182 protein-coding genes, 2 tRNA genes, 2 pseudogenes and 2 riboswitches are annotated in these 211,310 nt (G+C 58.9%); of the genes and pseudogenes, 98 read left to right on the top strand and 88 right to left on the bottom strand.

Going from position 1 to position 211,310, the window contains the following annotated elements; translation table 11 throughout:
* The 6 genes from HNQ72_RS26215 to HNQ72_RS26190 form a co-directional block, all read left to right on the top strand.
* Positions 1-305, top strand: a 305-nt coding sequence (locus HNQ72_RS26215; protein ID WP_183996875.1) for a hypothetical protein, incomplete at its 5' end; no start/stop codon positions are given.
* Positions 306-361: 56 nt separating this feature from the next.
* The gene (locus tag HNQ72_RS26210) at positions 362-1,309 is read left to right on the top strand and encodes a phosphoribosylaminoimidazolesuccinocarboxamide synthase (RefSeq protein ID WP_183996873.1); all 948 of its coding nucleotides are present in this window, start codon (positions 362-364) and stop codon (positions 1,307-1,309) included.
* Positions 1,310-1,351: 42 nt separating this feature from the next.
* Positions 1,352-1,954: a TetR/AcrR family transcriptional regulator gene (locus HNQ72_RS26205; protein WP_183996871.1), complete on the top strand. Its 603-nt coding sequence runs from the start codon at positions 1,352-1,354 to the stop codon at positions 1,952-1,954.
* Positions 1,955-2,107: 153 nt separating this feature from the next.
* Positions 2,108-3,295 carry an efflux RND transporter periplasmic adaptor subunit gene (locus tag HNQ72_RS26200; protein WP_183996869.1) on the top strand — a complete coding sequence of 396 codons (1,188 nt, stop codon included), beginning with the start codon at positions 2,108-2,110 and terminating at the stop codon, positions 3,293-3,295.
* A 56-nt stretch (positions 3,296-3,351) separates the two neighbouring features.
* The gene (locus HNQ72_RS26195) at positions 3,352-6,462 is read left to right on the top strand and encodes an efflux RND transporter permease subunit (RefSeq protein ID WP_183996867.1); all 3,111 of its coding nucleotides are present in this window, start codon (positions 3,352-3,354) and stop codon (positions 6,460-6,462) included.
* A gap of 111 nt (positions 6,463-6,573) precedes the next feature.
* Positions 6,574-8,019 (top strand): efflux transporter outer membrane subunit, encoded by a 1,446-nt coding sequence (locus HNQ72_RS26190; RefSeq protein ID WP_183996865.1) that lies wholly within the window; start codon positions 6,574-6,576, stop codon positions 8,017-8,019.
* Positions 8,020-8,147: 128 nt separating this feature from the next.
* Here the strand turns inward: HNQ72_RS26190 and efp are convergent, their stop codons facing one another.
* Positions 8,148-8,717: an elongation factor P gene (efp, locus tag HNQ72_RS26185; protein WP_112509099.1), complete on the bottom strand. Its 570-nt coding sequence runs from the start codon at positions 8,715-8,717 to the stop codon at positions 8,148-8,150.
* A gap of 162 nt (positions 8,718-8,879) precedes the next feature.
* Here efp and epmA point away from each other — a divergent pair, with 162 nt between their 5' ends.
* Both epmA and HNQ72_RS26175 read left to right on the top strand, forming a co-directional pair.
* Complete coding sequence (gene epmA, locus HNQ72_RS26180) at positions 8,880-9,944, top strand: EF-P lysine aminoacylase EpmA (protein ID WP_183996863.1); 1,065 nt, start codon at positions 8,880-8,882, stop codon at positions 9,942-9,944.
* Positions 9,941-10,987: a lysine-2,3-aminomutase-like protein gene (locus tag HNQ72_RS26175; protein WP_183996861.1), complete on the top strand. Its 1,047-nt coding sequence runs from the start codon at positions 9,941-9,943 to the stop codon at positions 10,985-10,987. The genes epmA and HNQ72_RS26175 overlap by 4 nt, the downstream gene beginning before the upstream one ends.
* A gap of 608 nt (positions 10,988-11,595) precedes the next feature.
* On the opposite strand, the gene HNQ72_RS26170 is transcribed toward HNQ72_RS26175, so the two are convergent.
* Positions 11,596-12,639 (bottom strand): glycoside hydrolase family 5 protein, encoded by a 1,044-nt coding sequence (locus HNQ72_RS26170; RefSeq protein ID WP_244654558.1) that lies wholly within the window; start codon positions 12,637-12,639, stop codon positions 11,596-11,598.
* 283 nt (positions 12,640-12,922) lie between these two features.
* Between HNQ72_RS26170 and purU the strand changes: the two genes are divergently transcribed.
* From purU to HNQ72_RS26155, 3 genes are all read left to right on the top strand, one after another.
* Positions 12,923-13,807: a formyltetrahydrofolate deformylase gene (gene purU / locus HNQ72_RS26165; RefSeq protein ID WP_183996859.1), complete on the top strand. Its 885-nt coding sequence runs from the start codon at positions 12,923-12,925 to the stop codon at positions 13,805-13,807.
* A gap of 85 nt (positions 13,808-13,892) precedes the next feature.
* Positions 13,893-16,571, top strand: a complete 2,679-nt coding sequence (locus HNQ72_RS26160) for an aminotransferase class III-fold pyridoxal phosphate-dependent enzyme (protein WP_183996857.1) — start codon at positions 13,893-13,895, stop codon at positions 16,569-16,571.
* 408 nt (positions 16,572-16,979) lie between these two features.
* Complete coding sequence (locus tag HNQ72_RS26155; protein WP_148143694.1) at positions 16,980-17,177, top strand: hypothetical protein; 198 nt, start codon at positions 16,980-16,982, stop codon at positions 17,175-17,177.
* Positions 17,178-17,258: 81 nt separating this feature from the next.
* On the opposite strand, the gene HNQ72_RS26150 is transcribed toward HNQ72_RS26155, so the two are convergent.
* Both HNQ72_RS26150 and HNQ72_RS26145 read right to left on the bottom strand, forming a co-directional pair.
* The gene (locus HNQ72_RS26150) at positions 17,259-17,495 is read right to left on the bottom strand and encodes an Lrp/AsnC ligand binding domain-containing protein (RefSeq protein WP_112506623.1); all 237 of its coding nucleotides are present in this window, start codon (positions 17,493-17,495) and stop codon (positions 17,259-17,261) included.
* 68 nt (positions 17,496-17,563) lie between these two features.
* Complete coding sequence (locus HNQ72_RS26145) at positions 17,564-18,487, bottom strand: LysR family transcriptional regulator (RefSeq protein ID WP_183996855.1); 924 nt, start codon at positions 18,485-18,487, stop codon at positions 17,564-17,566.
* A gap of 101 nt (positions 18,488-18,588) precedes the next feature.
* On the opposite strand from HNQ72_RS26145, the gene HNQ72_RS26140 reads away from it, so the two are divergent.
* The 5 genes from HNQ72_RS26140 (at position 18,589) to HNQ72_RS26120 (ending at position 24,151) form a co-directional block, all read left to right on the top strand.
* Positions 18,589-19,872 carry an NAD(P)/FAD-dependent oxidoreductase gene (locus HNQ72_RS26140; protein WP_183996853.1) on the top strand — a complete coding sequence of 428 codons (1,284 nt, stop codon included), beginning with the start codon at positions 18,589-18,591 and terminating at the stop codon, positions 19,870-19,872.
* A 79-nt stretch (positions 19,873-19,951) separates the two neighbouring features.
* Positions 19,952-21,493: an L-piperidine-6-carboxylate dehydrogenase gene (amaB, locus tag HNQ72_RS26135; protein ID WP_183996851.1), complete on the top strand. Its 1,542-nt coding sequence runs from the start codon at positions 19,952-19,954 to the stop codon at positions 21,491-21,493.
* A 10-nt stretch (positions 21,494-21,503) separates the two neighbouring features.
* Entirely contained in the window at positions 21,504-22,496 is a 993-nt protein-coding gene (locus HNQ72_RS26130) for a P1 family peptidase (protein WP_183996849.1), read from the top strand.
* Between the two features lie 116 nt (positions 22,497-22,612).
* Positions 22,613-23,302, top strand: coding sequence for a hypothetical protein (locus tag HNQ72_RS26125; protein WP_183996847.1), 690 nt, complete (start codon positions 22,613-22,615; stop codon positions 23,300-23,302).
* A gap of 9 nt (positions 23,303-23,311) precedes the next feature.
* The gene (locus HNQ72_RS26120; RefSeq protein ID WP_183996845.1) at positions 23,312-24,151 is read left to right on the top strand and encodes an alpha/beta hydrolase; all 840 of its coding nucleotides are present in this window, start codon (positions 23,312-23,314) and stop codon (positions 24,149-24,151) included.
* 8 nt (positions 24,152-24,159) lie between these two features.
* Here the strand turns inward: HNQ72_RS26120 and cobD are convergent, their stop codons facing one another.
* Positions 24,160-25,176: a threonine-phosphate decarboxylase CobD gene (gene cobD, locus HNQ72_RS26115; RefSeq protein WP_183996843.1), complete on the bottom strand. Its 1,017-nt coding sequence runs from the start codon at positions 25,174-25,176 to the stop codon at positions 24,160-24,162.
* Positions 25,177-25,192: 16 nt separating this feature from the next.
* Here cobD and cbiB point away from each other — a divergent pair, with 16 nt between their 5' ends.
* On the top strand, positions 25,193-26,158 hold the full coding sequence (gene cbiB, locus HNQ72_RS26110; RefSeq protein WP_183996841.1) for an adenosylcobinamide-phosphate synthase CbiB: 966 nt from the start codon (positions 25,193-25,195) through the stop codon (positions 26,156-26,158).
* Here cbiB and HNQ72_RS26105 read toward each other — a convergent pair.
* From HNQ72_RS26105 to HNQ72_RS26090, 4 genes are read right to left on the bottom strand one after another with little or no spacing between them, the layout of a single operon-like run.
* Positions 26,142-27,599: a cobyric acid synthase gene (locus tag HNQ72_RS26105; RefSeq protein ID WP_183996839.1), complete on the bottom strand. Its 1,458-nt coding sequence runs from the start codon at positions 27,597-27,599 to the stop codon at positions 26,142-26,144. The genes cbiB and HNQ72_RS26105 overlap by 17 nt on opposite strands.
* 3 nt (positions 27,600-27,602) lie before the next feature.
* Positions 27,603-28,217 (bottom strand): cob(I)yrinic acid a,c-diamide adenosyltransferase, encoded by a 615-nt coding sequence (cobO, locus tag HNQ72_RS26100; RefSeq protein WP_183996837.1) that lies wholly within the window; start codon positions 28,215-28,217, stop codon positions 27,603-27,605.
* The gene (locus HNQ72_RS26095) at positions 28,214-28,990 is read right to left on the bottom strand and encodes a CbtA family protein (RefSeq protein ID WP_183996834.1); all 777 of its coding nucleotides are present in this window, start codon (positions 28,988-28,990) and stop codon (positions 28,214-28,216) included. Before HNQ72_RS26095 ends, cobO begins: the two co-directional genes overlap by 4 nt.
* A gap of 13 nt (positions 28,991-29,003) precedes the next feature.
* Positions 29,004-29,180 (bottom strand): CbtB domain-containing protein, encoded by a 177-nt coding sequence (locus HNQ72_RS26090; protein WP_183996832.1) that lies wholly within the window; start codon positions 29,178-29,180, stop codon positions 29,004-29,006.
* Between the two features lie 39 nt (positions 29,181-29,219).
* Positions 29,220-29,447: riboswitch (cobalamin riboswitch) on the bottom strand.
* A gap of 59 nt (positions 29,448-29,506) precedes the next feature.
* Positions 29,507-29,716: riboswitch (cobalamin riboswitch) on the top strand.
* A 104-nt stretch (positions 29,717-29,820) separates the two neighbouring features.
* Here HNQ72_RS26090 and HNQ72_RS26085 point away from each other — a divergent pair.
* From HNQ72_RS26085 to HNQ72_RS26055, 7 genes are all read left to right on the top strand, one after another.
* Positions 29,821-30,249, top strand: a complete 429-nt coding sequence (locus tag HNQ72_RS26085) for a DUF1636 family protein (RefSeq protein WP_183996830.1) — start codon at positions 29,821-29,823, stop codon at positions 30,247-30,249.
* On the top strand, positions 30,246-31,295 hold the full coding sequence (gene cobW, locus HNQ72_RS26080; RefSeq protein WP_183996828.1) for a cobalamin biosynthesis protein CobW: 1,050 nt from the start codon (positions 30,246-30,248) through the stop codon (positions 31,293-31,295). The genes HNQ72_RS26085 and cobW overlap by 4 nt, the downstream gene beginning before the upstream one ends.
* Positions 31,296-31,369: 74 nt before the next feature.
* Positions 31,370-34,879 carry a cobaltochelatase subunit CobN gene (gene cobN / locus HNQ72_RS26075; RefSeq protein ID WP_373289493.1) on the top strand — a complete coding sequence of 1,170 codons (3,510 nt, stop codon included), beginning with the start codon at positions 31,370-31,372 and terminating at the stop codon, positions 34,877-34,879.
* Positions 34,876-36,267 carry a precorrin-3B synthase gene (cobG, locus tag HNQ72_RS26070; protein ID WP_183996826.1) on the top strand — a complete coding sequence of 464 codons (1,392 nt, stop codon included), beginning with the start codon at positions 34,876-34,878 and terminating at the stop codon, positions 36,265-36,267. The genes cobN and cobG overlap by 4 nt, the downstream gene beginning before the upstream one ends.
* Entirely contained in the window at positions 36,264-36,893 is a 630-nt protein-coding gene (locus HNQ72_RS26065; protein WP_183996824.1) for a precorrin-8X methylmutase, read from the top strand. Before cobG ends, HNQ72_RS26065 begins: the two co-directional genes overlap by 4 nt.
* Positions 36,890-37,645 carry a precorrin-2 C(20)-methyltransferase gene (locus HNQ72_RS26060; RefSeq protein WP_183996822.1) on the top strand — a complete coding sequence of 252 codons (756 nt, stop codon included), beginning with the start codon at positions 36,890-36,892 and terminating at the stop codon, positions 37,643-37,645. Before HNQ72_RS26065 ends, HNQ72_RS26060 begins: the two co-directional genes overlap by 4 nt.
* Entirely contained in the window at positions 37,642-38,406 is a 765-nt protein-coding gene (locus tag HNQ72_RS26055; protein ID WP_183996820.1) for a precorrin-3B C(17)-methyltransferase, read from the top strand. Before HNQ72_RS26060 ends, HNQ72_RS26055 begins: the two co-directional genes overlap by 4 nt.
* Here HNQ72_RS26055 and HNQ72_RS26050 read toward each other — a convergent pair.
* Complete coding sequence (locus tag HNQ72_RS26050) at positions 38,370-39,137, bottom strand: cobalt-precorrin-6A reductase (RefSeq protein ID WP_183996818.1); 768 nt, start codon at positions 39,135-39,137, stop codon at positions 38,370-38,372. The two genes, HNQ72_RS26055 and HNQ72_RS26050, sit on opposite strands and share 37 nt — an antisense overlap.
* A gap of 1 nt (position 39,138) precedes the next feature.
* Between HNQ72_RS26050 and cbiE the strand changes: the two genes are divergently transcribed.
* Genes cbiE through cobM form a run of 3 tightly spaced genes read left to right on the top strand, consistent with a single transcriptional unit; the run spans position 39,139 to position 41,566 of the window.
* Positions 39,139-40,389: a precorrin-6y C5,15-methyltransferase (decarboxylating) subunit CbiE gene (cbiE, locus tag HNQ72_RS26045; RefSeq protein ID WP_183996816.1), complete on the top strand. Its 1,251-nt coding sequence runs from the start codon at positions 39,139-39,141 to the stop codon at positions 40,387-40,389.
* Positions 40,386-40,772 carry a cobalamin biosynthesis protein gene (locus HNQ72_RS26040; protein ID WP_183996814.1) on the top strand — a complete coding sequence of 129 codons (387 nt, stop codon included), beginning with the start codon at positions 40,386-40,388 and terminating at the stop codon, positions 40,770-40,772. The genes cbiE and HNQ72_RS26040 overlap by 4 nt, the downstream gene beginning before the upstream one ends.
* A complete protein-coding gene (cobM, locus tag HNQ72_RS26035; RefSeq protein WP_183996812.1) occupies positions 40,769-41,566 on the top strand; it encodes a precorrin-4 C(11)-methyltransferase in 798 nt (265 codons plus the stop codon). Before HNQ72_RS26040 ends, cobM begins: the two co-directional genes overlap by 4 nt.
* Here the strand turns inward: cobM and HNQ72_RS26030 are convergent.
* Positions 41,542-42,651: a cobalt-precorrin-5B (C(1))-methyltransferase gene (locus HNQ72_RS26030; protein ID WP_183996890.1), complete on the bottom strand. Its 1,110-nt coding sequence runs from the start codon at positions 42,649-42,651 to the stop codon at positions 41,542-41,544. The two genes, cobM and HNQ72_RS26030, sit on opposite strands and share 25 nt — an antisense overlap.
* Positions 42,652-42,710: 59 nt before the next feature.
* Here HNQ72_RS26030 and cobA point away from each other — a divergent pair, with 59 nt between their 5' ends.
* The 8 genes from cobA (at position 42,711) to msrA (ending at position 53,132) form a co-directional block, all read left to right on the top strand.
* The gene (cobA, locus tag HNQ72_RS26025; protein WP_183996810.1) at positions 42,711-43,514 is read left to right on the top strand and encodes a uroporphyrinogen-III C-methyltransferase; all 804 of its coding nucleotides are present in this window, start codon (positions 42,711-42,713) and stop codon (positions 43,512-43,514) included.
* The gene (locus tag HNQ72_RS26020) at positions 43,511-44,824 is read left to right on the top strand and encodes a cobyrinic acid a,c-diamide synthase CobB (protein ID WP_183996808.1); all 1,314 of its coding nucleotides are present in this window, start codon (positions 43,511-43,513) and stop codon (positions 44,822-44,824) included. Before cobA ends, HNQ72_RS26020 begins: the two co-directional genes overlap by 4 nt.
* A gap of 354 nt (positions 44,825-45,178) precedes the next feature.
* Entirely contained in the window at positions 45,179-46,768 is a 1,590-nt protein-coding gene (locus HNQ72_RS26015) for an ABC transporter substrate-binding protein (protein WP_183996806.1), read from the top strand.
* 93 nt (positions 46,769-46,861) lie between these two features.
* Positions 46,862-47,869 (top strand): ABC transporter permease, encoded by a 1,008-nt coding sequence (locus HNQ72_RS26010; protein WP_183996804.1) that lies wholly within the window; start codon positions 46,862-46,864, stop codon positions 47,867-47,869.
* On the top strand, positions 47,866-48,693 hold the full coding sequence (locus HNQ72_RS26005; RefSeq protein WP_183996802.1) for an ABC transporter permease: 828 nt from the start codon (positions 47,866-47,868) through the stop codon (positions 48,691-48,693). Before HNQ72_RS26010 ends, HNQ72_RS26005 begins: the two co-directional genes overlap by 4 nt.
* Positions 48,686-50,323 (top strand): ABC transporter ATP-binding protein, encoded by a 1,638-nt coding sequence (locus HNQ72_RS26000; protein WP_183996800.1) that lies wholly within the window; start codon positions 48,686-48,688, stop codon positions 50,321-50,323. The genes HNQ72_RS26005 and HNQ72_RS26000 overlap by 8 nt, the downstream gene beginning before the upstream one ends.
* A gap of 21 nt (positions 50,324-50,344) precedes the next feature.
* Entirely contained in the window at positions 50,345-52,351 is a 2,007-nt protein-coding gene (locus HNQ72_RS25995; protein ID WP_183996798.1) for a CocE/NonD family hydrolase, read from the top strand.
* Positions 52,352-52,460: 109 nt separating this feature from the next.
* On the top strand, positions 52,461-53,132 hold the full coding sequence (msrA, locus tag HNQ72_RS25990) for a peptide-methionine (S)-S-oxide reductase MsrA (RefSeq protein ID WP_244654563.1): 672 nt from the start codon (positions 52,461-52,463) through the stop codon (positions 53,130-53,132).
* Here the strand turns inward: msrA and HNQ72_RS25985 are convergent.
* Positions 53,129-54,055 (bottom strand): alpha/beta hydrolase, encoded by a 927-nt coding sequence (locus tag HNQ72_RS25985; protein ID WP_244654559.1) that lies wholly within the window; start codon positions 54,053-54,055, stop codon positions 53,129-53,131. The two genes, msrA and HNQ72_RS25985, sit on opposite strands and share 4 nt — an antisense overlap.
* Positions 54,056-54,118: 63 nt before the next feature.
* A complete protein-coding gene (locus HNQ72_RS25980; protein ID WP_183996796.1) occupies positions 54,119-55,351 on the bottom strand; it encodes an ROK family transcriptional regulator in 1,233 nt (410 codons plus the stop codon).
* A 221-nt stretch (positions 55,352-55,572) separates the two neighbouring features.
* Between HNQ72_RS25980 and HNQ72_RS25975 the strand changes: the two genes are divergently transcribed.
* From HNQ72_RS25975 to HNQ72_RS25960, 4 genes are all read left to right on the top strand, one after another.
* Entirely contained in the window at positions 55,573-56,598 is a 1,026-nt protein-coding gene (locus HNQ72_RS25975; protein ID WP_183996794.1) for a sugar ABC transporter substrate-binding protein, read from the top strand.
* 95 nt (positions 56,599-56,693) lie between these two features.
* On the top strand, positions 56,694-57,773 hold the full coding sequence (locus HNQ72_RS25970) for an ABC transporter permease (protein ID WP_148173803.1): 1,080 nt from the start codon (positions 56,694-56,696) through the stop codon (positions 57,771-57,773).
* Positions 57,749-58,555: an ATP-binding cassette domain-containing protein gene (locus HNQ72_RS25965; protein ID WP_183996792.1), complete on the top strand. Its 807-nt coding sequence runs from the start codon at positions 57,749-57,751 to the stop codon at positions 58,553-58,555. The genes HNQ72_RS25970 and HNQ72_RS25965 overlap by 25 nt, the downstream gene beginning before the upstream one ends.
* Positions 58,552-59,175, top strand: coding sequence for a nucleoside triphosphate hydrolase (locus tag HNQ72_RS25960; RefSeq protein WP_183996790.1), 624 nt, complete (start codon positions 58,552-58,554; stop codon positions 59,173-59,175). Before HNQ72_RS25965 ends, HNQ72_RS25960 begins: the two co-directional genes overlap by 4 nt.
* A gap of 488 nt (positions 59,176-59,663) precedes the next feature.
* On the opposite strand, the gene HNQ72_RS25955 is transcribed toward HNQ72_RS25960, so the two are convergent.
* Genes HNQ72_RS25955 through HNQ72_RS25940 form a run of 4 tightly spaced genes read right to left on the bottom strand, consistent with a single transcriptional unit; the run spans position 59,664 to position 64,984 of the window.
* The gene (locus HNQ72_RS25955) at positions 59,664-61,265 is read right to left on the bottom strand and encodes an ABC transporter ATP-binding protein (protein WP_183996788.1); all 1,602 of its coding nucleotides are present in this window, start codon (positions 61,263-61,265) and stop codon (positions 59,664-59,666) included.
* Position 61,266: 1 nt separating this feature from the next.
* Positions 61,267-62,409 carry an ABC transporter permease gene (locus HNQ72_RS25950; protein ID WP_183996786.1) on the bottom strand — a complete coding sequence of 381 codons (1,143 nt, stop codon included), beginning with the start codon at positions 62,407-62,409 and terminating at the stop codon, positions 61,267-61,269.
* The gene (oppB, locus tag HNQ72_RS25945) at positions 62,402-63,325 is read right to left on the bottom strand and encodes an oligopeptide ABC transporter permease OppB (RefSeq protein WP_183996784.1); all 924 of its coding nucleotides are present in this window, start codon (positions 63,323-63,325) and stop codon (positions 62,402-62,404) included. The genes HNQ72_RS25950 and oppB overlap by 8 nt, the downstream gene beginning before the upstream one ends.
* A gap of 60 nt (positions 63,326-63,385) precedes the next feature.
* A complete protein-coding gene (locus HNQ72_RS25940; protein WP_183996782.1) occupies positions 63,386-64,984 on the bottom strand; it encodes a peptide ABC transporter substrate-binding protein in 1,599 nt (532 codons plus the stop codon).
* A 59-nt stretch (positions 64,985-65,043) separates the two neighbouring features.
* Between HNQ72_RS25940 and HNQ72_RS25935 the strand changes: the two genes are divergently transcribed.
* The 7 genes from HNQ72_RS25935 (at position 65,044) to bfr (ending at position 71,835) form a co-directional block, all read left to right on the top strand.
* A complete protein-coding gene (locus HNQ72_RS25935; protein ID WP_183996780.1) occupies positions 65,044-65,448 on the top strand; it encodes a hypothetical protein in 405 nt (134 codons plus the stop codon).
* 120 nt (positions 65,449-65,568) lie between these two features.
* Positions 65,569-66,048 (top strand): formate dehydrogenase subunit gamma, encoded by a 480-nt coding sequence (locus HNQ72_RS25930; RefSeq protein WP_183996778.1) that lies wholly within the window; start codon positions 65,569-65,571, stop codon positions 66,046-66,048.
* Positions 66,045-67,601 (top strand): formate dehydrogenase beta subunit, encoded by a 1,557-nt coding sequence (locus HNQ72_RS25925; protein WP_183996776.1) that lies wholly within the window; start codon positions 66,045-66,047, stop codon positions 67,599-67,601. Before HNQ72_RS25930 ends, HNQ72_RS25925 begins: the two co-directional genes overlap by 4 nt.
* A gap of 84 nt (positions 67,602-67,685) precedes the next feature.
* A complete protein-coding gene (gene fdhF, locus HNQ72_RS25920; RefSeq protein ID WP_183996774.1) occupies positions 67,686-70,565 on the top strand; it encodes a formate dehydrogenase subunit alpha in 2,880 nt (959 codons plus the stop codon).
* 74 nt (positions 70,566-70,639) lie between these two features.
* Entirely contained in the window at positions 70,640-70,912 is a 273-nt protein-coding gene (locus HNQ72_RS25915) for a formate dehydrogenase subunit delta (RefSeq protein ID WP_183996772.1), read from the top strand.
* A 160-nt stretch (positions 70,913-71,072) separates the two neighbouring features.
* Positions 71,073-71,384, top strand: a complete 312-nt coding sequence (locus HNQ72_RS30750) for a (2Fe-2S)-binding protein (RefSeq protein WP_148143767.1) — start codon at positions 71,073-71,075, stop codon at positions 71,382-71,384.
* The gene (bfr, locus tag HNQ72_RS25910; protein ID WP_183829518.1) at positions 71,350-71,835 is read left to right on the top strand and encodes a bacterioferritin; all 486 of its coding nucleotides are present in this window, start codon (positions 71,350-71,352) and stop codon (positions 71,833-71,835) included. The genes HNQ72_RS30750 and bfr overlap by 35 nt, the downstream gene beginning before the upstream one ends.
* 67 nt (positions 71,836-71,902) lie before the next feature.
* On the opposite strand, the gene HNQ72_RS25905 is transcribed toward bfr, so the two are convergent.
* The 14 genes from HNQ72_RS25905 to rplU form a co-directional block, all read right to left on the bottom strand.
* Complete coding sequence (locus tag HNQ72_RS25905; protein WP_183996770.1) at positions 71,903-72,445, bottom strand: RNA pyrophosphohydrolase; 543 nt, start codon at positions 72,443-72,445, stop codon at positions 71,903-71,905.
* A 13-nt stretch (positions 72,446-72,458) separates the two neighbouring features.
* Positions 72,459-73,649: a divergent polysaccharide deacetylase family protein gene (locus HNQ72_RS25900; RefSeq protein ID WP_183996768.1), complete on the bottom strand. Its 1,191-nt coding sequence runs from the start codon at positions 73,647-73,649 to the stop codon at positions 72,459-72,461.
* A 70-nt stretch (positions 73,650-73,719) separates the two neighbouring features.
* Positions 73,720-75,051 (bottom strand): S41 family peptidase, encoded by a 1,332-nt coding sequence (locus HNQ72_RS25895; RefSeq protein ID WP_183996766.1) that lies wholly within the window; start codon positions 75,049-75,051, stop codon positions 73,720-73,722.
* A complete protein-coding gene (locus HNQ72_RS25890; RefSeq protein ID WP_373289495.1) occupies positions 75,041-76,417 on the bottom strand; it encodes a murein hydrolase activator EnvC family protein in 1,377 nt (458 codons plus the stop codon). Before HNQ72_RS25890 ends, HNQ72_RS25895 begins: the two co-directional genes overlap by 11 nt.
* Positions 76,418-76,546: 129 nt before the next feature.
* Positions 76,547-77,029 (bottom strand): 23S rRNA (pseudouridine(1915)-N(3))-methyltransferase RlmH, encoded by a 483-nt coding sequence (gene rlmH / locus HNQ72_RS25885; protein ID WP_183996761.1) that lies wholly within the window; start codon positions 77,027-77,029, stop codon positions 76,547-76,549.
* 103 nt (positions 77,030-77,132) lie between these two features.
* A complete protein-coding gene (rsfS, locus tag HNQ72_RS25880; RefSeq protein WP_183996759.1) occupies positions 77,133-77,522 on the bottom strand; it encodes a ribosome silencing factor in 390 nt (129 codons plus the stop codon).
* A 191-nt stretch (positions 77,523-77,713) separates the two neighbouring features.
* A complete protein-coding gene (locus HNQ72_RS25875) occupies positions 77,714-78,310 on the bottom strand; it encodes a nicotinate-nucleotide adenylyltransferase (protein WP_183996757.1) in 597 nt (198 codons plus the stop codon).
* A gap of 50 nt (positions 78,311-78,360) precedes the next feature.
* Positions 78,361-79,641 (bottom strand): glutamate-5-semialdehyde dehydrogenase, encoded by a 1,281-nt coding sequence (locus tag HNQ72_RS25870; protein ID WP_183996755.1) that lies wholly within the window; start codon positions 79,639-79,641, stop codon positions 78,361-78,363.
* A complete protein-coding gene (gene proB, locus HNQ72_RS25865) occupies positions 79,631-80,815 on the bottom strand; it encodes a glutamate 5-kinase (RefSeq protein WP_183996753.1) in 1,185 nt (394 codons plus the stop codon). Before proB ends, HNQ72_RS25870 begins: the two co-directional genes overlap by 11 nt.
* Positions 80,812-81,873, bottom strand: coding sequence for a GTPase ObgE (obgE, locus tag HNQ72_RS25860; protein ID WP_183996751.1), 1,062 nt, complete (start codon positions 81,871-81,873; stop codon positions 80,812-80,814). The genes proB and obgE overlap by 4 nt, the downstream gene beginning before the upstream one ends.
* 285 nt (positions 81,874-82,158) lie before the next feature.
* Entirely contained in the window at positions 82,159-82,746 is a 588-nt protein-coding gene (locus tag HNQ72_RS25855; RefSeq protein WP_183996749.1) for a GNAT family N-acetyltransferase, read from the bottom strand.
* Positions 82,743-83,390, bottom strand: coding sequence for a GNAT family N-acetyltransferase (locus HNQ72_RS25850; protein ID WP_183996747.1), 648 nt, complete (start codon positions 83,388-83,390; stop codon positions 82,743-82,745). Before HNQ72_RS25850 ends, HNQ72_RS25855 begins: the two co-directional genes overlap by 4 nt.
* Positions 83,391-83,519: 129 nt before the next feature.
* Positions 83,520-83,789, bottom strand: a complete 270-nt coding sequence (gene rpmA, locus HNQ72_RS25845; protein ID WP_148143781.1) for a 50S ribosomal protein L27 — start codon at positions 83,787-83,789, stop codon at positions 83,520-83,522.
* A gap of 29 nt (positions 83,790-83,818) precedes the next feature.
* Complete coding sequence (gene rplU, locus HNQ72_RS25840; protein ID WP_148143782.1) at positions 83,819-84,130, bottom strand: 50S ribosomal protein L21; 312 nt, start codon at positions 84,128-84,130, stop codon at positions 83,819-83,821.
* A 318-nt stretch (positions 84,131-84,448) separates the two neighbouring features.
* Between rplU and HNQ72_RS25835 the strand changes: the two genes are divergently transcribed.
* Positions 84,449-84,538, top strand: a tRNA-Ser gene (locus tag HNQ72_RS25835).
* A 490-nt stretch (positions 84,539-85,028) separates the two neighbouring features.
* Here HNQ72_RS25835 and HNQ72_RS25830 read toward each other — a convergent pair.
* On the bottom strand, positions 85,029-85,568 hold the full coding sequence (locus HNQ72_RS25830) for a Panacea domain-containing protein (protein ID WP_183996745.1): 540 nt from the start codon (positions 85,566-85,568) through the stop codon (positions 85,029-85,031).
* 234 nt (positions 85,569-85,802) lie between these two features.
* Positions 85,803-86,111, bottom strand: a pseudogene (locus tag HNQ72_RS30745) (DUF6880 family protein); the annotation flags it as partial.
* A 309-nt stretch (positions 86,112-86,420) separates the two neighbouring features.
* Between HNQ72_RS30745 and HNQ72_RS25820 the strand changes: the two are divergent.
* The 5 genes from HNQ72_RS25820 to HNQ72_RS25800 all read left to right on the top strand — a co-directional run bounded on the left by HNQ72_RS25820 (position 86,421) and on the right by HNQ72_RS25800 (position 91,901).
* Entirely contained in the window at positions 86,421-87,368 is a 948-nt protein-coding gene (locus HNQ72_RS25820; RefSeq protein WP_183996741.1) for a retron St85 family effector protein, read from the top strand.
* Positions 87,361-88,308: a retron St85 family RNA-directed DNA polymerase gene (locus HNQ72_RS25815; RefSeq protein WP_183996739.1), complete on the top strand. Its 948-nt coding sequence runs from the start codon at positions 87,361-87,363 to the stop codon at positions 88,306-88,308. Before HNQ72_RS25820 ends, HNQ72_RS25815 begins: the two co-directional genes overlap by 8 nt.
* A gap of 139 nt (positions 88,309-88,447) precedes the next feature.
* Positions 88,448-89,440, top strand: a complete 993-nt coding sequence (locus tag HNQ72_RS25810) for a site-specific integrase (protein ID WP_183996737.1) — start codon at positions 88,448-88,450, stop codon at positions 89,438-89,440.
* A 946-nt stretch (positions 89,441-90,386) separates the two neighbouring features.
* Positions 90,387-91,382, top strand: a complete 996-nt coding sequence (locus HNQ72_RS25805) for a hypothetical protein (protein WP_210319720.1) — start codon at positions 90,387-90,389, stop codon at positions 91,380-91,382.
* A 180-nt stretch (positions 91,383-91,562) separates the two neighbouring features.
* Entirely contained in the window at positions 91,563-91,901 is a 339-nt protein-coding gene (locus tag HNQ72_RS25800) for a hypothetical protein (protein ID WP_183996733.1), read from the top strand.
* Positions 91,902-91,934: 33 nt separating this feature from the next.
* Here HNQ72_RS25800 and HNQ72_RS25795 read toward each other — a convergent pair whose 3' ends face one another.
* Entirely contained in the window at positions 91,935-92,189 is a 255-nt protein-coding gene (locus HNQ72_RS25795; protein ID WP_183996731.1) for a hypothetical protein, read from the bottom strand.
* A gap of 205 nt (positions 92,190-92,394) precedes the next feature.
* On the opposite strand from HNQ72_RS25795, the gene HNQ72_RS25790 reads away from it, so the two are divergent.
* A complete protein-coding gene (locus HNQ72_RS25790; protein WP_183996729.1) occupies positions 92,395-92,958 on the top strand; it encodes a recombinase family protein in 564 nt (187 codons plus the stop codon).
* Positions 92,959-93,082: 124 nt separating this feature from the next.
* On the opposite strand, the gene HNQ72_RS25785 is transcribed toward HNQ72_RS25790, so the two are convergent.
* Genes HNQ72_RS25785 through HNQ72_RS25770 form a run of 4 tightly spaced genes read right to left on the bottom strand, consistent with a single transcriptional unit; the run spans position 93,083 to position 99,553 of the window.
* Positions 93,083-93,826 carry a M48 family metallopeptidase gene (locus HNQ72_RS25785; RefSeq protein ID WP_183996728.1) on the bottom strand — a complete coding sequence of 248 codons (744 nt, stop codon included), beginning with the start codon at positions 93,824-93,826 and terminating at the stop codon, positions 93,083-93,085.
* Between the two features lies 1 nt (position 93,827).
* Positions 93,828-96,842 (bottom strand): type I restriction endonuclease subunit R, encoded by a 3,015-nt coding sequence (locus tag HNQ72_RS25780; RefSeq protein WP_183996726.1) that lies wholly within the window; start codon positions 96,840-96,842, stop codon positions 93,828-93,830.
* 7 nt (positions 96,843-96,849) lie between these two features.
* A complete protein-coding gene (locus tag HNQ72_RS25775) occupies positions 96,850-98,073 on the bottom strand; it encodes a restriction endonuclease subunit S (RefSeq protein WP_183996724.1) in 1,224 nt (407 codons plus the stop codon).
* Complete coding sequence (locus HNQ72_RS25770; protein WP_183996722.1) at positions 98,063-99,553, bottom strand: type I restriction-modification system subunit M; 1,491 nt, start codon at positions 99,551-99,553, stop codon at positions 98,063-98,065. The genes HNQ72_RS25775 and HNQ72_RS25770 overlap by 11 nt, the downstream gene beginning before the upstream one ends.
* A gap of 257 nt (positions 99,554-99,810) precedes the next feature.
* On the opposite strand from HNQ72_RS25770, the gene HNQ72_RS25765 reads away from it, so the two are divergent.
* The 3 genes from HNQ72_RS25765 (at position 99,811) to HNQ72_RS25755 (ending at position 101,755) form a co-directional block, all read left to right on the top strand.
* Positions 99,811-100,578, top strand: a complete 768-nt coding sequence (locus tag HNQ72_RS25765) for a hypothetical protein (RefSeq protein ID WP_183996721.1) — start codon at positions 99,811-99,813, stop codon at positions 100,576-100,578.
* A 50-nt stretch (positions 100,579-100,628) separates the two neighbouring features.
* On the top strand, positions 100,629-101,561 hold the full coding sequence (locus HNQ72_RS25760) for a DUF4357 domain-containing protein (protein WP_183996719.1): 933 nt from the start codon (positions 100,629-100,631) through the stop codon (positions 101,559-101,561).
* A 104-nt stretch (positions 101,562-101,665) separates the two neighbouring features.
* Positions 101,666-101,755, top strand: a tRNA-Ser gene (locus HNQ72_RS25755).
* A 248-nt stretch (positions 101,756-102,003) separates the two neighbouring features.
* On the opposite strand, the gene HNQ72_RS25750 is transcribed toward HNQ72_RS25755, so the two are convergent.
* The 4 genes from HNQ72_RS25750 to HNQ72_RS25735 all read right to left on the bottom strand — a co-directional run bounded on the left by HNQ72_RS25750 (position 102,004) and on the right by HNQ72_RS25735 (position 109,031).
* Positions 102,004-103,065 carry a class I SAM-dependent methyltransferase gene (locus HNQ72_RS25750; protein WP_183996717.1) on the bottom strand — a complete coding sequence of 354 codons (1,062 nt, stop codon included), beginning with the start codon at positions 103,063-103,065 and terminating at the stop codon, positions 102,004-102,006.
* A gap of 167 nt (positions 103,066-103,232) precedes the next feature.
* Positions 103,233-106,658: an error-prone DNA polymerase gene (locus HNQ72_RS25745; RefSeq protein WP_183996715.1), complete on the bottom strand. Its 3,426-nt coding sequence runs from the start codon at positions 106,656-106,658 to the stop codon at positions 103,233-103,235.
* The gene (locus HNQ72_RS25740; protein ID WP_343061619.1) at positions 106,655-108,100 is read right to left on the bottom strand and encodes a Y-family DNA polymerase; all 1,446 of its coding nucleotides are present in this window, start codon (positions 108,098-108,100) and stop codon (positions 106,655-106,657) included. The genes HNQ72_RS25745 and HNQ72_RS25740 overlap by 4 nt, the downstream gene beginning before the upstream one ends.
* Before the next feature lie 13 nt (positions 108,101-108,113).
* Complete coding sequence (locus HNQ72_RS25735; RefSeq protein ID WP_183996713.1) at positions 108,114-109,031, bottom strand: ImuA family protein; 918 nt, start codon at positions 109,029-109,031, stop codon at positions 108,114-108,116.
* A 172-nt stretch (positions 109,032-109,203) separates the two neighbouring features.
* Here HNQ72_RS25735 and HNQ72_RS25730 point away from each other — a divergent pair, with 172 nt between their 5' ends.
* Positions 109,204-109,641, top strand: a complete 438-nt coding sequence (locus HNQ72_RS25730) for a metallopeptidase family protein (protein WP_183996711.1) — start codon at positions 109,204-109,206, stop codon at positions 109,639-109,641.
* A gap of 11 nt (positions 109,642-109,652) precedes the next feature.
* Here the strand turns inward: HNQ72_RS25730 and HNQ72_RS25725 are convergent, their stop codons facing one another.
* Together HNQ72_RS25725 and HNQ72_RS25720 are read right to left on the bottom strand one after the other, a co-directional pair.
* Positions 109,653-109,859 (bottom strand): DUF1737 domain-containing protein, encoded by a 207-nt coding sequence (locus HNQ72_RS25725; protein WP_148143787.1) that lies wholly within the window; start codon positions 109,857-109,859, stop codon positions 109,653-109,655.
* Positions 109,856-110,740, bottom strand: a complete 885-nt coding sequence (locus HNQ72_RS25720; RefSeq protein ID WP_244654560.1) for an HpcH/HpaI aldolase/citrate lyase family protein — start codon at positions 110,738-110,740, stop codon at positions 109,856-109,858. The genes HNQ72_RS25725 and HNQ72_RS25720 overlap by 4 nt, the downstream gene beginning before the upstream one ends.
* A 115-nt stretch (positions 110,741-110,855) precedes the next feature.
* Here HNQ72_RS25720 and HNQ72_RS25715 point away from each other — a divergent pair, with 115 nt between their 5' ends.
* From HNQ72_RS25715 to HNQ72_RS25700, 4 genes are all read left to right on the top strand, one after another.
* Complete coding sequence (locus HNQ72_RS25715; RefSeq protein ID WP_183996707.1) at positions 110,856-111,083, top strand: hypothetical protein; 228 nt, start codon at positions 110,856-110,858, stop codon at positions 111,081-111,083.
* Positions 111,084-111,205: 122 nt separating this feature from the next.
* Positions 111,206-111,811: a 3-isopropylmalate dehydratase small subunit gene (gene leuD, locus HNQ72_RS25710; protein WP_183996705.1), complete on the top strand. Its 606-nt coding sequence runs from the start codon at positions 111,206-111,208 to the stop codon at positions 111,809-111,811.
* A gap of 107 nt (positions 111,812-111,918) precedes the next feature.
* Positions 111,919-113,028, top strand: coding sequence for a 3-isopropylmalate dehydrogenase (gene leuB, locus HNQ72_RS25705; RefSeq protein ID WP_183996703.1), 1,110 nt, complete (start codon positions 111,919-111,921; stop codon positions 113,026-113,028).
* A gap of 107 nt (positions 113,029-113,135) precedes the next feature.
* Positions 113,136-113,957 carry a phosphatase PAP2 family protein gene (locus HNQ72_RS25700; RefSeq protein WP_183996701.1) on the top strand — a complete coding sequence of 274 codons (822 nt, stop codon included), beginning with the start codon at positions 113,136-113,138 and terminating at the stop codon, positions 113,955-113,957.
* Positions 113,958-114,019: 62 nt separating this feature from the next.
* Here the strand turns inward: HNQ72_RS25700 and HNQ72_RS25695 are convergent, their stop codons facing one another.
* Positions 114,020-115,903 carry an MFS transporter gene (locus HNQ72_RS25695; RefSeq protein WP_183996699.1) on the bottom strand — a complete coding sequence of 628 codons (1,884 nt, stop codon included), beginning with the start codon at positions 115,901-115,903 and terminating at the stop codon, positions 114,020-114,022.
* 470 nt (positions 115,904-116,373) lie between these two features.
* On the opposite strand from HNQ72_RS25695, the gene HNQ72_RS25690 reads away from it, so the two are divergent.
* Entirely contained in the window at positions 116,374-117,408 is a 1,035-nt protein-coding gene (locus HNQ72_RS25690; protein WP_183996697.1) for an aspartate-semialdehyde dehydrogenase, read from the top strand.
* Between the two features lie 186 nt (positions 117,409-117,594).
* Entirely contained in the window at positions 117,595-118,404 is an 810-nt protein-coding gene (locus HNQ72_RS25685; protein ID WP_183996689.1) for a lytic murein transglycosylase, read from the top strand.
* A gap of 2 nt (positions 118,405-118,406) precedes the next feature.
* On the opposite strand, the gene HNQ72_RS25680 is transcribed toward HNQ72_RS25685, so the two are convergent.
* Complete coding sequence (locus HNQ72_RS25680) at positions 118,407-119,090, bottom strand: carbonic anhydrase (protein ID WP_183996688.1); 684 nt, start codon at positions 119,088-119,090, stop codon at positions 118,407-118,409.
* A 297-nt stretch (positions 119,091-119,387) separates the two neighbouring features.
* On the opposite strand from HNQ72_RS25680, the gene HNQ72_RS25675 reads away from it, so the two are divergent.
* Positions 119,388-124,148, top strand: coding sequence for an NAD-glutamate dehydrogenase (locus tag HNQ72_RS25675; protein WP_183996686.1), 4,761 nt, complete (start codon positions 119,388-119,390; stop codon positions 124,146-124,148).
* A gap of 20 nt (positions 124,149-124,168) precedes the next feature.
* On the top strand, positions 124,169-125,569 hold the full coding sequence (locus HNQ72_RS25670; RefSeq protein ID WP_183996684.1) for an MFS transporter: 1,401 nt from the start codon (positions 124,169-124,171) through the stop codon (positions 125,567-125,569).
* Positions 125,570-125,577: 8 nt separating this feature from the next.
* Here the strand turns inward: HNQ72_RS25670 and purH are convergent, their stop codons facing one another.
* From purH to htpX, 4 genes are all read right to left on the bottom strand, one after another.
* Positions 125,578-127,194 (bottom strand): bifunctional phosphoribosylaminoimidazolecarboxamide formyltransferase/IMP cyclohydrolase, encoded by a 1,617-nt coding sequence (gene purH / locus HNQ72_RS25665; RefSeq protein ID WP_183996682.1) that lies wholly within the window; start codon positions 127,192-127,194, stop codon positions 125,578-125,580.
* 83 nt (positions 127,195-127,277) lie between these two features.
* Entirely contained in the window at positions 127,278-128,954 is a 1,677-nt protein-coding gene (locus tag HNQ72_RS25660; RefSeq protein WP_183996882.1) for a heparinase II/III family protein, read from the bottom strand.
* Positions 128,955-129,051: 97 nt separating this feature from the next.
* A complete protein-coding gene (locus HNQ72_RS25655; protein ID WP_373289496.1) occupies positions 129,052-130,443 on the bottom strand; it encodes an RsmB/NOP family class I SAM-dependent RNA methyltransferase in 1,392 nt (463 codons plus the stop codon).
* The gene (gene htpX, locus HNQ72_RS25650) at positions 130,440-131,417 is read right to left on the bottom strand and encodes a zinc metalloprotease HtpX (RefSeq protein ID WP_183996680.1); all 978 of its coding nucleotides are present in this window, start codon (positions 131,415-131,417) and stop codon (positions 130,440-130,442) included. Before htpX ends, HNQ72_RS25655 begins: the two co-directional genes overlap by 4 nt.
* A gap of 134 nt (positions 131,418-131,551) precedes the next feature.
* Here htpX and HNQ72_RS25645 point away from each other — a divergent pair, with 134 nt between their 5' ends.
* Positions 131,552-131,770: a DUF1674 domain-containing protein gene (locus HNQ72_RS25645; RefSeq protein ID WP_183996880.1), complete on the top strand. Its 219-nt coding sequence runs from the start codon at positions 131,552-131,554 to the stop codon at positions 131,768-131,770.
* Between the two features lie 68 nt (positions 131,771-131,838).
* On the top strand, positions 131,839-132,282 hold the full coding sequence (locus HNQ72_RS25640; RefSeq protein WP_183996679.1) for a thermonuclease family protein: 444 nt from the start codon (positions 131,839-131,841) through the stop codon (positions 132,280-132,282).
* A 12-nt stretch (positions 132,283-132,294) separates the two neighbouring features.
* Here the strand turns inward: HNQ72_RS25640 and acs are convergent, their stop codons facing one another.
* Positions 132,295-134,250: an acetate--CoA ligase gene (gene acs, locus HNQ72_RS25635; protein WP_183996677.1), complete on the bottom strand. Its 1,956-nt coding sequence runs from the start codon at positions 134,248-134,250 to the stop codon at positions 132,295-132,297.
* 252 nt (positions 134,251-134,502) lie between these two features.
* On the opposite strand from acs, the gene HNQ72_RS25630 reads away from it, so the two are divergent.
* Positions 134,503-135,216: a DUF1013 domain-containing protein gene (locus tag HNQ72_RS25630; protein ID WP_112506474.1), complete on the top strand. Its 714-nt coding sequence runs from the start codon at positions 134,503-134,505 to the stop codon at positions 135,214-135,216.
* Between the two features lie 63 nt (positions 135,217-135,279).
* On the opposite strand, the gene HNQ72_RS25625 is transcribed toward HNQ72_RS25630, so the two are convergent.
* Together HNQ72_RS25625 and HNQ72_RS25620 are read right to left on the bottom strand one after the other, a co-directional pair.
* On the bottom strand, positions 135,280-137,214 hold the full coding sequence (locus HNQ72_RS25625; protein WP_183996675.1) for an AMP-binding protein: 1,935 nt from the start codon (positions 137,212-137,214) through the stop codon (positions 135,280-135,282).
* A gap of 88 nt (positions 137,215-137,302) precedes the next feature.
* On the bottom strand, positions 137,303-137,962 hold the full coding sequence (locus tag HNQ72_RS25620) for a YggS family pyridoxal phosphate-dependent enzyme (RefSeq protein WP_183996673.1): 660 nt from the start codon (positions 137,960-137,962) through the stop codon (positions 137,303-137,305).
* Positions 137,963-138,143: 181 nt separating this feature from the next.
* Between HNQ72_RS25620 and leuS the strand changes: the two genes are divergently transcribed.
* From leuS to holA, 3 genes are read left to right on the top strand one after another with little or no spacing between them, the layout of a single operon-like run.
* The gene (gene leuS / locus HNQ72_RS25615; RefSeq protein ID WP_183996671.1) at positions 138,144-140,777 is read left to right on the top strand and encodes a leucine--tRNA ligase; all 2,634 of its coding nucleotides are present in this window, start codon (positions 138,144-138,146) and stop codon (positions 140,775-140,777) included.
* Entirely contained in the window at positions 140,767-141,327 is a 561-nt protein-coding gene (locus HNQ72_RS25610) for a hypothetical protein (protein ID WP_244654561.1), read from the top strand. The genes leuS and HNQ72_RS25610 overlap by 11 nt, the downstream gene beginning before the upstream one ends.
* The gene (holA, locus tag HNQ72_RS25605; RefSeq protein WP_183996663.1) at positions 141,315-142,349 is read left to right on the top strand and encodes a DNA polymerase III subunit delta; all 1,035 of its coding nucleotides are present in this window, start codon (positions 141,315-141,317) and stop codon (positions 142,347-142,349) included. Before HNQ72_RS25610 ends, holA begins: the two co-directional genes overlap by 13 nt.
* Positions 142,350-142,417: 68 nt before the next feature.
* Here the strand turns inward: holA and HNQ72_RS25600 are convergent, their stop codons facing one another.
* From HNQ72_RS25600 to hemE, 8 genes are all read right to left on the bottom strand, one after another.
* On the bottom strand, positions 142,418-143,296 hold the full coding sequence (locus HNQ72_RS25600) for a ParB/RepB/Spo0J family partition protein (RefSeq protein ID WP_183996661.1): 879 nt from the start codon (positions 143,294-143,296) through the stop codon (positions 142,418-142,420).
* 22 nt (positions 143,297-143,318) lie between these two features.
* On the bottom strand, positions 143,319-144,113 hold the full coding sequence (locus HNQ72_RS25595) for a ParA family protein (protein WP_183996659.1): 795 nt from the start codon (positions 144,111-144,113) through the stop codon (positions 143,319-143,321).
* Positions 144,114-144,131: 18 nt separating this feature from the next.
* Positions 144,132-144,737 (bottom strand): 16S rRNA (guanine(527)-N(7))-methyltransferase RsmG, encoded by a 606-nt coding sequence (rsmG, locus tag HNQ72_RS25590; RefSeq protein WP_183996878.1) that lies wholly within the window; start codon positions 144,735-144,737, stop codon positions 144,132-144,134.
* Positions 144,731-146,608 carry a tRNA uridine-5-carboxymethylaminomethyl(34) synthesis enzyme MnmG gene (gene mnmG / locus HNQ72_RS25585; RefSeq protein ID WP_183996650.1) on the bottom strand — a complete coding sequence of 626 codons (1,878 nt, stop codon included), beginning with the start codon at positions 146,606-146,608 and terminating at the stop codon, positions 144,731-144,733. Before mnmG ends, rsmG begins: the two co-directional genes overlap by 7 nt.
* Before the next feature lie 24 nt (positions 146,609-146,632).
* Complete coding sequence (gene mnmE / locus HNQ72_RS25580; RefSeq protein ID WP_183996648.1) at positions 146,633-147,928, bottom strand: tRNA uridine-5-carboxymethylaminomethyl(34) synthesis GTPase MnmE; 1,296 nt, start codon at positions 147,926-147,928, stop codon at positions 146,633-146,635.
* Positions 147,929-148,007: 79 nt separating this feature from the next.
* A complete protein-coding gene (rho, locus tag HNQ72_RS25575) occupies positions 148,008-149,273 on the bottom strand; it encodes a transcription termination factor Rho (protein ID WP_112506460.1) in 1,266 nt (421 codons plus the stop codon).
* 180 nt (positions 149,274-149,453) lie between these two features.
* Complete coding sequence (gene hemJ, locus HNQ72_RS25570; RefSeq protein ID WP_373289497.1) at positions 149,454-150,002, bottom strand: protoporphyrinogen oxidase HemJ; 549 nt, start codon at positions 150,000-150,002, stop codon at positions 149,454-149,456.
* Complete coding sequence (hemE, locus tag HNQ72_RS25565) at positions 149,999-151,027, bottom strand: uroporphyrinogen decarboxylase (RefSeq protein WP_280518292.1); 1,029 nt, start codon at positions 151,025-151,027, stop codon at positions 149,999-150,001. Before hemE ends, hemJ begins: the two co-directional genes overlap by 4 nt.
* 404 nt (positions 151,028-151,431) lie before the next feature.
* On the opposite strand from hemE, the gene HNQ72_RS25560 reads away from it, so the two are divergent.
* The 5 genes from HNQ72_RS25560 to dnaQ are packed head-to-tail and all read left to right on the top strand — an operon-like array spanning position 151,432 to position 155,041.
* Entirely contained in the window at positions 151,432-152,253 is an 822-nt protein-coding gene (locus tag HNQ72_RS25560; protein ID WP_183996642.1) for a pyruvate, water dikinase regulatory protein, read from the top strand.
* Between the two features lie 48 nt (positions 152,254-152,301).
* Positions 152,302-152,889 (top strand): Maf-like protein, encoded by a 588-nt coding sequence (locus HNQ72_RS25555; protein WP_425503161.1) that lies wholly within the window; start codon positions 152,302-152,304, stop codon positions 152,887-152,889.
* Complete coding sequence (locus HNQ72_RS25550) at positions 152,882-153,742, top strand: shikimate dehydrogenase (RefSeq protein WP_183996638.1); 861 nt, start codon at positions 152,882-152,884, stop codon at positions 153,740-153,742. The genes HNQ72_RS25555 and HNQ72_RS25550 overlap by 8 nt, the downstream gene beginning before the upstream one ends.
* A complete protein-coding gene (gene coaE / locus HNQ72_RS25545) occupies positions 153,739-154,344 on the top strand; it encodes a dephospho-CoA kinase (protein WP_183996636.1) in 606 nt (201 codons plus the stop codon). Before HNQ72_RS25550 ends, coaE begins: the two co-directional genes overlap by 4 nt.
* Positions 154,337-155,041 (top strand): DNA polymerase III subunit epsilon, encoded by a 705-nt coding sequence (dnaQ, locus tag HNQ72_RS25540; RefSeq protein WP_183996634.1) that lies wholly within the window; start codon positions 154,337-154,339, stop codon positions 155,039-155,041. The genes coaE and dnaQ overlap by 8 nt, the downstream gene beginning before the upstream one ends.
* A 110-nt stretch (positions 155,042-155,151) precedes the next feature.
* Here the strand turns inward: dnaQ and secB are convergent, their stop codons facing one another.
* Positions 155,152-155,628 (bottom strand): protein-export chaperone SecB, encoded by a 477-nt coding sequence (gene secB / locus HNQ72_RS25535; protein ID WP_148143820.1) that lies wholly within the window; start codon positions 155,626-155,628, stop codon positions 155,152-155,154.
* Positions 155,629-155,710: 82 nt separating this feature from the next.
* Positions 155,711-156,235: an FxsA family protein gene (locus HNQ72_RS25530; RefSeq protein WP_183996632.1), complete on the bottom strand. Its 525-nt coding sequence runs from the start codon at positions 156,233-156,235 to the stop codon at positions 155,711-155,713.
* A 120-nt stretch (positions 156,236-156,355) separates the two neighbouring features.
* On the opposite strand from HNQ72_RS25530, the gene HNQ72_RS25525 reads away from it, so the two are divergent.
* The 5 genes from HNQ72_RS25525 to gyrB all read left to right on the top strand — a co-directional run bounded on the left by HNQ72_RS25525 (position 156,356) and on the right by gyrB (position 161,665).
* Positions 156,356-157,054 (top strand): Tim44/TimA family putative adaptor protein, encoded by a 699-nt coding sequence (locus tag HNQ72_RS25525; RefSeq protein WP_183996630.1) that lies wholly within the window; start codon positions 156,356-156,358, stop codon positions 157,052-157,054.
* Positions 157,051-158,175: a murein transglycosylase A gene (gene mltA, locus HNQ72_RS25520; RefSeq protein WP_183996628.1), complete on the top strand. Its 1,125-nt coding sequence runs from the start codon at positions 157,051-157,053 to the stop codon at positions 158,173-158,175. The genes HNQ72_RS25525 and mltA overlap by 4 nt, the downstream gene beginning before the upstream one ends.
* The gene (locus HNQ72_RS25515; RefSeq protein WP_183996626.1) at positions 158,172-158,735 is read left to right on the top strand and encodes a Smr/MutS family protein; all 564 of its coding nucleotides are present in this window, start codon (positions 158,172-158,174) and stop codon (positions 158,733-158,735) included. The genes mltA and HNQ72_RS25515 overlap by 4 nt, the downstream gene beginning before the upstream one ends.
* Positions 158,732-159,088, top strand: a complete 357-nt coding sequence (locus HNQ72_RS25510) for a helix-turn-helix domain-containing protein (protein ID WP_183996624.1) — start codon at positions 158,732-158,734, stop codon at positions 159,086-159,088. Before HNQ72_RS25515 ends, HNQ72_RS25510 begins: the two co-directional genes overlap by 4 nt.
* 141 nt (positions 159,089-159,229) lie before the next feature.
* A complete protein-coding gene (gyrB, locus tag HNQ72_RS25505) occupies positions 159,230-161,665 on the top strand; it encodes a DNA topoisomerase (ATP-hydrolyzing) subunit B (RefSeq protein WP_183996622.1) in 2,436 nt (811 codons plus the stop codon).
* Positions 161,666-161,764: 99 nt separating this feature from the next.
* On the opposite strand, the gene HNQ72_RS25500 is transcribed toward gyrB, so the two are convergent.
* On the bottom strand, positions 161,765-162,364 hold the full coding sequence (locus tag HNQ72_RS25500; RefSeq protein ID WP_183996620.1) for a nitroreductase family protein: 600 nt from the start codon (positions 162,362-162,364) through the stop codon (positions 161,765-161,767).
* A gap of 169 nt (positions 162,365-162,533) precedes the next feature.
* Between HNQ72_RS25500 and HNQ72_RS25495 the strand changes: the two genes are divergently transcribed.
* From HNQ72_RS25495 to HNQ72_RS25485, 3 genes are all read left to right on the top strand, one after another.
* A complete protein-coding gene (locus HNQ72_RS25495) occupies positions 162,534-163,829 on the top strand; it encodes a polyhydroxyalkanoate depolymerase (RefSeq protein ID WP_183996618.1) in 1,296 nt (431 codons plus the stop codon).
* Positions 163,830-163,965: 136 nt separating this feature from the next.
* Positions 163,966-164,400 (top strand): DUF2852 domain-containing protein, encoded by a 435-nt coding sequence (locus HNQ72_RS25490; RefSeq protein WP_183996616.1) that lies wholly within the window; start codon positions 163,966-163,968, stop codon positions 164,398-164,400.
* Positions 164,401-164,496: 96 nt separating this feature from the next.
* Positions 164,497-165,258 carry a M48 family metallopeptidase gene (locus tag HNQ72_RS25485; RefSeq protein ID WP_183996614.1) on the top strand — a complete coding sequence of 254 codons (762 nt, stop codon included), beginning with the start codon at positions 164,497-164,499 and terminating at the stop codon, positions 165,256-165,258.
* 519 nt (positions 165,259-165,777) lie between these two features.
* Here HNQ72_RS25485 and HNQ72_RS30740 read toward each other — a convergent pair.
* Positions 165,778-166,174, bottom strand: a pseudogene (locus HNQ72_RS30740) (cell wall hydrolase); the annotation flags it as partial.
* A 458-nt stretch (positions 166,175-166,632) separates the two neighbouring features.
* Here HNQ72_RS30740 and HNQ72_RS25475 point away from each other — a divergent pair.
* The 5 genes from HNQ72_RS25475 (at position 166,633) to HNQ72_RS25455 (ending at position 171,893) form a co-directional block, all read left to right on the top strand.
* Complete coding sequence (locus tag HNQ72_RS25475) at positions 166,633-167,289, top strand: phosphoribosylanthranilate isomerase (protein WP_183996610.1); 657 nt, start codon at positions 166,633-166,635, stop codon at positions 167,287-167,289.
* 11 nt (positions 167,290-167,300) lie between these two features.
* On the top strand, positions 167,301-168,521 hold the full coding sequence (trpB, locus tag HNQ72_RS25470; protein WP_183996608.1) for a tryptophan synthase subunit beta: 1,221 nt from the start codon (positions 167,301-167,303) through the stop codon (positions 168,519-168,521).
* Between the two features lie 2 nt (positions 168,522-168,523).
* Positions 168,524-169,363: a tryptophan synthase subunit alpha gene (gene trpA / locus HNQ72_RS25465; protein ID WP_183996606.1), complete on the top strand. Its 840-nt coding sequence runs from the start codon at positions 168,524-168,526 to the stop codon at positions 169,361-169,363.
* Positions 169,364-169,511: 148 nt separating this feature from the next.
* Positions 169,512-170,420 carry an acetyl-CoA carboxylase, carboxyltransferase subunit beta gene (gene accD / locus HNQ72_RS25460; RefSeq protein ID WP_183996604.1) on the top strand — a complete coding sequence of 303 codons (909 nt, stop codon included), beginning with the start codon at positions 169,512-169,514 and terminating at the stop codon, positions 170,418-170,420.
* Between the two features lie 129 nt (positions 170,421-170,549).
* Positions 170,550-171,893 carry a bifunctional folylpolyglutamate synthase/dihydrofolate synthase gene (locus HNQ72_RS25455; RefSeq protein ID WP_373289500.1) on the top strand — a complete coding sequence of 448 codons (1,344 nt, stop codon included), beginning with the start codon at positions 170,550-170,552 and terminating at the stop codon, positions 171,891-171,893.
* Between the two features lie 699 nt (positions 171,894-172,592).
* On the opposite strand, the gene trxA is transcribed toward HNQ72_RS25455, so the two are convergent.
* The 12 genes from trxA to HNQ72_RS25395 form a co-directional block, all read right to left on the bottom strand.
* Positions 172,593-172,913: a thioredoxin gene (gene trxA, locus HNQ72_RS25450; protein WP_148143837.1), complete on the bottom strand. Its 321-nt coding sequence runs from the start codon at positions 172,911-172,913 to the stop codon at positions 172,593-172,595.
* A 72-nt stretch (positions 172,914-172,985) separates the two neighbouring features.
* Positions 172,986-176,540 (bottom strand): double-strand break repair helicase AddA, encoded by a 3,555-nt coding sequence (gene addA / locus HNQ72_RS25445; protein ID WP_183996600.1) that lies wholly within the window; start codon positions 176,538-176,540, stop codon positions 172,986-172,988.
* Positions 176,533-179,736, bottom strand: coding sequence for a double-strand break repair protein AddB (gene addB / locus HNQ72_RS25440; protein ID WP_183996598.1), 3,204 nt, complete (start codon positions 179,734-179,736; stop codon positions 176,533-176,535). Before addB ends, addA begins: the two co-directional genes overlap by 8 nt.
* A 3-nt stretch (positions 179,737-179,739) precedes the next feature.
* A complete protein-coding gene (locus HNQ72_RS25435) occupies positions 179,740-180,477 on the bottom strand; it encodes a nucleotidyltransferase family protein (RefSeq protein ID WP_183996596.1) in 738 nt (245 codons plus the stop codon).
* A 15-nt stretch (positions 180,478-180,492) separates the two neighbouring features.
* Entirely contained in the window at positions 180,493-182,007 is a 1,515-nt protein-coding gene (gene tsaE, locus HNQ72_RS25430; RefSeq protein WP_183996594.1) for a tRNA (adenosine(37)-N6)-threonylcarbamoyltransferase complex ATPase subunit type 1 TsaE, read from the bottom strand.
* Entirely contained in the window at positions 182,004-184,571 is a 2,568-nt protein-coding gene (locus HNQ72_RS25425; RefSeq protein ID WP_183996592.1) for a sensor histidine kinase, read from the bottom strand. Before HNQ72_RS25425 ends, tsaE begins: the two co-directional genes overlap by 4 nt.
* Before the next feature lie 206 nt (positions 184,572-184,777).
* Positions 184,778-186,178, bottom strand: a complete 1,401-nt coding sequence (gene ahcY, locus HNQ72_RS25420) for an adenosylhomocysteinase (protein ID WP_183996590.1) — start codon at positions 186,176-186,178, stop codon at positions 184,778-184,780.
* 143 nt (positions 186,179-186,321) lie between these two features.
* Positions 186,322-186,597 carry an HPr family phosphocarrier protein gene (locus HNQ72_RS25415; RefSeq protein WP_183996877.1) on the bottom strand — a complete coding sequence of 92 codons (276 nt, stop codon included), beginning with the start codon at positions 186,595-186,597 and terminating at the stop codon, positions 186,322-186,324.
* 13 nt (positions 186,598-186,610) lie between these two features.
* On the bottom strand, positions 186,611-187,012 hold the full coding sequence (locus HNQ72_RS25410) for a PTS sugar transporter subunit IIA (RefSeq protein WP_183996589.1): 402 nt from the start codon (positions 187,010-187,012) through the stop codon (positions 186,611-186,613).
* Between the two features lie 124 nt (positions 187,013-187,136).
* A complete protein-coding gene (locus tag HNQ72_RS25405; protein WP_183996587.1) occupies positions 187,137-187,595 on the bottom strand; it encodes an HPr kinase/phosphorylase in 459 nt (152 codons plus the stop codon).
* Entirely contained in the window at positions 187,592-189,361 is a 1,770-nt protein-coding gene (locus tag HNQ72_RS25400; protein ID WP_210319723.1) for a stimulus-sensing domain-containing protein, read from the bottom strand. Before HNQ72_RS25400 ends, HNQ72_RS25405 begins: the two co-directional genes overlap by 4 nt.
* Before the next feature lie 87 nt (positions 189,362-189,448).
* Entirely contained in the window at positions 189,449-190,168 is a 720-nt protein-coding gene (locus tag HNQ72_RS25395) for a response regulator transcription factor (RefSeq protein ID WP_112511969.1), read from the bottom strand.
* A gap of 353 nt (positions 190,169-190,521) precedes the next feature.
* Here HNQ72_RS25395 and HNQ72_RS25390 point away from each other — a divergent pair, with 353 nt between their 5' ends.
* From HNQ72_RS25390 to HNQ72_RS25380, 3 genes are all read left to right on the top strand, one after another.
* Positions 190,522-192,132: a phosphoenolpyruvate carboxykinase gene (locus tag HNQ72_RS25390; protein WP_183996583.1), complete on the top strand. Its 1,611-nt coding sequence runs from the start codon at positions 190,522-190,524 to the stop codon at positions 192,130-192,132.
* A gap of 102 nt (positions 192,133-192,234) precedes the next feature.
* Positions 192,235-192,669 carry an alternative ribosome rescue aminoacyl-tRNA hydrolase ArfB gene (arfB, locus tag HNQ72_RS25385; protein WP_183996581.1) on the top strand — a complete coding sequence of 145 codons (435 nt, stop codon included), beginning with the start codon at positions 192,235-192,237 and terminating at the stop codon, positions 192,667-192,669.
* A 14-nt stretch (positions 192,670-192,683) separates the two neighbouring features.
* Entirely contained in the window at positions 192,684-193,295 is a 612-nt protein-coding gene (locus HNQ72_RS25380; protein ID WP_183996579.1) for an alpha-ketoglutarate-dependent dioxygenase AlkB, read from the top strand.
* Between the two features lie 12 nt (positions 193,296-193,307).
* On the opposite strand, the gene coaA is transcribed toward HNQ72_RS25380, so the two are convergent.
* The 7 genes from coaA to hisB are packed head-to-tail and all read right to left on the bottom strand — an operon-like array spanning position 193,308 to position 197,949.
* The gene (gene coaA, locus HNQ72_RS25375) at positions 193,308-194,297 is read right to left on the bottom strand and encodes a type I pantothenate kinase (protein WP_183996577.1); all 990 of its coding nucleotides are present in this window, start codon (positions 194,295-194,297) and stop codon (positions 193,308-193,310) included.
* A complete protein-coding gene (locus tag HNQ72_RS25370; protein WP_183996575.1) occupies positions 194,294-194,617 on the bottom strand; it encodes a phosphoribosyl-ATP diphosphatase in 324 nt (107 codons plus the stop codon). The genes coaA and HNQ72_RS25370 overlap by 4 nt, the downstream gene beginning before the upstream one ends.
* Before the next feature lie 24 nt (positions 194,618-194,641).
* The gene (hisF, locus tag HNQ72_RS25365; protein WP_183996573.1) at positions 194,642-195,418 is read right to left on the bottom strand and encodes an imidazole glycerol phosphate synthase subunit HisF; all 777 of its coding nucleotides are present in this window, start codon (positions 195,416-195,418) and stop codon (positions 194,642-194,644) included.
* Positions 195,415-196,158, bottom strand: a complete 744-nt coding sequence (gene hisA / locus HNQ72_RS25360; protein WP_183996571.1) for a 1-(5-phosphoribosyl)-5-[(5-phosphoribosylamino)methylideneamino]imidazole-4-carboxamide isomerase — start codon at positions 196,156-196,158, stop codon at positions 195,415-195,417. Before hisA ends, hisF begins: the two co-directional genes overlap by 4 nt.
* Before the next feature lie 30 nt (positions 196,159-196,188).
* A complete protein-coding gene (hisH, locus tag HNQ72_RS25355; RefSeq protein WP_183996569.1) occupies positions 196,189-196,839 on the bottom strand; it encodes an imidazole glycerol phosphate synthase subunit HisH in 651 nt (216 codons plus the stop codon).
* On the bottom strand, positions 196,839-197,321 hold the full coding sequence (locus HNQ72_RS25350; protein WP_183996567.1) for a DUF2628 domain-containing protein: 483 nt from the start codon (positions 197,319-197,321) through the stop codon (positions 196,839-196,841). The genes hisH and HNQ72_RS25350 overlap by 1 nt, the downstream gene beginning before the upstream one ends.
* Before the next feature lie 19 nt (positions 197,322-197,340).
* A complete protein-coding gene (gene hisB / locus HNQ72_RS25345; protein WP_183996876.1) occupies positions 197,341-197,949 on the bottom strand; it encodes an imidazoleglycerol-phosphate dehydratase HisB in 609 nt (202 codons plus the stop codon).
* 225 nt (positions 197,950-198,174) lie between these two features.
* Between hisB and hslV the strand changes: the two genes are divergently transcribed.
* The 5 genes from hslV to HNQ72_RS25320 all read left to right on the top strand — a co-directional run bounded on the left by hslV (position 198,175) and on the right by HNQ72_RS25320 (position 204,873).
* On the top strand, positions 198,175-198,702 hold the full coding sequence (hslV, locus tag HNQ72_RS25340; protein ID WP_183996565.1) for an ATP-dependent protease subunit HslV: 528 nt from the start codon (positions 198,175-198,177) through the stop codon (positions 198,700-198,702).
* Positions 198,703-198,774: 72 nt separating this feature from the next.
* On the top strand, positions 198,775-200,085 hold the full coding sequence (hslU, locus tag HNQ72_RS25335) for an ATP-dependent protease ATPase subunit HslU (protein ID WP_183996563.1): 1,311 nt from the start codon (positions 198,775-198,777) through the stop codon (positions 200,083-200,085).
* Positions 200,086-200,290: 205 nt separating this feature from the next.
* Complete coding sequence (locus HNQ72_RS25330; protein WP_183996561.1) at positions 200,291-201,226, top strand: DUF1402 family protein; 936 nt, start codon at positions 200,291-200,293, stop codon at positions 201,224-201,226.
* Positions 201,227-201,321: 95 nt separating this feature from the next.
* Positions 201,322-202,719 (top strand): cytochrome P450, encoded by a 1,398-nt coding sequence (locus HNQ72_RS25325; RefSeq protein ID WP_183996559.1) that lies wholly within the window; start codon positions 201,322-201,324, stop codon positions 202,717-202,719.
* 144 nt (positions 202,720-202,863) lie between these two features.
* On the top strand, positions 202,864-204,873 hold the full coding sequence (locus HNQ72_RS25320; protein ID WP_183996557.1) for a hydantoinase/oxoprolinase N-terminal domain-containing protein: 2,010 nt from the start codon (positions 202,864-202,866) through the stop codon (positions 204,871-204,873).
* Between the two features lie 163 nt (positions 204,874-205,036).
* Here the strand turns inward: HNQ72_RS25320 and HNQ72_RS25315 are convergent, their stop codons facing one another.
* On the bottom strand, positions 205,037-205,708 hold the full coding sequence (locus HNQ72_RS25315; protein ID WP_183996555.1) for a L,D-transpeptidase: 672 nt from the start codon (positions 205,706-205,708) through the stop codon (positions 205,037-205,039).
* Between the two features lie 187 nt (positions 205,709-205,895).
* Between HNQ72_RS25315 and HNQ72_RS25310 the strand changes: the two genes are divergently transcribed.
* Positions 205,896-206,390: an MmcB family DNA repair protein gene (locus tag HNQ72_RS25310; RefSeq protein WP_183996553.1), complete on the top strand. Its 495-nt coding sequence runs from the start codon at positions 205,896-205,898 to the stop codon at positions 206,388-206,390.
* A gap of 67 nt (positions 206,391-206,457) precedes the next feature.
* On the opposite strand, the gene HNQ72_RS25305 is transcribed toward HNQ72_RS25310, so the two are convergent.
* The 3 genes from HNQ72_RS25305 to hrpB form a co-directional block, all read right to left on the bottom strand.
* Positions 206,458-207,033: an ActR/PrrA/RegA family redox response regulator transcription factor gene (locus tag HNQ72_RS25305; RefSeq protein ID WP_148143861.1), complete on the bottom strand. Its 576-nt coding sequence runs from the start codon at positions 207,031-207,033 to the stop codon at positions 206,458-206,460.
* Positions 207,034-207,096: 63 nt separating this feature from the next.
* On the bottom strand, positions 207,097-208,398 hold the full coding sequence (locus tag HNQ72_RS25300) for an ActS/PrrB/RegB family redox-sensitive histidine kinase (protein WP_183996551.1): 1,302 nt from the start codon (positions 208,396-208,398) through the stop codon (positions 207,097-207,099).
* Between the two features lie 101 nt (positions 208,399-208,499).
* Positions 208,500-210,989 carry an ATP-dependent helicase HrpB gene (hrpB, locus tag HNQ72_RS25295; protein WP_183996549.1) on the bottom strand — a complete coding sequence of 830 codons (2,490 nt, stop codon included), beginning with the start codon at positions 210,987-210,989 and terminating at the stop codon, positions 208,500-208,502.
* Between the last annotated feature and the right edge of the window lie 321 nt (positions 210,990-211,310).

Below are 211,310 nucleotides of genomic sequence, written 5' to 3'. Positions count from 1 at the left end.
AGCCAACTTTTCAGCAATTTTTCCTAGATTTCTCTAGAACGAAGGACATCGTCGCTAGCAGCGCCGCCGCCCTCGTCAGTGAGCGGGTTATAGTCGGAACACCTTTTTCAAGTCAACACACCCAGTCGCAAAAACTTCAAAAAAACTACAACCAATTGATTTTAAAGATGTTTATGGATTTTTCCGCGATATTTCACGATTCACCAACCATTAACCAGGCGGAATTCGACGATGAACCTCCTCGGGCGGCAGCTGAACCACAAGGCCGCAATATCCTTGTGCCGAAAAGAAGAAACATGCGATAGCGAAGGCACCCTTTATATAGACCCTGGCCCTCTTGGCCATTTTCGGAGCGATCATCGTGCGCGTCTTGGAAGAAGCTTTTATTGCCGAATTGCCCAAATATTATCGCGGCAAGGTACGGGAGAATTACGACCTGCCAAGCGGCGAACGCATCATCATTGCCACGGATCGCCTCAGCGCCTTCGATCGCATCATTACCTGCATTCCGGATAAGGGCCATGTCCTGACCCAGACCGCCCGCTACTGGTTCGAGGCGACGAAGGACATCTGCCCCAATCATGTTATCGCCTACCCGGATCCGAATGTCGTAGTCGGCAAGCGTCTCGATATTCTGCCGGTCGAGATCGTCGTGCGCGGTTATCTGGCCGGCACGACAGGCACCTCGCTTCTCACCCTTTATAAGAAAGGTGAGCGCAACATCTATGGACTGAACCTGCCCGATGGCCTGAAGGATAATCAGGTACTTCCCGAACCGGTAATCACGCCGACCAGCAAGGCCTTCGACGGCGGCCATGACGAGCCGCTCTCACCCCGAGACATTATCGATCAGGGCCTGCTGACAGCAGAGCAATGGCAGACACTTTCGACTTATGCGCTCGCTCTTTTCGCGCGTGGCCAGGAGATAGCGGCAAAACGCGGCCTTATCCTCGTCGACACGAAATATGAATTCGGCACCGATGCCGACGGCACCATCATTCTGGCTGATGAAATTCATACGCCCGATAGCAGCCGTTACTGGATCGCCGACAGTTATGATGAGGCTTTTCGCACGGGCGGACGTCCGAAAAGCTTCGACAAGGACTTTGTTCGGGCCTGGGTCGTGGAGCGCTGTGACCCCTATAAGGACGAACTCCCGCCCATTCCCTCGGACCTCATCGAGGAAACGTCGTCCGTCTACCGGCACGCCTTCGAAATGATCACCGGCACGCCCTTCGTTCCCGACCGGAATGGCGAAACGGTATTGCAGCGTATCCGCACCAATCTTGCGCCCTATTTCGTGAAATAGGGCTCCGCCCGTTTATCGAGGTAAAATAACGAGGACTTAAGCGTGCGAAAACCGCGTCGCAAAGCTGAAGAAACACGCGAGGATATTTTGCGGACTGCCGATGCCCTTTTCCGCGAACGGGGCATCGGCAAGTCGTCCATCGCCGACATTGCCCATGAACTTGGCATGTCGCCTGCCAACGTGTTCAAGCACTTCAGTTCGAAGACCGCGCTGATAGACGCCATTTGTGATCGTCACATCACTCACATGATCGGCCGCTTCAACACGGTCGATACACCTGCACCGCCGCCTGAAAAGCTCGGACTCATCGTCCGCCGGTTGATGCAGGCCCATATGGAAGATATTCGCGAGAACGCATTCTTCCTTGAAATGATCTTTCTCGTGACGCAGACCGAGCTGGAGAGCGGCTTTCATTACAAGCAGCTCATCGAGGATCTTTTCTTCAATCTTATTCAGGATGGCGTCGATGCCGGCGTTTATCATTGCACCGATAGCCGCAAGACGAGCCGCTACGTCGCTGCGTCTTTTGCCAGTGTTCTTCATCCCATATTTCTTATTCACGAAACACAGGCCGAGCTGGAAGAGCGGCTGAATGGTCTCGTTGACCTTGCCAATGCAGCCCTTCAAAACCCGCTTGCAAAGTGATGAAAATTAAATTACGTCACTTTTCGAGCGAGCGGACGCGACCTTTCACGTCTGCGCCCTAGTTCTGCCGGTATCCTGCCGGCTAATTGCCGCCTTCGTCCCCAAAGGCGGCAATCGAGATATCCTTCACGCCACAGCGTCTGGAAAAGAATCATGAACCTTCGCAAACTGGTGCTTCCACTCCTCCTTGCAACTGCGCTTTCCGCCTGCAGTGATCAGGGACAGCAATCCGCAGGCCAAAGCCCGCAGAAGCCGGCGTCACCGGTCAGCGTCGTCGTGATGAAAAAGACCGACCGGCCGATCACCAACGTGCTTCCGGGCCGCGCCGTCGCATTCCAGACCACGGAAATTCGTCCGCGCGTCACCGGCGCCATCAGCGAGATCACCTTCAAGGAAGGAAGCGAGGTCAAGGCCGGCGAGGTTCTTTACCAGATCGATGACGACACCTATGCCGCAGCAGTCGCTCAGGCACAGGCTGCGCTTCAGAAGGCTCAGGTCAGCATTCCTGCAGCCCAGGCGAACATGACCCGTTACGAACGGCTGGTAAACAGCGGCGCGACCCAGATCGAGTATGAAAACGCAAAGGTGACGCTGCTGCAGGCCGAAGCCGATGTCGAATCTGCCAAGGCGGCCTTGAACTCGGCCCAGATTGATCTCGACTTCACCAAGATTCGCGCACCATTCGATGGCCTGACAACGATCTCGACCGTCAGCATCGGCAATATCGTTACGGCCAACCAGACCACCGCACTGACCACTCTGCGCAATATCGACCCGATCTATATCGACCTTATCGATTCCAGCACCAATCTCCTGGAATTGCGCGCAGCTGTTGCTTCGGGCCGTCTTCACGGCGATCCCCGCACGGCCGATATCAGCCTGATGCTCGAAGACGGCACCAAATACGACCATAACGGCAAGCTGAACATGGCGGAACTTGCCGTCAGCGAGACCACCGGAACCTACCAGATCCGTGCCATATTCGACAATCCCGATCATATTATCCTGCCGGGCATGTATGTACGTGCAACCGTTACCGTCGGCACCGAGAACGGCTATCTCATTCCACAGAGAGCCGCGACGCGTAATGCCCGTGGCGAACTTTCGGCAAAGTTCGTCACAGCTGACAACAAGGTCGAGACCCGCACCTTCACCACCAGCAAATCCTCCGGCAACAACTGGCTTGTGACCGACGGCATTGCCGATGGCGACCGCCTGATCGTCGACGGCTTCCAGTGGATCGCCGATGGCGCACCGGTTCAAGCAGTCGAGGCAACGGTCAACGACCAGGGTTTCGTGGTCGAAGAACCGAAAGTCGATGAAGCAAAGCCCCAGAAGTAGGAACGGCTGACGCTCGCCCGTAAACGCGGCCCCAAAACGCGGCAAGGAATTTCGAAATGGCGCATTACTTCATTCGGCGACCCGTCTTCGCCTGGGTCATCGCAATCGTCATCATGCTGGGTGGCGCACTTGCCATCACCACGCTGTCGATCTCGCAATATCCCGATATCGCCCCGACGACCGTGCGCATCAGCGCAACATATAATGGCGCCAGTGCCGAAACGGTCGAAAAGTCGGTAACCAGTATCATTGAGGACGGCATGACCGGCCTTGATGACCTGACCTATATGACCTCGTCGTCTTCGACGGGCAGCGCCAGCGTCACGCTGACCTTCGGCAACAGCATCATGCCAGACATCGCCCAGGTCCAGGTGCAGAACAAGCTGCAGCTGGTACAGTCGCAATTGCCGGATGTCGTCCAGAGCCAAGGCATCTCGGTCACCCGCTCGACATCGAGCATTCTCATGGTCGGCGCACTCGTTTCCGAAGATGGCAAGCGCAGTTCTGTCGATCTCGGCGATATTTTCGCGACCTCGATCGAAGATCAGGTCCAGCGGCTCGAGGGTGTCGGCAGCATCAATGTCTTTGGCTCCGGTTATGCCATGCGCGTCTGGCTCGATCCGTTCAAGCTGCAGAAATACCAGTTGACCGCGGCCGACGTGACCTCTGCCATCGAGGCACAGAACACCCAGGTTTCGGTTGGTTCGCTCGGCGCCCAGCCGGTGACGGAAGGCCAGCAGCTGACGGTCACCATGACGGCCCAAAGCCAGCTGACCACTGTCGACGAATTCGAACGCATCATTCTCAAGGTCGAGCAGGACGGCGCAACGGTTCGCCTGAGCGATGTAGCGCGTGTCGAGATCGGCCAGGAATCCTATGGCGGTGCATCCCGTTCCAACACCAAGCCGGCAGCCGGTTTTGCCGTGAACCTTGCGACAGGCGCCAATGCGCTCGATACGGCAGCCCGCGTGAAGGCCGAATTGGATCGCGTCGCGGGATCGCTGCCGGATGGCGTTGAAATCACCTATCCCTACGACACCACCCCCTTCGTCAAACTGTCGATCGAAAAGGTCGTTCACACGCTGATCGAAGCGATCGTTCTCGTCTTCGTCGTTCTTCTCGTCTTCCTGCAGAACCTGCGCGCGACCTTCATTCCGATGATTGCGGTACCCGTCGTGCTTCTCGGGACCTTCGGCATCCTTGCCCTGACGGGATATTCGATCAACACACTGACCATGTTCGCCATGGTTCTGGCGATCGGGCTTCTGGTCGACGACGCGATTGTCGTCGTCGAGAATGTCGAGCGCATCATGGACGAGGAGGGTCTTTCGCCGCTCGAGGCGACCGAGAAGTCGATGCATGAAATCACCGGAGCGATCATCGGTATCGCACTGGTTCTGACGGCCGTGTTTATTCCCATGGCCTTCTTCGGTGGCTCGACGGGAATTATCTACCGCCAGTTCTCGGTCACGATCGTTTCGGCCATGCTTCTGTCTGCTGTCGTCGCCATCGTGCTGACGCCGGCACTTTGCGCCACGATGCTGAAGCCAATCGACCATGCCAAAAAGAAAAGCGGCATTGGCGCGAAGTTCAACAATGGCTTCGACAAGACGACGAACGGTTATGTCGGCACGATTGGTTATCTTCTGAAGCGTCCGTTGCGCGTCATGTTGCTTTTCGCGCTGATCGTCGGCGGCTGCGCCTTCCTGTTCACCAGGCTTCCATCCTCTTTCCTTCCGCAGGAGGACCAAGGCGTTCTGATGACGATCATCCAGACGCCGGTCGGCTCGACGACGGCGCGCACGGAAGAAGTCGTCAAGCAGGTGGAATCCTACTTCCTCGAAAAGGAGAAGGATAATGTCGATGCGGTCTTCGGCGCACTCGGCTTCAGCTTCAGCGGCACCGGTCAGAACAACGCCATTGTCTTCACCAAGCTTCGCGACTTCTCCGCTCGTGAAGGTGCGGGCCAGTCGGCTGCCGAAGTTCTGCAGCGCGCACAGGGGCATTTCTTTACCCTTCGTGACGCCCAGGTCTTCGCTCTGCTTCCTCCCGCCATCCAGGGTCTCGGCAATTCCAGCGGCTTCTCGGCCTATCTGGTCGACAGCGGTAATAACGGCAATGACGCACTGACCCAGGTCTCGCAGCAACTGATCAGCGAAAGCGCGACCAACCCGCTTATAAGCTCGCTTCGCAGCAACAACCAGCGCAGCGAAACCCAGCTGAAGATCCTGCTCGATCAGGAAAAGCTCGGCGCCATGGGTGTCGATCTCGCCGCCGTCAACTCGATGCTGGCAACCATCTTTGCCGGACGTGACGTCAACGACTTCACGCTCAACAACGAGCTGAAGCCGGTTTACGTGCAGGGTGATGCGCCCTACCGCATGCAGCCGGACGACATCAAATACTGGTACGCCCGCAATACCGACGGCGAGATGGTGCCTTTCTCCTCGTTCAGCAAGCTGGACTGGGTAACCGGTACGCCGCAGCTTGCTCGTTACAACGGCACCAGCGCGATGTCGCTGGAAGGTTCGACCAAACCCGGCGTGAGCACCGGCGAGGCCATGAATGAGCTGGAACGCTTGGTAACCGAGTTGCCGGGTGGCTACACCGTCGCATGGCAGGGGATTTCCTACCAGGAACGTCTTTCTGGCTCACAGGCACCGATGCTCTATGCATTGTCGGTCCTGATCGTCTTCCTCTGCCTCGCAGCCCTTTATGAGAGCTGGTCGATCCCGTTCTCGGTCATCCTTGCGGTACCGATCGGCGTGCTCGGTGCTCTCGCCGCAGCCTATCTGTCAAGCCAGTCGAACGACGTCTATTTCAAGGTTGGCCTGCTGACGACCATCGGTCTGGCGGCGAAGAACGCGATCCTGATCGTCGAATTCGCCAAAGACCGGCAGGCGACCGGCATGGGCCTGATCGAAGCGACGATGGAGGCAGCAAGGCTTCGTCTGCGTCCGATCATCATGACGTCGCTCGCCTTCATCCTCGGCGTCGTACCACTGGCAATTGCAACGGGTGCAGGCTCTGCTGCACAGAATGCAATCGGTATTGGCGTGCTGGGTGGTATGCTTTCTGCAACACTCATCGGAATTTTCTTCGTTCCGACGTTTTTTGTTGTCGTCAGGCGGTTATCAAATCGTGAAAAACAGGCGAAGACTATGTAAATCCGTTTACCAGTTGGTGGCATTCTGCCATCGACTCAGATTACGGTCGCCAATTCAATGAAGTCGGCCCGCGACAGGCGGGCATGTAAGTAAGGGCTTTGGGACAAAAATATGATTTCCATTCGCGCAGCCGCCCCTCTCGTATTGCTGTTATTGTCCAGCTGCACACTTGGTCCTGATCACTCTGCACCTCAGATTTCGCTTCCGGCAAAATTCGCCGAAGGATCTTCGACGAGCAATGGTGATGTTGCCAAGAATGCCTGGTGGACAGCATTCTCCGACACACGCCTGAATGGTTACGTCAATCAGGGTCTCTCGCAGAACCTCGACGTGCTGCAGGCGCTGGAACGTATCAATCAGGCACAGGCAGCTGTCATCAGCGCCGGCGCTGGCGGACTTCCTTCGCTCGACCTGAGCGCCCAGGCCGGACGCAGCGGTGCCAACAGGCTCGGCGGCAGCCCGAGCGCCAACTCGCTCGCTGAACAGAATTCTGCTTCCGGTGGCCCGACCGCCTCCTGGTTCCTCGATCTCTTCGGTCTCTACGCCCGCTCCAGGGAAGCCGCACTTGCGGATCTCGACGCCAGCTATGCAAGCGTCGACGTCGCGCGTCTGACGCTGCTTTCTGCTGTTGCAGGCGCTTATATCGATGTTCGTTATTATCAGGAACGCATCGCGCTGACCCGCGCAAACCTTGATTCGCGCCGCGAGACGTTGAACCTCACCAAGCTGCAGCTTGAAGCCGGCGCCGCATCGCGACTGGACGTCGTCCAGGCCGAGGGTCTGGTCAATTCGACGCTGGCCGACCTGCCGGGCCTCGAAACCCAGTTCCGCCAGGCTGCGCACCGCATCGCGACCCTGCTCGGCCTGCCGGCATCGTCGCTGATCGCAGACCTGCAGCGTGGCGCACGCCAGCCGGTTGCCCGCTTCAGCCCGAAGTCGGGCGTTCCGGCCGACCTGATCCGCAACCGTCCCGACGTTCGCGCCGCCGAGCGTCAGCTGGCAGCTGCAACCGCCCGCATCGGCGTCGCGGAAGCGCAGCTTTACCCGGCGATCACGCTGGGCGGTTCGATCACGCCTTCCTACACCCGATCGCTGGGTGCCGACGCCGGCATCCTGTCCTGGTCGTTCGGTCCTTCGCTGTCGCTGCCGATCTTCGATGGCGGCGCTCTGAAGGCAAACGTCAAGTCGAACGAATCGGCTGCTCGTGAAGCCTATCTCTCCTGGAAGCAGACGGTTCTTGCCGGCGTCGAGGAAGTTGAAAACGCTCTGGCCGCAGTTTCCCGCGATGGCCGCACCGTTGCTGCACTGCGCGCAACCGTGAAGTCCTATCAGGAAGCCCTCGAGCTTGCGACCGCAAGCTACCGCGATGGCGCCTCCTCGCTGCTCGATGTTCTGGATGCACAGCGTCAGGTTTCAGACTCGCAGGCCAATCTCGCTGCCGCGGTTCAGCAGATGGCGCAGAACTACGTCTCGCTCAACGTGGCGATCGGCGGCGGTTATGCAGTCGGCTCCACGGCCAAGACGGAAGTTGCTTCCGCCAAGGTCGTCAAGGACTGACATCAGGCCTGAGGCCGGTTCGCCGGCCTCGCTTCCTTTATTCAGCACAACAAAAAACCTCCGCAGCATCGCTTCGGAGGTTTTTTAATGCCGTTATGAAGGCCGGGGACGATGCCCCGGCGAATTTATTAGTTCTTGGCGCGCTCGACGTAGGAATTGTCTTCCGTTGCGATGACGACGCGGGTGCCGGCATCAATATGCGGCGGCACGGCGGTGCGGATGCCGTTGGACAGCATGGCCGGCTTGTAGGAAGACGAAGCCGTCTGGCCCTTGACGACCGGTTCGGTCTCGGTGATTTCGAGAATGACGTGACGCGGCAGCTGCAGGGCAAGCGCCACACCTTCGTGCATGGACAGGATGCAGACCATGCCTTCCTGCAGATAGGCCTTCTGGTCGCCCATCGTGTCGACATCGACGACGATCTGGTCGTAGTTTTCCGGGTTCATGAAGTGGAAGCCTTCGCCATCTTCATAAAGGAACTGGTGGTTGACGTCTTCGACGAAGGCGCGCTCGACCTGTTCCGTCGTACGCCAGCGTTCCGACACCTTCACGCCATCGACGATGCGGCGCATGTTCACCTGGGTAACAGGCGTGCCCTTGCCGGGGTGGAAGTTTTCGGCGGTGAGGACGACATAGAGCTTGCCGTCGACATCGATGACGTTGCCCTTGCGGACGGAAGAGGCGATGACCTTGACCATAAGAGTTCCTTGTAACTCGGCCGGCCACGTCGTAGAGGACTGGCGAAACGGCCGTGGAGATGCTTTTCAGGTTTCCTTGCCGGCGCAACTAACGCAAAATCCGCCAAATAGCCAGCCCCGGCATTGGCTGACATTGCCCGACAAGGCGAGAAAGCTTCGTCCATGAACCATCCCGGCGTATCCGCATTCCCCTGGTGGACCAGAAACAGCCATGCCGACCGCCGGCCTTTCCTGATTGGTCGCAACCGGGTGCAGACGACGCTGAGAGCTTTCTTCTCCTCGCGTGATTTCATCGAGGTCGATACGGCGACGCTACAGATATCGCCCGGCAACGAGACACATCTTCATGCCTTTGCAACCGAGGCCCTGACAATCGACGGACAGGCCGCGCCCCTTTACCTGCACACGTCGCCGGAATTTGCCGCCAAGAAGCTGCTCTCAGCCGGTGAGACGCGCATCTTCACCTTCGCGCATGTCTATCGAAACCGCGAGCGTGGACCCCTGCACCATCCCGAATTCACCATGTTGGAATGGTATCGCGCCGGCGAAGATTACGAGCAGCTGATGGCCGATTGTGCCGACATGCTGAAGCTCGCAGCCGAGACGACCGGCACGAAGCGTTTTTCCTTCCGCGGCATGGAGACCGATCCGTTTGCCGAGCCGGAACGGTTGACGCTGGCGGAAGCCTTCAACCGGTTTGCCGGCATCGATCTTCTGTCTTCGGTCGCCGCATCCGGAGAGACGGATCGTGATCTTCTCGCGGCATCGGTGCGCAATGCCGGAATGCGTATTGCCGAAGACGACACCTGGGCGGATCTGTTCAGCAAGGTTCTGGTCGAGAAGATCGAACCGCATCTGGGCAAGGACCGCGCGACGATCCTTTGCGAATACCCCGTCTGCGAGGCCGCATTGGCAAGACCGTCTGCCCGCGATCCGCGCGTGGCGGAACGTTTCGAGCTTTATGCCTGCGGCGTCGAGCTGGCCAATGCCTTCGGTGAACTGACCGATGCCGGCGAACAACGCCGCCGCTTCGAGCACGAAATGGCGGAGAAGGCCCGCATCTACGGCGAGACCTATCCGATCGACGAGGATTTCCTCGCCGCGTTGGCGATGATGCCCGATGCAAGTGGTGCCGCCCTCGGTTTCGACCGGCTGGCCATGCTGGCAACCGGCGCGACGCGCATAGATCAGGTCATGTGGGCGCCGGTGGCGGAGGTGCATTCTTGAGCGCTGCCCGTTCATTAAAGACGCCGGACGAGCTGCAGGCTGCGGGGCTTGTTGCGCTCGAAGGGCTCGACGCGATCCGCTCTGTTGCCGAACATTATGCGATCGCAATCACGCCGACCGTGGTTTCGCTGATCGACCGGGCGGACGCTGCCGATCCGATCGCGCTGCAGTTCGTTCCGGATGCGGCCGAACTGGTGACGACACCGGAAGAGCGCGAAGATCCGATCGGTGACGCGGCACACAGCCCCGTCAAGGGCATCGTCCATCGTTATCCCGACCGGGTGCTTTTGAAGGCCGTGCATATCTGCCCGGTCTATTGCCGTTTCTGTTTCCGCCGCGAGATGGTCGGACCGCAGGGCGACGGCACGCTGGCGCCCGAAGAGCTGGCGACAGCACTTGCCTATATCGGCGATCATCCGGAGATCTGGGAGGTCATCCTGACCGGCGGTGACCCGCTGGTCCTGTCTCCGCGCCGGCTGGCCGAGATCATGCGCGGACTTGCGGCGATAGAGCATGTGAAGATTGTCCGGTTCCACACCCGCGTGCCGGTGGTCGAGCCGGATCGTATCAACGAGGCGCTGATCGCGGCATTGAAGGAAAGCGGCAAGACCGTCTATGTAGCGCTTCACGCCAATCATCCGCGCGAGATGACGGTCGAAGCTCGTGCAGCCTCCGCAAGGCTGGTCGATGCCGGTTTTGCGATGGTGAGCCAGACCGTGCTTCTGAAGGGTATCAACGACGATCCGGCCGTGCTCGGCGACCTGATGAAGGCCTTTGTCGAGACACGGATCAAGCCCTATTACCTGCACCACCCGGACCTTGCGCCCGGCACAAGCCATTTCCGCATGGATATCGAGGAAGGCCAGAAGATCGTCTCCGCCCTGCGCGGCAACATTTCCGGCCTCTGCCAGCCGACTTACGTTCTGGATATTCCGGGCGGTCACGGCAAGGCGGTGATCAGCGCGAATGCCGTGCGTGGCGATGGCGGCTGTTATTCGGTGAGCGATTTCCGAGGTGGAGAGCACCGGTATCCGCCGGAGTGAGCGAGGCGCAGAGATGCGTCTACCGTGATTGCGCCTGCAGCCCTCGTCCGTTTGCCGGCAAACTATAGCAACAGCCAAATGAGATGCTGAGGGCTTGTGCCATGCACAAGCGCCGAACATTTGTTCGCACACATCAATCCCACCCCGCGCAACACCGTTGCCGTGGTTGTCAAAGATCATTCCGGAGAAGCGCACGCATATGCGGGACCTCTGGAAAAGTAAGTATTGTGGCTCCGCATATGCGTGGCCTTCGGCGTTTTCTCGGGACTTCCGGTCCCTACGGGTGATCTTCTCGCCTCGCTGCACACCGGATTTCGCCGGTGCTTGGACGGCTCAACCGAACCCGGCATGGCTGCCAGGGGGAGGCTTGATAGGGAGAAGGTTGCCCCTCTCCCATGCGTTTCACCCCTTCCGCCCTTGCCGCACGTTACGGTTCGGACGAAAGCGCCGGCTTCCGCCTGCCCGCGAACGTCTCGCGCAACACTCCGGCGACGGAAGCAGGCGGATTGTAGGCATGGTTTGGGAGGGCGGGGATGAAGTTTTTTGTAAGGTCTTGGTTTTGTTGAGGGGGGAAATGGAAACGTCCCCGGTGAGCCCCTTCGCCGCGCTCACCCGCCACAAGTCTTGCGGTCGGCGAAATAGGTCTGCAGCGTCTGCATCTGGGGTCGGTCGCCGGTGTCGGTCGGCTGGATGTTGAGCGGTTCGGATGGTTTCCACCAGTCGCCGGCGGCCCAATAGGACCAGCCGAGCCAGACATCCGGCCGGCTTTCGACCACTGCCACCATATCCTTGAGCGATTGCTGGCAGACCGGCATGGTCGGGACGGCGAATTCTCCGAGAAACCCGCGGCGACCTTGGGCGGCGAGCCAATTGCCCATATCGGTGATAGCTTTCACGGCATCGGCCGCACGGCTGCATTCATCGTTCTTGCCGGAGAAATCGACATCCAGATATTGGTGAACTTCGAAGGCATAATTATTGGCAGGATCGGTCACGCCCGTCATCACGCTTGCATTCGGCGTGCCGTAATCGCCACCTGACCAGCTATGTGCACCGGTCCATGCGGTGCCGGGCACGAGGATCAGGTTATCGGCACCGGTCTGCCGGATAGCGGATATCGCGCTGTTGGCGGCCGAGAGCCAGTCTTCGGCGGATATGCCGTAGGGCTCGTTCATCAAGCCGAACAGGATGCCATCCTGGCTTGCAAATGTCGCGGCCAGCCGTCGCCAGAAATCCGCGAACGCGCTTTGCGGCACGCCGTCCGAGCCGATCAACTGGTCTTCGTAGCGGCCATAATTATGCGGATCGAGAACCACCTGCATGCCGGCAGACCGGATGGCCTTCACCGCGGCGCGCAGCCGCTTCAATTCGGCGCTGTTGAACTTGTCGTAGAGCTTGGGCTGCAGACGCTCCCACAGAAACGGCAGGCGAACGCCGGTAAAGCCCTTGCCCTTGAAATAGGCGATCGTCTTGTCGGACGGATAGATGTAGCCCGTACCGTATTCCTGACCGAGACTGCCGAATTCGGCGCCTGCAAGATTGATGCCTCTCATGCACTCAGCCGACTGTGCCGATCCGGCCGCGACCGCGACACAGGAAAGGGCAACCGCAAGCCGCCGCGCAAAAGCTCTGTATCCTACGCGTATGTTCACACTTCATCTCCGGTATCGCGCGGTAGCCTCGCACCTGCGCATTATGAAATCGCTAATAAGGCGGGCGCGAGCATTCACATCGTTTGACGGCGGTCTTGCGCCCGCGAAAGGCGCAATGGGAACGGAATTTTGCACCGCCGCGCCTAATGTGACGCGATGAAGGACGATGGCAAGCGTCACAGGCGCAAGAAAAACAGCACCCGGACAACCCGCGCAGTTTCCATCGGCGGTCATCACGTATAGGGCATTTGCTGAAAGCGCAGTGCAGGGGAGACGACAGAGAATGAAAAACTATGTCCTGACGGTATCGTGCCGATCCACACGCGGCATCGTTGCCGCGATATCCGGCTTCCTTGCTGAAAAGGGCTGCAACATCATCGATAGTTCGCAGTTCGACGATCTCGATACCGGCAAATTCTTCATGCGCGTGAGCTTCATTTCCGAACAGGGCGCCGAGCGCGACGCGCTGCTTTCCAGCTTCGCCCCTGTCGCCGAGAAATTCGGCATGGACTGGGATGTCTTCGACCAGGCAGACCGGATGAAGGTTCTGCTGATGGTCTCCCGCTTCGGCCATTGCCTCAACGACCTTCTTTATCGCTGGAAGATCGGCGCGCTGCCGATCGATATCGTCGGCGTCGTTTCCAACCATTTCGACTACCAGAAACTGGTGGTGAACAACGATATTCCCTTCCACCACATCAAGGTGACGAAGGACAACAAGCCACAGGCAGAAGCGCAGCTGATGGAAGTGGTAGAAACGAGCGGCACCGAGCTTGTCGTGCTGGCGCGCTACATGCAGGTTCTCTCCGATCAGCTCTGCGCCAAAATGTCGGGCAGGATCATCAACATCCACCACTCCTTCCTGCCGAGCTTCAAGGGCGCAAACCCTTATAAACAGGCCTATCAGCGCGGTGTGAAGCTGATCGGTGCCACGGCGCATTACGTCACCGCCGACCTCGACGAAGGCCCGATCATCGAGCAGGACACGGTGCGCGTCACCCACGCACAGTCGCCGGATGACTATGTGTCGCTTGGCCGCGACGTCGAGAGCCAGGTTCTGGCCCGCGCCATCCACGCGCATATCCACCACCGGACTTTCATCAATGGCAACCGCACCGTCGTCTTCCCGCCAAGCCCGGGTTCCTACGCATCCGAGCGCATGGGATAAATCAGCCAGTTAAAGGCTGAAACTTCCTATGGACGCGGCGTTTGCCTGCGCTATCCTCACGTCAAGGTTTTACCGGAGAGTGAGAATGCAAGGCGACGAAGCGTCCGAAATTCTTGATGCACCTGTCATCACCGATGACCATGCCGACGACGTATCGCTCGATACGATCGAGGCACTGTTGCGCGACCATTGGGGTCTCTCCGGCCAGATCTTCCCGGTGGAGGAAAAACACGGGGTCGGATATCTCGTCGATAACGGCAATCTCCGTTATTTCCTCGACATGAGGGATTTGGCGGACGAGCAGGCTTTGCGCGTCGAACACGAAGTGATGCGCCATATCACTCGCAGTCCGGATGGGCCACAGGTGCCTGAACCGGTCGCCACCAAGGCCGGGGCGGAAGTGCTGACGGCCGAGATCGACGGCACGACCCGTGTTTTACGCTTGCTGACGGCGCTTGATGGCGATCCACCGCCAGAAGACCGCGATGTGACCGAAGAAACCGCAGCCGAGCTCGGCGCATTGCTGGCAAGCCTGGTGAAAAGCCTCGAGGATTTCGATCCGCTGATCTGGAACGGCGAGCACGAGGACGACTTGCGCAAGGCAGGCCCGCGCACGGTCTCGCTTCTTTCCAAGGTAGCCGACCAGGAGGCGCGCGACATGATTGCCCGCGCCATGGTGTCCGCGCTGCGCCGCATTCATCCGCTGGCGGCGGAATTTCGCATCGGTCTGGTGATCCCGGATCTTGGCCCCGGCGATCTCACAGGCGAGACGGACGACGTCGACTGGCATCCAACAGGAATTACCAATCTTGGTGGCCTCTCACGAAGCTGGTACGTCTCGGCGTTGGCCAAGACCTGTGCCCGCATCCTCGCCAGCCAGGGGGGAGAACCGGCATCGATCCTGCCGGCCGTGACCGGCTATCATGCGATCGATCCGCTAAATGCAGCCGAACTGGAAGCGCTCTGGCCGCTCGTTATCGCCGATATCGCGTTTTCGGCAGCACTTGCTGAAAACACCCACGCCGAGGCCCCGGATGACGAGTCGGCCGCCGAGGAAGCCAGGGGACGTCGCCAGATCCTCGCCAATGCTTCGACGGTTGCCGCCGAATATATGCATGCCTGCATCCTGGAGGCCTGCAGGATCGAACCGGAACCTCTCGATCTGAACCTGCTTATGCCGGAACTGGAAGCGGAGAAGATAAGGCTCGTTGACCTGAGCTCGAAAAGCCCGCTGTTTCAGGGCGGCAACTGGACTGATCCCGATTGCGACTGGCGGCTTCTCGCCCGCACTGCCTGGGAGACGGGCATGGGCAGTACCCGTTACGGCGAATATCGACTGTCGAGAAGCAAGCCTGACACAGTCGCGACCGAACCGCGGAATGTTGCCCTGCATGTCGACATCTGCCTGCCGACGGGAACGGCACTCATCGCCCCGTTCAAAGGCACGGTAGTCCAGGTGGCTCCGCAATTCTCGCTGCGCGGCGAAAACGTGACACTGCTTGTCGAGGGCATGGAAACGGCTTTGACCGAAGGAGCGGAAATCGGTCCGGGCGATCAGCTCGGCACGGTAGCGGGTGCCGCCGGGGCAGTCGGCGGGCTGCGCCTGAGGCTTTCGCGGGATCACGAAAACCATCCACCCCTGTTCTGTCGCCCATCCGAGGCCGCCGTGTGGCGACGCCTCGCCCCATCGCCTTCGGCGCTTCTCGGGATCGATTGCGATGCACCGGCTGCAATATCCGGCCGGGAGGTGCGGGCATGGCATGAGTTCGTCTATGACGAGACCGGCCACACCGTTCTCGATTTCAGCGGCATGGCGCCTCTGATCGGCCATGGGCACCCATCGATCGCCGCTGCCAGCTATCAGCAGCATCTGCGCCTTACCGCATCCTTCGACGGAAGCGCCGAGGCGGAAGCGCTGAGGCAGGCGCTGGTGGATATTGCGCCGCCCGGCTTTACGGATGTAGTGCTGTTTCAGGACCGGCATGCAGCGATGGAAGCGATCACCGAGCTTGCGCGAGCAAGGGAGACGACGGAGGAAAGGGCCGCGGTCGCGGCCTATCAGGAGAACAGTGCAGAGGACGAAATCGACGGATCATCGGAAGACGAGGCGGAGATTTCCTATGCCGTGGCAAGCGAACAAGCAGAACGGGAAGAGTGTGCCACACCTCTGATCGTCGAACTGCTCCCTGGCCTTCTCCATGCAGCAGAGCAGATAACATCAGCGCGGGAAAACGACCGGCTGATCATTGTCGACGAAACGCGCACCGGCTACGGCCGCCTGGGCGAAAACCTCTGGAACACCGAGCGCGACGACATCAAACCTGACTTTCTGCTGGCCGGCAGCGGCGATGGGGGCAGGCTGTCCGTGGTTTTCTGCAACGAGGAATTTTCCGAAGCGCTTGCGCCGCTCGCAAATCCGGTCTCTCCGGTCGATGCCGCCACCGCATTGGCGGCGCTGACAGTGTTGCGTGAAGAGAACCTGGCGGCAAATGCGTCGGCCATGGGCGAGCTTCTGGAAAAGGGCTTGCGGCAACTTGCCGAAGAAAGTGATCGCATCGAAGCGATCGAGGGCCGCAGACTATGGTGGTCAATACAACCGAGGAGCGAAGATATCGAAATATGGGATGCCCTCGACGGACATGTCCTGCATGATGTCGACCATTCCGGCAGGCTGATCCTCGCGCCACCGCTTTGCGTCAGCGAGGCCAGCATCAACCTGTGCCTCGATCATCTCCGCAATACCCTGCGCCTTCCGCCGAAATAGAATTTAACTTGGGGCCGCCCTTGTCTGGACGCCATCCATACCTAAGTTAGGCTCGCTGGAGTAGCCGGCGGCATTGCGAACGTAATTTCACAATATCGCCTTTCTCCTGTCATCATGCAGAAAAATATTCTGTCTAAATTGGATTTCGTTGATCACCTGGCGCGTTTCAGCTAGAGTGATTGGTGGTCAGAAAATCGATTCTGACGTTATCGCGCAACCCTTGAGAAGGAGAGTGACATGTCTGAGACTACACGCGTCATCGCCTTCGATCGGCACGCGCTCGATGTGAATAGCACGGATCGCCGCTCCCTTCCGTGCTGTCGAATGTAACGCTTCCGGTTCAATTCGTTCCTGAAATTATCATTCGTTTTGCGCTGCATGTCCTGCAGCCAATACGGGAGTCTACCCATGCAGAAGCAAGTCATCAAATTCGCCGGCGAGCCCGTCGGCATCGTGATCCCGGATGAAGACCGTTTGAAATTCATCGCGGTGAAATTCCACGTCATCGACCTCGACGAACAGCGTTTCGATTCGGCCGACGACGTGCGCCTGGCGATCAGCAAACTGGTCGCATCGAGAAATTCGGCGCCGGTCGCGCACGTTTAAGCCTGCGCCTCAAATCCAAGATGCAGAAAAGCCGCCCTTGAGGCGGCTTTTGTTTTGCTCGTCTGTTGAGCGAATTACGGCTCAGAAGGCCGTAAACGTAATCGTCGTCAGAGACCGCTCGATGCCCGGAATGCAGGCGATCTTTTCGTTGACGAAACGGCCGATCTCGGCCTCGTCGCTGATATAGACCTTCAAGAGCAGATCCCATTCGCCGCTGGTGGAATAAAGCTCGGAAACGAGTTCCGTCTTGTAGATGGCGTCGGCAACCTCATAGGTCTTGCCGGGCTTGCAGCGCAGCTGCACGAAGATTGGTTTCATGGGGTTCGCTTAGCCTTTATGGACTGACTGATGGAGCGGCTCTCAAGCCGCAAAATATGTTTGACCGACTATTGGCCGATGCTTGCCGCCGGTGCAAGCATATCCGACCGGATCTCCCGGGCGATCCAGTCACGAAAGGCGGCGAGCGGCGGATAGCTCGCCCGGTCGGGCAGATAGGCGAGGTAATATTGGCCTGTCGGCATCGGTTCCGCATCGGCGGCAAGCACAAGCTGGCCCTCCTCCAGCTCGCGCTCGATCAGAAACCGCGGCAGCAGCGCTGCCCCGAGGCCCGATCTCGCCGCCTCGACCATCGTGGTGAACTGGTCGAACAACATGCCATGCACCGTATCGAACGGCACATTGTTTTGGCGTAGCCACAGCTCCCACGCATCCGGCCGGGTGCTCAGATGCAGAAGCGGCGCAGGGAGCAGATCCGCGGGCGCTTGCAGGAGATGCCGGGCCTTGAACTCGGGACTGCAGGCCGGCACCGTCTGTTCATCCATCAGGAAACTCAATGCCGCACCGGGCCAGCGCGCCTGGCCGAAATGGATCGCGGCATCGAGCGTGTCGAAGCGGAAATCGAACGGTTCCAGCCGGGTGATCAGATTGACCACCATGCCGGGATGCTGGTCGAGAAATTTTCCGATCCGCGGGGTGAGCCAGCGTGTGCCGAAAAACGGCAGGATGGCGAGGTTGAGCGTGCCACCGGCCGGATTGGCCCTCAGGTTGAGCGATGCGTTGGAAATACGCCTGAGCGCCTCGCGGACTTCGCGTGCATAGGCGTCACCCGCAAGCGTCAGCCGGATCGTCTGCCTTTCACGCAGGAAAAGCGCCACGCCGAGCTGCTTTTCGAGCGCCGAGATCTGCCGGCTGACGGCGCTTTGGGTGAGGCCGAGCTCGTTGGCGGCAGCCGTGACGCTTCCGGTACGGGCAGCCGCTTCGAAGGCGGAAAGCAATGAGAAGGATGGAAGGAAGCGTCTGGGTGGAAGCATGTCATTCCTCCAGCGAATGACCTGATGAATTTATGTCGATATTCACTGCGAAATCGCCTCTGTAAAGTCGTGCAAAACAAATAAAATCCGGGAACTTCTTGATGCTGAATGATCCGCGTTCGCACGGCCTCTGGGAGAGGACCGCGCCGCCTACACCTGTGACGACACCCTTGAAGGGGAATATCACCGCCGACGTCGTGATCGTCGGTGGTGGATATACCGGCCTGTCGGCAGCCCTGCATCTGGCCGAGCGCGGCACCGATGTCGTGCTTCTGGAGGCTGCCGAAATCGGCTTTGGCGGCGCCGGACGCAATGTCGGCCTGATCAATGCCGGCATGTGGGTGATGCCTGACGATTTTCCGAAGGAACTCGGCGAGCATTATGGCGAGCGCGCACTCGAGCTTCTGGGCAACGGTCCTTATCTGGTTCGAGAGCTGATCGAAAAGCACGATATCGCCTGCGAACTCGAGACGAACGGCACGCTGCATTGCGCGGTCGGCGCGGAAGGCATGAAGGAACTGGAAGAGCGTGCTCGCCAATGGCAGAAACGCGGCGCGCCGCTGACCGTTCTCGACGCCGCAGAGACCGAACGCCGGATCGGCACCAAGGCCTATGCCGGATCGCTGCTCGATATGCGCGCCGGCACGCTGCAGCCGCTTGCCTATGCGCGCGGGCTGGCGCATGCCGCTATCAAGGCCGGCGCAAAGCTGCATACCGGCAGCCCCGTGATCTCGACCGGCGAGGCAGGCGGAAAACGGATCGTCAGCACGGCGCAGGGCGAGGTTTCTGCCGATTGGGTTATCGTTGCGACGGATGCCTATTCGACGGGGCCGTGGGTGCAAGTGAGGCGCGAACAGGTTCACCTCCCCTATTTCAACCTCGCGACCAAACCGCTTTCCGCCAATCTGCGCCGCTCTATCCTGCCCAATTGCGAAGGATGCTGGGATACGAAGGAAGTGCTGTCCTCATTCCGCATGGATCAGGCCGGTCGACTGGTGTTCGGTTCGGTCGGCGCATTGCGCGGCACCGGCACAGCGGTGCACAAGGCCTGGGCGCGCCGCTCGCTGAAGCGGCTGTTCCCGCAATTGGGAGACGTCGAATTCGAGGCCGAATGGTACGGCAAGATCGGCATGACCGACAATGCGCTGCCGCGCTTCCATCGGTTCGGCACCAATGTCATCGGGTTCTCCGGTTACAATGGCCGCGGCATTTCGCCGGGTTCGACATTCGGCAAGGTCCTGGCCAACTATATTCTCGGCGATATCGCCGAAGCGGACCTGCCGCTGCCCCTGACCGAAGTGCAGGAAGCACGCTTTCGCCCGATGAAGGAAGCCTATTACGAGGCAGGCGCGCAGATCGCGCATTTTGCCACTGAACGGTTTTGAAACCTCCCTTGGTCGGCAGATGTTGCGAAAACGCCGCCGACTTGTAGATTGCCCTCCAAACAGACATCCGGAGACCGACATGACGCTCGCCAAACTCGACCTCGCCGCCGAAGTGGACAAGATCTTTGCCGATCTCGGCGTTGCTGCCGACCAGTACAAGGGTGGCACGCTTGCTGTTCGCTCGCCGATTTCAGGCACCGAGATCGGCCGACTGCCGGAAGTCACTGCCGCAGATGCCAAGAAGGCAATCGACGCGGCGCATGAAGCCTTCCTCGAATGGCGTCTTGTGCCGGCACCCAAGCGCGGCGAACTGATCCGCCTGCTCGGCGAGGAACTGCGCAGCGCCAAGGCGGCGCTTGGCCGTCTCGTCTCGATCGAGGTCGGCAAGGTAACCTCCGAAGGTCTCGGCGAAGTGCAGGAAATGATCGACATCTGCGATTTCGCGGTCGGTCTTTCCCGCCAGCTCTACGGACTGACGATCGCAACCGAACGGTCCGAACACCGGATGATGGAAACCTGGCATCCACTCGGCGTGATCGGCATCATCTCCGCCTTCAATTTCCCGGTCGCGGTCTGGTCGTGGAACTCGGCGCTCGCCATCGTCTGCGGCAATTCCACCGTCTGGAAGCCTTCTGAAAAGACGCCGCTGACGGCGCTCGCCACCCAGGCGATCTTCGACAAGGCGCTGGCTCGCTATATCGCCAATGGAGGCTCGGCGCCGAAGAACCTTTCGACGCTTCTGATCGGCGGTCGTGACATTGGTGAAGCTCTGGTCGACCATGAAAAGGTGCCGCTGGTTTCCGCCACCGGCTCGACCCGCATGGGCCGCGAAGTCGGCCCGAAGCTGGCACAGCGTTTTGCCCGCTCGATCCTCGAACTCGGCGGCAACAATGCCGCGATCGTCACCCCGACGGCCGATCTCGATCTGACCCTGCGTGGTGTCGCCTTCGCCGCCATGGGCACCGCTGGCCAACGCTGCACGACACTGCGCCGCCTCTTCGTGCATGACAGCGTCTATGATGCGCTCGTTCCGCGCCTCGCCAAGGCCTATCAGTCGGTTACGATCGGCTCGCCCCTCACAGATGGCAATCTTGTCGGACCGCTGATCGACCGCCAGGCTTTCGACAAGATGCAGGCAGCGCTTCAGGCCTCCAAGGCAGCCGGCGGCAAGGTGGTCGGCGGCGAGCGTGTGCTCGATGCGGAAGCAGCCGACGCCTATTACGTCCGCCCCGCAATCGTGGAAATGCCGAACCAGACCGATACCGTGAAGGAAGAAACCTTCGCGCCGATCCTTTACGTGATGAAATACTCGACCTTCGATGAGGCGCTGGCGCTGCATAACGACGTGCCGCAGGGACTGTCTTCGTCGATCTTCACCAACGACATGCGCGAGGCTGAGACTTTCGTGTCTGCCCGTGGTTCCGATTGCGGCATCGCCAACGTCAATATCGGCCCGTCCGGCGCCGAGATCGGCGGCGCGTTCGGCGGCGAGAAGGAAACCGGCGGCGGTCGCGAATCCGGTTCGGATGCCTGGAGAGCCTATATGCGCCGCGCCACCAACACGCTGAACTACGGACGCACCCTGCCGCTGGCACAAGGTGTCAAGTTCGACATCGAGTGACGGTAGCACCGTGGCGGATCTGAACCTTCTGACAGATATCGAGGGCGTGGCCGTTGGCCATGCCACCGACCTCACGCTCGGTTCGGGCGTCACGGCAATCATCTTCGATGAGCCGGCGATTGCCTCCGGCTCGGTGCTGGGCGGCGCGCCGGGCGGGCGTGATACAGCCCTTCTTGACCCGGCAATGACGGTTCAGGCGGTCGATGCCTTAGTGCTGTCTGGCGGTTCGGCCTTCGGACTGGATGCCGCAGGCGGCGTACAGTCGGGACTGCGCCAGATTGGCCGGGGTTTCGAGGTGGGTGCGGCCAGGGTGCCGATCGTGCCGCAGGCGATCCTCATGGACCTGCTGAACGGCGGCAACAAGGATTGGGGCCTGCACTCGCCCTATCGCGAGATGGGTTATTCTGCCTTTCAGGCTGCCCGAAAGGGAGCATTCGTACTCGGCACTGTCGGTGCCGGAACGGGCGCAACGACCGCGACCTTCAAGGGCGGCATCGGCTCCGCCAGCGGCGTGACCCAGTCGGGCCACAGGATTGCCGCTCTGCTTGCCGTAAACGCCATGGGCTCAACAACCATGGGAAATGGCCCGAATTTCTGGGCTGCTCCTTTCGAGAGGAACGGCGAATTCGGCGGCCTCGGTTTTCCGCAGCGGATCACCGACGAGGATACGGCGATGCGCATCAAGGGCGTGAAGCTGAAAGCGACGACGATCGGCGTGGTCGTGACTGACGCCGTGCTGACCAAGGCGCAGGCGCATCGCCTGTCGATCATGGCCCATGACGGCCTGGCCCGCGCCGTTCTGCCGGCACATCTTCCCGGCGATGGCGACACGATATTTTCCGCCGCAACGGGAAGAAAATCTCTTGGCGATCCGTCCGACTTTGCCGAGCTTTGCCACCTCGCGACATTGGTAACGGCACGCGCAGTGGCACGTGGTGTCTATGAGGCAACCACTCTGCCGGTGCAGAATGCGCAGGCGGCATGGCGGGATAGATACAAATAACCAAAGGTTGTATTTATTTCAATTGCAACCAAGCGAAAATTACTTCACTCTCCTCTCACTGGAAAATATCGCCGGGAGACACTGCCACATGTGTCCGGCCGCCAGATGGGGGACTTATGGATATCGCGGAAATCGGGAGTATCAACCTCGGTCAATTCGGCACCGCTCTCTCGGCGGTCGCCGCCCTTGGAACGGCAGCATTCGGGCTTGTGGATGTAACGAAGCCGTTTAACGGCGGAATTTCCAATGTCGGCTATCATTTCATCGAATCGGCATTTCAGCCGTTTGAAGCCGCTCTCAAGACGATCAATGCGGAAGAGCCTTATGCGGTCGTAAAGGCAAACTGGCTGAACGGAATGGACAAGGCCGAGCAGAAGGCCGCCGCCAGAAATCTGATAAGGCTGGGCTTCAATTCGCAGACAGCCGCACCGATTGCCGGTTATGTTCTGCCGGGTGACGAAAATCTTCTTACCACGATCGCCCGGAAGATGGAGATCGGCGAGACGCCGAACGAGACTGAGTTGGCCATTCTGGCGCGCTTCGACGCGATCATCGACGCACGGCTGAACGCAGCCTTCGAGCGCGCCGAACAGCAGTTCCGCAATACGTCACGCTTCGTCGCCGCTGCAATTGCGATCGTGCTGGCTGAGGTGGGCATGGCGGTGGTCACCGAGGATTTCGAATCTTCGCATTTCATTCTGGCCTTCCTGATCGGGCTCGTCGCCGTTCCTGTCGCTCCGATAGCCAAGGATCTGTCCTCGGCCATTTCCAAAGCCGCATGGGCGTTCAAAGCAGTAAGAGGATAGGGTTTCGCCGTGACGCTATTCCTCAATTTCAGGGTTTCACCAATTGGCGGCGCCATCGCAATGACGCCGGCAATGCAGAAGATTGATACGGACTTTGCCTTGTCTCCGGTAAGACCGGATATATTCAGGCAGCAGACAGCCGACCGTGATGTCCTTTTCGCCGTTCACGGCTACAATAACAGACAGAGCGATGGCGTGCATGCGCTCTCCCGGCTCGAGACACTTCTCGACCTGCCGCCCTCTGCTGTTTTCATCGGCATCTTATGGCCGGGTGATTCCCAGGCGGGCTTCATCAGCTACCCGGTGGAAAAACCAACGGCGAATCTGACCGGCCAGAGGCTGGCGGCATTCTGCAATCGTGAACTGCGGCAGGCCGCAAGTTTTTCCTTCGCCAGCCACAGCCTGGGCGCCAGAGTGGTTCTGGAAACGATCAGACGGCTGAATCGCGAAACACGCTCGGCATGCCTGATGGCGGCAGCCATAGAACGAACCTGCCTTGAGAAGGAATATGCCGATTCATTCGCAAAGACCGGACACATCTATGTGCTTGCATCCGAAAAGGACCTCGTGCTTCGCTTGGCTTTTCCGTTCGGCAATTTCTTCGGGCATGTTCTCGACCCGACCAGCAATCCGCTCTCCGGTGCGCTCGGCTTTCGCGGACCGCCAAGAGCAATCGGCAATACCGTTCAGCCTTGGCAGATCGATAAAGAACTGGATTACGATCACGGCGAATACCTGCCGCCGTCCGACGCCAAGCCATCATTTCCGGATCCCGAAGGCACATGGGTGGAACCGGCCAATTTCATTCGCCGCGCCTTCAATCTCGAACGGCAGATCTGGCCCGTTTAGGGGACGGATCAGCTTGCGGCGAAAGACGCCAGCGCGTTTTCCAGACGCACCCAACCGTCATTACCCGGCAGGCCGATCCTGAGATCGTCCGGTCGCTCATCGAAGCGACGGGTGATGATGCCATGGCTGGCAAGATGTCGGTAAAGTGCCTGGGCCTTGGAATCCCGGATCAACCGGAACAGCGATGTGCCGCCATGCATGGAAATGCCGGCAGTCGTCAGCAGCGTCTCCAGACGAGCCGTTTCGTCTTCCAGCCGCCGGCGCATCATCACCTGCCACCAGCCATCGGCCAGTGCCTCGCTTGCCACATGCAGCGCCGGGCCGGATATCGCCCAGGGACCGAGCCTGTCTTCAATCCGTCGCACCACATCGGGATGCGAGATCGCGAAACCGAGCCTGAGGCCTGCCATGCCGTAGAATTTTCCGAATGAACGCAAGACCAGAAGGCCACCGCTTTCGACCATTTCGGCAACGCTTTTGGCTTCAGACACGTCCGAAAAGGCTTCATCAACGACGAGCAGTCCACCTTTGGCCCGCATGGCGTCGGCAAGCGAAAGGAGATCCGTCTTCGCCACGATGCGGCCGGTCGGATTGTTGGGGTTGACGATGACGGCGAGATCCGCCGTTGCGAGCTGATCGATGTCATCGGTTTCGGTAACCTCGAAGCCGGCCAGTTTTGCCGCGCGGGCATGTTCGGCATAGGTCGGAGACAGGATCGCGGCCTTGCGTCCACCGATCAGCGAGGCGACGATCGGCAGCAGGATTTGCGTACCCGGTCCGGCTGCGACATGGGCTGCGGATGGCGCGTGATAAGCATTGGCCGCGATCAGTTTCAGCTCATCAAGCGATGCCGGCTCCGGCAGCCGTGCAAAAACATTGCTAGGGATCGGCGAATGCGGATAGGAATGCGGATTAATACCAGTCGAAAGGTCGATCCACGGTTCCGGCGCCTGAGGAAAAAGCGCCCGCGCCCTGGCCAGATTGCCGCCGTGCTGGATAGGATCGCCAACGACATTTTTATCCATTGGGTTTGCCACAGCAATGTTCCTTCTCGCATTTCTCGCGCTGATCGTGGAGCGCTTTACCGGCTATCCGGACTGGCTGTTCAAGCTGATCGGCCATCCCGTGACATGGATCGGCCGGCTGATATCTCAACTCGACACCCGATGGAACCGCGAAGCGGATGACTTCGCCACGCGAAAACGCATGGGGATCCAGGCACTCGCCGTTCTGATGGCGGTCGTCATTCTGGTCTCTGCGGTGCTGCAGGACGTGCTGCTTGTAATCCCGTTTGGTCCGATCCTGCTCATCCTCGTCGCCGCCAGCCTTCCGGCCCAGAAGAGCCTGGAACGGCATGTGCGCGATGTCGCTTCCTCGCTCAAGCATCATGGCTTGCCGGCGGGACGGGCAGCGGTATCCCGAATTGTCGGACGCGATGTCGAACAGCTGGACGAAGCGGCGGTCTGCCGGGCGGCGATCGAAAGCCTCGCAGAGAACTTTTCGGATGGCGTGGTCGCCCCGGCCTTCTGGATGGGCATCGGCGGTCTGCCTGCCGGTGCGGCCTACAAGGCCGCCAATACCGCCGACAGCATGATCGGCCACCGCTCTGCCCGCCACGAGGCCTTCGGCTGGGCGGCAGCGCGTTTCGACGACCTGGTCAACCTGCCCGCCTCGCGACTGACCGCAGCGCTTTTCGTGGTTGCCGCCCTTTTCGTTCGCGATGCCTCGCCCGGCAATGCCATCAGGGCGATCCGCCGCGATGCCAAGAACCATCGTTCGCCGAATGCCGGTTGGCCGGAAGCGGCGATGGCGGGGGCGCTGGGCATAGCGCTTGCCGGCCCGCGCAGTTATGGCGGCGAGATGATCGAGGCGGGTTATATGGGTGAAGGTGGCCGCAGCGAACTGGTCTATGAGGACATCTACGACGCGCTGAAGATTGCCCGCATCGCCGACATGCTGCTGATCGGCCTTTTCGGTGTTCTGGCGATCCTCATGTGGCAAGTCTGAGCAACCCTGTCAGATCGAGATGCCGCTCCATATGGGCGGCCAGACGATCGAGAATGGCATCGACATTCGCCTCGTAATCGAGGCCTGAGGACGAGCCGCCAAGACGGGTGAGCCAGGCGGAACGTTGCCTGTCGTCGGAAAACAGCCCGTGCACATAGGTGCCGATGACCCGGCCATCCGCGGAGGAGGCCCCTTCCGCGTGGCCGCCGATCATCGAGAACGGTCGGGCGCAATCCGCGCCGGACGTGCGGCCGATATGCATTTCATAGCCGGCGAAGGAAATGCCGTCGAAACTGGTACCCGAAACGGCTTCAAGCCGCTTGGCGCCGGAAAGAACCGTTTCCACATCGAGCAGGCCGAGGCCATCGACAGAGCCGGGCGGTCCTTCCGTCCCTTCCGGATCGGAAAGCCGCTTGCCAAGCATCTGATACCCGCCGCAGAGACCGAGAACCCGCCCGCCGCGGCGATAATGGGCAGCGATATCGACATCGAACCCGGCTTCGCGCAGCGCCGCAAGATCCGAAATCGTGGCCTTGGAGCCGACCAGCAGCACGAGATCGCAATCGCCGGGAATGGGCTGGCCGCGGTGGACGCGGATCAGTTCCACATCCGGCTCGGCTTCCAGCGGATCGAGATCGTCGAAATTGGAAATATGCGGCAGGATCGGCACCGCGATGCGGATTTTCGCGCCCGGCTTGCGGGCAAAGGACTGGGAAAGGCCCAGCGCATCTTCGGCGGGCAAAAGTGCGGCATCGGCAAAATGCGGCAGAAGCCCGATCGACTGCCAACCGGTGAAGCGGCCGATCAGATCCATGCCTTCGGCAAACAGCGCCGGATCACCGCGGAACCGATTGACGATGAAGCCGCGGATCATCGCCGCATCATCGGCGTCGATGACCAGCTTCGTGCCGGCAAGACTGGCGATGACGCCGCCGCGATCGATATCGCCGATCAGGATAACCGGCACATCGGCGGCGCGGGCAAAACCCATATTGGCAATATCGTTCTGGCGCAGGTTGATTTCAGAGGCACTGCCGGCACCCTCGACCAGAACCAGATCGGCCTTGGCGCGCAGGATCTCGAAGCTTTCGAGCACGCGGGAAAGCAGTCGTGGCTTGAGATGCTGGTATTCGGAGGCCTTGGCATTGCCTTCGACCCGCCCCTGCACCACGACCTGGGAGCCGATCTCGCTCTGCGGTTTTAAGAGGACCGGGTTCATGTGAACGCTGAGCGGCACGCCGGCCGCCCGCGCCTGCAGCGCCTGTGCCCGACCGATCTCGCCGCCATCGGCGGTGACGGCGGCGTTGTTCGACATGTTCTGCGGCTTGAACGGCATGACGCTCAGGCCACGCAAGGTAAAGGCGCGGGCAAGACCGGCCACGACCAGCGACTTGCCCACGTCGGAGCCCGTTCCCTGGAACATCAGCGAGCGAGCGACCATGATTTAGAACTCGATGCCGGCCTGGGCTTTGACGCCCGCCTTGAAGTGATGCTTGACCAGAGACATTTCCGTCACCAGATCCGCCGCCTCGATCAAGGCCGGTTTCGCGTTGCGGCCGGTAACGACAACATGCAGGTCGGGGCGTCGGGCCTGGAATGCGGCAACGATCTTTTCAAGATCGAGATAATCGTAGCGCAAGGCAATGTTCAACTCATCGAGGATGACCAGCCCGATGGTTTCGTCGGCCATCAGTTCGAGCGCTTTCTCCCAGGCCCTTTCCGCAGCCGCGATATCGCGCTTCAGGTCCTGGGTTTCCCAGGTGAACCCCTCGCCCATCGTATGCCAGACGACACGATCACCGAACACGGCAAGTGCCGGCTGTTCGCCGGTCGACCACGCACCCTTGATGAACTGCACGATACCAACACGGCGATTATTGCCGAGCATGCGCAGCGCCAGCCCGAAGGCCGCCGTCGACTTGCCCTTGCCGGGGCCGGTATGGACGATGAGAAGACCCTTTTCCAGGGTCTTCTCTGCGACTTCGGCATCCTGAACCGCCTTGCGGTTCGCCATCTTGGCGCGATGGCGCTCCTCGGTGGTTTCGTCTACAGTCTTCAACGCGCTGCAAGCTCCCTTTCGGTTTTGAGAGACACATGTTCTCCGCTGCGAAATGCCTGCCTTAGCACGGCGGCGGCAACACCGAGAACCGCCCAGAAGATCAGATTAGTGGCATAAACGGCATTGACGAAACGGGCATAAAGCTCGGCCGGCACAGCCGTTTCATGGCTTGGCGGCAGCGGCGCACCGACAAGATGCGGAGCGACCAGAAGCACGATCGCCAGAGCCGCCAGCAGGGCCGAGCGGGTATAGGCGAGAAGGCCGATACCTGCAGCGGTGCAGATGGCGGTCGAGACCCACCAGAGCTGACGCGGACCGAGTTCGGCGGCAGGCATGCCCGGAAGTTCCGGTGGCAGGCCGAGACCCGGCGCAAGGCTGACGGTGAGGAAGCCGGCAATGCCGAACATCAAACCACCCCGCCAGCCGCCAAAACCGCCGAGCGCTTCGGCCAGCGCGATCGCGACGAGCGCAAAGCCGATGGCGGCGAGCACATCGGCCGAAGCGGTATAGATGAAACGCTCGAAACCATCGGCAGGCGCCCAGGCTTCCTCGTCGTGATGGTGATCGGCGGCAGCTGGTTGGGCGGTACCGGCAACAGGCGGCGCTGCGTCATGCGAATGGCTGTGTCCGGCCTCTTCGCCGCCGGCATTTTCAAAAGTTTCCGCCTGCAGGATCAGCGGCACCGTGGAAAAGCTCTGCATCACGGTCATCAGCAGGCCGGACAATAGCCCGGCGACCACCGCCGCAAGGACGATGTTACGAAACAACGACATTTTGAAATTCCTCTTAGTGGCAGGGGAAGGCCAGCGAATGGCGCGTATCGTGGGCGGCGTTATGCACGACTTCCAGATGCGAGAAGCCGACGAAACCGACCATGAACAGGCCGAGAAGGGCCGACATGCTCAGAGGAATGATTTTTGATGCGGAAACGCTGACTGCACCTGCAGCAGAATTCGTAATCATGGATTGCGTCTTTCTGCCCTCCACCCGAGGGCTGTTCTAGATTTCCAAATCTCTCTGGCAGGTCTCCTGGCTCGCGGATCGGGCGCCTTCACCCGCCTTCCCAGATCAATCCGAAAAGGATTGCTCCAGTGGCTTGACGGCCGGATGGCCGTTTTGGGTAAAGGCTTTCCGCTTACAGTTGCGGGGGCAGCCGCGGGTTTGACGAAGGATCGTCGCACCGCATTCCCTTGAGTAACCCTTCCGGGTACCAAAGACAGGTCCACTATAGCCAATTCGGTTGCATCGGCAATCGCCTTTGCGACATTGACAGTTTGACCGCGGAACGCTTACTTGAGCGCCACGACGGTCCCTTGCCGGCAACGGCAGGGGCTAAGAGAGAATGCGGTGCGGACTTGCAAAATCAGTCCAATGCCGCGGCTGCCCCCGCAACTGTGTGCGGCGAGCCATCCAGCCAGAGACGCCACTGGGAAACCGGGAAGGCAGGCGGATGGTGACGACCCGCGAGCCAGGAGACCTGCCGTACAGAAATCATGCTTTTCCGGGCGGGGTGCTCCGGCAAAGGCTTTAATCATCGCTGCAGGATGGCCTGGCCTTCCTGTTCCGCACCCCGACTTGAGTAACCCGGCGGTAGTGCGGCCTGATGACAGATGATGCGCGAAAAGACGAAACCGGAACGACCGCCACCGGCAATGCCGGCGACGTGGACGTGACGATCTTTGTCTGCACCAATTGCCGCGAGGCGACGGACAGCGAGGCCCGCCCCGGTATAGGCCTGATCGAAGCGCTGAAACTGGCTACCGAGGGCAAGCCGCTCGCCGTCAAGCCGGTCACCTGCCTTGCCAATTGCGACAAGAGCCCGAGTGCGGCCTTCAACCACCGCTCCGGCTGGTCCTATGTTTTTGGCCATCTCTCCACCGACAATGTCGACGATATCGTCACCGGCGCCATGATGCTGGCCGAAGACGAGCGCGGCTTCCTGCCCCTTCGCGGTCGCCCCATGTGCCTGCGCGGCAAGGGCATGACGGCCCGTATCCCACCCTTTCATCACCACGAGGACATGCCTTCATGAGCGAAAACTCTGCCCCTAAGTTCGATAAGGTTCCCTGCACCGTCGTTACCGGCTTTCTCGGCGCCGGCAAGACCACGCTGATCCGCAACCTTATCGAAAAGCTGGACGGCAAGCGGCTGGCGATCATCGTCAACGAATTCGGCGATGTCGGCATCGATGGCGAGGTGCTGAAAGGCTGCGGCATCGAGAGCTGCCCGGACGACAACATTATCGAATTGGCCAATGGCTGCATCTGCTGCACGGTGGCAGACGATTTCGTGCCGGCGATCGACCAGATTCTTGCCCGCGAGCCGCGCGTCGATCATATCCTGATCGAGACCTCGGGCCTGGCGCTGCCGAAGCCGCTCGTGCAGGCTTTTCAGTGGCCTGCGGTCAAGGCGCGCGTGACCGTGGACGGCGTTATTGCCGTAGTCGACGGCGTGGCCCTGGCCGAAGGCCGTGTTGCCGATGACCACGATGCGCTCGAAGCCCAGCGCCAGACTGACAGCTCGATCGACCATGACGATCCGGTCGAGGAAGTGTTCGAGGATCAGGTCGCCTGTGCCGACATGATCGTGCTGACCAAGACCGACCTTCTCGACCAGGCTTCGCTTGCAGCCGCCAAGGGCCGCGTTCAGGCGCATCTGCCGCGTGCGGTCAAGATCGTGCCGGCTGCCAATGGCGCGGTTGATCCGGGCGTTCTGATCGGCCTCGGCCTTGCCGTCGAGGACGATATCGAGAACCGCAAGACCCATCATGACGACGAACTGGACCACGACCACGACGATTTCGACAGTTTTGTCATCGATCTGGCTGCGGTAACCGACCCCGAAGCGCTGGCCGCCCGTATCTCCGCGACCGCCGAAGCAGAAAACGTGCTGCGCATAAAGGGCTTTGTCGAGGTCGCGAACAAGCCGATGCGCCTGCAGGTTCAGGCTGTAGGATCGCGCGTGAACCACTATTTCGACCGCGCCTGGGCGCCCGGCGAAACCCGCCAGAGCCGCCTCGTCGTGATCGGCGAAAAGGGCATCGACCGTGCCGCGATCGAGAAGATGCTGGCGGCATAAAAGCCGAGCAAAGCAATTCCGGGAAAAGTGCGAGGCGGTTTTCCCTCCGGAATTGCGACAGACAAAGGAAAAGGATGCACATACTCGCCACCACATCGTCGTCGCTCGACGACCTGATCGAACCGGTAGACCTCAACCAGTCACCGGCCGATGTGGTGGTCTTGTCCTTTTCCGGCAGCGATTTGAACGGGATTGCGGCGGCTTGGGAGGCGGTTGGCCGTGTCGAGCAGGATACGGCTGGGGCTGGTGGTCTTGATGCCCCCCTCTGGCCTGCCGGCCATCTCCCCCACAAGGGGGGAGATCAGCAAGACGCACCGACATCACCAAATTCCCAGCCCTTAAATGGCGCGAAACCTCACCGCGAGTCGATCTCCCCCCATGTGGGGGAGATGCCCGGCAGGGCAGAGGGGGGTGACGTTTGGCGCGACGACCATTCCCCATCCCTCGCCCTCACCAACCTCTCCGACCTGCGCCACCCCATGTCCGTCGATCTGTGGCTGGAAAAGACCGCAGCCCATGCAAAAGTCATCCTCGTGCGCATTCTCGGCGGTTATGATCGCTGGGCCTATGGCGTCGAGGAACTGTCGCGGCTGGCGAAGCGGAAGAAGATCGCGCTCGCCATGTTGCCCGGCGAATGCAGCATGCGCGACGAGCGGCTGGCCGCCGCCTCCACGGTTTCCGAGGCAAACCTTGCAGGAATCCTGGCCTGTTTTCGCGAGGGCGGACCGGACAATATGCGGCTTCTGGTGCAGCGATTGGGAGCCCTGGCAAGCAATGATACGACTGAGCTTCCGCCTGCAATAGCCATGCCGAAGGCAGGTTTCTATCGTCCCGGAATAGGCATCGTCGATCGACAAGATCTGACGGCCGGATTTTCGCCCGATGCGCCGTGCCTGCCGATCCTGTTTTACCGGTCCATGCTGCTCGCCAACGATGCCGCACCGATCGATGCACTCTTCGAAGCGCTTGAGGCTCGCGGTTTCGCCCCCGTACCGCTCTTCGTCAGCGGCCTCAAGGATGCCGAAGCGATAAGCTTTGTCGAACAGGCGATAACCGAGCTTCGGCCCGCTGCGATCCTGACGACCACTGCCTTTGCCAGCGGCACGGATGAAAGGAACGAGACGATTTTCGATCGCTCCGGCATCCCGGTCTTCCAGATCGTTGTCGCGACCACGAGGCGTGAAGGCTGGGCCGAGGGCAGGCGCGGCTTGAACCCTGCCGACCTTGCCATGCATGTCGTGTTGCCTGAACTCGATGGCCGCATTCTGGCCGGCGTGATCTCCTTCAAGCAGGGCAGCGGCTCGGCCGAACTCGTCAACAGCCCTGAAGCTGATCGCGTCGACCAGGTGGCGGAGCGGATCGCAGCCTTTCTGCGGATGAAGATGACGGCCCGCGCGGAGCGAAAAATCGTTATTCTGATGCCGGATTATCCGAGCGCACCGGGCCGCACCGGTTACGCAGTCGGGCTGGATGTGCCGCAAAGCGTGCTTGCCATGCTGCGCGAGCTTTCGTTCGCCGGTTATTCGGTTGACGATATTCCGGAAACGCCCCGCGACCTCCTTGATCGTCTCGACGGGAAGACTGGCTCCCTGCCGCTTCGCGACTACGTCGCAGCATCCGGTGCCGACGAAGCATGGGGCGATGCGAAAGACGACTCGGATCTCGAAGATGGTGTTTACCGCTTCCGCGCCGCGCAGTTCGGCAATATCACCGTGGCGCTGGCGCCGGATCGAGGTCGCAATGCCGATCGCCGCACCGATTACCACAGCCCTGATCTGCCCCCGCGCCACGCGCTGATCGCCTTCGGGCAATGGATGCGCTATACCTTTGGCGCCCATGCGATCGTGCATGTCGGCGCCCATGGCACGCTCGAATGGCTGCCGGGCAAGACGGTGGCGCTGTCGAAGGATTGTTTCCCGGAACTGGTGACTGGCGGCCTGCCGGTCATCTATCCCTTCATCGTTTCCAATCCCGGCGAGGCAGCCGTCGCCAAACGGCGGATTTCCGCCGTAACCATCGGCCACCTGCCTCCGGTTCTGACCGGCGCCGGTCTTTCGGATGATGAGAAGAAGCTCGAACTGCTGGTCGACGAATATGCCCAGGCCGATGGCCTGGACCGCCGCCGTCGCGACCGGCTGGCAAAACTGATCGTCGATGCGGCCCGCGATACCACGATTGCCACCGATGCCGGTGTTTCCCGTGACGACGACCCGGATACTGCGCTCGCCCGGATCGATGCGTTTCTCTGCGATCTCAAGGACTTTGCGATCAAGGATGGCCAGCATGTTTTCGGCGAAGTGGCTGAAGGCGACGATGACCCGCTGCGGATCGCCAGCGCCGGGACGGAAAAGCAGGCGCTGCTCGACGCGCTGGATGGCCGGCATATCCGCCCCGGCCCTTCCGGTGCACCGGCACGTGGCCGCCGCGATGTGATGCCGACCGGGCGCAATCTCTTTGCCAGCGATCCGCGCACCCTGCCGACGCCGACCGCCTTCGAGCTGGGTAAACGTGCCGCCGACGAAATTCTGCGCCGTTATCTTCAGGATCATGGCGACTGGCCGAAAAACCTTGTTTTCGATCTCTGGGGCAGCGCCTCGCTGCGAAGCGGCGGCGAGGAAGTGGCGCAGGTTCTGGCACTGATGGGCGCAAGGCCGGTTCAGGATATGGCGACCGGCCGTGTGACCGGTATCGAGGTTTTGCCTCCCGCGCAGCTCGGCCGTCCGCGCGTGGATGTGACGCTGAGGATTTCCGGCCTGTTTCGCGACATGTTCCCGGCGCTGATCTCCCTACTGGATGCCGCGATGCGGGCGATTGCAGCACGCGAGGAAGCACCGGGCGACAATCCGCTTGCTGAAGAGACACAGAAAACCGGCTCGGTTCCGCCGCGCATTTTCGGCTCGGCGCCCGGCACCTATGGCTCCGGTATCGAGGAAAAGCTTGCCGACGGATCCTGGGGCGAGCGGGAAGAACTCGGCCGCATCTATCTCGACGCCACCAGCCACGCCTTCAGCGGCGCGGACGGCATGGCAAGCCACGTACCCGGCGAATTTGCCGGACGGATCGGCAATGCCGACCTGCTCGTCCATACCGGCGACGATCCCGGCCGCGATCTTCTGGACGGATCGGCCGATGTTGCCTTTATCGGCGGTTTTTCTGCAGCGGTGGCGGCGCTCGGCGGCAAGGCGGACGTGATCGCGCTCGACACAACCGATCCTGCAAAACCGAAAGCACGCTCGATTTCCGAGGCCGTCACGCGGGTTGTCCGCGCGCGGGCCACCAATCCGCGCTTCATCGCCGGGCAGATGCGCCATGGACCGCGCGGTGCTGCCGAACTTGTCGAGACCGTCGACCGGTTGATCGGTTTTGCCGAAACCACCCACGCAATCCCGCAATCGCTTATCGATGCGACCTATGACGCCTACCTAGGTGACGAGACCGTGCGGGAATTCCTGGTGGCACAGAACCCGCAAGGCGCTCGTTATATGGGCGAGCGGTTCCGCTCAGTACTCAACCGTGGCCTCTGGCATCCGCGGCGGAATGCGGTCGATGCCGAGCTTGAGATGTTGATGGGAGAGGTCGCATGACGGCTCTCCCGCTCGACCTGCAACGCGGTGCATGCCCTGCCCTTTCGGCCCCGATGATGACCGGCGACGGCCTGTTGGCGCGCATCTCGCTGATCGAGACGATTTCGCCCGAACAACTGGCGCATATCTGCCGACTGGCGCTGACACATGGCAACGGCATGGTCGATATTTCCGCCCGCGGCAATCTTCAGGTCCGAGGCTTGAGTGAAACATCCGCGCCGCATCTGGATGCCGATGTGCGGGCGATGAACCTGCCGCTTCGCGAGGGTCTTGCCGTCGAAGTGCCGCCGCTTGCCGGGATGGATGACAGCGAGATCGCCGATCCCCGACCGCTGGCAGAGGCTATTCGTGATGCCGCGCGTAACATCACCGGACTGGCGCCGAAAATGGCCGTTGTGGTCGACGGTGTCGGGGTTTTGCGGCTGTCTGATTTGCTGGCGGATATCCGGCTTGTCGCGATCGGGAAACACGACTGGAAGTTGCTTCTCGGTGGCACTGAACAATCAGCTTATGTTTTCAATGTTTTACGTGAAACACTGGTTGTCGACACGGTAATCGACATGTTGAAACGGCTGGCAATCCTGGGAAACAAGGCTCGCGGACGGGATCTGGCCAGCGACTTGGCCGTGAACGAGCCCACGCCCCATACCTCATCGTCATCCTCGGGCTTGTCCCGAGGATCTGCCAGCGTTGCTACAGTTGATCCGTCGCAGATGCTCGGGACAAGCCCGAGCATGACGGCTGGAAAAGTGGCTGCCTCCCCATTTGATCTATTCCGCCTTTCAAATCACCGCCACGCCGTCGGCATAGGTCCGGCCTTCGGGCAGGCAAAGGCAGAACATCTAATCGCGCTTTGTGGCGAAGCCGCACGCCTGGGAATAAGGTCGCTCAAACCGGCGCTTGATCACTCGCTGCTCTTCTTCGGCACCGAGATCGCCTTCCGGGCATTGCGGGACTTCGCTCACGACAACGGGTTCATCACGTCCGTCACCGATCCCCGCAGTCATATTGCCGCCTGCTCGGGCAGCCCGGCCTGCAATTCGGCGACCATCGCTACCCACGAGATCGCCGCAGCAGCGGCCGCCGAATGCGCTGATCTGCTCGACGGCTCATTCAAGCTGCATGTAACCGGTTGCCCAAAAGGCTGCGCCCATCCGCAACCGGCGGCACTTGCGATCTGCGGCACCGCGGATCGCGTTTCTCTCATTGCGCAGGGAAAAGCTGCAGACCAACCCTTTGCTTTCTCAAGCTTTGCCGATACCAACGCCACGCTTCGCCGCCTCGCCGATCTCGTCGGATCGGAAAGACGGCCAGGCGAAAACTCAGCCGCCTGCCTTGCCCGGATCGGTTCCGACCGGCTGGCAGCGGCAGCCACAGGACGATCATGACCAATTACGACTATATTCGCGAAGGCGATGCGATCTACGAAAAGTCATTCGCGATCATTCGCGCGGAAGCAGATCTTTCCGCCTTCACCGAGGAACAGGCCGATATCGCCGTGCGCATGATCCATGCCTGCGGACTGGTCGAGGCGGCAGAACATTTCCGTTTCTCAAGCGATTTCGTCGAGGCGGCCCGTGGCGCTCTGAGGGCCGGAAAGCCGATCTATTGCGACGCCGAAATGGTGGCGCATGGCGTGACCCGCGCAAGACTGCCGGCGGAAAACCAGGTGATCTGCACCCTACGCGACAGCCGCACGGTGGAACTGGCAAAAACCATTGGCAACACTCGCTCCGCCGCCGCCCTCGACCTCTGGGACGAACTGGAAGGCGCGGTCGTCGCGATCGGCAATGCGCCGACGGCCCTCTTCCGTCTTCTGGAAATGCTGGATGCCGGCGCGCCGCGCCCGGCCGCGATCATCGGCATGCCGGTCGGTTTTGTCGGCGCGATGGAAAGCAAGGAAGCGCTGATGGAATCCACCCACGACATTCCTTATGCCGTGGTACGCGGCCGCATGGGCGGTTCGGCCATGACTGCCGCCGCAGTCAATGCGCTTGCGAGGGCAGGACTGTGAACGCGGCAATCATCAAGGGCAAGCTTACCGGCGTAGGCACCGGTCCCGGCGATCCGGAGCTGATGACGCTGAAGGCGGTGCGCGCCATCAACGAGGCCGATGTCGTCGCCTTCTTCTGCAAGAAGGGCTCGACCGGTAATGGCCGCGCCATTGTCGAGGCGCATATCCGCCCCGGCACGATCGAACTGCCGCTCGTCTATCCGGTTACGATCGAAACCCACAAGGACGAGGCCGACTACAAGAACCCGATCAACGATTTCTTCGATCGATCGGCCGAAGAGATCGCCGCCTATCTCGATGCCGGCAAGAATGTTGCCGTGCTGAGCGAAGGCGATCCGCTGTTCTACGGCTCCTACATGCACCTGCATCTGCGGCTGAAGGATCGGTATCAGGCCGACGTGATTGCAGGTGTTACCGCCATGTCCGGATGCTGGTCGATGACCGGCCTGCCGCTGGTGCAGGGCGACGACATTCTGAGCGTGCTGCCCGGCACGCTGTCGGAAGAAAAACTCGCGGAACGGCTCGCAGTTACGGATGGCGCCGTGATTATGAAGGTTGGCCGTAACTTGCCAAAAATCCGCCGTGCACTGGCATCGGTCGGAAAGCTTTCCGGCGCGCTTTATGTCGAGCGCGGCACCATGGCGAATGGCGCAGCCGAGCGACTGGAAACGCGTGACGAAAGCCCTGCACCCTATTTTTCCATCGTGCTCGTTCCCGGCTGGACCACGCGACCGCAAGGGGAAAAGAAATGACCGGGTCGCTGACCGTTGTCGGCCTTGGCCCCGGCAATCCCGACCAGATGACGCCGGAAGCTCTCGCGGCAGTTACGGCATCTACCGACTTTTTCGGCTATTTCCCGTATATAGACCGCCTGAACCTCAGAGCGGACCAGCACCGCCACGCCTCCGATAACCGCGAGGAACTGGTTCGCGCCAAGGCAGCGTTGGAAATGGCGGCCAAGGGCGGCAAGGTTTGCGTCGTTTCTGGCGGTGATCCGGGCGTATTTGCCATGGCTGCGGCGGTTTGCGAAGCGATCGACGACGGCCCGGCCGAATGGCGTGATATCGAGCTGTCCGTCGTGCCGGGTGTCACCGCCATGCTTGCGGTTGCCGCAAAGGCCGGCGCACCACTGGGTCATGATTTCTGCGCCATTTCGCTATCGAACAACCTGAAACCCTGGGCGATCATCGAGAAACGTCTCGTGGCGGCTGCGACAGCGGGCTTCGTCATGGCCTTCTACAATCCGATCAGCAAGGCGCGTCCGCACCAACTGGACGAAGCTTTCGACATTCTGCGTGCCCATCTGCCCGGCAGCGTGCCGGTGATCTTCGGCCGTGCAGCAGGCCGCCCCGACGAGGCGATCCGCATCGTGCCGCTCGCGGAAGCTGAGGGCGAGATGGCCGACATGGCGACCTGCGTGATCGTCGGCACGGCCGAGACCCGGCTGATCGAGCGGACGGACAAAAGACCGATCGTCTACTCGCCCCGTTTTCTGCGGGAGAGCTTCCAGTGACGCACCATGCCGGCAAGCTCCTCAACGCTTCTGGCCGATGGCACATCCGGCAGGCGGGGGCGTTCGATCAGCACGACCTCGATGCCGAGCCGTCGGGCAGCGCTGATCTTGCCGACGCTGGAGGCACCGCCGCTATTCTTCGAGACGATGAGATCGATCGCTTGCTGTTCAAGCAGCTGGATCTCGTCCCATTCGGAGAACGGACCGCGCGCGGTGATATAGGACACGTTCGGCAGCTTCAGCGGCGGCTCGACCGGATCGACGCTGCGCACCAGATAGGAATGCTGCGGCATCGCTTCGAAAGGCAGCAGTTCCTGCCGGCCGAGCGTCAGGAAAACCCGGCGCGGGGCAATGTCGAGGGCTTGGACGGCGGCCGCGATATCGGCGACCTCCTGCCAATGATCGCCTTTCTGTCGCGACCATGCCGGACGGCGCAAAGCGAGAATACCAACGCCCGCCAGCGCCGCCGCCTGGGCAGCGTTGCGGGAGATGTTCGCCGCAAACGGATGTGTTGCATCGATCAGCAGATCAACGTTCTTTTCGTCAAGAAATGCGGCAAGCCCATCGGCACCGCCGAAACCGCCGATGCGAACCGGCACAGGCTGTTCGGCCGGGGCCTTGGTGCGGCCGGCAAGCGACAGCAGAATATCGTAATCGGGGCTCGTCGAAAGCTGGGCGGCAAGCGCCTTGGCTTCGGCCGTACCGCCCAGAATGAGGATGGAGTAGGTCAAATTGCCTCCTGAATCAGAAAAACAAGCTTTAAACCAAAGCCGCTGGCTGTCCATTGTCGGGATCGGCGAGGACGGCGTGAAAGGGCTGGGCGATCGCGCCAGGGGGGCGATAACCGATGCTTCAATCGTCTTCGGCGGCAAGCGGCATCTGGAGCTTGCAGCGCCGCTGATAACCAGCGAAGCGCGGCCATGGCCGACGCCTTTCGACGCGGCGATGCGCGATGTCATGGCGCTGAGAGGGCAAAAGGTTTGCGTGCTCGCATCCGGCGATCCGTTCTTTTATGGCGTCGGCGTCACCCTGTCGCGTCACATCGGCTCTGACGAGTTCATCACCTACCCATCACCCTCGGCTTTCTCGCTGGCGGCTTCGCGGCTTAGCTGGGCACTGCAGGATATCGAAACCGTTTCTCTGCATGGCCGCCCGATCGATCTGATCCGGCCGCTACTGCATCCGGGCCGGCGGATCATTGCGCTGACCTCCGATGAAAAAGGCCCTCGGGAGCTGGCGGCACTGCTGACGGAAAGCGGGTTTGGCCGATCCGATATGATCGTACTGGAAGCGCTGGGCGGCGAGGCTGAACGGACCCGCGCCTGCAAGGCTGCGGACTTCGCACTGCAGGATATCAACGCCCTCAATGTCGTGGCCGTCGAGGTGGTCGCAAGTGCCGATGCGCGCATCCTGCCGCTTGGTCTCGGGCTGGATGACGCGCTTTTCGAACACGATGGACAGATCACCAAGCGAGAAATCCGGGCGCTGACGCTGTCGGCGCTCAGCCCTCGGCGGGGTGAGCTGCTCTGGGATATCGGCGCCGGTTCCGGCTCAATCGGCATAGAATGGATGCTGGTCGACCCGTCGATGAGAGCGATTGCAATCGAGGCTCATCCGGAACGCGCCGCACGGATCAGGCGCAATGCTGCCAGCTTCGGGGTGCCGGGACTGATGCTCGTTGAGGGCAATGCACCGGCAGCGCTCGACGGCCTGCCGCAACCCGATGTGATTTTCATCGGCGGCGGTGGCAGCGAACCTGGCGTTTTCGACGCAGCCGTATCGGCATTGAAGCCCGGCGGTCGAATGGTCGCAAACGCGGTGACGCTGGAAATGGAAGCGGTGCTGCTGGCGGCACAGACTAAACTCGGCGGCAATCTGATCCGCATGGAAGTTTCACGCGCAGCGCCGGTGGGCGCGATGCAGGGCTGGAAGCCGGCAATGCCGGTGACCCAATGGACATGGACCAAAGGAATGAAATCATGATCGTTGCCGGTCTCGGCTGCCGCAAGGGCAGCACGCGCGAAGAACTTCTGTCGGCGCTCGATGCCGCCTGTGTGGAAGCGAAAATTTCACGTGAATCCATCACGGCACTCGCAACCGGCGAGATCAAACGCGAGGAAGCCGGTATTCTGCAATTGGCCGAAATGCTGGGCCTGCCGCTCCATATCGTGGCGGACGATGCCCTGATGGACGCGGAACCGCGGACGAAAACCGTGTCACGGCACAGCCTGGCGAAAACGCTGTCCTCCAGCCTTTCGGAAGGCGCGGCACTGGCTGCAGCCGGCGAGACGTCGGAAATCATCGTGCCGAGGCTGATATCGCAGGGTGCTACATGCGCGCTGGCAGAAATGAAAGAAGAAGTATGACCGTCCATTTCATTGGCGCAGGTCCGGGTGCCGCAGACCTGATCACCGTGCGCGGTCGCGATATTCTCGCCCGCGCGCCGGTCTGCCTTTATGCCGGCTCGATCATGCCCAAGGAGCTGCTCAACTGGTGCCCGAAGGATGCGCGGATCGTCGATACCGGCTCTCTGTCGCTGGACGAGATCGAGGCCGAGTATGTTGCAGCCCATAAAGCCGGCAAGGATGTCGCACGGCTGCATTCCGGCGATCTCTCCGTCTGGAGCGCGGTTGCCGAGCAGATCCGCCGGCTGGAAAAACACGGTATCGATTATACGCTGACGCCGGGCGTGCCCTCCTTCGCCGCCGCAGCCGCCGCCCTGAAGCGCGAACTGACCATCCCGGAAGTGGCGCAAAGCCTTGTGCTTACACGCGTTTCCGGCCGCGCTTCGAAAATGCCGGAAGGCGAAACGCTGAAGGCATTCGGCGCGACTGGCGCAACGCTGGCGATCCACCTCGCCATCCATGCGCTGGGAAAAATCGTCGAGGAACTGACGCCGCTTTATGGCGCCGATTGCTCGGTCGCGATCGTTGTGCGCGCCTCATGGCCGGAAGAGCGGATCATCCTCGGCACGCTTGCCGATATCGAGGCGAAACTGGCGGAAGAACCGGCAGAACGCACGGCGCTGATCTTTGTCGGCAAGGGGCTGGGCGCATCCGATTTCGTCGAGAGCCAGCTATACAATGCTGACTATGTAAGACGGTTTCGCCCCGGTTGGGACCAGTTCAGCAAGGATCACGCCGATAAGGGTTCGGAATGATCGGAGGGCGTGAACTGCGTCTTGCCGACAAGCTGGCCTTGCCGATCGAAGACCAGGATTTCCAGAGCGATATCCGGCGTATGCAGCGCCTTGGCCGCCGTTTTCCAGGCGAGTGCCGCAATGCGGTTGCCAAGCGAAAGCCCGCTTTCATCGGCAAGCTGGAAGGCGTGCGACACGGTATTCGCCGCGGTAATGCGCGCCACGAGATCGGCCGCAGCACCGGCTTCGGCGGCAACCTTGGCCAAAGCCTCGAGATCGGCAAGTCCGCGCTTGGAATGCACATCGAGCATGCCTTGGGAAAGCTTGGTCATCTTGGCGACGCCGCCGGCAATCGTGACCTTTGGCACCGGGTGGCTGCGCAGATATTTCAGCATCCCGCCGACGAAATCGCCCATGTCGATCAGCGCGATCTCGGTGAGGCCGTGATGCGCCTGCGCCGCCTTTTCGGAGACATTGCCGGTCGCCCCGGAAACATGGTCGAGACCGGCTGCCCGCGCCACATCGATGCCGCGCCAGATGGAGTGGATCCACGACGCGCAGGAAAACGGAATGACGATCCCGGTCGTGCCGAGGATCGATATGCCACCCAGGATGCCGAGCCGGCCATTGAGTGTGCGTTCGGCAATCTTCTCGCCATCGGCAACCGAGATCTCGACTTCGAAATCCCGCTCGCCATGGCAGACCTCCAAAATCGCCTGAGCGATCATCTTGCGCGGTACCGGGTTGATCGACGGTTCGCCGGGCGGCAACGGCAGGCCGAGCCGTGTCACGGTGCCGACGCCGGGTCCCGCCTTGAAGGTGATGCCGGTGCCGGGCAATCCACGGCGCAAGGTGCTCATGATCAGCGCGCCATGGGTGACATCCGGATCATCGCCGGCATCCTTGACGATGCCAGCCTTGGCAAATCCGCTGCCCTTCTCTTCCATGGCAAGAGCGAAGGCCGGGCGCTGGCCGCCAGGCAAGGTTACCTCGACCATGGCCGGAAACTCGCCGGTCATCAACGCAAGACAGGCGGCCTTACTGGCTGCCGCCGCACAGGTGCCCGTCGTCCATCCACGACGCAGGTTCTTGCTTTCTGTTTCAATGGCCGCTTCCATGGCCGTTTCTATAGCCCGGCCGCCACCGGCCGGCAAAAGGTTTGAATATGTCCGTGAATGAGTTGTTGGAAACGATCGTCGATGCCCCGGATTTCGCCCCCGGCCACGTATGGCTGGCGGGTGCCGGACCGGGTCATCCGCGTTATCTGACGCTTGAAGTGGCCGATGCGCTGAAAAAGGCGGATGTGATCGTGCATGACGCGCTGGTTTCTGACGGCGTGCTGGCGCTGGCGACGACCAAAGATCTGATCTTCGTCGGCAAGCGTGGCGGCAAGCCTTCCGTCGCGCAGGACGATATCACCGCCAAGCTGATCGAACTGGCAAAGGCCGGCAAGCGCGTCTTGCGGCTAAAGGGCGGCGATCCGTTCATCTTCGGTCGCGGTGGTGAGGAAGCGGAAGCGCTGGTGAAGGAAAACATTCCCTTCCGCGTGTTGCCCGGCATGACATCCGCATTGGCGGCCCTCGCTTCCGCCAACATTCCCGCCACGATGCGCGGCATCAGCCGTTCGATCACGCTGGCAACCGGACACGCTGCCGGCACGCCCGGCGATCTCGACTGGAAGGCGCTGGCGAAGACCGGCGAGCCGATCGTCGTTTATATGGGAGTGAGCACGATCGGCACGATCGCCCGATTGCTGATGGAAGGCGGCCTTGCCGCCGACACGCCCGTTGCCGTGCTGATGGCCGCAACAACGCCGGACGAACGTTCGATGACGGCAACGCTTGCTACCGTCGAGGCGGAAGTCCAGCGCCAGAACTTTTCGGCACCGGCGCTGATCGTCATCGGCAGGATCGTTTCAATGCAGGCCGTCCTGTCCGGGCAGGCCGTGTCTTCGGGTGAAAACCCATGACCGCCCGCGCCCTCATCATCGGCGCACCGCGCTCCGGCTCCGGCAAGACAAGCGTCACGATCGGCCTGCTCCGGGCGTTTCAGCGGCGCGGCATTAAGGTGCGCGGCATCAAGACCGGGCCGGATTATATCGACCCCGGCTTCCACGAGGCGGCGACCCGCCTGCCCGGTCTCAATCTCGACAGCTGGGCGATGGCGCCCGGCCTTCTGCGCCATCTGGCGCGTGAACAGGCGGATGACGCCGAACTGATCCTGATCGAAAGCGCCATGGGCCTGTTCGACGGCATCGTTACCGAACCCAATCGCTCCGGCGCCGCATCCGATCTGGCCCGACTTTTCGGCCTGCCCGTGCTTCTGGTGCTCGACGTTTCCGGCCAAAGCCAGACGGCGGCCGCAATTGCCTGCGGTTTCATGCATTACGACCCGGATGTGAAGATGGCCGCCTGCGTGCTGAACAGGGCCGGCAGCGAGCGACACAAGAAGCTTTCCGGTGACGCGATCGAGGCGCTTGGCCTGCCGGTCGTCGGCACCGTGCTGCGTGATCCGACGCTGACGCTGCCGGAACGCCATCTCGGCCTCGTCCAGGCGAGCGAACACCCGGAAATGGATGCCCATATCGACCGTCTGGCCGATGCGATGGAGCGCTCGCTCGATCTCGATGCGATTTTTGCCGCCGCAAAACCCTTTGATATTCCAATGGGTTCGACGGAAAAGTCACTTCGACCGCCGGGCCAGCGCATCGCGCTTGCCGAGGACGCGGCCTTCACCTTCCTCTACCCGCATATCAAGCGGCAATGGCGCACCGTGGGGGCGGAGATCATCACCTTTTCACCGCTGGCCGACGAAGCGCCGCCGGCCGATTGCGATATCTGCTGGCTACCCGGTGGGTATCCCGAGCTGTATCCCGCCAAACTGGCCGCCGCCGACAATTTCAAGGCGGGCCTGAAGATCTTCGCCGAAACAAAACCCGTTCACGGCGAATGCGGCGGCTACATGGTGCTGGGAGAGGCGCTGGAGGATGCCGACGGCGTGACCCATGCCATGACCGGGCTGCTCTCCCATGCCACGAGCTTTGCGAAGCGCAAGATGAATCTCGGCTACCGCCAGGCGCGCCTTCTGAGGCCTTCCGCGATTGGTTCGCTCAACGACCTGATCCGTGGTCATGAATTCCATTACGCACGCGTGATCGATGTTGGAAACGACGAACCTCTCGCCATGATTGCAGACGGTCGCGGCGTCGAAATAGGTCCATCCGGCGGAAAACGAGGGTCTGTGACCGGCACGTTTTTCCATGCAATAGCGCGCGATTGAGCCGATCGCACACCTGCCTGACAGGTGTTAAATTTTCGCAACCCATGGGAGGTTGCCAAATGTGTCGCATCAAAGGCACTTAATGTCGTAGCGAAGGCTCACCCGCGCGACACCGCGCCCTTACCATTCATCAAGCCTCAACGGGCCTTCGATCACTAGGCAGAAATTCCCCGAGGCACGAGCTCACGAAGATGAGCCGGGGTCTGCGCAAGAAAGGAAGTTATGTCGGCGGCAACCGAACCATTTCCCACGATCGACAGCATGAAACACCCCTCTCGATGGAAGAGGAAACCGCGCGACGGGGTGTCGATGACAAGAACACAACTCTGCATCGGATAAAGGGGAACAAGGGAAATGAACGATTTCACCAAATACTTGGCCGGACGCGTGACGGCAGGCGGCATGAACCGCCGCGAATTCATGGGCCGCTCCGTGGCAGCCGGACTGACACTGACAGCAGCAGGTAATCTTTTCGCCACCAGCGCCGCAGCTCAAACGCCCAAGAAGGGCGGCACCTTGAAACTCGGCCTCGAAGGCGGTGCGGCAACCGACAGTATCGACCCCGCCAAGGCAACCTCCCAGGTCATGTTCACCGCCGTGCGCACCTGGGGTGACACGCTGGTAGAGACACATCCTGAAACCCGTGCGCCCATCCCGTCGCTCGCCGAATCCTGGGCGCCTTCGCCGGATGCCAAGACCTGGACCTTCAAGATCCGCAAAGGCGTGCAGTTCCACGACGGCAAGGAAATGACGGTGGACGATGTGGTCGCCACCCTGAAGCGCCACAGCGACGCAAAAACCGAATCCGGCGCAGCCGGCATGCTGAAGTCGATCACCTCGATCGAAAACAAGAGCGGCGATCTGGTCGTTACGCTCGATGCCGGCAATGCCGACCTACCGGCGATCTTCACCGATTACCATCTCGTCATCCAGCCCAATGGCGGCGCAGACAAGCCGACCGCGGGTGTCGGCACCGGCGCCTATAAGGTCAAAAGCTTCGAACCTGGCGTTCGCATGACCTTCGAGAAGAACCCGAATGACTGGCGCGCCGACCGCGGTTATGTCGATTCGGTCGAAATCATCACCATGAACGACGCGACGGCCCGTATTGCGGCACTTTCGTCCGGTCAGGTCCAGTTCATCAACCGCGTCGATCCGAAGACGGTGCCGCTTCTGACCCGCGCCCCAACGGTGCAGCTGCTGACAACGTCCGGCGGCGGCCACTATGTCTTCATCATGCACTGTGACAAGGCGCCGTTCGACAACAACGACCTCAGGATGGCGCTGAAATACGCGATTGATCGCGAAGAAATGGTCAAGCGCATTCTCGGCGGTTACGGCAAGGTGGGCAACGATTTCCCGATCAACGACACCTATGCGCTTTTCCCGGAAGGGATCGAGCAGCGCACCTACGATCCCGACAAGGCGAAGTTCCATTACCAGAAATCCGGCCATAGCGGCTCGGTTCTCCTGCGCACCTCGGAAGTCGCCTTCCCTGGCGCCGTTGATGCATCGGTTCTTTTCCAGCAGAGCGCCAAGAAGGCCGGCATCGACATCGAGATCAAGCGCGAGCCGGGTGACGGCTACTGGTCGAACGTCTGGAACGTCCAGCCCTTTTCTGCCTCCTACTGGGGCAGCCGCGCGACCCAGGACCAGTTCTATTCCGGCGCCTATCTTTCGACCGCAGACTGGAACGACACACGCTTCAAGAACGAGACATTCGACAAGCTTCTCATCTCCGCCCGTGGCGAACTGGACGAGAAGAAGCGCCGCGAGATGTATCGCGAAATGGCGATGCTGGTGCGTGACGAAGGTGGCACGATCCTGCCGATGTTCAACGACTTCGTGAATGCCGGTTCGAAGAAACTAAAAGGTTACGTCAACGACATCGGCAACGACATGTCGAACGGTTATGTCGCGACCCGCGTCTGGCTCGAAGCCTGATCTTTGAAATGAGCTTTGCGGCTCACCGATGAAAATGGACCGCAGGATGATCCTGCGGTCTCACCCTTCATTTCGGACACGGGATCGCGCCAGATGTCAAATTCCGCAGAGGCCGGCGGCACGCCTGCCCGCAGCCTGAGGGAGCGGTTTCCGCTATTGACCCTCATCTTCGAGCGTTTTCTCCTCTCGCTCCTTCTTCTCTTCGCCGTTTCCGTGCTGATCTTTGCCGGTGTGGAAGCTTTGCCCGGCGATTTCGCCTCCACCTATCTTGGCCAATCGGCCACCCCTGAGACGATCGCCAACATCCGCGCCGAACTCGGCCTCGATCGCCCCGTCGTCACCCGTTATTTCGACTGGCTGGGCGGTGTCGTCCAGGGTGATTTCGGCACCTCCTGGGCAAGCCGCAACTCGGTCTCAGAACAGGTCGGCAAGCGGCTAGGTAATTCGCTGTTTCTTGCCAGCTTCGCCGCCATCATCGCCGTACCGCTGGCGATCGGTCTCGGCATGTTGTCCGTGCATTTCCGCGACCGGATGCCCGACAAGATCATCAACGTCATCTCGCTTGCGGCGATCTCGCTGCCGGAATTCTTCATCGGTTACCTGCTGATCCTCTATTTCGCCGTCAATTTCGGCATCGCCACCTTCCCGGCAACGGTTTACGAGGGCATGGGCTTCCTCGAACGTATCCAGACGATTGCGCTGCCGACGGCAACGCTGGTTTTGGTGGTTCTCGCCCACATGATGCGGATGACGCGCGCGGCGATCCTCTCCGTCATGTCTTCCGCCTATATGGAAACGGCCGAGCTGAAGGGGCTTTCGAGCTGGCGAGCAATCGTCAAGCATGCCGCGCCCAATGCGCTCGCCCCGATCATCAACGTCGTGGCGCTCAACCTCGCCTATCTGGTCGTCGGTGTTGTCGTTGTCGAAGTCGTCTTCGTTTATCCCGGCATGGGCCAGTACATGGTCGATGCGGTGACGGTGCGAGACATGCCGGTGGTGCAGGCCTGCGGCCTGATCTTCGCCGCCGTCTACATCCTCCTCAACATGGTGGCCGATATTCTTGCGATCGTCGCCAATCCTCGCCTGAGGCATCCGCGATGAGATTGAGAGAAATCCCCATCACCGCCTGGATCGGCCTTTTCGGCATTGCGCTCGCCATCTTCTGCGCCCTCTTCGCCCCGCTGATTGCACCCTATGGCGAAACCGAGGTCGTCGGTGGCGTCTGGCAGGTGGCCGACGGCCAGTTCTTCTTCGGCCTGGACAATCTCGGCCGTGACATTCTCTCGCGGCTGATCTACGGCACCCGCACGACGCTGTTCGTGGCGTTGGCGGCAACCGTGATCTCGTTTTCGCTCGGCATCATTTTAAGTTTCATCGCAGCCGTCTCCGGCGGCGTGATCGACACAGTCTTCTCCCGTTTCAACGACCTGATGATGTCGATCCCGACGCTGATCTTCGCACTCGTGGTGCTGGCCGTCCTGCCGCAATATCTGTTCGTGCTGATCCTCGTCATGGCGGTGCTCGATTCCACCCGCGTCTATCGCCTCGGCCGCGCCGTGGCGCTCGATGTCGCGGTGATGGAATTCGTCGAGGCTGCAAAACTGCGCGGTGAAGGCAAGATCTGGATCATATTTCGCGAGATCCTGCCCAATACGCTGTCGCCGTTGCTTGCCGAATTCGGCCTGCGCTTCGCCTTCGCCATCCTTTTCCTCTCCACCCTCTCCTTCCTCGGCCTCGGCATCCAGCCGCCGACAGCCGACTGGGGCGGCATGGTGAAGGACAACAAGGACGGTATCATCTTCGGCATCCCCGCAGCACTCGTGCCCGGCTCCGCGATTGCGGCACTCTGCATCTGCGTCAACCTCGTGGTCGACTGGCTGCTGAAACGAACCTCCAGCCTGAAGGGAGGCCGTGGCGATGCCTGATACCAATCTTCTCTCCGTCCGCGATTTGAAGATCGAGGCCACAAGTTACCCGCCCGGCGAACAGCCGAAACGGATCACCATCGTCGATGGCGTTTCCTTCGATCTGCAAAAGGGCAAGGTTCTGGGCCTGATCGGCGAATCGGGAGCCGGCAAATCGACGATAGGGCTATCCGCCCTCGCCTATGGTCGCGGCGGCGCGGAAATCACCGGCGGCGAAGTGAAACTCGACGGCACCGACATCCTGAAGCTCGGCAAGGGCGGCATTCGCAAGCTGCGCGGTGCCCGTATCTGCTATGTGGCTCAGTCTGCCGCAGCCGCCTTCAACCCGGCCCATAGGCTGGGTGACCAGGTGATCGAGGCCACTGTAAAGCATGGCCTGATGAGCAAGCAGGAGGCGCGCAGGCGGGCGCTCTATCTCTTTCAGGTGCTCGGCCTGCCGAGCCCGGAAAGCTTCGGCGACCGATTTCCTCATCAGGTTTCCGGCGGTCAGCTTCAGCGCGCCATGACCGCCATGGCGCTCTGCTCCAACCCGGATCTGATCGTCTTCGACGAGCCGACGACTGCGCTCGACGTGACGACGCAGATTGATGTTCTGGCCGCGATCAAGCAGGCGATCGAGGAAACCGATACGGCCGCGCTCTACATCACCCATGATCTCGCGGTGGTCGCCCAGATCTCCGACGACATCATGGTGCTGCGCCATGGCAAGACGGTGGAATATGGCCCGGTACAGCAAATCATCGAAACACCGACGCAGGACTACACCCGCGCGCTGGTCAACGTGCGCCAGACAGCGCGCGAGGAGGCCGCCGACCAGTCCAATCCGCTGCTAAAGGTGGACAACGTCAGTGCGGAATATTCGAACGGCTTCAAGGTGCTACACGGCGTCTCGCTGCATCTCTGCAAGGGCCAGACGCTGGCGATCGTCGGCGAATCCGGCTCAGGAAAGTCGACGCTTGCGCGTGTCATCACCGGCCTTCTGCCGCCGAGCGAGGGCAAAATCACCTTCGAGGGCAAGCCGCTGACGCCGGCACTGAAAAACCGCCCGCGCGACGATCTGCGCCGAATTCAGCTGATCTATCAGATGGCCGATACGGCGATGAACCCGCGCCAGACGGTGCGCGAGATCATCGGCCGACCGCTGACCTTCTATTACGGCCTGAGAGGCGCCAAAAAGACCGCTCGCGTGAAGGAACTGCTTGAGCAGATAGAGATGGGCAACGGTTTCATCGATCGTTATCCGGCTGAACTTTCCGGCGGACAGAAGCAGCGTGTGGCGATTGCCCGTGCGCTGGCGGCGAAACCTGAACTGATCCTTTGCGACGAACCGACCTCGGCGCTCGATCCTCTGGTCGCCGAAGGTATTCTCAAACTGCTGATGAAACTGCAGGAAGAGCAGCAACTCTCCTATGTCTTCATCACCCATGACATCGCTATCGTGAAGGCAATCGCCGATTCGGTCGCCGTCATGCATCGCGGCAGGCTGGTCCGCTTCGGCCCGAAATCACAGACACTTTCGCCGCCCTTCGACGACTATACCGACCTCCTCCTCAAATCCGTGCCAGAAATGGAACTCGGTTGGCTGGAAAAGGTGCTCGCCACACGGCGCATGGAAAGCGCCGGAAACTGAACATCGAGTGTTGAAAGTAGAATGAGCATGGCAGACCGTTCCTTCACCCTCATCGAAAACCAGTGGATCAGGCTGAAGGACGGGACCCGGCTTGCCGCCCGGATCTGGATGCCGGACGGCGCAGAGGCTTATCCGGTGCCGGCCGTGTTCGAATTCCTGCCCTATCGAAAGCGCGACGGGACGAGCCCGCGCGACGAATCCACCTACCCGGTCTTTGCCGCGGCCGGCATTGCCGGCGTGCGCGTCGACATCCGTGGCTCCGGTGAATCCGATGGCGTGATCGACGGCGAATATACCGAGCTGGAACTTGCCAATGCCTGCGAACTGATAGGGTGGATCGCCGAACAGCCCTGGTCGAACGGTTCGGTCGGCATGATGGGGATTTCCTGGGGCGGCTTCAATAGCTTGCAGGTGGCAGCCCTTCGCCCCCCGGCCTTGAAGGCAGTAATCTCGATCGCCTCGACCACCGACCGCTACAATGACGACATCCATTACAAGAACGGCTGCCATCTCTCGGCGCAGCTCTCTTGGGCGGCCACCATGCTCGCCTATCAGTCCCGCTCGCCCGATCCTGACATCGTCGGCGACCGCTGGCTCGACATGTGGATGGAGAGGCTGGAAAACGAACCTTTCTTCATGGAGGAATGGCTATCGCACCAGCGCCGTGATGCATTCTGGAAACACGGTTCGATCTGCGAGGACTATTCTGCTTTCGAAATCCCCGCTTTAGTGATTGCCGGCTGGGCCGATGGCTATCGCAACACGCCGTTTCTGGCGGTCGAAGGATTGGGCGACAAGGCCAAGGCGCTTGTCGGCCCATGGGTCCACAAATACCCGCATTTTGCCTGGCCGAAGCCACGCGCCGATTTCCATGGCGAAGCGATCGCTTTCTGGAACCGCTGGCTGCGCGGCGAAGACAACGGCATCGACCAGCTACCGCAGATACGTGCCTATATTCTCGACGGTCCGAAGCCGGCTGTCAGACGCGATGCCGATCCAGGTTTCTGGGTCTCGAAAGACCGCTGGAGCACACCGGAAGCCGAGTGCTTCTATGTCGATCAGTTCGGCACGCTGCTCGAAGGCATGCCTATCCCGCATGCGCCGAAGCATGACGTCTATCTGAAATCCCCGCTCGACACGGGAACGGCCGCCGGTGAATGGTTCACGCTGAAACCGGATGCGGAACTGGCTGGCGACCAGCGGTGCGACGATGCCGGCTCGCTGACCTTCGAGACGGCTCTTCTCAAAGGTGAGAAAACCTATCTCGGCCGGCCGGTCATCACGCTGACGCTCAGCGCCGATGCCGAACTTGCCAATCTCTGTGCCCGTATCGTCGATATCCATCCCGATGGCACGGCGACCCGCGTTTCCTTCGGCGTCATCAATCTTGCCCATCGGGACGGCAATGAGGAACCGAAGCCGCTTATACCCGGTGAACCGGTAACGATCCGGCTTGAGCTTGATGCCTGCGGTTACCGCTTCGGCGAGGGTCACAGAATCCGGCTATCAATTTCCACCGCCTACTGGCCAATGGTACTGCCGCCACCGGTCGATCCCGGTGTGACGATCGATATTGCCTCGCTGGGTCTCGCCATGCCGCTTCTCGGCGACCACGAAACCTTCGAGATGAAGCAGCCGGACAATCTGGATCCGCTGCCGAAATATATCGAACACGCGCCGTCGGAAACACGCCGCAGTGTCACCCGCGACCTTGCTGCCAACCAGACACGTTATGAGGTGACGGAGGATACCGGGCTTTTCGAACATCCCGACACCGGTCTTGCCACCCGCCAGCGCCGCGAGGAGACCTGGTCAATCAGCCCGGACGATCCATTGTCTATGACAGGAGCATGCGTCTGGATCTGCGACATGAGCCGCTCCAACTGGTCGATACGTACCGTGTCTACCGCCAATATAGCCTGCACGGACAAGGATTGGCTGATCAGCGCCAAGGTTCTGGCCTATCACGGGGAAAAGCAGATCTTCGAAAAGACATTCGAGAAGACGATATCGCGTGACCTCATGTAAACGGTCAGGTTCACCACATCGATGTGAGTTGACCGAAAGCTTGACGAGGAACACAGTCATGGCAACTGGAGAAGCTGCCATGACGATATTTGCGCGCAAAAACGTTGGAATGACATTCGCCTTATTGCTGCTTGCCGCTCCGGCAACATCCGCGTTTGCGGCGGAAGCAGCAGTGGTTATCCCGGCGCCAGCCATTGATAAGGCAACCAAGGGCAGCAGCGAAACCGCAGTTTTCGCCGGCGGCTGTTTCTGGGGTGTTCAGGCCGTGTTCCAGCATGTGAAGGGCGTGAAGAACGCCGTCTCGGGATATTCCGGCGGAGCGAAGGAAACGGCGAGTTACGAGACCGTCAGCCTTGGCGAGACGGGCCATGCGGAGGCGGTGGAAGTGACCTTCGATCCGCACGAGGTGAGCTACGGAACACTGCTGCAGGTGTTTTTCTCCGTCGCCCACAACCCGACCCAGCTGAATTATCAGGGGCCGGATCAGGGCACGCAGTACCGATCAGCGATTTTCACCGCCAGCGCTGAACAGCAGAAAGTTGCCGCAGCCTATATCGCCCAACTGGACAGAACCGGGCTGTTTCACGCGCCGATCGTGACCAAGCTTTCGAAGCTGGAAGGTTTTTATCCGGCGGAAAAGTACCATCAGGATTTCCTGACGCTCAATCCCAACCACCCCTATATCGTCTATAACGACATGCCGAAGATCGACAATCTGAAGACCATCTTCCCGGCAGCCTTCAGGGCCAATCCGGTACTTGTCTCCAAGGCGAAGACCTAGGCGGCAAACCCTCGTATCGCTTCGCACAGCGCCTTGAAGCCATCTCGTGCGCCCTCGCTCATATGCCGGGCGCGAAGCCATGCATGTATCATTTGCGGCTCGTCGCGGAAGGTCGCGGGAACACCCGATTGCTTCAGCCGCTGCGCGTAAAGCCAGCCATCATCACGTAGCGGATCGAAATGCGCCACGGTGATATAGGCAGGCGGAAGCCCGGAAAGATCACTTGATAGAAGCGGATGCGCCACCGGCTCATTTTGCGGCGCTTTCAGCACCGCGCGATAATAGGCGACATCGGCTGTCGTCAGCCCCGGCGCATTCGCCATTTCCCGATACGAACCTGAAGTAAGATCGCCGCCAAGCGCGGGGTAAATGAGCACCTGACCGATAATGCCGGGAAGGTTCTCGTCACGCGCCCGAAGTGAGAGCCCGGCCGCAAGATTGCCGCCGGCACTGTCACCGATCACCACCACCTGTTTATCCTGCCCAACAAGCTGCTTCAGCACCCCGTAACAATCATCGGTCTGGGCAGGCCAGACATGTTCGGGCGCGAGACGATAATCGACCGAAATGAGTTCAGCCTGGGCGAACTCGGCAATCTCGGCACAGATTGCATGATGGCTCTCCAAAGAGCCGACGACAAAGCCGCCACCATGCAGATAGAGAAGCACTTTTTTGGTGGCGACGAGTGCTGGCCGATAACGCCGGATCGGCACGAACAGAACTTCATCCTGAAAGATCAGGCCATCGGGTAAAGGCCGGTCGAAACGGGCACAGAGCGCGTCATACCAGGCACGTTGCTGCGCAATCGGCGCATTCACGGCGTCGGGAGGATAAAAGCTGTTGCAGACACCGAGAAACTCAAGAATACCCAGTTCGCTCGGCATCGGCGAATGTGTCTCGCTGTTCTCCATGGCCTCATCCATCCGGTTTTCCGAGGGCCAAAGGCTAGGCAAGATGACGGTATGCTGCAAGGGTGAGAACGACTTTTACTCCCCGTTGAAATCCTTGATCAGCACGGATTGATCCGTCAGGTAGCGGGCGAAAATCGGCAGGCTGGCACCGCCGATCGCACGTGCCTGTGAGCCGACCTTTCCCTCGATAATATCGGGAATGACGACACCGCGAAGGTCGAGCCGGGCAACCGCCTCGATCGTCGCATCGACGATGCGTTTCCTCACCCAACCCGGAAAGCCACCATCGATGACGGCTGCGCCGAAATCGATGATCGAGGCGGCAGCAACGATGGCCTGCGCCAAAGCGGCAGCGGTCGCCTGGATCCAGAGTTCCAGCGGTTCACCGAAATCGACCCAGTCGTCTGCCGAATACCAGAGCGGCTGCGGATCGATGCCGCGCTCTCGCAACATGTTTTCCAGCACGAAGATCGAGGCGATATCGAGAAGCTGGCGGTTTTCGCCATTCTTTCCCCGCACCGGCAGCGGGCCGACCGCACCGGCAGTACCTGTACGGCCCGAAAATATGCTCGAATTCAGCACGATGCCGCCACCGATGAAGGAGCCGATGAACAGATAGATGAAATCCGGATAGGTAGGCCCGACACCGAATACCAGCTCCGCACCACAGGCACTGGTCGCGTCATTCTGCAGATACACGGAGTGAGCGACGCGCGACGCGACTTCCGCCTGGAGATCGAAGCCGTGCCAAACTTCCATGGCGCCCGATGGCGCACCGATCTCGTCCGCCCAATTCCACAGTTCGAATGGAGCCGCAATGCCGATACCGGCAATACGCGCCTGTTCACCGCCGCTCATCTGCGTTTCGATATCGGCGATGCCCGAGGTTATGATCCGCAGGATCTCCTGCGGCAGCGGATAGGCATAGGGCTCGTGATAGCGCTTGCGGATATTGCCGACGAAATCCATCAGCACCAGATCGGCGCTGCGGCGGCCTATCTTGACCCCAAAGGACAGGACGGCATCCGGGTTGAGACGCATCGGGATGGATGGCTGGCCGACACGGCCCCGCACCGGCTCGCCGCGCAGCAGCAGACCGTCCTTCTCGAGTGCCCGCATGATGACTGAGGCCGTCTGTGCCGACAGGCCGCTGAGCCGGGTAATATCCGCCTTCGACAGCGCACCATGCAGCCGCACCAGCGACAGGACCAGCCGCTCGTTATAGGCGCGCACCCGCGTCTGGTTGGAACCACCGGAAAAACCGGCAGAAGAAGCAGACCCGGAAAGCGGGCCATCGGTGATCGACATCCAGCACCTCCCTTGCCTTCGCTCTCTCACGTCGGACCTAGCATGACAAGCCAGAATAAATAATTCAATCGGAATTAATTATTGACAGACGATTTTCTTTCGCGATTATTGACGATTGTAAGGATGCAGGAATGCCCCGGAGGAGGCACTGAGGCACGATCCGGCCTGCATTCTCAGCGAACCCGTCCGCAGCGAGCGGACTTCATCTCTGGGAGGAGATCATGAGAAAATCCGTATTGTCCCTGTCGTTCGGGGCACTGGCGCTTGGCGTCGTCTTTTCGGCACCCGCTCAGGCAGCGGACGTTTCGGCCTGCCTGATTACCAAGACCGATACCAACCCCTTCTTCGTCAAGATGAAGGAAGGCGCGACGGCCAAGGCAAAAGAACTCGGCGTCTCGCTGAAATCCTATGCCGGCAAGATCGACGGTGACAGTGAAAGCCAGGTGGCGGCGATCGAAACCTGCATCGCCGATGGCGCAAAGGGTATCCTCATCACCGCCTCCGATACCAAGGGCATCGTGCCTAACCTCAAGAAGGCGCGTGACGCCGGCCTGCTGGTGATTGCGCTTGATACGCCGTTGGAGCCGATCGATGCTGCCGACATGACCTTTGCCACCGACAACCTGCTTGCCGGCAAGCTGATCGGCCAATGGGCCAAGGATACGCTTGGCGACAAGGCGAAGGATGCCAAGGTGGCCTTCCTCGACCTCACGCCCTCGCAGCCCTCGGTCGACATTCTTCGCGACCAGGGCTTCATGATGGGCTTCGGCATCGACCCGAAGGACCCTAACAAGATCGGCGACGAGGATGATCCGCGCGTCGTCGGCCACGATATTACGAATGGCAACGAAGAAGGCGGCCGCACAGCGATGGAGAACCTTCTGCAGAAGGACCCTACCATCAATGTCGTCCACACGATCAACGAACCGGCGGCTGCCGGCGCCTATGAAGCGCTGAAGGCCGTTGGCCGCGAAAAGGACGTGTTGATCGTTTCTGTCGACGGTGGTTGCCCGGGCGTCAAGAACGTTGCCGAAGGCGCGATCGGCGCCACCTCTCAGCAATATCCGCTGCAGATGGCAGCGCTCGGCATCGAAGCGATCAAGAAATTCGCCGATACCGGCGAAAAGCCGAAGCCGACCGAAGGAAAGAACTTCTTCGACACCGGTGTGACGCTGGTTACCGACAAGCCTGTCCCGTCGATCAAGTCGATCGACACCAAGGAAGGCCTGAACAAGTGCTGGGGCTGACCCTCTAGCCAGATCTTGCGGGTCGGTGGCAAACCGCCGCCGGCCTGCCACGGCAACCGGCCTGAACCGGGCACACGATAAAGCGGGAGGATTTCATGAGCGAGCCAGTGGCAAGCACACCGCATAACGACTACGAAAAAGTGCTGAAGGACAGTTCGAAAGACGTGGCGTCCTTCGATCACGACACACCGTCCGCCCTTCACAAATTCCGTCACTTCCTGCATTCCAACCCGTCTGCCGTGTCGCTGATCGTGCTGGTCGTGTCGTTGATCGTTTTCGGCCTGACACTTGGCGGCAAGTTTTTCTCAGCCTTCTCGCTGACGCTGATCCTGCAGCAGGTGGCGATCACCGGTATCGTCGGGGCTGCCCAGTCGCTTGTCATCATGACCGCGGGCATAGATCTGTCGGTCGGCGCCATAATGGTCCTGTCCTCGGTGGTGATGGGCCAGTTTACCTTCCGTTACGGCCTGCCGCCGGAACTCGCAATTCTCTGTGGTTTTGCCACCGGCGCGCTGTGCGGCTTTATCAACGGCGTGCTGATCGCAAGGGTGAAACTGCCGCCCTTCATCGTCACGCTCGGCATGTGGCAGATCGTTCTCGCCAGCAACTTCCTCTATTCGGCCAACGAGACGATCCGCGCGCAGGAAATCGAAACGACGGCACCGATCCTGCAATTCTTCGGCGAGACGTTTAGAATAGGCGGCGCCGTGTTCACCTATGGCGTCATCGCCATGATCCTGCTCGTTGGCGTGCTCTGGTATGTGCTCAATCATACCGCCTGGGGACGGCATCTTTACGCGGTCGGTGACGACCCCGAAGCAGCCGACCTTTCGGGCGTCAATGTCCAGCGCATGCTGATCTCCGTCTATGTGCTCTCCGGCGTCATCTGCGCGCTGGCCGGCTGGGCGCTGATCGGCCGCATCGGCTCCGTCTCGCCGACCGCGGGCCAGTTTGCCAATATCGAATCGATCACCGCGGTGGTCATCGGCGGCATCTCGCTCTTCGGCGGGCGTGGCTCAATTCTCGGCATGATGTTCGGCGCTCTGATTGTCGGTGTCTTTTCACTCGGCTTGAGGCTTCTGGGTACCGACGTGCAATGGACCTACCTCCTGATCGGCGTCCTCATCATCGTCGCAGTGGCGGCCGACCAATGGATCAGAAAGGCATCACGCTGATGACCGACACGAGAAAACCCATCCTCACCGGCCGCAACCTCGTAAAGCGCTACGGCCGCGTGACCGCCATCGACAATGCCGATTTCGACCTTTATCCCGGCGAAATCCTCGCCGTGATCGGTGACAACGGCGCCGGGAAATCCTCGCTGATCAAGGCGATTTCCGGCGCGATCAGACCCGACGAGGGCGAGATCCGCATGGACGGAGAACTCGTCCACTTCGCATCGCCGATAGAGGCACGCAAGGCCGGTATCGAAACCGTCTACCAGAACCTCGCGCTATCCCCGGCGCTTTCGATCGCCGACAACATGTTTCTCGGCCGCGAGATCCGCAAGCCGGGTTTCATGGGCAAGGTTCTGCGCAAGCTCGATCACGGGGCCATGGAAAAGATGGCGCGTGAAAAACTCTCCGAACTTGGCCTGATGACCATCCAGAACATCAACCAGGCAGTGGAAACACTATCCGGTGGCCAGCGTCAGGGCGTGGCGGTGGCTCGGGCGGCGGCTTTCGGCTCAAAGGTCATCATTCTCGATGAACCGACCGCAGCACTCGGCGTCAAGGAAAGCCGGCGTGTGCTGGAACTGATCCTCGACGTGCGCTCGCGCGGCATCCCGATAGTGCTGATTTCCCACAACATGCCGCATGTCTTCGAGATCGCAGATCGCATCCATATCCATCGGCTGGGCAAACGCCTTACGGTCATCAATCCGAAGGACTACACGATGTCGGACGCCGTCGCTTTCATGACCGGCGCCAAGGCGCCGGAACCGCTTGCCGCATGACAATGACCACCGAAGATATCGCCCGCACACTTATCGACCGTGCGGGCGACAGGCGACGCTTTATTGTCGCGATTGCCGGCCCGCCAGGCGCAGGCAAGTCAACTCTCGCCGACTCGCTTTCAGCAGCGTTGCAAGCGCTTGGCGACAGCGCAGAAGTCCTGCCGATGGACGGCTTTCACATGGACAACGGCGTCCTGCAGCAAAAGGGCCTGCTCTCCCGCAAGGGCGCTCCCGAAACTTTTGACGTCCGCGGCTTTCTCGACATCATCCGCGCGGTCAGAGTGGCTGAAGGAGAAGTGCTCGTGCCGGTGTTCGACCGATCCCGGGAACTCGCCATCGCTGCCGCACGCATCATCGACGTTTCGACACGATTCGTGCTTGTCGAGGGAAACTATCTGCTTCTCGATCGCACTCCCTGGTCTTCATTGGAAGGGCAGTTCGACTACGCAATCATTATCTCTCCGCCGGTCGCGACCCTTGAGGAGCGACTGATGGATCGCTGGCGCGGTTACGGATTGAGCGAAGAAGCGGCCCGGGCGAAAACCGAGGGTAACGACCTGAAGAATGGCGCCCTGGTCAGAGACCATTGCCGTGGTGCAGATATCATTCTGAGGGATTAAACGAAAAAGCCTGCCGCGGGAGGAGGTGCGGCAGGCTTTTCGAAAAGATTTGAACAGCGACTGGGAGGAGGAGTGCCGCTGCTCGATCAGGCGCCCTTGGGAGGAGGAGTAGGTCGCCTGAAAATCAGAGGTCTGCGGGAGGAGGAGCATCGCTCTGATGTGGTCATCATACAGGCAAACCGATTCTGTAGAAGCGATATTGCTGCAGCAGAGCCATGCACTGAGCGCTTAGCTAACCCCCTAGCGAAGCCTCGATGCTCACAAATGTGGCAATCGACGGAGCTACGGCATCACGATCTCGATTCAGACACCTCAAGACCAGAAAATTGCAGCAGATTTGCAGGATCGACAGGCGCGATCGACAACCTGATCACGTGGCCCCGACAGCCGCAGAACCAAGCGTTCCGACAACCGGCAACACCGACATCCGGACATGAAAAAGGGCGCAGCGATGCGCGCCCCTTTAAAAATTTCCCGATTGAACGCTGTTATACGCTGAAAGCCGCGCCGATCAGCGCCTTCGTATAATCGGCCTTCGGGGCCTCGAAGATCGCGTCCGTTTCGCCCTGTTCGACGATCTCGCCGTTTTTCATCACGATCACATAGTCAGAGATGGCTTTGACCACCGACAGGTCGTGACTGATGAAGACGTAGGAGAGATTGTGATCAGCCTGCAGCTTGCGCAGCAGATCGATAACCTGCCCCTGAACCGACCGGTCGAGAGCTGAGGTCGGCTCGTCGAGGATGACGACACGCGGCTTGAGGATCATCGCGCGGGCAATCGCGATACGCTGCCGCTGGCCGCCGGAGAATTCGTGCGGATAGCGGTTGCGTGCTGCAGGGTCGAGGCCGACCTCCTGAAGCGCCGCAATGGCGCGCCGATCGCGATCGCCCTTGCTGAGCCCAGGCTCGTGAACAAGAAGCCCTTCAGTGATGACTTCACCAACAGTCTGGCGCGGCGAAAGCGAGCCATAGGGATCCTGGAAGACGAGCTGCATCTCCTTGCGCAGCGAACGCATCTGGCGGCGGTCGTGCCGCGAGATATCCTGTTTGCCGAAGCGATACGCACCGTCGCTCGGCAGGAGTCGCAAAAGCGCGCGCCCGAGCGTCGACTTCCCGGAACCCGATTCGCCGACGACACCGATCGTCTGGCCTTCCTGCAGCTTCACGGTCACGCCATTGACGGCGCGGAAAGTACGCGGCCCTTTGGACAGAAAGCCCTTGCCGATATCGAAATCGACGACCACGCCCCGGCCCTCGAGAATGATCGGGGCATCGTCTGCCGGCGGCGCCTTGCGGCCATGCGGCTCGGCATCGATCAGCATGCGGGTATAGGAAGAGGTCGGGCTTTCGAAAATCTGCTCCGTTGTCCCCTGCTCCACCACTTCACCGCGACGCATGACGACGACGCGTTCCGCAAAATGGCGCACGATACCGAGATCGTGGGTGATCAGCACGATCGCCATGCCGAATCGCTCCTGCAGCGAGCGCAGGAGTTTCAGGATCTGCGCCTGGATCGTCACGTCGAGCGCAGTGGTCGGCTCATCTGCGATCAGCACGTCCGGCTCGTTGGCAAGCGCCATGGCGATCATCACGCGCTGGCGCTGGCCGCCGGAAAGCTCGTGCGGATAGCTGTCGATCCGGCGCGCCGGATCGGGGATGCCGACGAGCTCCAAAAGCTCCAGCACGCGGGCGCGTGCCTGCGCCCTTGAGCCGCCACGGTGATAGAGGATCGGCTCGGCAATCTGCCGGCCGATCGTGTAAAGCGGATCGAGCGAAGTCATCGGCTCCTGGAAGATCATGGTGATCTTGGCACCGCGCACCTTGTTCAGCTCGCTCTTCGGCAGACCGACAAGCTCCTTGCCGCGATATTTGGCAGAGCCAGTGACCGTGCCGTTCTTGGCGAGCAGGCCCATGATCCCCATCATGGTCTGGCTCTTGCCGGAACCGCTCTCGCCCACGACGGCAAGCGTTTCACCGGCCTTGATATCGAAGCCGATGCCCTTGACCGCATTCACGGTGCCGTCCGGCGTCGAGAAATCGACCTTCAGATCGCGGATGGAGAGGATATTTTCTTGTGTCCCGGTCATATCAGCGGTCCTTCGGGTCAAGTGCATCGCGCAGGCCATCGCCGATGAAATTCAGCGAGAACAGCGTTGCCACGAAGAAGATGGACGGGAAGATCAGCAGCCATGGAGCCGACTGGATGTTGCTGGCACCTTCCGAGATCAGCGCGCCCCAGCTCGTCAGCGGCGCCTGAACACCGAGACCGAGGAACGAGAGGAAGCTTTCGAGCAGGATGACCTTCGGCACCACGACGGTAACGAAGACGATGACCGGGCCGATCGTGTTCGGAATGATATGCCGGCGGATGATCTGCCAGTCGCTCAAGCCCAGAGCCTGGGCGGCACCGACGAATTCCCGGCGCTTCAACGCCAGCGTCTGGCCCCGCACGATACGGGCCATGTCCAGCCATTCCACCGCGCCGATGACGAGGAAGATCAGGATGAAGGAGCGGCCGAAAAAGACGACGAGCACGACGACGAGGAAGACGAAGGGCAGCGAATAGAGGATCTCGACGAAACGCATCATCACATTGTCGACGCGGCCACCGAGATAACCCGATGTTGCGCCGTAGAGCACGCCGATGCCGAGCGAGACGAGGCTGGCGAGAAGTCCGACAGCGATCGAGATCTGGCCGCCGAGCATGACGCGGGCAAGCATGTCACGCCCGTTCGGGTCAGTACCGAAGAAGAAATATTCGCGGCTGACATTGCCTTGAACCTTCAGCACGCGTCCGTCGTTTTCGGTAGCTACGACCTCCGTATTGTTGAACTCGTTGGCACGGTCGAAATAGCGGGTTGCGCGCGGATCGATCGGGCTTTCGGCGCTCAGTGTCGCCGTGAAGGTCTGCCCTTCGACATTGAACTCATCGAGATTGACACGGGCGCGGGTGGCAACGCCACGCATAGCATCTTCCAGCGACGCCTCATCGGGCCGTGGCTCCAGGCTTGGGCCGACAGACACATAGGACGAATAGACCTGATCATAGCTGTGCGGCACGAAGAAAGGGCCGATATATGAAAACAGCGCGATCAGCACCATCATCACGCAGCCGGCCATCGCAGCCTTGTTGCGACGGAAGCGAAGGGCAGCAAGCTGAAACAGGCTGCGGCTTTTGTTATCCGGATTTTCTGGCTGCGCGGGCGCAGGATTATTGACGATATCAGTCATGGCGAACCCTCGGATCGAGCAGGCCGTAGATGAGATCGACCACGAGATTGAAAACGATGACGAAGATGGCGATCAGCACGACCGTGCCCATGACCAGCGTATAGTCACGGTTCAGCGCGCCGAGCACGAAATAGCGGCCGATGCCGGGAATGGTGAAGATCGTTTCGACCACTGCCGATCCGGTCATCAGCGCCGCAGCACATGGTGCGAGATAGGATACGACCGGCAGCAGCGCGCCGCGCATCGCATGGGTGATGACGACAATCCGCGGCGGCAAGCCATAAGCCCGCGCGGTGCGAATATGGTCGGCATGCAGCGCCTCGATCATTGATCCGCGGGTAAGACGAGCAAAAACGGCAAGCTGCGGCAACGCCAGCGCGATCATCGGCAGGAGCAGATAACGGAAGGATCCGTCACCCCAGCCGCCGGCCGGCAGCAGCGAGAAAACGATGGCAAAGATCAGCGTCAGAACCGGGCCGACGACGAAATTCGGAATGGTGGTGCCGACGGTCGCGAGCGACATGATGGAGAAATCGAGCACACTGTTCTGGCGAAGGGCAGCAATCGTGCCGAGCGTCACGCCGCCGACCAGAGCCAGGAGCAGGGCAAAAAAGCCGAGTTCCATCGAATAGGGCAGGCCCTTGCCGATCAGTTCGGCGACCGTATTGTCCTTGTAGATGTAGCTCGGGCCGAAATCGCCCTGAACGGCATTGGATATGTAGGTCACATATTGCCGCCACAGGGGTTGGTCGAGCTGATAGGTCCGCATGATGTTTTCCATCGTTGCGGGGGGAAGTGGACGCTCCAGGTTGAACGGCCCACCTGGCGCGAAGCGCATCAGGAAGAAGGAAATGGTGACGACGATAAACAGCGTCGGTACGGCGCTCGCAAGGCGGCGCAGGACAAAAGCCAGCATGCGGGTGTCTCCTGCAAAACGGCGCCCGCGGTTAGGCGGGCGCCGTCTCGATGATGGATATTATTCGGAAACGCTGAGGAAGCGGCTAAGGTGCTCGTTGGCAGCATTGTCCTTCCAGCCGGAAACGCGGTTGGACACGAGCCAGAGATCAGCCTGGGTCAGCAGCGGAGCGACAGGCTGGTCACGCGACAGAAGTGCTTCTGCCTCGTGCAGCAGCTTGGAGCGGGCTTCCGGATTCTCTTCCGCATAGGACTTCTGCATCAGAGCGTCGAATTCCGGGTTGTTGTACTTGCCGTAGTTGAAGGTCTTGTTGGTAGACAGATTGAGCGCCAGGAAGTTCTCGGCATCCGCATAGTCGGCAACCCAGCCCGCACGAGCAACGTTGAACTTGCCGCCTTCCTGCAGGTAGGCATAGTGCGACGAGACATCGAGATTGGTCATCGTCACCTTGGCGTTGAAGGTGTTCTTCCACATGTCGGCAACGGCCGTGGCGACCCGCTCGTGGTTCGGGTTGGTGTTGTAGCGGATCTCGATTTCGAGCGGCTTGCCACCCTCACCGTAACCGGCTTCCTTCATCAGTTCGAGTGCCTTGTCCTCACGATCGAGCTGCGAAAGTGTGGCGAAGTCCGCCTTGGACGGTTCGCCATAGCTGGCCATACCCGGCGGCACGAGCGAATAGGCCGGGATCTGCGAGCCGCTATAGATTTCCTTGGCAAGGAAGTCACGGTCGACGGCCATGGAAAGCGCCTGACGGACGCGCACGTCGTCATAGGGGGCCTGAGCGCCATCGAATGCGTAATAGTAAGTCGCAAGCGTCGGCGAGACGTGAACCTGATCCTTGTAAGCACCACGCAGGCGCTCGATCTGGTCGGCAGAGAAATTAAACACGAGGTCCATTTCCTTCGCTTCGAAGCGACGGACGGAAGCAGCCTGATCGTCGATCGGGTAGAAGATCACCTTGTCGAGCTTGGTGTTGGCGGCGTCCCAGTGGTTCTCGTTCTTTGTCACAACGAGGCTATCGTTCGGCACGTGGCTGACGAGCTTGAAGGCGCCGTTCGACACCATCACACCCGGCTTGACGAAATCGGCGCCATTTTTCTCGACGCTTGCCTTGGAAACCGGCAGGGCAGTCTGGTGGGCCAGCAGTTCGAGGAAGAACGGGGTCGGGCGTTCGAGCGTAATCTGGAACGTCTTGTCGTCCACGGCCTTGACGCCAAGCGTTGCGATTTCAGCCTTGCCGTTATTGATCGCTTCGGCATTCTTGATCGGGTAGAGGATATTGGCATATTTCGCTGCCGTCTTCGGATCTTCTACGCGCTTGAAGGAAAACTCGAAGTCCTGCGCAGTAACGGGCGTGCCATCCGACCATTTTGCATTTTCGCGCAGCTTAAACGTGTAAGTTACGCCGTCTTCGGAAACTGTCCAGCTTTCGGCAGCACCCGGAATAATCTTGCCGGCCGCGTCGTAAATCGTCAGGCCTTCATAAAGATCCTTGAGGATGAAAGCTTCGATATTGATCGAGGTCTGCGCCTGATCGAGCGTCTGGGGCTCGCCGGCATTACCGCGGTGAAGGACTGCTTCGGCGAATGCGGGAGCGCTGGCAAACAGCACCGAGCCCAGCAGCGCGGCCGCAGAAAGTTTGAGAAGACGAGAAGTCATGATCGGTATCCTTTCCCAGTTTATTCCGGATCAGTTGCGGGAATGAATGACAGAAAGGCATGGACTGCAAGGTTTTTCTCACCGCCGCACGGCCGAAAGAGACAACCGCGGCACGCAAGGAAAACGTCAAGGTTGCACAAGAGAAATGTGAACTTGATGAAAGTCATCCGCCATGTTCATCTCATCCGATTGGCCGCCGGGACCATTATAGACATCTTACGTATAGGGAAGAAACGCCGAAGATAGCTATTTCTCTCGCTTTAGGTGAGTTGGCGAAATTTTATTGCTCATGGGTGTATGCAACGATGTTCCGCGGCGGCATTCGCAATCGGCCAAGGGACACTTTTTGCGTGTATGTCAGGCATGCCGTGGCAAAACAAAAAGAACCGATACTCCACAAGGTTATGATTTGCCAAAATGGCTTGATAGGTGTTCGCTATCGCGTAACCGATCTCGTTTATTGACGGGCCGGCTTCATGTTGCGACATTTTCTCACATCCCCCGAATGAGTTTACCATCGGGGATTGGATGCCGAAGACAGTCGAGGAGGACAGGCTTGCGGCATCTGCCGGGAGGCCATGTTCATGACCATGCGAAATTCCGCTGATGAGATCGCCCAGCGGTCACGCCAGATCATTCGTGGCCAGAAGCATCTGGAGGGGCCGATGCTGCCCATTCTGCATGCGCTTCAGGCAGAGTTCGGTTACATCCCGGATATCGTCAAACCGGTCATCGCCGATGAACTCAACATTTCCCGCGCGGAAGTCCATGGCGTCATAACCTTCTATCCCGAATTTCGTGATCATCCGGGAGGGAGGCATATCCTGAAAATCTGTCGCGCCGAAGCCTGTCAGTCGATGGGCAGTGACGATCTCGCAGATCGCGTTCGCCAGTTGCTCGGAATTGATTTTCACCAGACGACACCTGACGAAGCGGTGACGCTCGAGCCCGTCTATTGCCTGGGCCTGTGCGCCTGTGCGCCCGCCGCCATGCTGGATGGCGAGGTTTATGGCCGGGTCAACGAGCACTGTCTTTCCGAAATCGTTGGGGAGTTAGGTCGATGACGATAACGATTTTCGTCCCTCGCGATGCCGCATCCCTGGCGCTTGGCGCCGAAAAGGTTGCGGCAGCAATCACAAGCGAGATCGCAGCCCGCGGTATCGATGCCAGGATCGTGCGCAACGGCTCTCGTGGCATGTTCTGGCTGGAACCGCTGGTCGAGGTGCGTACCGATCACGGCCGCGTCGCTTACGGACCGGTAAAAGCCTCGGATATCAAGGGCCTGTTCGATGCTGGTTTTCTGTCCGGCAAGGCTCATCCTCTCTGTCTTGGGCTGACGAAGGAAATTCCCTTTCTTCGTCAGCAGACCCGCCTGACCTTCTCTCGCTGCGGAGTAATCGATCCACTGTCACTGGAGGACTATCGCCATTACCAGGGACTAAAAGGGCTGGAAAAGGCGATTGCGATGCCACCGGCGGAGATTGTGGCGCAGGTCACCGAAAGCGGGCTGCGAGGGCGCGGCGGTGCCGGTTTCCCCACCGGCATCAAGTGGAAGACAGTGATGGAGGCGGTGGCCGACCGGAAATACATCGTCTGCAATGCCGACGAGGGAGACAGTGCCACCTTTGCCGACCGGATGATCATGGAAGGCGATCCCTTTGTTCTGATCGAGGGCATGGTGATCGCCGGCATCGCGACCGGCGCGACCAAGGGATATGTCTACACCCGCTCCGAATATCCGCACGCGATCGCCACAATGAGCGAGGCGATCGGCATCGCCCGGGAGGCCGGCATTCTCGGCCCCTCCGTACTTGGCTCCGACCACGCCTTCGACATCGAGATACGTGCGGGTGCAGGCGCCTATGTCTGTGGTGAGGAAACCTCGCTGCTGAATTCGCTGGAAGGCAAGCGCGGCATCGTCCGTGCCAAGCCACCGCTTCCAGCATTGCAGGGTTTTCTCGGACGCCCCACCGTCGTCAACAATGTCATTTCGCTTGCATCCATCCCGGTCATCATGGACCGCGGCGCGGCTTTCTACCGGGATTTCGGCATGGGGCGCTCACGCGGCACGATCCCGATCCAGATCGCCGGCAATGTGAAATATGGCGGGCTCTTCGAAACGGCCTTCGGCCTGTCGCTTGGCGAGATCGTCGATCATATCGGCGGCGGCACGGCCACGGGACGACCGGTGAAAGCCGTGCAGGTGGGCGGCCCGCTCGGTGCCTATTTTCCGCGCGCGCTGTTCGACACGCCATTCGATTACGAGGCTTTTGCCGCCAAGGACGGACTGATCGGCCATGCCGGCATTACCGTGTTCGACGATACCGTCGACATGCTGAAACAGGCGCGCTTCGCCATGGAATTCTGCGCCATCGAAAGCTGCGGCAAGTGCACGCCCTGCCGGATCGGCTCCACCCGTGGCGTCGAAACGGTCGACAGGATCGGCCGCGGCATCGAGCCGGACAAGAACAAGGTGCTGCTCGCCGATCTCTGCAATACGATGAAGTTCGGTTCGCTTTGCGCGCTCGGCGGTTTCACCCCCTACCCTGTGATGAGCGCGATGACGCATTTCCCGGAGGATTTCTCCCCAGTGCCGTTGGCGGAGGCTGCGGAATGATGAGGTTGGACTTTTTCTTTTCAGCGCCGCTTACTTCCATCATCTGGACAGTACGAATGCCGATCTCCAGCAAGGAGGCACGTCATGTCTCTCATCCATGAAATCGACTACGGCACGCCTGCATCCCGCTCTGAAAGACAGGTGACCCTGACGATTGATGGCCGCGCCGTCACCGTTCCTGAAGGCACGTCGATCATGCGGGCCTCGATGGAGGCGGGCATCCAGATCCCGAAACTCTGCGCCACGGACATGGTGGATGCCTTCGGTTCCTGCCGCCTCTGTCTGGTGGAGGTCGAAGGCCGCAATGGCACGCCTTCCTCCTGCACTACGCCCGTTTCACCCAACATGGTCGTCCATACCCAGACCGGCCGGCTGAAGGATATCCGCCGTGGTGTAATGGAGCTTTATATCTCAGATCATCCACTCGACTGCCTCACCTGCGCCGCCAATGGCGACTGCGAATTGCAGGACATGGCGGGTGCCGTCGGGCTTCGTGACGTTCGTTACGGTTATCAGGGGGAAAATCATGTGCGCGCGCGCAACGACGATGCCATCAACCCGAAATGGATGCCGAAGGACGAATCCAATCCCTATTTCACCTATGATCCTTCGAAATGCATCGTCTGTTCGCGCTGTGTGCGCGCCTGCGAGGAAGTCCAGGGCACGTTCGCGCTGACGATCGAGGGGCGCGGTTTCGAAAGCCGGGTCTCGCCCGGTGCGCACGAGCATTTTCTGGATTCCGAATGCGTGTCCTGCGGAGCCTGCGTGCAGGCCTGTCCTACCGCGACACTGACGGAAAAATCGGTGATCGCGATCGGTCAGCCGGAGCATTCGGCCGTCACCACCTGTGCCTATTGCGGCGTCGGCTGTTCCTTCAAGGCGGAAATGCGCGGTGAGGAACTGGTGCGCATGGTGCCGTGGAAGGATGGGCAGGCCAATCGCGGCCATTCCTGCGTCAAGGGACGTTTTGCCTATGGTTACGCCAGCCACAGGGACCGCATCCTTAACCCGATGATCCGCGAGAACATCTCCGACCCATGGCGGGAAGTGACTTGGGAAGAGGCGTTTTCGCATATCGCCACCGAGTTTCGCCGCATCCAGTACCAATATGGCCGCGACGCCATCGGCGGCATCACCTCGTCGCGCTGTACCAATGAGGAGACCTTTCTCGTCCAGAAACTGGTGCGCGCCGGTTTCGGTAACAACAATGTCGATACCTGCGCCCGCGTCTGCCACTCGCCAACCGGCTACGGCCTCGGACAGGCGTTCGGCACTTCGGCCGGCACGCAGAATTTCGACAGTATCGAGCAGTCCGATGTGGTCATCGTCATTGGCGCCAACCCGACCGATGGGCATCCGGTCTTCGGCTCGCGGCTGAAAAAGCGGTTGCGACAGGGTGCAAAACTGATCGTCATCGATCCGCGCCGCATCGACCTCGTCAGAACACCGCATGTGGAAGCAGCCTATCACCTGCCGCTGAAACCCGGCACCAATGTCGCCGTCATGACGGCGCTGGCACATGTCATCGTCACCGAGGGCCTGGCTGCGGAGGCGTTCATCCGCGAGCGCTGCGACTGGTCGGAATTCGAAGACTGGGCCGCTTTTGTTTCCGACAAAGCCCATAGCCCGGAAGTGACGGAAAGCTTTACCGGCGTTCCGGCCGATCTTCTACGCGGCGCCGCCCGGCTGTTTGCCTCCGGCGGCAATGGCGCGATTTATTACGGCCTAGGCGTTACCGAGCACAGCCAGGGTTCGACGACGGTGATGGCGATCGCCAACCTTGCCATGGCGACGGGCAATATCGGCCGGCCGGGCGTCGGCGTGAACCCCCTGCGCGGCCAGAACAATGTTCAGGGTTCCTGCGACATGGGCTCGTTTCCGCATGAATTGCCGGGCTATCGCCATATCTCGGACGATGCCACGCGCGACACATTCGAAAAACTCTGGGGCGTGACGCTGAACAACGAGCCGGGCCTGCGGATTCCCAACATGCTGGATGCAGCCGTCGAAGGCACGTTCAAGGGCATCTACATTCAAGGCGAGGATATTCTGCAGTCCGACCCTGATACCAGACATGTCTCGGCCGGGCTCGAAGCCATGGAATGCGTTGTTGTGCACGACCTTTTCCTTAACGAGACGGCCAATTACGCCCATGTCTTTCTGCCGGGCTCGACCTTCCTCGAGAAGGATGGAACCTTCACCAATGCCGAACGCCGCATCAACCGCGTACGCAGGGTGATGACCCCGAAGAACGGCCTTGCCGATTGGGAGGTGACCCAGAAGCTTGCACAGGCGATGGGGCTGAACTGGAACTATGCCCATCCATCCGAGATCATGGATGAGATCGCCGCAACGACGCCGAGCTTCGGGATGGTTTCCTACGACTATCTCGACAAAATGGGCTCGGTACAGTGGCCGTGCAACGAGGCGCATCCTAAAGGTTCGCCGATCATGCATGTCGACGGTTTCGTGCGCGGCAAGGGCAAATTCATTCGCACCGAATATGTGGCGACCGACGAGCGCACCGGACCACGCTTCCCGCTGCTGCTTACCACCGGGCGTATCCTGTCCCAATACAATGTCGGGGCGCAGACGCGTCGGACCGAAAACGTCATCTGGCACGCCGAGGACCGGCTGGAGATCCATCCGCATGACGCAGAGCAACGCGGCATCAAGGATGGCGACTGGATCAAGCTTGCGAGCCGCTCGGGCGATACCACGCTTCGGGCACAGATTACCGACCGGGTATCGCCGGGCGTCGTCTATACGACCTTTCACCACCCGGATACGCAAGCCAATGTCATCACTACCGATTTCTCCGATTGGGCAACCAACTGTCCGGAATACAAGGTGACGGCAGTACAGGTTTCTCCGTCCAACGGCCCGACGCAATGGCAGGAGGACTACAATGATCTGTCCAACCGCTCACGTCGCATCGCAGGCAAAATACAGGCAGCGGAGTAGAGCCGGTCAGGATCGCACCGAATCCGTGTTAACCTCGGAAATCCTCCGCCTTGCGGATACAAAGGAGCTCATCGATGTCGCATGATCAGGGGCGGGAAAAGCTGATCAGAATGGCAAATCAGATCGCCACTTTCTTCATGTCACAGCCGGAAACCGACAGAGCAAAAGGCGTTGCCACCCACATTAACAAGTTCTGGGAGCCACGGATGCGCAGGCATCTGTTCGAATGCCTGGATGAAGGTGCAGACGGACTGATGCCGCTGGTGGTCGAAGCGTCAACCTTGATCCACCGACCATCCTCGCAGGCAAAACCCGGGACAAGCAACGGCATTGCAAAGCCACTCTGAGGCTGGATTGCAAGGTTGAAACGCTTTGCGCCATATCCATGGTGGCGAGGCTTGGCAATTTAGCAGCTCGTGATTAAGCAGAACAGGATTTTTCTTGACATCCCCGGTCTTCTTTCTCAAAAGAAGATAGCGTTGGTCATGTTTGACAGGTCTACCGGAAATGCTCGTCTGCAGCTGCAATTACATCACGGACAAGGAAATCAAGGACGTCATCGTCCAGCTTCTTGACGAAGACTGTTGGCAGCTCATCGTACCGGCGAAAGTCTATCACGCCATGAGCAAACGCGGCCGCTGTTGCGGCTGTTTCCCGAACGTGGTGGATCTGATTATCCGCACGACCGAAGAATATCATGCCCTGCGTCACTCGACGGAGGACGAAGTCGTTATATATTTGTCTCGCTTGAAGCAGTTCCATGAGGAAAACAGGAGAGCGGACATTGAAAGGCGACAAAAGAGTCATCGAGCGGCTTAACGAGGCTTTGTTCCTCGAACTTGGGGCCGTTAATCAATACTGGCTGCACTATCGTCTTCTGAGCGACTGGGGTTTCACCAAGCTCGCAAAGAAGGAACGCGCCGAATCCATTGAAGAGATGCAGCATGCCGATCGCCTGATCGATCGCATCATCTTCCTTGAGGGCCACCCCAATCTCCAGACGGTTGCGCCGCTGCGTATCGGCCAAAATGTCAAGGAAGTGTTGGAAGCCGATCTTGCCGGCGAATACGACGCCCGTACAGCGTACAAAGCCTCTCGTGATCTCTGTCACGAGGCAGGCGACTACGTTTCCATGAAGCTGTTCGAAGAACTGCTGATGGATGAGGAAGGTCATATCGACTTCCTTGAAACGCAGCTCGACCTGCTGACGAAGATCGGTGAGGAACGTTACGGCCAGCTCAACGCGGAATCGGCCGACGCTGCAGAGTAAATAAGCAAAGACCCGGCTTTCGGGCCGGGTCTTCTCTCGTCTTTGCTGTTCACGGTAGCGCCGGGACTCAGGCCGCTGCCAGATATGAAAATTCCGCAACCACCTGATCGTAGACCTGTCGCTTGAACGGAACGATCAGGCCGGGAAGCTCGGCCATGGGCTTCCAATCCCAGGCGTCGAATTCCGGCGAATGGCCACCCGGCGGCGGATTGATGGCAATCTCGCTTTCATCCCCCTCGAAGCGGAAGGCAAACCAGCGCTGGGTCTGCCCGCGATATTTTCCCTTGAGCCCGATACCGATGAGATGCGCCGGCAGATCGTAATTAATCCAGTCCTTCGATTGCGCAAGCAGGGTTACCGTCTTCATGCCGGTTTCCTCGTAAAGCTCACGATAGGCGGCAGGCAGTGCGTCTTCTCCCTTGTCGATGCCGCCTTGCGGCATCTGCCAAAGCTGCGGCGAGCCATCATATTCGCTGTTGCCTTCGGAGATCCTTCGGCCGGCCCAGACCAGTCCGCCACGGTTGAGCACCATGATGCCCACACAAGGCCGATACGGCAGGTCTTCCGCCTTCACCGTTCCACTCTTCTTGGCCTCGTCTTTTTTGGCCATGCTTCACTCTCCGTCAGGGTTCGCTTTTATCGCGCACGATCGCAGACACGCCAACGATCTCGATGCCGCGCTGGGTCGCCTCTTCCGCCCACTTCCTTACAGCATCGATGCTCTCGTCGTAAGCGGCAGCAACGCCGATCGCCGTTCCCTGCCTGTCTGCGATGCGGCCGAGTTCATCGAGCTTGCGAAGAATGGCCTGGGTCTGAACCTGCCCGTCGAGAACGACATCGGCAAAGGCATGAGGTAGCTTGACGGCATCGGATACGGAATTCGTCTTTGAAAGAGAAGACGTCCCGTCATCGAGGAAAAGCAGTCCACGCTTCGCCACGTCCTGCAGCACCGGGCGCAGCGCCTTTTCATCCGAAAGGTAACGTGCGCCCTGATAATTGACGATACCGGTATAATTGGTGACCCGCGCCATGGCCTGGTGCAGGCGAACGATATTGTCCTTGGCGGAACTCGCCGTCAGCAGAGTACCGGGCCCCGGATCGTTCGCCGGATAATCGAACGGCTCGAACGGAACCTGCAGTAATATTTCATGCCCCTTGCGCCGCGCTTCCTGCATCCAGCGCTGCAGGCTGTTACCGCTCGCCGCGAATGCTAGGGTCACTCCCGCCGGCAATTGCTGGACGGCCTTCTGGCTGCCAGTCTGGCTGAGGCCGAGGCCACTGATGACGATCGCAACCCGTGCGCCCCTCTCGCCCGACCATGGCCTTGCATATTGGTCCATGGGACGCAGACCGTCGGCGCCGATGATCGGCAGCTTTCCGTTCTCGGTTTCTTCGACAAGATCGGGGTTCGGCTGGCCGGCTATCCGCGGATCCTGGCCCATCCTTTGCGCATCGATGACCAGTGGCCCGGTCCGGTCACGCGGCGTATATTTGGTAACGTAGTTTCCGTCGCCCGTGGGAATGCGCTCTATATTGGCGCCCGACGCCGTACGTTCGGGAGACGTGGCCGATTGCGGGGCACGATCAGCACTATCCGCCTCTTTCGAAGGATCGGGTTTGCCTTCGGACGCCGTTTGCGCGCCATTGGCGGCAACCCGCCTGAGCCCGTCGTCTTCCTGTATGACGTAGATGGAAAGAGCGATAACGCAGACTATCAACACACCGGCGCATAAAACGGCCTTGTAGCCACGCCACGACCGTTTCGTCTTCGATGGCCGCCCTTGTCCCAAGGGTGCATGGAGATCAGTACCCAAGCTAATATCCGTGCTATCCCGCGGTCATGAAAAATCCGGGGGACCCGCTCAGGCTCCCCCGGTACTGTTCTTACTTCTTGACGGCGGCTGCAGCCTTGTCCGGGCTGGCCGGGAAGCTAGGATCCGTCTTTGTGCCATTGAGAAGATCCATAGCATAGTTCAGCTGGATGTCATCCTTGGCTTCCGGTGGCACATAGGCCGCGGAACCGGAGCCTTCTTCCGTCTCGGCATTGCCCTGAATATGGCCCTTGAGGCTGGATTCGCCCTCGGCCTTCAGCTTGCCCTGCAGTTCCGGCGGTAGCGGCTGCTCGACCTTGATGTCCGGGTTGATGCCCGTACCCTGGATCGACTTGCCCGATGGCGTGTAATAAAGCGCAGTCGTCAGGCGTAATGCACCAGCATCGCCAAGCGGAATGATCGTCTGGACGGAGCCCTTGCCGAAGGAACGAGTACCGACGACAGTCGCCCGCTTCAGGTCCTGAAGCGCACCAGCAACGATTTCCGAAGCCGAAGCTGAACCGCCATTGATCAACACGATAACCGGCTTTCCGTCAGTCAGATCGCCCGGGCCAGCATTGAAGCGGCGGGTTTCGTCGGCATTGCGACCGCGGGTGGAAACGACTTCACCACGCTCCAGGAAGGCGTCCGACACGTTGATCGCCTGGTCCAGGAGACCGCCCGGATTGAGACGCAGGTCGAGAACGTAACCCTTCAGCTTGTCGGCCGGAACATCGGCTTTGATCTTCTTGATCGCCTTTTCTAGATCATCATAGGTCTTTTCGGTGAACGAGATGACGCGAACATAACCGACGTTACCGCCTTCTACACGGGACTTCACCGCACGCACTGCGATAACGTCACGAACAACGGTGATTTCGAGCGGCTTGTCGGCGCCCTGACGGATGACGGTAAGCTTGATCGGCGTATTGACCGCACCGCGCATCTTTTCGACGGCATCCTCAAGCTTCAGGCCACGAATGGACTGGCCGTCGATTTCAGAGATGAAGTCGCCGGCAAGGATACCAGCCTTCGAAGCGGGCGTGTCGTCGATCGGCGCGATGACCTTGACCAGCTCGTTCTCCATCGTCACTTCGATACCGAGACCGCCAAATTCACCGCGGGTCTGGGTCCGCATGTCTTCGGCATCCTTGGCATTCATGAAGCTCGAATGAGGATCGAGCGAGCTTAGCATGCCGTTGATCGCGTTTTCGACAAGCTTCTCTTCGTCCGGCGCCGTCACATACTGGGCGCGAACACGTTCGAAGACGTCACCGAAAATCGAAAGTTCCTTATAGGTCGACGCTCCGGCTGCCTGGGCCGGCACGCCGGCCGAATAGATGACACTCATCGCTGTAGCACCCATGAGTGCACCGACGATGACAAGCGAAGCCCTACGAATCATTTCGCGCCCTTCCAGTTTCTTTCGCTGACCACCATGGCTTGGAATCAACCGTGGTGTTGCCGTTTCTAAATTCAATGTAAAGCGTTGGGCGATCCGTTTCCAGCGCCAACGCAGTTGCACTCGCCACTCTTTTCTCGCCCATCACGGCGATCGGCTCACCGCTGAAGACAAAACTTCCCTGACGGACGTTCACATCCTTCATGCCGGTGAAGACCACGTAATATCCGTCACCGACATTGAGAATGATCGTCTGGCCGTAGCTTCTGAACGCTCCGGCAAATACGATCGAACCATCCGCCGGCGCGGTCACGATGGCCCCGGCATTGGAAGCGATGGTGATGCCCCGCGCCGTATGGCCTGTCCCGTCGGGATCGCCGAACCAGCGTACGACATCGCCTGCCACCGGAAAGGTCAACTTCTGCCTCAGACTTGAAAACGCATATGCTGGCGCAATGCGGTTTTTGTCGGGCACACCGTTTTCGGCAAGCTCCCTGGCCTTCTCACGCTCGGCCTGTGTGAGACGTTTCTGTCGCTCTTCTTCAGCCCTGGCCGCTTCCATGGCTTCCCTCACCGAAGATATTTCGCTCTCCAGCGAGGAAATGAGCCCTTCGAGCGAGGTCGCACGGCCTGCCAGCACCTCGGAACGCCGCCGTTCAGCCTCGAGTTCCGCCGTATTCCGGCCGTTCAACTTTTCGTTTTCAGCCAGAAGAAGATCCATCCGCTTGTCTTCTTCAAGGCTTGCCGCAATCGTGTCCGACACGGCCTGCTTTTCACTTGCTGCGGCACTGCGCGTCTCGCTCAGGGCCTTCAGGTCGGCGACGAGACGTTCGGCCTCCGCACGCATGCCCGGCACGACAGCACCGAGAAGAATGGCGCTGCGCACGGAAGCAAGCGCATCCTCCGGCTTCACCAGCAGTGCCGGCGGCGGGTTGCGCCCCATCCGCTCAAGTGCACCGAGCACTTCCGCAAGTACACCCCGGCGACTGCGAAGGGACGCACGAATTCCGTCTTCCTGCACGCCGAGGGCAGCGATCTTCTTTTCGCTTTCCTGGATCTTCCGCTCCAGATCCTGCCGCTTCTTCGCAGAATCGATTAGGGCCTGACGGATATCGGCACTATCCTTGTTGGTCTGTGCAATGCTTTTCTCGATATCGGAGATCTTGTCTCCGGACAGTTGCATCGTCTTGCCGAGCGCTTCGAGTTCCTTGCGCGTCTCTTCCTGCTTCTGCTGCAATTCGGCAGTCGGCCCGGCAGCCTCGACCGGTGCCGCACTCACGATGCCATCGCTGGGCGACGCGGCATCCTGCGCATGAAGCACCTGCGGAACTGCCAGCAGAAGACCGGCAACGGCCAGCGTGCTGACCAAGCCTGATCCATATCTGGCAGGTCTTTTCCGACTGGCGTCCATGTCCGCTCCGAGTGATAGAATGCGAAGGCTAGGCTGATTTGCTAAGCCACGCCACAAACAACATCGTGTTTGAGCCTGAACGAAAGGTTAAACGCGGTGATAGGGGTGGCCGGAAAGGATGGTCACGGCGCGGTATAATTGTTCTGCGATGAGAATGCGGACAAGCTGATGCGGCCAGGTCATCGTCCCAAGGTTGAGAACCAGGTCCGCCTTGGCGCGAAGCTCCGGGTCAAGACCATCAGCACCGCCGATTGCCAGCATCATGTCACGCTTCCCGTTGTCGCGATAACGACCGATCGCATCCGAAAAAGCCTGACTGTCCAGCGTCTTGCCGCGTTCGTCCAACAAAACGAGGATGGCGCCCTCCGGCAGGGCCTTTTCCAGGGCGCCGGCTTCCTCGCGCTTGCGGGTATCGGCATTTGATGCGCGGCTCTCCTGCACCTCCACTAGTTTCGCCAGTTCCAGGCCCACGGCGGGGCCGGCCTTGGCGAAACGGTCGAGATAACGGGACGCAAGGTCCTTCTCCGGGCCGGCCTTGAGCCGTCCCACGGCAAAAAGAGTAATACGCATGTCCTGATCCGTCTAAATTCGAACAGCCGAAAACCACTGTACCGGCGCGTGACGCCAGTCTTGCTTTAACGGCTTCCGACGGTTCAGGCCAAGCCCAAACCGCTCAGTGCAGCAGAGGTCCTTCTTCGATCTCCGGAGCCGCCCACATCTTTTCGATGTTGTAGAACTCGCGGATTTCGGAACGGAACACGTGCACGATCACATCACCCGTGTCGATCAGAACCCAGTCACCGCTTTCCTGGCCCTCAACGCGCGGGGATCCAAGCCCCTCGTCCTTGAGGTCGGTGACAAGATGGTCGCAGATCGCCATGACATGACGGCTCGATCGCCCGGTGACCACAACCATGTAGTCGCCCAGCGCCGATTTGCCGGCAATATTGATGGTGACGATATCTTCTGCTTTTGAATCCTCAAGGCTGGTGAGGATCAGTTCGAGAGCACGAGCTGCGGCATCGGCGCCACGTTCGGAACTCTGCGGGAGGATGGAAACCATCTTTCCCTTGGCGTGTACTGTTGTCAGGGTTTGTCCTTTCTTACCAGGTAACAGCAACAAGCACTTTCAGCGAATCCGATCAAGGTCGGCCGCTTTGGTGAAGGTGGCACCGAATGGTTAATCTTTCAAGGGAGAACCACCAGAAGTGAACGCATGACGCGAAACTGTCATGTGCAAAATTCCCGAAAGGATCAAGGTGAAGTCTTGCGGCCATTCGCGCGAAGCGCGGTCGAACTCAGTGTCGATCGCGGACCATGAATGAAGGTCCAGGCCGGAGCCTGCCTCTTCCACAGCGTCCCGATATCGTCCTCATCCACCCGAGCGTAATCGAAGGTGCGCGCCATTTTCGACGACAGGAATGACAGGGTTGCACCCGGCCGATCGACGACCGCGATCGGGAACATCGAGACGATCTCGCGCCATTTCTGCCAGAGGTGGAAGGACTGCAAGCTATCTGCCCCCATGATCCAGACAAAATGGGCCTGGGGATTTTTGGCTTTCACATGGGCAAGCGTATCGGCCGTATAGGAGCCGCCGAGTGTCTTTTCAAAGGCGGTAACCTTGATGCGCGGATCGCGGGCAAGATGCTCGCTCAGCGAAATTCGCTCGCCAAGAGGCGCAAGCTCGCTACGGCTTTTCAGCGGATTTCCAGGCGTCACCATCCACCAGAGCTGATCGAGGCCGAGACGGCGCAACGCAATTTCGGCGACCAGCAGATGGCCTTCATGCGGCGGATTGAAAGACCCGCCGAAAAGCCCGACGGCCATGCCGCGCTCAATATGCGGCATGGTCAGATATCGGCGATCTATCTTCTCTTCTTCCACGTCGGGCCGAAGCTCTATGGACGGATCTGGCCGGTGCCATGCACCCGGTACTTGAATGAAGTCAGCTGCTCGACGCCAACCGGCCCGCGGGCATGCATCTTGCCGGTCGAAATGCCAATCTCGCCACCCATGCCGAATTCGCCGCCATCGGCAAATTGCGTGGAGGCATTATGCAGCAGGATGGCGGAATCGATCTCGTTGAAGAAACGCGCCACAACGGCCGGGTCTTCGGCAATCACCGCTTCCGTGTGGCTGGAAGAGTAGGTGTTGATGTGCCGGATCGCTCCATCGATGCCGTCAACGACCGCGACGGAAATGACCGCATCCAGATATTCCGTGCGCCAGTCTTCTTCCGTTGCAGCTTCAGCCGTCGGGCAGGCAAGCAACACTTCAGCCGATCCACGGATTTCGCAGCCTGCGTCTTTAAGCGCCTGCAGAAGCGGTACGAGATGCGTGCTGGCAACGGCCTTGTCGACCAGCAGCGTTTCCGCTGCGCCGCAGACACCGGTGCGCCGCATTTTGGCATTCACGACGATCTTCTTTGCCATGTCGAGATCGGCAGATGCATCGACATAGATATGGCAGAGACCCTCAAGATGGGCAAAGACTGGCACGCGCGCCTCATTCTGAACGCGGGCGACAAGGCTCTTGCCACCGCGCGGAACGATGACATCGATCGCACCATCGAGGCCGGACAACATGGCACCGACGGCGGCGCGATCGGTCGTCGGCACGATCTGGATCGCATGCTCCGGAAGACCGGCAGCCTTGAGGCCTGCGACAAGGCAATCATGGATAGCCTGCGATGATTGCGCCGAATCCGAACCGCCGCGCAGGATAACCGCATTGCCGGCCTTCAGGCACAATGCGCCGGCATCCGCTGTCACATTGGGGCGGCTTTCATAGATCACGCCGATGACGCCAAGCGGCGTACGGACACGCTCGATATTCAATCCGTTCGGGCGATCCCAGGCGGTAATTACCTCTCCGACCGGGTCCTTGAATTCGGCAATCTCGCGTAAGCCCTGCGCCATTCCGGAGATACCTTTTTCCGTCAATGTCAGGCGATCGATGAAGGATGGCAGCAGTCCCTTGCCTTCCACCTGCTTCAGGTCCTCGGCATTGGCCGCAAGAATCCTGGCCGTGGCAGCGACCATCGCATCCGCCATGGCGTGAAGCGCCTCGTTCTTCGACTGCGTCGATGCAATGGCGAGCTGACGCGCAGCCGCCTTGGCATTGCGACCGATCTCGGCCATGATCTTGTCGATATCGACCGTCGAAACCTTATCCAGCATGGACTACACCCTCTTTGCGGCTCGCCTTCGCCCGAAGCCCGCCCGTCATCACCAAGTCGCCGCGATGAACCATCGCGGCACGGCCGGCATACCCCAATATCGCCTCGATCTCGGTAGATTTCCGGCCTGTAATCTGGCGCGCCTCATCGGCATCGTAACTGACCAGACCGCGGGCAATCTCAAGCCCATCCGTACCGATAATGGCAACCGTATCACCGCGATGGAAATGACCTTCGATCCGACGAACGCCCGCTGGTAGCAGGCTTTTACCCAGGCCGAGCGCCTTTTCCGCACCGCTGTCGACATGAAGCTCACCCGCCGGCTGCAACTGCCCGGCAATCCAGGTCTTGCGCGCGGTAACCGGCGCTTCGGACGGCGCGAACCATGAGGAGCGTGTTCCCTGCTCGATCGCCTGCAGCGGGTGGTCCGTCTTGCCGGATGCGATAATCATCGCGCAGCCGGCACCGGTCGCGATCTTGCCGGCATCGATCTTGGTGCGCATGCCGCCGCGCGACAGTTCCGAAGCAGCTCCACCGGCCATCGCCTCGATCTCGGGCGTGATTGCGGGAATGATGTCCAGGAATTTCGCATCAGGATCGAGATGCGGAGGCGCGGTGTAAAGCCCGTCGATATCCGACAGAAGCACCAGCAGATCGGCCCCGGTCATCGTCGCGACACGTGCAGCCAGCCTGTCATTGTCGCCATAACGAATTTCCGAGGTCGCGACGGTATCGTTCTCGTTGATGATCGGCACGGCACCGATCTTCAGCAACTGCTTGATGGTTGCGCGGGCGTTGAGGTAACGGCGGCGCTCTTCCGTATCGCCCAAAGTCAGCAGGATCTGGCCGGCGACAATCGCGTCACGCGACAGGCTTTCAGACCATGCGCGCGCAAGCGCAATCTGGCCAACCGCAGCGGCCGCCTGGCTTTCCTCCAGCTTCAGAGCACCGGCAGGAAAGCCGAGAACGGTACGGCCCAGGGCGATTGCGCCCGAGGACACGACGAGAACATCGCCCCCCGCAGCCTTCAACGCAGCGATATCGCTGCAGATGGAATCGAGCCACGCGGATTTCAGCCCGGTCTTGCGGTCGACGAGCAGCGCCGAGCCGATCTTGATGACGACCCGGCGATAGCTGGAAAGCGCCTTGCGGTTATTGGTATTCCCGCCGGTCATAGCTCCTCATCCTCGTCATAGTCCTGCACTGATGCGGATCTGTCCGGAAGGGTCGTCTCGTCACCTTCACTGGCTTCGAGAATGACGTCACGAAGGGCACGCAAGACTTCCGTCATGCCCTTGCCCGTCGCGGCGGAAATCAGGAACGGCGTCTGGCCGCAGGCCTTCTCCAGTTCCTTCGCCTTTTTCTTCAGTTCCTTTTCATCCAGGATATCGATCTGCGACAGAGCAACGATTTCCTGCTTGTCGGTCAGGCCGCCGCCATAGGCCTCAAGTTCCGCCTTCACCGTCTTGTAGGACTGGCCGACCTTCTCTTCCATCGACGAGACGAGATGGAGCAGAACGCGGGTGCGCTCCACATGGCCGAGGAAGCGGTCGCCGAGACCAATCCCTTCATGGGCGCCTTCGATCAGGCCTGGAATATCGGCAAGCACGAATTCGCGTCCATCAATGGCCGCAACACCGAGATTGGGGTGAAGCGTCGTGAACGGATAATTGGCGATCTTCGGCCGGGCACGGGTGACCGACGCAAGGAAGGTCGACTTGCCGGCATTCGGCAGACCAACGAGACCGGCGTCGGCAATCAGTTTCAGACGCAGCCAGACTGTCTTTTCCTCGCCTTCAAGGCCCGGGTTCGCCCAGTTTGGCGCCTGATTGGTCGGCGACTTGAAATGCGTGTTGCCGAAACCGCCATTGCCCCCCTTGGCCAGACGAAATTTCTGACCTTCCTTGATCATGTCGACGATCAGCGTTTCGTTGTCTTCCTCGAAGATCTGCGTGCCGACAGGCACTTTCAACGTCACGCTGTCGCCATTGGCGCCGGTGCGGTTGCGGCCCATTCCATGAATGCCGATCGCCGCCTTGAAATGCTGCTGGAAGCGGAAATCGATCAGGGTGTTGAGACCGTTCACCGCCTCGACCCAGACGTCGCCGCCGCGTCCGCCGTCGCCACCATCCGGCCCGCCGAACTCGACAAACTTTTCCCGCCGGAACGAGACTGCACCCGCGCCACCGTCACCGGAGCGAATATAGACTTTTGCTTCGTCGAGAAATTTCATCTTGCTGCCGTCAGTCTTGTGTTACGCAACGTCATCAGGGGTTTCTGGACGCCTTCTTTAGCGTTTCGATACCGTTCGTTGCCTTTAAGGTCAAAGATTATCATGAAGTTCGTCAGCCATAAGCTGCAATGCGGCTCCGGCACGAACGGTTCTGCGGAATGGGCGGACGCGGACATGGCCCGCCAGGGTATTCGGGACCGCAATGGACATCCTGGCCCGATCAACCCCGTGTCGTTTGAGATAGACTGATGGCCGCCGGCGGATACCGATGGCCATCAGCATTTTTTAGCAGGCCTGTGGCCGCACCAGATCGCCAGCCTCCAGCATCGTGTCGATATGCGGAGCCATGCGGTTGCGTGCGACAGAGAAAACCTCTCCCGCATCGACGATCCTGAAACCGAGCTTTCGCTGCACATTAAGCGAAGCGAGGTTGTCGGCAAAGGCACCGGAATGGACTACGGCGTCCGGCATGCGCCTAAAGAAACGCTCCAGAACGGCACCGGTAGCCTCGGTCATGTAGCCATGATCCCAGTAATACCGGTTCAACCAATATCCCAGATGCCAGCCGTCCCTGCGCAACTCCATACCGACGACACCGATATGGACGTCGTCGCCGGTGGTGATTGCAAGGCTCCAGTCCGGCATCAGCCCGGAAGTCTGGCGTACCAGCCAATCGAGTGCATCATCCCGATGATAAGGCTGCGGCACGCGCGACAGCATGCGGGCAACCTTGAAATCGGCAAGCGATGCCGCGATTGCATCCGCATCGGCAAGCCGGTGAGGACGCAAGGTCAACCGGCGGGACTGGATGACCGGGCACGGGCCGGGCGCAAGCCGGACTTCGACGGCTCTTTCAACAACTGCGGCGTTCATCTCAGCTCTCCCCAGCTTCTCAACGATATCCAGGTCTTGCGATCCAGACGGAACCACTCGACTGGCACCATGGCGCCCTCCGCAAGGCAATCGATCATGCCGGATCCCTGAAACTGGAAGCCGCACTTCTGGATCACCCGCTTGGACGGTATGTTGGTAACCCGGCAGCGTGCATCGATCTGGTCGATTTCGCTTCTGGTGCGGAAGGCCATGTCGATCAGCGCATGGGCGGCTTCCGTGCCATATCCTTCGTTCCAATAGGGCTCGCCGAGCCAATAGCCGATTTCGAGAGTGCGTTCGTCTGCCTGCGGCTCCAGTGCGCAGCATCCCAGGAAGGCGCCGTCATTTCCTCGGGTAATGGCATAGACGCATTTGCCAATCTCGCCGGCATTCGTGCGTCGCACGAAATCGGCTGCGTCTGTCGCCGTATAGGGATGCGGCATGCGCGACACCATCGTTGCGATGGCGGCATTGTTGGCGAGATGGGCAAGTGCGTCGATGTCTTCTTTGTGGGGTGCGCGGAGAACCAGTCTCGGCGACAGTAAGACGGGGCACTCGCTTCTCGACCGATCTTCGGACCGGTCCGGCCGCGGCCGTTCTTCCGGCGGCCGGGATTGGCTCGCCCTCAACAATTCGATTTGCATGGTTCAGTCTCCTCTGGGGTAAAAAGAAAAAGGGAAGCTGGGGTAGCGCCCCATCTTCCCTTTTCTTTGACTGAACCTTGAACGTTCAACCGGGTCGATGAGACGCCGGTTGCATAACGCTTGCCGGCTTTATTCTGCGGCTTCCGCTTTCGGCATTACGGACACGTATACGCGGCCGTTCGCCTTCGTGCGGAAATTCACGTTGCCTGCGGTGAGCGCAAAAATCGTGTGGTCCTTGCCGAGGCCAACATTGGCGCCCGGATGCCACTGCGTACCGCGCTGACGCACGATAATGTTGCCCGGAATGACGACTTCGCCACCGAACTTCTTCACGCCAAGGCGCTTGGACTGAGAATCGCGACCGTTACGCGACGAACCGCCAGCTTTTTTATGTGCCATGGGAGTTCTCCTTTACCTTCGAAACCTGATTAGCCGAGAATGTCGGTGATACGGACGACCGTGTGATGCTGGCGATGACCGCGAATACGCTTGGAATTCTGACGGCGACGCTTCTTGAAGGAGATGACCTTCTTGCCACGGTTATGCTCGACAACTTCGGCCTTGACCGTCGCGCCCGAAACAAACGGTGCGCCGATCTTGGCATCGGCGCCAACGCCGACGACCAGGACTTCGTTGAATTCTACTACTGCACCAGCTTCGGCTTCCAGCTTTTCGATGGTCAGCACGTCGTTGGCGGCCACGCGGTACTGCTTACCGCCGGTCTTGATGACTGCGAACATTTTATATCCTTTCATGTTCGTTCCGGCTCTCTTCTCGACGAGAAGGGCCGTCTTTTTATCAGTCGGTCTTTAGCAGGGGGTCAGGAAAGAGATATCTTTTCAAAACTAATCTGCCGGTGAAATCGCGCGAAAACCACCAGGATCTCTCGCGATCGTCAGACGCGGACGCATTTCCACACCTGAACGCAGGCGGGCTTACGCGAGCGACAAAAAACTGTCAAGGTAAAAGGATATGAAGACTTGCATTTCGCCCCTTGCCAGCCCGATTTTTCGCCGCTATGAGACAGCCCGCGCACAACTTGCGCCGACCAGCAAAGCGGAGAGGTGGCTGAGTGGTCGAAAGCACCGCACTCGAAATGCGGCATACGGGCAACCGTATCGTGGGTTCGAATCCCACCCTCTCCGCCATTCTGAACTTGCAGCCGTAAGGTTTTCCTCGAGATTTGTTGATTTCCACCGTCTAGAGATGGTGGTGGCGGAATTGGCTAGGGCCACACCCGAGGCACATCCTGAGGCCCCTGCAATTTTAGCAGTCACTCGCAGAGAGTTTGAAGATTAGCGATCGCCAGCTGCACGTGGGCGGGCGGCAATGTCTTAGGAGGGTTGGCGACTAAGAACTCCGTGATAGCTTTCGCTAGCTTCGAGGAGATAACTCCGCGATCCTGGGCAGCTCTGAGTTCGTGCCCTAGAAATGTGGTGAGCCTCGAGCAATCGAGAAAGCAGTCGTGAGTCAGGGCTTGATGATCAGCCGCTGTCAGCTGGAATTGTCCGACACCATGTCCTCGGGCGTTGGTGTTAATCCAGAAAAACAAGTTGTCAGCAGCACAAACGCATAGCGTGATCTTGTCCTTCGCTGGTCGCGCAAGTGTGGTGTTGACTATGTAGACCGAGCCTACAATCACAGCACACCATAAACCGCGAATTCTTTTGCCTCTTCAATAATCTCCTGACGACCAGGGTTGTCATCGTCAATCATGGCCTCATAGTCCATCACGCCATTCGCGGGTGCCTCAAGCCAGGACCGCTCTTGGTGGGTCAGGGTAGAAAGAGTGCCGAAATTCCTGTGTCTGCAGAAATGGATAGCCTCATCCAGGCATTCGATATCGCTCAGCGAGAGCACGCTAGTATCCGCGTCCCTGAGCGCATTGACCCTAGGCCAGGGAGCTTGAGCGACTGAGAATGCCTTGGTTACGGCTTCTGGGTCGCCAGCGTTGTGCAGTCGCCCCTTGATGAAGTCGTATATGGTCGAAGGCACCGGACCATTAGGCATGGCGATAAAGGTATCTGCCACGATCGGTCGCGCGTATCGGTTGAGGTGATACTTCTCTGCGAAAAAAAGGATCTTCGCTGCGAAAAAGGCAGTGACGTCCGGCCAGCGCGATGCGATGTATGTCATCGCCTCCACACCTTTCTTCTCGTCAAACTGAAATCGCAACATCGTTTCTCTCATGTTGTGGCTATCTCATAGAAGCCTTGACTCGTCACGTGAAATGTGGTGACAGCCGCCGATTCTTCAATGGCCGTGTCTATTGAGTCACGCTCGTGCGAGTCGTGCCGGGAAAATCCTTGGCACCCTTCCGGGGCGTCCTAGGCGTGATCGTCAACATCGATTGGAGATCATATGGCGACGATCAGAAAGCTCGGAGGACGCTGGCAGGTGCAGGTGACATCATTACGACGCAAGGCTCCAAAACCCCGACTTCCGCCCATGCTCCCTTTTCAGCTCGGCCACATAAGCTTCATGCGGCAGGATACCGCCGAAATCATCGATCTGGCTCGCCAAGGATCTGCATTCGGCAAGATGACGTGCTGCGTGTTTGTATCGGCTTGAGCGCCCACTCTCCAGGGGAAAGTTAATCATCGATCGCAAGACGATCGTCGCAGCCAGCGGATGCTTCGCGGAAAGCACTTCGGCAGCCTGGGTAATCAGCTCGTAGTAACCGCCGTCCAGCCGCTTCGCCGCCTCTGCCGGTGACGCCCATTAATTTTAAGCGTTAACGGCTTGTCGAATTATTAAGGAGAGCGCGCTTAGCCGTGTCTTTAGTATGGCAAGCCGGTTAAGACTTAGACCTACCTAGTCCTGGCAAATTCGGTTGACAACGAATCCCGGCCGGCTATCGTTGATAGGCTTACGTGTCTTGAGTGCATATTAGCACTTGGTCTAGCGTTTCGTCTGGACCTCATCATATTGCGGAATTTTGGTGCCCTGTAAGGTAGCGATTGAACATCGCCCTTCGGGACGCTCCGCTCGATAATCAATCCCTACCTTACAGGGCTTTAAGGGTAAGCTATGTTGCCATTTGCAGAGGAGTTGGATGTGGAGAAAATCCATGTTCAATCTCCTTCTGCAGTGGTTTTCCTCTGCGGTGGACCATACTCGGATATCGACAAGCCGGTCCCGCTTTCGCTGCGAGATGGTTTCCTCAAGATACTCGACAACCCGGCGCTGCGAGGAAAAGTCATAATCCAAGCCGAGGACATCACGAAGCTCCACGTTTTTTCGGACGCATATGAGGATGTTCTTCAGTTCGAAACCGATCTGGCAGAAATATCAGAGCTGATCCTCCTTTTTTGTGAAAGCGAGGGAAGCATGGCCGAGCTAGGAGCGTTCTGCGTAATCCAAGAAATTGCCTCGAGGCTGCTTGTAGTCGTCAGAGATAGGCATTGGCGAGGAAAGGGAGAGACCTCTTTCATTCGTCTGGGACCTTTGCGCTCCCTCGAGCGCAAGCACGGGCAGAAATCAATTTTTGTAATTGATGACGCCGATGTCGGCGAAGTGGCGTCACCAGGGGGTATCAAAGTCGACGTGCTGAAAGATCAACTACAGACGCCATTGAGAACAAGATTGGAAAGCACGCGAGATCCGACGACGTTCAACCTAGAAAGGCCGGGTCACATCATTAAGCTAATCGTTGGCCTAATACAGGAATACGGAGCTCTCACTTTCAATGAGATTGATGAATTACTTCTGATTGTGGGCGTATACGTGCCCGTTCTGGATTTGAAGGGGTATCTGTTGTGCGCCGTATCCGTAGACTGGATCGCTCGTAGAAAGAAGGGACTGGACGAGTTCTTCATCGCCAATCCCCTTCCTGATGCCGCCGTCATCACTACCAAGACCACCAGGTCTGTGCAAAACAAGGTCCGTCGTCGTCTCGCCATCCGTCAACATTGGAAAGACAAGGATCCGCTTCGCTACAGTGTTATAACCCGATTGATGGTAGCGTCGAATGAGTGAGCTTATATCGGTTTTATCTCAGGCCACTGGTCTAAGCGACTTTGATCTTCGCGCAATAATCAGTAACGCGCCCGATCGCTACAAAGTCTATTACATTGCTAAGCGAAAGGGTGGTCGGCGCGAAATTGCTCAACCGGCCCGCGAGCTCAAGGTGTTGCAGCGCGCGCTAAACGACAGTATCCTCTCGAAGTTACCGGTGCATCCCGCTGCGATGGCTTACCGTCCTGGCGTCAGTCTGCGTCGAAATGCTCAGGCTCATTCCCACAATGGTCCGATCTTAAAGTTCGACTTTCAGGACTTTTTTCCATCACTTCGGGCCGAAGATTGGGAAGATTATTGCCGCCGTCATGGAGTTTTCAAAGATGACGAAGATATCGAGCTGAGCTCTAAGATAATGTTCAGGAGAAAAAATCGCCGGTCTTCTGTGCTTCGGCTAGCAATAGGGGCGCCTTCGTCTCCGTTGCTGTCGAACATACTTTTATTCGACTTCGATGAAAATCTAGCAAAATACTGCGATTCGCAGAAAATAACTTATACAAGATATGCTGATGATCTGACATTTTCGGCAAAGAGAACGGGATTTCTTAATGGGGTCGAAAAATTCTTGGTAAAACTAATAAAGGATGCCGATCATCCCCGAATTAAATTGAATTTAAATAAAACTGTCCTAGCGACGAAAAAGTATAAGCGCATGGTAACGGGTTTGATTTTAACGAATGATGGCAAGGTTTCTTTGGGTCAACTCCGCAAACGAAATATGAGAGCTGGCGTCCATCAGTGGATCTTAGGCAACCTTTCCGAAGCAGACACATGTCGATTAGCGGGGCACTTGGCGTTCGCAGAAGATATCGAGCCTGACTTTGTGGCCCGCCTCACTGTGAAGTATGGGGCGCAGGTAATTGCCGAGATAAAGATGGCCTACCGTCGCCGAGTTCTCTAGAAGAAAACTACGAGCGTCGTCAAAGCTCCCGGCAATTAATTTGCCGCAACTGATCGATTCGCGTTTCCGTGCCGGAATTACCCTTGGCCCCGTTTACGGGGCATCCTACGCATCATCTCGATCACAAACGGAGATTGAGATGGCAACGATCAGAAAACTCAGAGGAAGATGGCAGGCCCAGGTGCGCCGTCGCGGCATGAAACCTAGGGCCAAGAGCTTCGACAGCAAAGCCGAGGCGGAAAAGTGGGCGCGAGACCTTGAGACGCAGGTCGATCGTTTCGGCATGGCTCCGGACACAAAGATCCTTGAGACCACGACGCTGGGAGAGCTCCTCGAGCGCTATCAGAACGAGGTTACGCCTCTGAAACGTGGAGCTGTCCAGGAAGGGCAGCGCATCGATGTCCTTCGACGTCACGATCTATCGCACCGGACGCTGATCGGGCTCAGCCAGCAAGACGTTGCGACGTTCCGTGATGAGCGCCTGCAGTCCGTAGCTCCATCTACCGCCGTGCGTGAAATGGCGATCTTGAGCCATGTCCTCGAGGTTGCTACCCGTGATTGGGGAATGCCGCTCGCGAGGAACGTCGTTAAACTGGTGCGCCGCCCGGTGATCCGAAACGAGCGCAGCCGACGCCTGATGGGGGACGAGGAGCAGAGACTGCTTGACGGTTGTGATGCCGGTAAGATCCCCTTCTTCCGGACGCTGGTGATCTTAGCGATTGAGACAGGGATGCGCCGTGGAGAGATCCTCGGATTGGAATGGACAGACATCTCGCACAATCGCCGGGTGATCACTCTGACCATGACCAAAAATGGATCTGGTAGAGAGGTGCCGCTGTCGCAACGAGCATTTGACACCCTGATGAGCTGGAAGGCGCAAAATCAAGTAGACGAATCTACCGTTTTCCCAATGAGCCCAGGAGCGTTAGAGCAGACTTGGCGTCGTCTTCTTGTTCGCGTTGGGATCAAGAACCTCCGTTTCCATGATCTTCGCCACGAAGGTGTCAGCCGCCTATTTGAGCGCGGTCTGAACATGATCGAGGTCAGCAGCATATCCGGGCACAAGGAGCTGAGGATGCTCAAGCGTTACACGCACCTGTCTGCCGACGATCTTGTAACTCGCCTGGCGTAGATCTATCGACGCCCGAGCATTAACTTGCGCGACGTTTACATCCGCCTTGCCTGAGAGCAGGGTTCGTCAAGGTTGCGGGGCAAAAACGCCCCGCAATATACATTCTAGGTTGCATTCCACGTTGCCTTTAACATTGAAATCACTGCGAATTAGCACCTAACCTTGTCATGATGTTTACATCATCTTGCGGGATTCGGTTGGATTTCGCATTTTTGCTGCTGATGTAAAGGTTGCGGAACCCGTTTTAGTTGCACCATGCGCTTTGCGCGTCGGTCTGTGTCAGTTAAGCAGCCTTGACTGGCAGACTTCGCAACCGCCGGACGGGTGAGCCGACTGGTAGACGTGATCAATCCCTTGAGGGCCAGTGGCAAAAACATATCCCGCGGTGCGTCAGTATCCTTGAGGCGATCAATCTATCTCGTGTGCCAGGGCGACGGGATTGCCGTGAAATTCGACAAGGAGCTGACAGTCGTCGAGCGCTAACAATATCCTCAACTCTCTGCGGACGATCACCAGCGGAGCGTCCGCGTCTTGTTCGCGGCAATCCGGTGCCGCGCGACCTCCTCTGGCTTGCCTACCGCGATCATCAATCGAGATCCAGGTCGATCGGCAGGCATCGAAGTCTTAGAAAAAATTGAGTTGCACGATGGGAGTCCCTTCCGTGCCGGCGACGATGGGGCGGACGTATCCTCCCATACCGCAAAATCGACAGGCAAGCTCCCGGGTAAGCGTCATCTACGCCACAGTAAATTCACCACCTTTGATCAAAGGAACGCGCCCAGGCGAAACGTCGAGTCGAGGCGAAGACGTCGAGGCTCGAAAATTCTTTTGCGATCTTATGCGCTCGCCTCGGGATCTCGCTATAACTGTAAGTGAGTAAGCGCTTGACCATCATCGAAGAACACCAGCCGGACGGCATCTGTCGCCCGAAGGAGAACCTGTGTCAATGGATAAGGCAAAGATTTATAACCGCATTAATGATGTCGTGCGAATGCGGACCGTCCTTCACCCCAGGGACTGGAAGGACGAGAGCCAGCTGATGATGAAGCGCTGGTTTGATTATCGCTTCCTGTCTCCGGTGCAAGCGACGATGACTTTCGCGGAGCACTACATTGCTGGGCTCCGGCGCTATGTCAGCCGCAACATCGATATTGCGCTTGCGGAAAAGGTTTCGGTGATCAAGAGCGGTGTCCCTTCTACTCGCGCTGCCTGGTATACTGAGCTTTGGCGTGCCCGCGCTCGGACGGACGAGATTTTTGTCCCGTATGACTTGTTGGTCGACTTCAGCTTTGATTTTGCGTCACGGCGCAAGCGTTTCTGGACCATGCGTCCGGGCCAGCTTCATGCCTCGGAGAGAAATCGAGAGGCATGGTGGTCGTTGTTCGACGAGCGCGTTGAGGATGTGCTCCCGGTTCGTATGAAGAGCGTTGCTGACATCCCCCATTATCGGGCCGAGAATTATCTCGTCTTGCCGGCCCAGGATCATTTTCGCGAGCTGATGATGTCGGAGATTCGGAACGAGCACAGGCCGCTCGCACACCAGATTGCGGACAGCGTCTTCGTTAAGCGTCATCTGACGCTGGAGCAGGGGCTTGCGTTGGCACCGCCGGACGCTGATCTCGTAGAGCTTGCGAAGTGCGCGAAGACTAGAGCCGATGATCGTGCTTGGGAGACCAGGACTGTAATTAAGCTCGATCGGGCGGATCTGCTCCCCAGCTGCTTCGGTATCGCCGAAACCATCGATGTCAATCGTGCGCCTTGCGACGTCTGCCCGATTGTGGCCACCTGCAGGACGGCGGCTATTGAGGCCATTAATATCACCGTCCAGGCGACCGGATCAGCATCACCTGTTCTAGACGCAGACCGGAAGCGGATCTCCACTAATGTCGCGAACTTTCGCAGGAAGGTAAGTGCTGCTGCGACCACGTCTTCCGACCACTAAACGCCGAACCGGGATGTAATCATTCCCTATCATAGCTCCTTCTTTAAAAGATTGAGTAAACATAGGGCGTGATTACAGATTGATACCCTCCGGCCGGTCGTTTCAGCCAACGACTCCGAACCTTTAGAAAGCGTGCCGGTTCGGCACGCTCGAAGTCCTTTGTTACCTAAGGAATCCCAAATGGAATTTACTGATATCCGCCGGTTTTTTCGCAACCGGGTAGATTACTATGCCTACGTTCGTGACAGCCACTGCGTAGGCGTCCACGACGGGTGCCGCTTGACGCTGCGCCAGTTGTGCGAACACCTCGCTTTTGATCCGGAGCCCTTCCCTCGCGAATACGAGCTTGAATTCCGGATTTTGTCCGGCAGTCTCTACCCCTTGTGGCGTGATAAGCGCCGCACCTATGGCGACGTGGTCGCTGTGGTGAACCAGAAGCTGGCCGAAGACGAGGGACGTGCGGCGTTCTTCGGAGGCGGGTCGGCACCCACTCCTTCGTGCGACGTCGGACCGAGGTGAGAGATCCACATGCTAACGGCTGCTCGGAGCGGCTTATCCCAGCCAGGGACGCTCCGGGTCTTTCGGATTAGAAGCAAACTCGCCGTCGCCCTGGCCTCGTTTCGACCAGTTATCGGCAGAAGTCTTCTCTGCGGGCGACAGTCCGGCGATCAGAATCAGAGCAATGATGCTGAAAAAGAAGCCAAGAACGAACCAGCCCAACGGATCCCGGTTCTTGTTTGCGGCTAAAATCGCGCACGCCCCCCCGAAAACGACGCCGGATGCGAACATCAACAACCAAAGATCCATGCGCTCCTCGCTGCAAAACGGGTCTGGATGTGCCTGCAAGAGCGAAAGGGAACCTTTGTCCGATAGAGCTCAGCTGTAACTGCTGATCCGGTCGCACCCTATGGTTTCAAGGGCTTCCGGAGAAGCTCCATTTAATGACCGACAGAGCGAAAAGGTTCCTTTATGTCAATCGCTTAGGAGCCATCAGAGCGTGAGGATATAGGAAATGAAGCTGGTCGGTTATGCCCGCGTTTCAACGATCGAGCAGAACCTCGATATGCAGATTGCGGCGTTGAAGGCGGCTGGTTGCACGGAGATCTTTACCGATCACGGACTATCCGGTGCCGACTTCCAGCGCCCTGGCCTTCGCAATGCTCTCAGGCAAATCAAGCGCGGTGACATGCTTGTCGTTTGGAGGCTTGACCGGCTGGGACGTTCCCTCGTCGACCTAATTCAGACCGTGAACGGCCTATCGAAGCGGGGATGTGATTTCCGATCGATGACCGAGAGTATTGATACGTCGTCGTCGGGCGGGCGGTTGGTTTTTCACATGATGGCCGCGATGGCAGAATTTGAACGAGCCATCATAAGCGAGCGCACCAAGGCTGGGATGGAAGCGGCAAGAGCACGAGGATCTCGTATAGGACGCCGCCCGTCGATGACCGAAGTGCAGACCGGCGCTGCAAGGCATGCTGTTGAGATCGACCTGGAGCCCATCTCTGAGGTCGCTGCAAGGTATCAGATCCATCCGAAAACGCTGGCTCGCGTTCTACGGAGTGCCCGGACCTAATAGCAGGTCGGGATCGATAGAGAGACTCACCTGAGCGTTCGGCATGTCGAGAGCTGCGAAGCAGCACTTGCGACCGTCGAGCCAGCCAGTGACCATCCTCGAGTCACAGAATGCATACTGCTTGTTATACCGACGCCTCCACCTTCTCCCACCCCAGCATATGCTCGTTCTTGTCGAGCCATGCCTTACGCTCCTGCCAGTCTGGCAGCACGCGCCCCACGAGATCCCAGAATTCCGGTTCGTGGTTGCGGTGCTTGAGGTGGCACATCTCGTGGACCACGGCGTATTCCAGCACGGGCTTTGGCGCGAAGATCAGGTGCCAGTTGAGATTGATCTGACGGTCCTGGCCGCAGCTGCCCCACATGTGTTTCTGCTCCTTGATCTGCACACCGCGCGGCTTCAGCCCGTGGCGCTCGCCATGCTTGCGGACGAAGTCGCGGGCGTCGTCGCGCACGCGGCGTTTCAGCCAGAGCCGGAGAGCGCTCTCGATGATGGTGTCGGACGACTCCGGCGAGAGGTCGACGGGCTTGCGGATCTGGAAACCGTTGCGGAAGCTGACCTCGACCAAAGAGCCGTCGAAGGGCTCAATGGTGAGCCTGGTCATCCGCCCTCGATAGGGGATCTTGGCACCGGTCACGAACTGGTAGACGCGCATCTGGGCCTTGGCGCGTTCCGCCATATGCTGAACGGTCTCGATGATCCAGCCGCGCCTTCGGTCCAGCACGGCGCTGATCTGCTCGTCGGTGGCGCTGTCCGGCACCAGGAGCTCGAACGATTTCGGCGTAACGCTAAGGCTCGCCTTGCGGGCCCTGGGCGATCGCCGCAGGGTGTATTCGATCTCTTGGGCGCCGATGCGATAGATGGGCATGTCACTGTCCCGCGAATTGCTTGAGCGCGTAGGTCTCGACCTCCTCCGGAATCTCCCTCAGCTGCGTCAGGCCCGCCACATGGGCCATGGACCGCACCTGTTGGCGCAGGCTCTTACGCAGGCCATCCTTCGCCCACCAGCCTGATGGCGCGGACACCGGATCGGTGTAGAGCCCCTCCAGCCGGATCGCCAGGGCCTCGCCTTCCGGCCCCGAGGTGAAGCCGTTCAGGATCTGCAGGATGCCATAGGCGCCGGGAGAGAGACCCGCTTCGACATGCGCGGCGTCCTCAGCGGTGATGTCCTTCGCCAGCTGTTCGGCTGCTTTCAGCTTCTCGCTCCAAGAGAGCTGCGCGCTTTCGAGCTTTTCCAGCAGTTGGCGCAGGCGCTCGGAGAATTTGCCGTATTGATGCGGGCTATCGTCGATCCGCTCGGTCACCGTCTTGCGCAGCTCCGTCGTCTTGCGGATCGCTGCCGTCATCAGGTCTTCCTCGGTTTTGCCCTCAGGATCGAAATCCTCCCAGAACTCCGGATCGGTGATGTGGCGCAGCTTCACGGTGACGCTCAGACCCGTCGCCTCCAGATGCTTCTCCAGCATCTCGCGGATCTTCTCGCTGTAATTCATCTGGTCGAAGGCCTGGCGCTTCTCGAAGTGCTGGGTGCCATAGAGCAGGAAATTGGCGACCCATTTCAGATCGGCGGTGAACTCCAGAACGCTCGGATCCGGGCTTAGCGTCTCATAGAGGGCGATGAAGCTGCGGGCCTTTGCCTTGAACTCAAACCACTTGTCCTCAGTGCTCAGCAGCTTCACGAAGGCATCATATTCCGCCTTCAGCGCGTCCCTGTCGTTTGCCTTGCGTTTCAGCGGTTTCATCGAAACCGCGACGGCGGAGTGGGCTGCCCGCAGCTGGTTGCGCAGATCGTCCAGGTCGCGCATGGCGTTCTTCACGTCATCGGCGCGGTAGGAGGAGAGTGCTTCCTCCAGATGGCCGGACACGCCGATGTAATCGACGATCAGCCCGTTGCGTTTCCTGGCGTCAGAAACGCGGTTGGTGCGGGCAATCGCCTGCAACAGGCCGTGCTCCTTCAGCGGCTTGTCGAGATACATGACGCTTTCGATCGGGCAGTCGAAGCCGGTCAGAAGCTTGTCGCAGACGATCAGGAACTGCGGATCATCGCCCTTGCGGCCAAAGGCCTTCTTCGCGAGTTTCTCGGCTTCGGCATCCAGATAATGCGCCTTCAGCTCGGTGCGGATCGCCTGCTTGTGCGCATCCTCGCTCGGTTTGCTGTCTTCCTGATTGATCGAATAGACGCAGGCCGACATGGCATCTGCGCTGGCCAACGCCAGGGCCGGCTCCATGCCCTTGGCTTTGAGGTCCTCAGCAATGACCTTGGTCAGCGCCTGCTTGTAGAGGATCACCGCCTCGCGATCGATGGCGACGATCTGCGCCTTGAAGCCATCAGGCCGGGCATATTGCTTGAAATGCGTCCAGATGTCGTAAGCGATCAGGTCGATGCGGCGCGGATGCTTGACCAGATCCTCGATCTGCACGCCGCGCTTCTTGATCTCGTTGAGCTTGTCATCATCAAGCTCGGCAAACCAGGTGTCGAACAGGATGTCGATCTTTGCCTCGTCGATGTGCCAGTCGGTCTTGCGCCCGGTATAGTAGATCGGCACGGTCGCGCCATCGGCCACGGCGTCGTCGATGCCGTATTTGTCCAGATAGCCTTCGCCCGGCACACCAAAATTCTCGTAGGTGTTCTTGTCGTCCTTCTTCACCGGCGTGCCGGTAAAGCCGAAGAAGCGCGCGTTCGGCAGCGTCGCGCGCAAGTATGCGCCGAGATCCTTTTCCTGGGTGCGGTGGGCCTCATCCACCATCACGATCCAGTTTTCGGAATTGGCGATCGCTTCCTTTGAACCCTGGAACTTGAAGATGGTGGAAAGCGCGGTGTGCCCGTCCTTGCCGCTGCGGATCAGCGCGTGCAGATCCCGAATGCTTTCGATCGCCGTTGGGTTCGGCAGGCCGCAGGCGACAAAGGTGCCGCTGATCTGGCTGTGCAGGTCCACCCGGTCCGTCAGCACCAGAATGTTCGGATTGGTGAGCGCCTCGGACCGGATCGTCCGGTGTGTCTTCAGCTTCAGCGCGGCAAACACCATGGTCAGCGATTTGCCGCTGCCCTGCGTGTGCCAGATCAGCCCCTGGCGGTGCTTGCCCTCAATCACGCGCTCAACGATGCGATTGACGGCGCGGAACTGCTGGTAACGGCAGATTTTCTTGATCGTGCCGGTCTCGGTCTTTTCGAACACGACATAGTGCGCGATCAGGTCGAGCAGCCGGCTCGGCTCCAGCAGGCACCAGAGGCCCTTGGCCAGCGGATCGGGAAAATCACTCTCCAGCTTCGGCCAGGGGTCGCGCCATTCGGCATAGTATTTCGAGCCGGAGCCGGTCGCGCCATAGAGCACCAGTGCCCCGTCGGTGACGATATTGAAGACATTGGAGAAGAACAGGCGCGGAATGTCCTGCTCATATTGGCGGATCTGCTCAAAGGCCTCGCCGGTCTTGTCTTTCACATTCAGCGGGCTCTTCGCCTCGATGACAACAAGCGGAATGCCGTTCACATAGACCACGACGTCGGGCTTGCGCGTATGCTCCGCCTTCACCCGCAGCTGATGCGTCACAGAAAATTGGTTGATGCTGGGGTCGAGAAAATCGATCACCCGCAACGTTTGCCGCGTCTCCTGTCCGGTCACCTTGCGGGCATAATCGCCGCGAAGCACTTTCAGCCAGGCCTCGTTGTCGCTGATCGCCGCAAGCTCGCCATAGGCGGCTTCTGCGGATGCGCGGTCGATCCCATTGATGCGCATCAGCGCCTCGACCAGATGTGGGCGAAACAGAACCTGGTTCTCGCCCTCGCGCAAGCTGGCATGCGCCGCCGGGGCCACAAAGCCATAACCCATGGCCTTGAAATGCTCGATCGTGGGGCGCTCGGCAAAATGCCATTCGGGACCCTGGCTCATGGGGCGCTCACTCCGCTGCCAGGGGAAGGGCGTCGGTGACGCGCTTGCGACCGGTGAGGAGGTCGGACATCAGGGCGGATTTGAGCGCTTTCAATTCATCCAACGAAGCTTCGCTTTGATCAAGCGCATCGTCAATTGCCATCATCTGTGACGCTATGCGCTTCTGGATTGCCATATCCGGAAGGGCAATTTGCAGCTCTTTGAAGAACCCAAGGCCGATGGTCTTGATGGTGCTACCTGCGGCGATCCGTTCGAAAACCAGCTTCATGTTTAGGAGCCAATAATAGAGGAAGAGATTGTCCAGCCTGGGCCCGCAAGTCCAAGCGATGAAGTGCTGGCTCACCGCCATCGGGTTTTGCATGATGCCAACTTTGCCCACCGTTGCATCGCGAGAAACGAAGACTGTCCCGGCGGGATGGACTTCTGCGGATGAATTCTTCACGCCGAGATCTGAGATGTTGGCTGCCGTGTTGTTGACATGGCGGCGGTCAAGCGCCTTGGTATCTTGGAGTGAGACCCAGGCAACGCCGCCATTCCAATACTCGCTGAACTTCTTGCTTGGTGTGTGGCCGCTTCCACGCCGTGCAATGTCTTCGAGACTTGTAAGGCGATGGCCGGCTGGCAGTTCTTCGTCAGTCCAGTTGCCTCGGTGAAAGAGAGCGCCCAAGCTCGCCTGCTTGACCTTTCTGGTCTGCTCGATCACCGCCCGAGTTGCCGCAATGGCCTCATCGACGCTGGACAGGATTTCGGCGATGCGGCGCTGTTCGTGAAGAGGGGGGAGGGAGACTTCCAGATTTTCGATCAGGGCCTTACTAAGGTTGGGCTGCCCTGAACCCTGCGTTAAGCTCAGCAAATCGACCGCTTTGTAACTGAGCATATGCAGACAAAAGCCCGCGTCGAGTAGTCCTCCTGTAGGCTGAACAGCGAGAACCGCTTGATTTATTGCAGCCTCGATTTCGAGAAACCCAACCACTCCAGCCGTCGCACCATACATTGCGACTACCGGCGTCCCGGCTGGGATCAGCTTTGCAGAACTCTCCGCGAGTCCTTTCTCGGTTATCGTCTCTTCAGTCGCCCAAATCCGTCCCCGATTGATTTCGCCTGACTTTAGCCAAGGAATATCCCCGTTGTAGTATTGAATTTTGTCGCGTGCGGGTGTCCCGCCAGCTTTCATTGTCGCAAGCTCATATAGCTTTGCAAGCTTCCACCCGCTCGGCACTTCACGCGACATAGCCAAGCTCCCGTAGAAAGCCGATCATCCGCGCTTCGGCCGCATCCCGCTCGGCCTGAAGCTCGACCAGCTTTTGCACTTCCGCCGCGACATCGACCTCGTCCGCCTCTTCGCCCAGATGCACATAGCGGCTGATGTTGAGGTTGAAATCATTCGCCTCGATTTCGCTGACCGGCACCACTCGCGCCAACCGCTCTGAATCGGAAAAATCGCCAAAAGCCTTGGCCAACATGGTGACATTCGCCTCCGACAGATGGTTCTGCGCCTTGCCTTCGACGAAATGCTCGGCACCGTTGACGATCAGAATCTGGCCCTTGCGCGCCGCAGGCTTCTGCTTGCGCAGGATCAGGATACAGGCCGGAATGCCCGCGCCATAAAACAAGTTAGGCGCCAAGCCGATAACGGCCTCGATCAGATCGTCCTTTATCAGCCCCTCGCGGATTTTGCCTTCGGCCCCGCCGCGAAACAGAACCCCATGCGGTAGCACCACGCCGCAGACACTGTCTTCCTTGAGGCTCGCCACCATATGCTGCACGAAGGCGAGATCGCCATAGGATTTCGGCGGGCAGCCATAACGGTCGCGGCCATAGGCATCGCCCTTCGACCAGACATCATGGCCCCAGCTTTTCAGCGAAAACGGCGGGTTGGCCAGCACCCGGTCAAAGGTGCGGATGGCCTTCACGCTGTCACCGGTCAGATGTTTCGGCTCCAACAACGTGTCGCCGCGCGCCACCTGCGCATCGTCAATATCATGCAGGAACAGGTTCATCTGGCAGATGGCCCAGGTGTTGAGGTTACGCTCCTGGCCAAACAGAGACAGACTTTTCGGGTTCTTGCCTTGCCTTTCCAGATGATGCACAGCCTCGAGGAGCATGCCGCCCGAGCCGCAGGTGGGGTCATAGATCGACATGCCCTCTTCGGGCTTCAGGCATTCGACGATCAGCCGCACGACCATCTTTGGCGTGTAGAACTCGCCGCCCTTCTTGCCGGCATCATCGGCGAACTGCGCGATCAGATATTCATAGGCCTGGCCGAGAACATCCGGCTCGACATCGGAGTTCCGCAGTCGGTAGGTCTCGAAATGCTGCAGCAGCTTTTCCAGCATGGCATCTGGAAAGCGCTCCTTGTTGTTGAAATCGACATCCTGGAAGACGCCGCGCAGCTTCATATTCGCGTCTTCAATGGCGCGGAAGGCGGCGTTTAGATGCGTGCCGATATCGGTCGTGTGCTTGCGCACATCCTTCCAGAAATGGCCTTTGGGAATATCGAAGCGGTGCTCATCCGGATCAGCGGCGAGATCGGCATCATGATAACGCGCCAGCCGCTCCTCATACTCTTCCTCCCAGACATCCGAGAGGCGCTTGAAGAACAGAAGACCGAAAATGTAGTGCTTGTAATCGCCGGAATCGATCGATCCCCGCAGTATATCCGCCGCCCGCCAGAGATGGTTTTCCAGCTGCGCCAGGCTCAACGTCGTCATCTATGCTCATCCTCACATCAGCCGCAGGCCGATCCTACCAAATCGCCGCGCACCGGCAAATTATCTGGACAAGGGCTGCAAAGCGAATAGAAATTTGGGGCGCAATCTGCGGTCACATCCGGGGTGAATCTTGACGATATCAAATTGTTTCACTTTGGGGATGGCTTCGTGTCACATACTGAGATCGTAGCACTATTTCCAGCTGCTCATGCTGGAACCGGGTTTCGCCAGCTATGAGCTGTCGGAGCCGAAAACAGGTGAGCTATCTTGAAGGAGTGGCCCTCGGGGCCTTTCTAGCGACATTAGCGTTTTTGTTCGCCTTTATGTTAATCGACTTCAAGCTGTCGAATGATGACTGGGTCGGCTTCTTCGGGAACATCGTCGTCGCTCTTTTCTCCATCGGCGCGGCATGGCTGGCGTTGCAAGGCAACAAGGCGCAGCTGCAGCAGGCGGCGGACTTAGAGGAGGAGCGGAGGCGTCGATCTCTTGCCGCCGCCAGAGCCATGCTGCCCGCTGTCCTGTCTGAGATCTGCCAAGTTGCGCAAAATAATCTGCGATTACGTTTCGTCCCCGGCCACGGGCCAATAGGCTCGGAGCTACCAGCCGCAACGGTCTTCCAATCGATGCCTGAGAGCGTGATTCCTGTGCTCAAGGAAGTGATTCAGTATGCCGACCCGGCCTCGCAAGACCGACTAAGCAATATCCTTCGTCATTTCCAGGTGTTCGAGGCTAGGCGGACCGGAACCGAAACTGCTGTGCTCCAACCCTTAGTCACGGAAGGCCAGCTACTAACCCATAACGCAATTTCGGAAGTCTTGGGCTGGGCTGCGGTCTACGCCATGGCGGCAAGCGCCTTCGAGTTCGCACGGGGAACTTCATCTTCAATCCCGCCGGCCATCACTGCAGCAGATGTCCGTCGAGCACTTTTCAGCGCCAGTATCGTCTTGGAGAACTACCCCCTATTGGTGCAGATACTTGATGCGAGAGCTCAGGGAGGGCGGCTGGAGTTGCGTTGGGATGTTTAAGCTATGCATTGCGTCTAGCACCGATCAAACGTGAGGGAGAACCGAAAGCTATGAGCTTCGATGAACAGATCGGCCGGGTCGTGAAGATATTTATCACCGGCAAAGATCCGCGAAGCCTCCGAACTGTCGAACTCGACAACTGGACCGGCGTCGCGATTACAGGGCAACCGGAGTTCTTCAAGAAAGCACTTGAAGCGGAGGTTTTGGCGCGTTCCTGCGTCTACCTGTTGATCAAGAGTGGTGCCGAGGACGACCTGCCAGAGATTTATGTTGGCGAGAGCGACGATTTCTCCCAGCGCTATACGAACGGCAAATTTCCCATCGAGTTTGACACGTTCCTGATATTCACAAGCAAGGACGACAACCTAACGCGCGCGCACGTCAAATGGCTCGAAGAGAAGCTGTGGGCCATCCTCAAAGGCAACAGTGGCAAGGCTGTCGTTGCCAATGCGAACAAGCCGACAAGCTCAAACCTGCCTCGCGCCGATGTTGCGACGATGCGAACCTATCTTGGGAACATGATTTATGTTCTGGAGGCGCTCGGATATGATCTCTTCTCTGTAAAGGAGAGAACCTCTGCATCAGCGGCCGGACAGGTGGAGCAGCAAAACGACGAGGCGCAGAACTTGGTTCTCGACCTCTATGCCACACTGCCAAAGCGGATCGATGATCGGGCGTATCTTCGTTACGAGGATGGAGCCTACGTTTTGATATCTGGCTCTAAAATCAACGCGAGGATCACGGAGAGTTTGCCATCAAACGTGCGAAAGCTACGTGAGCAGTTGATTGAAGATGGTGGGCTTATCGAGGCTGGTGATCACATGGAACTGACCAAAGACATCCCCTTTTCGAAACCTTCACCGGCCTCTGCTCTCGTTAAAGGCCGAAGCTCTACGGGCTATCAGGACTGGTTGAGAGTGACAGATGGCGTGCCGCTCGGAGCCGTGCTAGGTATTGCGGCTGCTATAAGAGAGGTGGTCTAAACAGTGCAGTAAGGGCACACTACCGGCGCCCAAGACGCAAATTGCCAGCCCGATTTTTCGCCGCTATGAGACAGCCCGCGCTATCATGCGCCGACCAGCAAAGCGGAGAGGTGGCTGAGTGGTCGAAAGCACCGCACTCGAAATGCGGCATACGGGCAACCGTATCGTGGGTTCGAATCCCACCCTCTCCGCCATATTTGCCATTGGATCGTGATATCTGTCAGTTTTTGTCTTTATCGGCCCAAATTCTCGCAGAGGATAACACGCTTGAAACATTCAAGAATGTGGCTGGCAGACAAATAAACAGTTTCCCGCATTGTTTTGCTGGCCGGTTTTGCTGGCCGATGGCGAAAACCGGCGTGTGTGATTGAGCGAAAAACGGAGGACACACCCTCAAGGCTTGCGCCCGATATCGCATGAGTTTTGCAATAGCGAACAGAGCTCACGCTCTTACCTCAAATACCATATTGAAGGGCGTTTCCGTTGCTCGGTGGAAATGCGTAAATCCGGCATCGAGCACAACCCTGCGAAGCCGTACCTCGCCGGCCTGGGCGCCGAGCCCGAGCCCGACCTCCTGTGCAAGCGAAGCCGGCGTGCAGATCATCGTTGATGCTCCATAATAGACACGACCCACCGGATTGAGATTGTCCTTGAGGTGATCATGCGCGAAGGGTTCAACGATCATCCATGTTCCGCCCGGCGCAAGTGTTTCCCGAACATGCCGCCCTGCACCGACCGGATCTCCCATGTCGTGGAGGCAGTCGAACATTGCAATGAGGTCATAGTCACGACCCGGGAAAGCAGCAGCGGATGACTGCTCGAAAGTTACCCGATCCGCCACTCCTGCGCTCTCGGCGGTCGCTCTTGCCCTCTCGATGGATGGTCCATGGTAGTCGAACCCGATGAACCGCGAGGCCGGATATGCATTCGCCATCAGAATCGTCGATGCGCCGTGGCCACATCCGATGTCCGCAACACTGGCCCCAGCCTTGAGTTTTGCCTCTACGCCATCGAGAGCTGGAATCCAGTCGGCAACGAGGTAGCTGTTGTAACCGGGACGAAAAAACCGTTCGGTCCCTCGGAAGAGGCAATTGCTGTGCTCATGCCAACCGACGCCCTTACCCGTTCGAAACGCGTCGGCAATCTTCGGTTCATCCATCCACATGGATTGAACAACTTCGAACGCTCCGACGAAAAAGGCCGGGCTGTTTTCTTCGGCGAAAACCATGGCCTGTTCCGGCGACAGGCTGAAGCGCTCCGTTCGCTCGTCATAGCAGATATAGTCGGCAGCAGCCTGGGCACTTAGCCACTCCCTCAGATATCGCTCCTTAACACCTGTTCGGGCCGCCAGTTCAGCCACCTGGACAGGCTTGCCATCCGCCATTGCCCTGAAAATACCCACGTGGTCACCCAGCACGACCAGCGCTCCCGTCACGGCTGCACCGACATCACCAACAAGCCGGCTGACCAATGTGTCGAGTTTCTGCATATCCGGTTCACGCATCGAAGCCTCCCAGGTGCAAAGCATCTCTTTAAATTAGCACATCAGCACATACAAATCCAATCAAACACAGTCCATTCAGACTGCTAGGCACGTCTTCGAAATGGATTCTGGATCGGCCTTTTGTTTCCCAAGATCTGTTACATTGAGGAATGCGGCGATAAGAGAATTTAATGAAAATTTCGCCCTTTAGGCATGACTTGCGCCGGATCGGTCACTTGTGGATCTGTGGGATCGGAAATCTGCTTGAGGGGCAAGGCAATGGAATGCGCCTTGGGTCTCCACGATCCACCGCCGGACCTAATAGCCTCATCGGATCTTGGGTCTCCGAAACGTCTGGCTTCCTTCTGAAGCAGGCCCAGCATCGGCGTCAGATCCTCGATATGTTCGACGACCGTATGAATGACCCCGCTCTGGCTTTGCAGCCTTCCCCGGATCTTCACCAATCGTGCGCCCATGACCACGGACCGGTATTTCTCGAAGATCTTCGGCCAGACAATCGCATTGGCGACACCCGTTTCATCCTCGAGTGTGATGAAGATTACGCCTTTCGCCGACCCCGGACGCTGTCTCACCAGCACGATGCCACCGATCGTGACCCTTTGGCCATTTCGGATGTTGAGAAGATCAACGCTTCGCGTAACGCCCATCGACAGGAATTCCTCGCGCAGGAAGGAGACCGGATGAGCCTTGAGGGAAAGCGACAGATGACGGTAATCCTCGATCACCTCTTCTCCCGGCAGCATCAGGGGTAGGTGAGCCTGAGGCTCAGGCCGAAGATCCGCAGGACCAGCCGTCTCGAACAAGCTGTCATGGTTGAGGGCCGTTTTCACATCCAGCCCCCTCACCGCCCATAATGCCTGCCTGCGGCTCAGGCCGATTGAACCGAAACCATCGGCATCGGCAAGCCGTTCGAGACTGGCCTTGTCCAGTCCGGACCGGAGCCAGAGGTCATGAACACTCCGATAGCCCCCACCGCGATTGACCATGAGCTTGTTGCACATGTCATCTTCGCTCAAACCTTTGACCTGGCGAAAGCCGAGTCTTATTCCATGGCGAGTCTTGATGACATGCCGCATGCTTTCATGACGCCGGTCGACCCTGCCTGGATCGAATGGTACCGCTTCCAGGGTGCAGTCCCACTCCGACCGATTGATATCGACGGGAAACACGCTCACGCCATGTTCACGCGCATCACGGATAAGCTGCGCCGGCGCATAAAAGCCCATGGGCTGCGAGTTCAGCAAGGCCGCGCAGAAGACATCCGGATAATAGGTCTTGATCCAGGAGGATGCATAGACGAGGAGGGCGAAGGACGCCGCATGGCTTTCCGGAAACCCGTATTCAGCAAATCCCTTGATTTGCTCAAAACACTGTTTTGCGAATTCCTCCCCGTATTTGTTTTTCCGCATGCCCGCGATGAAGTCTTGTTCGAATTCACTGACACGTCCCGAACGCTTGAAGGTCGCCATTGATCGGCGCAACTGGTCTGCTTTTGCGGCCGAGAAGCCGGCTCCGGTGATGGCGATCTGCATCGCCTGCTCCTGAAACAACGGGACGCCCAACGTTCTTTTGAGAACATGCTCAAGGTCCGGGCTGGGATAATCTATAGGTTTTCCAAGGCGCCGATCCTCGCGACGCTTGAGATAGGGGTGAACCATGTTACCCTGAATGGGACCGGGTCGAACGATCGCCACCTCGACGACAAGATCGTAGAATTTTTCGGGTCGGAGCCTTGGCAACATGCTCATCTGCGCCCGGCTTTCGATCTGGAAGACACCGATAGTATCAGCCCGGCAGATCATTCCATAAACATTGGGGTCCTTATCTTTCTTCAGAAGGCCTGCCAGCGTTTCTTCGCGACCGTAGTGGTGCAGCAGGAGCTCGAATGCTTTTCTCAGGCAGGTCAGCATGCCCAGAGCCAGAACATCGATCTTCAAAAGATGAAGCGTATCGAGATCGTCCTTGTCCCATTCGATCATGTAGCGGCCCGGCATTGCCGTTTTCATGATCGGCACCACTTCGTCGAGCCTGTCGCGGGTAATGAGAAAACCGCCGACATGCTGGGTCAAGTGCCGAGGGAAACCCATCAGGTCCCGCGCATGGGCAATGACCTTTTTCGTCAGGGGATCAGTGACATCGAGACCGGCGACCTTGGCGTCCCGCTCCGATAGCCCGTCCTCCGACCAGCCCCAGACCGTACTCGAAAGTGCAGCCTGAACATCTTCCGACAATCCGAAGGCCTTGGCGACTTCACGACCAGCCATGCGGGTCCGGTAACTCGTCACTGCTGCAGTCAACCCGGCATGGCGATAACCGTAATGGCTGTAGATATACTGGATGACTTCTTCGCGCCGTCCGTGTTCGAAATCGACATCGATATCCGGCGGCTCGTTCCGCTCCGTTGAAATGAAGCGCTCGAAAAGCAGCGGCGTGAAAGTCGGGTCAACTTCCGTGATCTCCAGACAGTAACAGACTGTCGAATTGGCGGCAGATCCCCGTCCCTGGCACAGAATTTTCAGCTCATAGCGCGCATGCCACACGATATGGCGGACAGTCAGGAAATAGGGCTCGTATTTCATCTCCTTGATGAGATCGAGTTCGTACCGGATCTGCCCAGAAACCTTTTCCGGTATCTTTCGCCCATAACGGCGCCTCGCTCCCTCCCATGTCAGCCGCTCGAGTGTTTCCGAAACGGTTTCTCCCGGCACGCTTTCGTCCGGATAATTGTGCTCAAGCTCCTTGAGTGAGAAACTCAGCCTGCCGAAAAATGTCGCCGTATTCGCCACGGCATCCGGATAGGCACGAAAGAGCCGCGCCATCTCATATGCCGGTTTGAGATACCGATCTCCATGCGGGGCAAGCCGAAATCCCGCCTCCTGTATAGTCACATGATGACGAATGGCGGTCACCACATCCGCCAGAGACCGCCGATAGGGCAGGCTGAAGATCGGAAGGTTCGTCGCAATCAGCGGCACGCGGTTCTGTCGCGCGATTTGAGCAAAAACCGCAAAGACGAGGGGATCGCGCCCGTCATAGGTTGGCGACAGGGCAAGGTAGATATTCTTGCGAAACCTCTCCCGATAAAGGCCAAGCCGCTCATCGAGTTCCGCCAAGTATACCTTGTCCTCGGCACGGGAAAAATCCGGCACGACCGCCAGCATCATCTCATGACACCATTCCAGAAGATCCCATTCTTCCAGAATGCAGGCCCCCTTCTCCGCTCTCAGGTTGCCGGTACTAAGCAGTCGGCAAAGATTGGCCCAGCCCTCCCGGTTCTTCGGGTAGGCAAGAACATCCGGCGTACCATCTGCAAAAACGAGCCTGGCGCCGGGATGAAACCGGCAGGGCTCGATGGCTTCGTCTTCACCAGCCTCCCTGCCCTTTTCCCTCTGCCTCTCGAAAAGTGCGGTCATCTCCTTGGTCTGGTTATAGGCTCGCACCACGCCGGCAACGGAATTGCGATCGGCAATTCCCAATCCGGAAAGACCAAGCATGCAGGCGGACACGATCATCTCTTCTGGCCTCGCCGCTCCTTCGAGAAAAGAGAAATTCGTTTTGGCGCCGATCTCGAAAAATCTGGGTTCATCCATCATGCGAAGACCCCATGGATACGCCATGTCGGGGGCGGGTCATCCCCGTAACGACCAAGCCGAAAAACCCAGAAAAGCCGTCCCAATTCGCTTTCGAGACGAAAATAATCACGTTCCTTTGCGTTTTCGTCGTCGATCCACCATTCCGGTGCGATCCGCTCCGGTCCCTCGGCTCGGGTGACCGTATGCAGCACATGCCGCCAGCGGAATTGCTGCGGCGGACCATCGGGGACGAGAGCTGCAAAAGCCTCGACAGGCTCCGGGCTGCGCAAAAGCCGCAAGGGGCGATCGGCCCGCGGCAGGAATTGCAGGGTTTCGCTGCACTGAGGCTGCCTTTCCGGTGCTGCAATCGCCGGAAGGAAGATTTCGGCACGTTCCGGAATATGGCTTTGTCGATGCTGATAGACCTGGATACAACCTGCACCGAACCGGGCGGAAACCCTGTCGATGAAATCCGCAAGCGATGTCTCCCGCCTCTCTTCTCCTGAAAAATCCGCTTGAAGATCATCGAAAACATCATGCTGCAGCACGTTGAGACGCAAAAGTTCGAAGCCGAAACCCGCATCCAGATCGTCGTGAATGGCATTGAGGCGCTCTGAAAACAGGCCGGAAATCCGCTTCGGATCTCTCAACGGACGCGAAGCGCCTGCCGAAATCCGAAACACCCGCCCGTCGACGCGGAAGAGAACAAGTTCAAACACCTTGCCGCCCGCACCACGATTTTCCAGGCTGAGCTTGAGGGATGACGCAATCTCGGCTGTCATGCCGAGAATATCCTCCTCCGTCTGGATCGGCTCGCCCAACCGGCGCTCGGCGGAAAGCGACGCCACCGGGCGCCGTGGCGATATGGCTTCCTCGTTCGTTCCAAGTGCTTGATCGAGCCGCATCAACAACTGCGCACCAAAACGGCGGGCAAGTGGCGCCCTTGGCATAGACATCAGATTTGCAACGCGTTTCAGGCCGAGCTTCAAAAGCGAAGCAACCGCTTTTTCATCGAGACGAAGCGCGTGCACGGGCAAGGCACCCAGCGCTGCTGACATATCCTCTCTTGTTATCACCCCGCCGGGCCCAAACCGGCTGATCGCGCTTGACAGGCCCGGCGTGCTCGAAATCGATCCGCGCACATAGAAACCCATCTGAAAAAGCCGGGCAAGAACGTCACGAAGCATCGCCTCCTCTCCCCCGAAAAGATGGGTGCAGCCGGTGATATCGAGAAAGAGCCCATCCTTTCCGTCCAGGGCAACAAGCGGTGTGTAACGATCGCACCAATCGGCAATCGCTTCCAGAAGGGCAAAATCGGCTCTTTCATCCTCATCGAAGACATCGATGTCAGGATACATGGCCCGCGCTTCGGCAAGCCCCTGCCCTCGCTTCAGGCTGCATGTCTGCGCCACTTCATCGATTGCAACCAGTCGCAATGCGTTATCGCGTCTGCCGGCACAGATTATCGGAGGATGGTCAGGACGCCCTTTCGAACGCCACGACAGCCCCCACAGCTTTCGGGCGATCCTGTCGGTCGGCAGATGCCGAAAGTGAAGCGCCAGAATGCGCTGGCCACTTGTGGAAAGAAGATTTGCCTGGATCTCGGGCGAGGTGAAATTGGCGGTCATCAAGGTTCCACTCCAGACGAAAGCTGAGAGGGGCCGGGTTTCGGCTCTTCTCCAGGGTGATGTTGAAAACCGGATGGCCGATACTGCCGCCAAGCATGCTGCCATCCGGAAGGGATCGCTCCAGAGCCGGAGCCGGCTCGACAAGGAGACGCACGGAAGCACTGCTGGCCTCCTCCTCCCCTGCATGCCGCAGCAGGAAAAGCGGCTGCCCTGCCGCCTTTGCCCGAAGACTGAGCCTTCGGCTTTCAGCCAAGCCAAAGGATTTGGGATTTCCATGAACTTCAAGGATCGTTGCGATAAACGCCTTGCTTTCAAGCGCCCCTTCCGCAAGCCACAGGGCATCCTCCAGCCTGCGAGGCGATGCGTGAAATATCGCCCGAGGATCGATGCCGAACTGCCTGATCCCTCCGGCATAAGGAATGCCCATTTCGCCGGAAGAAAAGCTGTCCGCAATCCATAACATCGGACCTGCAGCGGCTTTGCGTGCCTTCATCAGCCCGACAAGCGAAAAGGAAAAACCGGTTGCCGCGCCGGCATCGGAGAATGATCCGGAACGGATCTCGGTAATGCAATCGAGCGGCAGACCGCCGCTTAGCGCGTCGTCGAGAGCCGGGATGTCGAAGGACAATCTTTCTTCACCGCTCGATCCGGAAACAAAACTCTCCATCTTCGCCGCCGCCATTGCCGGCAGGCTTCTGCCTTCCAATCTGGCGATCTGTTCGCGCAGGGCAAATAGCTTCTCCTGCGCCGCGGCTGCATGGGCCATGGCGTCAGCTCTCCATTTCAAATGTTCACTTTATGTTCTTATAGATTCCAGAGCCCGGCAGGAGAGTCAATCATCACTGGACAGGAATCTTTTCCTCATTTGCTATAGCGATGATTCTTATCTCGAAAAAAAGGATCATCGGCCTTATATGTCTCTCACAAAGGGAGAACCAATGGCTCGCATTGACCAAACAGACGACTGGCAGGATCGCCATGCGCCAACGATAAGCACGTTCGAGTCGCTTGCGATCGATGCCTATGGTCATCTTCCAGAAGAATTCAGGGCCCTCACCACCAATCTCACCATTGAGATTGAAGATTTCCCGGACGATGACGTTTTCGAGGACATGGCGCTGGAAACGCCGTTCGACCTGCTTGGCCTTTTCGAAGGGCGTGGAATTTCCGAACGGTTTACCGTGGAAACGGGAGAGCTTCCGAACAGGATCCGGCTCTACCGCCGCCCGATCCTGGACTACTGGGCTGAAAACGACGAAACCCTAGGCGATATCATCACCCATGTCCTGATCCATGAAATCGGCCACCATTTCGGTCTGAGCGACGAAGACATGGAGCGGATCGAAGCCAGCGCCGAGAATGCCACCCAGCGCTGACCCGCGGCATCTTATTGCTCGCCGAGCTTTATATCCGGATGATAATCCTTGCCCTCTACGGTTTTCGTCACCGCCTGACCGCACTGCATGATCCCGGTTGCAGCATTGAAAGCATAGGTCGGCGAACCGTAAAGTTCCCATCCCTTGTTCAGAGCGGCCGTTACCTTGTGGCAGAATGAGGCGTCGTCCGGAGCGGTCAGCAGTCGATAAAGTTTCATTGGGGCTTCTTTCTTGCAAAAATCATGGCGGCCTGCGCCAGAAGTGTTTTAGCCTCCTCGAAGTGAAGGCGCTCGATCATTTTTCCATCAAGGTTGATAACGTTGAGGCCTTGCGCCTCCGGCTGTTCAAAAGCCGAAACGATCGCCTCCGCATCGCTGACGGCTTGTGGGTCCGGTCCAAAATGCCGGTTGGCAATGTCGATCTGCGCCGGATGAATGAGCATTTTCCCTGAAAAGCCCATTGCCCGACCCTGCGCACATTCGGCAGCAAAGCCGGCATCGTCCCTGAAATCGTTGAACACGCTGTCGATCACGTCGACACCATGGGCGCGGCCCGCAAGCACGATCTGCATCAGCCATGGCACCAGATAAGCCCGCCCAGGCTGCGCCAGAACCCCGGTCTCCTTGCGCAGATCGTTGGAGCCGACCACAAGGCATTTCGGGCCGTTCTCCGCCGCCGCAATGGAAGCTGCATTCAGAACGCCTTTCGGGGTCTCGATCATCGCCCACAAAGCGATCGATCTTGCAGGTGCAAGCCGGGCGAGCATGTCGGCCACCGCAGCGATTTCACCGACATGTTCGACCTTGGGAAGAGCAACGGCATCCGGCAGGATCTGTGCAGCCAGTTTCAGGTCATCTTCCCCGAACCCGCTTTCGAGCGGATTGATGCGGATGATCTGCTCCTGCTGCGACTGGCACGGCTGCGAGAAAGCATTCGCAAGATTGTCGCGTGCTTCCGGCTTTTTCTCGGGCGCAACGGAATCTTCGAGGTCGTAGATCAGGCCATCGCAGTCAAGACCCGGTGCTTTTTCCAGGGCGCGCCTGTTGTCGGCCGGAACGCTGAGAAGCGAACGGCGAACCGGCGCGATATGATTTTTCAAGAACTCCATCACCCTCTTTTGCCAATATTTTGAGGTCCCGGCAATCAAACCCGCATGAACCTCTTGCAAGCCGGGACAACAAGGCCCACATTTTCACACGAAGAAAGGTTTGGACATGCAAAACATTCGGTCCTTTTTCGTTATCGCCACGGCTATTGCCCTGCTTGCTGCAGCGGCTCTTTTGACGGCATCGCTGACGATTGCATTCATGGGAACGCTTGCCATTCTTTCCATCGGAAAGATGCTTTCGAGCAAGCTGAAACCTGTACCGGTTCGCGCAAAGAACAAGCAGAGCGACATGCGCATATGGAACGACGGTCGCGGCACCATCATCGACATGTAAGTCCTGAAATCAGCCCCGTCGTGATCGCCGCCGAGCGGCGTACCGATTGGTACTGAATCGGACTTCAAATTCTCCCGAAAATACTTTATGGCAACGCTATAAAGTCTTCGTGGAGGCCGATCATGGAAAAATTCGAAAAGCTGACGGGCGTTGCTGCCCCCCTTCCGGTTGTCAATGTCGACACCGACATGATCATTCCGAAGGACTATCTCAAAACGATCAAGCGTACAGGCCTTGGAAAAGGCCTTTTCGCCGAGGCTCGTTATAGCGAGGATGGTTCCGAGAACCCGGACTTCGTCTTGAACAAGCCGGCTTATCGCGATGCCAAAATCATCGTTGCCGGCGACAATTTCGGCTGTGGTTCGTCCCGTGAGCATGCTCCTTGGGCATTGCTGGATTTCGGCATCCGCTGCGTAATTTCCACCAGCTTCGCCGACATTTTCTACAATAACTGTTTCAAGAACGGCATCCTGCCGATCGTCGTCAGCCCCGAAGATCTGGAAAAGCTGATGGATGACGCAGAACGTGGCTCGAATGCCATCCTGACGGTCGATCTCGAAGCCCAGGAAATTACCGGTCCGGATGGCGGTCGTCTTCATTTCGATATCGACGCCGGTCGTCGCCAGATCCTTCTCGAAGGCCTGGATGACATTGCCTCGACGCTGAAAAGCGATGCCGCAATCGCAAGCTTCGAAACCAAGAACCGCAGCGATCGTCCCTGGCTCTGATGGACAAGGCTCCTTGTCCTGCGACAGGCTCGGACAAGGGGTTTTTAGGCGCAGCAAGGCTGCGTTAGCTATTGTGAGCCTGTAAGAACTGCAAGGACAGCAGACGAATGGCAAAGAACCTCTTCCTTCTTCCCGGTGACGGCATCGGCCCTGAAGCCATGGGCGAAGTCCGCAAGATCATCGCCTACATGAACGATGCGATGAAGGCCGATTTCTCGCTCGACGAAGGCCTTGTCGGCGGCAGCGCCTATGATGCGCATGGCGTTGCGATTTCCGAAGAGGACATGGCCAAGGCAATGGCGGCCGATGCCGTTCTGTTCGGCGCCGTTGGCGGCCCGAAATGGGATACGGTTCCCTATGAAGTTCGCCCCGAAGCCGGCCTCCTGCGCCTGCGCAAGGATATGGAGCTTTTCGCCAACCTGCGCCCGGCAATCTGCTACCCGGCACTGGCATCCGCATCGTCGCTGAAGCCGGAACTCGTCGAAGGCCTCGACATCCTGATCGTTCGTGAACTGACCGGCGGCGTCTATTTCGGTGAGCCCAAGGAAATCATCGATCTCGGCAACGGCCAGAAGCGCGGTATCGACACCCAGATCTACGATACATACGAAATCGAGCGTATTGCCGGCGTCGCCTTCGAACTGGCCCGCACGCGCAAGAACACCGTATGCTCGATGGAAAAGCGCAATGTCATGAAATCCGGCGTTCTGTGGAACCAGGTCGTGACCGAAACCCACAAGCGCTCCTATTCCGACGTGAAGCTGGAACATATGCTGGCCGATGCCGGCGGCATGCAGCTCGTTCGTGCGCCAAAACAGTTCGACGTCATCGTCACCGACAACCTTTTCGGCGACATGCTGTCGGATGTGGCCGCCATGCTGACCGGCTCGCTCGGTATGCTTCCTTCCGCCTCGCTTGGCGCTGCAGATGCCAAAACCGGACAGCGCAAGGCCATGTATGAGCCCGTGCACGGTTCGGCACCGGACATCGCCGGAAAGGGCATCGCCAACCCGATCGCGATGATCGCTTCCTTCGCCATGTGCCTGCGTTATTCGTTCAACATGATTGCGGAAGCCGATCATCTCGAAAAGGCGATAGCCACGGTTCTCGACAAGGGCATCCGCACCGGCGACATCATGGCGGAAGGTTGCCGTCAGGTCGGCACAACCGAAATGGGCGATACCATTCTCAAGGAATTCCAGGCACTTTCCGCCTGATCAAAATCTACGAGGCCTCCATGAAAATGGAGGCCTCGTTTTTCGCCTGTCATCATCTCCGAATATGCTCGGCCTAATCAGCCACGATGTGCAAGATATTCGGACCGATGAAGAGCACGATCAAGAATTTGCGCCTCCGCCGCCAACGCTGCCAGAAGCCAAATTTCTCGATCTGTTGCATCTGGACCTGGGCGTTCATCACCATCAATCTGATCGTGATTGCCCTTTTCCTTCTCGATTCCCCGGTCGCGTCCTACGCACAGCACAATTCCCAGGTCCTGAAGCCGATCGGCAGGACGATCACCGATTTCGGCAAATCCGATTGGATCATCTACGGAAGCCTGCTCATCTTTGCCGAGGCACTGGTAGCCTATCGACTTTCACCGACATTGAGGGGGCGCTTCCAGGCTGCTTTTGTCGGCCACATGGCGATCTACGTTTTCATTTGTGTCAGCCTTTCCGGCATTCTGGCCAATCTCCTGAAGCGGATCATCGGCCGTGCTCGCCCTACCCTCTTTGACGAACTTGGTTTTCTGAGCTTCGACAGCCTGTCCGGAAGCGCACGTTTCGAAAGTTTCCCTTCGGGCCATGCTACAACGGCCGGGGCCTTGATGATGGCCATGGCGCTGATTGCACCGCCCTATCGGTTGATTTTCCTGAGCATGGGCCTTTGGCTGGGTTTCTCGCGCGTCATCGTCGGGGCACATTACCCGAGTGATGTGATCGCCGGCTTGGCGCTCGGCACCTGGTTTTCGCTCGCCACTGCGATTGTATTTTCACGTCATAAGCTTTTGTTCCGGCAGAGGCCGGATGGAATGCCGGTCCTTCGCCATCCCTTGCCACTTTCCCTGAGGTCACATGGCATGGGCTACAGCAAACCCGAATTTCCGCCTCTCGCAAACTATCGGCCGCGATTTGCGCAGGCATAAAAAAGCCCGGTAGTGCGGCCTACCGGGCTTCAATCTGTCGAATCTAAACAGTCTCCCAGCGACTATTCAGCGTGAATATCACGATCCTTGGTTTCCGGCAGGAACAACACCCCGACAACCAGTGTGATCGCCGCAAAAACGATCGGATACCAGAGGCCATAGTAGATGTTGCCCGCAGCCGCGCTCATGGCGAAGGCCGTTGCCGGAAGCAAGCCGCCGAACCAGCCGTTACCGATATGGTAGGGCAGCGACATACCCGTATAACGGATGCGGGTCGGGAAGAGTTCGACCAGAAGCGCCGCGATCGGGCCGTAGACCATCGTCACGTAAAGAACCAGAACGAAGAGAACGGCGACCGTTCCGAACCAGTTCACCCGTGCCGGATCGGCCTTCATCGTAAACGCACCGCCATTTGCGACCGTGTAAACGGGCATGTCGGTGACAGTCTTCGCCTCATCCGCCGTCAGAAGCTTCTGGGAAACGAGATCGGCAGAGCTGACCGTTGCCTTGTCGCCGGCACGTACGGCCTCGGCATTCAGCCCAAGCTCCGGGTTGGCGGCAATGAAGTTATCGAGCTTGGAATCTGGCACCTTGGCAGCGCCGCGGGTAAGCGGATAACCGGCATCGTGAAGAGCGACGTTAATGCCCTTTTCCAGCGCCGTCTGCTTGGCCTTGGCGTCGGCGCCGGCTGTAATCGCATCATAGCTGGTCACGCTATTGTCGCCGATCTTGACCGTCGCCGGCTGTCCGGCCGGGCCAGGAACGACCTCATAGGGCACCGAGTTTCTGGTCAGGAAGGCCGTTGCGATATCACAGGAACTGGTGAATTTCGCCGTGCCTGTCGGGTTGAACTGAAATTTGCAATCTGCTGGGTCCGACGTGACGGTAGCACGGATCGAAGCCTGGGCTTCGGCAAGCGCCGGGTTCGCCATATGGGTCAGCGCCTTGAACAGCGGCATATAGGTGACCGCCGCGATCAACAGGCCCGCCATGATGATCGGCTTGCGGCCGATCTTGTCGGACAGCGCACCGAAGATCACGAAGAACGGTGTTGCCAGAAGAAGCGCGATCGCCACCATGATGTTTGCGGCCTGCAAATCGACCTTGAGCACGTTCTGCAGGAAAAAGAGCGCGTAGAACTGACCGCCATACCAGACGACCGCCTGACCCATCGTCGCGCCGAGCAGGGCGATGATGGCGATCTTCGCATTTTTCCAAGTGCCGAAAGCTTCCGTCAGAGGAGCCTTTGAACCCTTGCCTTCGGCTTTCATCTTCTGGAAGGCGGGCGATTCGTTCATCTTCACACGGATCCAGACGGAAACGCCGAGAAGAACGACCGAAACGAGGAATGGAATGCGCCATCCCCATGCGGCAAACGCTTCGTTGCCCATGATCGATTGCACGGTAACGATAACGATCAGCGAGAGGAACAGGCCGAGCGTTGCCGTCGTCTGGATCCAGGAGGTGAAGTAACCACGCCTGCCATTCGGCGCATGTTCCGCCACATAAGTTGCGGCGCCGCCATATTCACCGCCGAGCGCAAGCCCCTGCAACAGGCGAAGAATGATGAGAATGATCGGCGCGGCAATGCCGATCGTCGCCGCACCTGGCAGAATACCGACGAGAAACGTCGAAAAACCCATGATCAGAATGGTGACGAGGAACGTATATTTGCGTCCGACAAGATCTCCGAGGCGACCGAAGACGAGCGCACCGAACGGACGCACCAGGAAGCCTGCTGCAAACGCGAGCAGTGTGAAGATGTTGCGCGTAGCCTCGGGATACTGGGTGAAATAGGTCGCGCCGATATAGGTGGCGAGCGAACCGTAGAGATAGAAGTCGTACCATTCGAATACCGTGCCGAGGGAAGATGCGAAGATGACCTTCTTCTCTTCCCGCGTCATAGGTGCGGCCTTCGTACCGGCCGTCGTCGTGACGTTTGCCATTGTCGTCCTCCCAACAAGGTGTAACCCGCTCAACGGTAACTGCTCTGGCCTTTCCTCCTTTGCCAAAACAACCGTGACGCGATGCTCTCAGATTGACAGAAATCAGGACATCCGGTGAGTGATGCTTTGGGATTATGACTTTCGTCTAAAGTGCAGCTCAGCGGAGATACAACTCCGGCCTCAACTTGCCTTGACTCCATTCCAAAATGTTCTAAACACATGCGCGAACGGGAAAACGCCCAAATGATCGCCTGCGACTTTGACATCGCTGCATCTTGCCTGCCGGCTGAACAAGCCGGACAGCGTTTTTTCGCTTTCTCCAAAACCATGGCCAAAACGACGACGAAAACCGTCTGACGTCTCTGGCCCGCCGCTCTCTCCCCGGCAAGGCCGGGGACAAGGAACACCGTACCGCGTGAGGTACGGCTTCCCCCTCACCGACCGAGGAGAGACAGAAAGAGAGCATAGACATGGGTTTCAAGATTGCAGTCGCCGGCGCTACCGGCAATGTCGGCCGGGAAATGCTGAACATCCTGGCAGAGCGCGGTTTTCCGGCTGATGAAGTCGTGGCGCTCGCATCCGCCCGCAGTCAGGGCACTGAGGTCTCCTTCGGCGACAAGACGCTCAAGGTTTCCAACCTGGAAAACTACGATTTTTCAACCACGGACATCTGCCTGATGTCCGCCGGTGGCGACGTTTCCAAGAAGTGGTCGCCGAAGATCGGTGCCCAGGGCTGCGTCGTCATCGATAACTCTTCTGCATGGCGTTACGATGCCGAAGTGCCGCTCATTGTTCCGGAAGTAAACCCGGATGCGGTCGCCGGCTTCACCAAGAAGAATATCATTGCCAATCCAAATTGCTCGACTGCCCAGCTGGTCGTCGCGCTGAAGCCGCTGCACGATGCTGCCAAGATCAAGCGTGTCGTCGTCTCCACCTACCAGTCGGTTTCCGGTGCCGGCAAGGAAGGCATGGACGAGCTCTTCACCCAGACGCGCGCTGTCTTCGTTGCCGATCCGATCGAATCGAAGAAGTTCACCAAGCGCATCGCCTTCAACGTCATTCCGCATATCGATGTCTTCATGGAAGACGGCTACACGAAGGAAGAGTGGAAGGTTCTCGCCGAGACCAAGAAGATGCTCGACCCGAAGATCAAGGTAACCTGCACGGCCGTACGCGTTCCGGTCTTCATCGGCCACTCCGAATCGGTCAACATCGAGTTCGAAAACGAGATCACTGCCGATCAGGCGCGTGACATCCTGCGCGAAGCACCGGGCTGCCTCGTCATCGACAAGCATGAGAACGGTGGATACATCACGCCGATCGAATCCGCCGGCGAAGATGCGACCTACATCTCCCGTATTCGCGAGGATGCGACGGTTGAGAACGGCCTCAACATCTGGGTCGTCTCCGATAACCTGCGCAAGGGCGCCGCCTTGAACGCCATCCAGATCGCAGAATTGCTGGTCAACCGTGGCCTTATCAAGCCGCGCCAGGCCGCAGCCTGAAAAATCAGAAATTATTAAGCATATCGATTTAGAAAATCCCGCCATTGGCGGGGTTTTCTTTTTGTAAGAATATCCTCACGAACTATTCATGCGTGCCGGAGCGGTGTTTTCTTGCAACCTGCCGCGTTTGCAACGAATAGTGGGGCACGGATGCACCGCCGCTGAACGGCAAACACGGATTAAAGCATGAAAAAGCTTCTACTCGCAGGACTGGCCTTCACTACATTGGCTATTGCAGGCCCAGCTGCTGCGCAGCAATGCGGCAATGATTCATCCGGCTTCGATCGCTGGGTACAGGATTTCAAGAGCGTCGCTCCTTCAAACGGTATCAGCCCGGCTGTGCTTGATCGTGCGTTCGCCAACGTTTCCTACAATCGCCCGACCATCAGCGCCGATCGCGGCCAGAAGAGCTTCAAGCTTTCCTTCGACGAATTCCTGAAAAAGCGTGGCGCCACGACCATCATCTCGCAAGGCAAGAAGATGAAGTCGGCCAATGCAGCACTCTTTGACCGCCTCGAGCGCCGTTATGGCGTGCCCGCCGGTCCGATCATCGCCATCTGGGGCATGGAAACCGGCTTTGGCCGTTTCATGGGCAACCAGCACACACTGTCCGCCGTGGCAACGCTTGCTTATGATTGCCGTCGCTCGGATTATTTCACCGAACAGCTCTATGCTGCGCTCAAACTTGTCGCCCGCGGCGATCTGAGCACGACCGCCAAGGGCGCCGCCCATGGCGAAATCGGCCAGACCCAGTTTCTTCCGCTCAACGTCATTCGTTACGGTGCCGATGGTGATGGCGACGGCCATATCGATATGGTTGGCTCGCGTGCCGATGCGCTTGCATCGACCGCGAACTTCCTGAAGGGCCACGGCTGGGTCTCCGGCGCCGGCTACCAGCCCGGTGAACCGAGCTTCGTAGCCATCCAGGGCTGGAATGCGGCAACGGTCTATCAGCGCGCCATAGCTTATATGGGCGCTGAGATCGACGGCAGGTAACGTCAGGGTGACGGCGCCTGATCCTCCGGGGAGGGCGCCAGTTCTGCTTCCAGATCAGGGCGCATGAAGTCGCCCTTCTCATTCATCACCCAAAGTTCTCCGCTCGATATATCGAACCAGGCGCCGTGAACCGAGAGTTCACCCTTGTCCGTCAGCGCCTTGATGAACGGGAAACTCGCCAGGTTGGCGATCGAATTGCGGATGGAGACCCGCTCGAGCGCCGTCTGACGCTCCGACGCCGTCATCAGGTCATTACTCTGGATCTGCGAGGCCGCGGGCCTGACAAGCCCGATCCACTTGCCTATGAAATCGCCGGGTGAAAGTGGCTCAAGCGTCGGATCCAGCGCTGCCTGGATACCGCCGCAGCGACCATGGCCCATCACCACGATGTCACGAATCTTCAGAACCTGAATGGCATATTCGAGCGCGGCGGAGGTGCCATGGAACTGGCTGTCCGGCTCATAGGGCGGCACCATGTTGGCGATGTTGCGAACTACGAAAAGCTCTCCCGGACCACAATCGAAAATTGTTTCCGGTGCGGCACGGGAGTCACAACAGGCAATCAGCAGCGTGTGCGGCTTCTGTCCGTTTTCGGCAAGAACACGGTAACGCTCGCGCTCGTCGATATAGCGTCCGCTCATGAAATTGCGGTAGCCCGCAAGCAATTTGGCTGGAAAATAGGTCATGAGGGCTACGAATATTACGCCTTCGAGCCAAGATCAACGGCCCGCTACGCGCAACCCGGCGCCTTACTCGCTTTGACCTCATAGCATTTTGGATTGGCCTTATTTGCATATCCTATGGGGGTATGGGCGATAAAAGCCTATATTCATTATAACATGCTGAAAAACTCGAATTTATTGTCGTGGCAACAATTCTTTGCCAAATCCTGTCAAGATTGCTGAGCAAAACAGTGGTAATTGCTCCAACGTGGACGGATTCGCGCCGTTCTCTGCAGCATTCAGCCAGAAAAGGGAGAGATCATGGTCTGGAAGAATAGCCCCAAGCGCAGCAAGCAGATGGATGGGGCGCGATTATTCGCGAGCAAGGCCGGCAAGGACTTTCTCGATCCAGCCATCCTGTTCGGGCGCGCAAGCGACGACGATCTCGCAAGCTACTCCCCTGAAATGCTTGGTATTACCGCGGCGCATGCTGCAACCCGTGTGAAGGCGTGGAACCGTGTCCGGGCCGATATCACCGTAACCCAGATACCGGGTGTCGAACCGGACGGAATACCCGTCTGGGTTCTGACCGTGATCGACCGGAACATGCCGTTCCTGTTCGATTCCGTCATGGGCGAGGTGACAGCCAGCCACCGTGGCATCCTCATGGCAGTGCATCCGATCCTGACGATCGAGCCGGGCAAGGAGCCGGTACTGCGCAGCAATGATGAGCCGACCGATCCAGCTCATCAGGTCAGCCTCATTCAGCTCCATATCGCTCAGTTGAACGAGGAGCAGGCCAATAATCTGATCGAGCGCATCCGCTTCATCCTGGATCAGGTCCACCTGGCGATCACCGACTGGTCCGCCATGCTGGACACGATGGATGGTGCGGCCAAGCAGCTCTTGAATGCCAAGCCGCGCAAGGGCGCCAATCGCGAAGAAGCACTGGCCTTCCTCGACTGGCTGCGGGACGATAATTTCACCTTTCTCGGCATGCGCGAATACGTCTATTCCGGCAAGGGATCCAAGGCGACCGTGGAGCGCGGCAAGGGCAGGGGCCTCGGCATGCTCTCCGATCCGGATGTGCTGGTTTTGCGCCAGGGCAAGGATCAGGTAACAACCACGCCGGAAATTCTCGAATTTCTCGATGGGCCACAGTTTCTCATTGTCACCAAGGCAAACGTAAAATCCGTCGTCCATCGTCGCGCCTATATGGATTATGTCGGTGTGAAACGCTTCGATGAGAACGGCCATGTCGTCGGCGAGTTGCGGATTGTCGGCCTCTTCACTGCAACAGCCTATACCCAGTCCGTCCGCGAAATCCCTTTGCTGAGAACAAAGGTCGAAGGCATCGACCAGCATTTCGGTTTCGATCCTTATAGTCATTCCGGCCGCATGCTGGAAAACACGCTCGAATCCTATCCGCGCGATGATCTTTTCCAGATCGATACGGACCTTCTGGCGAAATTCTGCGAACAGATCATGGAGCTGAGCGAAAGGCCGCGTGTTCGCGCTCTCGCCCGCATCGATCATTTCGACCGATTTGTTTCGACCATCGTTTATGTGCCGCGTGAAGACTATAATTCGCTGGTTCGGGAAAAGGTCGGCGCCTATCTGGCCCGCGTGTTTGAGGGCCATGTATCGGCTTATTATCCCGCATTCCCCGAAGGCGGTGTGGCACGCGTCCATTTCATCATCGGGCGCCGCGGCGGCAAGACGCCCCGCATAGCCCAGGCGAAGCTCGAGGAAGCAATCCGCCTGATCTCCACCCCGTGGGAAGAGCAGTTCTCCCTTCTGGCGGAAAACGGCCCCCGGCTTTCGGTGACCAATGCTTTCCAGGAAGCCTTCACCCCAGAGGAAACCTTTGCCGATCTGCCGGACATCGCCGCCTGCGCCTCCGGCGAAGCCATCCGTATCGAATTCTACAAGCGCCCGACGGATGAGGCCAACAGCATTTCCCTCAAGATTTTCCACGGCGATCATCATCTCTCGCTGTCTCGCCGCGTGCCGCTACTGGAAAACCTCGGCTTCCGAGTGGTAAGCGAGCAGACTTTTGAAATTCACGTCGGTCCGGATGCAAAGCTGATCGTCCTGCATGACATGGAGCTGCAGCTCCGCGATGGACGCGAGATCGATCTTGCGCAGGAAGGCCCGCTGCTCGAAGAAGCGTTTCTTCTGGCATTCGAGGGATCGGTCGACAATGACGGCTTCAACCGCCTTGTTCTCCTCGCCGGCCTTTCCGCCCGCGAAACCACCGTTCTGCGCGCCTATGCCCGCTATCTGCGCCAGACCGGCATCGTCTATTCCCAGGCCTATATCGCCGACACGCTGGTAAAATACCCCGAAGCGGCCGCCACCATTTTCAAGCTTTTCCAGACAAGTTTCGAACCGGATCTCGCTGAAAAAGCCAGAACCAAGAAGCTGCTGCAACTGCATGGAGCCATAGAAATAAGCCTTTCGGCGGTGCCCAGCCTCGACGAGGACCGGACGCTGCGACGCTTCGTCAACGCCATCGATTCGACGCTGCGCACCAACTATTTCCAGCGCGATGAAAACGGCGCACCCAAAAAAATGCTGGCCTTCAAGTTCGATCCCGAACTTCTCGACGGCCTGCCGCAGCCCCGTCCCTTCCGCGAGATGTTCGTCTACGGCACCGAGGTTGAGGGCGTACACCTGCGCTTCGGCAAGGTTGCCCGCGGCGGCCTGCGCTGGTCGGATCGCGGCGAGGATTACCGGACCGAAGTCCTTGGCCTCGTCAAGGCCCAGCAGGTGAAGAACGCCGTCATCGTGCCTGTCGGCGCAAAGGGTGGTTTCTTCCCAAAAATGCTGCCTGCTGGCGGATCACGTGACGAGATCTTCAATGCCGGCAAGGAAGCCTACAAGACCTATATCCGCACGCTTCTGTCGATCACGGACAATATCGTCGAAGGCGAGATCGTCGGACCGGAAGACACGATCCGTATCGATGGTGACGACCCTTATTTCGTCGTCGCCGCCGACAAGGGAACGGCAACCTTCTCCGACACCGCCAACGGCCTCGCACAGGAAGCCCGCTTCTGGCTCGACGATGCTTTTGCTTCAGGCGGATCGGCAGGTTACGACCACAAGAAGATGGGTATTACCGCTCGCGGTGCCTGGGAAGCGGTAAAGCGGCATTTCCGTGAAATGGATGTCGACATCCAGACGACCCCCTTCAACGTCATCGGCGTCGGCGACATGTCCGGCGACGTCTTCGGCAACGGCATGTTGCTGTCGCCAAAAATCCGGCTGATCGCGGCCTTCGATCACCGCGATATATTCATCGATCCCGACCCGGATACGGACAAGTCCTTTGCCGAGCGCAGCCGCATGTTCGCCCTGCCGCGCTCCAGCTGGCAGGATTATGATCGCAGCACGCTGTCCGAAGGCGCGATGATCATTTCCCGCGCGGAAAAATCGGTAAAGCTGACCAAGCAGGCGGCAGCAGCCATCGGGCTCGACAAGACGACGGCCACCCCGTTCGAGATCATGACGGCAATCCTTAAGAGCGAAGCCGACCTTCTCTGGTTCGGCGGCATCGGCACCTATATCCGGGCTACAGCCGAGACGGATGCGGAAGTTGGCGATCGCGCCAATGACCCCATCCGCGTCACGGCGGGCGAAGTACGCGCCAAGGTGATCGGTGAGGGCGCCAATCTCGGCGTCACCCAGAAGGGCCGCATTGCTTATTCGCTCTCAGGCGGACGCTGCAATTCCGACGCGATCGACAATTCGGCCGGCGTCAATTCCTCCGACGTCGAGGTCAATATCAAGATCGCGCTCAACGCAGCCATGCAGGACGGTCGTCTGCCTCGTGACAAGCGCAACAAGCTTCTAGCCTCGATGACCGATGAAGTGGCGGAACTGGTTCTTCGCAACAACTACCTCCAGCCTCTGTCGATATCGCTGATCGAGCGCAGGGGCGTCACTAACCGCGAACAGCTCTCCCGTCTGATGTCCGTGCTGGAAGGGCAGGGCAAGCTCAACCGCAAGGTCGAGACGCTGCCTGATGATGCGGAGCTCGCCGAGCGTTACGCTGCCGGCCGGCCCCTGAGCCGCCCGGAAATCGGCGTTCTGCTCTCCTATTCGAAGATCGTCCTCTTCGACGCGCTTCTCGAAAGCGCCATCCCGGACGATCCGTATTTTGCGGCGATCCTCAAGGCCTATTTCCCAGCAAAGATGCAGAAACCCTATGCCGGCGATATCGCAAACCATCGCCTGCATCGCGAGATCGTCGCGACGGCTCTTGCAAACGAAGCGGTAAACCGCGGCGGTCCCGGCTTCATCCAGATGATGAGCGACATGACCGGCGCGACTGCGGCAAATGTCGTCAAGGCGATCTTCCTCATCCGTGACGGCTTCGATCTGCCTCGCCTATGGGCTGAGGTCGACGCCCTGGACAACCGCATCCCGGGATCGGTTCAGAACGATCTGCATGCGCAGATCAACCGCATCATTACCATCGGCACCTATCTCGCCCTTCAGACGCAGATCAGCGCTGCACCGCTGACCGAGGCCGTTGCGAGGCTCAAGGCTGCGATCAAGGGCCTGCATGGCGCCATGACAGAGGAGGTGATTGCCGAGACCGCACCGCTTGCAGCCGAACTCGAGGCCCAGGGCGCTCCGGCAAGCCTGATCGCGGAGATCCGCACGCTGTCGGCTCTTGTCATCGCTCCAGAAATCATGCTGATCGCCGACCGTACCGGTGAAAGCATGGCGCGTGCTGCAGAAAGCTATTTCGGCGTCACCAAGACCTTCCGCGTCAACCGCCTGATCGTTGCAGGAGAGAGGATCGTCACGTCGGACCATTACGAGAGCCTGGCGCTTTCTCGCGGTCTGCAGCAGCTTGCCTCGGCACGGCGTGACATCGTCATCACGGCGCTCACGGAACACCGGACGGACAAGAAACCGGTGCAGGCCTGGATTGCTGCTGACCGCGTGCGTGTGAACCGTATAGGAGCCGAACTGATGGCACTCAGCGACAGCGGCGACCTGACCCTGCCGAAGATTTCCGTTGCAGCGGGCCTGCTCGGGGATCTGGCGCACGGGCGGCTGACGTAAGGCCGAGGAAGGGCTAACGGATGGGAGGTCACGACATCGATGAAGCGCCGGCGAAAACGAGCCGGCGCGGTATCTGGGGCTGGATGCTGTTCGACTGGGCGGCCCAACCCTTCTTCACCGTTGTCACGACCTTCGTCTTCGGCCCCTATTTCGTCGCAAGGCTGACCGACGACCCGATCTCGGCCCAGGCGGCATGGAGCAACATGGCGACGGTCTCTTCGATCGTCATCGCCATCCTGTCACCTGTCCTCGGCTCGATCGCCGATCAGTCCGGTGCCCGTAAACCCTGGATCGCAAGTTTCGCCGTCGTGAAGATCGCCAGCCTGCTGATGTTATGGTTTGCAGCACCCGGTTCCCCACTGATCCTGCCGATCACCTTCATGATCCTGGCCTCGATCGCGGCGGAATTTTCCATCGTCTTCAACGATTCCATGATGCCGCGCCTCGTCTCCCGCGATGAGGTCGGCAAAATCTCGAACATCGCATGGGGTCTTGGTTATCTCGGCGGCATGATCGTGCTGGTCGCCGTCGTAACCCTGCTTGCGGCAAATCCCGAAACAGGCCTGACGCTGATCGGCATTCCCCCGCTTTTCGGCCTTGATCCGGCACTGGGCGAAGATGCCCGCATCACCGGCCCGATCGCCGCAATCTGGTATCTGATTTTCATCCTGCCGATGTTCATTTTCACGCCGGACGCCAGGAAAGTCCTGCCTTTGGCCGCCGCCGTCCGCTCCGGCCTGATGGAGCTGCGCGGCACGCTCGGCGAACTGCGACGGCGTCAGGGCATCACGCGTTTCCTGGTAGCCCGCATGCTCTATCAGGATGGCGTCAACGGCCTCCTCATCCTCGGCGGTGTCTTCGCCGCCGGCATGTTCGGCTGGGCAACGATCGAGATCGGCCTCTACGGCATCATCCTCAATATCGTCGCCATCTTCGGCTGCATTGCGGCAGGTGCGCTGGACAGGGTGCTCGGCTCCAAAACCGTTGTGCTGATCAGCCTCTTCCTGTTGCTCACGGCAACGCTCGGCATCATCTCCACCAATCCGGGCAGTGTGCTGTTCGGGATGATGCCGTTGTCGATGGAAGACAGTCAGGGATGGTTCGGCACCGCGGCGGAAAAAGCCTATGTCCTGTTCGGGCTTTTGATCGGCGTTGCCTTCGGCCCGGTACAGGCGTCGTCGCGCTCCTATCTGGCGCGATCGATCGAACCCGGTGAAGCCGGGCGCTATTTCGGCATCTATGCGCTGTCGGGACGGGCGACGAGCTTTCTCGCCACCCTGTCCTTTTCTCTCGTCACCTATGCCACGGGCTCCGCCCATCTCGGCATGGCAACGCTTCTGATCTTCCTGGTGGCCGGCTTAGCGCTGCTCATAGCAACGCCATACCCGGCCGGCAAAGCCGGAGAGCAACCGGCTAAGTAGTTGCTGGCTTAGTGCCGGAAGTGACGCATGCCGGTGAAGACCATGGCGACGTTATGCTCGTCGGCAGCGGCAATCACTTCGGCATCGCGCATCGAACCGCCCGGCTGGATGACGGCGGTGGCACCCGCCGAAATCGCCGAAAGCAGGCCGTCGGCAAACGGGAAGAAGGCTTCCGAAGCGACAGCCGAACCCTTGGTCATCGGCTCTGCCCAACCCATGGCCCTGGCAGCATCCTCAGCCTTCAGGCCGGCGATACGCGCGGAGTCGATACGGCTCATCTGCCCGGCGCCGATACCCGCCGTCTGGCCCTGCTTGGCATAGACGATGGCGTTCGACTTGACGTGCTTGGCAACCTTGTAGGCGAACTTCAGGTCTTCCATCTCGGTTGAAGTCGGGGCACGCTTGGTCACGACCTTCAACTCGACGTCCTCGATCACGCCGCTATCACGGCTCTGCACCAGGAGGCCGCCGGCAACCGTCTTTGCGGTAATGCCGCGCGAACGCGGGTCAGGCAGGCCGCCGGTAACCAGCAGGCGAAGATTCGGCTTCTTGGCAATGATCGCCTTCGCCTCTTCCGAGACTTCCGGTGCGATGATGACTTCGGTGAACAGCTTGACGATCTCTTCCGCCGTCTCGCCATCGAGAAGCTGGTTGAGCGCAATGATGCCACCGAAGGCAGAGGTGCTGTCGCAGGCAAGCGCCCGCAGATAAGCGTCCTTGAGGGTCGAGCCGGTGGCAACACCGCACGGATTGGCATGCTTGATGATCGCGCAGGCCGGGCCCTGATCGGCCGCAAACTCGCCGATCAGCTCGAAGGCGCCGTCCGTATCGTTAATGTTGTTATAGGAAAGCTGCTTGCCCTGCAGCAGCGTTGCGGTCGCAACGCCGGGACGGTTCTCGCCGGTCACGTAGAAACCGGCGCTCTGATGCGGGTTTTCGCCGTAACGCATGGCTTCCTTCAACACACCGCCGATCGTCCGGTAAGCCGGCGTCTCGATTTCGAGCGCTTCGGCAAACCAGTTGGAAATCGCAGTGTCATAAGCCGCGGTGCGGGCATAGGCCTTGGCGGCCAGCTTCTGGCGGAAGGCGTATTCCGTCTCGCCGCCATTGGCCTTGAGCGCCTCGATCAGCGGCGCATAGTCGGCCGGATCGGTAACGATCGTTACATAGGCGTGGTTCTTGGCAGAAGCACGGATCATCGCCGGGCCACCGATATCGATATTTTCGACCGTAGTCGGATAGTCGCCGCCTGCGGCGCGCACTTCCTCGAACGGATAGAGGTTGATGACGGCAAGGTCGATGCCCTCGATGCCATGCTGCTTCATCGCCGCGACATGCTCCTCGTCGTCACGGATAGACAGCAGGCCACCATGAACGTTCGGATGCAGCGTCTTCACGCGGCCATCCATGATTTCCGGAAAACCGGTCACCTCGGAAACATCGGTGACGGCGAGACCGGCCGCAGCGATAGCCTTGTGCGTGCCGCCGGTCGACAGCAGCCTGACGCCCTGTTCGGTGAGTGCCTTTGCCAGTTCGATGATACCGGCCTTGTCCGACACGGAAAGCAGAGCGGTGCGGATTTTCACGCGGTCGGGAGCGGGGATTTTTTTGGAAGCAACGGCCATCGGTCTCTCCTGAAAGAGCTTGCCACAGAGGGGCGGGAAGGGGATGGGCCGCGGTTAGCACAGCTGGCGCAAAGAAGAAACGCCTATTCGCTCCGTCGCAGCATCCAGCGGATTTCCCGAAGCCCCAGAACCGGCACTTCGATCGCCAATTGCTGGCTTGGCCGGATCCCGGAAACGTCGGCAAAGAAGACGTCCTCGTCGATCAGCACGTCGAGGCCCGGTGCTGCAAAAATCCAGGTTTCTCCATCGGGGGCGCCCAGAACGATGCTCTCGCCATCCCTGCGGAACAGATTGATCGCCGGATGGATATGAAAACGCACGATCGCCGTCAGGCTGTCCTTGCCCCTCCCTTCTTCGGGAATAAGCCGGTCGCATCCCTTGATCTTGTCGCCCGCTGCGCTGAGCGCGATCTCGCGCTCGTGGGTATAACCGAAACTTTCGACGTAACCGTCGTGCCGGGCGCGCAGCCAGTCATTGCCGTGCTTGTCGTCCCAACGCTCGAAATCGATCTTTGAAACACCCGGTATCAGGATGGAGCCGGCGAAGGACGAGCTGATCACCCGGCTGGACGATGTCTCCTCGATGATGACGGTCGAGTGGGCCGCAGTGGAACGGGCAAGATGCTTGTAAAAGCGGTTGGCGAATTTCGGCGAACCGGAATTGACGATGAAGCGATTGCGGCCCGACGACATTTCGAACGAGAGGCAACCAGCATGAGCGCCCCGCGATGCCGCGATCGAACTCGGGCATCCAGTGTCGGCGATGATGATCGTATTGTCCGCGCTGAGCCGATGATAGTTCATCTGCGGCAAGGCCTTGAACGGCTTTCCGGCGGATTCGTCGTAACGCAGAACCGACATCAACTCGCTGGCCGAAGTCGAGCCGGCACCGTTGAACAGCGCGAGATCGCCATCCTGGTGGCGGAAGAAACGCAAGGCCGGATACATGCGGTCGATCGCCGGAATGAGCTTCTGGGGCACATCGTGGCCGAGATTTATATAGGTCTGCCGGAGCGGCAGGAGGTCGATAAGGATATCGAGGATGGCGCGCGGATTACGCGAAACATGCCCGCCATCGGCGAGGATCTGGCGATCGAGCTCACGATCGAGCAGCAGCGATTCCCGCTTGATACCGCTTACGCGCGTCGGCAGGGAGAGTGACGCCATCGCGAGCGCGGTTCTGACCCTGAGCCGGCTCTCGGCATCCGGACAACTGCCGGCAATCTTTCTCAGATAGCTGATCTGATAGGCGAGGTTCTTCATGAACCGTCGGTAGAAACCCGCTTCGGCTGCATGCAGAATGATCGTCGAATGGGACAGCCAGGCAATCACGCGGGTCGCCACGACATTCGGTTCCCAGCCGATACCCCGGCGCCTGCGGCCATGAATGTTGATCCAGTCCGACACGATATGCCGGGCGTGAGCGCAACCCGCTTCCGTCCGGTCTGCCCTGATATGTCGAAGCCAGCCGAAACCGTGCAGACGCTCGGCAAAAGCCCGCGAAGGCAATTCCAGCTCGAACGGTGAATCTCCTAGCGTCTCAAGCACCCGTCCCGCGAGCGGAAAGCGCCCTTCGAGAATTTCATGCGCGATGAAGGGATCCACCGGGCGCAGGTCGGTCGGGGCAACGATCAGGCGTTCAGGAACGGATGTCAGCGGAGCAGACAAGGCGACGCGATAAGGCGCGATGCGGAGGCGCAAACGCCGTCGCATTTCCTTCATACCGGAAGCCAGAAGCCTTCGGCGATCGGCGAGCCGCATGGTCACTCTGGTTTCTCCGCCGGAATGGTTGTCGCTAGATCAGCTGAATCAATTTTAGATGGATGAGAACTATGCTGTCGGTATCGTGAATAAAACCTTACTCGACGCGCAGCACGCTGGCAAAGAAACCATCCATGCCGCCGGCAAAGCCATCCGAAGGCGGGATCATCGCCGGCGTCGTCCTGAAATCGCCCTGAGCCGTGATTGCGTTTTCAAGCCCGGGCCAGTTTGCCGGATCGACCGGTAACCGTTTCACCGATGGAGTATCGGAAAGAACCCGTTCGATCAGCTCTTCGCCTTCCATCGGGTCCAGCGAGCAGTTCGAAAAGACGATCACGCCGCCGCTTTTCACCAGCGTCACCGCATGGCGCAGCATCTTTTCCTGAAGCGCCGCCAGCTTTTCTATATCCTGCATGCCCTTGGTCCAGAGCACATCCGGATGCCGGCGTGTCGTTCCGGTAGACGAGCAGGGCGCATCGAGAAGAATGCCGTCGAGCTTTTCATCGGGTGAATATTTGAAGAGGTCCCCGCCCACCAACTCGGCACTCATGCCGAGCCGTGCAAGGTTCTCCTTCAGCCGCGCAAGGCGGTTGGATGACTGCTCGACGGCCGTCACCGCGGCACCGGCTGCAATCAGCTGAGCAGTCTTGCCACCGGGTGCCGCGCAGAGATCCGCCACGCGCTTGCCCTTCAGATCCCCGAACAGTTTTGCCGGAATGCTGGCTGCAACATCCTGAACCCACCAATCGCCGCGGTCGAAACCTTCGAGCGCAGTGACCGATCCCTCGAATTCTCCAAGACGGATGCTGCCTGTCGGCAAGACCTTTGCCCCGAGCTTTTCCGCCCATGCCTGCGGATTATCCTTGACCGTCAGATCGATGGCCGGCGGAGTAAGCTGCGCCTCTGCAATCCGGGTTGCCTCAGCTTCGCCATAGGCGCTCACAAGCCGCGCACGGAACCAGTCCGGCACCGGCGAAATGGAGGCGGTGGCAGCCAGAACCTCATCCTTTTCCCGCACCAGCCGGCGCAGAACTGCATTGACCAGCTTCGCGAAACGGCGATTGCGCGGGTCGCGATTGGCCTGCTCGACGGCAAGATCGACCGCGGCATGGGACGGCACGTCCAGATGCAGGATCTGCGCGGCGGCAACGACCAGAACATGCTGGAGTGCACGCGCGCCTTCCGGCAGCGGTGTTTCGATCATAGAGGCAATAGCTGCCTCAAGCCGCGGCAAATGGCGAAGCGCGGTGGTCAGGATGGCGCGCGTCAACGCCCGGTCGGCATCGTTCAGCGCCTTGTAGGCAGGATTGCCATGGGTCAGATCCAGCATGCCGTCGAGCGACGTCTTGCGGTCGACGGCAGCAGCCAGCAGCTTCGCGGCCGTTGCCCTCACTTCGAATCCGGGTTTTCTCGGCTCACTACCTGCGCGATCGGCTGCCGGCTTCTTGGGCGAGTGTTTATGTGGTTTCTTGTTTTTTGGCTCGTTCAAGACCAGGGACCTTTGCGCGGTTCATCCGATCCGCGGCCCCAGGGGTTGTTTGCGCCTGCATTCGGCACGGAGCGCGCGGTGCGCTGGGGTCTACCAGCCGAAAACGATCCCGTCGACCCACCACCGCGAAACTCGTTCGCCATTTGCTGAAGAGCCGCAATGCGGTTTTCCGTATTCGGGTGCGTCGAGAACAGGTTGTCCATGCGCTCGCCGGAAAGCGGATTGATGATGAACATATGCGCCGTCGCCGGATTACGCTCCGCCTCGTAGTTCGGGATCGAATGTGCGGAGCCGGCAATCTTGGCGAGCGCCGAGGCCAACCACATCGGGTTTCCGCAGATCTCCGCACCACGACGGTCGGCCGAATATTCACGCGTACGGCTGATCGCCATCTGCACCAGCATGGCGGCGAAGGGCGCGACGATCATCGCCACCAGAACGCCTATAAAGCCCAGCGGGTTGCTGTTGTTCTCGCGATTGCCGCTAAAGAAAAAGGCAAAATTGCCGAGCATGGAGATAGCACCGGCAAAAGTTGCGGTTATCGTCATGATCAGCGTGTCACGGTTCTGCACATGCGCCAGTTCATGCGCCATGACCCCCGCGACTTCCTCGTGCGTCAGACGCTGCAGAAGTCCTGTGGAAGCCGCGACTGCAGAATTTTCGGGGTTACGGCCTGTCGCAAACGCATTGGGCTGCGGATTGTCGTAGATATAGACTTTTGGCATCGGCAGGCCGGCATTGGCCGAAAGGTCTCGGATCATCCGGTAAAATTCCGGCGCCGTCCGTTCATCCACCTCCTGGGCGTGATAGGCGGACAGAACCATCTTGTCAGAGTTCCAATAAGAAAACAGGTTCATGCCGGCTGCGATCACCAGTGCAATCATCATGCCGCCCTTGCCGCCGATCAGAAATCCGACCCCCATGAATAGGGCAGTCATGAAGGCCAGAAGCATGGCGGTGCGCATCACATTCATCGTCATCTCTCCGTTGCCGATTTCATCCCTCAGAGATCCGAATAATCGCCCAAGGGTTTTCTAGCGGTTATGAACGCCCTATCATGTGGTCAATTCGACCTGATTTTTCAATAAACCTTGCGGTGATGCGGGATATGCAAAGCGCGGACAACGACAACATGGAAAACACTTCAGAAGAAGACGCGGTGAAAAAGCCGCTGTCACCAGCAGCTCAGCGCGCATTAAAGGAAGCTGAAGAACGACGCCAGGCAGAGGCAAAAGCCAATATGCCGGAAGAATTCGGCGGCCGCGGCGGCGCAGATCCGGCTCGTTTCGGCGACTGGGAAATCAATGGCCGCGCCATCGATTTCTGAAACTTTTGCGCCAATTATAAGATAAAATTCCTATTGACTTCGATCGATGATCGGAATTTATTCCTTTCATGATCAGGACGCTGTTTTCCATCGCTGCTATTCTGTCGGTCTTCACCACCGAGGCGATGGCACGCGATGAAATCTCCGGCCCGGTCTCCGCAGAAATTCTCCGTGTCGTCGATGGGGATACGCTGCTGGTCGAAGCGCAGCCTTGGCCGCAGCAGAAGATGGAAGTCTATGTCCGCATCCGCGGTATCGACGCACCGGAACTCAAGTCGAAATGTGAAGCGGTACGAGCAGCGGGGCAGGACGCTCGCCAATCACTTGAAATCATGGCCGCACAATCACCCACCATCCAGCTCACGCGGATTTCCGGTGACAAATATTTCGGCCGTATCGTTGCCGACGTGATCTTGTCGGATGGCCATAGCGTCGCGGACGGATTGCTGCTCGCCGGCCTTGTCCGCAGCTATGACGGCGGCCGCAAGCCGAGAGAGACTTGCGGCAGCTGAAGTTTCGGAAGATCAGGCGTCCACCTTGTTCTGCCGGTTGGCGATCAGATCATCCACGACCGCAGGATCGGCAAGTGTCGATGTATCGCCGAGCGCCCCGAAATCGTCCTCGGCGATCTTGCGCAGGATGCGGCGCATGATCTTGCCCGAACGGGTTTTCGGCAGACCCGGCGAGAACTGGATCTTGTCGGGCGCTGCAATCGGCCCGATCTCGTTGCGTACATGCTTGGTAAGCTCTTGCCGCAATTCGTCGGTGCCGGCATTCCCTGCCATCAACGTTACATAGCAATAGATGCCCTGGCCCTTGATGCCATGCGGATAACCGACCACGGCCGCCTCTGACACGAGATGATGCGAGACAAGCGCAGATTCCACTTCGGCCGTGCCGAGACGATGACCTGACACATTGAGCACGTCATCGACGCGGCCGGTGATCCAGTAATAGCCGTCTTCGTCCCGCCGGCAGCCGTCACCAGTGAAATACTTCCCCTTGTAGGTGGAGAAATAGGTCTGAATGAAACGCTCGTGATCGCCGTAAACGGTACGCATCTGCCCAGGCCATGAATCCGTGATGCAGAGATTTCCGTCGGCTGCCCCTTCGAGAACATTGCCCTCGTTATCGACCAGCTGCGGCTTTACCCCGAAGAACGGCTTGGTGGCCGATCCAGGCTTCAGATCGGTGGCGCCCGGCAGCGGCGTGATCATGTGACCGCCGGTTTCCGTCTGCCACCAGGTATCCACCACCGGGCAGCGTTTCTCGCCGACCACGTTGTAATACCATTCCCAGGCTTCCGGGTTGATCGGTTCGCCAACCGTGCCGAGCAGCCGCAGGCTTTCACGCGAAGACCGCTTGACGAATTCATCACCCGCCCCGATCAGCGAACGGATCGCGGTCGGCGCCGTGTAGAAGATGTTGACCTTGTGCTTGTCGACGATTTCCCAGAACCGCCCCTGATCGGGGAAATTAGGCACGCCTTCGAACATTAGCGTCGTGGCGCAATTCGCCAGCGGCCCGTAGACGAGATAGGAGTGACCGGTAACCCAGCCCACATCCGCGGTGCACCAGTAGATATCGCCGTCCTGATAGTCGAACGTATATTCATGGGTCATCGCCGCATAGACGAGGTAACCACCTGTCGTATGCAGCACGCCCTTCGGCTTTCCGGTCGAACCGGACGTATAGAGGATGAACAGCGGATCTTCCGCCTTCATCTTCACCGGTTCGCAATGGCCTTTCACGGTGGCGATTTCCTGATGATACCAGATATCGCGACCCGGCGCCCAGTTGGTCTTGCCGCCGGTGCGGCGCACGACCAGAACCTTGTTCACCGTTACATACTGGCGCGCCGCGATATGGATCGCCTTGTCGGTGTTTTCCTTGAGCGGCACCGGCTTTCCGCCACGCACACCCTCGTCACAGGTAATGACGAACGTCGACTGGCAGTCGACGATACGGCCGGCCAGCGCTTCCGGGGAGAAGCCGCCGAAGACGACGGAATGCACCGCACCGATGCGTGCACAGGCCAGCATCGCATAGGCCGCTTCCGGGATCATCGGCATATAGATGGTGACGCGATCGCCCTTCTTGACCCCGTACTTCTTCAGCACGTTCGCCATTCGGCAAACCTGATCATAGAGCTGGTTATAGGTGATCTTCTTGTCGATATAAGGGTTGTCGCCTTCCCAGATGATCGCGGTGCGCTCGCCATGGGTCTTTAGGTGGCGGTCGATGCAATTATAGGAAACGTTCGTCAGTCCATCCTCGAACCACTTGATCGAAACCCGCCCCTTGAAGGAGGTATTCTTCACCTTGGTGTAGGGCTTGAACCAGTCGATCCGGCGGCCATGCTTGCCCCAGAACTTGTCCGGATCTTCAATGCTCTCCTCATACCACTTCTCGTATTTGTCCTTGTCGATGAGCGCTTTAGCCTTGGTGGACTTGAGAACCGGATAGACTTTTTCGGACATGTGACTCCTCCCTCACTTGCACCATCGACCTGACATTCGTCATCGGTGCGACATTTTGGCATTCATAGCAATTGGGGCGGAAGCGGCAATTAGACAAATGGCTGTGAGGGTCTGAAAAGCGATCGACAACGATCCTGTTTCAGAGAATTGCAATTCTGTCCTAATTCGATTATACGGCGATGAATTCCCGGAAATTGTGGTTGATACCCACGGCCCGCGACACCGGCGCGGACGGACAGAGGAACTATATCCATGGCTCAACAATTGCTCATGCCGAAGGCCACCGCAGTCTGGCTTGTCGACAATACGGCTCTTTCCTTCGACCAGATCGCACAGTTCTGCAAACTGCATCCGCTCGAGGTCAAGGCAATCGCCGATGGTGAAGCCGCCCAGGGTATCAAGGGCCTCGACCCAATCGCCACCGGCCAGCTTTCCCGCGATGAAATCGAGCGCGGCGAAAAGGACATCAATCACAAACTGAAGCTTTCCGAGCCGAAGGTTCGCGTTCCGGAATCCAAGCGCCGTGGCCCGCGCTATACGCCGGTTTCCAAGCGCCAGGATCGCCCGAACGCCATCCTCTGGCTGGTTCGCAACCATCCGGAACTGAAGGACGCCCAGATCTCGCGTCTCGTCGGCACCACCAAGTCCACCATCGAACAGATCCGCGAGCGCACCCACTGGAATGCTGCAAACCTGGCCCCGATGGACCCGGTAACGCTCGGCCTCTGCTCGCAGATCGACCTCGACCTTGAAGTCGAAAAGGCCTCCAAGAACCGTCCGCTGCCGACCGCTGCCGAACTCGGTGCTTCCCTGCAGCCTGCCTCCGAAACCGAAAACCTCGGCTTCGGCGATTACCGCAGCGAGCGCGAGGAAGAGAAGGAAATCGACGCAGACGCAGTCTTCGCCAAGCTTTCCTCGCTCAAGTCGACCCGCACCGAGGAAGAAGACGAGGACGACCGCTTCTAAGCGCTTCTCCTTCCCTCAAGGAATTCAAAAGCCCCGGATCATCTCCGGGGCTTTTCTTTTGGCTTATCCAGCGGGAGCGACCACGCTTTTCTCTTCATGAGCAAAGCCGTTTTTCCATAAGGTTTCCCGAACCACATCGAGCGTCGCCGGATCCTCGATCGTCGCCGGCATGGTCCATGGCATGTCATCGGCAATCTTCTGCATCGTGCCACGAAGGATTTTGCCTGAGCGCGTCTTGGGCAGTTTCGGAACCACCATAACGGTCTTGAACGCAGCAACCGGCCCGATCTCGTTACGGACCATGCCAGCCACTTCCGCGGCGATTTCCGAGGTTTCCCGTGAAACATGGTTCTTCAGCACCAGAAAGCCGCAAGGGATCTGACCTTTAACCCTGTCTTTCACGCCGATGACCGCACATTCGGCAACGTCCGGATGTTTTGCGCAGACCTCCTCCATCGAGCCCGTGGATAGCCGGTGGCCGGCACAATTGATGATATCATCCGTTCGCGCCATCACGAAAATATAGCCGTCGTCATCAATGATACCGGCGTCCGCCGTCTTGTAATAACCCGGAAACTCTTCGAGGCAGCTTTCGCGGAACCGTTCGTCGGCATTCCAGAATGTCGGCAGGCAACCCGGGGGCAGGGGCAGTTTTATGACGATATTGCCGAGTACACCCTTCGGCACAGGCGCGCCGGCGTCATCGACCACATCGATTTCATATCCTGGCAGAACCCGCGTCGGCGAACCGGGCTTGAACGGCATCAGACCCAGCCCCACCGGGTTTGCGACGACAGGCCAGCCGGTTTCCGTCTGCCACCAGTGATCGATTACCGGTACCTTCAGCTTTTGCTCGGCCCATTTGAGCGTCTCCGGGTCCAGGCGCTCACCGGCAAGAAACAGAGCCCGCAATCCAAGGAGATCATGGTTTTCGACCAGTTCCCCCTCAGGATCATCGCGGCGGATCGCTCGAAATGCCGTCGGTGCTGTGAAAAAGACTTTGACATCATTCTCAGCGACGACGCGCCAGAATGTCCCGGCATCCGGTGTGCCAACCGGCTTTCCTTCAAAGATTACACTCGTATTGCCGTTCAGAAGTGGCGCGTAAACGATGTAGGAGTGACCGACGACCCAGCCGATGTCCGATGCCGCCCAGAACACCTCACCCGGTGAGACACCGAAGACATTCGGCATCGTCCACAACAGCGCCACCATATGCCCGCCATTGTCGCGCACCACACCCTTCGGCTGCCCGGTCGTTCCGGATGTATAGAGGATGTAAAGCGGGTCCGTCGCCTTGACCGGTACACAGTCAACGTCACGCCCCCGCGCTGCATTGACCATTTCGGCGAAGTCGAATTCCTTCCGTTCGGCATCAAGCGGAACAACGAGTTGGGGACGCTGCAGTATGAGGCTATTTTCGGGCTTAACCGCCGCCAGTTCGATCGCCTTGTCGACCAGCGGTTTGTAGGCAACCACCCGGCCAGGTTCCAGACCACAACTGGCGGAGATGACCAATTTCGCTTGCGAATCGTTTAGCCGCGCCGCCAGTTCCTGTGCCGCAAACCCGCCGAAAACGACGGAGTGCACCGCGCCGAGACGGGCGCAGGCGAGCATGGAAAACACCGCTTCCGGCACCATCGGCATATAGATGACCACCCGGTCACCCTTGCGGATGCCGAGATCGGCAAGCACTGCAGCAATCGCCTTCACCTCGTTGAGAACCTCGGCATAGGTGAAGGACTTTTTGGTGCCGGTCATGGCGCTGTCGTAGATGAAGGCGGCCTGCTCACCTCGCCCCGCAGCGACATGCCGATCGAGGCAATTGAAACAGGTATTCGTCTCGGCCCCGACAAACCAGCGGCCATAGACACCCTGCTCTGGGTCGAAAATCCTGTCCGGCTGCCTGAACCAGTCGATCGCCGTGGCAGCCTCCCTCCAGAAACCTTCCGGATCCTGCTGCCACGCACCATAAACGTCGAAATAGCGGCTTTGCATATGCACCTCCCGTTACATGAGCCTAGCCTGATAAAGGCAATCTAGGCCGGGGAGGGAGGTACGGAAAGCCCGACGAAGGAGTTAGATCTCAGCGCGCCCCGAAAATGGCCGAACCGACACGGACGCTGGTCGCGCCGAATTCGACAGCCGTTTCGAAATCCCCAGACATGCCCATGGAGAGCTTTTCGACGCCGCATTCCTTGGCGAGTTTTTCGAGCAGCGCGAAATGCGGACCCGGATTTTCCTCCGCCGGTGGAATGCACATCAGTCCTTCGACGGAAAGCCCGAGATCCTTCTGGCAGAATTCGACAAAAGCTTTCGTCTCCTTCGGCGCAATCCCCGCCTTCTGCGGTTCGAGCCCGGTATTGACCTGCACATAGAGCTTGGGAGACTTGCCCTGCTTTGCCATTTCCTCGGCCAGCGCCCGGGCGATCTTCTCGCGATCGACCGTCTCGATCACGTCGAACAATGCAATCGCGTCAGCAGCCTTGTTGGATTGCAGCGGCCCGATCAGATGCAGTTCGATACCGGCGGTCTCGGCCTTCAGCTCCGGCCATTTTCCCTGGCTTTCCTGCACCCGGTTTTCGCCGAACACGCGCTGGCCTGCAGCGATTACGGGACGGATTGCATCACCATCGAAGGTTTTCGAAACGGCAACCAGTGTCGTGGAACCCGCCGGACGTTTGGCATATTTTTCCGCCTTGGCGATCTTGCCTTTCACGTCCTGAAGCCGTTCTTCGATATCCATTGCCCGCATCCTTTTCCGCATTTCTTGTGAGATCAGCGATTAAAGCCCATATGAGGCTCTGCCAAGGGTATTCCGCATCAAAGTTTGACACCCCGCAAGCCTCAAAAACTTGACGCTTGCGGCCATTCATGGTGAAGGTCTGCCCGAAACTTTTATCCTGATTTCCCGGAATATCATCCAGATGGCGACTGAACGTTACAACCCGCGCGATGCTGAACCCCGTTGGCAGCAGAAATGGAACGAGGCGAAGGTTTTCGAAACCGACAACGCCGACCCGCGGGAAAAATATTACGTCCTAGAGATGTTCCCTTATCCGTCCGGCCGCATCCACATGGGCCATGTGCGCAATTATGCGATGGGTGACGTGGTTGCCCGCTACAAGCGCGCCCGTGGTTTCAACGTCCTGCACCCGATGGGCTGGGACGCATTCGGCATGCCGGCGGAAAACGCTGCGCGTGACAACAAGACCCATCCGAAGTCCTGGACCTACCAGAACATCGAATCGATGAAGAAGCAGCTGAAGGCCATGGGCCTGTCCCTGGACTGGTCGCGTGAATTCGCCACCTGCGACGTCGAATATTACCAGCAGCAGCAGCACCTCTTCCTCGACATGATGGAAAAGGGCCTGGTCTACCGCAAGCAGTCCAAGGTCAACTGGGACCCGATCGACCAGACGGTTCTGGCCAACGAACAGGTGATCGACGGCCGCGGCTGGCGTTCCGGTGCGCTGGTCGAACAGCGCGAGCTGGTTCAGTGGTTCTTCAAGATCACCGATTTCAGCCAGGACCTGCTGGATGAACTGGATAACCTGGATCAGTGGCCTGAGAAGGTCCGCCTGATGCAGAAGAACTGGATCGGCCGTTCCGAAGGCATGGCCGTGCGCTGGGAGCTCGTTTCCTCGACTGCCCCGGCCGGTGAGACCGAAGTCGCTGTCTACACCACCCGACCCGACACGTTGTTCGGCGCGTCCTTCCTGGCGATTGCCGCCGATCATCCGCTGGCCAAGGCTGCAGCGGAAAAGAATCCGGCTATCGAATCCTTCGCCGAAGAATGCCGCCGTCAGGGCACGTCGCTCGCCGCACTCGAAACGGCTGAGAAAAAGGGCATCGATACCGGTATCCGTGTCAAACATCCGCTCGATCCCTCCTGGGAGCTGCCGGTCTATGTCGCGAACTTCGTGTTGATGGAATACGGCACGGGCGCAATCTTCGGCTGCCCGTCCGGAGACCAGCGCGACCTGGATTTCGCCCGTAAATACGATCTCCCGGTCGTCCCGGTCGTCATGCCCGCCGATGGCGATGCCGCAACCTTCGAAGTCGGTGAAACCGCTTACGTCGATGACGGCGTCATGATCAATTCGCGCTTCCTGGACGGAAAGACGACGGAAGAAGCCTTCCAGATCGTCGCAGACAAGCTGTCGCAGCAGGTGCTGGCAGACGCTCCGCAGGGCGAGCGCAAGGTCAATTTCCGCCTGCGCGACTGGGGCATCTCGCGCCAGCGTTATTGGGGCTGCCCGATCCCGGTCATCCATTGCGAAGTCTGCGGCGTCGTGCCGGTGCCGAAGAAGGACCTGCCGGTAAAGCTGCCCGACGACGTCACTTTCGACCTCCCGGGCAATCCGCTCGACCGGCACGCCACCTGGCGCCACGTATCCTGCCCGCAATGTGGCCACGATGCCCGTCGCGAGACGGACACGATGGACACGTTTGTCGATTCCAGCTGGTATTTCACTCGCTTCACGGCACCGTGGCTGAACGAGCCTACCGATCCTGCAGTCGCCAACCGCTGGCTGCCTGTCGATCAGTATATCGGCGGTATCGAGCACGCGATCCTGCACCTGCTCTATTCCCGCTTCTTCACCCGCGCCATGCGCGAGACCGGCCATGTCAGCGTCAAGGAACCCTTCAAGGGTCTCTTCACGCAGGGCATGGTCGTGCATGAAACCTATCGCCTCGGCGCTGAAGGCCAGAAGGGCGAATGGGTCGCTCCGGCCGACATCAGAATCGAGGAAATCGACGGCAAGCGCACGGCGACACTGCTGAAGAGCGGTGAGGAAGTCACCATCGGCTCGATCGAAAAAATGTCGAAGTCGAAGAAGAATGTCGTCGATCCGGACGATATCATCGCCTCCTACGGTGCCGATACCGCCCGTTTCTTCGTCCTGTCGGATAGCCCGCCCGATCGTGACGTGATCTGGTCGGAAGCCGGCGTCGAAGGCGCACATCGCTTCACCCAGAGACTTTGGCGCCTGATCTCGGAAGCCGCCGACAACCTCAAGACGGTTTCCCCCGCACCAGCCAAGAATGGCGACGCTCTGGCGATCTCACAGCTCGCCCACAAGACGCTGCAGGCGGTTCAGGGTGATCTGGACAAGCTTTCGTTCAACAAGGCAGTGGCGCGCATCTATGAGCTCGTAAACGCCCTTGCAGCCCCGCTCACCGATGTCGCAGCCGGAAAGGGTGACGAGGCCTATCGCGCTGCCGTTCGCAACGCTGCGGAAATCCTGATCCAGATCGTCGCGCCGATGACACCACATCTGGCCGAGGAATGCTGGACCGTACTTGGCAATGGCGAAATGGTATCGAAAACGGCTTGGCCGAATTTCGATGAAGCGCTGGTCGTCGAGAACGATGTCACACTGCCTGTCCAGATCAACGGCAAGAAGCGTGGCGAATTGACAATCGCCCGCGACGCGGATCAAAGTGCTGTTGAAGCTGCAGTTTTGGCGCTGGACGTGGTGAAAGCCGCTCTCGAAGGCCGCGCGCCGAAGAAGATCATCGTTGTCCCACAGAGGATCGTGAACATTGTTGCCTGACCGCTCATCACTGCCACGTCGTAGCGCCTTGCTGCTGGGCCTGGCGCTCTGCGTCGGCCTGGCAGGCTGCCAGGTTCGCCCGCTGTATTCGCAAGCCGGTGGAACTGCTCCGAAGCTTGCATCTGTAGGCTTTTCCGAACCGAAGAACCGCGTCGAGCAGGTCGTTCGCAACGAGTTGGTGTTCCTGGCTGCCGGCGGTGCCGGCGAGCCTCTGAATCCGGCTTATAATCTCACCCTGCATGTTTCCAGCACGGCATCGAACGTTCTCGACGATGACGGACTGGCGGAAGCCAGAGTTCCCGTCGCCGGCCGTGTCCAGGTAACCGGCTCCTACACACTCACCCGTAGCGCCGACGGCCAGGTTCTCAAACGCAGCGAACATTCCAGCGTCGCGCTGATCGACGTATCCCGCCAGAGCTTCGCTAAGCTGCGTGCCATCAGGGATGGTGAAAACCGCGCGGCGCGCGAACTGGCAGAGTTCATCCGCGCGGATGTCGCGATCGTGCTCTCCAAGGAACCACCGCTGCAGCAACCCGCATGGCAGAAATAAAGTCGCATGAGTTCGAGCGCTTTGTTGAAAAGGGCGCCGAGCTCTATCGCTTCTACGTCATTTACGGACCAGATCGCGGACTTGTATCGGAACGAGCAAACCTCATTGCCAAGCACACTGGGGTTTCACTCGACGACCCGTTCGCGCTGTTGAAGCTCGACGTATCCGACCTTCAAGGTGATCCTGGACGGCTTCTGGACGAAGTCAATGCATTGGGGCTTTTCGGCGGCGAGAAGCTCATTTGGCTGCGTGGCGTGAACAATGAAAAGCCTGTCCTGGATGCCATCCAGACCATTCTGGGGCAGGGCGCGCCTGCCAATACGCTGCTCATCGAGGCAGGCGACCTGAAAAAGGGAAGCGGTCTCAGAAAGATCGTCGAGCCGTCCCGGACTGTCGCGGTGATACCCTGTTACGCCGACGATGCCCGCGCACTCAACGCGCTCATCGATACGGAACTGGCAAGTGATTCACTGACGATCACCAGCGAAGCTCGGCGGCACCTGATTGACCAGCTGGGTGGTGATCGCGTGGCCTCACGCAACGAGATCCGCAAGCTTGCGCTTTACTGCCGCGGAATGGGCAGGATCGAGGAGCACCATGTCGATGAGATCATCGGGGATGCCAGCAGTGTTTCTGCGGACGACGCTGTCGATGCTATATTGACCGGCGACCTTCCGGCCTTTCATCGCGCATTCCAGAGGATCCTCACCTCCAAGACCCCACTTTTCCTGATCCTTCAATCATGCCTGAAGCAATTTCAACTGCTTGATGCAATGAAGATCGAGATGGAGGAAAAGCGAACACAGGCCGGCCAGGTTATGGCGACCCTCGGCCGCCATATCCACTTCAAGCGCAAACCTGTCTTTGAAAAAGCTCTCAGGGTCTGGAGGCCCGAAGCCGCCAGCCGGGAGGCCGCACGCATCCAGTCCGCCGTACTGATGTCCCGTCAGAGACAAAGCCTTGAGCCGAGCATTGTATTTCATGCTCTGCTAGGCGCCGCACTTCAGGCATCAAAACAGTAAAAAGCCGCGCAACAACAAAGGTTTGCGCGGCGTATAACGGCAGATACTGGAATCTATGTCTGCGTGCTTCAGCGACGCTCCAGCAGCCGGCAGATTTCCTCAAGCTGCTCAAGCGTCTTGTAAGAGATCCTGATCTGGCCTGGGCCACCTTTGTGGTTGATCTTCACCTCAAGCCCGAGCGAATCCGTTAACGTCCTTTCAAGTGCGACCGTATCCGAATCTTTCTCCGGCTTCGTCGCATTCTGCGGTTCCGACTGCGAACGGATATCGTTCTGCGCCAATCGTTCTGCATCACGAACCGACATGCCCTTTGCGACAACCGCCTTTGCGAGCGCAGTCGGATCCGACGTCGGGATCAACGCGCGCGCATGACCGGCGGAAAGCGTGCCGGATGACAGCATGTCCCGAACGGGGGAGGGCAGTTTCAAAAGACGCAGGCTGTTTGCCACATGGCTCCGGCTCTTGCCGATAATGTCGCCCAGATCGTTCTGCGTATATCCGTGCTCGGCGATAAGCTGCTCATAACCCAGAGCTTCTTCCAGCGGATTTAGGTCGGAGCGCTGAACGTTTTCGACGATCGCGATTTCCAGTGCCGTCCTGTCGTCCACGTTGCGGACGATGACAGGGACCTCGACCAGGCCGGCAAGCTGGGAAGCGCGCCAGCGGCGTTCACCCGCGATAATCTCGAACTGGCCGTCCGGCAACGTACGCGTGACGATCGGCTGAACAATCCCATGCTGGCGGATCGAACTTGCCAGATCCTGCAATTCGCTTTCGTCGAAATGACGGCGCGGGTTGCGCGGGTTGCGCGTGATGTTCTCGATCGGCACCATCCGATCTGGACTGACATTGACCGGCGCAGTGCCCGTCGGCATCGGCTGATCCATTTCGCCGATCAGGGCTGCCAGACCGCGCCCAAGCCGGCGCTTCGATACATCGTCGTTCATACGCTTACCCTATTTAATACGTCTATGCCGCAACCTTGCGCATTCTCTCGCGCTGGATAACTTCAGAAGCGAGCTGCAGATACGCCTGGCTGCCTGCACATTTCAGGTCATAAAGGATAGCCGGCTTACCATATGAAGGGGCTTCCGACACGCGAACATTACGTGGGATCAGTGTCTGGTAGACCTTTTCCCCGAGATAGGTACGCACATCATTAACGACTTGCTGTGCCAGATTGTTACGAGCATCAAACATGGTCAGGACAATACCCTGGATATCGAGCTTCGGATTGACCGTACGGCGGACCTGATCAACCGTCTCGAGCAATTGACTCAGACCTTCCAGCGCAAAGAATTCACATTGCAGGGGAACGAGAACCGAATCTGCAGCAGCCATCGCATTCATCGTCAACAGGTTGAACGACGGTGGGCAATCCAGCAGGATATAATTGAATTTTTCTGCACCGTTGGAAACCAGCGCTTTCTTCAAACGGAAAGCTCTGTCCTGTGCTTGCGAAATTTCCATTTCAAAGCCAAGCAGGTCCATCGTCGACGGCACGATCGATAAGTTGGGAACGGCTGTCTCAACAGCAGCTTCACCGACCGACGCCTCGCCGACCAGAATATCGTAGGACGACACCTTGCGGTCGCGGCGATCGATCCCAAGCCCGGTACTCGCATTGCCCTGGGGATCCAGATCGACAATCAGAACACTCTGGCCGATCGCGGCCAGCGCAGTGGCAAGATTGATGGCCGTCGTCGTTTTGCCGACACCACCTTTTTGATTTGCAATTGTGATGATCCGACGCTTATCAAACATCTAGCACCCGCTCCACGGTTATGTCCGTTGCAGATTACCGATCTCGAGGATAACCGAATCCGCCTGGATTGAACTTTGGTGTTTTACCAAATCAAAGCTCCAGCTGCCATGTGCTTTCTTCAATTCGGATTCATAATCCCGACCTTTATGGAAGAAAGCTGTTGATGGCTTATTCAGTAACCACGGGGAAGCATAGCCAAGAAGCTTGTCGAGGTCGGCAAGTGCACGCGCTGACACGAAATCGCATTGAGGAATAAGCTTCGGTGCCTCTTCAATACGTACGGCGTGAATAGTGCCTCTTGCACCGGTTGAGGCCAATGCGACGCGCAGAAATGCTGCTTTTTTCTGATTGCTTTCGACGAGATGAACCCAACCATCCTTATATTCAGACAAGAGGATAGCCGTGATCACACCAGGAAATCCGCCACCTGAACCAAGATCGACCCAAGTCCCAACCTTATCGGCAAGCCTGAATATCTGAGCACTATCAGCTATGTGGCGCTGCCACATATCCTCTTGTGTAGAAGGCGCGACAAGATTGATCGTCTTGGCCCATTTCTGAAACAAGTCGGCAAATTGCTGAAGCCGATCTTGCGTTTCACGTGAAACACCAAGAATCAAGATGCCTGCCTCATATTTTTTTCTGCCTTCCTAACCAACGCCAATAGCAATGTGACAGCAGCTGGCGTCATGCCCTCTATCTTTGCAGCCTGCGCAATCGTACGGGGTTGGGCGCGGCGCAACTTCAATTTCAGCTCGTTCGATAAACCTGATACACTATCGAAATCAAAATTGTCGGGCACTACCAAGGCCTCGTCACGTTGGGCTGAGCGAATATCGTTCGCCTGGCGCTCCATATAAACAGCGTACCCAGCCTCAATTTCCAGGGCTTCGGCAACCTTGGGCGATATTGCGGACAACTCTCCCCATATCTGCGCGAGTCGGGCGATCTCCATCTCGGGATGGGACAATATTTCATAAGCACTTCGGCGTTGACCATCCCTGTTGAGATGCAACCCATGCTGCGCGGCCTCGTTCGGTGTAAGGCTGAGTGATCGAAGCCGATTCCGCCCGGAATCAAATGCTTCCACATAGGCGGAGAACCTCTCTGCCCGATGCCTGCCAACCAGACCGAGTTCAATTCCAAGGCCTGTCAGACGCATATCGGCATTATCCGCGCGAAGCGAAAGTCGGAACTCGGCTCTTGAGGTGAACATACGGTATGGCTCGGTCACGCCGCGATTGATAAGATCATCGATCATCACGCCAATATAGGAGTCAGTCCGGCTGAAAATATGGGGTTCAAGCCCTTGAGAACGCCTCGCCGCATTCAGTCCGCCGACGAGACCCTGAGCGCCCGCTTCTTCATAACCCGTCGTTCCATTGATCTGGCCGACTAGAAACAAGCCCTTCACCGATTTCGTCTCAAGCCAGGGATGCAGCTCTCTTGGATCTATATGGTCGTATTCGATCGCATAAGCCGGATGCAGGATTGTAACCTGTTCCAGCCCAGGAATGGTGCGTACGAAGGCTTCCTGGATATCTTCGGGCAATGAGGTCGAGATACCGTTCGGATAAACAGTAAAATCGTCGAGACCTTCCGGCTCAAGGAAGATCTGATGACCATCACGCTCACCAAAGCGGACGATCTTGTCCTCGATCGAAGGGCAGTAACGTGGGCCGACACCTTCGATTTGTCCGGAATACATAGCCGACAAATGGATATTATCAGCAATAATCTTATGGGTCTCGGGTGTCGTTCTTGTTACGCCACAGGCGATCTGGGGATTGGTGATCCGATCGGTCATAAAAGAGAATGGCGTCGGAACGTCGTCCGCCTCCTGACGATCAATCGACGACCAGTTTATCGTACGCCCGTCAAGCCGGGCAGGGGTTCCGGTTTTCAAGCGACCAAGCGCAAATCCCTGACGTTTCAATGTCTCTGAAAGGCCCAACGACGGCGCTTCGCCGGTCCGGCCGGCTGGAATTTTTTTCTGACCGATATGGATCAGGCCGCGGAGAAAGGTACCGGTGGCAAGGACAACCGAAGCGCAGGAAATATGACGCCCATCCGAAAGCAAAAGAGCTCTTACAGCCCCGTCCTGTCCTATCTCAATATCGAATGCGTCTCCCTCGACGACAGTCAGACTGGCATGGTTTTCGATCTCACGCTGCATCGCCTCTCGATAAAGCCGGCGGTCAGCCTGGGTGCGCGGTCCACGCACAGCCGGACCCTTCTTGCGGTTGAGAAGACGGAACTGGATGCCTGCAGCGTCCGCGACGCGTCCCATCAGTCCATCAAGAGCATCGATTTCGCGTACGAGATGACCTTTGCCCAACCCGCCGATTGCCGGGTTGCAGGACATGACACCGATCGTTTCGCGCTTATGCGTTACCAGGGCAACGGAGGCCCCAACGCGCGCGGCTGCACTCGCAGCTTCGCATCCGGCATGCCCGCCACCAACGACGACCACATCAAAGGTCAGTTCAGCCATGGAAGCCTCTGTGTTTCACGTGAATCATTTGCCAATGCAGAATTTCGAGAAGATCACATCGAGGAGATCTTCAACATCGACGCGACCGGTAATCCTGCCGAGCTCATCTCCAGCCGCTCGTAACGCATCGGCCTTCAACTCAAGTCGAGGCTCATCTAATGCATTTTCAATGAATTTGGAAGCCAAGGCGATATGTTCGCGATGCCTTTCATTGCTCGCCGGCAGCCCGGCATTCCAGCTGTCTCGCGCCATGTCCACAATAGCCCGATGGATTTCGTCCAGGCCCTCACCGGTGACAGACGAAATACGGACTGCCTCGACGCCACCGTTCGTATAGAGATCCGCTTTTGTTTCCACTTCAAGATAGGGAACACCGAAGTCCCTGTAAGAGATATCTGCAGTGGACCCCGCCTCCCTGAGATAAAGGATCATATCTGCCGAGCGAGCAGCCGATATAGCACGTTGTATCCCCTCGCGCTCGACAACATCATCTGCTTCTCGAATGCCCGCAGTGTCGTAAAGCCGAACAAGAAAACCTTCCATATCCAGTTCGACCGTCAACACATCGCGGGTGGTTCCCGCGATATCGGTAACGATTGCGACTTCGCGCTTTGCCATCGCATTCAGTAGGCTCGACTTGCCGGCGTTCGGAGCTCCGATAATCGCAACCTTGAACCCGTTGCGAATGATCTCGGCAGATTTTGCCGACACGGAGGCAACGGACATTTCAGCCACAAGCGCAGTGAGATCAACGCCTATCATATTGGCAACAGAGCCCGGTACATCGTCCTCATCCGCAAAGTCGAGCTCGGCCTCGATCATTGCCCGCGCATAGGTCAGACGATCCGCCCATCCAACATATTGATTTGACAGCGTACCCATTCCGGTCTGGAGCGCCAGCTTTCGCTGCATCTCCGTTTCTGCGGACACGAGATCAGACAAGCCTTCGACTTCTACCAGGTCGATCCGACCATGTTCAAAAGCTCGGCGGGCAAATTCCCCGGCTTCGGCAGACCGTAAACCCAGCTCCTTGAGTGTCCCTGCGATAGCGTTGATAACCGCACGGCTTCCATGAACCTGCAATTCAGCACAGTCCTCCCCGGTAAAGGAATGCGGTGCTTCGAAATATAGCACCAGGCCCTGATCGAGCATCTCACCATTTCGGTTACGAATCGTTCGAAGACTGGCTTGCCGCGGCAGAGGTATCGAGCCGACAATCTCGGTCATAACGGCTTTGGTTGCCGGGCCACTTATACGTATGACCGCCACCCCGGCTGGAGGTTGACCGCTGGAAAGCGCGAAGATTGTTGCCTGTGTCATGTCTTCGTTCCATATCCACAAAAGACAAAGGCGCCCGATGTCGGGCGCCTGCAAAGTCGTCGAAGAATCCGGCTAAGGATTACGTGTTCATCGAGTCGAAGAAGTCTGCATTGTTCTTCGTCTGCTTCAGCTTGTCGATCAGGAATTCGATCGCATCGGTCGTTCCCATCGGAGCGAGGATACGGCGAAGAACAAAGATCTTCTGCAGATCCTGCCGCGGAACGAGCAGGTCTTCCTTACGCGTACCAGACTTGAGAATATCCATGGCCGGGAAGATACGCTTGTCGGCAACCTTACGGTCAAGCACGATTTCCGAGTTACCCGTACCCTTGAACTCTTCGAAGATGACTTCATCCATACGGCTACCGGTATCGATCAGCGCGGTGGCGATGATCGTCAGCGAACCGCCTTCCTCGATATTACGGGCTGCACCGAAGAAGCGCTTCGGCCGCTGCAGGGCGTTTGCATCGACACCACCGGTCAGAACCTTGCCGGAAGACGGCACGACCGTGTTGTAGGCGCGACCGAGACGGGTGATCGAATCGAGCAGGATGACGACGTCACGGCCATGTTCGACCAGGCGCTTGGCCTTCTCTATGACCATTTCAGCGACCTGCACGTGGCGAACTGCCGGTTCGTCGAAGGTCGACGAAACGACTTCGCCCTTCACCGAGCGCTGCATGTCCGTCACTTCTTCCGGACGTTCGTCGATAAGGAGAACGATCAGATAGCATTCCGGATGATTGGCGGTAATCGAGTGGGCAATGTTCTGCAGAAGAACAGTCTTACCGGTACGCGGCGGCGCAACGATCAGGCCACGCTGGCCCTTGCCGAGCGGGGCAACGAGATCGATGACACGCGCGGAATTGTCCTTCGACGTCGGGATGTCCAGTTCCATCTTGAACCGCTCGTTCGGATAGAGCGGGGTCAGGTTGTCGAAGTGAACCTTGTGACGGATCTTTTCAGGATCGTCGAAATTGATCGTATTGACCTTCAGCAGCGCGAAATAACGCTCACCTTCCTTCGGGCCACGGATCGGTCCTTCAACGGTATCGCCCGTCTTCAAAGAAAAACGGCGGATCTGCGAGGGAGAGATATAGATATCGTCCGGACCCGGCAGATAATTGGCATTGGCGGAACGCAGGAAGCCGAAACCGTCCTGCAGAACCTCGACCACGCCCTCACCGATGATTTCGACATCCTGGCTGGCAAGAACCTTCAGAATTGCAAACATCAACTCCTGCTTGCGCATCGTGCTGGCGTTTTCGACCTCCAGCGACTCTGCGAAGGTCAGCAAATCAGTCGGAGACTTGCTCTTAAGTTCTTGAAGCTTCATTTCAGCCATGAAGAGGGGACCACTTGAGAAAATATAAGGGAATTGGGCGTGTCGGTGGAATTCGCTTCCGCGGATGAAGTCCGGGGACAACGTCGGTTACACGCATGCCACGAGATGGAGGTGTCGCAAAAATAGCGATTCCCTCCGCACCCCGCAAGAGGCTTATTCAGAAAAAGGCAAGACCTTTTCTCAGAACGGCTTAACGATGACCAGAATAACGATCGCAATCATCAGAACTGTCGGGACTTCGTTCCATATCCGCCAGTGTTTTGCCGAGCGTCTGGGCTTGTCTGCAGCAAAATCGCGAACGGCGCGGCTAAAAAGCACATGTACGCCCGTCAATGCCACGACCATGGCGATCTTGCCGTGAAGCCAGCCGCCCTGAAACCCATAAACCTCCCAGGCGAGATAAAGTCCAAGCAGCCAGCTCACCATCATCGCCGGGTTCATGATGACCTTGAGCAACCGCCTTTCCATCATCTTGAATGTTTCCGATCGCTCGGAACCGATCGGTGCATCAGTGTGATAAATGAACAGTCGCGGCAGGTAGAGAAGCCCCGCCATCCACGACATCACGGCTACGACGTGAAATGCCGTCACATAGCGGATGAAATCATCCGGCCTCAGAACATAGGTAAGCGCCAGCACGAGAAGGAATATCCCTAGCGCGATGAAGGCGCGCGTCTTGGCCTTTCCGCCGGCGCCTTCGTTGCCGGGTTCCACACGCGGGCTCATCATTTTTGTCCCCTGACGCGCTTCACCAAGGTCGAAACATTGTCCGGATCTGCCTCAGGCGTAATGCCATGGCCGAGATTGAAGATCAGTGGCCCATTGCCCAAAGCCTGCAAAATCGCGTCAATGCCGTCGACGAGCGCCTGACCGCCGGCCACGACGCGCATCGGATCGAGATTGCCCTGTACCGGCCCATCCTTCTGCAGCTCAGCGGCGAAAGAAAGCGGCACACTCCAGTCGAGCCCGATCGCATCGGCCCCGGTTTTTTGCCGGTAGTTGCGCAGGTTCATTCCCGCCCCCTTGGCAAAGGCGATGATGCGCGCGTTCGGTCGCTTGCTACGCACGATTTCGATCATCCTCGCAACCGGCCTGATTGCAAACGCCTCGAACTCGGCTTCACCGAGAACACCTGCCCAGGAATCAAAGATCTGAACCGCATCGGCGCCTGCATCGATCTGCGCAACCAGATAATCGGCAGAAATCTCGGCGAGAAACATCAGCAAATGTTCGAGGTCCTGCCGATTTCGATACCCGAAGAGACGCGCAGGGGCCTGGTCCGGTGTTCCGTGACCGGCGATCATATAGGTCGCAACAGTCCAGGGAGCGCCGCAGAAGCCAAGAAGAGCGGTTTCGGCAGGCAACTCCTGTCTGAGCCGCTTCACCGCCTCCAGCACCGGAGAAAGATGCGCAAGCACACCCTCTGCTTTCAGCGAGCGAATACCGACCTCATCGATTGGATCCATCTGCGGCCCTTCACCGGGGGTGAAGCGAACCTTTCTATCCAGTGCATCCGGAATCACCAGGATATCGGAGAAAAGGATGGCAGCATCGAAGGAATAACGCCTGATCGGCTGGAGAGTGACCTCCACGGCCAGATCAGGCGTATAACAGAGATCTAGGAACCCACCCGCCTTCTGGCGCGTTTCACGGTACTCGGGAAGATACCGACCTGCCTGTCTCATAAGCCAGACCGGAGGAGGGGTGATCGTCTTTCCCTCCAGCACCTCGATTATCTTCCTTTTCACAGGCACTGGCATCTATCCCCTAATAAAAGAATCCAATTTCAATTGGTTTCTATTTCTTAGAGTCGGTGTGTATCAAGGATTAAAGTTAAACCCCAGATTAACCAGAATTTCGCTGTCATTCGCAGCTTGCGATAAAAACCATCTGCGTAAAACGCGATATTATCTGGAATATTCTGAATTTATATGAAAAATCAATGAGATGAAAGATCCGAAAAGAGGTCTTCATCTGTGGGCAATATGTGGATAAGTTTATCGGATATGACATTTGTCCACGCAAATCACATCCTCTCGTTCCATCAATCCAGCTGATCGCAGACTGTGGAAAAATGGGCGGTTTTCCCAAGGCCCATCCTTCTTCCCAGTGAGAGCGCTCGTCTGTCCCGAGTTATCAACAAACGGTAGAGAATAACGTGGAGAACCGGAAAAACTTCTTCCACTTGCACTTGGTATCTGACTCGACCGGCGAGACTCTTATCTCCGCCGGACGAGCTGTCGCCGCTCAATTCCAGAACAGCTATGCGCTTGAACACGTCTATCCGCTGATCAGGAACCGCAAACAGTTGGTGGCGGTACTTGATGCCGTCGATGCGGAACCCGGCATCGTCCTCTATACGATCGTAGACCAGGATCTGGCCTCGCTGATCGACCTTCGCTGCCGCGAAATGGGCGTTCCTTCCGTGAATGTGCTGGAGCCGGTTCTGGCTGTTTTCCAGACCTATCTGGGTGCACCGTCGCGTCGTCGTGTTGGCGCGCAGCATGCTTTGAACGAGGAATATTTCGCCAGGATCGAGGCGCTGAACTTCACCATGGATCACGACGACGGCCAGATGCCCGAGAGCTATGATGAAGCTGACGTTGTTCTGATCGGCATCAGCCGAACCTCCAAGACGCCGACCAGCATCTATCTGGCAAACCGCGGGATCAAGACGGCAAACATCCCGATCGTGCCGGGAGTCGAGTTGCCGGACGCTCTTTATAGTGCCACGCGTCCATTGATCGTTGGCCTGATCGCCACCACCGACCGGATCTCCCAGATCAGGGAAAACCGTGAACTCGGCAATTCTCAGGGGCTTGATCGGAACACCTACACAGATCGCGCCAGCATCAATGAAGAGCTTAAATATGCCCGGGCTCTTTGCGGGCGAAACAATTGGCCGATCATCGATGTTTCCCGCCGTTCGATCGAGGAGACCGCCGCCGCTATTCTTGCTCTGCGACCGAGGCTCAGGTAATCCCGAACTGTTTTTCGCCCGAACTGTTTGTCGGAGATGATACCTGAAGTGACACTTGTCCTTGCCTCCTCAAGTCCCTTTCGCCGTATGCTGCTCGAAAATGCCGGCCTGACATTCGAATCGCGGGCCGCTGACATCGATGAACGGCAGATAGAAGCCTCTGAAAAACACACTAGCCCCGAAGCTGTTGCCGGGATCTTGGCCAGGGCGAAGGCGCAGGATGTATCGCGTTATTTTCCCGATGCGCTCGTAATCGGGTCCGACCAGACGATGTCGCTTGGAGATCGCGTCTATCACAAGGCAAAGAGCCGCGCCGAGGCCCGCGATAACCTGATCTCTCTCTCTGATCAAACCCACAGGCTTAACAGCGCCGTTGCCATTGTAAAAAACGGTACGGTGGTATGGGAGCATGTAGCTTATGCCGAGCTGACAGCCCGCGAACTGACCGAGGGCTACGTCGACCGGTATCTCGATAGAGTTGGCGACAAGGCGTTTTCGAGCGTTGGCGGTTACCAGCTGGAAGGAGAGGGCATCCATCTCTTTTCCGCCATTGAGGGTGACTATTTCACCATTCTCGGCCTCCCAATGCTTCCGCTTCTGGAGGAACTCCGTCGCCTGGGAGCGATTGATGGCTGATAGACGCGAAAATTCACCGCCTGCTGCATTTGTGACCGGCTGGCCGATCAAGCACTCCCGCTCTCCGATCATTCATCGCCATTGGCTGAAACAATATGGCTTGCCGGGCAGCTATAACGCGGTCGCTGTTTCCGAAGGGGATTTCGCCGCCTTTATCGATGGGTTGAAAAACGGTAGTCTGGGCTTGTCCGGCGGTAATGTCACGATCCCGCACAAGGAAGTGGCTTTCGCCCTCAGCGACCGGCCGGATGAACTGGCGACGGAACTCGGTGCAGCCAATACGCTCTGGCTGCAGGACGGCCAGCTTCATGCGACGAATACGGATGGATATGGTTTTACAGCCAATCTCGACGGGAAACATCCCGGCTGGGATAAAGTCGATCGCGCAGTTATCCTCGGTGCGGGCGGAGCAAGCCGTGCTGTCGTCCAGGCTCTCCGTGATCGTGGCATTAACGAAATCCACATCGTTAATCGCACCGTGCCACGTGCGAGGGAGCTTGCCGACCGTTTCGGTCCGAAAATTCATGCGCATGGATTACCTGCCCTGAAAGAAGTCATGGCCGGTGCCGGCTTGTTCGTGAACACCACATCGCTTGGTATGGATGGAGCGGAATCTGCTTCCTTCGACTTTTCAGGTCTGAAGTCAGGTGCACTGGTGACGGATATCGTTTACGTCCCGCTTGAAACGCCTATTCTCAGGCAGGCACGCGAGCAGGGTTATCCGACGACCGATGGATTGGGGATGCTTCTGCATCAGGCGGTGCCAGGCTTCGAAAGATGGTTTGGTCATCGCCCGGTGGTCGACAGTGTTCTGCGACAACTCATCATTCAGGATATTCAGGCGGCGGCATGATTGTTATCGGATTGACCGGATCGATCGGCATGGGAAAGACGACCACTGCCGGCATGTTCGGGGATGCGGGTATCCCGGTCAACGATTCCGATGCTGTTGTGCATGACCTTTATAAAACCGACGCCGTTAAACCGGTAGGCGAAGCTTTTCCCGGCTCAATTCGTGAAGGCGCCATCGACAGGGTGGAGCTGGCTCGGCAACTTTCACTCGATCCCGGTGGTTTTAGCCGGCTTGAAGCAATTGTGCACCCGCTGGTGAGAGACAGGGAAAAGCAGTTTCTCGAAAGACAGAGATCGGCAGGCGCTGATCTCGTCCTCCTCGATATTCCCCTGCTTTTCGAAACCGGCGCTGAGAAACGCGTCGATGTGGTTGTGGTCGCGACCTGTGATCCACAGATACAGCGGCAGCGAGTTCTTGCCAGACCGGGCATGACGGAAGAAAAGTTCAAGCTGATCCTGAACCGTCAGCTGCCTGATTCGCAGAAACGCGAACGTGCGGATTTTCTGGTCGATACGGGCTGCGGCCTCGACCAGGCAAAAAAGCGAGTAGAGCAGATCATCAATCTTCTACGGTCGGGCATACGGAGTGAGAAACATGCGTGACATCATTTTCGATACGGAAACGACCGGGCTTGAATCCAAGCAGGATCGCATCATCGAAATCGGCGGTGTCGAGCTGATCAACAATTTCCCGAGCGGAAAGACGATCCACATCTTCATCAATCCGGGTGATCGTAAGGTTCATCCCGATGCTTTGGCTGTCCATGGCATCACGGATGAGTTCTTGAAAGACAAGCCGAGTTTCGCGGAAGTCGCGCAGCAGATCGTGGACTTTTTCGAAGGGGCACGATGGATCGCCCATAACGCCAACTTCGACATGGGTTTCATCAACGCAGAATTCGAGCGGATAGGTTTGCCGCCTGTACCTACCGATCAGGTTGTCGATACGCTGGCCATGGCGCGTCGCAAACACCCAATGGGTCCGAACTCGCTCGACGCTCTTTGCCGTCGTTACGGGATCGACAACACCCACCGTACAAAACACGGCGCATTGCTGGACTCCGAACTACTGGCCGAAGTTTATATTGAAATGAATGGTGGCCGACAGGCCGCCTTGGGACTGGTTGGCTCAGATCAGGTGGTGGAAGTCGCCGAGACTGAAGAGACGGTGGTCATCACGGACCATGTGCGCCCGCGCGCACTTGCGAACCGGTTGACCGCACAGGATTTGGAGCACCATGCATCAATGATCGCCTCCATGAAGGGCAAGGCGATCTGGCTGAAATATGGTCAGGAATAAAGTCATTCCAGCAAAAGCGTAAAACGGTCTTGCGCCTGGAACTGCATGAGACATAGCGACAGAGCAATAAAAAAGCCCGGGAATTCCCGGGCTTTTCTGATTTTGTCTGATCAGCTGTTGAGTGGCTGAACCTTGGCGCGGGCCTGTTCTTCGGCCATGCGCTGCGAAAACATCTGGGCAAAATCGATCGGATCGATCATCAGCGGCGGGAAACCACCGTTGCGGGTCACGTCTGCGATGATCTGACGCGCGAAGGGGAACAGCAGGCGCGGGCATTCGATGAACAGAACCGGCAGCATGTGCTCCTGCGGGAAACCGGTAATGCGGAAGACGCCGCCGTAAACCAATTCGGCTGCGAACACGACCTTGTCGCCTTCCTTGGCTTCGGCGTTCAGCGAAAGAACCACGTCGAAATCGGTATCCGACAGCGGGTTGGCGTTGACATTCACGCCGATATTGATGGCCGGCGCGTTGTCACGTGCCTGGAGCGACCGGGGTGCACCAGGATTTTCGAAGGAAAGGTCCTTGGTGTACTGGGCGAGAATGTTGAGCGAAGGGCTCGCCGACTGCGTGTTTTCGTCTGCCATGGGATATCCTCAGGACTGATGCGTTGTGGCCGCATAACATCTAGGCTTTTCGCTTACAACCCGTTGCGGCTCTGGCTTATGGTCACGGATCGCGGTCGATGCCTTTTGACCATGGTGAAGATGGGTTTGGATCCGAGTTCCGGTGAAAATCTTCCTCATCGAGATCGACGACCTTGCCGGTCGCATTCGGGTTTTCGCGCGCGCCGCCGGACGGATGGCTGAAACCGCCCCGGCTGCCGCGGGGACCGACCACCACGACGCGTTTTCCGATCGCAGACCAGAGCAGACGTCGCACGAACGGAATGAACAGCGCGATACCGATAATGTCGGTGACAAAACCGGGCAGAAGCAGAAGTATGCCGGCAACCACGATCATTGCCCCGTCGATAACGGAGCTCGCCGGGATCTGCCCTTGCTGACTTTGTTCGGAAAGCTTCTTTAGGAGATGCAGGCCCTGTTGCCGCATCATGAAGGCGCCGAGCAATCCGGTGCCGATGACAAGGCCAAGTGTCCACCAAAGGCCGAGCGCACGCCCGACCACGACAAATCCGGCGATTTCGGCCAAAGGCCAGGCAAGCAGCACGCTAAAAGCAATAAATGGGCGCATGATCCAATGTGTGTTGAGCGAGGTCGTTTCGAAGGCTCACGCCTTCGCTATTTGAAGATGGCTTAATGCAGACTATATGATGATGTGAATTCAACTTTTAAACGGTAATCGTGGGTTAATATGGGCTCCAACGACTTCATTACACTCTTTTTCCTTGTTGCTGCGGTCCTTATTTTCCTGCAACTGCGCAGTGTGCTCGGCCGCCGGACGGGAAATGAGAAGCCGCCGGAGACGTATGTCTCGCGTGAAGCGCTGAAAACTCCCGCAGCTGCGGATGACGGGAAGGTTGTAACTTTGCCGCGTCGCGAAGCCGGCGAAGAGGACCAGCGACTGACGGAAGTCGATGCGCTGGCAAAGCCTGGCACAGAGTTGAACGACGCGCTGAAGTCGCTGATAAAGGCCGATGTGTCCTTCCAGCCCAAGGAATTCTTGAACGGCGCCAAGATGGCCTATGAGATGATCGTCATGGCCTTTGCCGATGGCGACCGGAAAACCTTGAAGGGCCTTCTGTCGAAGGAAGTCTTTGAAGGCTTCGATGCCGCTATTCGTGAACGCGAGACCCGCGGCGAAGTGGTCAAGTCCACTTTCGTCGGCATCGACAAGGCTGCCTTCACTCAGGCTGCGCTCAAACAATCGGAAGCTCAGGTCACGGTTCGCATCGTCAGCCAGCTGATTTCCGCCACCTTCGACAAGGATGGCAAGCTGATCGATGGCGATCAGGAAGCCGTTGCCGAAGTGACCGATATCTGGACCTTCGCAAGGGATGTCCGCTCCAAGGATCCGAACTGGAAACTGATCGCGACCGAATCCGAACAATGAGCCCGACTTCGCCAGGATACTGCCTGTCCGCCGTATCCTTCGGCGATCTTCCCGGTTGGGAAAGGGACGATCCCCGCGCCTTGTTTGACGCAATGGCGCGGTGTCTCTCCCACATTCGGGACGTGAAGCCCTATCGCACCGGTGCTCTCGGCTTCACCGCAGATGATCTCAAGCCACTTCTGGCAGCAGCCGGCATGCGATCGACGGATATGACCGCCGCGCAGGCGCGTGCTTTTTTTGAAGACAATTGCATTCCCTTCCGTATCAAGCGCGACGACGCCCAGCCGGGTTTGGTGACCGCCTTTTACGAGCCGGAAGTCGATGTCTCGGAAAAACCTGACGAGACCTTCGCACACCCGTTTTATTTCCGCCCGCACGACCTTGTCGATCTCGACGAAACCAATCGTCCCTCCGACATGGACTCCGGCTACATGTTTGGTCGAGCGATCGCATCGGGCGTGACCGAATACCCGGATCGCAAGGAAATCGATCAGGGCTTTCTCACTGGCCGCGGTCTTGAGATTGCATGGGCACGATCGAAGGTCGACGTCTTTTTCGCCCATGTCCAGGGCGCTGCCCGCCTCCGTTATCCGGAGGGCGCCATTCGCCGTGTCACCTATGCCGCAAAGGCGGGACATCCGTTTTCGCCCATCGGAAAACTCCTGATCGATCTCGGCGAAATACCGCGCCAAGAAATCTCGATGCAGAGCATTCGCAGATGGCTGGCAGAGAATCCGGCTAAGGTTGACGAAATCCTTTGGCATAACCGGTCCTATATCTTCTTCCGCGATGCCGATGTTTCCGACGACATGCTCGGTCCTGTCGCAGCGGCCAAGGTGCCGCTCATCGCCGGGCGCTCCCTTGCGGTGGATCGTATGATCCACACATTCGGCTATCCCTTCTTCATTCATGCTCCGACGCTGCTTCATCTCGATGACGGTCAACCCTTTGCCAGGCTGATGCTGGCGCTCGATACCGGATCGGCTATTGTCGGCCCGAGCCGCGGCGATATCTTTACCGGTTCGGGTTACGAAGCGGGAGAACGCGCCGGAACGGTCAGGAACGAAGCCGATTTCTATATCCTGATTCCCAAGGCGGCGGCTGGCAGGTTTGGAGCATGAGCGGCGGACGTAAACTCAATTCCGAGGAGCGGATACTCTGGGGCAAGGTGGCAAAATCCACGCGCGCCTTCAAGGAACGCTGGACCGACCTTGCCGCCTTCGAGGCGGAAGAGGAAGCCCATGCGGCAGAGGTCGAGAAATCGAAACCTGCACTTCCGCGCGAAGTGGCTGAACCGGTAACCGAGCAGAGCCGCACCGCGAAAAAACCTGCCGGCTATCACTATCCGCTGGAAAAGCCGACGAAGAAGAAACTCGCCAAGGGAAGGCTTGCGATCGAGGCGCGCCTTGATCTTCATGGCCTGTTCCAGGGTGAGGCGCATGATCTTCTGCTCGATTTCATTTATCGGGCGCATGAACGGGGCCTGCGCCATGTTCTCGTCATCACCGGTAAGGGCAGCTCGATGGGCAGCGAAGGCGCGCTTCGCCGCGCAGTCCCACTCTGGTTCTCCAAGGCCGAGTTTCGTTTCCTGATTTCGTCCTATGAATGGGCAGCCCGCCATCACGGCGGCGAAGGTGCGCTTTATGTAAGGCTGGCGCGTACAGAGAGGACCGAGCGTTGACGCCGTTCGGCCAGGCGATGCGCGAACTGCGCCAGCGCAGGGGCGTCACCCAGCGCACCCTGGCGCAGGCAATCGGTGTCACGCCCGCCTATCTCTCCGCGCTCGAACACGGCCATCGCGGCCGCCCGACCTTCGAGCTTCTGCAACGCATTGCCGGCTATTTCAACATCATCTGGGACGAGGCGGATGATCTCTTCCGCCTGGCGGATGCATCCGATCCCAGGGTGGTAATCGATACCGCAGGCCTGCCGCCTGAATACACGTTTCTGGCCAATCAGCTGTCGAAACGGATTAGCACTTTGACGCCGGAGATGGTAGAAGAGCTCAACCGGCTCTTGAAGAGCCCGCAATAGTCATTTTTCTCGGGAAGAACCACGGCTTTCCTGCCATAATGGTGTGCTCAACCTTTAGAAGCCGCCCGCGATTTCCTATATTGAAAACGGAAAAAGCGGTGATTCGCGCGTCACCGAGAAGAACCAACTGGAAGAAGCTGAATGACCGATCTACCCGCCAGCGAAAATGGTGCGAGTGCAGAATATGGTGCCGATTCGATCAAGGTGCTGAAGGGCTTGGATGCCGTTCGCAAGCGCCCCGGCATGTATATCGGTGATACGGATGATGGCTCCGGTCTTCACCATATGGTCTACGAAGTCGTCGACAACGCGATCGATGAGGCACTGGCCGGCCATGCCGACATCGTCACCGTCACGCTCAATTCCGATGGTTCCGTCACCGTGACCGACAACGGTCGCGGCATCCCGACGGACATCCACAAGGAAGAGGGTGTCTCGGCGGCTGAAGTCATCATGACCCAGCTCCATGCCGGCGGCAAGTTCGACCAGAATTCCTATAAGGTTTCCGGCGGTCTGCACGGCGTTGGCGTCTCGGTCGTTAATGCGCTGTCGGTCTGGCTCAAGCTTAAGATCCGCCGTAACGGCAAGGTCCATGAAATTCGCTTCACCCATGGTGTCGCCGATGCGCCGCTGAAGGAGATCGGTGAATACGAAGGCCGTTCGGGCACGGAAGTCACCTTCCTTGCCAGCCCCGAGACCTTCACCATGACGGAGTTCGATTACAACACGCTCGAACACCGCCTTCGCGAACTCGCCTTCCTGAATTCTGGCGTCAGAATCCGGCTCACGGATCGCCGCAAGCCGGACGTGAAGGAAGAGGAAATGATCTATGACGGCGGCCTCGAAGCCTTCGTTAGCTATCTCGATCGCTCGAAGAAACCGCTCGTTGACAAGCCTGTCGCCATCAAGGGCGAGAAGGACGGGATGACGGTTGAAGTGGCCATGTGGTGGAACGACAGTTACCACGAGAATGTTCTCTGCTTTACCAACAATATTCCTCAGCGTGACGGCGGAACCCACATGGCGGGTTTCCGTGGAGCGCTCACCAGGCAGATCACGTCCTACGCGGAAACCTCGGGTATCATGAAGCGCGAGAAGGTTTCGTTGACCGGTGACGACTGCCGCGAAGGACTGACGGCCGTGCTGTCGGTCAAGGTTCCGGATCCGAAATTCTCGTCGCAGACCAAGGACAAGCTGGTTTCTTCGGAAGTTCGCCCCGTTGTCGAAAGCCTCGTCAACGAGGCTCTCAGCTCCTGGCTGGAAGAGCATCCAACAGAAGCCAAGGTTCTTGTCGGCAAGGTCGTAGAAGCCGCTGTCGCCCGTGAAGCCGCCCGCAAGGCGCGCGAACTGACCCGCCGCAAGGGCGTTCTCGACATCGCATCTCTACCGGGCAAGCTGGCCGATTGCTCCGAACGTGATCCGGCAAAATCCGAAGTCTTCCTCGTCGAGGGTGACTCGGCAGGTGGTTCCGCCAAGCAGGGTCGCTCGCGTGAAAACCAGGCAATCCTACCGCTGCGTGGTAAGATCCTGAACGTCGAGCGCGCCCGTTTCGACAAGATGCTTTCCAGCCAGGAAATCGGCACGCTCATCACCGCGCTCGGCACATCGATCGGTAAGGACGAGTTCAACGCCGACAAGCTGCGCTATCACAAGATCATCATCATGACGGACGCTGATGTCGACGGAGCGCATATTCGCACGCTGCTCCTGACCTTCTTCTTCCGCCAGATGCCGGAACTGATCGAGCGTGGCCACATCTACATCGCCCAGCCGCCGCTCTATAAGGTCGCGCGCGGCAAGTCCGTTCAGTACCTGAAGAACGAGGCGGCACTCGAGGAATACCTCATCAGCATGGGTATCGAGGAAGCAAGGTTGATCGTCGGTTCCGGTGAGGTTCGTGTCGGCGAAGACATGCGCGAAGTGATCCACGATGCACAGCGCCTGCGCTCGCTCGTCGACGGTCTTCATTCCCGCTATAACCGTTCGATCATCGAGCAGGCGGCAATTGCCGGCGCGCTCAATCCGGACCTTACCGACAACCGCGAACGTGCCCAGCAGACCGCCGATCTCGTTGCACAGCGCCTGGACATGATCGCGGAAGAGACGGAACGCGGCTGGACCGGTCACGTGACGGACGAGGGTGGCCTGCGTTTCGAACGCATGGTGCGCGGCGTTCGCGAAGTCGCCTTCATTGATAACGCGCTGATCGGCTCGGCCGACGCTCGCCATATCGATCAGCTGTCGAGCCGTCTGCAGGAAATCTATTCGACCTCGCCGATCCTTGCCCGCAAGGATGGCCAGCTGGAAATCTCCGGTCCCCGTGCGCTTCTCGATGCGATCTTCGCTGCAGGCCGCAAGGGTCTGTCGATGCAGCGCTACAAGGGTCTCGGCGAAATGAATGCCGAGCAGCTGTGGGAAACCACGCTCGACCCGAATGTTCGCTCACTGCTTCAGGTCAAGGTCAACGACGCGACCGATGCAGATGGCCTCTTCTCCCGGCTCATGGGCGACGAAGTCGAGCCGCGCCGCGAGTTCATTCAGGACAACGCATTGAGCGTTGCAAACCTCGATATCTGAGTTTTTTCGCTCAGCCCGAAATTGAAACGGGGCCGAAAGGCCCCGTTTTTGCATCCGGCTAAGGATTCACGTGAAACCTTTGCACGGTCGCGCTTTCTATCACGGATCGCCGGAAAACTTTCCCTCGAAGGCGATCTCGGAAACGGCTTTGCGTCCGCTCGGCACCTCGCGCTCGCGCAGGTCTTCCGGCAATGTCTCCTTCGCGGCCATGCGGCCAAGCGCGGCCGCAGCCTCCACCCTGAAACCCTCCGGCAATTCAAGCACATCGACGGCTTTTTCCTTGTCGAACCCTTCCATCCCATGCGCGTGATAGCCTAGCTTCATGGCCTGGCAGATCACCGAAAACCACGCCGCGCCCGTATCGTAGGAATGCGTATAGGCGGGCTTGTGTTCGCCGTTTGATGAAACCCGATAACTCTTCGAAACGATGATCATCAGGGCGGCGGCATTTCTGGCCCAGCGCTGGTTGCCGGGAACGAGAAGATCGAGGATCGCCTCGAATGCGGGCGTGCCGCGCAGACCATAGATGAAGCGCCAGGGCTGGTTGTTGCCGGAAGAGGGTGCCCAATGTGCCGCATCGAGGATGGTCAGCATCTGCTCGCGATCCATCGTCTCGTCGGTAAAGGCGCGTGGTGACCAGCGGTCGAGAAAATAGGCGTCGATCGGAAACTCGGACGTGCGTGAATTGCTGCTGGTCATGAACTGCTCCTTGCTGGTCTGTCCCAACATATGCCTCGCCCGCCCTTTGGCAATCACCCTGACGCAGGTGACAATCGGCCACACATCCGTCATAGATGGACAAGGGGAGGGAGGCGCTCTGCGGAGCGCATGAGGAGAGGAGTGCACCGCCATGAAAGGCAGCGCGATCATGTTTTATCAGCTGTATGAGTTGAACCACGCCGCGCTCGCGCCGTTTCGCGCCGGCGCGGAAGCACTTCGTTATGTCTCCAGCAATCCGCTTAATCCCATGTCGCAAACCGTCCTGGGCCGCACGCTGACGGCAAGCCTCGAAGTTTTCGAGCGGGCGACACGACGGTATGCCAAGCCGGATTTCGGCCTCAACGAAACCATCATGAATGGCGAAACGGTCGCGGTGGAAGAAGAGATAGTCTGGTCGAAGCCGTTCTGTCAGCTGCTGCATTTCAAGCGCGACCTTCCGCCTACCCACCAGGCGGATCCGAAAATCTTGCTGGTCGCGCCCATGTCCGGGCATTATGCGACGCTTCTGCGTGGAACGGTCGAAGCGCTTCTTCCCCATGCGGAAGTTTACATCACCGATTGGGTCGATGCGCGGATCGTGCCGGTCACCGAAGGCGGTTTCGATCTTAACGATTACATCGATTACGTCATCGATATGCTGCACGAGATAGGCCCCGGTGCGCATGTCGCCGGCGTCTGCCAGCCTTCCGTCCCGGTCCTCGCCGCCGTTGCGATCATGGAGACGCGGAAGGATCCGATGTTGCCCGCCTCGATGATCCTGATGGGCGGCCCGATCGATACCCGCATCAACCCAACGGCGGTCAACAAGCTGGCAAACGAGCATCCGCTCGAATGGTTCAAGGATAACGTCATCATGACGGTACCCTTTCCGCAGCCCGGCTTCATGCGTCCGGTCTATCCCGGCTTCCTGCAGCTTTCGGGATTCATGTCGATGAACCTCGACCGCCACGTGATGGCGCATCGCGAATTCTTCGATCACCTCGTCAAGAATGACGGTGAGTCGGCGGAGCGACATCGGGATTTCTACGACGAATATCTCGCCGTGATGGACCTGACGGAGGAGTTCTATCTCCAGACTGTCGATACCGTCTTCATCCGCCATTCCTTGCCGAAGGGCGAGATGATGCATCGCGATGTCCCGGTCGACACCGGGACCATTCGCAACGTCGCGCTGATGACGGTCGAAGGCGAGAATGACGATATCTCAGGCTTGGGCCAGACCAATGCCGCCCACGCGATATGCCCGAATATTCCAGACGCGATGCGCCTTCATTACATGCAGCCGGATGTCGGCCATTACGGCGTTTTCAATGGCTCCCGCTTCCGCCAGGAGATTGCGCCGCGGATCGTCGAATTCACCCGGTTGCATTCCGGAAGCCGACCAGGTGATCCGACGTCGAAGCCGAAGCGCAGCGGCAGGAAAAGCGCTCCGAAGCCGGAATAGATCGAATTCCACTATCGATTTCCGCATTTTAGCGGATTTAATCTTTGATCTTCTTGAAGCGCGATCGGGGGCTCACCAAATCGATTCCCGTCGGGCTGGCATATGGCCTCCCGCTCTAACCCTAAGGGTGTGACCTATGAACCAGTCTGCATTGATACGTCCGGAGTGGACGCCGGCCACCATTGCTCTCATGGTGCTCGGTTTCATAGTTTTCTGGCCGCTCGGCCTTGCTATGCTCGCCTATATCATTTTCGGGGATCGGCTTCGCGGCTTTAAGCGCGACGCCAATGATCGCGCCGACCAGATGGCCAGCAAGTGGTTCGCCGGTTGCCGCAAGGCAAGCCGTCGCTACAACACGCATTTCTCGACCGGCAATGTCGCTTTCGACGACTGGCGCAAGGCCGAACTGGATCGCCTGGACGAAGAACGCCGCAAGCTTGATGAGATGCGGGAAGAGTTCGATAGCTATGCGCGTGAGCTTCGCCGCGCCAAGGATCAGGAAGAATTCGACCGCTTCATGCGCGACCGCAAAAACCGTCCTTCGGGCGATCAGCCGGTGGTCGATGTCTGACCTGAATATCGGCTCTGATGTGATGAAGGCCGGTGCTCTTCGGAGCGCCGGCTTTTTTGATGGGCAGAATCCCGGTGAATCGGGTAAGGAATAGTCATGTTCGCGCTCTTGAAGAAGCCGGTTCGCCGGTCACCCAAACCACTCCAGACGGTCAAGCGCACCTTGGCTGTAGGAGACCGCGCCATGCCACTGACCATCAAGGAGAACAGCCGCGCAACCCGCATCACGCTCAGGATCGAGCCGGGTGGCAGGGCGCTCAACCTCACCATCCCGGTGGGCCTGAAACATTTCGAGGTGGATGATTTTCTCTCCCGCCATGAAGGCTGGTTGAAAACCAAGCTCGCCAAATTCTCCCTCGATAATCCGATCCGGCCGGGCGGCACCATATCCATTCGCGGCGTCGAACACCGCATCGAACATACCGGGTCCTTGCGCGGCATCACGCAGGCGCTTGTCATCGATGGCGAACACGTCCTCAAGGTAAGCGGCCTGGAGGAGCATATGGGCCGAAGGATCTCGACCTTCCTCAAGAAGGAAGCACGTCACGATCTCGAAGCGCTCGCCCGCCGTCATGCTGCCTCGATCCGTAAGCCGATTGCATCGGTATCGATGAAGGATACCCGCAGCCGGTGGGGCTCATGCTCCTGGGACGGCAATCTCAGCTTCTCGTGGCGCATCGTCATGGCGCCGCCGCTGATCATCGATTACCTCGCGGCCCACGAGGTCGCGCATTTGAAAGAGATGAACCACGGCCCGAAATTCTGGGCGCTCTGCGGCGCTCTGTGTCCGCGTATGGACGAGGCACGCCGCTGGCTGAAGCTGCACGGTTCGCAGCTTCACGCGATAGATTTCAGTTGAAGGAAGTGAACTACAGGGCTGAGGAATATTCCTCGGCTCACTGCCAGTTGCTTGTCCGGATGGCCCAGTTTTCCTGGCTCAGACCGGGGGCCTGGTCAGCCATTGCCATCCCGGCTCCGGGACGCTTCTGCACGTTCGGACGTGCCGTGGGGACCGGAACTTTCGCGCCGTTCTCGAGGTTCGCCTGATAGAGACGGGCAGGGGTATAAGAAGCGTTCTGCGGCACCGCATAGGCGGTATCGAATGCCTCTTCCATGCTGGACCGCGCAACCGCTGCCGTAATCACCGGCGCAAGCGGCGGGTTGTTGGAGGCGACGGCAGGCTGTGCCGAACCGTTATGTCCACTCTTTTCCGGCATTGCAGCAGCCTGGGCAGCAGCAGGCGTCGAAGCCATTGCCACCTGCGTGCTGGCAGCTGCAGCGCTCGCAGCCTCGGCGATGATCGAAGACGACAGGGCAGGGTTCTGCTCGGGATCGTTCGACGCATAGGCGAGAATGTAGCTGTTGGCCGGCTTCGGAGCCGCCGTCTGCAGGTTGCCGTCCTCGTCACGCTTTTCGTAAAACACGTTGCCACCGGCTGCGGCGACATAATGCATGTTGTTGTATGGGAAGCTGTATCCCTCGGTATGGAAGAACATCGCGTTCTTCACGTCGGGATGGCGCGCGCCCTTCAATACGGCGTCTGCCGCCGTGTTGAGATCCGGCGCGGTGGCCTCGTCCATCTTGCGGGTCATCACGCCCGGAGCAAACTGGTTCTTCTGTGCCACGACGCCGCAGATCGTCTCCGGGTAGATACCCGAGGTCAGCCGGTTCATGATCACGCTGCCAACGGCCAGAAAGCCGTTTTCGCTCGTCCGCCTGGATTCGAAATACATCGCGCGCTTCAGGCATTCGCGATCTTTGTTGGTATAGCTATAGACAGCCTTTTGTGAGCCAGTTTGTGCTGACGCCAATTTGGTCGTTTTGTCTTTAGCGTCCACTGACGAGACCGTCTGCGTGCTGGTGCATGCAGAGAGCAGCCCCCCAGCCGTCAGACATAAAGCTGCCCGCCAGGCAGCTGTCGTAATCCTCGTCATGGTACCCCGCCAAAAAATTTCAAAAATCATCTGGTTGAGGAATAACCTACCTCAATTCATACAGTTTATCAATTATCTTTCATGACACGCCAAACCTCGGAAATTCCATTCCTTTTTCGATTTTGGCCGCAACAAACGTTCATGAGCGAAAACTGATATTTCACACATTCATCAAGCGTGAGCATGTTACGATTCGTATATGAGACATCACGGTTAATTCTTCGTATCCGGCGATCCGCCGCTGTCCATCCATGTAAAAGATTCTCGACTCCGCAGGCATTTCGTGTCACTCCGCGCTCATGAAACTCGACATCAAGATTTGTGGTTTGTCGACGGCGGATGCCGTGGATCGCGCCGTTGAACGCGGCGCAACCCATATCGGCTTCATCTTCTTCGAAAAGAGCCCGCGCAATATTGCGCCCGAGATCGCCGGCGAGCTGGCTGACAGGGTACGCGGGCGGGTAAAGATCGTTGCCGTTACCGTGGATGCGAATGACGAGGACCTCGACGATATCGTCTCGCTTCTGCGCCCGGACATTCTCCAGCTTCACGGACACGAGACGGCGGAGCGCATCCTTCATATCAAGGCGCTCTATGGCTTGCCGGTCATGAAGGTGTTTTCCGTGAGGGAGGCCGCTGATCTGGATCGTGTCGACCCGCTCATCGGTGTGGCCGACCGTTTTCTTTTCGATGCCAAGGCGCCGAAGGGTTCGGAACTGCCGGGCGGAAACGGTGTTTCCTTTGACTGGAACCTGATGGCTTCGCTTGACGAAAGCGTGAATTACATGCTTTCCGGGGGGCTGAACAAGGATAATGTCGCTGATGCGATCGCGTCCACGCGCGCAACGGGTATCGATGTATCGTCCGGAGTGGAAAGCGCCCCGGGCGTGAAAGATCTTGGAATGATCGATGCGTTTTTTGATGCCGTCGCTGATGCGAAGGCTTCGAAGCGCTGAAGGAGCAGAGAGTGAACGAGACGCCCAAACCCAATTCCTTCCGTTCCGGCCCCGATGAGGACGGCCGTTTCGGCATTTTCGGTGGCCGCTTTGTCGCGGAAACGCTGATGCCGCTGATCCTGGATCTTCAGGCCGAATGGGAAAAGGCGAAGAACGATCCGGAATTCCAGAAGGAATTGGCCGATCTCGGCACCCATTATATCGGCCGTCCGAGCCCGCTCTATTATGCCGAGCGTCTGACTGAACATCTCGGCGGCGCAAAGATCTATTTCAAGCGCGAAGAGCTGAACCATACCGGCTCCCACAAGATCAACAACTGCATCGGCCAGATCCTGCTGGCCAAGCGCATGGGCAAGACCCGCATCATCGCCGAAACCGGTGCCGGCCAGCACGGCGTGGCCTCGGCCACCGTCGCTGCCCGCTTTGGCCTGCCCTGCGTCGTCTATATGGGCGCAACCGATGTCGAGCGTCAGGCCCCGAACGTTTTCCGCATGAAGCTCCTCGGTGCCGAAGTGAAGGCCGTCACAGCCGGTTCCGGCACGCTGAAGGATGCCATGAACGAGGCGCTGCGTGACTGGGTCACCAATGTCGACGACACCTATTACCTGATCGGCACCGCCGCCGGCCCGCATCCCTATCCGGAAATGGTTCGCGATTTCCAGGCCGTCATTGGCCAGGAAGCCCGTGAGCAGATCCTGGAAGCCGAAGGCCGCCTGCCGGATGTCGTCATCGCTGCCGTTGGCGGCGGTTCTAACGCCATCGGCCTTTTCCATCCCTTCCTTGATGACGAAGGCGTCAAGATCGTCGGCGTCGAAGCCGGTGGCCATGGTCTCGACGGCAACGAACACTGTGCCTCTATCACCGCCGGTTCACCCGGCGTTCTGCATGGCAACCGCACCTATCTCTTGCAGGACAAGGACGGGCAGATCCTCGAAGGCCACTCGATCTCCGCTGGCCTCGATTATCCGGGCATCGGCCCTGAGCATTCCTGGCTGAACGATATCGGCCGCGCCGAATATGTGCCGATCATGGATGACGAAGCACTTGAAGCCTTCCAGTTGCTGACGAAGCTAGAAGGCATCATCCCGGCACTGGAACCCAGCCACGCGATTGCCGAAGTCATCAAGCGTGCGCCCAAGATGGGCAAGGACCAGATCATCCTGATGAACCTGTCCGGTCGCGGCGACAAGGACATCTTCACCGTCGGCAAGATCCTTGGAATGGGGCTGTAATCATGACTTCCAGAATGGACACACGCTTCGCCAAGCTGAAGGCTGAAGGCCGCCCCGCTCTCGTTACCTATTTCATGGGCGGCGATCCGGATTACGCAACCTCGCTCGGCATCATGAAGGCCCTGCCGGAAGCCGGTGCCGACGTGATCGAACTCGGCATGCCGTTTTCCGATCCGATGGCGGATGGCCCGACCATCCAGCTCGCCGGCCAGCGCGCCCTGAAGGGCGGCCAGACTTTGGCAAAGACGCTCGACCTCGCCCGCGATTTCCGCAAGGGCGACAGCGACACGCCGATCGTCATGATGGGCTATTACAACCCGATCTACATCTACGGCGTCGATAGATTCCTTGATGATGCGATCGAAGCCGGTATCGATGGCCTGATCATCGTCGATCTGCCGCCGGAAATGGATGATGAACTCTGCATCCCGGCGCTCGCCAAGGGCATCAACTTCATCCGCCTGACGACACCGACCACGGACGAGAAGCGTCTCCCAACCGTGCTCAACAACACCTCCGGCTTCGTCTATTACGTCTCGATGAACGGCATCACCGGTTCGGCTCTGCCGGACCCGTCGCGGATCTCCGGCGCCGTCGCCCGCATCAAGGACCACACGGACCTGCCGGTCTGCGTCGGTTTCGGCGTCAAGACGGCCGACCATGCCAAGGCGATCGGTGCTGCGGCCGATGGCGTCGTCGTCGGCACGGCGATCGTTGCTCAGGTCGCTGGCAGCCTCACCAAGGATGGCGCTGCAACCGCCGATACGGTTTCCGCCGTTTCCACTTTCGTTCGCGGCTTGTCGACCGGCGTGCGTTCCGCCCGCCTTGTTGCTGCCGAATAACTGACCCACATAAGGCATGCTTCTCGAAAGTCGCCACCGGTTTCGAGAGCAAGGCATGTCTGAGAATTAAAGACCTGAAGCGTGGCACGCGGTTTGAAGGATCGCGATACGCTTCAGTCCTGACACTGTTTTATCGGAGTACCCCCAAGTGAACTGGATCACCAATTACGTTCGACCGCGCATCAATTCCATGCTGGGTCGTCGCGAAGTTCCGGAAAACCTCTGGATCAAGTGCCCTGAAACCGGCGAGATGGTCTTCCACAAGGACCTCGAAGAGAACAAGTGGGTCATTCCCGCTTCCGGCTTCCACATGAAGATGCCGGCCAAGGCGCGCCTCCGGGATTTGTTTGACGGTGGCGAGTTTGAAGCCCTGTCGCAGCCCAAGGTCGCCCAGGATCCGCTGAAGTTCCGTGACTCGAAGCGATATGCCGACCGCCTCAAGGACAGCCGCCTCAAGACCGAGCAGGAAGACACGATCCTGTCGGGCCTCGGCACGGTCCAGGGTGTCAAGCTTGTTGCCGTCGTGCATGAGTTCAACTTCATCGGCGGTTCGCTCGGCATGGCAGCCGGCGAGGCGATCGTGAAGGCGGCCGAACGTGCGCTGAAGGAAAAATGCGCCCTGATCATCTTCCCGGCCTCGGGTGGCGCCCGCATGCAGGAAGGCATCCTGTCGCTGATGCAGCTGCCGCGCACCACGGTTGCCGTCGACATGCTCAAGGAAGCCGGCCTTCCCTATATCTGCGTGCTGACCAACCCGACCACCGGTGGCGTCACCGCGTCCTATGCGATGCTGGGCGATGTCCATATTGCCGAGCCGGGTGCGGAAATCGGCTTTGCCGGCAAGCGCGTCATCGAACAGACCCTGCGTGAAAAGCTGCCGGAAGGTTTCCAGACCTCCGAGTATCTGCTGGAACACGGCATGGTCGATATGGTCGTCAACCGCCACGATATCCCGGAGACGCTCGCTCGCATCATCCGCATGCTGATGAAGCAGCCGGTGCAGGAAGCGCTGCCTGCGCCCAAGCCGCAGCCGGAACCGGTCGCTGCGACGGCCTGACCTGAGGCAATTCCGGCAACCGGTTTTGTCGGAATTGCGCTGAAACCAAAAGACTGGGTGGCCTTACTATCGGAAAAGGGTGAGGCTGCTCGAAAAAACGACCAGAGCCGGAGCTACGGGATGTCGACCATGAACCAGCCCGTCGCAAGCGAGGCCGCTCAGGAAATCGAGCGGCTGATGACCCTTCATCCAAAAGGGTTCGATCTGTCGCTTGAACGTATCACCCGCCTCCTAGAGGTGCTCGGCAATCCGCAGCTGAAACTGCCGCCGGTTATCCATGTCGCCGGCACTAACGGCAAGGGCTCCTGCACCGCCTTCTGCCAGGCGCTGCTGGAGGCCGGCGGGCATTCGGTCCACGTCCATACGTCCCCCCATCTGGTAAATTGGCACGAGCGTTTCCGCATCGGCGTCAAGGGTGGTCGCGGACAATTGGTGGATGACGCGCTGCTTGCAGATGCCTTGCGCCGTGTCGCAGCCGCCAATGACGGCCAAACGATCACCGTCTTCGAGATCCTCACTGCTGCCACCTTCCTGCTGTTCTCCGAACAGCCCGCGGATGCGGTCATTCTGGAAGTCGGGCTGGGCGGACGGTTCGATGCCACCAATGTCATCGCCAATCCTGCCGTCTCGGTGATCATGCCGATCGCGCTCGATCACCAGGCTTATCTGGGAGATCGTGTCGAATTGATCGCCGCCGAGAAGGCCGGCATCATGAAACGCCGGCGTCCGGTGGTTGTGGGTCACCAGGAATTTGAAGCCGCCCGCGAAGTTCTGATCTCGACGGCGGATCGCCTTGGCTGTCCACTCTCGGTCTATGGTCAGGATTTTTCCGCCCATGAGGAATTCGGCCGCCTGATCTATCAGGACGAGGATGGTCTGCATGATCTGCCTCTGCCGCGCCTGCCGGGCCGACATCAATACGCCAATGCCGCAGCCGCGATCCGCGCCGTCAAGGCAGCCGATTTCACCGTCACCGACCAGATGATGGAAAAGGCGATGACGAGCGTCGAATGGCCGGCACGCCTGCAGCGGATCACCGAGGGCAAGCTTCTCGAATTCGCGCCCAAGGGAGCCGAGATTTGGCTCGATGGCGGGCATAATCCCGCTGGCGGCGAAGTCATTGCAGAGGCGATCGCAGCTTTCGAGGAACGCCAGCCGCGCCCGCTTTATCTCATCACCGGTATGATCAACACCAAGGATCCGGTCGGTTACTTCCGTGCCTTTGCCGATCTGGCCGAACACGTCTTTACCGTCCGCATCCGCGACAGCGAAGCCGGCCTTGATCCTGTGGTGCTCGCCCATTCCGCTTTCGATGCGGGGCTGGTCGCCGAACCGTCCGCCTCGGTCGCCGAAGCGCTTCAGGAAATCACCCTCCGCCAGATCCCCGATCGCCCGCCACCACGCATCCTCATTGGCGGTTCCCTCTATTTTGCGGGTAATGTTCTGGCAGATAACGGCACTCCGCCGACGTGATGTAGGGGCCTACGGATGGCCCTCACCCAAGGGGCAGCTTGCCTCCACCTCGCCCCGTAAATGGGGAGAGGGGACTTGTTACGCTGAAGTTCAGCGCGACGCGGAGAGGGGGGCAACTTGCGTCCTTCTCCCTGTCGAAAAGGGGAGAAGATGCCGGCAGGCGGATGAGGGGCTGGCACTGTCACCAGCGTCGCCACAAGCGGGGACGAGATCACAATCCCGCTCCAACAATCCCAATCACTTAACTGGTTTTTCATCCCCGCCCTCGCGCCGCGTGCCTAAAATGTGCTCGTTCCGCTTCGGCTACACCGGTCCGCATAACCGGCGAGGCGGAACCGGTGATCGGATGTTCCGCCCTTATGCAGGCGGACCATCCGGAGCTGCGCAGAAAATGGTCTGCCCCTGAATAAGGCGTGCGTGTGTCGCACACATACCGGCCGGCAGTTCGATGAGGACATAAGCCCGACCGCCGCAGACGGACCGGAGTTGCGCGGAAAAACACACCGAACGGGACACGCCGAGTGTCACATATAAAAATTCAATTCGAGGCACCCGACGTGTCCCGGCCGAAACAAGAAATATCCAGATCACCAAGGGCGGACTGTGTCCATTCGGAAGCCAGCTTCAAAATAGGCAAACAAAAAACCCGGCTGATTTCCCAGCCGGGTTTTGGATTCACGTGAAACACTTTTTTAAGTGTTAAGCAGCGCCGGAAATCCAGGCGGCAAGCGCGGTCTTCGGAGCAGCGCCAACCTTGATGTCGGCCACTTCGCCGCCCTTGAACATGGCAAGCGTCGGGATCGAGCGAACGCCGAACTGGGCAGCCAGTTCCGGGTTTTCGTCGATGTTCAGCTTGGCGACCTTCACCTTGCCGGAAAGCTCGGTTGCGATCTCTTCAAGGCTCGGAGCGATCATCTTGCACGGGCCGCACCATTCAGCCCAGAAATCCACGACGACCGGCTCGGCGGAGTTCAGAACTTCGGCCTGAAAATTATTGGTATCGACCTTAACGGTAGCCATAGGGCTCTCCTTTACGATTCTTCGTTGCTGCAAATGTGAGATCGGCATTGATCATTTTCAATGTCCGTCATGTCACTTTGTCTTGAGCTCCGCAAGCGAGCGCGACATCAGCTCGACAGGTAATCTCATGACTGTTGCCGTCTCGGTATAGACCAGCACGCACGCGACCTCCTTGCCGGGATAAAGCGGCTTGAGGATCTCGCGATAGATGGCGAGCTGTGCCCGATGCGTCAGCGGCACGGCCTCAACCTCAGCCGGCGGTTTGCGGTTGGTCTTGTAGTCGAGAATGATCACCCGGTCGTCCATTTCCACCAGCCGGTCGATCCGTCCCGAGATCGCATAATCCTGGCCCTCCAGCTGAAGCGTGCCCATGATCGACACTTCAGCCTGACTGCGGGCCGAAAACACCGGCGCAAGGCCTCCATGCGAAAGCACCGACATGACGCTGTCGACCAGCTTTTCCCGCTCGACCTTGTGCCAGTATCGCGCAGCCCGCTCGGCATAACGATAGGCGGCCGTTTCACGCTCCGCATCGGAAAACTCGGTCAGCATCTGCAGCATGCGGTGAACCAGCTTGCCCTTCTGCAGCGCCAGGCTTCCGGCGGTCTTATCGCCGAACAGCGGAGAGGTGACGATCAGGTCATCCGCATCGTCGTCGATCATCATTCCGGCGCCCGATGGGCTGAGCGGTCGCGGCAATATCTTCTGCGGGGGCAGGGGGCGTGACAGGTCGCTTGGCAGACCCGGCCTTTCGGCGGCCCTGTGCTCTTCACGCTTCGCCCGCTCGACTGCTCCGCCCGCAACCGGCAGCCGCCATTTCAACCCGCTCCATTCGCCATCCGGCCCACTGAACGTGACTTCGCTGCAATGCTGCTCGTCGAGCGAAAGCGCCCGCGCAATCATCGCCTGCCAGCTGTCCGGATTGTCCCGTACGCCGCGATAGCCGCAGACGATCAGCCGGTCGGCCGCGCGTGTCATGCCGACATAAAGCAGCCGCCGATACTCCTCTTCGGAAAGCGTCTTCAACCGCTCTTCATCGGCACCGGTCAGCGCGTTCGAAAGCGTCTTGCCCGGTAGCCAGGCCGGAACGTCGCCCTGCGCCGTTTTCAAAAAACGGAATTTCGGCACATGCGACGAGATGAAGGATTTCGAATTGCTGTCGACCAGAAACACGACCGGCGCTTCGAGCCCTTTCGAGGCATGTACGGTCATGATCCGCACCTCGTTACGCCCGCCATCCTGTTCGCGTTTCACCTCCGGGCTTTCGAGCTCCAGCGTCGAGACGAAAGCCTGCAGACCCGGCAGGCCGGATGTTTCATGGTCCAGCGCAAAGGTCAGAAACTCGTCAAGAATATCGCCGGCCTCCGTGCCGAGCCGCCCGAGAAACTTCCGCCGTCCGCCATATTGCCCGAGGATCCGCGCATAAAGATCATGCGGGCTGAGCAGCCGGGAAAGGGCAAGCAGATGCTGCAACCGCTCCGCAGCATCCCGGAACCGCAGCGGCTGCTCTTCGGAAAGCCGTTTGAGTTCGGCCCAGGCGCTGGTGTTTTCCGCCCGCAGCGCCGCGACCTCGAACACGTCCTCTTCGGAAAGATCGAAAAGCGGGCTTTTCAGCAAAGCCGCCAGCGAAAGATCATCCTGCGGCAACAGCATGAAACGCCCGAGCGCCAGGAGATCCTGCACCGCGATATGGCTGGTCAGCCGCAACCGGTCGGCCCCTGCCACCGGAATATTGTCGCGCCGCTTCAAGGCTCGGGTCAGCGCATTGACGAAGGCATCGCGCTTGCGCACCAGGACCAGAATGTCACCCGGCTCGATCGGACGTTCCACGCCCTTTTCGATCACCGTTTCCCGGCCGATCATCTCGCCGATCCGGTCGGCGATCCGTGCCGCCAGAATTGCAGCCGGTGCCTTGTCCGGCGTCGAATCGAAGGGCGCGGTCCAGTCCTCTTCCTGTTCGGATACTTCCGGTGCCACCACATCCCACAGATCGACGGCCCCGGCATGGCCCATCCGATTGGAGCGGTGCTGCACCGCATCGCCGATTGCCGAAAGCCCCTTGGCGTTCTCTTCCAGCGAAAACACCTGGTCGACGGCGGAAAGCACATCCGCCGTGGAACGGAAGGAGAGCGGAAGACGGATTGCGTGAAACGGCTGGCCGCTGCCGCTCACCTGTTTCTGCGTCGCACTGCGCTCCTCGGCAAACCGCTCCGGCCGCGCGCCCTGAAAGGAATAGATCGACTGTTTCTCGTCACCCACGGCAAAGATCGTCCGCAGCGTCTCGCGGGCGCTGGTGCCGGAATAGAAATCCTCCGCCAGCGACTTGATCACCGTCCACTGGATCGGGCTGGTATCCTGCGCCTCGTCGACCAGAATATGATCGATGCCCTGATCGAGCTTGTAATGCACCCAGGCGCCGACACCGTCGCGGGTCAGAAGATCGGCGGTCCTTGCGATCAGGTCCTCGAAGTCGAGCAGGCTGCGCCTTCTCTTCAGCTCCTCGTAATCCTCGGTCAACCGCGCCGCCAGCGTCAGCGCCGCCTTGGTCGCGGAGAACATCCGGATCAGCCGCAGCCGGTCCTGGCACGCGAGCACATGGTTGCGGGCCTCATCGATGGCGGCGGCCAATTCCGGGGCGATCTTGGTCATCGCGGAGGCGATCAGGCTGCGATCCGCCTTCACCGTTCCCTTCGCAGTCAAGAATATCGAATCGAGATGTTCCGCCCGCTTGAACGGATCGGCCTCCTTCATCGCCACGCGCAATCCGTAAGCGACGGCATGAACAGTAGAGCCACCCTTCTGGTCGGCCAGCGACAGATAGAGATCGAGCGTAAGACCAAAAAGACCCGGAAGCGGCCAGTAACTGCCAGCGATACTCGCTTCGGTATCTCTCACATCAAGCCCCAGCATCCGCTTGAGCTCAGGTCCGATCCCGTCATGGCGCTCCGCATTCGCCGCGAAACGCCGAATCGCCGTCCGGTTTGCCACGATATCGGAAAGCAGCGCCTCCAGCCCGAACTCGTCACCGAGATCGAGCACATGCGCAAAGGCTTCCGCGAGATCAGCGTCGTCCTCGGCAGATGTCGCGGTCAGAAGCGAACGCCGTGCTTCCGCCAGAAGCGCCGAAGCCGCCCGGTCGTCGAGCACGGAAAAATGCCCCGCGACATTGGCTTCCAGCGGAAACTGGTGCAACAGCGCTTCGCAAAACGCGTGGATCGTCTGGATCTTCAGTCCACCCGGTGTCTCCAGCGCCTTGGCAAATAGCCGGCGCGCCTCTGCCAGCTTGGCGGAATCCGGCTCATGACCTTCGATACCGGTTATCCGCTTGCGTAATTCCTCGTCGGAAAGCACCGTCCATTCGGACAGCCGCTGGAACACCCGGTTCGACATTTCCGATGCCGCAGCCTTGGTATAGGTGAGGCAAAGAATGGAGGAGGGGCGGCAGCCGGCAAGCAACAGCCTTATCACCCGTTGGGTCAGAACATGTGTCTTGCCCGAACCGGCATTGGCCGAAACCCAGGCAGAGCTTGCCGGATCCGAAGCGTGCGATTGCTGCACTGTCGTCCAGTCGATCCACTGTTTCGGCTCGTCGCCAACCGGCAGCTCATCGGTGAGGGTCTCACTCATCGGCTTCACCCTCTCCGTCGTCATCCGCAGTGGACCATTCCGCAACCCGGGCAAGGTGATCATACTCACCGCCGAAATCACCCTGCGCAAACGGCACCAGCCGCGAGGCAAAACCGGCATCGCCGCTTCGCAGTTTCAGCACGAACTTGGTCAGCTGATCGATCGAATCCTGCGCTAGGTCGATTGCTGATTTCGGTTGTTTCTTGGCGGTGGCGGAAGATCCCTCGTTGTTCACCCGCTCGGACCTGAACCGGTCCCCGGGCCGCAACCGCACATAAAGAAGATCGCCCGGCTGCTGAACGCCCATCGCCTTGAACGCGCCGGCCTGAAGTGCTGCCGCCTCCAGCGCGAGCTGCGGATCGAGCAGTGCGCGGGCCTGTGAAACCGAGGGGCTCAAGCCCGTCTTGTAGTCGATAATGTCAGCAGTTCCCGATCGCATCAGATCGATCCGGTCGGCAATGCCGGTGACCCTTATCCCGGCCGTCTCGACCTCGAAACCGGCTCCGGTTTCCGTCACCGTGCTACGCACCTCCGGCGCACGTTTTTCTTCCCAGTCGAGAAACGCCTTCGCCACCTCGACGAAGCGCGGGCGCCAGACCCGGTCGATATGCGGCGGCAATTGCTCGGCATCGAACAGTTCCTGAGTGATCCGCATCATGGATTCACGTGAAACATTGCTGCCCGGCTTGTGGCCCTCACGCGTATAGCGGTCGATGATCGCGTGATAGAGTGTACCGCGCTGCGAAGCGCCGGGGTCCTCGTTGAACGGAGCCAGCGGATCGAGCTTCAGGATGCGGCGGGCGTAAACGGAGTATGGGTCGCGCCGCAACCGGCCGACCTCGCTGAAGGAATACTTTACCGGCTGCAGTTCCGCCGGCGGCCTTGGGGCAGGGCGCTTTGCCGGCTTCTGGTCCTCGCCTTTATCGATCAGCGCGGCCCAGTGACGATAGTCTTCGCCGCGCGCTTTCAACCCGTCGGCAAAGGCCTTGCCGCCCAGCGCCAGTAATCTCTGCAGCCAGCGGGAAGCAACCGTTGGTGTTGCGCCCTGTCGCAGCGAGCGTGAAAAGATCAGGTTTCGCGTGCCGCAGGCCATTTCGAAATCGTGCGCCAGCTGGCCGATCCGCCGCTCCGGCGGCTCCAGCCCCATATCGGTTTTCATCGAGCGCGACAGGAACGGGTTGTTGACCGTCTGCCCCGGCCACGATCCTTCGTTCAATCCGCCGAGGATCATCGTATCGACGCTCTGCAGCCGCGCTTCCAGCGTACCGAAGATAAACACCCGCGGATGCGCAAGCGATCGGGGTTTCACCGCACCACCCGTCGTCAGCGCCATGACGATGTCGATCCATTGCGGACCATCGGCATCGATCTGACCGTCCGTTTCCATCACCTCGGCAAGCAGGCTCGAAAGCTGCTCGCCCGCCTCGCCAGACCAGAGAGCCGCAAGATCGCCGCGTTCGTCGATCGCAATCGCTTCCAGCGCCTTGCCGGTGCGGCTTGCCCATTCGGAAAGCGGCAGCTTTGCCGTCAGCCCGCGACCATCGGCGCGCCGGTGAATGAAGGAGCTGACCAGAGGCTCGACCGCCTGCGTGATCCGTCGGGCAACATCCCATGCCATCTCGATCGCGCCTTCCGGCAATGAGTCGATCCAATGCGGGGTGTGCCTGTCCTCGGCATGCACCGCCAGCTGGGTTTCGAGCAGCGATTCGAGCGTGGAAATATCCATCTCGCCGACGCCACCACGCAGTGCGAGAACCTCAAGCGCGTCGATCGCGGTCTTGAGTTCGTCAACGGGCAGGCCAAGCCGCATCAGCGGATGTTTCATCAGGCCGACGATCGCGACCGGATCGCCGGGCCGAAGTGCCGCCTCCAGAAGTAGCTGGGTCAGGGTTCCCTGCGGCGTGCCGGAAAGCGCCGAACCGGCAGAATCGTCGGCAAGGATGCCGAATCGAGCAAGCTCTGCCGTCACCCGCCGGCCAAGCGCTCGGTCGGGCGTGATCAGCGCCGCCTGAGCGGCATTGCCATTTCGGCCAGGTTTCTGCAGCGCCAGCCGAAGCGCGATGGCAATCGCAACTGCTTCCTCCCGCTCGTTGGCAGCCTCGATCAGGCAGACATCCGCAAAGGCTGCACCAAGCGCCTCGATATCAGCATCGTCGCGCCACTCGCTCCAGCGGTCGGTCGCCTTGGCCGGCACCAGCGCCTGCGAGATCGCGGCCGCCCGGAAGGCGAGATCGACCGGAACCTCTCCGATGATACGGACATCATCCCGCACTGCACCGATCTTCTTCAACAGCTTGGAAAGACCGAACTGCGAATGGCTGCGGCTGGCGGGATCGGGCTTGCCGTCGAAGGTTTCCTCTTCGACAGTTGCCCACTGGTCATCCGGCATGGATGTGTCGAGGCCCGGAAGCACGACCGTGCCATTCGGCAGGCGGGAAATTGCCGCGATCAGTTCTGCCGCCGCCGGCACCGAACCCGTCGATCCGGCAACGATGACCGGCCCCTTATGCTCGCGCTCACCGATCCGCCGCGCCTCGCTTCTGAGAATCGCGGCGCGATGTTTGGCAGGGGAGGAGCGCTTCAACTCTTCAAGCCGGACAGGCCAGAAGGCGCTGGCGATTTTCAGGAACTCGGCGGTCAGCTGCCACCAGAGCGCATGCTCGCCGGTCTGCAGATTGTCGAGATCGGCCCAGTCCCGCTCTTCCGTCTCGATCGCATCGAGCAGTTCGGCAAGCGCGCGGGCAAGCCAGATCGCATCGGCCGGGCTCGCCGGCGCCACGAGCGGCGATTCCGAATGCACGTCGAGCACGATCTTCGGCAACTGGTTGCGCCAGGCAAGGATCAGTCGGCCAAGTTCGAGCAGCCGGGATGTCCCGCCGATCGGCAGCGCCATGTCCATTTCTTCCGGCGCAACGAGATCGAAAAAGCCGCTGTCGTCATCCGTTTCGCCAAGCGGCCGGATCACCGGCAGGATCGCGGCACGACCGCCAAGCAGATCGACGAATTCCGAGCGCAGAACACGGGCGGAACGCCGCGTCGGCACGAAGATCGTCACATCGGCCAGCGATATCGGATCGGCAGGATCGTAGCGAAAATCCTCGTTCAGCCGCCCGTCGCAAAGTGCGGCAGCCAGCGTCTTGAGAAATGGCACGCCCGATGGGATCGAAAAAACGCGTTTCTGCCGGGCTTCGGACATGGGTCACACCCCTGTACTATGGCGGGCAATCACAGCCTCGGCCTCTGGAAGCGCGTCCGGGGTGCCCACCGTGATCCATTCGCCATCCATAACGACACCGAAAAGCCGACCCTTGGAAATGGCCCTGTCGAAATAGATGTTGAGATTGAAGGCATCATCCGGCGCGTCGTCAAGCAGCGAGGAATGCAGGACGATCGCGCCGGCATAGACCACCGGGTTGTCGCCATCCACATATCGGCTCAAGCGCCCGTCCTGATCGAGCTGAAAATCCCGTTTGCCGTTGTGGCCGGTCGTGCGTTCCAGCGGCACGCAGAGCAACGCCATGTCCATCCGCTCGGGATTGAAGAATCCGGCTAATTTCTGCAGGTTGGTGGGTGAGCCATGCTTCTCGCCGATCCAGAACAGATCTGCATTCATCACATAGGCGATGCCGGGATCGAGCAGCGAAAGCCCTTTCTTCAACCCGCCGCCGGAATTCATCAGCTCAGCGCGCTCGTCGGAGATTATGATGTCGAGGCGCGGATAGGCGGCAAGATGCGCCTCCATCCGATCTGCGAAATGATGCACGTTGACGACGGCGCGCGAAACGCCCGCATCCGCCAGTGCATCGAGCCCGTAATCGATCATCGGCTTTCCGGCGACCGGCACCAGCGGTTTCGGCATCGTATCGGTGATCGGCCTCAGGCGCGTGCCAAGCCCGGCGGCAAGCACGACGGCCTGCGTGAGTGGAACCAAAGTCATCATCGAAAGCCGTATTTATGATTCGGAAAAGTCTATTCCAGCCCGTGCGCACCAATCGCGCAAGGGGGCGAGTGCCTCATGGGAAAGCGCCGTGGAAAGATGACGCAACGTGCGCGGCATGTGCTGAAGGTATTGCGGCTTGCCGTCTCGCTGTTTCAGCCGCACCCACAGGCCGCCAAGCTTGCAGTTCCGCTGCGCCGCCATGATCGCCCAGGATTTGAGGAAGGAGGCTTCGTCGAATTTGCCGAGCGAGCGGCGAAGCGTCAGGTAGTCGATCATCATCTGGTCGGCCAGCGCCTTGGGAATGTCGACGCGGGCATCCTGCACGATCGAGGCAAGATCATAGGCCGTCGGCCCGATCATCGCATCCTGGAAGTCGATCAGCCCGACGCGGCGAACACCGGCTTGCTCTGGCTGCCAGATGATATTGGGCGAATGGAAATCGCGCAGCAGCAGGTTCTTTTCCGCGCTCGCCAGTTCGCCGATCAGCCCGTCCCAGATCGCAAGATAGTCTCGACGCTCTTCCTCGCTCGGCTGTTCGCCGCGTTTCCACGGCAGGTACCAGTCGAGCAGAAGCCGGGCTTCCATCTTCATCGCGGTCGGATCGAAATCCGGCACATGGTGGATCGGGCCGTTTTCGATCGGCAGGTCCTGCTGCATCGCGTGGGCGTGCAGATAACCGAGGCAGACGACGCTTTCGCGGTAGCGATCCTCTATCGGCCTGCCGTCTTCATCCAGCACGCCTTGGTTGCCGAGGTTCTCGAGCAGAAGAATGCCCTGATCGTAATCGACATGCAGCACTTCCGGCGCGGTCAGCCCGATGCCGCGCAGATATTGCGAGATGGCGACGAACGGATAGGCATCCTCGGCAATATGGGCAACCTTGGGATAGGGCTTGCCATCCAGAACCGGCGGGCCTTCCGGCCGCTTCGGCCAGTCCATCAGGACCAGAATTTCGCCGACTGATGTTGTGACGCTCTCATAGGCGCGCATCGAGGCGTCGCCGGTCAGAAACCGCCGGCTCGCACCGCCATAGTCACGTGAATTGAGAAATTCGCGGATCGCCAGCGCACGGCGGATGCGTAAAAGGGCAGGGGCCGGTGCCGTGATGGTCACCCGGCGTCCCGTGCCCTCATGCTCCAGCTTCATCACGATCCGGCTGGGCGGCAGAAGTTCACCGGCCATTTCCGGCCATTCGACAAGGCAAATCCCGGATAAAAGCGCTTCGTCGAAACCGAGCTCGTCGAGTTCGGAGGAATCTCCCAGCCGATAGAGGTCGAAATGCGCGACCGGAATGCGCAGCTCGTCATAGGATTGCACGAGCGTAAAGGTCGGGCTCGGCACTTCCAGATTTACGTCATCCGCCATGGCGCGGATCAGCGCCCGTGCGAAGGTGGATTTGCCGGCGCCGAGATCGCCCGAAAGCGCCACGCAATCGCCCGGCTTCAGCGCCAGTGCCAGATCCTCGCCGAATTCTATCGTGTCCCGCTCACCAGCAAGTATCAGCGTCAGCGACTGGCCGTCACTCATTCGGCCGCGACCGAGTGGAATGAGGAATTGGTCGGAATGCGGCAGGTTACAGTTGTGCCGTCGCCGGCACGACTGTCGATCGAGACATCGCCATTATGCAGGTGGACAAAGCTTTCCACGATCGAAAGGCCAAGCCCCGCACCGCTGCGCTTGCCGTCCTTGGCCTGCGCCTTGAAGCGGTCGAACACGGTTTTCAGCATGTCCGGAGGAATGCCGGGGCCGCGGTCGCGCACCGAGAAGAACACGCTTGCCGCATCGCGCCAGCAGTTCAGCGTTATCGTCGAATTCTCCGGCGAGAAATTCGTCGCATTGGTCAGGAGCTTGATCAGAATCTGCTTCAGTCGCTGCTGGTCCGCTACGATCGTGCCCATGCCGGCGGGCGCGATGATCTCCAGCGTCATGTTGTTTTCCTGCAGCCGGTCGGCGATCTGCATCGCCACGTCGTCCAACAGGTCCTCGATCGCCAGCTCCGAATAGTTCAGCTCCATGATACCGGCGTCAACGGTCGCGAGATCGAGAATGTCGTTGACGATGGTCAGCAGCACCGAAGACGAGGTCGAGATATGGTCGATATATTCGGCCTGCCGGTCGTTGAGCGTGCCGATGCCTGGCGTCTTCAGAAGATCGGTAAAGCCGATGATATTGGTCAGCGGCGAACGCAGCTCGTAGGAAACGTGCTGGACGAAATCGTTCTTCAGCTCGTCGGCCTTGCGCAGCGCCTCGTTCTTTTCCTTCAGCGCCTTTTCGGCCTGCACGCTGGCCGTCTTGTCGACGAAGGTCAGCATCGTCTGCGCGTTCGGCAGCGGTGTGACCGCGTAATCGAGGATCAGGCCGGAATAAAGCTCGAACGTGCCGTCGAGTGTAGGTCTTTCGTCATCGAAAGCGGTGAGCGCCTGGGCAAACCTACGCCAGCCATCCGGCTCGGCATAGGATGCGGCGCATGCAGCCTCGATCGTCTTGATATGCGTGCCGGGTTCGGCCTGTTCGGCGGTAATGCCCCAGAGTGCGCGGAAGGCCGGGTTTGACAGCCGGATGCGGCCATCGGGGCCGAAAACCGCAACACCTTCGGTCAGATGGTCGATCGTCTCGCCCTGGACACGCACCAGCGTGTTGTAGCGCGCTTCGAGATCGACCTGTTCGGTCAGGTTTTCGAATACCCATGTCGCGCCGCCTTGCGGGTGGGCGGTGGCGATAACGCGCAGTGTCTGGCCGTTCGGCAGATGCCAGGTATCTGTCTTGGTATCGAGCGACTGGTAGACAGCAAGCGCCGTATCCTTCCAGTTCCGCCAGTTCAGCTGTTCCGGCAGTTTGCCGTTGGTGCGCAGCTTGTCCAGAAGTTCGCTGTTATCCGGCTTTGATTCGAGGAAAGGTAGATCCAGATCCCAGAGCTGCATGAAGGCCTGGTTGTAGAATTGCAGGCGGCGCTGGCTGTCGAAAATGGCGACCGGTGTTGCCAGATGGTCGAGCGTTTCGGCATGGCTTTTCAGCGTCCGCTTCAGCTCTTCGCGCACGGCCTCTGCCTCGGACACATCGATCGCCATGCCGGCAGACCCGTCGGTCGTCACCACATCGACCACATCCAGCACGGTGCGATTGCCATGTACTACGGTCGAAAGCCGGTCATGGTAAGGCGACGTCACGGTCGCTCTGGCCCTGATCATTTCGCGGCTGACCGTGCCAAGCAGTTCCCGGCCTTCTTCCACCGCTCGTGCGGAGCTTACAGCGTCGACTGCCTCGCCATAGGCATGGTTGACCCAGGCAAGCTTGCCTTGACCATCACGGCGCCAGACCGGTTGTTCGATCGTGTCAAGCAGCGATTCGAACATGGAGATCGAGCTTCCCAGCCGATCGCGCTCGATCTTCAACTCGGCAAGTTCTGCCCGCAGGTTGTTGAGGGCGAGGAAACGCACGAAAGCCTTTCCGCCCGAGACCCGGCCCTGTACCTCTAGAACTTCGTCCCGATTGGTTTCGATGACCATATCGAAGCTTCGGGCGTGGCTTCTGAGCACGTCGATAGCCTTTTCGAGCTCGGCTGCGGAACCGGCACGAAGCCAGCGGCCGAAAGCGAGGAATTCCCGATCTGCCTGCGGAGCACCCGTCTCGACGGGGAGGTGACCGAGGAATTCAGCCTTTGGCGAGCCGCTTTCCCACACGACGATGCGCCGGTTCTTGTCAGCGATCAGTGCCTCGTATTTCGAAATCCGCTGCTGCGCTTCCGACAGCGCGCCACGCATCTCTTCAGATTCGACTTCCATATTGCCACGCTGGCGCACCAGCCAGACGGTGGAAAGAAGGGCAGCACCCAGTGCGCCCAGAACGACGGAGGAGACGATGACCTGCGCTGAGGAAAACAGCTGGGAAGCCGTTTCTTCCTGCGCCAATGCAGCTGTCGGCAACGCAACCAGCGCCGTTCCGGAAAGAAGGGAACGGGCGATCCGCGCAAGCCGGATACAGGTTCTTCTGCCGTATCCGCCATTCGCGAAATACGGGTTTCCAAGAGCGCGCATGCGCAAGCCAGAAACTGGATCGGCCTGCTTTAACAGGCTCGTTTTTTTTACCGCCATGACCGGTGTGTCTCCGTCCAATTGCCGCTCATCGACAAGACATACCACTTCGCACCTTGCCCGAAGCCGAATGGCCGAGAGGTCGAATCAAGTCCCAAAACAATACGTGTTCGGCGGATAGGCGGGAAGGGATGAAGGCAAAAAAGAAGCCGCAGCCCTTTGTCAAGGCTGCGGCCACAAGATGTTGTGGATTAACCGGCTAGTGATTAGTAGCGGTAGTGGTCTGCCTTGAACGGACCCTGGGCCGGAACGCCGATATAGGCGGCCTGCTCATCGGAAAGCGTCGAAAGCTTCACGCCGAGCTTGTCGAGGTGAAGGCGTGCGACCTTCTCGTCGAGATGCTTCGGCAGGATATAGACGTCGTTCTTGTATTCGCCCTGCTTGGTGAACAGCTCGATCTGGGCCAGCGTCTGGTTGGTGAACGAGGCGGACATGACGAAGGACGGGTGACCGGTCGCGTTGCCGAGGTTCAGGAGGCGGCCTTCCGACAGAAGGATCATCCGGTTGCCCTTCGGGAACTCGATCATGTCGACCTGCGGCTTGACGTTGGTCCACTTGAGGTTCTTCAGAGCCGCAACCTGGATCTCGTTGTCGAAATGGCCGATATTGCCGACGATCGCCATGTCCTTCATCTCGCGCATATGCTCGATGCGGATGACGTCCTTGTTGCCGGTGGTGGTGATGAAGATGTCGGCGGAAGATACGACGTCTTCCAGCACCACGACTTCAAAACCGTCCATGGCGGCCTGCAATGCGCAGATCGGGTCGACTTCAGTGACCTTGACGCGAGCGCCGGCGCCCTGCAGCGAAGCGGCAGAACCCTTGCCAACGTCGCCATAACCGCAGACGACGGCAACCTTGCCGGCCATCATCACGTCGGTGCCGCGGCGAATGCCGTCGACCAGCGATTCCTTGCAGCCATACTTGTTGTCGAACTTCGACTTGGTGACGCTATCGTTGACGTTGATCGCCGGGAAGGGCAGGAGGCCCTTCTTGGAGAGTTCGTAAAGGCGGTGAACGCCGGTCGTCGTTTCTTCGGTCACGCCCTTGATCGCGTCGCGCTGCTTGGTGAACCAGCCCGGCGAAGCCTTGAGGCGCTTCTTGATCTGCGCGAACAGGATCTCTTCTTCTTCCGAACCCGGATTGGAGAGAACGTCCTCGCCGGCTTCGGCACGCGCGCCGAGCAGGATATACATGGTGGCGTCGCCGCCATCATCGAGGATCATGTTGGAGGTGCCGCCATCGGTCCACTGGAAGATCTTGTCGGTATATTCCCAGTATTCGGTGAGCGATTCACCCTTGACCGCAAAGACCGGAATGCCGGCGGCAGCGATGGCCGCAGCAGCGTGGTCCTGGGTGGAGAAGATGTTGCAGGATGCCCAGCGGATATCGGCGCCGAGTTCCTTCAGCGTCTCGATCAGGACGGCCGTCTGGATCGTCATGTGCAGCGAGCCGGAGATGCGTGCGCCCTTCAGCGGCTTCGAAGCGCCAAATTCGGAGCGGCAGGACATCAGGCCCGGCATTTCCGTCTCGGCAATGTCGAGTTCCTTGCGGCCATAGCCGGCAAGATTGATATCCGCGACGATGTAGTCCTTTTCACTGCTCATAAAGCTCTCCGATCACGTTGCATGGCGCTCAAGCCGGGTGAGAAACCCCGCTGGCTCAAAACTCCCAAGCGGTGTAGCAGGCTTCCCGGCCGCTTGCAACGGCGATATAAAGAGGTCTTTATATGTTTATGTGACGTCGTTAATCAGGCTTCTTCGCCGAATTTGTTGGCGATCAGCGCCTCGAGCGCGTCCAGCGCTTCACCGGCCTGAACCCCTTCGGCCGAAACGTCGATGCAACAGCCCGTGCTGGCGGCCAGCATCATCAGGCCCATGATCGAAGTGCCGCCGACGCTCATGCCGTCCTTCGAAACGGTCACCTGCGCGTTGAAACCTTCCACCATCTGCACGAACTTGGCGGATGCCCGGGCATGCAGCCCACGCTTGTTGACGATCACGAATTGGCGGGAGGAGGCGGACATAGGGTTCATGTTCTCACTTGCCGCTCAGCACGCGGCTGGCGACGTTGATATATTTGCGCCCGGCTTCGGAAGCTTCCGCCAACGCCTTTTCCATATTGTCCTCGCCGCGTATGCCGGCAAGCTTGATCAGCATCGGCAGGTTGACGCCGGCGATCACCTCGGTCGTGCCGCTTTCCATGACGGAGATCGAAAGATTGGACGGTGTTCCACCGAACATGTCCGTAAGGATGATGACGCCCTTACCCGCATTGGCGCGGCCAACCGCATCAACGATATCCTGCCGACGCTGGTCCATGTCGTCCTCGGGACCGATACAGACGGTTTCGATGAATTTCTGGGGTCCGACGACATGCTCCACCGCATGTCTAAACTCCTCAGCCAGCTTGCCATGGGTGACAAGCACCAGTCCGATCATGAAAATACGCCCCCTGATTTCAAAGCTCGCGGCCCATATCGTAACGCACTGGTGCCGTAAAGCGGCGGGATGCCATCTTCGCCAACTGGAAATGAAGTTCAAGTCAAAAAATCGGGCGCGCCGCTCACCAAAAAGGCGCTTCCTGCCTCCAGGCGGGCATGAGGGCGCCGATAATTGCCAACGGATCGGCTGCCGTATCGGCAATTCTGACAAGCGGAAGCCTGCCCAAATCGCCGATTTGCCAATACTCGTTTTCCGGCGGAAGCCGTTCCGTCCCGGCAACTGAAACCAGTTGAACGGCAAGGTCGAGCGGTGCAGAAGCGACATTGTCCATTTTAACAATGCCGCTGCCGCGCAGTTCCATCAGCCCGGTTATGCTGGGCGGACAGGTCGCAAAGATCCGGTCGTCCTTCTGGTCGAGGAAAACCTGATCATCCGAGATCAGCGCCGAAAAAGCCTTGGCGCGGCGGGCGATGGTGAGGCAGGTAAAGGCCATCATCGATTTGCCGATACCTGATGGGCCGAGAAAGATCAGCCCGCGTTCGCCCACAACAATGGCTGTGCCGTGGACGTTTCGGGTCATGCTGCGTTGCCTGCGGGAAGAGAAAGAGTGAAGCGCGCGCCGGTCGTTTCCTGCGCCTTGTCTTGCAGGTTTTCTGCCTTCAGGCTGCCACCATGCGCCTCTGCGATTTGCCGGCTGATGGAAAGCCCAAGCCCCGAATTTTGACCAAAACTCTCGCCGTCAGGGCGGTCTGTGTAGAAACGCTCGAAAATCCGATCGATATTTTCAGCCTGGATGCCGGGGCCATTGTCATCGATCGTGATGACTACCTTGTCCTTGTTCCGGGTGAGGCGGATGGAAAGCCGGCCGCCTTTCTCGGGTACGAAGGAGCGCGCATTCTCGATCAGGTTGGTGACGATCTGTCCGAGACGCAGGTCGTGACCGTTGACCACATAGATATGGCGGTCGCCGCCCTTGTGATCGATAGCAAGATCGATTTCCACGGGTTTGCGTCCACTGCGGATCTGCCGGGAGATATCGACGAGATTGGTCAGAAGGGTCTCCATGTCGACCGGTGCCGAATCCGTCCTGGCGAGTTCCGCGTCGAGACGGGACGCGTCGGAAATATCGCTGATCAGGCGATCGAGCCGGCGCACGTCATGGAAGATGATTTCCGTCAGCCGCCGTTTCGAATCCTCGGATTTCGCTAGCGGAAGTGTTTCGACAGCACTGCGTAGCGAAGTCAGCGGGTTTTTAAGCTCATGGCTGACATCGGCGGCAAAGCTCTCGATCGCGTCGATGCGGTCGTAAAGCGCATTGGTCATGTCACGCACCGCGATGGACAGGTTGCCGATTTCATCCTGGCGATAGGAGAAGTCCGGAATCTCCTCACGCTGCTTGGCGCCGCGGCGCACCCGGATGGCGGCCGCAGAAAGGCGGCGCAGCGGATTTGCGATGGTTGACGACAGAAGCAGCGACAGAACGATATTGACGAGTGTCGCCACGCCGAAGACGCGCATGATCGCAAGACGTTCGGCGTGAACGATCTTGTCGATATCGCCGGCCTGTGTCGAAAGAAGCAGAACGCCGAGAACCGCCCGGAACCGCTGGACGGGAACCGCAACGGAAACGATCAGTTCGCCGCGTTCGGTAATGCGCACCAGCGCACCGCGGACGCCGGTCAGCGCATTCATTACTTCCGGATAGATCGAGCCGTCGCCGCCCGGCGCTTCCTTGTAGATCGGCAGGTTGCCTGGCTGAAGCAGCCGGTTGAACATGCCCGACATCCACTCGCTCCAGGTTTGCGTCTCGTTTTCGACCGGCGGCAGGTCATAGCGAAGAACCTGGCCACGCGAATAGAGATGCCGCGAATCGAGCAGCAGGTTGGCATCCGCATCGAACAGGCGGGCGCGGGTGCGGGTCGGAGAAATCAGCCGGCGCAAAACCGGCGCAACACGCTCTGGATCGATCGGAAAATCGAGATCCTCGTCGTTCGGCACCGGCGTGATGCTCTGTCCTGCCTGCAGTTCCAGCAGCTTTTCCGGGTCGATGGTGATCGAATTCGTGTCGACCGAAGCCGAGGCCGAAATCGCTGCCGAAATGATCTCGCCTTGGGTCAGAAGGCTTTCAACGCGGGCGTCGATCAGCCCTTCGCGGAATTGGTTCAGATAGAGGATGCCGGCCACGAGAACGACGGTCGCGGCGATATTGAAGAACAGGATACGCCGCGTAAGGCTCGAAAACACGGCATGACCAAAAAGCCGCCGGATGATGGTGAAGACATGCGGCCAGTGTCGGCGCGCCTTGGGCTTCGCCGGTGCCGTCTCCGTTTCCTGGTTTTCGAGCAGTCTGTCTGCCACGTCTTATCCTTCCACCGGGCCAGTCTATCGCCGACCCGGTCGTGGCTTCAAGTTAACCTGTTGTAACGCAACGCGTCAGGCCGCTTCGCGGAAGCGATAGCCGACACCGTAAAGCGTTTCGATCATGTCGAAATCCGTGTCAACCATCTTGAACTTCTTGCGCAGTCGCTTGATGTGGCTGTCGATCGTGCGGTCGTCGACATAGACCTGCTCGTCATAGGCTGCATCCATCAGCGCATCGCGGCTCTTCACTACGCCGGGCCGTTGGGCCAGCGAGTGCAGAATAAGAAACTCCGTAACCGTAAGCGTGACGGGCTCGCCTTTCCAGGTGCAGGTATGCCGCTCCTGGTCCATTGCCAGTTGCCCGCGCTCCAACGTGCGGGCAGCGATCTGATCGGCCGTGGGCTTCATGCCCGGCGCCTGAAGATCACGGCTTCCGGCCCGACGCAAAATGGCCTTCACCCGCTCCACCAGAAGGCGCTGCGAGAACGGCTTGGTGATGAAGTCGTCGGCGCCCATCTTGAGGCCGAACAATTCATCGATTTCCTCATCCTTCGACGTGAGGAAGATAACCGGAAGGTCCGATTTCTGCCGCAGGCGGCGAAGAAGCTCCATGCCGTCCATGCGTGGCATCTTGATGTCGAAAATGGCAAGCTGCGGTGGGCGGGCGACCAGACCGTCCAGCGCCGATGCGCCGTCCGTATAAGTCTCGACCTTGTAGCCCTCCGCCTCGAGCGCGATCGACACCGAAGTCAGAATATTCCGGTCATCGTCTACGAGCGCGATTGTCTGCATACCGTCCATCTCCATTGCCATTTCGTGCGCATCTCCAGGTAATGACATCTCGCCAACCCCCAGCCCTCGCCATGCGCTTCATGAGGAGAAAGGTGGAACAAATTGTGGCAAAGTTAAAGGGTGGTGATCTGCTTTCGTGTTCAATCGCACGTCTCGACGCCTCAAAACTGCCTATTATCAAGCGCATTAAAACGCTCGGCTAACCGATTTAAAAAGAAATAAATTTCTTTAAATCGATTAAATAATTGATTTCGTTGATATATTCTGGTGATGCCGCTTGCCGTTTTGAAAAACAGTAACTAGCTTCCCGCCTCACACCCAATCCCTTCAAATGTAACCTGAGGTGAGCGCGTATGGAGCAGCTTGGACTTTATAACCCGGCAAATGGCGTAGCGGCGATCGGCCTCGAAAAGGTTTCTCGCGTCAACTACAACCTGTCCGAGGTCGAGCTTTACGAAGAAGCCATCCGCCGCGGCGAGGCCGATCTGACCGCCGATGGCGCGTTGCGCGCTGTCACCGGCCAGCACACCGGCCGTTCGCCGAAGGACAAGTTCGTCGTGCGCGATGCCGTGACCGAAGACAAGATCTGGTGGGACAATAACAAGCCCATGTCTCCGGAGCATTTTGCCGTTCTGAAGGCTGATATGCTGGCCCACGCGGCGGGCAGGGAGCTTTTTGTTCAGGATCTGATCGGCGGTGCCGATGTCGACAACGCGCTCCCGACCCGTGTCGTCACCGAATTTGCCTGGCATGCGCTTTTCATCCGCAATCTTCTGATCCGCCCGAAGCGCGACACACTTGGCACTTTCGAGCAAAAGCTGACGATCATCAACCTGCCGAGCTTCCGCGCCGATCCCGAGCGCCATGGCTGCCGCTCGGAAACCGTGATTGCCTGCGATCTCGCAAATGGCCTCGTCCTGATCGGCGGCACGTCCTATGCCGGCGAAAACAAGAAGTCGGTCTTCACCGTGCTCAACTACCTTCTGCCCGCCAAGAGTGTCATGCCGATGCATTGCTCGGCCAATGTCGGCAAGGAAGGCGATACCGCCGTCTTCTTCGGTCTCTCGGGCACCGGCAAGACCACGCTCTCGGCTGATCCGGCTCGCACGCTGATCGGCGATGACGAGCATGGCTGGGGCGAAAACGGCGTCTTCAATTTCGAAGGCGGTTGTTATGCCAAGGCGATCAAGCTTTCGGCTGAAGCCGAGCCTGAAATCTATGCCGCGACCCGTCGCTTCGGCACCGTGCTCGAAAACGTCGTGCTCGACGAAAACCGCGTGCCGAATTTCGACGACAATTCTCTAACGGAAAACACCCGCAGCGCCTATCCGCTGCATTTCATCCCGAACGCGTCGGAAACCGGCCTTGCGCCGCATCCGAAGACGATCATCATGCTGACGGCGGACGCTTTCGGCGTCATGCCGCCGATCGCACGGCTGACGCCGGAACAGGCCATGTATCACTTCCTCTCCGGCTATACCGCCAAGGTTGCCGGCACGGAAAAGGGCGTGACCGAACCCGAAGCGACCTTCTCGACCTGCTTCGGCGCACCGTTCATGCCGCGCCATCCGGCCGAATACGGTAACCTGTTGAAGGAGCTGATTGCCAAGCACGGCGTCGATTGCTGGCTGGTCAATACCGGCTGGACCGGTGGCGCCTACGGCACCGGCCGCCGCATGCCGATCAAGGCCACCCGTGCGCTGCTGACGTCTGCCCTGAACGGCAGCCTGAAGAATGCCGAATTCCGCACCGATGCCAATTTCGGCTTTGCCGTCCCGGTTTCGGTCGAGGGTGTCGAAACCGCGATCCTCGATCCGCGCTCGACCTGGGCAGATAGCGCGGCCTATGACAACCAGGCGGCAAAGCTGGTTTCGATGTTCATCAAGAACTTCGAGAAGTTCGAGGCTCACGTCGATGCCAAGGTCAAGGATGCCGCGCCTGGATTGCTGATCGCCGCCGAATAAGCGCAAAACGTGTGATTCACGTGGAACCGTCGGTCGGGTAACACCTGACCGGCGGTTTTCTTTTGTCCACGTTTGTGGGAAAGATGCGCGCCGGAGAATATCATGGCCAGCAATCCCCTCATCATCAACAGCCGCATCACCATCGCTGCATGGGAACTGACCGAACAGTTCGTGCTGGCAGGCGGTCCGGGTGGCCAGAACGTCAACAAGGTCTCGACCGCCGTCCAGCTTTTCTTCGACATCGCAAACTCTCCGTCGCTGCCGGATCGGGTCAAGGCGAATGCCTTGAAGCTTGCCGGAAAACGGGTGTCGAAGGATGGCGTGTTGATGATAGAGGCAAGTCGCTCCCGCAGCCAGGAGCGCAACCGCGAAGACGCGCGCGAAAGGCTGAAGGAACTGATCCTCGAAGCCGCCAAGCCGCCGCCGCCCGTCCGCAAGGCAACGAAACCGACGAAGGGTTCGGTGGAACGACGGCTGAAAGCGAAATCTGGCCGTTCGGATGTGAAGAAAATGCGCGGCAAGCCAACTGGCGACTGAAAAGGGAGACGGATATGGCGACCTTGCTGAACGGAATTCGCCATCTGCCCGGCTATCTGGATCGTCCCGCACAGGAAAACCTGGTCGAGATCATCCGCCGGATCGTTGCCGAAGCACCCCTTTATACACCTGCCATGCCCGGCACCGGCAAGCCGATGTCGGTCAGGATGACCAATTGCGGGCAGCTCGGCTGGGTGACGGACAAGGAGCGCGGTTATCGCTATCAGTCCACGCATCCCGCCACCGGCAAACCATGGCCTGCCATACCGACAGAACTTATGGCACTTTGGGAAAAGCTGGCCGGTTATTCGAAACCACCCGAAGCCTGCCTGGTGAATTTCTATTCCGACGATGCGAAAATGGGCCTGCATCAGGACAAGGATGAAACGGAACTCGCAGCACCCGTTCTGTCGATTTCGCTTGGCAATAGTTGCCTGTTCCGTGTCGGAGGGCTGGATCGCAAAGATCCGACCGGATCCTTCAAACTGCAGAGCGGCGATATCGTCCTGCTTGGTGGGGAGGGAAGACTCGCTTTTCACGGTGTCGATCGGATTTATCCGAGTACTTCGACACTGCTGAAAAACGGAGGGCGGATCAATCTGACGCTCCGCCGCGTGAATCCATAGGCAGGAATCCGGCTAAAGCTTCCTCAGCGAGACAGTCTCGATGAAATGATTACGACCCTTGCGCAGGATGATGTCTGCGCGCGGGCGGGTCGGGATAATGTTCTGGCGAAGGTTCTTCAGGTTGATGTTTTCCCAAAGCCCTTCTGCAACGGCGAGCGCCGCATCCGCATCGATCGCCGCATATTTCTTGAAGAACGAGGTCGGATCGCGGAAGGCGGTCTCGCGCAGCTTCATGAAGCGCTGCACATACCATTGATGGATCTGTTCTTCATCCGCATCGATATAGATCGAGAAATCGAAGAAGTCGGAAACGATCGGCACGATCTTGCCATCTGCCGGCAAGGGACGCGATTGCAGAACGTTGATGCCTTCGAAGATCAGGATATCCGGCCGGTCAACAAGCATATGGGCGTCGGGCAGCACATCATAGGTCAGATGCGAATATTGCGGCGCCTTGACATTCGGCTCACCGGCCTTGATCGCGGACAGAAAGCGCAGGATCTGGCCGATATCGTAGCTTTCCGGAAAACCCTTGCGCTGCATCAGGCCTTCGCGCTGAAGCACGGCATTGGGATAAAGGAAACCGTCGGTGGTGATGAGATCCACTTTCGGGCTTGAGGGCCAACGCGCCAGAAGCTCCTTCAGCACGCGCGCCGTCGTCGACTTGCCGACCGCCACCGATCCGGCAATGCCGATGATAAAAGGCGTCTTGGAAACGTCGGGCAGGCTCAAAAAACGGTTTCGCTGCCGGAAAAGCTGCTGGGAGGCTTCGACATGGGTCGACAAAAGGCGCGACAGCGAAAGATAGATCTGCCGCACTTCGTCGATATTGATCGGGTCGTCGAGCGAGCGAAGACGCGCGATTTCGTCAGACGTCAGCGTCAGCGGCGTGTCGGCGCGAAATTTGGCCCATTCGTTTGCCGTAAAGTGATGATAGGGCGAATAAAATTCGGTCATCGGGCCGGCTTCCGGCTCATCGGCGGGCTGCGCTACGATACTCATGACTTGGGCCGGCTCGCCTTTTCCTGCAGGCCCGATTGAACGGTCCTGCGTTGAAGTTCATCCAGTACATCCTGCAATGGAATCCCTGCAATATTCAATACGACTAACAGGTGATAGAGAAGGTCGGCGCTTTCCGAGGTGAGGTCTTTTCTATCCTGCGAAAGCGCGGCAATTACCGTCTCCACAGCCTCTTCGCCAAGTTTCTTTGCGGCCTTGGTCTGGCCTGCGGCGGCCAGTTTCGCCGTCCAGGATTCATCCGGCGAGGCTTTCGCCCGGATAGCGACGATGTTTTCGAGATCGCTGAGAGTGAATTCGCTCAAGTCTTTGTCCTCCGGTCTCGAAACTCAGTCGAGCCGCATGGCGATGCCGTGATCGGCCATATAGCGTTTGGCTTCTCCGACGGTATAGGTGCCGAAGTGGAAAATCGATGCCGCCAGCACGGCCGTCGCGTGACCCTTAGTGACACCCGCCACGAGGTCGTCGAGATCGCCGACGCCGCCGGATGCAATCACCGGAACACGGACCGAATCGGCGATGGCGCGGGTCAGTTCCAGATCGTAGCCGACCTTGGTTCCGTCACGATCCATCGAGGTGACGAGCAATTCGCCGGCCCCGCGTTCGACCATCCGTCCGGCAAACTCGACGGCATCGATACCGGTTGCGTTACGGCCGCCATGGGTGAAGATCTCCCAGCGGTTCGCGTCGCCGGTTACAGACACTTTCTTCGCGTCGATCGACACGACGATACACTGGTTGCCGAACTTGTCGGCCGCTTCGGCAACGAAATCCGGATTGTTGACGGCAGCGGAATTGATCGCAACCTTGTCAGCCCCGGCAAGCAGCAGCTTGCGGATGTCGGTGACGGCACGAACGCCGCCGCCGACCGTCACCGGCATGAAGCAATGCTCTGCCGTGCGCGCCACGACATCGAAAATTGTCTCGCGATTGTCGGAAGAGGCGGTGATATCGAGAAAGCAAAGCTCGTCGGCACCGGCAAGATCATAGGCCTTTGCCGCTTCCACCGGATCACCGGCATCGACGAGATCAAGAAAGTTGACGCCTTTTACGACGCGGCCGTCTTTCACGTCGAGGCAGGGAATGACACGGGCTTTGAGGGTCATGCTGCACGACCTTTCGCGGCGCGGATCAGCGCCAGTGCTTCGGTGGGGTCGATACGGCCGTCATAAAGCGCGCGACCGGAAATGGCGCCTTCGAGACGGGCCGCATCCGGCTCGAGCATCCGGCTGATATCGTCGAGCGAGGCAAGTCCGCCCGAGGCGATGACCGGAATGGAAACGGCATTGGCGAGCTCCAGCGTCGAAGCCCAGTTGATGCCGGCCAGAATACCGTCGCGGTCGATATCGGTATAGATGATCGCCGAGACGCCCGCGCCCTCGAATTTCTTCGCAAGTTCGATCACGCCGAGTTCGGACGCTTCCGCCCAGCCCTCGACCGCAACCTTGCCGCCCTTGGCATCGATGCCGACGGCGACCTTGCCCGGAAACTGCTTGCAGGCCTCAATGACAAGCGCCGGATCACGCACCGCAACGGTGCCGAGAATGACGCGCGCCAGCCCGCGGCTGAGCCAGCTTTCGATATGGTCGAGTGTGCGGATGCCGCCGCCGAGCTGCACCGGGTTCTTGGTCGATTTCAGGATCGCATCGACCGCCGCGCCATTGACGCTTTCGCCGGCAAACGCACCGTTGAGATCGACCACATGCAGCCATTCGAACCCTTGGTCTTCAAAGGCTTTGGCCTGGGCACCGGGATCGGGATTGTAGACGGTCGCCTGCTCCATGTCGCCAAGCTTGAGACGCACGCACTGGCCGTCCTTGAGGTCGATAGCCGGGAAAAGGATCATCTTCTTGGTCCTAGAATAGATGCGCGAGCCTTAGGGCTTCCAGCGCAGGAAGTTGGAAATCAGGGCGAGGCCGAGCTTCTGGCTCTTTTCCGGGTGGAACTGCGCGCCGACAAGATTGTCGCGACCGACAAAGGCCGTCATCGCGCCACCGTAATCCGTGGTGGCGATCACTTCGGCCGGATTGGTCGCGGCCAGATGGTAGGAATGCACGAAATAGGCGTGCAAGCCTTCTGGCCCGGTGGCAATGCCGTCGAACAGCGGGTGAGGGCTATTCAGCTCCAGCGTATTCCAGCCGATCTGCGGGATTTTCAGGTCCGGATCGGATGGCGTCATCTCGATGACATCGCCCTTGATCCAGCCAAGGCCTTCGGTCGTGGTTTTTTCCAGGCCGCGCGATGACATCAGCTGCATGCCGACGCAGATGCCGAGGAAGGGACGTGCTTTCGTTTCGACCGCATCGATCAGCGCTTCGCTCATCCCGGAAACGGCATTGAGGCCCGCACGGCAATCCGCATAGGCGCCGACACCCGGCAGCACCACGCGGTCGGCAGCGGCAACGATGTCCGGCTTGTCGGTGAGGTCGATTTTAGCCTCGATGCCGGCCTCGCGGGCGGCCCGTTCGAATGCCTTGGTGGCCGAGCGCAGGTTGCCCGAGCCGTAGTCGATGATTGCGACGCGCATCAGCGTCCTCCGTGGTCGAAAAGTCCGAGAGCCGGACCCTGCCAGCCCGAAACGGACGGCTGTTTTGCTTTGTTTGCCCAGTCCGAAGAGGAGGGCAGGGGATGTGTTTCCGGCTGTGGCAGACCGGAGAAATAGATCTCTTCAGCGGTCCTTAAGTCTGTGGCGCTGATCACGCTTTCAAGCGTCCAGCCGCGGCGGGCAAGAGAGTTTGCGTAATGGTTGCGGCCTTCGAGCGCGATGAGAACATGTATCGCAAAGCCGAGCAGCAAACCCGCAAGAAAGAAACCTGACATACCGAGGAGCAAGACACTCCCGATCTGCAGCACAAGCGCGATAATTCCCGCAAGCCAGAGCCGATGCCAGATCAGCCAGATCCACGCAAACAGCAGTGCCATCCACGAAAATCCGTCGGCTAAGAAAAGCGTCGAACGATGATCCTTTTCAGGACCACCCGGCGGTGTCAGAACGAGATAGCTTCTCAAGGATGATCTCCCGGAAGCGTCAGGCAAGCGTTCCCTTGGTGGACGGAACGCGGTTGGCCTGTCGCGGATCGATTTCGGTCGCAGTACGCAGAACACGCGCTACGGATTTGAAGCAGGTCTCGGCGATATGATGGTTGTTGGCGCCGTAATGGTTGAGGATATGCAGGGTGATCCCAGCATTCTGCGCCAGCGCCTGAAAAAACTCGCGCACCAGTTCCGTATCGAACGTGCCGATCTTCGGCGCCGAAAACGCAACGTTCCAGACAAGGAAAGGGCGGCCCGATACGTCGATCGCAGCCTTGGTCATCGTCTCGTCCATGGCAAGGTCGAGCGAGGCATAACGGGTGATGCCGCGCCGGTCGCCGAGCGCCTTGGAAATCGCCTGGCCGATCGCGATCCCCGTATCCTCGACAGTATGGTGATCGTCGATATGCAGGTCACCCTTCACATCGATTTCCATGTCGATGAGCGAATGTCGTGAAAGCTGGTCGAGCATATGGTCGAAAAAGCCCACGCCCGTCGAAATCTTGGCCACGCCGGTGCCGTCCAGATTGACGGAAACGGAAACGGAAGTTTCGTTGGTCTTGCGGGAAACGCTTCCCACGCGTGCGGCTGCGGTTTCGCCCATCAGGCTCTGCTCCATGCTTTTCTCGCCGCTCCTTATCAGCCGGAAGCTGAAATATCCAGCAAAAGCACGGGGCTTTGCGACACCTTGTCGATTGGAAGCTGCGAGATTGTATTCGTTCGTTGGTCACTTACATAGGTGTCAACACGATCCCGGCAAAGCCAGAGCGGTTTGGCGGGATTTCTTCGGTGCAAGAGCCCGCTTTTAAAGGGGCAGACAGGTGTATTGATGACAACGATTATTACAGTCAGAAAGGGCGGCAAGGTCGTCATGGCCGGCGACGGCCAGGTAAGCCTCGGCCAGACCGTGATGAAGGGCAATGCCCGCAAGGTGCGCCGCATCGGCAAGGGGGGCGATGTGATTGCTGGTTTTGCTGGTGCCACGGCCGACGCCTTCACGCTGCTCGACCGTCTCGAAAAGAAGCTCGAACAATATCCCGGCCAACTGATGCGCGCCGCCGTCGAACTCGCCAAGGACTGGCGCACCGACAAATATCTGCGCAATCTCGAAGCCATGATGCTGGTCGCAGATAAATCCACGACGCTTGCCATCACCGGCAATGGCGACGTGCTTGAACCCGAACACGGCACGATCGCCATCGGCTCCGGCGGCAATTATGCTTTTGCCGCAGCCCGCGCCATGATGGATAGCGACAAATCAGCCGAAGACGTCGCCCGCAAGGCACTCGATATTGCAGCCGATATCTGCGTCTATACCAACCACAATCTCGTCGTTGAAACACTCGACGCCGAATAATCTCCATCCCTGAAAGGGTCCCGCGGACCGGGCCGAGATGGCCGGTCGCAATGGGAAAGCCGAGAGGATCACATGACCAATTTTTCTCCCCGCGAAATCGTTTCCGAGCTTGATCGCCACATCATCGGCCAGCACGATGCCAAGCGCGCGGTCGCGATCGCCCTAAGAAATCGCTGGCGTCGCCACCAGCTCGACGAGAGCCTCCGCGATGAAGTGATGCCGAAGAACATCCTGATGATCGGCCCGACCGGCGTCGGCAAGACGGAAATCTCCCGCCGTCTCGCCAAGCTTGCCGGCGCGCCCTTCATCAAGGTGGAAGCCACCAAATTCACCGAGGTCGGATATGTCGGCCGCGATGTCGAGCAGATCATCCGCGATCTGGTCGAGATCGGCATCGGTCTGGTGCGCGAAAAGAAGCGCACCGAGGTACAGGCGAAGGCGCATCAGAGCGCCGAGGAACGTGTGCTCGATGCCTTGGTTGGCTCGACCGCTTCTCCGGCCACCCGCGACAGCTTCCGCAAGAAGCTCCGCGCCGGTGAACTGGACGACAAGGAAATCGAAGTCGAAGTGGCCGACAGCGGATCCGGCATGCCCGGCGGTTTCGACATCCCAGGCATGCCCGGTGCCAATATCGGCGTGCTCAACCTGTCGGAAATGTTCGGCAAGGCCATGGGCGGCCGCACCAAAAAGGTGAAGACTACCGTCGCGAAGTCCTATGGCGAACTGATCCGTGACGAATCCGACAAGCTGATCGACAACGAAGTCATTCAGCGTGAAGCTGTCCGTTCTGTCGAAAACGATGGCATCGTTTTCCTCGACGAGATCGACAAAATCGCGGCCCGCGACGGTGGCATGGGTGCCGGTGTTTCACGTGAAGGCGTGCAGCGTGACCTTCTGCCGCTCGTCGAAGGCACCACGGTTTCGACTAAGTACGGCCCGGTAAAGACGGATCACATCCTCTTCATCGCCTCTGGCGCGTTCCACGTATCGAAGCCCTCGGACCTGCTGCCTGAGCTTCAGGGCCGTCTGCCGATCCGCGTCGAACTTCGTCCGCTGACCAAGGAAGATTTCCGCCGCATCCTGACGGAAACCGAAGCCAGCCTGATCCGCCAGTATAAGGCGCTTATGGGCACTGAAGACCTGACCCTGGAATTCACCGAGGATGCGATCGATGCCTTGGCGGATGTCGCAGTTCACTTGAACTCGACGGTCGAGAATATCGGTGCCCGCCGCCTGCAGACGGTGATGGAGCGCGTGCTGGATGAAATCTCCTTCACCGCTCCGGATCAGGGCGGCACGTCGGTGAAGATCGATGCCGAATATGTCCGCAAGCATGTCGGCGATCTGGCGGCCGATACCGACCTGTCGCGCTACATTCTCTAATCCCCATGCGTGGCAACCGGGCAACGTTCGGTTGCCACGCATCTCTGTCTTGACGCCTTTTTGAATGTCTTTATCTCGACATTCCAATATGTCTTAACGTATGGGTGACGCGCTTTCGCGAAGACGCGAGCGGCTTGCCAGATCGACCTGTCACAGTTTCTGGAGCCGGCAGTGGCGCAGATAAAACGCTGGGACACGGAAAATCTTGAAACGCACTCTTATTGCATTGCTGCTGACTGTCGCCTGGGCGGCTTCCTCGACCGGTCCGGTTATGGCCATGACCATCGTGCCGGAAGGCAATCGCAATGCCGTGCAGCCCAAGATCCCGGGTGCTTCCGTGCGCCGCACCCGTGCGGGCCGCACAACCTTCGACGACAAATACGACAAGATCCGTGAGCTTCTGGCGACCGACAAGGCTCTGATCGGCAAGATCAAGTCCACCGCGGCGGCCTATGGCATAGATCCGATCCACATGGTCGGCGCGATCGTCGGCGAGCACACCTATAATGTCGATGCCTATGACAGGCTGCAGAGCTATTACGTCAAGGCCGCCGCTTATGCAGGCAATGCTTTCCGCTTCGCCTATGACGGCGAAACCATCGCCGAATTTCTGACGCATCCGCAATTTTCCGCCTGTGAGGGCAAGTCGGGCTCCTACGCGCTGTGGAATTGCCGCGAAGGCGTATGGGAAAAGTCGTTCCGCGGCAAAAAGGTCGACGGAAAAGCTTATCCCGACAACCGTTTCAGCGCGGTCTTCTTCCAGCCCTTTTATGCCGGGCAAACCTTTGGCCTCGGCCAGGTCAATCCGCTGACGGCCATGATGTTGTCGGACATGGTCTCGCGCACATCCGGTTATTCGAAGCTGGACGAGAACGACGCCGCGGAAGTCTATGAGGCGATCATGGACCCGGACAAGTCGCTCGCCTATATGGCCGCCAATATCCGCCGTTCGATCGATGACTACAAGCAGATCGCTGATGTCGATATTTCGCGCAATCCCGGCATCACCTCGACGCTTTACAATACCGGCGGTTCGGCTCAGCGCGCTGCGGCGCTGAAAGCCCGCGGTGGCCTGCCGGAAGAGAATTATTACGGCTGGCTCGTCAACGACAAGATCGCCGAGTTGAAATCGCTGCTCTAAGTCCTGATATCTTCTGGAAGCAATTCCAGCAAAAGTGTTTTCCGGTTTGCGTCCGCAATTGCGCCAATGACAGGAACAGAAGAGGAGGGTTGCCCTTGGACATGCGCCCCGACCCCTTTGTGCCGCCGGCACCTATACCACGCACCGTCCCACCGTCGCGGCTGGAGATCATCCGCACGGTCATGCTCAACCCGCTGGAACTCTGGGGCGTACCGTCCTACACGCTGCCCTGGATCAAGACGAAATTCTTCAAGGAACGCACGCTGATCGTCAACGATCCCGGGCTGATCCGCCATGTCCTCGTCGATAACGCCTCAAATTACGAGATGTCGGAAATCCGCCAGCTGATCCTGCGGCCTATCCTGCGCGACGGATTGCTGACGGCGGAAGGCCCGGTCTGGAAGCGTTCGCGAAAGGCGATGGCGCCGGTCTTCACACCCCGCCACTCCCGTGGCTTTGCCGGCCAGATGCTGGCGAAGTCTGAAGAATACGTGGAAAAATATGCGACGGTCGGCAGGGATGGCGCGATCCACGACATCTCCGTAGACATGACGGAAATGGCCTATTCGATCCTGTCCGAAACCCTTTTCTCGGGCCAGATCGTAACACAGAGCAACAGTTTTTCCGATGACGTCGACAGCCTGCTTCACCGCATGGGCCGCGTCGATCCAATGGATTTGTTGCGTGCGCCGGCATGGGTGCCGCGCCTGACCCGCATCGGTGGTCGCAAGGTACTCGACAAATTCCGCAATATCGTCGCCGATACGATGAAAGAGCGGCAGAAGCGGATGCGGGAGATGCCGAACGACGTGCCGCAGGATTTTCTGACGTTGCTCCTCCAACTCGAAGGCCCCGACGGGCTTACGCTGGACGAGATCGAGGACAATATCCTCACCTTCATCGGTGCCGGGCACGAAACGACGGCGCGGGCTCTTGCCTGGACGTTGTATTGTGTCGCTCATTCGCCCCATGTGCGCGAAGCGATGGAAGAAGAAATCGATCGAGTCCTGGCAACCGGTGCGGAGCCGGTTGAATGGCTGGAATTGATGCCTTGGGTACGCGCTTCCTTCGAGGAGGCGCTGAGGCTCTATCCGCCAGCGCCATCGCTGAACCGCGCGGCGATTGCAGACGACAGGTGGACGAGCGCGACGGGGGAGAGCGTCGAGATCGAAGCGGGCGTCACCATCCTCGTCATGCCGTGGACGCTGCATCGCCACGAGCTTTATTGGGAAAAGCCGCGTGCCTTTTTGCCGGAACGGTTCCTGCCGGAAAATCGCGGCAAGATCGGCCGGTTCCAGTACCTGCCGTTTGGTGCCGGTCCGCGAACCTGCATTGGCGCGACCTTCGCCATGCAGGAAGCGGTGATCGCGCTTGCTGTGCTGATGAAGCGCTACCGTTTCGATGCCCTGCCTGGTACCGAAATCTGGCCGGTGCAGAAATTGACGACCCAGCCGCGCGACGGCATGCCGATGCGGGTGAGCCTGAGACCCTGACGCCTCGAGACGAAAACCGGATCCCGTTTTCGCAAAGTACGATGCACAAAACCAAACTGCGACAGCCCACGTCTCTGGCGGTCGATTGATCCTGACGCTCCGTGCGCTATTGATTCTTCCGAATAGGCATTCGGGATTTCTTGCGTGGTTTCACCTCTTCTTCTCGGCATCGATACCGGCGGCACCTACACGGATGCCGTTCTTTTCCGCGACGAAGAAGGCGTGATCGCCAAGGCGAAGTCGCTCACCACTCGGCATGATCTTTCGGAAGGCATCGCCGGCGCGGTTGGTGCAGCCCTTGAAAACGGCGGCATTCCCGCATCGCAAATCGCCATGGTCTCGCTATCGACCACGCTTGCTACCAATGCACTGGTGGAAGGGCAGGGTGGTCGGGCGGCACTCGTGATGATCGGTTTTGGCCCCGAGGATATTGCCAGAGGCGGCCTTTCCGAAGCGCTCGGGAGCGATCCGGTTATCTTTCTGCCCGGTGGCCATGACGTGCATGGCAACGAGACACCGCTGGATATGAGCGCGCTCGATGATGCCTTGCCGTCACTCGGATCGGTAGTCTCGTCCTTCGCCGTCGCCGGTTATTTCGCAGTCCGGAATCCGGCTCACGAAATTCGCGTGAGGGACCGTATTCGCGAAATCAGCCACAGGCCTGTGACGTGCAGCCACGAGCTTTCCTCGAAACTCGGCGGCCCGCGCCGGGCGTTGACGACATTGCTCAATGCCCGTCTGGTCTCGATCATCGACCGCCTGATCACCTCGACGGAAGGATTTCTGCAAAAATCCGGCATCCATGCGCCTCTCATGGTCGTGCGCGGTGACGGTGCGCTGATGTCAGCCTCGGAAGCGCGCCTGCACCCGATCGAAACCATCCTGTCCGGCCCTGCCGCAAGCCTGGTCGGCGCATGGTACCTGACCGGGCTGGATGAGGCAGTCGTCTCCGATATCGGCGGTACGACCACTGATGTCGCCGTCCTGCAGGGCGGCAGGCCGAAGCTCGCATCGGATGGCGCCAATGTCGGCGGCCACCACACGATGGTCGAGGCGGTTGCATTGCGCACTTTTGGTCTTGGCGGTGATTCTGAGGTGCATATTGATGATCGCGGGCTAGAGGCAAAAATCACGCTCGGTCCTCGACGTCTTCTGCCTCTCAGCCTTCTGGCGGCCACCTATGGCGATAGTGTTCTGTCGGCTATCGATATGCAGCTACGCGCCACACATACTGGTCGCCATGATGGCCGTTTCGCCGTCCGGATCGCTATGAACGAAGCCTTGGTTGGGAGCCTTCAACCGCAGGAAAAGGCGCTTCTTGCACGGATCGGCTCGACGCCTGTGGCTTTGAACGCATTGCTCACAATGAATTCCCAGAAATCGGTTCTCGACCGGCTTGTCGGCCGCGGTCTCGTACACTTGAGCGGCATCACACCATCTGATGCGCTGCATGTTCTTGGCCGCCAGGGCCAGTGGAATGCCGATGCGGCACGATTGGGGCTGCAGATCGCAGCCCGGAGGAAGACCGGCGCGGGACGCGAGATCGCTACCTCACCGGAAGATCTGGCCGACAAAATCGTCGCGAGGCTGACCCGGCAATCTTCCGAGGTCTTGCTTTCGGCCTGTCTTGCGGAAGACGGCGCCGAATCGATCAACCCATCGGTTTCGCTTGCGGTTGATCGGGCGTTGAAGCGCATACCGGGTATTGCGCAGTTTTCCATTTCGCTTGACCGTCCGCTTGTCGGCCTAGGCGCTTCGGCACCGGTCTATTATCCTGCAATTGCCGATATGCTTGGAGCCAAATCGATCATCCCTTCTGATGCGGATGTTGCCAACGCCATCGGCGCTGTCGTCGGCCATATAAGGGTTACGGCGACAGTCACCATCACCTCGCCGGAAGAAGGCGTCTATATTGTAACCGGTGCCGGTGAGACGACCACGATAATCGGGGAAGCGAATGCGCTGGGAACCGCTGAGGCGCGGGCGGTGGGTGCAGCACGGCGCAAGGCCGGACAGGAAGGGGCCCAGGGCATCCTGATTTCCATCGAAAAGGAGATTATGGCACCCGAAGTTGAAGGCGGACGAAAACTCGTTGAAGCCCGCATCGTTGCCACCGCAACGGGCCGCCCGCGGATGGCACATCCACAATCCTGACAGAACCGCCGTGGGCTTTACGCGCATTGATACCCGTTAGCTCGCAAGCAAAGCGACGGGGCGGGAAAGGGTGACGGCCAGTAGATCCAGGCTCATGTCATGGCAGCAAAAAAGCCGCCGGGAATGACCTCGGCGGCTTTTTGATTTTTGTATTCCGTCAGTCTTACTGGATCACGACGACCTTGGTTGCCTTGCCCGGACGCACCCGGCTGTAAAGGTCGATAACGTCCTGGTTCATCAGGCGAATGCAGCCGGATGAAGCAGCCGTGCCGATCGAGGCCCACTCCGGCGTGCCGTGCAGGCGAAACAGCGTGTCCTGGCCCTTTTCGTTGAACAGATACATGGCGCGTGCACCAAGCGGGTTGTTCAGGCCTGGACCCATGCCGTTTTCGACGTATCTGGCGACATCCGGCTTGCGCGCGGCCATTTCCTTCGGCGGATGCCATGTCGGCCATTCCTGCTTCCAGGCAACATAGGCCGTGCCCGACCATGCAAAACCAGCCTTGCCGACGCCGATGCCGTAGCGCACAGCACGACCGCCCGGCAGGATGTAATAGAGATGGCGTTCGCGGGTATTGACGATAACCGTACCCGGCTTTTCCGCAGTTTCGTAGTTCACGATCTGGCGGACGAACTCCTGTTTGACCCGGTTGATCGGAATGGCCGGCAGGGTATAGCCTGCATCGGTCACCGATCCGTAGGAATCGGTGAAGATCTGGGCCGTCTCGATGCGAACCGGTGCATCTGTCTTGGCTGTTTCGGACGTGGTCGAGCAGCCGGCCAGGGCGGCGGTTGCCAACAGGCCGAGTGCGAGCATGCTGTTGCGAAAGCGCATGGATATCTCTTGGTGAAACTATCGATTGAAATGGCGTCAAGCCGCCGTCGAAACCGTTATTTTCCATTCGATTGCGGTTGGCAAGTTGCGCAAGCGCTCAGCGCGTCGGCAGCAGTCGAATTGAAAAGCCCATTGTCTTTTTGCAACATTCACAATGCTGCCCACCTATGATGGCTAAGGAAAAGGCATGACGATATTGAATGTCGTGAACGACAACCCTCTGATCGATGGCCGTCAGTCGCCCCGCGCGATGATGGTCCGCAAGGGCGCGCAAATCCTGCTTCACGATATGAAGCATGCTGTTCTGCCCGAACTTGTCTTGCCGAATGGCAGAAGGGCCGACCTTATCACCGTATCCGATAAGGGAGAAATCTGGATTGTCGAGATAAAGACCTCGATCGAGGATTTCCGCATCGACCGCAAGTGGCCGGAATATCGGACTTATTGCGACCGGCTGATCTTTGCAACGCACAGGGATGTGCCGCTCGAAATTTTCCCCGAAGACTGCGGCCTGATGTTGTCGGATGGTTATGGGGCGCATCTATTGCGTGACGCATCCCAACACAAGCTTGCACCGGCGACCCGCAAGGCGTTGATGCTCGATTTTTCGCGCACAGCGGCCCACCGCCTGATGATGGCGGAATGGTCTACCGGCAAGAGCTTCGACGACATAGAGACGTAGTCAAAGGCGGCCGGCTTCCCTGCCGCAATTACATAAATCCCGCAGCGCGCAAGTCGCGGCGAGCGCCTTATTTAGGCGCCCGCTTTGCCAGGATGCGCTGCAATGTGCGGCGATGCATGTTGAGGCGTCGTGCGGTTTCCGAAACGTTGCGTTCGCACATTTCGTAGACGCGCTGGATATGTTCCCAGCGTACGCGATCTGCCGACATCGGATTTTCTGGCAGATCTGCCTTTTCTCCGGGACGCTGCGTCAAGGCGTTGAACACATCATCCGCATCGGCAGGCTTGGAAAGATAGTCGACGGCGCCAAGCTTGACCGCAGTGACGGCAGTCGCAATGTTTCCGTATCCGGTCAGCACGATGACGCGCGTATCCTGGCGGAACTGCCTGATGGTTTCGATGACGTCTAGGCCGTTGCCATCACCCAGCCGAAGATCCACCACGGCATATTTGGGTGCCCGCTGGCGCACTTTGGCAATACCTTCGGCGACTGTTTCCGCGGCCTCTACGGTAAATCCTCGTGTTTCCATGGCACGCGCCAGGCGACGCAGAAACGGTCCATCGTCGTCAACGATCAACAGTGAAGGGTCGGAACCAATAAAGTCCTCATTCTGAGGATTGGATTGCTGCAGTGTTGTTTCCATCTTCATTCTCCGGGATCGATGGACCCCAATTATCATATAGAACGCGATAAAATTGGAGCTAGATCAAATTGGCTTGTCCATAATTGATCTTGGCCATTCTATTCGAATGCGTGCACCGACCTGTCCGTCGCCGCGATTGCTGAAGCGGATCGATGCGCCGGAGCGCTCCAGCAGGGTTTTGGCGATGAAGAGCCCTAACCCCAAGCCGCCGGCATGCTCACTCCGCTCGCGTGTCCGGGATGTCATGTAAGGCTCGCCGATACGCGAAAGGATAACGGCGGAATAGCCCGGACCATCGTCCTCGATCATGATCGCCACCCGCTGGTCATCGTATTCCACCGATATGACCACCTCACTCTTGGCATAATCGACCGCATTTTCAATCAGATTGCCAAGCCCATAGAGAATTCCTGCGTTTCTCACGCCTATAGGTTCATGGCCACCGTCGGTTTTCTGCACCAGTCTGATGTCTATGTCGAACTGACGGTGTGGAGCGATCACCTCTTCCATCATCGATGATAGGGGCAGGCGCCGCAAATGTTCCTCGCCCTCCGCTGGCAGTGAGGTCAAGCGCCGCAGGATATCGCGGCATCGCTCGCTCTGGCTGCGCAACAGTTGCACATCTTCCTTGAAGCGCTCGTCCTGCCCGAGCTCTCGTTCCATTTCCTTGGCGACGACGCTGATCGTCGCAAGCGGTGTTCCCAGTTCATGGGCCGCCGCAGCCGCCAGACCATCCAGCTGACCAAGATGTTTTTCCCGCTCCAGAATCATTTCCGTCGCCACCAGAGCGTCGGCAAGCAGGCTGGCCTCATGGGAAACGCGGTAAGCGTAGAAAGCCGCAAAAACCATCATCGAGGCGATCGAGAACCATACCCCGAGCTGCATGATCGGCTGGATGCGCAAATGCTCCCCCTCATACCACGGGACCGGGTAAGGAGAGAGTGACAAAACCGTCGTGCACACAAGCGCGAAGACAAGCAGCACGAGCGAATGACGCAATGGCTGTGATGCAAAGGCAATGATGACCGGCACGCAGATCAGCGGTGCGAAGGGATTGCCCAGCCCGCCGGTGATGAACAATAGCGCGCCCATTTGCAGGAGGTCGAAGCAGAGCAGCGCGAGCGCTGATTTCGGCCCAAGCCGGTGGGTGGCTGGAAACCACGCGGATAAAATGAGATTTGCGACCGCAAGGGCTGCGATCAATATGGTTGCCTGGGCGATAGGCATCGGAAAGTCGAGTACGCCCCAGATGATCAGGACCGTTATCGTCTGCCCCGCCACGGCCAGCCACCTCAGCCTGACGAGGGTTTGTAGGCGGATGCTGCGGCTCACATGGCCGATCTTGCCGTCCTGCGATGGAGTCATGTCTGTACTATGCAATATTGTTTCGGACATTGTTTATATGTGCCTTAAAGTGATCAAACCTCTTAAAATCGACCCAGTATTTCATGGCATGTGACATCCTGTCACGTACCTTTGGGTTTTGCGCGGCTTGTCGGAGCGGCATCGACCGGATTTTCCGGCCATGGGTGTCTGGGATATCGGCCACGCATTTCCGCCCGAACATCTTTCCATGATCCGGACCAGAAGCCGGGCAGATCGCGTGTCGTCTGGATCGGCCTGTGTGCCGGCGAAGTCAATTCTAGAAGCAGCGGCAGTTTGCCGTTCGCGATCGCGGGATGGTTTTTCAATCCGAACAGCTCCTGGACACGAATTGTCAGCACCGGTTCTGGGCCATCATACTGGATCGGATGGCGTTGGCCGGTCGGCGCCTCGAAATGGGTCGGCGCAAGCCGGTTCATATTGTGCAGCAACTCGTGTGGAACCAGCGAACGCAACCCATCCGAAAGGCTCGCCGCCGATATCGAAGTAAGTGCGGACGCATGACCTTGATAGGGGACGAACCAGTCATCAAGGCGGGCGACAAGTGCATCGTCGCTGACATCTGGCCATGGCTCGCCAAGCGATCGATGAAGGAACCCCAGCCTTTCCCTGAATTGCAGGGTTTCCTTCGAAAACGGCAGGCTGTTCAATCCGAACTGCCTTACGCCGTCGGCCAGCGCCCGTGCCGCCTGTTCGCCGGTCGGTTTAGGTAGTGGTTTTTCATTAAATACGATTGCTCCGAGCCGGGTGGTTTGGCGCGCACGAACCTGACGGCTGGCCGGGTCGAAAAAACACTCTTCTGCGGACCGGATTGCGCCGGCCATCTCCGCTTCCACTTCGGAGCGTGATATTTCCGCGGCGCTGAGAATACGCGGCCGCGCAGCCTTCCCGCTCACGTCGGAAATCACCAACATGGAGGCGCTGGCAAGCCGCTCGGTTTCCGGCAGTTCCGCTCCTCGGCCGTTGGCCATGATGAACCGGCCTTTGCCGCCGCGCTGCAGCGCGATCCGGTCGGGATAGGCATGGAGAAGAAGTGGGCCTGCTGACCCGCCTGTCTGTCGTGCTGCCTTGTTTGGCAGACTGTCGGCTATCCGGCTGGCCAGGCCTCGGCTGGCTTGCGCCCGCTCGCTGCGATCGGCCCGGAACCGCCGCAGCCGTTCATCGAGATCGATATCGCTTCCTCCAAGCCCTTGTTCGGTTAGGAGAACCGCGAGATGGCTCGCCTCGAGCCCGCGTCCGTCCTTGTCCGCGTTGATGACCATTGCCGCCAGCCGCGGCGGCAAGGCCAGCTGACGGATAAGATGACCTCTCGGCGTCAGCCGGCCGGTGTCGTCCAATGCGCCGAGAAGGACAAGCAGGCCTTTTGCCTCGGAAAACGCAGGTCCGGGTGGTTGATCCAGAAAGGCGAGCGTTATCGGATCAACCACGCCCCAATGCGCGAGGTCGAGCACCAGACCTGAGAGATCGCTCGCAAGTATTTGCGGTGGCGTGAAATCCGGCAATGCAGCGGTTTGGCCTGTGTGCCACAGCCTGATGGCGATACCCGGCATGGTTCGCCCGGCGCGTCCGGCCCGCTGGTCGGCGGAAGCCTGTGATACCCGTACCGTCTCCAGCCGGGTCATTCCGGTGGAGGGCTCGAAGACCGGCAGACGCTGCAATCCGCTGTCGATGACGATCCGCACACCGTCGATCGTGATGGATGTCTCTGCGATCGATGTGGCAAGGACGATCTTGCGCTTGCCAGGCGCCGCCGGCTTGATTGCCAGATCCTGGTCGTGCTGTGTCAGATTGCCGTAAAGTGGCGCAATCGCGGTGTTTGCGTCGAACCGGCCCTGCAGCCGCTCGGCTACCCGTCTGATTTCCGCCTGTCCCGGTAGAAAGGCAAGGATGGAGCCCCCTTCGTCGCGATGTGCGCTTTCGATCGCGCGCGTGACTGCGTCCTCGACACGCTCCTGCTGGCTTCTTTCATTATAACGGATCTCGACAGGAAAACTCCGTCCCTTGCTTTTTATCACTGGAGGGTTGTTCAGCAATGCCGCGATGCGATCCGTATCAAGGGTTGCCGACATTACAATTATCCGCAGGTCTTCTCGAAGCGCCGCCTGTGCGTCGAGCGCCAGCGCCAGTCCGAGATCGGCATCGAGCGAGCGTTCGTGAAATTCGTCGAAGATCACCGCGGAAACGCCTGCAAGCTCCGGATCGTCGAGGATCATGCGGGAAAATACACCCTCCGTGACGACCTCGATCCGTGTCGCCTGCGAGATCCGCGTGTCGAGGCGCATTCTGTATCCGATTGTCTGCCCGACATTCTCTCCCTTGAGCACCGCCATGCGGGAAGCGGCAGCTCGCGCCGACAGCCGCCGCGGCTCCAGCAGGATGACCTTTCCGGTGCACCATGGCTCTTTGATCAGAGTGAGCGGCACCATGGTCGTTTTGCCTGCACCCGGTGGGGCGGAAAGGACCGCACAGGAGGTCTGGCGAAGCGCCAAGGTCAGTTCGCCCAGCACCTCCACAATAGGGAGAGGCGCACGCGCGCTGTTATCGGGGCTGTCCTCTTGGGGTTTCTTTTCCATATATATGTGAGCTTTCGGTAGTTTCGAGCGTCTGAACCTCATCAGGTCGGCGACGTCCTGGAGGCTCTGCAATGCCATAGCAGCGCGAAACGCACCAGTGAACAGGGGCGCCGTTTCGACTGCTGAAAATCTATGCATGCACGCAATTTAAGCGACAAACATCTGCTCGCATGGCATTGGAGAAAAATGACATTTTTTTAAAGATGGCTGTTGACTCATTCGAGGCCGTGGGACTATAACCCGCTCACTGACGAGGGCGGCGGCGCTGCTAGCGACGATGTCCTTCGTTCTAGAGAAATCTAGGAAAAATTGCTGAAAAGT

Source organism: Aliirhizobium wenxiniae (assembly GCF_014201355.1).
GTDB classification, from domain to species: Bacteria; Pseudomonadota; Alphaproteobacteria; order Rhizobiales; family Rhizobiaceae; genus Neorhizobium; species Neorhizobium wenxiniae.
The sequence above is the reverse complement of the archived record's forward strand: the minus strand, read 5'-3'. Positions and strand labels throughout refer to the sequence as shown.

Bases quoted from the DNA above. Each gene is read 5' to 3' on its own strand.
- HNQ72_RS25490 (WP_183996616.1), top strand. From the start codon at position 163,966: ATGAACCAGTCTGCATTGATACGTCCGGAGTGGACGCCGGCCACCATT.
- HNQ72_RS26160 (WP_183996857.1), top strand. From the start codon at position 13,893: ATGCAAGGCGACGAAGCGTCCGAAATTCTTGATGCACCTGTCATCACC.
- HNQ72_RS25780 (WP_183996726.1), bottom strand. From the start codon at position 96,842: ATGAGCCAGGGTCCCGAATGGCATTTTGCCGAGCGCCCCACGATCGAG.
- HNQ72_RS25785 (WP_183996728.1), bottom strand. From the start codon at position 93,826: ATGCCCATCTATCGCATCGGCGCCCAAGAGATCGAATACACCCTGCGG.
- HNQ72_RS26010 (WP_183996804.1), top strand. From the start codon at position 46,862: ATGTCAAATTCCGCAGAGGCCGGCGGCACGCCTGCCCGCAGCCTGAGG.
- hslV (WP_183996565.1), top strand. From the start codon at position 198,175: ATGACAACGATTATTACAGTCAGAAAGGGCGGCAAGGTCGTCATGGCC.
- cobG (WP_183996826.1), top strand. From the start codon at position 34,876: ATGACGGCTCTCCCGCTCGACCTGCAACGCGGTGCATGCCCTGCCCTT.
- dnaQ (WP_183996634.1), top strand. From the start codon at position 154,337: ATGCGTGACATCATTTTCGATACGGAAACGACCGGGCTTGAATCCAAG.
- HNQ72_RS25790 (WP_183996729.1), top strand. From the start codon at position 92,395: ATGAAGCTGGTCGGTTATGCCCGCGTTTCAACGATCGAGCAGAACCTC.
- HNQ72_RS25685 (WP_183996689.1), top strand. From the start codon at position 117,595: ATGAAAAAGCTTCTACTCGCAGGACTGGCCTTCACTACATTGGCTATT.
- HNQ72_RS25970 (WP_148173803.1), top strand. From the start codon at position 56,694: ATGAGCGAGCCAGTGGCAAGCACACCGCATAACGACTACGAAAAAGTG.
- hrpB (WP_183996549.1), bottom strand. From the start codon at position 210,989: ATGGAAAAGAAACCCCAAGAGGACAGCCCCGATAACAGCGCGCGTGCG.
- HNQ72_RS25640 (WP_183996679.1), top strand. From the start codon at position 131,839: ATGATCAGGACGCTGTTTTCCATCGCTGCTATTCTGTCGGTCTTCACC.
- HNQ72_RS26040 (WP_183996814.1), top strand. From the start codon at position 40,386: ATGATCGTTGCCGGTCTCGGCTGCCGCAAGGGCAGCACGCGCGAAGAA.
- HNQ72_RS25675 (WP_183996686.1), top strand. From the start codon at position 119,388: ATGGTCTGGAAGAATAGCCCCAAGCGCAGCAAGCAGATGGATGGGGCG.
- HNQ72_RS25715 (WP_183996707.1), top strand. From the start codon at position 110,856: ATGCAAAACATTCGGTCCTTTTTCGTTATCGCCACGGCTATTGCCCTG.
- HNQ72_RS25305 (WP_148143861.1), bottom strand. From the start codon at position 207,033: ATGGAAACAACACTGCAGCAATCCAATCCTCAGAATGAGGACTTTATT.
- HNQ72_RS26005 (WP_183996802.1), top strand. From the start codon at position 47,866: ATGAGATTGAGAGAAATCCCCATCACCGCCTGGATCGGCCTTTTCGGC.
- leuS (WP_183996671.1), top strand. From the start codon at position 138,144: ATGGCGACTGAACGTTACAACCCGCGCGATGCTGAACCCCGTTGGCAG.
- arfB (WP_183996581.1), top strand. From the start codon at position 192,235: ATGGCCAGCAATCCCCTCATCATCAACAGCCGCATCACCATCGCTGCA.
- HNQ72_RS25390 (WP_183996583.1), top strand. From the start codon at position 190,522: ATGGAGCAGCTTGGACTTTATAACCCGGCAAATGGCGTAGCGGCGATC.
- HNQ72_RS25795 (WP_183996731.1), bottom strand. From the start codon at position 92,189: ATGGATCTTTGGTTGTTGATGTTCGCATCCGGCGTCGTTTTCGGGGGG.
- HNQ72_RS25995 (WP_183996798.1), top strand. From the start codon at position 50,345: ATGAGCATGGCAGACCGTTCCTTCACCCTCATCGAAAACCAGTGGATC.
- HNQ72_RS25600 (WP_183996661.1), bottom strand. From the start codon at position 143,296: ATGAACGACGATGTATCGAAGCGCCGGCTTGGGCGCGGTCTGGCAGCC.
- HNQ72_RS25750 (WP_183996717.1), bottom strand. From the start codon at position 103,065: ATGCGTGAACCGGATATGCAGAAACTCGACACATTGGTCAGCCGGCTT.
- HNQ72_RS25820 (WP_183996741.1), top strand. From the start codon at position 86,421: ATGTTGCCATTTGCAGAGGAGTTGGATGTGGAGAAAATCCATGTTCAA.
- cobW (WP_183996828.1), top strand. From the start codon at position 30,246: ATGAGCGAAAACTCTGCCCCTAAGTTCGATAAGGTTCCCTGCACCGTC.
- HNQ72_RS25530 (WP_183996632.1), bottom strand. From the start codon at position 156,235: ATGCGCCCATTTATTGCTTTTAGCGTGCTGCTTGCCTGGCCTTTGGCC.
- HNQ72_RS25960 (WP_183996790.1), top strand. From the start codon at position 58,552: ATGACAATGACCACCGAAGATATCGCCCGCACACTTATCGACCGTGCG.
- HNQ72_RS26055 (WP_183996820.1), top strand. From the start codon at position 37,642: ATGACCGGGTCGCTGACCGTTGTCGGCCTTGGCCCCGGCAATCCCGAC.
- mnmE (WP_183996648.1), bottom strand. From the start codon at position 147,928: ATGACACAGGCAACAATCTTCGCGCTTTCCAGCGGTCAACCTCCAGCC.
- efp (WP_112509099.1), bottom strand. From the start codon at position 8,717: ATGGTCAAGGTCATCGCCTCTTCCGTCCGCAAGGGCAACGTCATCGAT.
- HNQ72_RS26200 (WP_183996869.1), top strand. From the start codon at position 2,108: ATGAACCTTCGCAAACTGGTGCTTCCACTCCTCCTTGCAACTGCGCTT.
- HNQ72_RS25310 (WP_183996553.1), top strand. From the start codon at position 205,896: ATGACGATATTGAATGTCGTGAACGACAACCCTCTGATCGATGGCCGT.
- HNQ72_RS25690 (WP_183996697.1), top strand. From the start codon at position 116,374: ATGGGTTTCAAGATTGCAGTCGCCGGCGCTACCGGCAATGTCGGCCGG.
- purH (WP_183996682.1), bottom strand. From the start codon at position 127,194: ATGGCCGTTGCTTCCAAAAAAATCCCCGCTCCCGACCGCGTGAAAATC.
- epmA (WP_183996863.1), top strand. From the start codon at position 8,880: ATGAACCATCCCGGCGTATCCGCATTCCCCTGGTGGACCAGAAACAGC.
- rlmH (WP_183996761.1), bottom strand. From the start codon at position 77,029: ATGCGTATTACTCTTTTTGCCGTGGGACGGCTCAAGGCCGGCCCGGAG.
- coaE (WP_183996636.1), top strand. From the start codon at position 153,739: ATGATTGTTATCGGATTGACCGGATCGATCGGCATGGGAAAGACGACC.
- HNQ72_RS26015 (WP_183996806.1), top strand. From the start codon at position 45,179: ATGAACGATTTCACCAAATACTTGGCCGGACGCGTGACGGCAGGCGGC.
- HNQ72_RS25625 (WP_183996675.1), bottom strand. From the start codon at position 137,214: ATGCAAAGCCGCTATTTCGACGTTTATGGTGCGTGGCAGCAGGATCCG.
- HNQ72_RS25695 (WP_183996699.1), bottom strand. From the start codon at position 115,903: ATGGCAAACGTCACGACGACGGCCGGTACGAAGGCCGCACCTATGACG.
- HNQ72_RS25855 (WP_183996749.1), bottom strand. From the start codon at position 82,746: ATGAACGCCGCAGTTGTTGAAAGAGCCGTCGAAGTCCGGCTTGCGCCC.
- oppB (WP_183996784.1), bottom strand. From the start codon at position 63,325: ATGCTGGCTTTTGTCCTGCGCCGCCTTGCGAGCGCCGTACCGACGCTG.
- HNQ72_RS25410 (WP_183996589.1), bottom strand. From the start codon at position 187,012: ATGATCGGACTGGTGCTTGTCACCCATGGCAAGCTGGCTGAGGAGTTT.
- HNQ72_RS25950 (WP_183996786.1), bottom strand. From the start codon at position 62,409: ATGACTGATATCGTCAATAATCCTGCGCCCGCGCAGCCAGAAAATCCG.
- HNQ72_RS25985 (WP_244654559.1), bottom strand. From the start codon at position 54,055: ATGGATGAGGCCATGGAGAACAGCGAGACACATTCGCCGATGCCGAGC.
- rplU (WP_148143782.1), bottom strand. From the start codon at position 84,130: ATGTTCGCAGTCATCAAGACCGGCGGTAAGCAGTACCGCGTGGCCGCC.
- HNQ72_RS25940 (WP_183996782.1), bottom strand. From the start codon at position 64,984: ATGACTTCTCGTCTTCTCAAACTTTCTGCGGCCGCGCTGCTGGGCTCG.
- HNQ72_RS26000 (WP_183996800.1), top strand. From the start codon at position 48,686: ATGCCTGATACCAATCTTCTCTCCGTCCGCGATTTGAAGATCGAGGCC.
- HNQ72_RS25870 (WP_183996755.1), bottom strand. From the start codon at position 79,641: ATGCTGGATAAGGTTTCGACGGTCGATATCGACAAGATCATGGCCGAG.
- HNQ72_RS26155 (WP_148143694.1), top strand. From the start codon at position 16,980: ATGCAGAAGCAAGTCATCAAATTCGCCGGCGAGCCCGTCGGCATCGTG.
- HNQ72_RS26145 (WP_183996855.1), bottom strand. From the start codon at position 18,487: ATGCTTCCACCCAGACGCTTCCTTCCATCCTTCTCATTGCTTTCCGCC.
- HNQ72_RS25435 (WP_183996596.1), bottom strand. From the start codon at position 180,477: ATGACTTTGGTTCCACTCACGCAGGCCGTCGTGCTTGCCGCCGGGCTT.
- HNQ72_RS30750 (WP_148143767.1), top strand. From the start codon at position 71,073: ATGCTCGTCTGCAGCTGCAATTACATCACGGACAAGGAAATCAAGGAC.
- HNQ72_RS25935 (WP_183996780.1), top strand. From the start codon at position 65,044: ATGGACTGCAAGGTTTTTCTCACCGCCGCACGGCCGAAAGAGACAACC.
- HNQ72_RS25965 (WP_183996792.1), top strand. From the start codon at position 57,749: ATGGATCAGAAAGGCATCACGCTGATGACCGACACGAGAAAACCCATC.
- HNQ72_RS26105 (WP_183996839.1), bottom strand. From the start codon at position 27,599: ATGGTCGCTCGCTCGCTGATGTTCCAGGGAACGGGCTCCGACGTGGGC.
- HNQ72_RS25955 (WP_183996788.1), bottom strand. From the start codon at position 61,265: ATGACCGGGACACAAGAAAATATCCTCTCCATCCGCGATCTGAAGGTC.
- HNQ72_RS25500 (WP_183996620.1), bottom strand. From the start codon at position 162,364: ATGACCAGCAGCAATTCACGCACGTCCGAGTTTCCGATCGACGCCTAT.
- HNQ72_RS26085 (WP_183996830.1), top strand. From the start codon at position 29,821: ATGACAGATGATGCGCGAAAAGACGAAACCGGAACGACCGCCACCGGC.
- HNQ72_RS25915 (WP_183996772.1), top strand. From the start codon at position 70,640: ATGTCGCATGATCAGGGGCGGGAAAAGCTGATCAGAATGGCAAATCAG.
- proB (WP_183996753.1), bottom strand. From the start codon at position 80,815: ATGACCGGCGGGAATACCAATAACCGCAAGGCGCTTTCCAGCTATCGC.
- tsaE (WP_183996594.1), bottom strand. From the start codon at position 182,007: ATGAGTGACGGCCAGTCGCTGACGCTGATACTTGCTGGTGAGCGGGAC.
- HNQ72_RS26020 (WP_183996808.1), top strand. From the start codon at position 43,511: ATGACCGCCCGCGCCCTCATCATCGGCGCACCGCGCTCCGGCTCCGGC.
- HNQ72_RS25525 (WP_183996630.1), top strand. From the start codon at position 156,356: ATGGGCTCCAACGACTTCATTACACTCTTTTTCCTTGTTGCTGCGGTC.
- htpX (WP_183996680.1), bottom strand. From the start codon at position 131,417: ATGAATGTGATGCGCACCGCCATGCTTCTGGCCTTCATGACTGCCCTA.
- leuD (WP_183996705.1), top strand. From the start codon at position 111,206: ATGGAAAAATTCGAAAAGCTGACGGGCGTTGCTGCCCCCCTTCCGGTT.
- HNQ72_RS25775 (WP_183996724.1), bottom strand. From the start codon at position 98,073: ATGTCGCGTGAAGTGCCGAGCGGGTGGAAGCTTGCAAAGCTATATGAG.
- addB (WP_183996598.1), bottom strand. From the start codon at position 179,736: ATGTCCGAAGCCCGGCAGAAACGCGTTTTTTCGATCCCATCGGGCGTG.
- cobA (WP_183996810.1), top strand. From the start codon at position 42,711: ATGTCCGTGAATGAGTTGTTGGAAACGATCGTCGATGCCCCGGATTTC.
- secB (WP_148143820.1), bottom strand. From the start codon at position 155,628: ATGGCAGACGAAAACACGCAGTCGGCGAGCCCTTCGCTCAACATTCTC.
- holA (WP_183996663.1), top strand. From the start codon at position 141,315: ATGGCAGAAATAAAGTCGCATGAGTTCGAGCGCTTTGTTGAAAAGGGC.
- HNQ72_RS25515 (WP_183996626.1), top strand. From the start codon at position 158,172: ATGAGCGGCGGACGTAAACTCAATTCCGAGGAGCGGATACTCTGGGGC.
- HNQ72_RS25425 (WP_183996592.1), bottom strand. From the start codon at position 184,571: ATGGCGGTAAAAAAAACGAGCCTGTTAAAGCAGGCCGATCCAGTTTCT.
- coaA (WP_183996577.1), bottom strand. From the start codon at position 194,297: ATGAGTATCGTAGCGCAGCCCGCCGATGAGCCGGAAGCCGGCCCGATG.
- HNQ72_RS25800 (WP_183996733.1), top strand. From the start codon at position 91,563: ATGGAATTTACTGATATCCGCCGGTTTTTTCGCAACCGGGTAGATTAC.
- HNQ72_RS25620 (WP_183996673.1), bottom strand. From the start codon at position 137,962: ATGGATATCGAAGAACGGCTTCAGGACGTGAAAGGCAAGATCGCCAAG.
- HNQ72_RS25815 (WP_183996739.1), top strand. From the start codon at position 87,361: ATGAGTGAGCTTATATCGGTTTTATCTCAGGCCACTGGTCTAAGCGAC.
- hemJ (WP_373289497.1), bottom strand. From the start codon at position 150,002: ATGATGAGCCCGCGTGTGGAACCCGGCAACGAAGGCGCCGGCGGAAAG.
- HNQ72_RS25475 (WP_183996610.1), top strand. From the start codon at position 166,633: ATGAAACTCGACATCAAGATTTGTGGTTTGTCGACGGCGGATGCCGTG.
- HNQ72_RS26140 (WP_183996853.1), top strand. From the start codon at position 18,589: ATGCTGAATGATCCGCGTTCGCACGGCCTCTGGGAGAGGACCGCGCCG.
- HNQ72_RS26195 (WP_183996867.1), top strand. From the start codon at position 3,352: ATGGCGCATTACTTCATTCGGCGACCCGTCTTCGCCTGGGTCATCGCA.
- hslU (WP_183996563.1), top strand. From the start codon at position 198,775: ATGACCAATTTTTCTCCCCGCGAAATCGTTTCCGAGCTTGATCGCCAC.
- HNQ72_RS26150 (WP_112506623.1), bottom strand. From the start codon at position 17,495: ATGAAACCAATCTTCGTGCAGCTGCGCTGCAAGCCCGGCAAGACCTAT.
- HNQ72_RS25405 (WP_183996587.1), bottom strand. From the start codon at position 187,595: ATGACCCGAAACGTCCACGGCACAGCCATTGTTGTGGGCGAACGCGGG.
- HNQ72_RS25730 (WP_183996711.1), top strand. From the start codon at position 109,204: ATGGCTCGCATTGACCAAACAGACGACTGGCAGGATCGCCATGCGCCA.
- HNQ72_RS25745 (WP_183996715.1), bottom strand. From the start codon at position 106,658: ATGATGGATGAACCCAGATTTTTCGAGATCGGCGCCAAAACGAATTTC.
- HNQ72_RS25700 (WP_183996701.1), top strand. From the start codon at position 113,136: ATGAAGAGCACGATCAAGAATTTGCGCCTCCGCCGCCAACGCTGCCAG.
- leuB (WP_183996703.1), top strand. From the start codon at position 111,919: ATGGCAAAGAACCTCTTCCTTCTTCCCGGTGACGGCATCGGCCCTGAA.
- HNQ72_RS26125 (WP_183996847.1), top strand. From the start codon at position 22,613: ATGGATATCGCGGAAATCGGGAGTATCAACCTCGGTCAATTCGGCACC.
- HNQ72_RS25805 (WP_210319720.1), top strand. From the start codon at position 90,387: ATGGATAAGGCAAAGATTTATAACCGCATTAATGATGTCGTGCGAATG.
- acs (WP_183996677.1), bottom strand. From the start codon at position 134,250: ATGTCCGAAAAAGTCTATCCGGTTCTCAAGTCCACCAAGGCTAAAGCG.
- cobN (WP_373289493.1), top strand. From the start codon at position 31,370: ATGCACATACTCGCCACCACATCGTCGTCGCTCGACGACCTGATCGAA.
- HNQ72_RS25810 (WP_183996737.1), top strand. From the start codon at position 88,448: ATGGCAACGATCAGAAAACTCAGAGGAAGATGGCAGGCCCAGGTGCGC.
- HNQ72_RS25925 (WP_183996776.1), top strand. From the start codon at position 66,045: ATGACGATAACGATTTTCGTCCCTCGCGATGCCGCATCCCTGGCGCTT.
- HNQ72_RS25830 (WP_183996745.1), bottom strand. From the start codon at position 85,568: ATGTTGCGATTTCAGTTTGACGAGAAGAAAGGTGTGGAGGCGATGACA.
- HNQ72_RS25770 (WP_183996722.1), bottom strand. From the start codon at position 99,553: ATGACGACGTTGAGCCTGGCGCAGCTGGAAAACCATCTCTGGCGGGCG.
- HNQ72_RS25975 (WP_183996794.1), top strand. From the start codon at position 55,573: ATGAGAAAATCCGTATTGTCCCTGTCGTTCGGGGCACTGGCGCTTGGC.
- ahcY (WP_183996590.1), bottom strand. From the start codon at position 186,178: ATGAGCAGTGAAAAGGACTACATCGTCGCGGATATCAATCTTGCCGGC.
- msrA (WP_244654563.1), top strand. From the start codon at position 52,461: ATGACATTCGCCTTATTGCTGCTTGCCGCTCCGGCAACATCCGCGTTT.
- HNQ72_RS25485 (WP_183996614.1), top strand. From the start codon at position 164,497: ATGTTCGCGCTCTTGAAGAAGCCGGTTCGCCGGTCACCCAAACCACTC.
- cbiB (WP_183996841.1), top strand. From the start codon at position 25,193: ATGTTCCTTCTCGCATTTCTCGCGCTGATCGTGGAGCGCTTTACCGGC.
- hisH (WP_183996569.1), bottom strand. From the start codon at position 196,839: ATGCGCGTCGCAATCATCGACTACGGCTCGGGCAACCTGCGCTCGGCC.
- rho (WP_112506460.1), bottom strand. From the start codon at position 149,273: ATGGCTGAAATGAAGCTTCAAGAACTTAAGAGCAAGTCTCCGACTGAT.
- HNQ72_RS25930 (WP_183996778.1), top strand. From the start codon at position 65,569: ATGACCATGCGAAATTCCGCTGATGAGATCGCCCAGCGGTCACGCCAG.
- trpA (WP_183996606.1), top strand. From the start codon at position 168,524: ATGACTTCCAGAATGGACACACGCTTCGCCAAGCTGAAGGCTGAAGGC.
- HNQ72_RS25670 (WP_183996684.1), top strand. From the start codon at position 124,169: ATGGGAGGTCACGACATCGATGAAGCGCCGGCGAAAACGAGCCGGCGC.
- HNQ72_RS25455 (WP_373289500.1), top strand. From the start codon at position 170,550: ATGAACCAGCCCGTCGCAAGCGAGGCCGCTCAGGAAATCGAGCGGCTG.
- HNQ72_RS26095 (WP_183996834.1), bottom strand. From the start codon at position 28,990: ATGTCGTTGTTTCGTAACATCGTCCTTGCGGCGGTGGTCGCCGGGCTA.
- HNQ72_RS25980 (WP_183996796.1), bottom strand. From the start codon at position 55,351: ATGTCGATCACCGATGGCCCGCTTTCCGGGTCTGCTTCTTCTGCCGGT.
- cobM (WP_183996812.1), top strand. From the start codon at position 40,769: ATGACCGTCCATTTCATTGGCGCAGGTCCGGGTGCCGCAGACCTGATC.
- HNQ72_RS26090 (WP_183996832.1), bottom strand. From the start codon at position 29,180: ATGATTACGAATTCTGCTGCAGGTGCAGTCAGCGTTTCCGCATCAAAA.
- HNQ72_RS25645 (WP_183996880.1), top strand. From the start codon at position 131,552: ATGCAAAGCGCGGACAACGACAACATGGAAAACACTTCAGAAGAAGAC.
- obgE (WP_183996751.1), bottom strand. From the start codon at position 81,873: ATGAAATTTCTCGACGAAGCAAAAGTCTATATTCGCTCCGGTGACGGT.
- HNQ72_RS25395 (WP_112511969.1), bottom strand. From the start codon at position 190,168: ATGCAGACAATCGCGCTCGTAGACGATGACCGGAATATTCTGACTTCG.
- HNQ72_RS25495 (WP_183996618.1), top strand. From the start codon at position 162,534: ATGTTTTATCAGCTGTATGAGTTGAACCACGCCGCGCTCGCGCCGTTT.
- purU (WP_183996859.1), top strand. From the start codon at position 12,923: ATGAAAAACTATGTCCTGACGGTATCGTGCCGATCCACACGCGGCATC.
- HNQ72_RS25680 (WP_183996688.1), bottom strand. From the start codon at position 119,090: ATGACCTATTTTCCAGCCAAATTGCTTGCGGGCTACCGCAATTTCATG.
- HNQ72_RS25725 (WP_148143787.1), bottom strand. From the start codon at position 109,859: ATGAAACTTTATCGACTGCTGACCGCTCCGGACGACGCCTCATTCTGC.
- rpmA (WP_148143781.1), bottom strand. From the start codon at position 83,789: ATGGCACATAAAAAAGCTGGCGGTTCGTCGCGTAACGGTCGCGATTCT.
- HNQ72_RS25415 (WP_183996877.1), bottom strand. From the start codon at position 186,597: ATGTCCGCCTCCTCCCGCCAATTCGTGATCGTCAACAAGCGTGGGCTG.
- cobD (WP_183996843.1), bottom strand. From the start codon at position 25,176: ATGGATAAAAATGTCGTTGGCGATCCTATCCAGCACGGCGGCAATCTG.
- HNQ72_RS25380 (WP_183996579.1), top strand. From the start codon at position 192,684: ATGGCGACCTTGCTGAACGGAATTCGCCATCTGCCCGGCTATCTGGAT.
- HNQ72_RS25735 (WP_183996713.1), bottom strand. From the start codon at position 109,031: ATGGCCCATGCAGCCGCGGCGCAGGAGAAGCTATTTGCCCTGCGCGAA.
- trxA (WP_148143837.1), bottom strand. From the start codon at position 172,913: ATGGCTACCGTTAAGGTCGATACCAATAATTTTCAGGCCGAAGTTCTG.
- fdhF (WP_183996774.1), top strand. From the start codon at position 67,686: ATGTCTCTCATCCATGAAATCGACTACGGCACGCCTGCATCCCGCTCT.
- HNQ72_RS25595 (WP_183996659.1), bottom strand. From the start codon at position 144,113: ATGTTTGATAAGCGTCGGATCATCACAATTGCAAATCAAAAAGGTGGT.
- HNQ72_RS25850 (WP_183996747.1), bottom strand. From the start codon at position 83,390: ATGCAAATCGAATTGTTGAGGGCGAGCCAATCCCGGCCGCCGGAAGAA.
- hisF (WP_183996573.1), bottom strand. From the start codon at position 195,418: ATGACCCTCAAAGCCCGTGTCATTCCCTGCCTCGACGTGAAAGACGGC.
- mltA (WP_183996628.1), top strand. From the start codon at position 157,051: ATGAGCCCGACTTCGCCAGGATACTGCCTGTCCGCCGTATCCTTCGGC.
- HNQ72_RS26065 (WP_183996824.1), top strand. From the start codon at position 36,264: ATGACCAATTACGACTATATTCGCGAAGGCGATGCGATCTACGAAAAG.
- addA (WP_183996600.1), bottom strand. From the start codon at position 176,540: ATGAGTGAGACCCTCACCGATGAGCTGCCGGTTGGCGACGAGCCGAAA.
- HNQ72_RS25660 (WP_183996882.1), bottom strand. From the start codon at position 128,954: ATGCGGCTCGCCGATCGCCGAAGGCTTCTGGCTTCCGGTATGAAGGAA.
- HNQ72_RS25550 (WP_183996638.1), top strand. From the start codon at position 152,882: ATGGCTGATAGACGCGAAAATTCACCGCCTGCTGCATTTGTGACCGGC.
- HNQ72_RS25760 (WP_183996719.1), top strand. From the start codon at position 100,629: ATGAGCTTCGATGAACAGATCGGCCGGGTCGTGAAGATATTTATCACC.
- amaB (WP_183996851.1), top strand. From the start codon at position 19,952: ATGACGCTCGCCAAACTCGACCTCGCCGCCGAAGTGGACAAGATCTTT.
- gyrB (WP_183996622.1), top strand. From the start codon at position 159,230: ATGACCGATCTACCCGCCAGCGAAAATGGTGCGAGTGCAGAATATGGT.
- HNQ72_RS25875 (WP_183996757.1), bottom strand. From the start codon at position 78,310: ATGCCGCATATTGAGCGCGGCATGGCCGTCGGGCTTTTCGGCGGGTCT.
- HNQ72_RS25300 (WP_183996551.1), bottom strand. From the start codon at position 208,398: ATGACTCCATCGCAGGACGGCAAGATCGGCCATGTGAGCCGCAGCATC.
- HNQ72_RS25905 (WP_183996770.1), bottom strand. From the start codon at position 72,445: ATGGCCAAAAAAGACGAGGCCAAGAAGAGTGGAACGGTGAAGGCGGAA.
- hisB (WP_183996876.1), bottom strand. From the start codon at position 197,949: ATGGGCGAAACCGCAGCCGCACGCGTGGGAAGCGTTTCCCGCAAGACC.
- HNQ72_RS26190 (WP_183996865.1), top strand. From the start codon at position 6,574: ATGATTTCCATTCGCGCAGCCGCCCCTCTCGTATTGCTGTTATTGTCC.
- HNQ72_RS25315 (WP_183996555.1), bottom strand. From the start codon at position 205,708: ATGCGCTTTCGCAACAGCATGCTCGCACTCGGCCTGTTGGCAACCGCC.
- mnmG (WP_183996650.1), bottom strand. From the start codon at position 146,608: ATGGCTGAACTGACCTTTGATGTGGTCGTCGTTGGTGGCGGGCATGCC.
- HNQ72_RS25895 (WP_183996766.1), bottom strand. From the start codon at position 75,051: ATGATTCGTAGGGCTTCGCTTGTCATCGTCGGTGCACTCATGGGTGCT.
- HNQ72_RS25630 (WP_112506474.1), top strand. From the start codon at position 134,503: ATGGCTCAACAATTGCTCATGCCGAAGGCCACCGCAGTCTGGCTTGTC.
- rsfS (WP_183996759.1), bottom strand. From the start codon at position 77,522: ATGGTTTCCATCCTCCCGCAGAGTTCCGAACGTGGCGCCGATGCCGCA.
- hisA (WP_183996571.1), bottom strand. From the start codon at position 196,158: ATGATCCTTTTCCCGGCTATCGACCTCAAGGACGGCCAGTGCGTGCGT.